Here is a 230,686-nt window from a genome sequence, read left to right as displayed (position 1 = left end):
CCACCGGAGACCCGGCGGCGACCGCCCTGGACGCGGCCTGGCGGCGTACGACGTGCCGGCGCAGCACCACCCCCCGAAGTGTTCGCCCGGCGGAACGATACAAGGCGCCGCCGGCCGCGTCCGCCGGACACGCCGCCGCCGGAGCGGAAGAGTGTCCCGTGGACGCGGCCGGCGGCGCCTCGTGCGCGCGGCCTTCCCTGGCGCCCCCGGCGCCCTGAGACTTGCCCGGAGCCCGGAGCCCGGAGCCCGGAGCCCGGAGCCCGGAGCCCGGAGCCCGGAGCGGGGGCGGGGGTCAGACTCTGGTCTTGCTGCGTTCCCGGGCCGCCTGCGCCGGATCCTGCTTGAAGGCCCACTTCATCTCCGGCTCCATCACACACCGGAAGACCCGCCGTACCGGCGCGGTGCAGAGCAGGGTGACGAGGACCGCGGCGATCACGGTCACCAGGACCTCGCCGACGGGCTTGTACAGGATCGGGAAGTCGTCGTACCAGCCGTAGAAGCCCGCGGCCTTCACCACGAAGCCGTGCAGCAGGTAGCCGTACAGGGTGCCCGCGCCCAGCGTCGTGAACCACATCCTCCGGCCCGGCACCCAGGCGAAGAAGCAGGCGGTGAGCACCAGCGAGCAGCCGAAGATCGCGAACGTCATCACGATCCCGGCCCACCAGGGCGTGCCCAGCTCCTGGGCGGCGTCGCGGTGGAAGAACCAGGCCTCGTTCATGCGGGTGGCGGCCCAGTAGGAGAAGACGCCCGCGAAGAGGAAGACGGGCACCGCGACCAGCCGTACCGACCTGCGGCGGACCAGCTGGAAGTGCTCCGGCTTCAGGCTCAGGCCGAGCACGAAGAACGGCAGGAACTGAAGCACGCGCTGGAGGTCGAGGTCGTCACCGATGTCGGGGGAGACGGAGGCCAGCGCGGCGATGCCCAGCGCGACGGGCAGCGGCCAGCGGATCGCCTTCCAGATCGGGGTGGTCAGGCGCCAGATGAACAGCGCGATGAGGAACCAGGTCAGGAACCACGGGTCGAGGAGGCTGATCTCCTGCGACGGGTCGTGGTCGCCCCAGCGCTTGAACAGCGAGTAGGCGACCTCGAAGACCACATAGGGGACCACGACACCGGTCACCAGCCGCCGCAGGCGGTCCGGGCGCATGTCGAAGCTGCGGGAGAAGTACCCGGAGATGATGATGAACGCCGGCATGTGGAAGGCGTACACCAGCATGTAGAGGGCGGTGGCGGCGCGGCTGCCGTCCCGCAGCGGCTCCCAGGCGTGCCCCATCGCGACCAGCACGATCGCGATGTACTTGGCGTTGTCGAAGAACGCATCGCGCTGCTTGGCGGGCCCGGCGGTGGCGGAGGACGCGGCGGCGTGCCGGGCGGGACGGGTGGGCTCGCCGGAGCGCGGGGTGGGTACTCCGTCCGACGGCTGCCGCTCCGGCGGAAGCGGCACCGACTGCCGGCCGGAGGGGCGCAGTGAGTTCATCACAGGCCCTCCCACCAAGAACTCGGCGATACGATCCGTGAGATCCACGGTCTCGCTGTGCTGGGGGTCATGGCGGCGTCGAACATCTGAGGCAGCCTAGCGCCGCTCATGCGATTCGGTAAAACCCCGTATCCGATTACGGGTTAAAGCAGGTGGCGCCTTCGGCATTCGATGATGTCGACTTAATGATTGGCATCCTTTGTCGGGGGAACACTCCGGAAGCGACCATTCCGCTTCATCCGTTACGTCCTGCTTGGTACTGTTTGATCGGTACATTACGGTCAAAGTCCCCATGCCGTAATGCCCGGATTTGTCGGACTTGCTGTCGGAAATGGGCAGTTCGCGATACGGGTTTGCTGTGTCCCCGCTGTGTGCGTGATGTGTTGTCGAGTGCAGGGCGTGTGGTTCGGCCGGAATTCGGTGATCGCCTTATGGATGGTCAGGGCAATGATCGAGCCGAATACGAATGTGACGCACGGCACGCGAATTGGCCGGCGGATGGCCGTCGTTCGCTTCTCTCACCGTCGCGGGGCCCGGCCGCCGCGGACACTCCTCGTGCACATCGCCGACGTTTCGTCACCCGCCGCATACCCCGGCCTGGTTGGTGGCACGATGGTTCTGGCGGGGGAGTGCGGGGCTGTACCCCCCCGGCCGGGAGAGTGGACCGACCGAGGGTGTGTGATCAGTTGTGGCCATTTCGCTGTCCGTGGTGCTGCTGTTGGCGATCGTCCTCGTCGTGCTGATGCGCGGCGGATCGATCAAGCCGGGCCCCGCCATCGTCGCCGTGCTCTTCGGGTTCTTCCTCGCCTCCACAGGCGTGGCACCGGACATCAACCGCTTCCTGAACTCGATAGCCGACACCATCAGCTCGATCAACTTCTGACCGCGCGCCGCCCGCGCCCCGGCCGGAGCCTCCGGCCGGGGCGCGGGCGGCGCGCGGTCAGGGGCCGGACACCGGACCGGTCCGCCGGTCCGCCGGACGGGGTCCGCCGCGGCAGGGTCGCGCGCGGCCGGAGCGGGAGGTCCGCGCGGCCGGGGCAAGACAGCGGCCCGGCTTGCGGGAGGACCGCGGGCCGGGCCGGTGCGTCACAGCGTGGAGCGGGCGACGGGAATCGAACCCGCGTAGCTAGTTTGGAAGACTAGGGCTCTACCATTGAGCTACGCCCGCATGGCGCGCGCCGCCGGACGATGCACGTCAGCGGAGCCGCACGCAGAGCATCCTAGCGGGTCGGGCGCCCCGGCCGCACACCCCCGGGCGTCCCCTCAGGCGCATCCGGCGCCTCCTGTGCCCCTGTGCCGCGCAATACGGCAGCCGCGGTGCCTGTGGGCATGTACCCTACGTGTCGCACCGACGGGGTGTGGCGCAGCTTGGTAGCGCGTCCGCTTTGGGAGCGGAAGGCCGTGGGTTCAAATCCCGCCACCCCGACCAGCGGCCCCTCGTCCGCTCGCGCCACCCGCTCGCACCCTCGCGCCCGGGTGGCGCCCCGGGGGCGTGATCACGTTGTGGGTCCCCTCCTGTGCACGGTTACTATGCAAGCTGCGCGCCTGTGTGTCTGTGTATCTCCTACGGCTGCCTCACGACTGCAGGGCAGTCCCGAGGACCGTCCGAGCAGAACAGGGCGTGCCGCCGGGGCCGCGCAGCAGCGCGTCCCGTGCAGAATCCCAGATGTCAGCCACAAGGAGACCGAACCGTGAAGAGCGCCGTGGAGACCCTGAACCCGACCCGGGTTCGGCTCACTGTCGAGGTGCCCTTCGAGGAGCTCAAGCCCAGCCTCGACGCGGCGTACAAGAAGATCAACCAGCAGGTCACGGTGAAGGGCTTCCGCAAGGGCAAGATCCCGGCCCGGATCATCGACCAGCGGTTCGGTCGCGGCGCCGTGCTGGAGGAGGCCGTCAACGAGGCGCTCCCGAAGTTCTACAGCGACGCGGTCAACGAGGGCGACCTGAAGGTCCTCGGCCAGCCCGAGGTCGACATCACCGAGCTCAAGGACGGCGAGCTGCTGTCCTTCACCGCGGAGGTCGACGTCCGCCCGTCCATCGAGATCCCCGACTACTCGGGCATCGAGGTCGAGGTCGACGCCATCGAGGTCACCGACGAGGACGTCGACAAGGCCGTCGAGGAGCTGCGCGAGCGCTTCGCCTCCACCTCCCCGGTCGAGCGCGCCGCCGAGGACGGCGACGTCGTCACCCTCGACCTGGAGGCCAAGGTCGACGGCGAGGTCCTCGAGGACGGCGTGGCGACCGGCGTCTCGTACACGATCGGCTCCGGAGAGCTGCTGGACGGCATCGACGACGCCGTGAAGGGCCTTGAGGCCGGTGGTGAGGCCACCTTCACCTCCGAGCTGAAGGGCGGCTCGGCGGCCGGCCGGGAGGCCGAGGTGACCGTCAAGGTCACCCAGGTGGCCAGCCGGGAGCTGCCCGAGCTGGACGACGACTTCGCCCAGCTGGCGTCCGAGTTCGACACGTTGGCCGAGCTGCGCGACGACAGCCGCAAGCGCCTGCGGAACACCAAGGAGTACGACCAGGCCACGCAGGCCCAGGAGCGGGTGCTCGACAAGCTGCTCGAGCTGGTCGAGGTCCCCGTCCCCGAGAAGCTCCTCGAGGACGAGATCGAGACCCGCAAGCACAACCTGGAGCACCACCAGCTCGCCCAGATGGGTCTCGACCTCGCGAAGTACCTGGAGATCCAGGGCAAGAGCGAGGAGGAGTTCGAGACCGAGACCAGGGAAGCCGCGGTCAAGGGGATCAAGACCCAGTTCGTGCTGGACGAGCTGGTCTCCCAGGAGAAGCTCAACGTCAACCAGGAGGAGCTCACCGAGCACCTCATGCGGCGTGCGGCGTCCTCCGGCATGTCCCCCGACCAGTTCGCCAAGGCCGTCGTCGAGGGCAACCAGGTGCCGATGCTGGTGGGCGAGGTCGCCCGCGGCAAGGCGCTCGCGGTGGTCGTGCAGGCGGCCACGGTCAAGGACACCAACGGCGAGGTCGTGGACCTCTCCGACGAGGAGGACGAGGAGGACGAGGCGGAGGCGGCGGAGGCCGCTGCCGAGCCCACCGAGGCTGTCGAGTCCACGGAGACTGCCGAGACCGCGGAGACCGCGGCGGAGACCCCCGCCGCCGACGCCGAGCAGAAGCCCGAGGCCTGACCTCGACCCCGTCCGGGCCCCGGGTGCACGCGGCACGCCCCGGGGCCCGACCTCTCGCTCCACGCCGCGACAGGCACGGCCCACGGGCACGCGGTGGGCGGTACACGCCGGTGAGCCCGACCCACGGTGGCCGCCGGCGCACGGTGCGCAACCTCCTGGGCGCCCCCGGCACCGGCTCGGCCGGCGCCCCTCCGGCACCGGCCCGGCCGGCCTCCCAGTGCCTCGAAGGCCCCGGGCGGTACCCCGGCGAACCTGCGCTGACAGCGAACAGTTCCCTGACCGGGATGGCTCCCGCCAGCCTGCGCGTTAGGGTCCATGAATACGAGGGCAGGGGAGCCCCACAGCCGCCGGGTGGCGGCAAGGCCACGGGGTCCCAGGCCCCAGGAGAAGACGTGAGACGGCCCGGCGCCGTCGTAAGACGAGCAGGTGGATACGTGACGAATCTGATGCCCTCCGCCGCCGGCGAGCCTTCCATCGGTGGTGGCCTCGGCGACCAGGTCTACAACCGGCTGCTCAATGAGCGGATCATCTTCCTCGGGCAGGCGGTGGACGACGAGATCGCCAACAGGATCACCGCACAGCTGCTGCTCCTTGCCGCGGACCCCGACAAGGACATCTTCCTGTACATCAACAGCCCCGGCGGCTCGATCACGGCCGGTATGGCGATCTACGACACCATGCAGTACATCAAGAACGACGTGGTCACCATCGCCATGGGCATGGCGGCGTCCATGGGGCAGTTCCTGCTGAGCGCGGGCACCGCGGGCAAGCGGTTCGCCCTGCCGCACGCGGAGATCCTCATTCACCAGCCCTCCGCCGGCCTGGCCGGCTCCGCCTCCGACATCAAGATCCACGCGGAGCGGCTGCTGCACACCAAGAAGCGGATGGCCGAGCTCACCTCCCAGCACACGGGCCAGTCGGTCGAGCAGATCATCCGCGACTCGGACCGCGACCGCTGGTTCGACCCGCTGGAGGCCAAGGAGTACGGCCTGATCGACGACATCATGCCCACGGCCGCCGGCATGCCGGGCGGCGGCGGCACCGGGGCCTGACAGCCCCGTGAAGCCCCCTGGCCGACCGCCTCAGCCCCTGAAGGAGACCCAGTGAACGACTTCCCCGGCAGCGGCCTCTACGACCGCCTCCACCGCCCCCACGGCGTGGGAGATGCCCCCAGCGCCCAGTACGAGGGCCCGCGCGCCGAGTCCCGTTATGTGATCCCGCGCTTCGTCGAGCGCACCTCGCAGGGCGTGCGCGAGTACGACCCCTACGCGAAGCTCTTCGAGGAGCGGGTGATCTTCCTCGGCGTGCAGATCGACGACGCCTCCGCCAACGACGTCATGGCGCAGCTGCTCTGCCTGGAGTCGATGGACCCCGACCGTGACATCTCGGTGTACATCAACAGCCCCGGCGGCTCCTTCACCGCGCTCACGGCCATCTACGACACGATGCAGTTCGTGAAGCCGGACATCCAGACCGTCTGCATGGGCCAGGCCGCGTCCGCCGCCGCGGTCCTGCTGGCGGCCGGCACCCCCGGCAAGCGCATGGCCCTGCCGAACGCCCGCGTCCTGATCCACCAGCCCTACAGCGAGACGGGCCGGGGCCAGGTCTCGGACCTGGAGATCGCGGCGAACGAAATCCTCCGGATGCGCTCGCAGCTGGAGGAGATGCTGGCCAAGCACTCCAACACCCCCATCGAGAAGATCCGCGACGACATCGAGCGCGACAAGATCCTCACCGCCGAGGACGCGCTGTCGTACGGTCTGATCGACCAGATCATCTCCACCCGGAAGATGAACAACTCGACCGTCGTCTGACCTGTCGGCGACACCCACGGGCCACCCCTTGGCACCGGCCGCGGCCGGCCGGGCACCGGCCACGGCGAAGCGAACCGCGCCAAGGGGGGCCCGAACGGGGGGCCAGGCAAGGTACCGTCGGATATGAGGCACCAGGAGACGCCGATCATGGCGTCTCCCAGGCGATTGGGGAAGCACCTCGTGGCACGCATCGGTGACGGCGGCGATCTGCTCAAGTGCTCGTTCTGCGGAAAGAGCCAGAAGCAGGTCAAGAAGCTCATCGCAGGCCCCGGTGTGTACATCTGCGACGAGTGCATCGACCTCTGCAACGAGATCATCGAGGAGGAGCTCGCCGAGACGAGCGAGGTGCGCTGGGAAGAGCTTCCCAAGCCCCGCGAGATCTACGAGTTCCTGGAGGGCTACGTCGTCGGCCAGGAGGCCGCGAAGAAGGCCCTGTCGGTCGCGGTGTACAACCACTACAAGCGGGTCCAGGCCGGTGAGAACGGCGGCTCCCAAGGGCGCGACGACGCCATCGAGTTGGCCAAGTCCAACATCCTGCTCCTCGGGCCCACGGGCTCCGGGAAGACCCTGCTGGCCCAGACACTGGCCCGCATGCTGAACGTCCCCTTCGCGATCGCCGACGCCACGGCGCTGACCGAGGCGGGCTACGTCGGCGAGGACGTCGAGAACATCCTCCTGAAGCTCATCCAGGCCGCCGACTACGACGTCAAGAAGGCCGAGACGGGCATCATCTACATCGACGAGATCGACAAGGTGGCCCGCAAGAGCGAGAACCCGTCGATCACGCGGGACGTCTCCGGCGAGGGCGTCCAGCAGGCGCTGCTGAAGATCCTGGAGGGCACCACCGCCTCCGTGCCGCCCCAGGGCGGCCGCAAGCACCCGCACCAGGAATTCATCCAGATCGACACCACGAACGTCCTCTTCATCGTGGGCGGCGCCTTCGCGGGCCTGGAGAAGATCATCGAGGGCCGGGCCGGCGCCAAGGGCATCGGCTTCGGCGCGACCATCCGGTCCAAGCGCGAGCTGGAGGAGAAGGACCAGTTCGAGGACGTCATGCCGGAGGACCTGGTCAAGTTCGGCATGATCCCCGAGTTCATCGGCCGCCTCCCGGTCATCACCTCGGTGCACAACCTGGACCGCGAGGCCCTGCTGAAGATCCTCGTGGAGCCGCGCAACGCCCTCGTCAAGCAGTACCAGCGGCTCTTCGAACTCGACGGTGTCGAGCTGGACTTCGAGCGGGAGGCCCTGGAGGCCATCGCCGACCAGGCCATCCTCCGCCAGACCGGCGCCCGCGGCCTGCGCGCCATCATCGAGGAGGTGCTGATGTCGACGATGTACGAGGTGCCCTCCAGGAAGGACGTCGCCCGCGTCGTCATCACCGCCGACGTCGTCCACTCGAACGTCAACCCCACCCTCATCCCCCGCGACGCCCGCGGCCGCGGCACCGGCGAGCAGAAGTCGGCCTAGCGCGCACCGCGGCGCCGCACACAGGCACCGCGGCCTCGCACACAGAAGGAGGCGCCCCCGGCGAAACCGCCGGGGGCGCCTCCTTCCGCGCTCACCAGAGCCTGCGGGACACCGCCCCTGAGAGCCTGCCGGACATCCCGCGTGAGGACGCCGCGGCTTCGGGCCCCGCGCCTGGAGGCGCCATGTCCTCGGGCTCCGTGCCCTGGAGCTCCGCGCCTCTACGCGTCACGCCTTGACGCGTACGTCCTTGCGCAGGTCGGCCGTCCGCTGCGCGGACTGGTCGAGCGGAATGCCCATCCCGCCCTCCACCGGCACGCCCATGCCGATCGTGCTGTAGTCCGCCCACATGCAGACGTACTCGGTGTCCAGCTTGCCGGTCTGCTGGTTCTTCGCCTGTGCCTCCTGGCACTTCATGATGGCGCCGTCCAGGCCGCTGGGGCTGACGCTCTTCGGATCGCCGACCCACTTGATGTCCTTGTCACCGGGGTCGTCCTTGATGTTCGTGAACGCCTCGTCGACGGCGGCATTCGGGTCCTTCACCTTGCCGTACAGGCCGGTGAAGGTGATCGTCCTGGAGGAGGCGATGTCGCTGGGGGAGAGCGAGCTCGGGTCGCTGATGTCCAGTGTCGAGTAGAGCGCGCTGACCTGCTTGGCGTCCGTGACACCGCTCTTGGCCAGGTCCTTGGCGTCGTCCGACGACGTGCTCTTGGCGCCCTGGTCCGCGCCCTGCCGCTTGTACTCGCCCCCCAGGACGGTGGCGGGCGTGGTCAGCTTGTGCGGCCCGTCGTCCGCCACGTCGCTGTTGCCGCCGCTGCCCGACGTGAACCACCACACCCCCGCGCCGATGGCCACCAGCGCCACCACGGTGCCGACGATGACACCGGTCTTCTTCTTCCCGCCCCCCGGAGCCGGCGGCTGCATGCCGTACGGCGGCTGCTGCCCGTAACCCGGCTGCTGGCCGTACGGGCCGGGCTGCTGGGCGTACGGGCCCGGCTGCTGGCCGTACGCGGGCTGCCCGGGCTGCGGCGGCTGCCCGTAGGGACCGGGCTGCTGCGGGGCGCCCTGAGGCTGCTGCGGATAACCGTAACCGGGCCCCTGCGGCGGCTGCTGCGGGTAGCCGTAGCCGGGCTGGGGCGTCCCCGGCTGCTGGCCGTAGCCGGGCTGCGGTGCCTGCGGCTGCTGCCGGCCGTAGGGGCCCGGCTGGGCGCCCGGCCCGGGCTGCTGAGGTTGCCCGCCGTACGGACCCGGCTGGTTCTGACTCATTTCTGGGTTCCCCCTCAGGTACTTATGTGTTCCGCACATCCTGGCGTAACCAGCGCATCTGTGGGGAGCCGGGACCCGCACCGTTACCAAACCCGCTGGTTTCAGAGCGGGACCGTGACGCCTCTAAACTGACCACGTGACCGAGAAGACTCAAGCGCAGCACCCAGCGTCCCCCGCGGAACTCCCGACCCAGTACGCACCGGCCGAGGTAGAGGGGCAGCTGTACGAGCGCTGGGTAGAGCGGGGCTACTTCGAGGCCGACGAGAACAGCGCGAAAGAGCCGTACACCATCGTCATCCCCCCGCCGAACGTCACCGGCAGCCTCCACCTGGGGCACGCCTTCGAGCACACCCTCATCGACGCGCTCACGCGCCGTAAGCGCATGCAGGGCTACGAGACCCTCTGGCAGCCCGGCATGGACCACGCGGGCATCGCCACGCAGAACGTCGTCGAGCGCGAGCTCGGCAAGGAGGGCAAGTCGCGGCACGACCTCGGCCGCGAGGCGTTCGTCGACCGCGTCTGGCAGTGGAAGAGCGAGTCCGGCGGCCAGATCTCCGGCCAGATGCGCCGCCTCGGCGACGGCGTCGCCTGGCGTCGCGAGCGGTTCACCATGGACGAGGGCCTGTCCAAGGCCGTCCAGACGATCTTCAAGAAGCTCTACGAGGACGAGCTGATCTACCGCGCCGAGCGGATCATCAACTGGTGCCCGCGCTGCCTGACCGCCATCTCCGACATCGAGGTGGAGTACCAGGACGACGACGGCGAGCTCGTCTCGATGCGGTACGGGGACGGGGACGACGCCATCGTCGTGGCCACCACCCGGGCCGAGACCATGCTCGGCGACACCGCCGTGGCCGTGCACCCCGACGACGAGCGGTACGCCCACCTGGTGGGCCGCACCATCCGGCTGCCGCTCACCGAGCGGTCCATCCCGGTGGTCGCCGACGCCCATGTCGACCCCGAGTTCGGCACCGGCGCCGTCAAGGTGACCCCGGCCCACGACCCCAACGACTTCGAGATCGGCCAGCGGCACGACCTCCCGTCCCTCGCCGTGATGGACGAGCACGCCGTGATCACGGTGCCGGGACCCTTCCAGGGCCTGGACCGCCTGGAGGCGCGCAGCGCCATCGTGGCGGCGCTGCGCGCCGAGGGCCGGATCGTGGCCGAGAAGCGCCCCTACATCCACTCCGTGGGCCACTGCTCGCGCTGCAAGACCACCATCGAGCCGCGGCTCTCCATGCAGTGGTGGGTCAAGGTCGGGCCGCTCGCCAAGGCCGCGGGCGACGCGGTGCGCGACGGGCGGGTCGCCATCCACCCGCAGGAGATGGAGAAGCGCTACTTCGACTGGGTCGACAACCTCCACGACTGGTGCATCTCGCGCCAGCTCTGGTGGGGCCACCGCATCCCCGTCTGGTACGGGCCGAACGGCGAGGTGGTCTGCGTCGGCCCCGACGAGCAGCCCCCGAGCGGCGAGGGCTGGACGCAGGACACGGACGTCCTGGACACCTGGTTCTCCTCGGGCCTGTGGCCGTTCTCCACCCTCGGCTGGCCCGAGCAGACGCCCAGCCTGGCGAAGTTCTACCCGAACTCCGTCCTGGTCACCGGCTACGACATCCTGTTCTTCTGGGTCGCCCGGATGATGATGTTCGGCCTGTACGCGATGGACGGCACCCCGCCGTTCCACACCATCGCCCTGCACGGCATGGTCCGCGACCAGTTCGGCAAGAAGATGTCGAAGTCCTTCGGCAACGCGGTCAACCCGCTCGACTGGATGGACAAGTACGGCTCCGACGCGCTCCGCTTCACACTCGCGCGCGGCGCCAACCCCGGCGTGGACGTGCCGATCGGCGAGGAGTGGGTGCAGGGCTCCCGCAACTTCGCCAACAAGATCTGGAACGCCACCCGCTTCGCCCTGATGAACGGCGCCACGGTCGAGGGCCCGCTGCCCGCTCCCGAGCGGCTCTCGGCGACCGACCGCTGGATCCTCTCCCGGCTGAACGAGACCGTCGCCGAGGTCGACGCCTTCTACGACGACTACCAGTTCGCGAAGGTCTCCGACGCGCTGTTCCACTTCGCCTGGGACGAGGTCTTCGACTGGTACGTGGAGCTGTCCAAGACCACCTTCCAGGCGGGCGGCGAGGCCGCCGACGTCAGCAAGCGCGTCCTGGGCGAGGTCCTCGACGTCACCCTGCGGCTGCTGCACCCGATCGTGCCGTTCGTCACCGAGATCCTCTGGACGACGCTCACCGGCGGCGAGTCCGTGGTGATCGCGGACTGGCCCGCGGACAGCGGCTTCCGGGACGCCGCGGCGGGCCGCGAGATGGGTGTCCTCCAGCAGGTGATCACCGAGGTCCGGCGGTTCCGCGCGGACCAGGGGCTGCAACCGGGCCAGCGGGTCCCGGCCCGGCTCCGGCTGGCGGGCACCCCGCTCGCGGCGCACGAGGCCGCCATCCGGCAGCTGCTCCGGCTGCAGCCGGAGGGCGACGGTTTCACGGCCACGGCGACACTGCCGGTTGCCGGCGCCGAGGTGGCGCTCGACCTGTCCGGGGCCATCGACGTCGCGGCCGAGCGGAAGCGGCTGGAGAAGGACCTGGCAGCCGCCCGCAAGGAGCGCGCCCAGGCCGAGGCGAAGCTGGGCAACGACTCCTTCCTGGCGAAGGCGCCGGAGGCCGTGGTCGAGAAGATTCGCCTGCGGCTCGCGAAGGCCGAGGAGGACATCGCCCGGATCGGCGGGCAGCTGGAGCGGCTGCCCTCGGCCTGATCCGGCTGAGCCCCGGGGGTCACCTGGCGGTGGGCGGTGGCCCGAGAGGGGTGCGGGGCCGTGCCGACATGCGGCTCCGCCGCGTGGGCGCGGGAACCCCCGGCCGGTGGTCCGGCTCCGGCAGAGACCGCCCCTCCGGGCCGGTGGCGACCCGCAGGTCGCGTTGTGGTTGCTCGCGCAGTTCCCCGCGCCCCTTCGTGTGCGACCCGTGCCGTCAGGGTGCCCGCCGGGGCGCGGCGGCCCCGGCCCGGCCGCTCCGTAGACTGGGGGCGTGAGTGAGAACCCCCCGTACGACAGCGTGCCCGGTGACGACGGTGACGGTGAGCCGGATCCTCTGGAGCGGTTCGACGACATCGTGGACGCCGAGACGGGCCGTGACCCCGACCTCGCGGTGATCGAGGCCGGCAGCCGCACCCTGCGGACCCAGGCCGGCCCGCCCGAGCCGGACGTCCCGGCCCGCCCCGCAGACCCAGAGGTCGACAGGGCCCTGCGCGAGGTCGAGACGGAGCTGGCGACCCGCTGGGGCGAGACCAAGCTGGAGCCCTCGGTCACCCGCATCACCGCCCTGATGGACGTCCTGGGCGAGCCCCAGCGCAGCTACCCCTCGATCCACATCACGGGCACCAACGGCAAGACGTCCACCGCCCGGATCATCGAGGCCCTGTTCACCGCGTTCGAGCTGCGCACCGGCCGCTACACCTCGCCGCACGTCCAGTCGATCACGGAGCGCATCAGCCTGGACGGCGCCCCGATGGCGCCCGAGCGGTTCGTGGAGACCTACCGCGACATCAAGCCGTACATCGAGATGGTGGACGAGCGGCAGGAGTACCGGCTCTCCTTCTTCGAGGTGCTGACCGGCATGGCGTACGCCGCGTTCGCCGACGCGCCCGTGGACGTGGCCGTCGTCGAGGTCGGCATGGGCGGCTCCTGGGACGCCACCAACGTGATCGACGGCTCGGTGGCCGTGGTCACCCCCATCGACCTCGACCACACCGACCGGCTCGGCGGCACCCCCGGCGAGATCGCCGTGGAGAAGGCCGGGATCATCAAGCAGGGCGCCACCGTCGTCCTGGCCCAGCAGCCGGTGGACGCCGCGCAGGTGCTGCTCAAGCGCGCGGCCGAGGCGGACGCGACGGTCGCCAGGGAAGGCCTGGAGTTCGGCGTGGTCTCCCGCCAGGTCGCCGTCGGCGGGCAACTGCTCACCCTGCGCGGCCTGGGCGGCGAGTACGAGGAGATCTTCCTCCCGCTGCACGGCGCCCACCAGGCGCACAACGCCGCGGTGGCCCTCGCCGCGGTGGAGGCGTTCTTCGGCGTCGGCGCCGAGCACAGCCGCACCCTGGACATCGACACCGTCCGCAAGGCCTTCGCCTCGGTGGCCTCCCCGGGCCGCCTGGAGGTGGTGCGCCGCTCGCCCACCGTCGTCCTGGACGCCGCCCACAACCCGGCCGGCGCCCGTGCCACGGCCGACGCGGTCAGCGAGGTCTTCTCCTTCAGCCGGCTGATCGGCGTGGTCGGCGCCAGCGACGGCAAGGACGTCCGGGGCCTGCTGGAGGCCTTCGAGCCGATCTTCACCGAGATCGTCGTCACCCAGTACTCCCAGGCGCGCGCCCTGAGCGCCGACGAGCTGGCCGGGGTCGCCGTGGAGGTCTTCGGCGAGGACCGCGTCCAGGTCGAGCCCCGGCTCGACGACGCCCTGGAGGCCGCCATCACCCTCGCCGAGGAGGAGGGGGAGTACGCGGGCGCGGGCGTCCTCGTCACCGGCTCCGTCTTCACCGTCGGCGAGGCCCGACTGCTCCTGGGAAGGGGCTGACCCGTGCGGACCCTCTGCGCGTCGACCCTGCTCGGGGAGTTCTTCGTCGTCGGCTTCGCCGGCCTGGTGGCCATGAAGGACCCGGCCCTGTCCATGACCACCGTCTGGGCGGTCTGCGGCGGCGCCATGCTGCTCAGCCTGCTGCTCTGCGGCATGGTCACCCGGCCCGGTGGGGTGCAGCTCGGCTGGGCCCTCCAGGTGGCACTGATCGCCGCCGGTTTCGCGGTCCCCGCGATGTTCTTCCTGGGTGCGGCCTTCGCGGGCCTGTGGTGGTGCTCGGTGCACTTCGGCCGCAAGGTCGACGAGGCGAAGGCGGCCCGAGAGGCCGCCGGTTAGCCGATCGCGGGCCGGGCCCCGGCTCCCCGGGCGCGGGGCTGCGGGGCGACCCGCGGTCGCCATGCCCCGTGGGGAGTCCCGGCCGTCTTTCGGACCACCGGCCCACGGCCCGGCGGCAGAGACGGCCCCTTCGGGCCGGTGGCGACCTGCGGTCGCGTTCCAGCTGGTCGCGCGGTGCCCCGCGCCCCTGCCGGGGCTCGGCCCACGGTGACGTCCCGCCCTGCCGGGGCCGGCCCCACGGCTGACGTCACGTAAGAGGGGCACGGCCACGGCGGGTAATCTCTGATCCCCACATCCGCTCACCCGACATCTGCTCACCGAAGGAGCCACCGCCGTGACCCAGCGCACCCTCGTCCTCCTCAAGCCGGACGCCGTCCGCCGCTCGCTGGTCGGTGAGATCATCCGTCGTATCGAGCAGAAGGCGGACTGGCGGATCGTCGCGCTGGAGCTGCGCACCCTCGACCGGCCCACGCTGGAGCAGCACTACGCCGAGCACGTCGGCAAGCCGTTCTACGAGCCGCTGGTGGAGTTCATGGGGTCCGGTCCCGTGGTGGCGCTGGTCGCCGAGGGCGAGCGGGTGATCGAGGGGGTGCGGCGGCTCGCCGGCCCGACCGACCCGATCGCCGCGGAGCCCGGCACCATCCGCGGCGACTTCGGCACGGTCACCCGGGAGAACCTCATCCACGCCTCGGACTCCGAGGAGTCGGCCCAGCGCGAGCTGAAGATCTTCTTCCCCGGCCTCGCCTGAGCCGGGCACCCGCCCGCCCCGGCGCCCACCTGCCGGCGCCCACCTGCCGGCACCTGCCTGCCGGCACCGCCCGCCCCGGCACACCGCCCTCCCGGGGTCCGCTGTCTGCGGCCACCCCGCCGGGCTCCGCCCCGCCACCCCGTGCGGCCCGGGGCATGAAGGGAATTTCCTGACGGTGAGTCAGCCGGACCCGTGTCCGACCAGGTGCGGCCGGAGAAAACCGGCCGCCGAGGGGCATATGCGCGCCGATCGGGGGAACGCATGCCTCCATCGGCACGTCTGCATTAGCGAGGCGGCGGATCATCTGCTGACAATGGCGAAGACCCTCGCGCAGGGTCTGTGCAGGCCGGACTACGATAGAAGCCTTCACGCCACAGCAGCACCCACCGCACCCATCCTTTGCCGACCTGAAAAGCCATCACAAGCCACTTGGGAAGGCCAGACGCATCCTCATGGGGAGCAACATGTCGTTCATCGGCCGTGACATGGCTGTCGACCTCGGGACCGCCAACACGCTGGTGTACGTCAGGGGCCGGGGCATCGTTCTCAACGAACCCTCCGTGGTCGCGATCAACACCAACACCGGTGGCATCCTCGCCGTGGGCACCGAGGCCAAGCGGATGATCGGCCGCACACCGGGCAACATCGTGGCCGTGCGGCCCCTGAAGGACGGTGTGATCGCCGACTTCGAGATCACCGAGCGGATGCTCCGCTACTTCATCCTGAAGGTCCACAAGCGCCGCTACCTGGCCCGTCCGCGGGTCGTCGTCTGCGTCCCCTCGGGCATCACCGGCGTCGAGCGCCGTGCCGTGATCGAGGCGTCGTCGCAGGCCGGCGCGCGGCAGGTGCACATCATCGAGGAGCCCATGGCGGCCGCCATCGGCTCCGGCCTGCCCGTCCACGAGGCCACCGGCAACATGGTCGTGGACATCGGCGGCGGCACCACGGAGGTCGCGGTCATCTCGCTCGGCGGCATCGTCACCGCCCAGTCGATCCGCGTCGCGGGCGACGAGCTCGACAACGCGATCATCCAGCACATCAAGAAGGAGTACTCGCTCCTGCTCGGTGAGCGCACCGCGGAGCAGATCAAGATCACCATCGGCTCGGCCTACGAGATCGACGCCGACGAGCACACCGAGATCCGCGGCCGCGACCTGGTCTCCGGCCTGCCGAAGACCGTGGTCATCTCCGCGGCCGAGGTCCGCAAGGCCATCGAGGAGCCGGTCAACGCCATCGTGGACGCCGTCAAGACCACGCTGGACAAGTGCCCTCCGGAGCTCTCCGGCGACGTCATGGACCGCGGCATCGTGCTCACCGGCGGCGGCGCCCAGCTCCGCGGCCTGGACGAGCGACTGCGCCGCGAGACCGGCATGCCCATCCACATCGCCGAGAACCCGCTGGACAGCGTGGCCCTGGGCTCGGGCAAGTGCGTCGAGGAGTTCGAGGCACTCCAGCAGGTCCTGGACGCCCAGCCGCGCCGATGAACCACCCGGAACCCGCCGTACGGACGCACCGTCCCGTGCGGCGGTTCCTCGCTCCCGAGGCATGACACACCCCGAAGCCCTCGGCCCCCGGCCTCTTCGGACCGTATGACACCCGGCCGACACCACCCCGGCCCCGCGCACCGCACCGACAAAGCTCGGACCCCCAGACACCCCCCAGCCCCCCAGACGACCCCCGACAAGCCGACACACCGAGATTCCGAAGAGGAAGGCACGGCCGCCGCACGTGAGGGACACACGAGAGAGCCGGCTGCTCCTGGTGCTGCTGATCGCCATCGCGTTCGCACTGATCACGGTGGACATCCGCGGTGGCGAGGACTCCCCGGTCGACGGTGCCCGGCAGGCCGCCGCCACCGTCTTCGGCCCGGTCGAGAACGGCCTCTCCGGAGCCGTCGACCCGGTCGGCAACGCCATCGCCGCCGTCCGCGACTCCGGGCACCGCCACGACCGCGTCTCCGAGCTGGAGCGGGAGAACGCCGCCCTGAAGGCCAGGCTGGGCAGCGACGACCGCACCCGCAGCCAGCTCCGCCAGTTCGACAAGATGCTCAAGACCGCCGGCACCGGCCGGTACGGCATCAAGGGCGCCCAGGTCATCGCGATCGGGGCGGCCCAGGGCTTCTCCTGGACCGTCACCATCGACGCGGGCAGCAAGGACGGCATAAAGCGCGACATGACCGTGCTCAACGGCGACGGCCTGGTCGGCCGCGTCACCACCGTCGGCCCCGACACCGCGACCGTCCTGCTCGCCAACGACCCGGACTTCAGCGTCGGCACCCGGATGGAGAAGACCGACGAGCTCGGCTTCGCCTCCGGCAGCGGTGACCGCCCGATGCGCGTCCAGCTCCTCAACGGCAAGGCCAAGGTGAAGAAGGGCGACCGCCTCGTCACCTTCGGCTCGGAGGCCGACAAGCCGTTCGTGCCCGGTGTCCCGGTGGGCACGGTGGTGGGGGTCGACCCGTCCGCCGGCGGCCTCACCCGCACGGTCTACGTGAAGCCGTTCGTGTCGTTCACCAAGCTCGACATCATCGGCGTGGTCGTCCAGCCGCCCCGCACGGACCCGCGTGACGCCGTGCTGCCCCCGGCGTCCAAGCCGACGCCCAGGCCCACCGTCACGGTGACCGTCACCCCCGGCGCCCCGCAGGGCCAGAACCAGAACCAGCAGAACCAGAACCAGAACCAGAACCCGGCCGGCGGGGACCAGCAGGGCGGCGGCGCTCAGCAGCCCCAGGACGGCGGTCAGCCACCGGGCAACGCCCAGCAACCCCAGGGCGGCGTCGCCCCGCAGCCTGAGCAGTAGGAGCTGAACGATGCGCTTCAACCGGATGCTGCTCTCCACGGCACTCGTGATCGTCGCCCTGGTCCTCCAGGTGTGCGTCCTGGCCCGGCTCCACCTCCCGGGTGCCGTCCCCGACCTGCTGCTGCTCACCGTGCTCGCGCTCGCCCTGGTCTACGGGCACGTGGGCGGCGCTCTGGTCGGCTTCGGCGCGGGCCTGCTGGCCGACCTCGCGCCGCCCGCCGACCACGCCGCGGGCCGCTACGCGCTGGTGCTCTGCGTCGTCGGCTATGCCGCGGGCCTCGCCAAGCCGGAGCACGGCCGCCTGAACTCGCTGGCGCGCCCGATGCTGGTGGTGGCCGGTGCCGCCGTCGGCTCCACGCTCCTCTACGCCGGGGTGGGCGCCCTGGTCGGCGACACCGCCGCCCGGCACGTCGGCCTCATCAGCCTGCTGATCACGGCCGTGCTCTACGACCTGCTGCTGGCGCCGTTCACCGTGCCGTTCCTCATCGCCCTCGCCAAGCGCGCCGAGAACGACCCGCTCGCGGACGCCGCGGGCAGCGGCACCTCCGCCGACGTCGCCTCGGGCTGGCTCGCCTCCGGCACCGGCCTGAACATCGGCGACCAGCGCGGCGGCGGCCTGCGGATCAGAGCGGCGAAGGCGCGCGTGGCACGCGCCGGGCGCATCAAGGGGGTCAAGCGGCTGTGACCACCCTGCCCGCCCACCGCCACACCCGTCGCGAGGTTCACCGCGGTCGCCCCGGGGGCTGCCACGCCCGCGCGGAGGGTCGTCGTCGCCCGGGCGGCTGCCGCGCCCGCGCCGAGGGTCGCCGTCGCCCGGGGGACTGCCACCCCCGCCCCGAGGGTCGTCACATCCGTCCTGGGGGCCACATCCGTCCTGGGGGCCACATCCGTCCCGGGGACCACACCCGTCCCGGGAGCCGGTGCACGCCGGTCCCCGCACACCCGTCCGCGTCACCCGGCGCCCCCGCGCCCGCGACATCGGCACCGCACCAACCGAGGGGAGGAACGGCGTGACGAACATCCCGGAGACCGGTCGCACGCCCCGCGTCCAGATCAGGCTCGTGGTCATCCAGATCCTCGTCGTCTCCCTTCTGCTCACCCTCGGCGGCCGGCTGTGGTTCCTGCAGATCCGCGAGGGCGAGCAGTACGCCAAGGAGGCCTCGGGCAACCACGTGCAGCAGGTGGTGCAGCCCGCGGTGCGCGGCTCGATCCTCGACGCCCGGGGTGTCCCGCTCGCCGACAACGAGACCCGTCTGGTCGTCTCCGCCTCCCGCACCAAGCTGATGAAGATGGCGGACGGCGGCACGGCGGTGCTCACCAAGCTCGCGCATGTGCTGGGCATGAAGCCCAAGGACGTGATGGACCGCGTCCGGCTCTGCGACGCCCACACCAAGCAGCCCTGCTGGAACGGCTCCCCGTACCAGCCGATCCCCATCACCGACGAGGCCACCCCCAAGCAGGCCCTCCAGATCCGCGAGCGCTCCGAGGACTTCCCCGGCATCACCGCCGAGCCCACCGCGGTCCGCCGCTACCCCTCGCCGGGCGACGCCAACACCGCCCAGGTGCTTGGCTACCTCTCGCCCGTCACCGACGAGGAGATCAAGAAGGCCGAGCACACCGACTCGCCGTACCTCCGCTCCGACGAGGTCGGCCGCAACGGCCTCGAGCAGGAGTACGACAAGGAGCTGCGCGGCAAGGCCGGCGTCACCCGCTACGAGGTGGACAACCTCGGCCGGGTCATCGGCCAGGCCGAGAGCGACAAGGCCGAGCCGGGCGCCAACGTCATCACCAGCATCGACGCCCGGGTGCAGCGGGTCGCCGAGTACGAGCTGAACGACGCCATGAAGGTGGCCCGCACCCAGATCGACCCGGTCACCCACGAGAAGTACAAGGCCGACTCGGGCGCCGTCGTCGTGATGGAGGCCAAGACCGGCCGCGTGGTCGCCATGGCCTCCAACCCCTCCTACGACCCGAACGCCTGGGTGGGCGGGATCTCCGGCAAGGACTACGCCAAGCTCACCGGCAAGGACTCCAACTACCCACTGCTGAACCGCGCCATCCAGGGCCAGTCGGCCCCCGGCTCCACCTTCAAGGTGGTCTCGACCACCGCGGCCGTGAACGGCGGGCACCCCTTCAACGGGAACTACGCCTGCACCAGCTCGTTCAACATCGGCAGCCAGACCTTCATGAACTACGAGTCCGAGAACTACGGCAACATCAACCTCGGCCGCGCCCTGGAGGTCTCCTGCGACACCGTCTTCTACCGGGTCGGGTACGACGAGTGGCGCAAGGACGGCGGCAACCACCCGAAGAAGCACCCCAACGACTGGTTCTACAGGACCGCCCACCAGTTCGGCCTCGGCAAGGAGACCGGCATCGACCTGCCGAACGAGGTCACCGGCCGGATCCCGGACCGCAAGTGGAAGCAGGACTACTGGGAGGCCAACAAGGACGCCTGGTGCAAGTCCGGCAAGAAGAACGGCGACTACGTCCAGCGGATCGCCTACGAGAACTGCCTCGAAGGCAACCGGATGCGCGCCGGTGACTCCGTGAACTACGCCATCGGCCAGGGCGACACCCTCGTCACGCCCATCCAGGAGGCCATGATCTACTCCGCCCTCTCCAACGGCGGCACGCTCTACCGGCCCACCATCGGCAAGGCGATCGTCAGCCCGGACGGCAAGCACATCCAGGAGATCAAGCCGCACGTCCAGGGCAGGCTGCCGATGAACGCCAAGCTGAACAAGGAGATAGACGGTGCTCTCGCGGGCGTCGCGACCCGGGGCACGGCGGCCTGGCGGTTCCAGGGCTGGCCGCAGAACCGGATCCCGATGCACGCCAAGACCGGCACGGCGGAGGTCTACGGCAAGCAGACCACGTCCTGGTTCTCCACGTACACCAAGGACTACGCCGTCGTGATGACGATCTCCCAGGGTGGTACCGGCTCCGGCGCCTCGGGTCCCGCGGTGCGCAAGATCTACGACGCGCTGTACGGCGTCGACCAGTCCGGCAAGATCGACAAGAAGAAGGCGCTGCTGCCCACGCCGCAGAAGAGCCTGCCCAAGATCCAGTCGGACGGCTCCATCGACTCCCCCGAGATCAAGCCGTACAACCCGCACGGCGACGAGACCGGCGCGCGGCAGGGGGCCGGGCAGGGCACCAACCAGCAGACGGGTGAGGTGCAGCCGGGCGGCCAGGACCCGGGGGCCCAGGATCCGGGTGCCCAGAACCCGGGCGGCCAGGACCAGCAGGCCGTGCAGCCACCGGGCGGCGCACTCCAGCCCGCGGCCTACCGGCAGCCGGCCGAACCCGCGGCCCCGGGGCTCCAGCCGGCCTTCCAGCCGACCGGGCCCGAAGGCGGCGCGCAGCCGGCGGTCGCCCTGGCGGGCCCCACGGGTGAGCAGCAGAGCGACGGGGGCCCGTACGCGGCGCCACCCGGTGAGCCCGTGATCTGGAGGCGGAACTGACGATGGCTGGCCCGCACGGCTTCTCCGTCTCCGGATACGGACCCCAGCGCTCCAGCTGGACGCGACTGTTCGCGCGCGACTCGGTGCTGCGCAAGCTGGACTGGCCGATCCTGCTGTCGTCCGTCCTGCTCTCCCTGATCGGCGCGGCCCTCGTCTACTCCGCCACCCGCAACCGCACCACGCTCAACCAGGGCGACCCGTACTACTTCCTGCTGCGGCACCTGCTGAACACCGGTATCGGCATCGGGTTGATGATCGGGGTCATCTGGGTGGGCCACCGCACCCTACGCACCGTCGTGCCGATCCTCTACGGCCTCTCGGTGCTGCTGGTCCTGCTGGTGCTCACCCCGCTCGGCGCGACCATCAACGGCGCGCACGCCTGGATCGTGTTCCCCGCCGGGTTCTCCCTCCAGCCCTCCGAGTTCGTCAAGATCACCATCATCCTGGGCATGGCGATGCTGCTGGCGGCCCGGGTCGACGCGGGCGACCGTGAGCACCCGGACCACCGCACGGTCCTGCAGTCCCTCGGTCTCGCCCTCGTGCCGATCCTGATCGTGCTGCTGATGCCGGACCTCGGCTCGGTCATGGTGATGGTCTTCATCGTGCTTGGGGTGCTGCTCGCCTCCGGCGCCTCCAACCGGTGGGTCTTCGGACTGATCGCGGCGGGCGCGGCCGGCGCGGTGGCCATCTGGCAGCTGCACGTGCTGGACCAGTACCAGATCAACCGCTTCGCCGCCTTCGCCAACCCGGATCTCGACCCGTCCGGCGTCGGCTACAACACCAACCAGGCCCGGATCGCCATCGGCTCCGGCGGGCTGATGGGCACCGGGCTCTTCCACGGCTCCCAGACGACCGGACAGTTCGTGCCCGAGCAGCAGACGGACTTCGTCTTCACCGTCGCGGGGGAGGAGCTGGGCTTCGTCGGCGCCGGGCTGATCCTGCTGCTGCTCGGCGTGGTGCTCTGGCGCGCCTGCCGCATCGCCCGCGAGACGACCGAGCTGTACGGCACCGTCGTGGCCGCGGGCATCATCGCCTGGTTCGCCTTCCAGTCGTTCGAGAACGTGGGCATGACGCTGGGCATCATGCCGGTGGCCGGCCTGCCGCTGCCCTTCGTGTCGTACGGCGGGTCGTCGATGTTCGCGGTGTGGATGGCGGTGGGGTTGCTGCAGTCGATCCGCGTGCAGCGACCTCTGGGCTAGCCCGGAGTCGGCCCCCGGCCTGCGGCCCTTCCGGTGGCGGGTCTGCGCCCGTCCGGGCGCGGGGACGGGTCTGCGCCCGTCCGGACGCGGGGAGGGTCTGCGCCCGTCCGGACGCGCCTGGAGGGGCGAGGGGAGCTGCGCCGGTGTCGTCGTGGCCGCTCGCGCCCACGCGACGGAGCCCCTCCCACTGCCCGAAGGCGCGGGAGGTGCCCCAGGCCGCAGCCCCGCGCCCCTGACACGGGCGCTCCGTGCCCGACTACGCTTGGTCGTTGCGGGGACGACATGACGTCGCACGGTGCGAAAGAGCCCATGATGGCGGAGACACAGCGCGAGATCGAACGGAAGTACGAGGGGCCCTCTGAGGAGGCCGGCCTTCCGGACCTCGCCCGGGTGCCGGGCGTCGCCTCGGTCGAGGACAAGGGCCTCATCGCACTGGACGCGACCTACTACGACACCCCCGACCAGCGGCTCGCCGCCGACCGGATCACCCTCCGCCGCCGCACCGGCGGCACCGACGAGGGCTGGCACCTGAAACTCCCGCTCGCCGAGGGGATACGCGAGGAGGTCCACGCACCGCTGTCCGGCGGACCGGAGCACGGAGCCGGGGCACCGGCCGAGGCGCCCCCCGAGGACCTGGCGCGCCTGGTGCGCTCCCGGGTACGGAACGCCCCCCTCCGCCCCGTCGTCCGGCTCCGCTCGGACCGGCGGCTCACCCACCTCCTGGACGGCACCGGCACCCTCCTCGCCGAGGTGGCCCTCGACCGGGTGCACGCCGAGCGGCTGACGGGCCCGCCGCACGGCGCCGCCGGCGCGGGTACGGCGGAGTGGACGGAGGCGGAGGTGGAACTGGCCGACGGCGCCGCCGTCGAGTTCCTCGACCAGGCCGAGGCGGAGCTGCGCACGGCGGGCTGGCGGCCGTCCCGCTCACCGTCGAAGCTGGCCAGGGCACTGGAGGAGACCGGAGCCGCCCGCGGCGGCGCCGGGCCGGAACGGGACGCCGCACCGGAGCCCCGGGTGGGCGACCGCCCCGCGCCCGCCGCGGGCCCCGTTCTCGACTACCTCCGCACCCAGCGCGACGCCCTGGTCGACATGGACCCCGCCGTCCGCCGCGACATGCCCGACTCCGTGCACCGCATGCGCGTCGCCACCCGCCGGATGCGCAGCGCCCTGCGGTCCTACCGCACGGTCCTGGACCGCTCCGTGACCGCACCCGTCGCCGACGAGCTGAAGTGGCTCGCCGGCGAACTGGGCACGGGCCGCGACGGCGAGGTGCTGGCCGAACGGCTGTCCGCCGCGCTCGACCACCTGCCGCCCGACCTGGCCGACGGCCCCGTACGCGCCCGTATGGAGAGCTGGTCGCAGGAGCGGCGGGGCGACGCGCGGGCCCGGCTGACCGGCGTCCTGGACGGCGAGCGCTACCTCAGGCTGCTGGACACGGTCGACGGACTGCTCGCCGACCCGCCGCTGCGCCGGGCCGCCACCCGGAAGCCCCGGAAGGTGCTGGCCAAGGCGGTGCGACGGGACCGCGAACGGCTCGCAGGCCGCATGGCCGAGGCGCTGCGCCGACCGCCGGGCCCGGACCGCGACGCGGCCCTGCACAGCGCGCGCAAGGCGGCCAAGCGGCTGCGGTACACGGCCGAGGCGGCGCGTCCCGTGCTCGGTTCCAAGGCGGGGAAGACCGTCTCCCGGGCCAAGCGCGTGCAGTCCGTACTCGGCGACCACCAGGACAGCGTGATGGCGCGCAGGGCCCTCCACGAGCTGTCCGAGCAGGCACACCGCGCGGGCGAGAGCACCTTCCCGTACGGACTGCTGTACGGGCGCGAGGAACAGCGCGCGGCCGACGACGAGAGGCGCGTCGCCGAGCGGGAGGGGTGAGCGGGCACCGCCCGGTGCGGCCCGGAGTCCTGTGGCCGGGACTCGTGCGGCCGGGACTCGTGCGGCCGGGACTCGTGCGGCCGGGACTCGTGCGGCCCGGACTCGTGCGGGCCGGACTCCTGCGGCTCCTGTGCCCCGGACTCCTGTGGCCGGCACGCCGGTGCGCGCACGGACCCACGGACGCGCACGGACGCACGGACGCGCATGGACGCACGGACGCGCATGGACGCACGGACGCACGACCGCCCGTCCGGTGGGCGTACGGAGCGGTCCCCGCGCCGCGTTAGGGTGGAGGGTCATCTGTGTCCGCTCACGAAAGTCCCGAGATGTCTGTCGACTCGGTCTTCCCACAGCTCGAAGCCCTGCTCCCGCATGTGCAGAAACCGATCCAGTACGTCGGCGGAGAACTCAACTCCACCGTCAAGCCGTGGGACTCCTGCGACGTCCGCTGGGCGCTCATGTACCCCGACGCGTACGAGGTCGGCCTGCCCAACCAGGGCGTCATGATCCTCTACGAGGTGCTCAACGAGCGCGAGGGCGTCCTGGCGGAGCGCACCTACAGCGTCTGGCCGGACCTGGAGGCGCTGATGCGGGAGCACGGCGTGCCCCAGTTCACGGTGGACAGCCACCGCCCGGTGCGGGCCTTCGACGTGCTCGGCCTGAGCTTCGCCACCGAGCTCGGCTACACCAACATGCTCACGGCCCTCGACCTCGCGGGCATCCCGCTCGACGCCCGGGAGCGCGGCGACGACGACCCCATCGTGCTGGCCGGCGGCCACGCCGCGTTCAACCCCGAGCCCATCGCGGACTTCATCGACGCCGCGGTCATCGGCGACGGCGAGCAGGCCGTCCTCACGATCACGGACACCATCCGCGCCTGGAAGCAGGAGGGCCGCCCCGGCGGCCGCGAGGAGCTGCTGCTGCGCCTCGCGAAGACCGGCGGGGTGTACGTGCCCGCGTTCTACGACGTCGAGTACCTGCCCGACGGCCGTATCGCCCGGGTCGTCCCCAACCGCTCGGGCGTGCCCTGGCGGGTCTCCAAGCACACGGTCATGGACCTGGACGAGTGGCCGTACCCGAAGCAGCCCCTGGTGCCGCTCGCGGAGACCGTGCACGAGCGGATGTCCGTGGAGATCTTCCGCGGCTGCACCCGCGGCTGCCGGTTCTGCCAGGCCGGCATGATCACCCGCCCGGTGCGCGAGCGCTCCATCACGGGCATCGGCGAGATGGTGCACAAGGGCCTGGAGGCGACCGGCTTCGAGGAGGTCGGTCTGCTGTCGCTGTCGTCCGCCGACCACTCCGAGATCGCCGACATCACCAAGGGCCTCGCGGACCGCTACGAGGACGACAAGATCGGCCTCTCGCTGCCGTCCACCCGGGTGGACGCCTTCAACATCGACCTGGCGAACGAACTCACCCGCAACGGCCGCCGCTCCGGCCTCACCTTCGCCCCCGAGGGCGGCAGCGAGCGCATCCGCAAGGTCATCAACAAGATGGTCTCCGAGGAGGACCTGATCCGCACCGTCGCCACCGCGTACGGCAACGGCTGGCGGCAGGTGAAGCTGTACTTCATGTGCGGCCTGCCGACGGAGACCGACGACGACGTCCTCCAGATCGCCGACATGGCCATGAAGGTCATCCAGAAGGGCCGGGAGGTCTCCGGCTCCAACGACATCCGCTGCACGGTCTCCATCGGCGGCTTCGTGCCCAAGCCGCACACCCCCTTCCAGTGGGCGCCGCAACTCTCCGCGGAGGAGACCGACGCCCGCCTGGAGAAGCTCCGCGACAGGATCCGCGGCGACAAGCGCTACGGCCGCTCCATCGGCTTCCGCTACCACGACGGCAAGCCCGGCATCGTGGAGGGCCTGCTCTCCCGCGGTGACCGCCGCCTCGGCGCCGTCATCCGCGCCGTCTACGAGGACGGCGGCCGCTTCGACGGCTGGCGCGAGCACTTCAGCTACGACCGGTGGATGTCCTGCGCCGCCCGCACCCTCCCCGCCTTCGGCGTCGACGTCGACTGGTACACCACCAGGGAACGCGGCTACGAGGAGGTCCTGCCCTGGGACCACCTGGACTCCGGCCTGGACAAGGACTGGCTCTGGGAGGACTGGCAGGACGCCCTCGACGAGACGGAGGTGGAGGACTGCCGCTGGACGCCGTGCTTCGACTGCGGGGTGTGCCCACAGATGGACACGCACATCCAGGTGGGCCCCACGGGCAGGAAGCTGCTGCCGCTGACGGTCAGGAAGCCGGCGGGCAGCGGACACGCGCACTGAGGCGGGGGCCGCGGAACGGGTTCCGTACCGACCCCGCCGGTCGAAGCGGCGGATGCCGGATGCCGGATGCCGGATGCCGGATTCCGGGCGTCGGGCCGGGGGCGGCTCCGAGGCCCGGTCCCGGGGGACGCGGCCAACTCGTACCAGGAGGGGCGCGGCCACTCGTACCGGGGCGCTCACCGGCGCCCGTGCCCCCTCCGGCGCCTCGCCCGGGGCCCGCGGGGAACTCGGCGGGCATCTGGCGCGTACTCTTGGAAGAAGGTTCGGGCGCGCCTGAGCTCCGCCGGTGCGGAGCCGTACCCGGCCGGGGCGGCGCCGGAAGCGCCGGCCGGCCCCGCGGCGGGAAGGCGCCGCGGACCGCAGCACACAAGGAGACGTACCACTGGGCAAGCGACAGCCCGAAGGCCCGCCGCCCGCACCCGCGGTGCAGCGCATCAGACTGCGCTACACCAAGCGCGGCCGCCTCCGGTTCACCAGCCACCGTGACTTCCAGCGTGCCTTCGAGCGCGCCCTGCGGCGCGCCGAGGTCCCCATGGCCTACTCCGCCGGCTTCACCCCCCACCCCAAGGTGTCGTACGCCAACGCCGCACCCACGGGCACGGGCAGTGAGGCCGAGTACCTGGAGATCGCGCTCGCCGAGCAGCGGGACCCGGACAAGGTGCGCGAGCTCCTCGACGCGTCGCTGCCCACCGGGCTCGACGTCATCGAGGCCGTGGAGGCCCGCACCCCGCATCTGGCCGAGCGGCTCACCGCATCCGTGTGGGAGCTGCGCCTGCCCGGCGTCAGCACAGCCGACGCGGAGCGTGCGGTCGCGGCCTTCACCGCCGCGGACACCGTCGAGGTGCAGCGCAGGACCAAGAGCGGTATGCGCACCTTCGACGCCCGCGGCGCGGTCGTGGATCTCACGGTCGCCGGCCCCGGGACGACCACTCCCGGCACCGGGCCGACCGGTCCGGGCACCGCCGCGACCGTGGCTGATAGGCCCGGGGACCAGGCCTGTGCGATACTGCGCCTGGTGGTTCGGCACGTGACGCCTGCCGTACGACCCGACGACGTCCTGTCCGGTCTCCGAGCTGTGGCCGACCTGGCGCCGCCCGTTGCCGTAGGGGTGACCAGGCTGGCGCAGGGGCCATTCGATGAGGCGACCGGCACGGTGACCGACCCGCTCGCGCCCGACCGCGAGGCAGTAACGGCCGCCCCGGCCGAGCGACCAGGGGCCGCCGGGCTCGCCGCCGCGCAGGCAGCCGCGCCGGAAGGTCCCGCGTAGGACGGTCGTCGCAGCGCCGCCCTTGTACTCGGGAGCCACCTGGGTCGGGCAGCGCACCGACCAGAAGACTTTCGCCAGGCCGTACGCACCGCATACGGAACCGGCGAGACAAGACACAGAGAGCTCCCGTGCGGCGCCCGCGCCCCGGAAGGCGGTCCCGCGCACGACGTGCGGACCGTGGACGTCACCGGTACAGCGCGGCGCCCGGGAGCCTGACGGGAGAAACGCCCGGATGCTTGAGCCGAACGAACCCACTGAGGGCTCAGAGAACTTCACCACCGACACCCCCAGCGACACGCTCCCACCGCGTCGTCGCCGCCGTGCCGCATCCCGCCCCGCGGGCCCGCCCACGACCGCCGCGTCCGAGGCCGAGGTCCGCAGCGAGGGCGTGACCGTGACCGGTGCCACCGCCGAGAGCGGCGGCGCACCGGCCGCCATAGAGGCCGCAGACGCCGCCTCCGGGCCCTCCGCGGCCGGCCGGCCGGCCGCCGCGGACACGGCCGGAGAGCCGGCCGTCGCGGCCACCGGCGAGACCGCCGGGACCAGGGAGACCGCCGGGACCGGGGAGTCCCCGGCCGCCGAGGCGCCCGCAGCGGCCCCGCGGCGCCGTCGGCGTGCCTCCGCGCCCGCAGGCGCGCCCAAGGCCGCCGAGGCCGAGCCATTCACGGCCCCGGCCCCCGCCCCCGCCTCCGCGGAACCCGCGGCAGAGCCCGCCGCGCCTGCCCCTGCTGCCGCGGCCGACGCTGAGGCCGCCTCCGAGGCCACCGCTTCGGGCACGGAGGAAGCCACCGCGCCTGCGCCGGCCCGCCGTTCGCGCCGCCGTGCGTCGGCGCCCGCCGGCGCGCCCAGGGCCGCCGAGGGTGCCGAGTCCCGCGCCTCCGCCGGGACGGCCGCCACGTCCGGCGGCCAGGACGCCGAGAAGCGCCCGGAGGACACCGAGGCCACCACGGACACCGTGAGCGCCGCGAAGGCGGAGGCCGCCGAGGAGGCCGAGGAGGCCGAGGAGACCGCGACCACCGATGAGGTCGCGGCCGACGCCGAGGACGCGGACGAGACGGATGCCTCCGCGCCCGGCCGGACCGCCGAGGCCACCGCCCCCACGCGGGGCGCCGAGGCCGCCGAGGGCGCCGAGGCCGCGTCCGCCTCCGGCACAGACGCCGAGCCCGTCTCCGTGCCCGCCAGCCGGGCGCCGGCCGATGCCGGTGCGACGGCCGGCGGTGCCGCGTCCGCGCGCCGCCGGACGCGGAAGAAGGCCGAGCCGGCCGCCACCGCCTCCGAGACCACCGAACCCCAGGCCGCGCCCGGCAGCGCGTCCTCCGAGGGCCCCGGCGGCACCCCCGCCGCCGACGGCGGCACCGACGAGCCCGCCGAGCCGCGCCGCGTACGCCGCCGGGCGACCCGCAAGGCGGCGAGTGGATTCGCCGCGCCCGAGCAGGCCCCCACGGCGACCGCGGAGCCGTCGGCCGTGACGGCACCGTCCGCGGCGTCCGTCCCGCAGCAGTCCGCGGCGTCCCAGCCGCAGCAGTCCGTGCCGTCGCAGCAGTCCGCCGAGCGGCCGGACCGGGCGGCGGAGAAGGCCGCGGCGGGCCAGGACGAGCCGTCGGCACGGCCGGCGCGCCCCGCCGTCGCCGTCTTCCAGGCGCCGGTGTTCACCGAGCCCAGGTTCCAGACCCCCGAGCGCGCCGCCGCCGAGGCCGCCGCCGAGGCGGCCGACGACGAGCGCGCCGACGCCTCCGACGACCTCGACGACACCGAGGAGACGGAGAGCCGTTCACGCCGCCGCAGGCGCCGCCGCGCCGTCGCCGACGGCCCCGCGGAACGGTCCGCGGCCGGCGGCGGCTCAGCCGACGAGGACGGCGACCTCGACGCGTCCGGGCAGGACGCCGAGCCCGACGAGGCGGCCGACGGGGACGACGGCGAGGAGACCGGCTCGCGCCGCCGGCGCCGCAGGGGCGGCCGTAGGCGGCGTCGTGGAGAGGCCGCGGAGGGCGGCGACTCCGCCGAGCAGGACGAGTCGGACGAGCCCGAGGACCGCGAGGACGCAGAGCACGCCGCGGACGACGACGGCGACGACTCCGACGCCGCCCGGGAGCGCGACGAGGCGGAAGCGGGCGAGTCCGGCACCAGCAGCAGCCGGCGCCGCCGCCGCAGGCGCCGGCGCGCGGGCGACACCGCGGGCGAGGGCGGTACGGCCGCCGACGACCCGGAGCGCACCGTCGTCAAGGTCCGCGAGCCCCGCAAGAAGGAGGAGCGGTCCACGACCGGCTCCGACGAGGTGCAGTCCATCAAGGGCTCGACCCGACTTGAGGCGAAGAAGCAGCGCCGCCGCGAGGGGCGCGAGCAGGGCCGCCGCAGGGTGCCGATCATCACCGAGGCGGAGTTCCTGGCGCGCCGTGAGGCCGTCGAGCGCGTCATGGTGGTGCGCCAGCACGGCGACCGCACCCAGATCGGCGTCCTTGAGGACAACGTCCTCGTGGAGCACTACGTCAACAAGGAGCAGTCGACCTCCTACGTGGGCAACGTCTACCTGGGCAAGGTGCAGAACGTACTGCCCTCCATGGAGGCCGCCTTCATCGACATCGGCAAGGGCCGCAACGCCGTCCTGTACGCGGGCGAGGTCAACTTCGAGGCGCTCGGCCTCTCCGGCGGCCCCCGGCGCATCGAGACCGCGCTGAAGTCCGGCCAGTCGGTCCTCGTCCAGGTCACCAAGGACCCCATCGGTCACAAGGGGGCCCGGCTGACCAGCCAGGTCTCCCTGCCGGGCCGTTACCTGGTGTATGTGCCCGAGGGCTCCATGACCGGCATCAGCCGCAAGCTGCCGGACACCGAGCGCGCACGTCTGAAGACCATCCTCAAGAAGATCGTCCCCGAGGACGCGGGCGTGATCGTGCGCACCGCCGCCGAGGGCGCCAGCGAGGAGGAGCTCCGCCGCGACGTGGAGCGCCTGCAGGGGCAGTGGGACGAGATCCGCAAGAAGTCCAAGAGCGGCAACGCCCCGACGCTGCTGTACGGCGAGCCCGACCTCACCGTCCGCGTCGTGCGGGACATCTTCAACGAGGACTTCTCCAAGGTGATCGTCAGCGGTGACGAGGCCTGGGAGACCATCCACGGGTATGTCGCGCACGTCGCCCCGGACCTCGCCGGGCGGCTCACGCGGTGGACCTCCGAGACGGACGTGTTCGCCACCTACCGGATCGACGAACAGCTCCTGAAGGCGCTGGACCGCAAGGTCTGGCTGCCGAGCGGCGGCTCGCTGGTGATCGACAAGACCGAGGCGATGGTCGTCATCGACGTCAACACCGGCAAGTTCACCGGCCAGGGCGGCAACCTGGAGGAGACGGTCACCAGGAACAACCTGGAGGCGGCCGAGGAGATCGTGCGCCAGCTGCGGCTGCGCGACCTCGGCGGCATCGTCGTCATCGACTTCATCGACATGGTGCTGGAGTCCAACCGCGACCTGGTGCTGCGGCGCCTGCTGGAGTGCCTGGGCCGGGACCGCACGAAGCACCAGGTGGCCGAGGTCACCTCGCTGGGCCTGGTCCAGATGACCCGCAAGCGTGTCGGCCAGGGCCTCCTGGAGTCGTTCTCCGAGACCTGTGTGCACTGCAACGGCCGCGGTGTGATCGTGCACATGGAGCAGCCGTCCGCGGTGGGCGGCGGCAAGCGCAAGAAGCGCGGCCGGGGCGCGGAGACCGTCCCGGAGCAGGCCAGGCCCGAGCCGCAGCCCGCGGACCGCGATCTGGTGGTCGAGACGGCCGCCGAGGTGGCGGAGGACGTGGCCGAGGCGGTGGCGCTGCCCGGTCCCGAGTTCCAGCCGGACGAGGAGCTGTACAGCAGCGTCGCCGAGGCGGAGGCCGCCGCGGGCGGCCGGGCCGGGCGCCGCACGCGCCGCCGCGCCACCCGCCGGGTGTCCGCACCCGCGGGCGCGCCCAGGGTCACCGCGGAGGCGGAGGAGCGCGAGGCCGAGGAGCGCGAGGCGGCCAAGGCCTGGGACGAGCAGACCGCGGCCGAGCCCCAGATGCTGGCCGAGCCCGAGCAGACGGCGACCGAGCCCGGCCAGCCGCTGGCCGAGTCCGCGTTCGCACCGGCCGCCGAGGGCGCGCCCGCGCCCCGGGGCCGTGGCCGCCGACGGGTGACCCGCCAGACGGCCGCCCCGGCGGGCGCGCCGGAGGCGGCGGAGGTGACGGTGCCGGAGACCACCGCGGTGGAGCCCGCGGCGGCCCCGGAGGCCGCGCCCGCGCGGCCCGCACCCGAGGAGCCCGGTGCCGCCGAGCCGGCTGCCGCCGAGGGCGCGGCTCCGGCCCGCCCGCGGCGCCGTGCGGTCCGCAAGGCCACCGCTCCCACCGCGCCCGAGGAAGCCGCCGTCGTGGTCGTGCCCGCGGGCCCGGCCGGGGACGCGGAAACCCCGGAGGCCCCGAAGGCTCCCGAGGTCCCCGAGACCCCCGAGGTCCCGGAGGCCAACGAGGCGGCGGGCCGTGACGAGGAGGCCGCGGAGGAGGCCGCCGCCGCCGGCGCGGAGGAGGCTCCGGGGACAGCGGAGGCTCCGGGGACGGCGGAGGCCGAGGACACCGCCGCGGCCAAGCGTGCGGCGCGCAGCACGGCCAAGAAGGCGACGGCGAAGAAGGCCGCCGCCAAGAAGGCCCCCGCGAAGAAGACGGCCGCGAAGAAGACGACGGCCAAGAAGGCCTCGACAGCCAAGAGCGCCGCCAAGAAGGCGCCCGCGGGAAAGACGGCCAAGGCCGCCGCCAAGAAGACGACGGCGAAGAAGGCCACGACCGCGAAGAAGACGTCGAAGAAGACCGCGGCGGCGGAGCAGCAGTCTCCGGCCTCCGTCACGGCCTCCACGGACGACTGACGCCACGTTCCCCCGCGGTGGGCCGGGCCCCGGCCCACCGCGGGGGCGCGGGGCTCTGCAGGCATACGGCTCCGCCGCGTGGGCGCGCGTGACCCACCACCGCCGCAGGTCACCACGGCCCCTACCGGGGCACACCCCTCGGTTTGGCCGGCGGAACACGCGCCGTGTAACCTTGACCGTCGGCGTTCGAACGCCACCCCTCTGAGCACCTTCCTCCGGTCGGTTCCCCAAGGACCTCCCCTGGAGAGGCCGTTCCTTCCGCCGGGCGAGTCCCGTCGGTCGCCGGGCCCAGGCCTATCTGGACGGCTGGCGTCAGAGGTCCCGCTTCGAGTACAGAGAGTGAGATCCGCGTGTACGCCATCGTGCGCAGTGGTGGCCGCCAGCACAAAGTGTCTGTCGGTGACATCGTTGAGGTAGACAAGATTTCCACGGCCAAGGTGGGCGACGCGGTGGAGCTCTCCACCCTGCTGCTCGTGGACGGCGAGACCGTGACCAGCGACCCGTGGGTGCTGGCCGGCATCAAGGTCCAGGCCGAGGTCGTGGACCACCACAAGGGCGCCAAGATCGACATCCTGCGCTACAAGAACAAGACCGGCTACCGCCGCCGGCAGGGCCACCGCCAGCAGTACACGGCGATCAAGGTCACCGAGATCCCCCCGGCCGCGAAGTAAGGGACTGAGAAGAAATGGCACACAAGAAGGGCGCATCGTCCACCCGGAACGGTCGCGACTCCAACGCTCAGCGGCTCGGCGTCAAGCGCTTCGGCGGCCAGGTCGTCAACGCCGGTGAGATCATCATCCGCCAGCGCGGCACGCACTTCCACCCCGGTGCGGGCGTCGGCCGCGGCGGGGACGACACGCTGTTCGCCCTGCAGGCGGGCTCGGTGCAGTTCGGCACCAGCCGTGGCCGCCGGGTCGTGAACATCGTTCCCGTCCCCTGATCGGCACACTGCCGGATCAGAGCTGATCGGCACATGCCGGTCGGAATCGACCACTGCCGAAGGCGGACCTTCCTTCTCCCGGCGCGGGGAAGCGGGTCCGCCTTCTGCGTCTGACACAGGAGGCACTCACCATGACCACCTTCGTGGACCGCGTCGAGCTGCATGTCGCCGCGGGTAACGGAGGCCACGGCTGCGCCTCCGTACACCGGGAGAAGTTCAAGCCCCTCGGCGGCCCCGACGGGGGCAACGGCGGGCGTGGCGGCGATGTGATCCTCGTCGTCGACCAGTCCGTGACCACCCTGCTCGACTACCACCACAGCCCGCACCGCAAGGCCACCAACGGCCGCCCCGGCGAGGGTGGCCACCGCGCCGGCAAGGACGGGCAGGACCTGGTGCTGCCGGTGCCGGACGGCACCGTCGTGCTCGGCAAGGACGGCACCGTCCTCGCCGACCTGGTGGGCCACGGCACCTCGTACGTCGCCGCACAGGGCGGCCGGGGCGGCCTCGGCAACGCCGCCCTCGCCTCGCAGCGCCGCAAGGCCCCCGGTTTCGCGCTGCTCGGCGAGCCCGGTCAGTCGGGCGACGTGGTGCTGGAGCTGAAGACCGTCGCCGACGTGGCGCTCGTCGGCTACCCGAGCGCGGGCAAGTCGTCGCTGATCTCGGTGCTCTCCGCCGCCAAGCCGAAGATCGCGGACTACCCGTTCACCACCCTGGTGCCCAACCTGGGTGTGGTGACCGCGGGCGCCACCGTCTACACCATCGCCGACGTACCCGGCCTGATCCCGGGCGCCAGCCAGGGCAAGGGCCTCGGCCTGGAGTTCCTGCGGCACGTCGAGCGGTGCAGCGTCCTGGTGCACGTCCTGGACGCCGCCGCTCTGGAGTCCGACCGCGACCCGGTCTCCGACCTCGACGTGATCGAGGAGGAGCTGAAGCAGTACGGCGGCCTGGAGGGCCGTCCCCGCGTCGTCGTCCTCAACAAGACCGACGTGCCCGACGGCAAGGACCTCGCCGAGCTGGTCCGCCCGGAGCTCGAGGCGCGCGGCCACCGGGTCTTCGAGGTGTCCGCCCTCGCGCACACCGGGCTCAGGGAGCTGTCGTTCGCACTGGCCGACCTGGTCGCGCAGGCGCGCGCCAGGCGCCCGCGGGAGGAGGCCACCAGGGTCGTCATCCGCCCCAAGGCGGTCGACGACGCGGGCTTCACCGTCGTCCGGGAGGCGGACGGCCTCTTCCGGGTCCGCGGCGCCAAGCCCGAACGCTGGGTGCGCCAGACCGACTTCAGCAACGACGAGGCCGTCGGCTACCTCGCCGACCGGCTGAGCCGCCTCGGCGTCGAGGACGAACTGCTGAAGGCCGGTGCCCACGCGGGCGACGGCGTCGCCATCGGCCCCCAGGACGACGCGGTCGTCTTCGACTGGGAGCCCACCATGCTGGCCGGTGCCGAGATGCTCGGCCGCCGCGGCGAGGACCACCGCCTGGAGACCCTGCGCCCGGCCGCCCAGCGCCGCAGGGACCGTCAGGCCGAACGGGACGAGGCCGAGCGCGCGTACGACGAGTTCGGGCCGTTCTGACGCGGTGACGCGGCCCTTCCCGGGGCCGAAGCCCGGCACACCGGACGGCACGCCGGAACGCGGCGCCCGGGTCCGTGTGGCGCGGACGCCCGAGGTCCCGTGTCGCGCGGCCTGAGGCCTCGTGTGGCGCGGCCTGAGGTCACGTGTCGCGCGGACGTCCGAGGTCCCGTGTGGCGTCTGGGACCCCGGGCGTCCTGTGGGTTACCTCCCCCCGCCCTGAAGGTTACGCAGAGGTGTACAACCATCGCCGGACCTGAAAAGTCTCGGAAGGGTGTGGAGCGTGCAACGCCGCTCCACACCCTTCTCGTTGTCCGCGTGCACCCAGCAGGACCGCGCCACGGAGCGCACGCCGCAGTTCGCCCGATCCACGGACGGCAGGTCATCGGACAGCCCCCCACAGCCCACGTCCAGGAGGTTGGTTCATGAACAAGCGCACGGCGACAGCCGGTCTCGGCCTGGTGGCGGCGATCGCGGTCAGCCTGACGGTGACCGCTCCCATGGCGTTCGCAAACCCCGCCGCACAGTCCTCCGGCGCGTCACTCCACGACGACTTCAACGGCGACGGCTACGCGGATGTCGCCTTCGCCGCCCCCGACGCCACCGTCGACGGCAAGGCGGGGGCCGGCTACGTCGCCGTCATGTACGGCTCCGCGAGCGGCCTGCGGACCTCCACCAAGCAGGTCTTCGACCAGGACAAGCCCGGCATGCCGGGCGTCGCCGAGGAGGGCGACGCCTACGGCAGTTCGGTGACCACCGCCGACCTCGACCGCGACGGCTACGCGGACCTGGTCGTGGGCTCCGTGGGCGAGGACGTCGGAACCGCCGGCTCCAACGCCGGTTCGCTCGCGGTCATCTGGGGCGGCCCCCAGGGCCTCGCGGGCTCGGCCACGCTGCTCAACGGCGCCGAGGCCCACGACGCGGTCGGCGGCCACACCGTGGCCGGTGACTTCGACGGCGACAAGGTCCCGGACCTCGCGACCGTCGCCGGCTACAAGGACCTGCGCGTCCTCACCGGCCCGTTCGACCGCAACGGCGCCCCGGTCGGCGGTGTGCGCGACGTCACGGACGAGTACGACAGCCGCATCCTGGACCTGGCCGCCGGCGACGTGAACGGCGACGGCAAGACCGACATCGCCGCCGTGGCCAACGACGGCGACGAGTACGACGACCGCCGCATCACCTACTGGCAGGGCACCGGCGAGGGACCCGCGCCCTACGTCACCATGCGCAAGCCCGACGGCGGGCGCCTGGAGGGCGGCGAGAACCTGGACATCGGCGACGTGAACGGCGACGGGTACGCCGACATCGTCGTCGGCCGTGCCGTCGACGGCTACGACAGCGACCTCGATCTGCCGTTGGCCAAGGGCGGCATGGTCACCTACCTGCCGGGCAGCGCCAAGGGCCCCGACGTCTCGCTGGCCGAGGTCTTCAACCAGGACAGTCCCGGCATTCCGGGCGTCGCCGAGGGTGCCGACGGCTACGGCAACAGCGACAACTTCGGTACCGGCGTGTCGGTCGGCGACATCGACGGCGACGGTTACGCGGATGTGGCCGTGGGCGTGCCCGGCGAGAGCTTCGACGGCAAGACCCACGCGGGCAGCGTCATCACCATGCGCGGCAGCGCCAAGGGCCTCACGGGCACCGGCGCCACGGGCCTCAGCCAGGACACCGCGGGCGTCCCCGGCACCGCCGAGGCCAAGGACCGGTTCGGCGCGGCCACCAAGCTCGTCGACACCGACGCCAACGGCACGGCCGATCTCGTCGCCGGCGCGACGGGCGAGAACGCCGACGCGGGCTCCGTCTGGGTCTTCCGCTCCACCGCCTCCAAAGTGACGCCCTCCGGCTCCTTCACCTTCGGTGCGGGCACACTGGGAACCGTGGCCGCGAACGCGAAGCTCGGTTCGGGCTTCGACTTCTGACCGTGTGCGTGCCGGTGCCCGCCCGGGCGCCGGCACGCGTGTCAGGTTCCGGGGCCGGCCCTCGGCGGGAAACCGGCGCGGAGGCGCCGGATTCCCATGTGCAATCAATCACATCGGCGTGGGAGAGGGCCCGAGACGGCCGCCGAACACGTCAAGGTGAACCGGCGATTGCCTGCACATGTGCGGTGCACGTCGCTCACCTTGCACCGCGGTAACCGTGAGTGAGACCATCGCCAGGTTCCCAGTAGCCCCGAGGTAGGTAGCCCGTGTCCCAGGTCATAGCCAAGCCCCGTACCACCGCAGTGATCCTGGCCGGCGGTACCGGTCAGCGCGTGGGTCTGTCGATTCCGAAGCAGCTTCTGAAGATCGCCGGCAAGGCGGTCATCGAGCACACGCTCAGCACGTTCGAGCGTGCGGACTCCATCGACGACGTGCTGGTGCTCATGGCGCCGGGCTTCGTGCCGGACGTGGAGAAGATCGTCGCCAAGGCCGGGCTGCGCAAGGTCACCAAGATCATAGAAGGCGGCGCGACCAGGAACGAGACCACCGAGCGCGCCATCGAGGCGCTCGGCGAGGGCCTGGCCGAGGGTGAGGACCGCAACCTCCTCTTCCATGACGCGGTACGCCCGCTGCTGTCGCAGCGCGTGATCGACGACTGTGTGGCCGCCCTGGACCGCTACCAGGCGGTCGACGTCGCCATCCCGTCGGCGGACACCATCATCGTCACCCGCACCCACGGCGAGGACGGCGAGTTCATCACCGAGATCCCGGACCGCTCCCGCCTGCGCCGCGGCCAGACCCCGCAGGCCTTCAAGCTCTCCACCATCCGCAGGGCGTACGAGATCGCGGCCGAGGACCCGCACTTCCAGGCCACCGACGACTGCTCCGTGGTGCTGAAGTACCTGCCCGACGTGCCCATCCACGTCGTCGCGGGTGACGAGTTCAACATGAAGGTCACCCAGCCCGTCGACGTCTTCATCGCCGACAAGCTCTTCCAGCTCGCCTCCGGCGCCGCCCCCGCCCAGGCCGGCGAGGACGCCTACCGGGAACTGCTCACCGGCAAGACGATGGTGGTCTTCGGCGGCTCGTACGGCATCGGCAAGGACATCGCCGACCTCGCCGAGAGCTACGGCGCCACGACCTTCGCGCTCGGCCGCTCCACCACCGGCACGCACGTCGAGAACCCGGAGCACGTCGACGACGCCCTCTCCAAGGCGTACGCGGAGACCGGCCGCATCGACTACGTCATCAACACCGCGGGCGTGCTGCGCATCGGCAAGCTCGCCGAGACGGACAACGCCACCATCGAGGAAGCCCTCAAGGTCAACTACCTGGCGCCGGTGCAGATCGCCCGCGCCTCGTACAAGTACCTCGCGGAGACCAAGGGCCAGCTGCTGCTGTACACCTCCAGCAGCTACACGCGCGGTCGCGCCGAGTACAGCCTCTACTCGTCCACCAAGGCCGCCATGGTGAACCTCACCCAGGCGCTCTCCGACGAGTGGGCGGGCGACGGCATCCGGGTCAACTGCATCAACCCGGAGCGCACGGCGACCCCGATGCGTACCAAGGCCTTCGGCCAGGAGCCGGCCGGCAGCCTGCTGTCCTCCGAGGCCGTCGCGCGCGCTTCACTCGATGTGCTGGTTTCGGAACTCACCGGTCATGTCATCGACGTACGCCAGCAGGACCCCACCAAGCCCGCGCACCAGGCATCCGGCTTCGAGCAGGCCTTGGCCGCGGTCCTCGACCGGCAGGACGGCGTGTAATATTTCGCGACAACCTTGGATACGGGCCTTCGAGAGCGCTGTTTACGGCGATCTTGAGGGCCTGTGCCCGTCAAGGCCGGAAATTCACACGGTTCGCACGGCGCGCACAACCCGTACACGACCGGTCGCCCGCACCGGGCCTCCGGTCACACTCCGCACACACAGCAGCACGGTCCCTCGCACACTCCAGTCCGGGCCCGGCCAGCTCGGGCCCGTACATCTGAAAAAGCCGGCATGACCCCCCAGAAGTAGGTCCTCCGTGATATCCACCGCCATCCGCGTCGCCCGCGTGGGCAGTACCGCCGAGCTCGCCGCAGCCGTCCTCCTGTTGCTGGGATATGCCGGCCTCACCGTGGCCGCGCTGATACCGAGCGTCGGGGGCTTCGCGGCAGCAGGTGCCGTGACATACCTGGCGGACAGATACCTCCACCACCGCGGCAGCTACCTGATCAACCGGCTCGGCAAGGTCCGCGCCGGCCTGTCGATGCGCTTCCTGGTGCGTGAGCTGCTGCTCATCCTGCTGCTGGCCCGGATGGACCTCTCCACGCAGCCGGTGTTCTACGGGGCGATCGCCTGCTTCCTCGTCTTCTTCGGCTTCCAGGCCCCGCACAGCGCCCTGACCACGCTGATCAGGCTGCGCCGCAGGCTGCCGGTGGTCACCCGCAACGTCGACCTGTCCAAGGTCTTCATCCCGGACTCCCCGCCGCGTCGGCTCACCCACCGCGCCGCGGAGAAGATGCTGCACCTCGACATCGCCGCGGTCGTGGGCCTGCTCGTCGCGGCGCAGGCCGACGCGCCCGTGGTGGGCTTCGCCGGCATCGGCGTCACCCTGGTGCTCGGCCTGTGCTATCTGGTCGCCCTGCTGCCCTATGTGCGCGGCAAGCGGATCCCGTCCAGGGCGGAGGTCGTCCTCGACAAGGTGGACGACTGGCTGCGCGACTACCGCCCCGAGACGGTGCTCTACTTCTCCGGCTCCAAGGACTCCGCCTACCAGGTCAACATGTGGCTGGACACCCTGGAGCGGCTCGACACCCGCCCCCTGGTGATCCTGCGCGAGCGCGTCATCCTGAAGAAGCTCGCCCGCACCAGCGTGCCCGTCATCTGCGTGCCCGGCGGCGTGCACCTGATGAACATGGACCTCTCCTCCGTCCGCGTCGCCCTCTACGCCGCGAACGTCGGCAAGAACATCCACCTGCTGCGCGTCCCCACCATGAAGCACGTCTTCATCGGCCACGGCGACAGCGACAAGCTCGCCAGCGTCAACCCGTTCAGCAAGGTCTACGACGAGGTGTGGACCGCGGGCCGCGCCGGACGCGACCGGTACGCGCTCGCCGACGTCGGGGTGCGCGACGAGGACATCGTGGAGGTGGGCCGGCCGCAGCTCGCCCCCATCCGGCACTACGGCGGCGTGCCCGAGGACCGCATTCCCACGGTGCTGTACGCGCCCACCTGGGAGGGCTGGGACGACGACCCGGGCAACACCTCGCTGCTGCTCGCCGGCGAGAACATCGTCAGGAAGCTGCTCGCGGCCGACCCGGCGGTCCGCGTCCTCTACAAGCCGCACCCGTTCACCGGAACCCGCAGCAAGGCCGCCAAGGCCGCCCACGAGCGCATCGTCGCCCTGGTCGAGAAGGCCGCCGCGGCGCGTGCCGCCGATCCGGCCTGGACCGCCGACGAGCAGGCCCAGGCCGCGGCGCGCGCCGAGCTGGCCCGGATCGAGACGGAGCTGGCCGGCCTCGCCGGCGGCCACGACGACGACCGCGACGAGGCCGAGGCGTCCCGTGACGGCATCGCCGACCCCGTACGCGAGGCCCGCGCCAAGCAGCTCAGGGAGGAGTGGAACGCCGCCTACTGGCGCTCCTTCCCGACCTGGCAGCACATGGTGATCTCCGGCGCGGAGCCGCGCCTGTACGACTGCTTCAACGTCAGCGAGGCCATGGTCTCCGACATCTCCAGCGTGGTGTCGGACTTCATCGCCAGCGGCAAGCCGTACGCCGTCACGGACTCCGCGGGGCTCGGCGCTGAGGAGTTCAAGCGGCAGAACACCGCCGTACGCGCCGCCGTGATCCTCTCGAACAGCGCGAACGAGCTCCCCGAGCTGCTCGCCGCGGTCCGGGACGCCGACGCCGACCCGCTCGCCGCGGCCAGGGCCGAGCTCAAGGAGTACCTGCTCGGCCCGGACGAGCCGACGTCCATGGAGCGCTTCAACGCCGCGGTGCGCGACCTCGGGAGCCGCGCCGAGGCCCGCAACGAGCGCCAGAGCGCCGGCGCCCCGGAGCTGGAGACCATCCCGGTGCCGCGCACCGAACAGGCCGCGGAGGCCGGCGCCGAGGTCGGGACCGCGGCCGAGGCCACGTCCGCCGGAAGTGAGGCGCCGATCGTCTGACCCCTCCGCCGGTCGCCGGACCGGCCACGGGCCGGAACCACGGACCCGGTTCCGGGGCGATGCCCCCGGGACCGGGTTTTCGTATGTGCATACGCGTGATGGATATCACGTGAACGATCCGGGGCGTGCGCACAACGTCACCGCCCCGTGCCTCGTCTTCCTGGTGACCGTGGAGGAAAACAGAAAATCAGGGGAGCCCGGATGAGTGTTCCTGACGTGAGCGTCATTGTCGGGGCATATGAGGCGATGCCGTACTTGGTCCGCTGTCTGGAATCGCTGGAGGCACAGACGCTGCCCGCCGACCGGATCGAGGTCATCGCCGTCGACGACGGCTCCACGGACGGGACGGGCGAGTACCTGGAGAAGTTCGCGGCCCGCACGGACCTGCCGGTCCGGGTGGTCAGGCAGGAGAACTCCGGCGGTCCCAGCGGCCCTCGCAACGTCGGCCTGGATCTTGCGCGCGGCCGCTACGTCTTCTTCCTCGACGCGGACGACCACCTCGGCGACGAGGCCCTGGAGCGCATGGTCGCGATGGCCGACCGGCACGGCACCGATGTGGTCCTCGGCAGGGTCGAGGGCGTCAACCGGACGGCCCCCAAGTCGATGTTCAAGGACGGCGACGTCCCCCGCACCGACGTCTTCTCGTCCAACATCAAGTACACGCTCAGCGCCCAGAAGCTCTTCCGGCGCGAGCTGATCGAACGGCACGGACTGCGGTTCGACGAGTCGCTGACGACCGGCGAGGACGCGCTGTTCACCATGGACGCCTACCTGCGCGCCGACGGCGTCTCCATCGTCTCGGACCACACCTGCTACTACCTGGTCGGCCGCGAGGACGGCAAGCACGCGACGAAGCGCGGCAGCTACACCCGCCGCTTCGACTCGGCACGCGCCCTGATGCGCCTGATCGAGGAGCGGGTGCCCGCGGGCACCCGCCGCGACCTGCTGATGGTCCGGCCCTTCGTGATCACCCTCCTGCCGCAGTTCGGCCCCTCCTTCCTGAAGCTCGACGAGGAGACCAGGCGCCACAAGATGGAGCTCGCCAAGCCCCTGACGGACGCCTACTGGACGAGGGGCGTGGCCGCCCGGCTCAAGGTCCACCAGCGGCTCAGGCTGCACCTGGTGGCGGAGGGCCGCGCCGACCTGCTCGCGGACGTGCTGGTCTTCATCAGGGAGAAGAAGACGCCGGCGATGGTCGTGGAGCGCCGCGGCCGCCGCGCCTACCTGGCCTACCCGCACTTCCGCGACGCCGCCGCGGGCGTCCCGGACTCCGTCTACGCGGCATCGGAGTCCGAGACCGCCGCCATCCCGGGCCTCCGTCCGTCCCGCCGCAGGCCCGGCCTGGGCGCGGCCCGGCGGGTGGCGCTGCGGATGTGGCGGGCGCGGAGAGGGGACAGGGCGGCTTCCTGACCCGGCCTCAGCCGGGCGGCGGCGGGCAGGAGGCGGTGGCCGGGCGGTGGTGGCCGTGTGGCGGTGGCCGGGCGGTGGTGGCCGGGCGGCGGACGTCCGGGCGGTGTGATCCGGGGGTCGGCCCAGACGGTGCGCCAGGGCTCCGGTGGCGGTCCTGCGAGCGGCTGCCATGGGCCCGGCGGCTCCGAGCCCCGTGCCGGGGCCTGCCTGGCGGGGTGCGGGGCCAGGGCGGGGTCAGCGGCGCCGGCGGGCGGAGCGGGCGCCCTGTGTGCCCGTCCCAGCCCCTTTCGCGGTCGGCCCCGACACCTGCTGCCCCGGGATCTCCGCAGGCTCCTGAGCGGCCGCCTGGTCGCGTACGGCGGCACGTTCGTCCCGTGCGACGGCGCGTTCGCGGGCCCCGGCCTGGCCGGGCACCGTGGACGCCGAGCGGCGGGCCATGCGCGAACGGTGCGCGGCCGCCTCCTCGCACAGCGCGCGGGCAGCGGCGGCGAACCGGACCACGGACGGCGGGTCGGAGGGCCCCAGCAGCCGGAGCTTCAGCTCGGCACGGGCACCGGCCAGGGCGTCCTCGGCGGGATTGCGGACACTGCGCAGCAGGCCCGGCACCTGGGCGGCGTCCGGGCCGAGCACCGTGGCCGCCCGCACCGTCGGGAACGCCTCGCGGAACTCCTCCTCCGTGAGCCCGCTGGTGTTCGCCACCGCGTACGGCTTCCCGCTGGCGAGGTAGTCGGAGATCACGCTGGACACGTCGCTGATCAGCAGGTCCGCCTGGTTGAAGCAGGAGTACAGGGCGGGACGCACATCGGTGACGACCTGGTGCCGCCCGGCGGGCAGCGCGGCCCAGTACGCCTCCTCCCAGGCCGCGGTCGCCGCCGCCACGGCCTCGGCCCGGCCGGGCTCCGGGGCGCCCTGGAGCAGCATCCGCTCCACGTCGTCCGCGGCGCGCCGGAAGACCGCCGTGGTCACCCGGTCGAGTTCCGCGGCGCGCCGGGCGAGCTCCGCGGCGGCCCGCCCGGCGTCCGGGTGCGGGGCCGCACCGTGCGGCGCGCTCGCCGTGCCGGCGGCCTTCCCGCCGGCGGCCACCGCGTTCGTCGCGCCCCGTGCGTTCTTCGCGGCCCCCGCGTCCTTGGCGGCCCCCGCGTCCTTGGCGGCGTTCGCGGCGTTCGCGGCGTGGATCATCGCCTGGATGCGTGCGTTCGCCGCGCGGGCCCTCGGGTCCACCGAGCCGGTCATGGGGTGCGGCTTGTACAGCAGCCGCACACCGGGGTCGGCGAGCAGCGCCCGTACGACGTTCTCCCCGGCCAGGATCACCGAGGTGTTGCCCGGGTTGCCGTCCCAGCCCTCCCACGTCGGGGCGTACAGCACGGTGACGTACCCGCTCGCGGGCCGTCCGCCGGCGGGCCGGATGGCGTCCAGCTGGGGACGGCCGATCTCGACGACGTCCTTGTCGTCGACGCCCACGTCGGCGAGCGCATAACGCGCGCGTGCCGCCGGTCCCGCCACCCACACCTGGTCGTAGGCCTTGGCGTACGGGTTGCAGGACGACAGCTTGTCGCTCTCGCCGTGGTTGACGAAGGCGTGCTTGATGGTGGGGATCCGCAGGATCTGGGACGTCTTCCCGGAGTTCGCCGGGTGGATCAGCATCTGGAGGGTGGAGTGCTCCAGGCGCATCAGGTGGGCGACCTTGGGGATGCACACGATCGGGATGTCCGTCGCGGCGATCTTCTGCACCATGAAGCGCTCCCTGAGCACGATCACGGGCCGGCCGTCGAGCCGGGACAGCGGCTCCAGCCACATGTTCGCCTGGTACGCGGACGAGGCGCCGCCGGAGAAGTACATGCCGACCGTGGGCCGGTACCGCGCCAGCCAGGCGTCGAACCACGCCAGCACCTCGTCCTCACCCGGCGGCCTGCGGCTCGGCAGCAGCCACAGCAGCAGCTCGCACAGGCCCGCCGCCGCGCACCCGATGGACACCGCGACACCGGCCGCCGCCGCCACCGGCAGGCCCGTGCCCGCGGTGACCAGCAGCCCGGCCGTCGCGGGCAGCCCCAGCAGCAGCACCCGGTGCCCGGGACGGCGCAGCAGCAGCGCCGGCGGCGCCGGCCGCAGCCCGAGCGCGGAGGCGTCCACGTTGCGGGTGACGACGGGCAGCGTGCGGGTGCGGCGCACCAGGAGCGCCAGGGCGTGGCTGGCGAAGTGCAGCGCGTAGAAGAACAGCAACCCGTACACCAGGGGCAGGTAGCGGGCGTACTGCTGGGCGTCGTCCAGCCGCAGCAGGCCCGCGACCAGCAGCAGATCGCGCAGCACCGTGCGGAGCGCCACGTCCGCGCGCACCCGTGCGAAGGCCGTCACCACGCCCCGTTGCCAGCGGTACAGCACCGCCTCCGCGGTGAGTCCCACCGCCACCGACGCGATCAGCAGCGGCACATGGGGGAGTACCGCCCCTGCCACCTGCGCGGCGAAGGACGCCGCCAGCAGCAGGGGAACGGGGAGTTGGGCGAGCGGACGGCGGGGGTGGCCGGTGGGGGGCATCGGGGTGGCTCCAAGCGGTACGCGCGCGTACCGCTGCCGTGCGGTACGGGGGCGTACCGCGCTTGGCGGCCCGGCTGCGCTGTCTGCGGTGCGTGATCGTGCTCCTGGATCAACGCACCGGACAGTGGCTTGGTTATGGCCACCGCCCATCGGCCCCCCGCCGCGTCGCCCCCTTGGGCTGCCGGAGCGCCGCCTCGCCGATCGGTATCCGGGGCGCGGTGCACCCTCCGCCCATCGGTCCCTGGGCCGCGGTGCACCCTCCGCCGGTCGGTCCCTGGGCCCCGCGGTGCACCCTCCGCCCATCGGTCCCTGGGCCGCGGTGCACCCTCCGCCGGTCGGTTCCGGGTGCGGTGTGCCGCCTCGCCGGTCAGCCCTTGGACTGGAGGGCCCGCTTGATGGGGCGGCCCACGGCGCGCCGGGCCCGGCGGTAGACGGACTGCCGGGTCGCGGCCGTGCCCGACGTGGGCGGCTTCGCCAGGGTGCGCTCCAGTACGGCGTTGCGTTTGGCGACGTCGTCGAGGCGGGAGTGCAGCCAGTTGAAGCGCTCGCTCACCGAGGCGAGATCGGCGGCGTTCCAGGGGCGCACGGCGGGCGGAAAGGTCAGCTCGCTCATCCGGGCCTCGAACTCGGCGCCGCCGTCGCCGTGCTCGAACGTGTTCTCCAGGCCGTTCTTGGCGAGGAAGCCGGTGAACCGCTCGAAGCGTTCCCTGTGGCCCTTGATCAGCGGTCCGAAGTCCGCGGCCGCGTAGAGGTCGGTGACGTCCAGGTCCGCGGGCAGGTCGGAGAGCTTGTGGTGCGGTATCTCGAAGTAGCGCGCCAGCTCCAGCGTCCGCGAGTCGGCGCACAGCACGGTGCAGGGGGTGCCGGCGAGCAGCGCGGCGATGTTGCCGTGGATGCGGGAACCCACGGAGTAGTCCACATCCCGCAGTTCGCGCACCCAGGTGACCGGGTCCACGTAGAGGCGGACCTTGTCGTCGCGGTACAGCGGGTGCGCGGGGTGGGTGGGCATGGCGGTCGAGCGGCTGTTCGGGTCGGAGAGGTCCCGCCAGTGGAGCTGCCTGGCCTCGCTCAGGTTCTGCCCGATGAAGCGGACGTTCGGATACTGCTCCCAGGTGCGCCTGAGCAGCCCGGCGAGGCGCTTGTTGCGCATCGCGCTGTGCGAGCCGTTGAGGGCGAAACGGGACTCGTGGGTGAGGGTGTCGGCCTTCTCGACGGCCAGCCGGTCGCCGTGCACGAACAGCGACGGGCAGCCGATGACCTCAACGTCCCTGAAGCCCAGATCCTTCAGGTACTGCTCGGTGAACTCACCGCGCACCCCTATGGCGGCGCTGCGGTCCAGCACCGCGGAGACGAAGCTCTTGACCACCGGCTCCATCGGCGCGAGGCGCGCGGGGTCGTAGTCGAGCCCCGCCTGTGCCCCCACGCCCAGTACGACCACCGGGATCCGCAGCTTCGAGATCAGCCGGGTCAGCCGCTTCAGCTGACGTTCGAAGGACGGCCGGAACGCATTGGCCAGAGGGACGACGAACGCGTCGAACTCCTCGTTGATGCGTTCCGCGGTGGTGATATCCGTGCGTATGCCGTTGGAGACGACTTCGGTGCCCGGTGTCGAAAGAATCTTGTGAGCCGCGTCACTGAAGATCAGATTCCCGGCATTGGTGGCGATGACATCCTGCTGAAGTGCGTCCTCGATGGACAGCGAGCTGAACGGGCTCTTTCCGGATCTGAGCAGGATGCGACGGCCGTCAGGAGGCATGGATGTCATAAGTCAACTTTTAGTTTCCAAAAAGTTCGATCGCTATATGCACTGAGTACAACCTTTTCGATGTTCACGGAACGCGTCGACCCGAATATGCTGCGTCACTCCGGTGAGTCCACCGACTGGACGCCACCCGCGCCCCGGCGCGGCCTCACGTAGATTGCTGACGGGATCGCTGCCGACTGCACGGATCGGCGACGGTCTCCGCAGCGATCGGCAGACGGGCACACGGCAGTCACGAGGACGGGGAGCGCGGGTCGGGAGTGAACGCAGGCGATGACATCCGCAGGGCCACGGTGGTGGACGCCCGCCGGGTCGTGGTCAAGGTCGGTTCCTCCTCGCTGACCACCGCCGCCGGGGGCCTGGACGCCGACCGTGTGGACGCACTTGTCGACGTGCTCGCCAAGCACCTGCCGCCGCGCGGCGCGGCCCGTGGGGCAGCCGCGGAGGGCCGGGCGCGGCGGGCGCCGGGCGAGCGGGAGATCGTCCTGGTCTCGTCGGGCGCGATCGCCGCCGGTCTCGCCCCCCTGGGCCTGCGCCGCCGCCCCACCGACCTGGCCCGCCAGCAGGCCGCCGCCAGCGTCGGCCAGGGCCTGCTGGTGGCCCGCTACACGGCATCCTTCGCCCGCTACGGCATCCGTGTCGGCCAGGTCCTGCTCACGGGCGACGACACCAGCCGCCGCGCCCACCACCGCAACGCCGCCCGCACCCTGGACAAGCTGCTCGCCATGGGCGCGCTGCCGGTCGTCAACGAGAACGACACCGTCGCCACCGACGAGATCCGCTTCGGCGACAACGACCGCCTCGCCGCCCTCGTCGCCCACCTCGTGCACGCCGACCTCCTGGTGCTGCTCTCCGACGTCGACGGCGTCTACGACGGCGACCCGGGGCAGCCGGGCAGCGCGCGGATCGCCGAGGTGCGCGGCCCCGCCGACCTGGACGGCGTCCGGATCGCCGGCACGGGCCGGGCCGGCGTGGGCACCGGTGGCATGGTCACCAAGGTCGAGGCGGCCCGGATCGCCGCCGCGGCCGGCATCCCCGTCGTCCTCACCTCCGCGAGCCGTGCCGCCGACGCCCTCGCGGGCCGGGACACCGGTACCTATTTCCGGCCCGCCGAGCGGCGCTCCGCGGACCGGCTGCTCTGGCTCCAGCACGCCTCCACCCCGCAGGGTGCCCTGACCTTGGACGACGGGGCCGTGCGCGCGGTCGTGGAGGGCCGCAAATCGCTGCTTCCGGCCGGTATCGCGGGCGTCGACGGAGACTTCACGGCGGGTGATCCCGTCGAGCTGTGCGACAGCACGGGGCGCCCCGTCGCGCGCGGCCTCGTCAACTTCGACGCCAAGGAGATTCCCCGGCTCATCGGCCGGTCCACCCGCGAGCTGGCCCAGGAGCTCGGGCCGGCCTACGAGCGCGAGGTGGTGCACCGGGACGACCTGGTCCTGCTGCACCCGTAACCCCTCCTTGTGCGCCCGTGGCGCCTCGTGCCTGCGCGTGGGGGCGGCTCGTGTCTGCGCCTCCCGCGCGCCCGGAGCGGCTCGTGTCTGCGTCTCCTGTGCGCCCGTGGCGGCTCGTGCCTGCGCCTCCCGCGCGCCCGGAGCGGCTTGTCCCCCCGGCCTTCCGGCTCCGTCTGCTGCCGGGGCCGCCACCGCCTCCTGCGGCATTCGTGCGCCTTCTCTGCGGCACCCTCGGCGTCGCACCCGCCGCTGGCCCACCCGCGGTGCCGTACCTCGGCCGAGGGCCCCGCGCCGCGGCACGGCGTGCCGTGCGCCCGGGGTACCCGTGAGGTCGGGTCCGCCGCCGGGGCCTCCCCCTGGCGGTGTGTACGTTCCGCAAAAGCACCCCGCGGCGCGGTCCGGCCTGGTCAACTTTGAGCGATGACCTTCCGCTTCACCTCCCCGGATGCCTCGACGGCCTGGGAGGTGCCCCCAGCAAAGGAGACCCCGTGAGACGAGCATGCTCAGAGGCGACGTCCCGCGGCGGCGGTGGGCCCCGCACCTTGAGCGCGGTGGGGCAGGGGCGGCCCCTGGTGGGCGTCGCGGCCGGGGCCCCACGGCACGACGCCACCGAGCAGGCGCCCCGCCTGTGGCACATCACCCTCAGCGTCTCCGGCGCCGAAGCACCCCTCAAGGACGTCCGGCAGGGGCTGGAACAGCTCGCCCAGGACCACCCCTTCCTGCTCACCAGCAGGTACGCCAACGACCACGCGGAGATCCGGTACTGGGAGGAGGCCCGCGACCTGCACGACGCCGCGGCGGTGGCGCTGCGGCTGTGGGGCGAGCACCGGCGGACCGCGAAGCTGCCGCCCTGGGAGATCGTCGGCCTGGAGGTCATCGACCGCGAGACGTACCACCAGCGCATCGCCGCCGGCCACGGCCCGCTGCCGGCGACACCGGTCGGCGTGCACCCCTTCTGAGGCGCTGCCCACTGAGCCGCTGCCCTTCCGAGCCGCCTCTCGTGCCGAGCCGCCTCCTGTACCGAGCCCCTCCTCTGCCGAGCCGCTTCCTGTGCCGAGCCCCCGGGCCCCGGCCGGCCCGCGGCTCGTCCCGCCGAGTGGCCCGCGGCAGGCACGTCGGTGGGTTCCTCGCGGTTCCCCGCGACCCCTCGGGGCGCGAAGCACCACCCAGGGGCCCGGGGACCGCGCGCCCAGCCACCGGCCGACGGCCGCTGACGGAACCGCAAGGTGCTCGGGCGCAAGATCGCTGAGGGGGCCGGGACGTCGGCCCCCTGGAGCACCCGCTCCCGGGGCGCCTGCCCCGTCCATGCGCGCCGCCTGGCATCGCGTGCGCCCCCTTCTGCCGCCATGCCCCGGTGTGCCGTCTCGGGGTGTGGAACACCGCATGGAATGCCGCCCGGGTCGCATTACGCTGCCAGCATGACGTCGCTCTCCGAGAACTTCACGGGCTCGCCGTACGACACGATGTCGCCGGTCGCGCAGGCCGCCTACCGCTCGCGGGCCGCCGCGGCCGACCTCGCGCCGCTGCCGCGGGCCACCAAGGACGACGTGCTGCTCGCCATGGCGGACGCGCTGGAGGTCCGTACCAGCGAGATCATCGAGGCCAACCAGCTCGACATCGCCGCCGCCCGCAAGACCGGCACCAGCGAGGCCATCATCGACCGCCTCACCCTGACCCCCGAGCGGGTGCGGGCCATCGCCTCGGACGTGCGCGACGTCGCGGCCCTGCCCGACCCGGTCGGCGAGGTGGTCCGCGGCTCCACGCTGCCGAACGGCATCGACCTCCGCCAGGTCCGCGTCCCGCTCGGCGTGGTCGGCATCATCTACGAGGCCCGGCCCAACGTCACCGTGGACGCCGCGGCCCTCTGCCTCAAGTCCGGCAACGCCGTCCTGCTGCGCGGCTCCTCCTCCGCCCACCAGTCGAACACCGCCCTCGTCCGGGTGCTGCGCGACGCGGTCGGCGGCGCCGGGCTGCCCGCCGACGCCATCCAGCTGGTGCCGGGGGAGAGCCGCGAGTCGGTGCGCGACCTGATGCGCGCCCGGGGCCTCGTGGACGTCCTCATCCCGCGCGGCGGGGCCTCCCTGATCCGCACGGTCGTCGAGGAGTCCACCGTCCCCGTCATCGAGACCGGCACCGGCAACTGCCACGTCTACGTCGACGCCCAGGCGGACCTGGACATGGCCGTCGACATCCTGATCAACTCCAAGGCCCAGCGGCCCAGTGTCTGCAACGCCGCCGAGACCCTCCTGGTGCACCAGGACATCGCGGCCGCCTTCCTGCCGCGCGCCCTGGACGCCCTCGCCGAGGCCGGGGTGACCGTGCACGCCGACCGCCGGGTGCTCGCCCACGCCGAGTCGTCCAAGGCCACGATCGTCCCGGCCACCACGGACGACTGGGAGACCGAGTACCTCTCCTACGACATCGCGGCCGCCGTCGTCGACTCCCTCGACAAGGCCGTCGAGCACATCAGGCTCTGGTCCTCCGGGCACACCGAGGCCATCGTCACCACCTCCCAGCAGGCCGCACGCCGCTTCACTCAGCTCGTCGACTCCACCACCGTCGCGGTGAACGCCTCGACGCGGTTCACCGACGGCGGCCAGTTCGGCTTCGGCGCCGAGATCGGCATCTCCACCCAGAAGCTGCACGCCCGCGGCCCCATGGGCCTGCCCGAGCTGACCAGCACCAAGTACATCGTCACCGGCGACGGCCACACACGCTCCTGACCTCGGCGGACACGCCGGCCGCCGGGCCCGGGCAGGGGCGCGGTGGCCGGGCTGCCGTGCCCGGGGCCGTCCCGGTCGGCCGTCTCACGGGCTGGGAGAATTTCCTTACCGTCTGCCCAAATTGACCCCCCAGGTCTACGCTGGTCATGTGCCGGAGAATGTGGGGGGCGCGCCGTTCCCGGACGGCAGGGAGCCCGACAAGGACCACAACCACGGAGACGCGGACGACGAGTTCGCCTCCGTGGTCTTCGACGAGGAATTCGTGAGGTCGGCGCCCGTCCATGAGCCCACGGCCGTGGAGCGCCTGCTGGCGGCCGCGGAGGCGCGGGCGGAGGCCTCCGAGGCGGAGGCCCGCCGCGCCCGCACCCGCCGCTCCCGCTCCGACGACGACCTCTACGAGGACGGCTTCGACCCGGACGACACCCGCGGCCGGTACGGCCACGAGCTCGACGACGACCTCTACGACCCCGACCTCCTGGAGGACGGCTACGGCCGCCGCCTGCGCTACGGCGCGCCCGCCCGCTGGCACCGCCCGGTGGCCTGGCTGCTCGCCGTGGTGATGGGCGTCGGCATGGTCGCCCTGGCCTTCACCGCGGTCTACCGGGGCGCCTCCTCCGGCCGCCAGGACCGGGTCCCGGCACCCGCCTCGACAGACGTCGGAAAGACACCGGGCCGGCACGGCGGCACCCCCAGCGCCCCGGCGGACGACCGGGTTCACTCCCCCGGCGGTAGCCCGAGCGCCCGCACCCGCGCCTCCGCGGAGCACGGCCGGGGCCTGCCGGAGCACAGCAGGCCCCCGGTCTCCACGGCGCCCCACGGCCCGTAGACGGGCCTCTGCCGGCCCGCCAGGCCTCCCCGGACACCCCGGGGCCGCGTGCACACCGGGGGCCCCGTGCACCCTTTCGCCGCCGTACGGGCCGTCAGGCGGCCCTCCATGGCGTGAAGTCGGCCCGAACGCCGGATGAAAGCTGTCCGAAGTTGTCGTGCAGCAGTGCGTTTACCCGACAGCCCGGCGACCTACCCTGAAGGTATGGGCGGGCCAGGAGGACACCCACCGGACGGCGCACCCGAAGGCGTGCCCGGCGGCGGTGAGGACGAGTACCGATCCGTCGTCTTCGACGAGTCGTTCGTCCGCGCTGCCCGTCTGCAGGAGTTCTCCGCACAGGAGCGGATGGCCGACCACGCCCCCGCCGTGCGCCGCCGCCCCTCGCTGCACCGCGGGCTCTCCCGGCAGGCCCTGATCCTCGTCCTGCTGATCGCCGTCGCCTTCGGCACCGCCGTCTACATGGGCGTGCGCCGCCCGAACCAGCCCCCGCCCGCGCCGCGCGCCGAGCCCCTTCGGATGACCGTCATCCCGCTCGCCCCGCCCCAGCCGGTGCCGGGCGCCGACAGCGCCGCGTACCTCTTCGCGCACAGCCCCGCCGCGCAGTTCAGGGTGGGTGCCCGGGGCATCAACCTCCCCATCTCGCGGAGCACCGCCCACTTCTCGGAGGGCCAGGTGGTGGCGGCGCTGCTCACCGCCAAGGACTACCTCGTCGAGTCGTCGCTCGACCCGGAGGTGCTCGCGGGCCGTGTCGTGCGCCCGGTGCGGCTGCTGGTGGACTCCCAGCAGCTCGACCAGTTCGACCTGAGCTTCGCCCACCCCGCCGCGGACGGGCGGCACGCCCCCACCGGCTGGCTGGTCCGCTTCGACCCCACCACCACCCGGCTCGCCGACCCCGAGATCCGCGTCGAGGGCACCCTGCACGCCGCCGAGACCAGCGCGCAGACCCTGGAGGTCACCTCCGACCACACCTTCGTCTACGCCCTGCGCCCCGCCGGGCACGGCACGGGCGGGCACGGTCAGGTCTCGCTGTTCACCGTCCGCCGCCAGATGGTGTTCCGCTTCGACCGCGACGACCTGCGGCTGCACCAGGCCGCTGTGTTCGGCGCCTATGTGCAGGCCGGGCCGCTGTCCTGCTCCGCCCGCTCCGCGGACCGGCTGCGGCCGCTGCTCGCCGGGCAGAAGGCGAAGCCGGGCGGGCCGCACGCCGGCACCGACCCCTACGCGACCGGCCGGGCCGCCGAACTCTGCGGGACGCTCGCCCCCACCGCCGAGCCCAGTCCGTCCGTTTCGTGAGCGGGATCAGTCCGTCCCGGGACCGGGCTCGTCGCCCGGGTCCTTCCCGGCTCCGGAGGACCGGTCCCGGGTGCCGGAGCCCGCGCCCCCGCCGAAGGAGCCGAACGCACTGCGCACCTTGCCGCCCAGGTCGCCCGCGCCGCCCGCGAGGTCGGAGACCAGTTTCATCAGCGGGTCCTTGGAGTTGCGCACATCGCTCGCATAGGAGGCCGCCGACTGCCGGAACGAGTCGGATACGGAGGTGTTCCCGTCGTCGTCGCGGTGCGGGTAGTGGCCGTCCAGGATCCTCTGGTAGTCACGGGACTCCGCCCACGCCTTCAGCTCGGCGGCGCGCACCGTCGCGAACGGATGCGTGCGCGGCAGGATGTTGAGGATCTTCAGCACCGAGTCCCGGAGATCGCCCCCGGCCTCGTACTCCTCGGCCTGTTCGAGGAACGCGTCGACGTTCATCTCATGGAGGTGGTTGCCGCCCGCCATCTTCATCAGGCCGCGCATCGAGGCCCGCAGGTCCTGCCCGACCAGCAGCCCCGCGCGGTCCGCCGACAGCTCCGACTTGCGGAACCACTCGCGCAGTGCGGTCACGATCGCCATCACGGCGACGTTGCCGAGCGGGATCCAGGCGACCCGCAGCGCCAGGTTGGTGAGGAACAGCAGGACGGTGCGGTACACGGAGTGACCGGACAGGGCGTGGCCGACCTCGTGGCCGATGGCCGCCCGCATCTCCTCCTGGTCGAGCAGCTCCACCAGTCCCGTGGTGACCACGATGATCGGCTCGTCCAGGCCGATGCACATCGCGTTCGGCTGGGGGTCCTGGTTGACATACATCGGCGGGATCTTCTTGAGGTCCAGGATGTAGCAGGCGTCCCGCAGCATGTCGTTGAGGTGCACGAACTGGGCGTCCGACACCCGCACCGAGTCCGACAGGAAAAGCAGCCGCAGGCTGCGCTCGGGCAGCAGGCCGCTGAGCGTCCTGAACACGGTGTCGAACCCGCTCAGCCTGCGCAGCGCCACCAGGGCGGAGCGGTCCGCCGGGTGCTCGTACGCCCGGGAGGAGATCCCGGGGAACCGCGAGCGGGACCTGCCGGGCACCCGGTCGTGCGGTTCGTAGTCGGCGTCGGTCATGCCATCCCCCATGCGGTGTCGGTGCCCCCGAGGCGGGCTCCAGCCTAAGCGGAGTTACGGTGACGGGGCAGCGCACACGTGCGGCTGTGCACATTCCATGACATTTGTGCGAGCCGCAGTCACCCAGGAGTCGCCCCCCATGGAGTACATCTCTCACACCGCCTGGCTCGCAGGTGCCGCGAGCGCCGCGGAGAAGCAGGGGCCGGGCCCCCTTCTGCGCACGGTTCTGGCGGTGCTGCTGGTCGGCGCCGCTCTGATGGCGTGGTTCCTGCTCCGCGGCTACCGGAACGACCGTTCCCCCGAGGACGGCGCCCCGGAGCGCTCATCCAGGGGCGACGGCGGACGGAGTGCCCCGGGAGAGGCCGCTGCCGCGGCGGACGCGCCGTCGTCCGGGGCACCCGGCCCCGAGAGCGCCGCGGGCACCTCGGGCACGGCCGGGGACGGCGGGAGCACGGCCCGGGACACCGATGACAGGACGGCCGCAAGGAGTGCTCCCGGGGACACCGGGGCCCCGCGGCGGGAGCCGTAGACCAGAGTCGGCGTGAGCGCCGGCGACGCACCCGCATACGATGGCCCGGAAGTCTTCAGTCCGTTGCCCGACACCACCTTCCGGATAGGTCCAGCCGACGATGAGCCTCCACAGCACAGCCGCCCAGATGGTCACTCTCGCCGCCGAGGGCGAGGGCGGCAACCACCCGAGCCTCAGCCCCTACCTCACCGGCGGCGGCGCGCTTTTCGTGCTCCTTCTGCTGCTGTGGATCACCACCCGTTTCAACCGGGACCGCTGAACCGGCGCGGTCCCCTCCCCGCCGCCGGTGGGGCCCGCCCGGGCCCGTGGCCGGGCCGGTAGGGTCAGCACGCATGGGAGAGCAGGACATGCCTACCGGTCAGCACAGGCCGGCCGCCCGCCGGGACGTTCCGGCGGGCCCGGTGAGCCCGGGCAAGCGCCGCCTGGGCGTGATGGGCGGAACGTTCGACCCGATCCACCACGGCCACCTGGTGGCCGCCAGCGAGGTCGCCTCGCAGTTCCAGCTCGACGAGGTCGTGTTCGTCCCGACCGGGCAGCCCTGGCAGAAGACCGAGACGGAGGTCTCCGCGGCCGAGGACCGCTATCTGATGACGGTCATCGCCACCGCGGAGAACCCGCAGTTCTCGGTCAGCCGGATCGACATCGACCGCGGCGGCCCGACCTACACCACGGACACCCTGCGCGAGTTGCGCGATCTCAACCCCGACACGGATCTCTTCTTCATCACCGGGGCCGACGCCCTGAGCCAGATCCTCACCTGGCGCTACACCGACGAGCTGTTCTCCCTTGCGCACTTCATCGGCGTCACCCGCCCCGGGCACCTGCTCGCCGACCCGGGCCTGCCCGAGGGCGGTGTCACGCTCGTGGAAGTCCCCGCGCTGGCCATCTCCTCCACGGACTGCCGTGCGAGAGTCGCGGCGGGCGATCCCGTCTGGTACCTCGTTCCGGACGGTGTGGTGCGTTACATCGCCAAGCGCAACCTGTACCGCGGCACCTGAGCCGGGAGGGCACCTGTGAACGAGCGACACGACGGATACGCGGGAGACCGGTACGAGATCGTCGGCTACGACGCCTACGGCCAGCCCGTGTACCGCCAGGTGCCGCCCGAGCGGACCGCCCAGGAGACCCGGGATCCCTACGGCCGGCCGTACGGCTACGACGACCCGTACGGCACTGCCCGGCAGCCCGACGTGCCGCCCTACGACCCCTATGGGACCGGTCAGCAGCCCGCCGCCCCGCAGCACGAGGGGTACGGCACGGCTCAGCAGCCCGTCGTGCCGCCGCAGGACGCCTACGGGACGGGGCAGCAGCCCGTCGTGCCGCCGCAGGACGCCTACGGCACGGGGCGTGACCCGTACGGCACCGGCCATCAGCCCGTGGTGCCCCCGCAGGATTCGTACGGCACCGGGCAGCAGCCCGCCGTGCCGCCCCACGACCCGCAGGGGACCGGGCGGCAGCCGATAGTGCCGCCGGTCCCGCCGGGGTCGCAGGACCCGTACGGGACCGGCAGACAGCCCGTGGTGCCCGCTCAGGACGCGTACGGCTCCTACGACCCCTACGGCCCCGGGACGGACCCCGGAGGGCGGCAGGGGCCCGTACAGCCGCCTCGGGAGCGCGGCCCCGACGCCGGCGGGCCGGGCGGGGGCGCGTCCGACGGCGAGTACCGGACCGAACAGTTCTCCTTCGTCGAGGATCCCGACGAGGAGTCCGACGACGTCATCGACTGGCTCAAGTTCACCGAGAGCCGCACCGAGCGGCGGGAGGAGGCCAGGCGGCGGGCCCGCAGCCGCGTCATCGCCCTGGTCGTCGTCCTGGCGCTCGTCGCCGCCGGCGGCATCGGCTACCTCTGGTACGCGGGCAAGCTGTCCGGCCTCTCGGACAGCGGCACCAAGGGCGCCGCCGAGGCGACGGGACCGCAGAACCGGGACGTCATCGTCGTCCATCTGCACAACACCAAGGGCGGCGGCACCTCCACGGCCCTGCTCGTCGACAACACCACCACCCAGCACGGCACCACCCTCCTGCTGCCCAACTCGCTCGCCCTGACCGGCGACGACGGCACCACGACCACCCTGGCCAAGTCCGTCGACGACGACGGCTCCAGCGGCACCCGCGACTCCATCGACACCCTCCTGGGCACCCGGATCGAGGGCACCTGGCGGCTGGACACGCCCTACCTCGACAACCTCGTCGAACTCGTCGGCGACATCGACGTCACCACCGACGCCAACGTGCCCGACCCGAACGCCAAAAAAGGGAAAAAGGGAGATACCGGGCCACTGGTGAAGAAGGGTGAGAACCAGACCCTCAGTGGCCCGATGGCCGTGGCCTACGCCACCTACCGTGCGCCGGGCGAGCCGGAGACCGCGCAGCTCAACAGGTTCGGACAGGTCTTGCTGGGGGTGCTGCGCAAGATGTCGTCCGACCCGCAGTCCGCCACGGTCACCGTCCAGACGCTGGCCCAGATCCTCGACCCCTCGCTCACCGACAAGGACCTCGGCGCCTTCCTCGCCAAGCTCGCCGACCACGCCAAGGGCGGCGACTACAAGACCATGGTGCTGCCGGTCCAGCCGGACGGCACGGTCAGCGAGCAGGCCACCGACAGTGTGGTCAAGAACGTGCTCGGCGGCACCGTCAAGGCCCCTGACGAGGGCGCGGCCGTACGCGTCGGTGTCAGGAACGCCACCGGCGCCAAGGCGGCGACCGACTCCGCACGGGTCGCGCTCGTCAACGGCGGCTACACCTTCATCGACGGCGGAGCGAACACCACGGCACGCACGTCCTCGCAGGTCACCTACGCGGACGCGGCGAAGAAGCAGGACGCATCCGAGGTCGCCGAGACGCTCGGCCTGCCCAGTGGTGCCGTCAGGAAGGGCGACGTCCCGGCGAACGCCGATGTGTCGGTGACCCTCGGCGAGGACTACCACTACAAGAAGGAGACCGCCTCGCCCTAGCCGTCGGGGCCGTGCCCCGACGGGGCCTTCGGCGGCGGCCTTCCCGGGTGACGCCCTGACAGCCGGCGGTAATCGTTTGAGGCGCCGTCGACGGTCCGTGAGACCCTGGGACGTACTGACCGCGACGCACCGCCGGCGGCAGGCGCGTTCCCGCGCGCCCCGGCGCCGTCATGTCCCGACCGAAAGCTGAGTAGTGACCGCCACGGACCGTTCCTTCGAGCTCATCAACGCCGCCGCCCAGGCCGCCGCCGACAAGCTCGCGCACGACATCATCGCGTACGACGTCAGCGACGTGCTGGCCATCACCGACGCCTTCCTGCTCGCCTCCGCGCCCAACGACCGCCAGGTCAAGTCGATCGTCGACGAGATCGAGGAGCGGCTGAACAAGGAGCTGGGCGCGAAGCCGGTGCGCCGGGAGGGCGACCGCGAGGCCCGCTGGGTGCTGCTCGACTACGTCGACATCGTCGTGCACGTCCAGCACAGCGAGGAGCGCGTCTTCTACGCCCTGGAGCGGCTCTGGAAGGACTGCCCGGAGATCGAGCTGCCCGCCGACGCCAAGGCCACCCGGGGCAGGAGCGAGCAGTACGCACAGCGCGAGCGGGCGGCAGAGGAGGCCGAGGAGCTTCGCGAGCTCGGCGGGGAGCTGCGATGAGCGGCGGCCGCCGCGGCCGCCGTGTCATCCTGTGGCGGCACGGCCAGACGGCCTGGAATCTCGAACGCCGCTTCCAGGGCAGCACGGACATCGCACTGACCGAGGCCGGACGCGGCCAGGCCCGCCGTGCCGCCCGGCTGCTCGCCTCGCTGCGCCCGCACGCGATCCTCGCCTCCGACCTCAGCAGGGCGGTCGACACGGCCGCCGAGCTGGCCCGTGTCACCGGCCTGGACGTCACCTACGACGACGCCCTGCGGGAGACGTACGCGGGCGTCTGGCAGGGCCTGACGCACGAGGAGATCATCGCGTCGTACGGCGACCAGTACGCGGCGTGGAAACGCGGCGAGCCGGTGCGCAGGGGCGGTGGTGAGCTGGAGACCGAGGTCGCCGACCGTGCCGCCCCCGTCGTGCTGCGCCATGCGGAGAAGCTGCCCGCCGACGGCACCCTGGTCGTTGTCAGCCACGGCGGCACCATCCGGACCACCATCGGGCGCCTGCTCGGCCTCGAACCATGGCACTGGGAGAGCCTCGGCGGGCTCTCCAACTGCTGCTGGTCCGTCCTCGGCGAGGGCATGCGCGGCTGGCGGCTGCTCGAGCACAACGCCGGAACCCTGCCCGAGCCGGTGCTCGGCGACGACGACTGACCCCGGGCCGGTGCCCCGCGCTGGCCCGGATTTCACATTCCGGCAGCTCGCAGGCTAGAGTTCTGCTTGTTCGCCACACGGAGCGGGACGAACACAAGGGGCTATAGCTCAGTTGGTAGAGCGCCTGCATGGCATGCAGGAGGTCAGGAGTTCAATTCTCCTTAGCTCCACGAGTGCGAGGGCGAGGTTGGTCCGCGGAAAGCGCGGATCGACCTCGCCCTCGTCCTTTTGCCCGGCCACGCCTCGCGTGGCGGGGGCTTCGCCACCCGCACCCCTTCCAGGCCTACCGGGGGAAACCCGGCCCTCCGGTACATGTGCAAGACCTACCGAGCGTGGGGCACGGTGGGCGGGTACGAGCGTTCCCGGTTCGCTCCGGGGGTCAGCTCTCCGGGGCCGCTGAAGCCGGCACGCGCGCGTGGGGCAGTGGCGAGGGACCGGCGCCCCTCGCCCGTTCCCGCAGGACGGCCATGCGGCGCTCACTCTCCGCGTCGTCCGGGCTGTAGGTGACGATCCGGCACTCCGGCATCCCATTGATCGACAGCGAGACCGTCGTCATGCGCAGCTCGCCGACCGCCTCGTGCAGGTAGCTCTTCACCCGGGGCCCCGGCGGCACCACGTCGCCGCTCTCCCAGAGCCGCGCGAACTCCTCACTGGCCGCCGACAGCTCCCGTATGAACCGCTCCCAGGCCGGCTCGCCGGCGTGCCGCCCGTACGCCGAGCGCAGCGTCGCCACCAGCGTCGGCACCTGGCACTCCCGGTGTAGCAGCGCACACACCGGGGTCTCCGCTGTGAACAGCGTCCACAGAGCGTTGCGGGGACCGCCGCGGGGCGACCCCACCAGGAAGAACAGCTCGCGATAGGCCCGGTTCGTCGCCAGGACGTCGTAGCGGGCGTTGTAGACCACGGCCGGGCGGGGGTCGAGAGCGTCCAGGATGCTCTGGATCTCCGGGCCCACACTCTGCGTCACAGCCGTCGGATCAGGCGTGTACGGCACCTCCGCCAAGTGGTACAGGTGCTCGCGCTCCGGCTGGTCGAGCAGCAGGGTGCGCGCCACCGCGTCCAGGACCTGCGGCGACGCGTTGATCGGGCGGCCCTGTTCCAGCCAGGTGTACCAGGTCACGCCGACCCCCGACAGCTGCGCCACCTCCTCGCGGCGCAGGCCGGGAGTGCGCCGGCGCGAGCCCGGTGGCATACCGACGTCCGCCGGCGTCACCCGGGCCCGCCTGCTGCGCAGAAAGGCGGCCAGCTCCGGCCTGCGGCGCTGTGTCGTCGCCATAGTCGTCACATCCCCCATCCTGCGCTGCCCGCCCGGTGTCTGCCAGGTGCTGCCGGTACCAGCATCAGCGGGCTCTCGTTACCCGTATCCGGTCGGCGTGAGGCTCGCTGCCATGACCACCATCACCCCGGGGACCGCCGGCGGGAGCCCACACCGCGCTCCCAGTAGAACCCGCGGCCCCGACAACCACCCCGGACGACTGCTCGCGGTCGTCCTCGCCGGCCAGTTCATGGCGCTGCTCGACGTGTTCGTCGTCAACGTCGCGGCCCCCACCCTCCGCACCGACCTGGGCGCCTCCGGGGCTCAGCTGCAACTCGTGATCGCCGGGTACACCCTCACGTACGCGGTCCTGCTCATCACCGGTGCCCGCCTGGGCGGGCTGCACGGGCACAGCAGGATGTTCCTCGCCGGCCTCGCGGTGTTCACGGCCGCCTCCCTGGCCTGCGGGCTCAGCGGCAGCACAGTGCAGCTGATCGTCTTCAGGCTGGTCCAGGGCGGCGGGTCCGCGATGATGATCCCCCAGGTGCTCAGCCTGATCCAGCGCACCTTCACCGGCGAGGCCCGCGCCCGTGCGCTCGGCACCTACACGGCGGTGCTGGCGACCGGCTCCGCCGCCGGTCAGGCGGTCGGCGGCGTCCTGGTCAGCGCCGACCTGTTCGGCACCGGATGGCGGCCGGTGTTCCTGGTGAACGTGCCGATCGGCGTCGTCCTGCTGCTGTGCGGCCGGCGTGTGCTGCCGCGCGAGAGCGTGGAGAGGGCGCGCGGCCGCGGGCTCGACCTCCGCGGTCTGGTCCTGCTCGCCGCAGCGGTCACGCTGCTGACGGTGCCCCTGGTGCTCGGCCAGGAGGAGCACTGGCCCGTGTGGTCCTGGCTCTCGCTGGCAGCCGCCGCCCTGGTCTTCGCGCTGTTCTGCCGGTACGAGGCGCGGCTCGCCGGGCGCGGTGGCGCACCGATCATCCCGCCCAGGCTCCTGCGCGGCTCCGGAATGGGCCGGGCCGTCTTCCGGATCGCCGTCACCATGGCGATCAACGCGGGATTCCTCTTCGCGCTCACCCTGCACGAGCAGAGCAGCCTGGGCTTCAGCGCGCTGCGCGCCGGCCTGACCTTCGTGCCCCTCGCGGCGGCCTTCGGGCTCGTCGGGCAGACCTGGCGCCGCTGGCCTGGCGCCGTGCAGAAGGCGCTGGTCCCGGTCGGCTTCCTGCTGACCGCGGCGGCGGTCACCGCCGTGGGCCTGATCCTGCACGGCGGGGGGACCGGCGGCGCGGCCGTACTCGTGGCCTACTCGGCCCTCGGTATCGGCATGGCGCTCGCCTTCAGCCCGACGCTCACCAGGGCACTGGCTGACGTACGGCACGAGCACGCGGCCGACGCCAGCGGACTGCTCGCCACCGTCACCCAGCTCGGCTCGGTACTGGGCGTCGCCGCGTTCGGCACGCTCTTCCTGAACCGTCTCGCCGCGCATGTGCCCCCCGGAGGGCATGCGTCCGCGGATGCCCTCCTTGTGTGCATGATCGCTCTCGCGGGGGCCGCCGTCCTCGGTGCCGTGTCCGGACTGGTACGCCTGCGTCGATGACCGCCTCGTTCCTCCGTGGCAGAATCAAACTGCCGGTAGGGGACGCCCGACGGGAGGGAGAAGTGATGCCAGCGTGCATCCTCGGGGAGGCCGACCGCCTCCTCGAAGCGGTGAGGAGACCAGATCCGACCACTCCCTCCAGGCCCCTCTCCACCCGGCCCCTCCCCACCCGGCCCCTCCGCGGCGCCTCACCCGGCGCGCCGTCCTCCGGCCCCTGTCTCAAGACCCGCCTCACCTGCCCGTCGTGCGGGTCCTCCCACGTCGCCCAGATGCTGGGCGACAACGGCGGAATCTCCTACGTGTGCACGGCCTGCGGCCATAGCTGGAGCTGATAGATGGGTGCGCACAGGCGGAAGTGCGATTGGTGCGGCAGCGGCACTCCGATCGTCCGTGACATGGAACCGGTCAACCCGGACTACCAGTACTGGTGTGAGGAGTGCGCGCGGGCGCTGATCATAAAAGGCGATCCCATCGAGACCTACCGGGAGCTGGAGGGGGAGCCGATCTACGGTCGGCTCCTGGACGAGCACTGCACCCTGAAACGGTTCTACTCCTTCGCCACCGCGTGACGCCCTGCCACTGCGTGAGGTTTGCCAGCGCGTGAGGCTTCGCCACTGTGGTGGGGCTTTGCCAGTGCGTGCGGCTTCGCCATCGCGGTGAGGCTTTGCCACTGACGCTTTGGCACGGCGTCGTGACGCCGTGGGTCCGTCCGGGGCGGTGCGGCGGGGGCGGGGGTCCCAAACGATTTGGTGATCCACCCGGAGGACCGTGTAAAGTTGGCGCAGCCGCCGGGCAACCGGAAGGCGGCCACTCGGGGCTATAGCTCAGTTGGTAGAGCGCCTGCATGGCATGCAGGAGGTCAGGAGTTCAATTCTCCTTAGCTCCACAAGTACGAGGGCGATCCGGATCCGCTGCGAAGTGCGACCGGATCGCCCTCGTCGTTTCTGCTGGACTCCATATCGGCCGCGGACCCCCCTTGTGAGCGCCCGCCGTGCCCGGGCCTGTCGGCGCGGTTGTCCTGCGGTCGGCCCGCTGGGGGCTGGTTGCTCTTGTTGCCGGTGGAGGCGAGCCGCTGCGGAGTGGGTGCGCCGCTGCGGAGTGGGTGCGCCGGTCGAATGCCGGCGCGACGCCTCGGGATGGCGGCGCGCCCCCTCGAGGTGGCGGTGTGCTGTCGCCTTCGGGTCGCCGGTGCGGTGCCGTTGTCGAGCCGTCTGTGTGATGCCGCCTTTCCGGTCGCCGGTGCGGTGCGGCTTTCGGGCGTCCGCGCGGCTCCCTGCCGGGGTTGCTGGGGCCGTTGTCGCGTGTGTGGCGCGGGGGGCGGTGGGTGGCCATCGGGCAGGTCGGGCGTCTCCTGTAGGGGCAGCTTGAGGGTTGAGGGGTACGACGGAACCCCCGACGCGGGTTTTACGTTTACCGTGGAGAGACGGGAGCCGCGCGAGCGCCGGAGCGGTTCGTCCCGGGGCTGTCGGGGCTGTCGGGGCTGTCGGGGCTGTCGGGGCTGTCAGCACCGTAAGGAGGGTCATGGAGACCGTGATCGCCGTCATGGCGGTGCTGTTCCTTCTGTTCGTGGTGCTCGGCGTCTACGCCACCGTCAGGGTGGTGGGCGCAGCCAAGCGCAGCGTCGACCACACCATCACCCAGGCCAGGCGCACGGTCGAGGACTCCGCCCTGCGCGCGAAGGCGTACGCACAGCCCGGCGTCGCCGGCGAGCTGGCCCAGTTGCGGCTGCGGCTGCGCACCACCATGCGTGCCACCCAGGACGCCCTGCACGCCAAGGCGGCGGAGGACGGGTCGCTGAAGGAGTCCCTCAGCCTCTTCGAACGCCTCAGCGTCCACGGTCACGAGCTGGACGACGAGCTGAAGCGCCTGGAGCGCGACCCCGACCGCTCGGCCTTGGCCGCCCGGCTCCCCGAGCTGCGCCGGCGCACCCAGCGGATCACGGAGTCCGCGGACGCGTTGCGCTGGGCCGCCCGCGACCGCGCGCACCGCTTCTCGGACGACGATCTGGACAGCCTCAGCGCGCAGATCGACATGGAGGCGGGAGCGCTGCGGCACTGGGCGCACGACACCGAGCCCCCGCAGCAGCGGCAGCACGCCCCCGGGCCGGCCTCAGCATCCCGTGAGCACCGAACCAGGCCGCCGGCGCCCGGCTGGCCGGAGCCCCCGGCGCCGGACGCCCCGGGAGCCGAGCAGGCCTGGCCGGACGCCCCCTCCTCGACCGCGCGGGCGGACGCCCGCGGGGCCTCCCGCCCGGAGCTCACTCCTCCGGTCCGGCAGCGCACCCACCCCTGGCAGAAGAAGCCCCGCCCCGAGAACACCACATGACCTGCACACGGCCGGACGGGGCTGGGCTGCCGACCGGCGCCACCTGCGGGTAATCTCCAGCTCATGTCCCGCCATGTCGCCATCGTCACCGATTCCACGGCCTACCTGCCGCAGCGGATGGTGGAGCGGCACGGCATCACCTCCGTGCCGCTGACCGTGGTCCTGGGCGACCAGGCACTGGAGGAGGGCACAGAGATCTCGGCGCGCTCCCTCGCCCAGGCCCTCCAGAAGCGGCGACCGGTGACCACGTCGAGGCCCAGCCCCGCCGTCTTCGCCGAGACCTACCGCAAGGTGGCCGAGGCGGGCGCGCAAGGCATCGTCTCCCTCCACCTGTCCGCCGAGTTCTCCGGAACCTACGACGCCGCGGTCCTCGCGGCCCGAGAGGCGCCCGTACCCGTACGGGTCGTGGACACCGGCATGGTCGCCATGGCCCTCGGCTTCTGCGCCCTGGCCGCGGCGGAGACCGCGGAGGCGGACGGCACCATCGACGAGGCCGTCAACGCGGCGGAGAAGCGAGCGGCTGGCACGGCCACATATTTCTATGTCGACACGCTCGACTACCTCCGCCGGGGCGGCCGGATCGGCGCCGCACAGGCGCTGCTGGGCTCCGCGCTCGCTGTGAAACCGCTGCTCCAGCTCGACGCGGGCCGTATCGAGCTGTTGGAGAAGGTACGGACGGCATCCAAGGCCATCGCCCGGCTGGAGGAGATCGTCGCCGAGCGGGCGGGGACCGCCGAGGTCGACATCGCGGTGCACCACCTCGCCGCACCGGAGCGTGCGGCACTCCTCGCCGACCGGCTGCGGGACCGGGTACCAGGCCTGGCCGACCTGCATGTGAGCGAGGTCGGCGCGGTCATCGGGGCGCATACCGGTCCGGGGCTCCTCGGCGCCGTGGTGTCACCGCACTGACGTGGGGAGGTTCCGTCGGGTGGGGTTTCCCTGGTCGGTGCGGTCGGTGCGGTCGGTGCGGTCGGTGCGGTCGGTGCGGTCGGTGCGGTCGGTGCGGTCGGTGTGATGGGTGCGGTGGGCGGTGCGTGGGCTTTGGCGCCGTCCCGGTCGCGCATTGTGTTCTGGGGTGACCGGCGACCAGGATGGCCCGGAGCCGCCGGAGCCGCCGGAGCCGCCGGAGTCGCCGGAGTCGCCGGAGTCGCCGGAGCCGCCGGACGGGCGGAGCGGCCGGACGGGCGGAGCGGCCGGAGCGGCCGGAGAGGCAAGGGTGGCCCCCGGGGTGGCCGGGGAGGCTCGTCCGGGTACCGGACCCCGCGGTTCTTCACACGTCCGGGTGACGAGATTTTCCACAACTGCTGAGTAATCCACCGGAATTGACCAAGATCCACAATGCGCGGCGGCGCTTACTACCGTCTCGGGCATGGCAACTCGATCACTCTCCGTACGCAAGGCGACCACAGCGACCAGCGGGCCCGGCCGTGGCCCCGGCTCCGACGGCCGCGCCCGTCACCCCCGAGTCCACACGCGCAGCACCCGCGCCCGCCGGCACCAGGCCGTACAGGAGGCCATGCGGTTACGCGCGGCGGTGGTGTTCGGCGAGCCTCCGAGGGTTCGGGGGCCGGCGGCCTCCGTGACCCCGGGCGGGCCTGCGGCCGCCGCAGCGCGGCCGGTTGCCGAGGGCGCCGGCGGTACCCCTCCGGTGGCGACGGCTCCCCGGCGCGATCCGGAGACCGGCTCCGTCGGCCTTCCCACGGGCGCCTCCGGAATCGCGGCCGAGGCCCGCTCCGGCGGTCCTCCCGAGGTCGGGCCCCCGGGCGCGCGCGAGAGTGGCACCCGGGCCAATACGCGAGAGAGCGGCGCGCGGGCCGGTGCGGGAGCTGACAGCCAGGCCGGTGAACGGATCAGCTCGCCGGGGAGCGACTCGGCAGCAGCGAACCGGAAGGCCGGCTCCTGGCGAGCGAGGGCTTCCGCCGCGGTGCGGGACCGCCTGCCCCTGTGGATGCAGTCCCTGCAGGCCCGCTTCGGCCTGGAGATCCGCAGCCTGATCGCCCTGACCGTGGTGCTGGTCGCCGCGGCGGCCTTCGCCGTGCAGCACTTCTGGGCCGGTCGAAGCCAGTCGGTCCAGGCACCGGACGTGGTGCGGGCGGCACCCGAGGGGGCTCGCGAGGAGCCGCCCCCGGAGGAGGCGCCGGCCGCGCACAGCACGGCAAGCCCGGGCGCCACCGGCGGGACGGGCAGCACCATGATCGTCGTCGATGTGACCGGCAAGGTGCGGCGCCCGGGATTGCAGCGGCTGCCCGCCGGCTCGCGGGTCGCCGACGCGCTTGAGGCCGCCGGTGGAGTCCGCGCTGGTGTCTCCACGGACGGGCTCAACCGCGCCCGGCTCCTGGTGGACGGCGAGCAGGTGGTCGTCGGCAAGCGGACAGCGGCGGCGGGCGCGGTGACGGGCGCCGGCGCGATGGGAGCGCAAGCGGTGGGCGGCGGTGCCGGGGCCGCCGCGGCGGCCCCCGCGGCCCCCATCAGCCTGAACTCCGCCACCCTGGAGCAGCTTGACACACTCCCGGGCGTCGGCCCGGTCCTCGCCCGGCACATCATCGAGTACCGCACACAGCACGGCTCCTTCCGCTCCGTGGACGAGCTCCGCGAAGTCAACGGCATCGGCGACCGCCGCTTCGCCGACCTGCGGAATCTCGTACGGCCATGAACGCCCGGACGCCGCCGGGCGACAGCGCCACGCACGCGGCCGGCAGCACGCACCCCGGTACGGTGACCGGTCCCAGCACGACGCCCCACGCCCGGGTCACCGTCACGCGTGCCCGAGCCGCTGCCACTCCCCACGCCCGGGTCACCGTCACCCCTGCCCGAGCCGCCGCCACGTCCCACGCGCGAGTCACCGTCACCCCTGCCCGAGCCGCTGCCACTCCCCACGCGCGAGTCACCGTCACCCGTGCCGGAGCCGCCGTCGCCTCCCGCGCCCGAGCCGCCGCGCTCGACGTTTACGTCACCGCCGCCCACTGGGCCGACGGCACAGGACCACCCCGTCCGCCCGGCCGCAGGGCGGACTCCGGCGAGCGAGGTTCCGTGGGCCCGCCCTCGGAGGCCCGCCCGGCCGTTCACCGCGACGCACCCGGCCGGCTCGGCGCATCCCATCCCCGGCAGGAGGGCCCGCCGGATCTGCGCCTGGTCCCGCCGGCCCTGGCGACCTGGGGCACGGCCGCCCTGATGCTGCACGCACCACCGGGCCTGGCCGTCACGGTCGTGGCGCTGTCCACGCTGCTGGCCGCAGCCCTCGCCGCACTGGCGAGGAAGGCGGCCGGGCAGGGCACGCAGCGGGGCCGCGGGCGTCGGCCGTGGGCGCGGGTGTCCGCGGCGGCGGTCCTGCTCTGTGTCGCCGCCTCCGCCGCCTCCGCGGCCCTGCACGGCGTCGACCTGCGACGCGGTCCCCTGCCGGCGCTGGCCCGCACGTACGCCCAGGTCACCGTCGATGTGGAGATCAGCTCGGATCCGCACCGCACCCGGCCCCGGGTCACCGGCGACCACATGGCTCCGACGGCGATCGTGCTCGATGCTCGGGCCGTACGCGTCGCCACCGCGGACGGCGCGACCCATGCCATCCGGACCCCGGTCCTGGTGATCGCCGAGGCGCCCCGGCCGAGGACGGCCGCAGGCACGGCCGGTCAGGCCACGCGGAGAGAGGCCGCCCGGTCCGCCCCGCCCGGCCAAGGTGTCGACAACCCCGGCACGGGCCCGCCGCGCGCAAGGGCCGAAGCGGCCCACGCCTCCGCGTGGGAGGGACTGCTGCCCGGTACCCGGGTGCGTGTGCCGGCGCGGCTGGCTCCGCCGTCCTCCGGGGGCGACCGGATCGCCGCCGTGGTGAGAGTGGCGGGGGACGCGCCACCCAGGGTGGTCCGGCGGCCGTCGGCGCCGCAGCGACTCGCCGGCCGGCTCCGTGCAGGGCTGCGTACGGCCACGGAGGACCTGGCGCCGGATGCGCGTGCGCTGCTGCCGGGGCTGGTGGTCGGGGACACCGGCCGTGTGCCGCCGGAGCTCCGTGAGGCGTTCGACGCGACCGACCTGACCCATGTCCTGGCGGTCAGCGGTGCCAACCTCACCATCCTGCTGACCCTCCTGATCGGACCGCCGGGCCTTGCGCACCGTGCCGAGCGGCGTGGGCTGGCGCCACGCCTGGGTATCGGCCTGCGCGGCGCGGCACTGCTCGGCGGACTGCTGGCACTGGCGTTCGTGGTGGTGTGCCGGCCGGAGCCCAGCGTGTTGCGGGCCGCCGCCTGCGGCGGGATCGCGCTGCTCGCCGTCGCGACGGGCCGGCGCAGATCCCTCGTTCCGGCGCTGGCGGCGGTGGTACTGCTGCTCGTCCTGTACGACCCGTGGCTGTCGCGGAGCTATGGCTTCCTGCTCTCCGTGCTGGCGACCGGCGCCCTGCTGACGCTCGCGCCCCGGTGGGCGGGGGCGCTGCGGGAGAGGGGCGTGCCGCCGAGAGTGGCGGAGGCGCTGGCGGCCGCGGCAGCCGCTCAGGCGGTGTGCGCTCCGGTGCTGGTGGCGCTGGCGTCGAGGGTGAGCCTGGTGGCGGTGCCGTGCAATCTGCTGGCCGAGTTCGCGGTGGCCCCCGCCACCGTGCTGGGGTTCGGTGCGCTGGTGGCTGCACCGGTGGCCATGCCGTTCGCCAGGGCTCTCGCCTGGTGCGCCGGGTGGCCGGCGGGCTGGCTCGCGGCCATCGCCCGTACCGGTGCGGGCCTGCCCGGGGCCCGCGTCGACTGGCCCGGGAGCTGGCGGGGCGGTCTGTTGCTCCTCGCGGTCGGCGCGGCGGTGGCCCTGGCGGGGCGGAAGCTGATCGGGCACCCCTGGGCGTGCCTGGTCTGCGTCTGCGGCCTGCTGCTCCTGGTCCTGCAGCCGAGACCGCTGCCCCGGGTGCTGGCGGGCTGGCCGCCGCCCGGATGGCGGTTCGTGATGTGCGACGTGGGCCAGGGCGATGCCACGGTGCTCGCGGCGGGTGACGGCACGGCCGTGGTGGTGGATGCCGGGCCAGACCCGGTCCTGGTCGACCACTGCCTGCGCACGCTGGGCGTCACCCGTGTCCGGATGGTGCTGCTCACCCACTTCCACGCCGACCATGTTGCCGGGCTGCCGGGTGTGCTGCGGGGCCGGGAGGTCGGGATGATCGAGACCACCGGGTTCCAGGAGCCGCGGAGCGAGGCGGAGTTCGTGCGCAGGGCGGCCGCGGCCCGGCACATCGCGGTCACGCAGGCGGTGGCGGGGGAGCGGCGGAGGGCAGGGGCGCTGGAGTGGCAGGTGGTGTGGCCTCCGCCGCAGCAGGCGCCGGAGCCCGACGGGCCGAATGACGCGAGCGTGGCGCTGCTGGTGCGGACCGGCGGGTTGCGGTTGCTGCTGCTCGGGGATCTGGAGCCGGTGGCGCAGCAGGCGTTGCTGAGCGGTCCGGCAGGGGCCGGGCTGGGGCGTGTGGACGTGCTGAAGGTTGCCCATCACGGCTCCGCCTACCAGGATCCGCTGCTGATACGGAAGGCCGCACCCAGGCTGGCCTTGATCTCGTGCGGCGCGGACAACCCTTATGGCCACCCTTCGCCGCGTACGGTCGCGGCGCTCCGGGCAGGCGGAGCCACGGTGCTGCGCACGGACGAGGACGGTTCGCTGGCGGTCGTCGGGACGGCCGGGAGCGGGTTGCGCGTGGCGGAATCACCTGCCTCGCCATGGTGAGAAAGACCACATATCGCGCCGTCAGGAGGCATTGCGGGTAGGCAGGACGCCAATCCGTACGACCGGCGGGGTCACCCAGCTCAAGGCGCCCGATTACTTCGGGCCACACGAGGCGGTAACCAGCGTCAGTGCTGGATTCCCGCGATGTGGGCCCGGGTTGTGCCGAACACTGTCACGATGGGTGAAGATATCTTCGCAAAGTCGATCGGCTAAGCGGGTGTTCACGACTGCCCGTTCACAAGTTCTGACAGCTCTCACATCGCACTGGGGTGTTCGCGCATGTTCGGCCGCAGGAAGGGAAACCGCACCGCACGCGGGCTGAGGCAAGGCCTTGTCCCGGCCATTCCCATGCCACCGGACGCGGGGGCGTTGAGCTGCCGGGTGCTCGATCCCGTCAACGAGCCGGTGAAGCACGCCGAGTTGGCCGTCAGCGACACTCTGGGCCGTACCGTGGTGGCCGGAGGCACGGACCCGTACGGCTCGTTCATGGCGACCGTGCCCGCCGGGGAGTACCGCCTGGCGGTCTCCGCGGACGGCTATGCGCCCTACCGCGCGACCGCGACGGTCGCGGAGCACAGCCTCGCCTCGCTCGGCGATCTCACCCTGCAGATCTCCGAGCCGCCGCCGCTGCCCGCCCCCGGGGACTGGGAGATCGAGCCGATGCACACCTCGATCGGCTTCACCGCACGGCACATCGGCCTTGCGCGCATCCACGGCCGGTTCAACACCTTTGCAGGTGCGATACGGATCGCGGACCCCATCGAGAGCTCCGCGATGCACGTGGTCATCGACGCCGCCTCCATCGACACCAACGTTCCGATGCGCGACAACCACCTGCGGTCCGCCGATTTCCTTGATGTGGAGCGCTTTCCGACGCTGGAGTTCTACAGCGACCGCTTCGTGCACAAGGGCGGCAGTCACTGGGCCATCCCCGGCGCCCTGACGCTGCACGGCGTCACCCGTACGGTCACGCTCGACGCCGAGTACCAGGGCCTCGGCAACGGCATGGAGGGCGAGACCAGAGCGGCCTGCCGTGCCACCGCCGAGCTGCATCGCGATGATTTCACGGTCAGCTGGCAGACGATGCTGGCCCGGGGTATCGCGGTCGTCGGCCCGAGCATCACGGTGAACCTCGACGTGCAGATCGTGCCGAAGTCGTGAGCCCGTCAGCGGGGCGGCCCCGTCACCGGGGCGGGCCGGGCACGGCCCGCGAGCCCCTGCGAGGCGATGCCGTGGCGGGACGCCGGCGCGTCTGCCCCCGGTCGTCGGTGCCGGCCGACTGCCGGGAGAATGCCGAGGTGGGAAGTGATGTTCGAGTGATGCGAGTGGTGCGGGGCACGTGGACGAGATGAGTGACGGCATGGGCGATGCCAGGCATGTGCTGGTGCTGCCCGACCGTGATGCGGCGGAGGAGGCGGCCGAGGCGCTGGGCGAGCGGTTCGGAGTTGCGGAGGAACCCCAGGTGCTTCGCGACGCCCTCGCCGGAGAGGACGACGCCGAGGACGCCCAGTGGCTGCTGGTCGTCGAGGACGCCGAGGAGCGGCTCGACGCCCGGGCACTGGACGAGTTCGCCGCCGAGTGGGACGGCTGGCGCGAGGACCCGTGAGCCACCCCGGTCCGGCGGCCCCGCCTCGGCTCCGCCTGCCCGGCCCCCCGTCCCGGGGTCTCCGCTGGCCCCTACCGGGCTCCGGCCGAGCCCGCTGCCGGGATTGCGCCGGGCCCGACGCCTGGCTCCCGCCGAGCCCGATGCCTGGCTCCCGCCGAGCCGGCCGCCGGGATTGCGTCGGGCCTGCTGCCTGGCTCCCGCCGAGCCTGCTGCCGGGCCTCTGCCGGGCCGCACACCGGGCGGCAGCCGTCGCGTCCGCCGTGCGCGGCCTCTGCCGGGACCGGCACCCGAGGGGGCCTCGTGCGGGGGCCTGCCCGCGTCCGTCCTCGGCTGACCCGCCGCCGCGCCCGAGGGCCCGGCCGACGCGCACGGGGCTGTCAGTGGTGCGTGGGATGCTTGACCGCGATGGCCAGGAACAGCGAACGCACCGCAAGCAGCCGCAGCACCGCCGCGTCGGACCCGCTGGCGCCGGTCACCGTCGCCGTGGGGCAGGAGGAGCTGCTGCTCGACCGTGCCGTGCAGGAGGTGGTGGCGGCCGCCCGGGCCGCCGACCCGGACACGGACGTCCGGGACCTCACCCCGGACCAGCTGGCGCCGGGCACGCTGGCCGAGCTGACGAGCCCGTCGCTGTTCGCCGAGCGGAAGGTCGTCGTCGTACGCCAGGCGCAGGACCTCTCGGCGGACACGATCAAGGACGTCAAGGCCTATCTGACGGCGCCCGCCCCGGAGATCACCCTTGTGCTGCTGCACGCCGGCCTCGCCAAGGGCAAGGGCCTGCTCGACGCGGCGCGGAAGGCGGGGGCACGCGAGGTCGCCTGCCCCAAGGTGACCAAGCCGGCCGACCGGCTGTCGTTCGTGCGGGCGGAGTTCCGGGGGCTGGGCAGGTCCGCGACGCCGGAGGCGTGCCAAGCGCTGGTCGACGCGCTCGGCAGCGACCTGCGGGAGCTGGCCTCGGCCACGGCGCAGCTGGTGGCGGACGTGGACGGCACCATCGACGAGGCCGTCGTCGGGCGCTACTACACGGGCCGCGCGGAGGCGTCCAGCTTCACCGTGGCCGACCGAGCGGTGGAGGGCCGCGCGGCGGAGGCCCTGGAGGCGCTGCGGTGGTCGCTGTCGACCGGGGTCGCACCGGTACTGATCACCAGCGCCCTGGCGCAGGGCGTGCGGGCCATCGGGAAGCTGTCCGCCGCGCGCGGGGGGCGGCCCGCGGATCTCGCCCGGGAGCTGGGCATGCCGCCGTGGAAGATCGACCGCGTCCGCCAGCAGATGCGGGGGTGGACGCCCGACGGTATCGCCGTGGCGCTCCGGGCCGTGGCGGAGGCGGACGCAGGCGTCAAGGGCGGCGGTGACGACCCGGAGTACGCCCTGGAGAAGGCGGTCGTCACCATCGCCCGCGCGGCCCGCTCCCGTCGGTAGCCGGCCCGTCCCCGGACCCCGGCGGTCGGTCCTGTGGGGGCCGCCGGGGCCGGGAACGCGAAAAACCCCCTTCCCGGCCCCGGGGAAAGGGCCGGAAAGGGGGTTCCCCGAACTGCTGTGGGGCTCCGCCGCAGCGTCGTGGCGAACGCGGACGAGTGCGGAGCCGGGGGTGCCGGTGGGGAGCGGATGAGAGGGCCCGCTGGGGTCCCGCCGGCGTCAGACGTGCAGGTGGCCGTTCACGTGGCCGTGCGGCTCACGTGGCCGTCCGAGTGGCCGGGTCGGCCGGGTGTGGTTCACCGGGCCGCCCGTCAGGGCGGCTCAGCCCTTGAGGGACGCGACCTTCGACGCCAGGGCCGACTTCTTGTTGGCGGCCTGGTTCTTGTGGATGACGCCCTTGGAGACGGCCTTGTCCAGCTTGCGCGAGGCCTCGCGCGCGGCGGCCGTGGCCTTCTCGGCGTCACCCGCGGCAATGGCCTCACGGGTGCGGCGGATCGCGGTCTTGAGGGAGGACTTCACGGCCTTGTTGCGCTGCCGGGCCTTCTCGTTGGTCTTGATCCGCTTGATCTGGGACTTGATGTTCGCCACGAAAGAGCCTTTTCAGGTACAGGTTCAGCTACAGGAAGGATGATCTTTCACGTGTCCGGCTCGGGCGCCCGCCCGGCCGCGCGCACCACGCCGCTCAGCGGCGGGTCCAAGACGGTCGGGAAGGGTCCGAAGACACAGCGGTCCAGGCTAGCAGCCGGTGTCCAAGCGGCCCAAACCGGTCGCAGTGCCCGGCCCGTGGGACGATGGGGGCTACGTATCGATCTGCCCTCGAACTCAGCAGAGGCATGGAAGCCTCAAGAGACAGGACCCTGCGTGCCCGCGACCACTGACCATGTGCCTGAGCCGAGCCGTACCGACCCGGCTCTGATCCGCAATTTCTGCATCATCGCGCACATCGACCACGGCAAGTCCACCCTCGCCGACCGGATGCTCCAGCTCACCGGCGTGGTCGAGCAGCGGCAGATGCGCGCCCAGTATCTCGACCGGATGGACATCGAGCGCGAGCGCGGCATCACGATCAAGTCCCAGGCCGTCCGGCTGCCCTGGGCCCCCACCGAGGGCCCCGAGCAGGGCAGGACGCACATCCTGAACATGATCGACACCCCCGGCCACGTGGACTTCACCTACGAGGTCTCACGCTCCCTCGCGGCCTGCGAGGGCACGATCCTGCTCGTCGACGCCGCCCAGGGCATCGAGGCCCAGACCCTCGCCAACCTCTACCTGGCGATGGAGAACGACCTCACCATCATCCCGGTCCTCAACAAGATCGACCTGCCCGCCGCGCAGCCGGAGAAGTTCTCCGAGGAGCTGGCCAACCTCGTGGGGTGCGAGCCCGACGACGTCCTCAAGGTCTCCGCGAAGACCGGCCTCGGCGTGGAGGCGCTGCTCGACAAGGTGGTCGCCGAGATCCCCGCGCCGGTCGGCGTAATCGACGCGCCCGCCCGCGCCATGATCTTCGACTCGGTCTACGACTCGTACCGCGGCGTCGTGACGTACGTCCGTGTCGTCGACGGACAGCTCAACAAGCGCGAGCGGATCCGGATGATGTCCACCGGCGCCACCCACGAGCTGCTGGAGATCGGCACGAACTCCCCGGAGATGCTGCCCGCGGACGGGCTGGGCGTCGGCGAGGTGGGCTATCTGATCACCGGTGTGAAGGACGTCCGGCAGTCCAAGGTCGGTGACACGATCACCGCCCAGTCCAAGGGCGCCGACACGCCGCTGGGCGGGTACAAGGACCCCAAGCCGATGGTCTTCTCCGGCCTGTATCCGCTGGACGGCTCGGACTACCCCGAGCTGCGCGAGGCCCTGGACAAGCTCCAGCTGAACGACGCCGCGCTGGTCTACGAGCCGGAGACGTCCGCGGCGCTCGGCTTCGGGTTCCGCGTCGGCTTCCTCGGACTGCTCCACCTGGACGTGGTGCGGGAACGGCTGGAGCGCGAGTTCGGCCTGGACCTGATCGCCACCGCGCCGAACGTCGTCTACCGCGTCCTCATGGAGGACGGGAGCGAGCACACGGTCACCAATCCGAGTGAGTTTCCCGAGGGAAAGATCGCAGAGGTCTACGAGCCGGTGGTGCGGGCCACGATCCTCGCCCCGAGCGAGTTCATCGGCGCGATCATGGAACTCTGCCAGGCCCGGCGCGGTGTGATGCTCGGCATGGACTACCTCTCCGAGGACCGGGTGGAGATCCGCTACACCCTGCCGCTCGCCGAGATCGTCTTCGACTTCTTCGACCAGCTCAAGTCCAAGACCCGCGGGTACGCCTCGCTGGACTACGAGCCCACCGGCGAGCAGAACGCGCAGCTGGTGAAGGTCGACATCCTGCTGCACGGCGACAAGGTCGACGCGTTCTCCGCGATCACCCACCGGGACCACGCGTACGCGTACGGGGTGCGGCTGGTCGCCAAGCTCAAGGAGCTCATCCCGAGGCAGAACTTCGAGGTGCCCGTCCAGGCCGCGATCGGCTCCCGGGTCATCGCCAGGGAGACCATCCGGGCCATCCGCAAGGACGTCCTCGCCAAGTGCTACGGCGGTGACATCTCGCGTAAGCGGAAGCTGCTGGAGAAGCAGAAGGAGGGCAAGAAGCGGATGAAGATGGTGGGGTCCGTGGAGGTGCCGCAGGAGGCGTTCATCGCGGTCCTGTCGAGCGACGACGGGGGCAAGAAGAAGTAGGGAGCGGCCGGGGTCGGTGGTGCGGTTCGTGGGGGAGCGGCGTTGTGTGCCCGGCCGCGGCTTCGGTCCCGACTCCGGCTTCGTCCCGGCTCCTGCCCGGCTTCGGTCTACCCCGGCTTCGGTCCTGCCCCGGCTTCGGTTCTGCCCCGGCCCGCGTCCAGTCCCCGCACTGGCGCCGGTCCGGCCCGCGTCCGGTGACTGACCTGGCGCCGGTCCGGCACTCCGGTACCTGGTCCGACTCCGTCCGGCCCGGCTCCGACTCCGTCCGGCCCGGCTCCGGGGCCGGGTGACGTTCCGCGTCCGCCCGTCTCCTGTTTGCGGCCTCGTCGCCGCGTCCGCCGCCGCGCGGCTTCCCCTGCGTGACTGTGCCCTCGGGCCGGTGGTGTGCCTGCCTCGTCGTGGTCGGTCGCGCAGTTCCCAGCGCCCTCTTCAGAGCGGCTCACCGGAGGGCGAGGCCGCCCCAGGGTGCTCGGGAGTGGGTCGGTAGCACACGAGCGCCGGGGCAGGTGTGCGCAAATGCGGGACTGTCTGCGAAGAGTCGGAGTGCCGTGTAAAGAGACCGGTCATGGCCTCTTACGCGGGGCGCGACTCCCCTCTACCCTGATGCCCACTCGGTAGTTACTCGTGAGTTAAACAAGCACCCAAGCCGCGGGCAGTCAGCCGCCCAGCCGAGACGCACACTGTCGCGGGCCCGGAGGAAGTCGTGAGCGACGCACAGACCCTGATCGAGAACCGGCCGCCGTCGGTGGCAAACGTCTTCCTGGAGCGCGTGGCGGCCACGCCCGACAAGGAGGCCTTCCGGTACCCGGTCCCGCCCGCCTCCGGCACGGGGCCCGACGACTGGAAGTCGCTGAGCTGGGCGCAGACGGCCGACCGGGTGTCCGCCATAGCCGCCGGGCTGATAGAACTCGGCGTCCAGCCCGAGGAGCGCGTGGCGCTCGCCTCCACCACCCGGATCGAGTGGGTCCTCACCGACCTCGGCATCCTCTGCGCCGGCGCGGCCACCACCACGATCTACCCGCAGACGAACGCCGACGAGTCCGCGTTCATCCTCTCCGACTCCGGCAGCAGGGTGCTGGTCGCCGAGGACGCCGACCAGCTCGCCAAGGCGCGGGAGCGGCGCGCCGACCTGCCCGGGCTCGCCCATGTGGTGGTGATCGACCCGCGCGGCATCCGGGACGCGGCCCCCGCCGACGAGCCCGACGGCTGGCTGATCACCCTGGACGAGGTGGAGGCGCGTGGCGCCGCCCGTCTGGAGAAGGAGCCCGACCTCATCAGGAAGCGGGTCTCGGCGATCACCGCCGACCAGCTCGCCACCCTCATCTACACCTCCGGCACCACCGGCCGCCCGAAGGGCGTGCGGCTGGCGCACGACAGCTGGTCCTACATGGCCAAGGCCATCGCCGCCACCGGCCTGATCTACCCGGACGACGTGCAGTACCTGTGGCTGCCGCTCGCGCATGTCTTCGGCAAGGTGCTCACCAGCGGGCAGGTCGAGGTCGGGCACGTCACCGCGGTGGACGGCCGGGTCGACAAGATCATCGAGAATCTGCCGGTGGTGCGGCCCACGTACATGGCCGCGGTGCCGCGCATCTTCGAGAAGGTCTACAACGGCGTGGCGGCCAAGGCACGGGCAGGCGGGCCCGCCAAGTACAAGATCTTCCAGTGGGCCGCCGGGGTGGCCCGCGAGTACGCGAAGGTCACCCAGGACACCTACCGGCGCACGGGCAGGGCCTCCGCCCCGTTCGGCCTGAGCGCCAAGCACAAGGTCGCGGACGCCCTCGTCTACGGCAAACTGCGCGAGGCCTTCGGCGGCCGGATGCGGGCCTGCGTCTCCGGCTCCGCCGCGCTCGCCCCCGAGATCGGCTACTTCTTCGCCGGGGCGGGGGTGCACATCCTGGAGGGCTACGGCCTCACGGAGTCGTCCGCCGCGTCCCTGGTCAACCCCGGCGAGGCGTACCGCACCGGCACGGTCGGCAAGCCGCTGCCCGGCACGGAGGTCCGGATCGCCGACGACGGCGAGATCCTGCTCCGCGGGCCCGGAATCATGCAGGGCTACCACGGGCTGCCGGAGAAGACACAGGAGGTGCTGGAGCCCGACGGCTGGTTCCACACCGGCGACATCGGCGAGCTCTCGCCCGACGGTTACCTGCGCATCACGGACCGCAAGAAGGACCTGATCAAGACCTCCGGGGGCAAGTACGTCGCGCCGGCCGAGGTGGAGGGGCAGTTCAAGGCGGTCTGCCCGTTCGTGTCCAACATCCTGGTGCACGGTGCCGACCGGAACTTCTGCTCCGCGCTGATCGCGCTCGACGAGCCCTCGATCATGGAGTGGGCGAACGAGCACGGGCTCGCGGGCAAGTCGTATGCGGAGGTGGCGGCGGCGCCGGCGACGGTGGCGCTCATCGACGGGTATGTGCAGCGGCTCAACGAGGGGTTGCAGCGGTGGCAGGCCATCAGGAAGTTCCGGCTGCTGCCGCGGGATCTGGACATCGAGCACGGGGAGTTGACGCCGAGTCTCAAGTTGAAGCGGCCTGTGGTGGAGCGGGAGTACCGGCATCTCATCGATGAGATGTACGCGGGAGCGCGCGAGGCCTGACCCCTCGCGCTTTCACCTCCCTGTGGGCGCCCGCCCCGGAGTCGTCCGCCTCCCCCTTGGGGGGCGGTCCGGCTGGGGCGCGCCCCTGTGCCCCCTTCGGCCGGCTGGCGTCCTGCGGCCCGCCGCGGCCGTTCGCGCAGTTCCCCGCGCCCCCCGCGCCCCTTTTCGGGGCGCCTGCAGCGCCATCCACGGCCCTGCCGCTTGCGGTGGGTGGTGATCTCCTGGTCGTGCTTGGTTGTTCGCGCAGTTCCCCGCGCCCCCTTTCGGGGCGCCTGCGGCGCCGTCCATGGGGCGTGCCGCTTGCGGTGGGTGTGATCTGCCGGTCGTCCTGGGCTGGTCGCGCGGTTCCCCGCGCCCCCTGGCGGGGGCGAGGCCCGTTATGGCGCCGCAGGCGCCCCGAAAAGGGGCGCGGGGAACTGCGCGACCAGCCACGACGGGGTCGCACGTGGCCACTGCCCTGAGGGGCAGGTTGGCGCCGTAGGCGCCAGGGGCGAGGACCGCCGACGCATACGGGACAATGGCACGTATGCCTTCCGTACTGCCCGACGGCGAGCCCGTACCCGAGGACGGGGCACTCCCGCCCGGCGCCCTCCACGAAGGCGCCGGGCGCCCGCTCGGCTTCTACCTGCACGTGCCGTACTGCGCCACCCGCTGCGGCTACTGCGACTTCAACACCTACACCGCGACCGAGCTGCGCGGCACCGGCGGCGTGCTCGCCTCGCGGGACAACTACGCGGGCACGCTGACCGACGAGGTCCGCCTGGCCCGCAAGGTGCTCGGCGACGACCCGCGCCCGGTGCGCACCGTCTTCGTCGGCGGCGGCACCCCGACCCTGCTCGCCGCGGACGACCTCGTCCGGATGCTGGACGCGATCCGGTCGGAGTTCGGGCTCACGGACGACGCGGAGATCACCACGGAGGCCAACCCGGAGTCCGTCGACCCCGCCTACCTGGCCCGGCTGCGGGCCGGCGGCTTCAACCGGATCTCCTTCGGGATGCAGAGCGCCCGCCAGCACGTCCTGGACGTGCTGGACCGCCGGCACACCCCGGGCCGCCCCGAGGCGTGCGTGGCCGAGGCACGCGCCGCCGGGTTCGCACACGTGAACCTCGACCTGATCTACGGCACACCGGGGGAGTCCGACGACGACTGGCGGGCCTCCCTGGACGCGGCGATCGGCGCCGGACCGGACCACGTCTCGGCCTATGCGCTGATCGTCGAGGAGGGCACGGGACTGGCGCGCTGGATCCGCCGGGGCGAGATTCCGGTGACGGACGACGACGAGCACGCGGACCGCTACCTGATCGCCGACGACGTGCTCTCGGCGGCCGGCTTCGAGTGGTACGAGGTGTCGAACTGGGCGGCGTCCCCGGCGGGCCGCTGCCTGCACAACGAGCTGTACTGGCGCGGGGCCGACTGGTGGGGCGCCGGGCCCGGGGCGCACAGCCACGTCGGCGGGGTGCGGTGGTGGAACGTCAAGCACCCCGGCGCGTACGCGGCGCGGCTGGCCGCCGGGCGGTCACCCGGCGCCGGGCGTGAGGTGCTCACCGCGGAGGACCGGCGGGTCGAGCGGATCCTCCTGGAACTGCGGCTCCGGGACGGCTGCCCCCTCTCCCTGCTGCGCGACGAGGGGGCCGCGGCGGCCCGCCGGGCGGTGTCCGAGGGCCTCCTCGAAGCGGATCCGTACGAGTCCGGCCGTGCGGTACTCACACTCCGCGGCCGGCTGCTGGCCGACGCCGTGGTCAGGGACCTGGTGGACTGAGGCCGACGCCGTGGTCGGGGACCTGGTGGACTGAGGCCGACGCCGTGGTCGGGGACCTGGTGGACTGAGGCCGACGCCGTGATGGCCGGGGACCTGTGTGGACCGGGGCCAGGGGACCGCCCCCCGGCCGGGCGGATGTGGGCATGGAAGGTGTCGTGTGGCGTGGGTATGGGCCGGGCTGCGGGGGGTGAACCCGAGCCGCGGAACGTGTCGTGTGGCGTGGGTATGAGCCGGGCCGCATGGGGGCGACCCCGAGCCGGCGCCGCGTGGGCATGGACCCCGCCGCGTGGGCGTGTGCACGGTCCCGGCGCGGGGTGTGACATGGGACGCGGGTGTGGGCGAGGAGGTGGGTCGGTGCGGGTCGGATGGCGGGACGCCGGCTGGGAGGAGTTGTCGGCGCGGGCGGGACGGTGCCGGCTGCCGGGCTGGGACTGCACCAGCGGACTGGTCGCCGGGCACGGCGCGGCCCTGCTGATCGATGCGGGCTCGACCCTGGCCGAGGGCGCGCGGCTGCGGGCCGCCGCCGAACGGCTGCTCGGCCCCGGCGGCCGGGTGACCCACCTCGCGCTCACCCATCCGCACTTCGACCATGTGCTGGGCGCCCCGGTGTTCGCGGATGCGCAGATCCATACGGCGGCCGGTGCCGGGGCACTGATCGCCGCCGATGCCGATGCCCTGCGCGCCGACGCGGTGCACCACGGCGTGGCACCGGATGCCGCCGCCGAGGCCGCCGCCGCCCTGACCCGCCTGCTACCCGGCACCGCGGACCCCGGCACCGCGGACCCCGGCACCGCGGTCCCCGGCCCCGCGGCCCGGGGTACAGCGACCCCCGCTCCCGGCGACGGCACACCCCGCCCCGCCGCCCCCGGCGTCCCGCCCCCCGGTGCCCCCGGCACCTCCAACACCACACCCCCCGCCACCCTCGCGCCCGACACCGTGGCCCCCCGCACCCCCCGCACCCCCCAGACCGACCCGCCCCACCCCCGCACCGCCGCCCCCACCTGGTACCCCGTCCCCGCCGAGCGGACGCTCGACCTCGGCGGTGGGGTCCGGGTGGTGCTGGTGAACGCCGGGCCGGGGCACACCGCGCACGACCTGGCCGTGCTGGTGCCGGGCGGCGCGGGGGAGCCGGACGTGGTGTTCTGCGGGGACCTCGTGGAGGAGTCCGGAGAGCCGCAGGCCGGCCCGGACGCCGTCCCCGGCCGGTGGCCGGCGGCCCTGGACCGGCTGCTGGCCCTCGGTGGTCCGGACGCCGTCTACGTACCGGGACACGGTGCCGCGGTGAATGCCGGTTTCGTCCGACGGCAGCGTGATCAACTCGCCCTGCGTTTCGGCGTGTCGTGACCGCCGCGCCGCCGCCTCTTCTATCGTCGGCCGAATGCGCCAGTACTCACCGGACCTCACGCCGCCCTGGAAGAAGCAGCAGCCCGCACCCGAGGTGCCCGCGGAGCCGGGGCTCGTGGTGGAGGAGGCGGGGACCGGGTTCTGCGGTGCCGTGATCCGCTGCGAGGCGGGTACGGTCACGCTGGAGGACCGCTTCGGCAAGCACCGCGCGTTTCCCCTGCACCCCCGCGGCTTCCTGCTGGAGGGCAGGCCGGTGACCCTGGTGCGGCCCGCCGCCGGCGCGCCCGCGGGGCGGGCCCGCACCGCCTCCGGGTCCCTCGCCGTGCCGGGCGCCCGGGCCCGCGTCGCCCGTGCGGGGCGCATCTACGTGGAGGGCCGCCACGACGCCGAGCTCGTCGAGAAGGTGTGGGGCGACGACCTGCGCATCGAGGGTGTGGTGGTCGAGTACCTGGAGGGCGTGGACGACCTCCCGGCGATCGTCGAGGCCTTCGGCCCCGGGCCCGGCGCCCGGCTCGGCGTCCTCGTCGACCACCTGCTGCCCGGCACCAAGGAGTCCCGGATCGCGGCGTCCGTGTCCGGTCCGCACGCCCTGGTCGTCGGTCACCCGTACATCGACGTCTGGGAGGCGGTGAAACCGTCCTCCGTGGGCATCCCCGCCTGGCCCCGCGTGCCGCACGGCCAGGACTGGAAGAAGGGCGTCTGCCGTGCGCTCGGCTGGCCGGAGAACACCGGCGCGGCCTGGCAGCGCATCCTGTCCCGGGTGCGCAGCTACAAGGATCTGGAGCCGGCGCTTCTGGGCCGCGTGGAGGAGCTGATCGACTTCGTCACGGCCCCACCGTCGTGAAGGGCCGCGGCCTCTCGGGGCGCCGACCACGCCCCGACACGGGCACGGGGACTTCAGCGACGGGCCCACGGGAAGCCGTCGCCCCGCCGCCGTCCACAGGGGCCGTCCCGGTCGTGGCCGGGCCACCGGCCGGTGGCGGTCGCTCGCGCCCGCGCGGACCTGCTGCCTACACGCCCAGCAGCGGTCCCTCCGCGGCCCGGTCGCTCGCGCCCGCGCGGACGTGGCTGCCGGACACGGCCGCGGCTCGGAGCCTCCCCCACTGCCCTGGCGGTGTGGGAGGGGCCCCAGGACGCGGCCCCGCGCCCCTGTTCGGGCCACGGCGCCGCCGCCTTGCCCCCGCAGCACCCGTGAGCCGTACACTGGGCGAGTAAAAATTGGCACTCCTGAGCGGCGAGTGCCAGGGGGTGACCGGTCCCGGCGAGTCAGGGATGGGCGGGGCCCAGGGTGGGGAGACCGGACGTAGGGGCCGGGTGTGCGAGGCCGGACGAAGGGTCCGGACGGACAGAGCTGGAGGTGCGCGATGCTCAGTGAACGCAGGCTCGAGGTGCTGCGCGCCATCGTCCAGGACTACGTCGGCACCGAGGAGCCGGTGGGCTCCAAGGCGCTCACCGAGCGTCACAACCTCGGCGTCTCACCGGCGACCGTACGCAATGACATGGCCGCCCTGGAGGACGAGGGCTACATCGCCCAGCCGCACACCAGCGCGGGCCGGATCCCCACGGACAAGGGCTACCGCCTCTTCGTGGACAAGCTCGCCGGCGTCAAGCCGATGACCGCGCCGGAGCGCCGCGCCATCCAGAACTTCCTGGACGGCGCCGTGGACCTCGACGACGTCGTGGCCCGCACGGTCCGGCTGCTCGCCCAGCTCACCCGCCAGGTCGCCGTCGTGCAGTACCCGTCGCTGACCCGTTCCACGGTGCGGCACGTGGAGCTGCTGTCGATGGCCCCGGCGCGGCTGATGCTGGTGCTGATCACGGACACCGGCCGGGTCGAGCAGCGCATGGTGGACTGCCCCGCGCCGTTCGGCGAGACCTCGCTCGCCGACCTGCGCGCGAGGCTGAACAGCCGGATCGGCGGCCGTCGCTTCGCGGACGTGCCGCAGCTCGTGCAGGACCTGCCGGAGGCCTTCGAGGCCGAGGACCGCGGCACCGTCCAGACCGTGCTCTCCACCCTGCTGGAGACCCTGGTGGAGGACACCGAGGAGCGGCTGATGATCGGCGGCACCGCCAACCTCACCCGTTTCGGCCATGATTTCCCCCTCACCATCCGGCCGGTGCTGGAGGCCCTTGAGGAGCAGGTCGTGCTCCTCAAGCTGCTCGGCGAGTCCACGGACTCCGGCATGACGGTACGGATCGGTCATGAGAACGCGCACGAGGGACTCAACTCCACGTCCGTGGTCTCGGTCGGCTACGGTTCGGGCTCAGAGGCAGTCGCCAAGCTCGGCGTGGTAGGACCGACCCGCATGGACTACCCGGGAACGATGGGAGCAGTACGCGCAGTGGCACGTTACGTCGGACAGATCCTGGCGGAGTCGTAAGTGGCCACGGATTACTACGCCGTACTAGGCGTACGCCGAGACGCGTCCCAGGACGAGATCAAGAAGGCGTTCCGGCGGCTCGCCCGCGAGCTGCACCCGGACGTCAATCCCGATCCGAAGACGCAGGAGCGGTTCAAGGAGATCAACGCCGCCTACGAGGTGTTGTCGGACCCGCAGAAGAAGCAGGTCTACGACCTCGGCGGGGACCCGCTGTCCCAGACGGGCGGTGCCGGCGGCCCCGGCGGCTTCGGCGCGGGCGGCTTCGGCAACTTCTCCGACATCATGGACGCCTTCTTCGGAACGGCGTCCCAGCGTGGGCCCAGGTCGCGTACGCGGCGCGGCCAGGACGCGATGATAAGGCTGGAGATCGAGCTCAACGAGGCGGCCTTCGGCACCACCAAGGACATCCAGGTCGACACGGCCGTCGTCTGCTCCACCTGCAACGGCGAGGGTGCCGCGCCCGGCACCACGGCGCAGACCTGTGACATGTGCCGTGGCCGCGGCGAGGTCTCGCAGGTCACCCGGTCCTTCCTGGGCCAGGTCATGACCTCCAGGCCCTGCCCGCAGTGCCAGGGCTTCGGCACCGTCGTGCCCACCCCCTGCCCGGAGTGCGCGGGCGACGGCCGCATCCGCTCCCGCCGCACCCTCACCGTCAAGATCCCCGCGGGCGTCGACAACGGCACCCGGATCCAGCTCGCCGGCGAGGGCGAGGTCGGCCCGGGCGGCGGCCCGGCGGGCGACCTCTACGTGGAGATCCACGAACTGCCCCACCAGGTCTTCCAGCGCCGCGGCGACGACCTGCACTGCACGGTCACCATCCCCATGACCGCGGGCGCACTCGGCACCAAGGTGCCGCTGGAGACCCTGGACGGCCTGGAGGAGGTCGACATCCGGCCCGGCACCCAGTCCGGCCAGTCGATCCCGCTGCACGGCCGGGGCATCACCCACCTGCGGGGCGGCGGCCGCGGTGACCTGATCGTGCACGTCGAGGTGCAGACCCCCGCCAAGCTCGACCCCGAGCAGGAGCGACTGCTCAGGGAGCTGGCCAAACTCCGCGGCGAGGAGCGTCCGACCGGACAGTTCCAGCCAGGCCAGCAGGGCCTGTTCTCCCGGCTGAAGGACGCCTTCAACGGCCGATGACGTCGGTCGGTGACCAGGGCATATGCCGTGCGTAAGGCTGGTTTCGGACTTGTGTGGGGGACGTGACACCATGCGGTCATGTCCTCCGCACTGACCGATCTCCTCTCCTCACCGGACGCCCTCCCGATCGTGCAGGCTCCGATGGCGGGCGGCGCCTCCTGTCCGCGGCTGACCGCCGCCGTCTGCGAGGCCGGAGGGCTCGGTTTCCTCGCCGCCGGCTACAAGACCGCCGACGGGATGTACCACGAGATCAAGCAGGTGCGCGGGCTCACCGACCGGCCCTTCGGCGTCAACCTCTTCCTCCCGCAGCCCGAGTACGCGGACCCGGCCGCCATCGACGTCTACCGGGAGCAGCTCGCCGGTGAGGCCTCCTGGTACGAGACGGACCTCGGCGACCCGGACTGCAACCGCGACGACGGCTACGACGCCAAGCTCGCCGTCCTGCTCGACGACCCGGTGCCCGTGGTCTCGTTCACCTTCGGCTGCCCCAAGGACGAGGTGCTCGCCGCCCTCGCCCGGGCCGGCACCGTCACCGTGGTGACCGCCACCACCCCCGAGGAGGCCCGCGCCGCCGAGCAGGCCGGCGCCGACGCGGTCTGCCTCCAGGGCGTCGAGGCGGGCGGCCACCAGGGCACCCACCGCGACCAGCCCGAGCGTGACGGCGCCGGCTACGGGCTGCTCACCCTGGTCGCCGAGGCCCGCGAGGCGGTGCGCGTACCGCTGATCGCCGCGGGCGGGCTGATGCGCGGCACACAGATCGCCGCGGTGCTCGCCGCCGGGGCCGTCGCCGGACAGCTCGGCACGGCCTTCCTCGTCACCCCCGAATCGGGCGCCCACCCGCTGCACAAGGAGGCCGTCACCGGCTCCCTCTTCGCCCATACCGAACTCACCCGCGCCTTCACCGGCCGCCCCGCCCGGAGCCTGGTCAACCGCTTCATGCGGGAGCACGGCCCGTACGCCCCCGCCGCCTATCCGCAGGTGCACCACCTGACCGCGCCGCTGCGCCGCGCCGCCGCGGAGGCCGGCGATCAGCAGGGCATGCCGCTGTGGGCGGGCCAGGGCTACCGGATGTCCCGCGAGCTGCCTGCCGGCCGGCTCGTGGAGGTGCTGGCCGCGGAGCTGGACGACGCCAGGACGGCCGCCTGGGCGCCGCCCCGCAGACCGGGGCACCTCGCACCGCCCGACGCGCCCGCGGACACCGTGGACCACGACGGCGGTGTGGCGTGACGGCGCCCGTCTTCGTCGCCCAAGACCTCGGCGCGCCCGAGGGCGCCGGCTCCCCCGGCGATCCCCTCCCGGCCGCCCCGGGCCCCGCCGAGGGCCCCCGGTACGTGCTCGACGGGCCCGAGGGTCGGCACGCCGTCTCCGTGAAGCGGCTGCGGCCAGGCGAGGAGGCCGTGCTCACGGACGGCGCCGGGCACTGGGCCGCCTGCGTCGTGCTCGGCACCGAGGGCAAGGACCGACTGGTGCTCGGCAGGGGCCCCGTACGCCAGGAACCCGCCCCCGAGCCCCGCATCACCGTCGTCCAGGCCCTGCCCAAGGGCGACCGCGGCGAGCGGGCCGTGGAGACCATGACGGAGACCGGGGTCGACGCGATCGTGCCCTGGTCGGCGGAGCGCTGCGTCACCCAGTGGAAGGGGGAGCGGGGCCTCAAGGCGCTCGGCAAGTGGCGGGCGACCGCCCGCGAGTCCGGGAAGCAGGCGCGCCGGGTGCGGTTCCCGGAGGTCACCGAGGCGATGACGGGCAAGCAGGTGGCGGCGCTGCTGGGGCGCGCCGCCCTGGCCGTCGTGCTGCACGAGGACCCCGGCCACCCCGGGGAGCCGCTGGCCACCACCGCGCTGCCCGCGAGCGGCGAGATCGTGCTCGTCGTCGGCCCGGAGGGCGGTCTGTCTCCCGCGGAACTCGACCTCTTCGGGGAGGCGGGCGCACGTGTCTGCCGACTGGGGCGGACCGTGCTGCGTACGTCCACTGCGGGAACGGCGGCGGCCGCGCTGCTGCTGGGGCGTACGGGGCGCTGGTCGTAGAGCCCGTCCCCTTACCCGGCCCCTCACCCGGCCCCTCATCGGCCGTCGTGGCCGGTCCCGTGCCGGGTCGTCCGGGTCCCGTCGTGGTGGGTGGCTCCCCACCGCCTCAAGGGCGCCGGGGTGCCCCCGGCGCAAGGGTGCCTCCCCCTTGCCGTACGGCGTGGGAGGCGCCCCGGGACACAGTCCAGCGCCCCTTCTCGTGTCGCCCCGTACGATCGGGGCACCCGTACGCCCCGGACACCGAGGAGGCGCCTTGGAACTCGCCCAGGTCAGGCTGCTGGTCTCCGACTTCCCCGCCTGCTACCGCTTCTACGCCGACGTCCTCGGTCTCAAGCCCCAGTCGGGTGCCGTGGACGGCCCCTACGAGAAGTTCAGCCCGGCCGTCGGCTCGGCGGGCGTGGCGCTCCAGGACCGGGTGGCGATGTCCGAGGTGCTCGGTGAGGTGGCCGACGCGGCGACCGGGCACCGTTCCCTCGTGGTGCTCCGCGTCGACGACCTCGACGCCTACTGTGCGGAGATCACCGAGCGCGGCGGCGAGCTGGTGCAGGGGCCCGGACCCATGACCGAGCGGATGCGCGTCGCCCACCTGAAGGACCCCGAGGGAAACCTGGTGGAGCTCCAGGAGTGGCTGCTGATGCGGGGCTGAACGGCTCCCTGACGCGGTCCCGGGGGCCTTTCCGGCGGCCTGGAGTGATCCAAACCGCTGACCAGCACGGTCCGCCCTGCCTAGGCTGATCGTGTGACACAGTCTGGGTACCTTCGGTTTCCGCATCTTCACGGCGAGCTCATCGCCTTCACAGCAGAGGACGACGTCTGGGTCGCGCCCCTCGACGGCGGCCGCGCCTGGCGGGTCAGCGCGGACAACATGCCGGTCAGCCACCCCCGGATCTCCCCGGACGGCCGGACCGTGGCCTGGACCTCCCGGCGCGACGGGGCGCCCGAGATCCATGTCGCCCCCCTGGACGGCGGGCCGTCCCGGCGGCTGACGCACTGGGGCAGCTACCAGACCGGCGTGCGGGGCTGGACGCCCGACGGCCGGGTGCTCGCCGTCAGCGCCCACGGCCAGGCGTCCCTGCGCCGCACCTGGGCCCGTGCCGTCCCGCTGGACGGCGGCCCCGCCGAGACGCTGCCGTACGGGCCGGTCGGCTCGGTCGCGTACGGGCCCGCGGGCCAGGTCCTCGTGGTGTCCGTGCCGATGGGCCGCGAGGCCGCGTGGTGGAAGCGCTACCGCGGCGGCAGCATGGGCAAGCTCTGGATCGACCGCGCGGGCGACGGCGAGTTCGTCCGCGTCCACGAGGAGTTGGACGGCAACATCGAGTACCCGATGTGGGTCGGCGACCGCATCGCCTTCCTCTCCGACCACGAGGGCGTCGGCGCGGTCTACTCCTCCCTGCCGGACGGCTCGGACCTGCGCCGGCACACGGACCTCGGGGACGGCCCCGGCAGCACGCCCGCGCAGGCGCCCGCCCAGGGCGCCCCGGCAGCCCCGGACGCCGAGCACGCCGGCACCGCCGCCGAGCACGCCGGAGCCGGGGAAGCGGGCGAGGCAGGAGAAGCGAGCGGGGCCGCGGAGGCCGCGGGGACCGGGGAAACCGGTGATGCCCGGACAGCCGGGACAGCCGGGGCAGAAGGGGCTGCGGGAGACGCCGGAAGCACCGGGAGTGCCGGAGACGCGGCGGCCCCGGCGACGGCCAAGGCCTCGACGGCCAAGGCCTCGACGGCGAGGACCCCCCTGCACGGCTTCTACGCGCGGCACGCCGCCACCGACGGCCGCCGCGTCGTCTACGCGCGCGCCGGCGAGCTGTGGATCCTGGACGATCTGGACGGCGCCGAGCCCCGGCGGCTCGACATCCGCCTCGGCGGCCAGCGCACCGACCTCCAGCCGTACCCGCTGAACGCCTCCCGCTGGTTCGGCGCCGCCGCGCCCGACCACACCGGCCGGGGCAGCGCCGTCGCCGTGCGCGGCGCCGTCCACTGGGTCACCCACCGTGAGGGCCCCACCCGCGCGCTGGCCGCCACGCCCGGCGTCCGGGCCAGGCTGCCGCGCACCTTCCGCGCCGACGGCGAGGAGCAGGTGGTCTGGGTGACGGACGCGGAGGGCGACGACGCGCTGGAGTTCGCCCCCGCCACCGGGCTCGCGCCGGGCGCCACGCCCCGCAGGATCGCGGCCGGGCAGCTCGGCCGGGTGCTGGGCCTCGCCATGGCCCCGGACGGCAGCCGCGCCGCCGTCGCCTCCCACGACGGCCGGGTGCTGCTGGTGGAGCGGGAGTCCGGCGAGGTGCGCGAGGTGGACAGGAGCGAGCACGGCGAGGCGTCCGGTCTCGTCTTCTCGCCGGACTCGGCCTGGCTCGCCTGGTCGCACGCCGGGCCGCGCCCGCTGCGCCAGCTCAAGCTCGCCGGCACCGCGGACCTCACGGTCAGCGAGGCCACCCCGCTCAGGTTCCGCGACTACGCCCCGGCCTTCACGCTGGACGGCAAGCACCTGGCGTTCCTCTCCGAGCGCTCCTTCGACCCGATCTACGACGAACACGTCTTCGACCTGGCGTTCGTGGACGGCTCACGGCCGCACCTGATCACCCTCTCGGCCACCACGCCCGCGCCCTTCGGGCCGCAGCGGCACGGCCGGCCCTTCGAGGCGCCCGACAAGGACGAGACGCCCGACAGCGAGGGCGCGCCGGCCACCCGGATCGACCTGGAGGGCCTCGCCGACCGCATCGTGCCCTTCCCCGTCGAGGCGGGCCGCTACTCGACCCTGCGGGCCGCCAAGGACGGGCTGCTGTGGCTGCGCCACCCGGTGCTCGGCGTGCTCGGCTCGTCCCGGGCCAGGCCCGACGACCAGGACCCCAAGTCCGACCTGGAGCGCTACGACCTCGTCCAGCAGAGCGTCGAGCACCTGGCCTCGGGCGCCGACCACTACGCCGTCAGCGGCGACGGCAAGCGGGTGCTGCTGTGGACGGACGGCAAGCTGAAGGTGGTGCCGAGCGACCGGCGCGCCTCGCACGACGACGACAGCGACACCAACATCACCGTCGACCTCTCCCGGGTGCGTCAGAAGGTCGACCCGGTGGCCGAGTGGCGGCAGATGTACGCCGAGGCGGGCCGCCTGATGCGGGACCACTTCTGGCGGGCCGACCTGGGCGGCGTCGACTGGGACGGCGTGCTGGACCGCTACCGCCCGCTGCTGCACCGCGTCGCCACCCACGACGACCTGGTCGACCTGCTCTGGGAGGTGCAGGGCGAGCTGGGCACCTCGCACGCGTATGTGACGCCGTCCAGCGGCTACGGCGGCTCCGCCACCCGGCAGGGCCTGCTCGGCGCCGACCTGTCGCGGCACGCGGACGGCCTGTGGCGGATCGACCGCATCCTCCCCTCGGAGACCTCCGACCCGGGCGCACGCTCCCCGCTCGCCGCACCCGGCGTCGCGGTCCGCGCGGGCGATGCGGTGATCGCGGTCGCCGGCGAGCCCGTGGACCCGGTCACCGGGCCCGGGCCGCTGCTGGTGGGCACCGCGGGCAAGCCGGTCGAGCTGACCATCTCGCCCGCCGGCGGCGGGGAGCCGCGGCATGCGGTGGTCGTGCCGCTCGACGACGAGGAGCCGCTGCGCTACCACGCCTGGGTCGCCGATCGCCGCGCCTATGTGCACGAGCGCTCCGGCGGCCGGCTCGGCTACCTCCACGTCCCCGACATGCAGGCGCCCGGCTGGGCCCAGATCCACCGCGACCTGCGGGTGGAGGTGGCGCACGACGGCCTCGTGGTGGACGTGCGGGAGAACCGCGGCGGGCACACCTCGCAGCTCGTGATCGAGAAGCTGGCCCGCCGGATCATCGGCTGGGACGTGCCGCGCGGCCTCAGGCCCTCCAGCTACCCGGAGGACGCGCCGCGCGGCCCGGTCGTCGCCGTCGCCAACGAGTACTCGGGGTCCGACGGCGACATCGTCAACGCCGCGATCAAGGCCCTCGGCATCGGCCCCGTCGTCGGCACCCGCACCTGGGGCGGCGTGATCGGCGTCGACAGCCGCTACCACCTGGTCGACGGCACCCTGGTCACCCAGCCCAAGTACGCCTTCTGGATCGAGGGGTACGGCTGGGACCTGGAGAACCACGGCGCCGACCCGGACGTGGAGGTCGTCACCACGCCCCAGGACCACGCGGCGGGCCGCGACCCGCAGCTCGACGAGGCGATCCGGCTGGCCCTCGCCGCGCTGGACGAGCGCCCGGCGAAGACCCCGCCGCCGCTGCCGGAAGCGGGGGCGTGAACCGGCCGCCCGGGGCCGGACCTCGCTCCGGCTCCCGGCCCCCCGCCGGGCCGGACGGCCGCGGTCGCGGTGCGGGCGCGGGGGAGTGGCGGCGGGCGCGGGGCCCTCTCGCGCCGCCGGCCCGGCGGTCGCCGTGGCGGGGCAGCTCCGTGCGTGCGCCCGGCCCGGGCACGTCCGGCGACGCCCCGCCGTGGCCCGCTGTCCGCCCGGCGCATCGGCCACCGGGCCCTCGGTGGGAGGAAGCCCGCCGGCGGATAGCATGCGACGGTACCCGTCGCGGCGGCCCCGCGTCCGGGGCGCCGGCGCGGCGGACCCGCGCCCGGAGTGCCGGACCGCCGTGACTCGGCGGCCGGCCGCCGCCGGGCAGCCGAAGTGAACGACGTCGAGGAGGCGTGACGTGGCCGGAGAGCCGCAGGCCGACTGCCTGTTCTGCAAGATCGTCGCAGGGGAGGTGCCGGCGACGGTGGTCCGGGAGACCGAGACGACCGTCGCGTTCCGCGACATCAACCCCCAGGCTCCCACCCATGTCCTGGTCATCCCCCGGGCGCACTACTCCGACGCCGCCGCGCTCGCCGCCGCCGAGCCGACCGTCGTGGCGGACGTGCTGCGCGAGGCCGCCGAGGTCGCCGCGGGCGACAAGGTGGACGCCACCGGGTACCGCGTGGTGTTCAACACCGGCACCGGCGCGGGACAGACCGTCTTCCACGCCCACGCGCACGTGCTGGGTGGCCGCGGGCTCCAGTGGCCGCCCGGCTAGGGGGTTTCTGATGGATCTGCGTGGGAGAAGGATCGGCTCCCCCACTGCCTCAAAGGCGTGGGAGGTGCCCCCAGCGCATGCTCTGGGGGTGCCCCCTGCTCGAAGAGCTTGGGGGAGTGCCGGGTGCACGTCCTCGTACTGGGCGTACGTGGGCTTGTGCCCGGTGCGGCGAGCGGGGGTGCCCCCGCGCGTGGGGGCACCCCCACGCGAGCCCGTTCGAGCGTGGGGGAGCAGCCGAGCGTGGGGGAGCGTGCCGGGCGTCGCGACGCCGCGGAGATCCATCAGAAGCCCCCTAGGCCCGGTGGCGCACGCAGGTCGGGCGGCGATCCGTGTCCGTACGTGAACTGGTGGTGCTCGGCACCGCGAGCCAGGTGCCCACCCGGGGGCGCAACCACAACGGCTATGTGCTGCGCTGGGACGGCGAGGGCATCCTCTTCGACCCCGGTGAGGGCACCCAGCGGCAGATGCTGCGTGCCGGGGTCGCCGCGCACGACCTGCACCGCCTCTGCGTCACCCACTTCCACGGCGACCACTCGCTGGGGCTCGCCGGGGTGATCCAGCGCATCAACCTGGACCGGGTGCCGCACGAGATCACCGCCCACTACCCGGCGAGCGGCAAGCGGTTCTTCGACCGGCTGCGGTATGCGACGGCCTACCGGGAGACGGTGCCGCTCACCGAGGTCCCGGTGGGCGGCGACGGCGTGCTCGCCCGGACGCCCGCGTACCGCCTGGAGGCCCGGCGGCTCTCCCACCCCGTGGAATCCTTCGGCTACCGCCTGGTGGAGCCCGACGGCCGCAGGATGCTGCCCGACCGGCTGGCCGCGCACGGCATCACGGGCCCCGACATCGGCCGCCTCCAGCGCGCCGGCGAGCTGCGCGGCGTCACCCTCGACGAGGTCAGCGAGGCCCGCCGCGGCCAGCGCTTCGCGTTCGTCATGGACACCCGCCTCTGCGACGCCGTGTACGCCCTCGCCGAGGGCTGCGACCTGCTCGTCATCGAGTCCACGTTCCTCGACGAGGACAAGGCCCTGGCCGACGAGTACGGGCACCTCACCGCCGCCCAGGCCGCCCGCGCCGCCCGTGACGCGGGCGTCCACCACCTGGTCCTCACCCACTTCAGCCAGCGCTACACGGACCCCACGGCCTTCGCACGCGACGCGCGGGAGGCGGGTTTCGAGGGCGAACTGACGGTGGCGTCGGACCTCCTGACGGTCCCGATGCCGAAACGGCGTCAGCGGTGATGCCAGGCCCTCCGGCGTTTGAGGACGAGCGCGCGGCGCGATGGAGCCGGTCCCGGGGGATGCCTCCCAGGCACTCAGGGCTCCCCACCGCCTTGACGGCGCGGGAGGTACCCCCCCAGGGAGACTGAGGACGAGCCCGGAAGGCGAGAACACCGTCGCCCCCGAAGACCCTCACCGCCACTGGACCCGGCTCCCCCCGGAGGGCACCGTCGACTCGATCCGCCCCCGGACCGCCCGCATCACGGAGACGATCCGCTCCTCGTGTGCGGGCGTGACCCGAGCGACCGGCACGGAGCAGCTGATCGCGTCCACCGGGGGCCGCTCGTACCGCAGCGCGAACCCGTAGCCCACGATCCCGGCCACGCCCTCCTCCCGGTCCACCGCGTACCCGCGCCGCCGGGTCTCCGCGAGGTCCGCCGCCAGCGCGGCCCGCTCGGTGAGCGTGTTCGGGGTGAACCGCTCGTACGGCCCCGGGGGCAGGTCCTCGTCCGGCCGCTGGGCCAGCAACGCCTTGCCCAGCGCCCCGACGTGCGCGGGCAGCCGCCGCCCCACCCGGCTGATCGTCCGCAGGTACTCGTGGGACTCCCGGGTCGCGAGGTACGCGACGTTCATGCCGTCGAGCCGGCCGAGGTGGATGGTCTCGCCGACCGCGTCCGACGCCTCGTCGAGGAACGGCCGCACGGCCCGCACCCGGGGGTCGGAGTCGAGATAGCTGGTCCCGGTGAGCAGCGCGTGGATGCCGATGCCGTACAGCGACCCGGTCACATCGGTGCGCACCCAGCCGCGCGCGATCAGCGTCTGAAGCAGCGCGTACATGGAGCTGCGCGGCACCCCGAGCCCCTCGGCCAGCTCCTGGAGTCGGGCGGGCCGGTCCCCGCGGGCCGCGAGCACCTCCAGCAACTCGACGGTGCGGGCGGCCGACTTCACCTCCCGGACGCCGCCGCCCGCGGAACTCCCGCTGACGGTGCCCCGTTCCGCGGCACTCCCGGCACTCCCGGCACCCCCGTCCGCGGCCCCCGCCGCACCGCCGCCGGACCGGGCGCGGTGCTCCGCGTCGTCTGTCTCCCGCATGGGCCGATCGTAATGGTGGCTGCACTGGTGGCTGCACGACCGTTGACGGCATCCGGTTCGCGTACCTAATCTGCGTCTTCATACGTAGACACCATCTCCATAGAGAGATCACGGCCGGACTCGCCCGCTGCGGGACGGGGTCGGACCCGATCTCGTAGGAGCCGCCCCGTGAGCCGTGATCTGACCATCGCCGAGGTGCGTCTGACGCCGATCCTCGTCGCCGACCCGCCTCTGCTGAACACGCAGGGCGTCCACCAGCCGTACACCCCCCGGCTGATCATCGAGGTGGTCACCGCCGACGGCATATCGGGCTTCGGCGAGACCTACGGCGACGCCAAGTACCTGGAGCTGGCCGGGCCGTTCGCCGAACGGCTCGCCGGGCGGCAGGTGAGCGGCCTGAACGGGCTGCTCGGTGCCGTCGACGAGGTCGCGGTCGACCGGGCGCGGGTGGAGAACGCGGTGGACGTGGGCGGCCTGCGCGGCGTGCAGACCGCCGACAAGCTGCGGCTCTCCGTCGCCTCCGGCTTCGAGGTGGCCTGTCTGGACGCGCTCGGCAAGGCGCTCGGAGTGCCTGTGCACACCGTGCTCGGCGGCAAGGTCCGCGACGCGGTCGAGTACAGCGCCTACCTCTTCTACAAGTACGGCGCCCACCCGGAGGGCGTCGCGAGCGAACCGGACGACTGGGGCGAGGCGGTGGACCCCGCCGGGATCGTCGCGCAGGCTCGCAGGTTCACCGAGCGCTACGGCTTCGGCTCCTTCAAGCTGAAGGGCGGGGTGTTCCCGCCGGACGAGGAGGTGGCCGCCGTCCGCGCGCTCGCCGAGGCATTCCCCGGCCGCCCGCTGCGGCTCGACCCCAACGGCGCCTGGTCCGTGCCGACCTCGCTGAAGGTCGCGGAGGAGCTGGGCGACGTCCTGGAGTACCTGGAGGACCCCACCCTGGGCACCTCCCGCATGGCCGAGGTCGCCGCCCGGACGGATGTGCCGCTGGCCACCAACATGTGCGTGACGACCTTCGCGGAGATCCCCGAGGCGTTCACCAAGGGCGCCGTGCAGGTCGTGCTCTCCGACCACCACTACTGGGGCGGGCTGCGCAACACCCAGCAGCTCGCGGCCATCTGCCGCACCTTCGGCGTCGGCGTCTCCATGCACTCCAACACCCACCTCGGCATCAGTCTCGCCGCGATGACCCATGTCGCGGCCACCGTGCCGGGGCTGCACCACGCCTGCGACTCGCACTACCCCTGGCAGTCCGAGGACGTGCTCACCGAACGCCTCACCTTCGACGACGGCCGGGTCACCGTCTCCGACGCGCCCGGCCTGGGCGTCGAGGTCGACCGCGACCGGCTGGCGTTCCTGCACCGGCGCTGGCTCGACGACGACGGCTCGATGCGCGACCGCGACGACGCCGCCGCCATGCGGGTCACCCGGCCAGGGTGGACCGCCCCGGCGGTGCCTCGCTGGTAGCCGTACCAGGCCCCGCACCTGCCCCGGCCCACGCCGGCGGACGCCACCGCCAGCCACCACCGATAAATCGATATATCGCTGATGCTCGGACCCGCACCGCGTCGCATCGCACTGCGTCGCACCACAGGGCACCGCACTTCGCACTGCGTCGTGCCTGTGGGCGGGCCGGCCGGCCGCAAGGAAGCGAGCCGCCCGTGTCCGGCACCCCTGACGAACTCCCCGTCCCCGGCCGCCGCGGCCCCGGAGCATCCGCCCGCGGTGCGCTCCGCGGTGCCTGACGGGCTCCGGCACGGCCACCGTCGTGGTCGGGTCGATCTCCGGCGCGCTGCTGGAGATGCACGGGGTGTGGGGGCATGCGGGCTGGCAGTGGATGTTCTTCACCGAGGGCGTCTTCTCCGTGGTGCTCGGCGTGGTCGTCCACCGCTTCCTGGACTCCGGCATCGAGAGCGCCCGCTGGCTCACCGACGAGGAGAAGGCCGGCCTGGTCGCCGTCATCGACGCGGAGCCGGCGTCGCCGATCTTCTGGACGATTCCGCAGAGCTACCTCGACGCCCGGCCCGCGGCGCCGGGCATCGCCCTCATCAACTCACTGGGCAACCTGGGCGGCTTCGTCGCCCCGACGCCTTCGGCCTCATCGAGGACGCCACCGGCTCCACCAAGGCCGGACTCGTCGGCCTCACGGTGATCGGTTTCCTCGCGGCGCTGAGCGTGCTGCTGATCCGCGGCGGTGGGCGCAACGACCGGGTGCGGGCCACCGCGGCCCCTGCCGCAGGGCGCACGGCGCGATCCGAGCGTCCCCCGGCGCCGGGCACGGCCCGTTCCGCGCGGACACCGTCCGGGCGGAACGGCAGCGCGGCGTCGCGGGGCGCCTGAACGGCCGACCGTCCGGCGCGGAGCCCAGGTTCTCCGCGCCCCGTTCACGCCTTGGCCGCCCGCTGAAGGATGCGGGCGGCGACCGCCGGGGAGTCGACGAGGGGATGGAGCGCCAGGGCGCGGAGCGCGGCGGTGCGGTCCTTGTAGAGGGCCGCGTCGATCGTCGCCCGCTCCACCGCCTTCAACTGGAGCATCAACCCCAGCTCGGCCGGTCCCAGCGGGGCGGCCGGCACCGGCCGGGCGCCCTCCGCACCGACCTCGCAGACCGTCTCGATCACCGCGTCGGACGGCAGGGCGGGCACGGTGCCGGCATTGGGCACGTTCAGGATCAGGCGGGTGCGGCGGTCGCCGGCGATTGCCCGCATCAGGGCGAGCGCCACCTGGTCGTAGCCGCCGCCGTCCAGGTCGCAGGTGTCGCGCTGCCAGCCGCCGGTGGCCGCGCGGCTGTCCGCCATGTACGTCTCCTCGCGCCGCAGCCGTGTGGCCTCCCACAGCTCGTACGCCCGCGCCGGCTCGCGGGCGGCCCGCGCGAAGAAGTCGCGCTGCTGGTGGTCGAGGAACGCGCCGCGGGTCTCGTCCGCGTCCCGCACCGCGGCGAGGGTCTCCCGGCGGAAGTAGTAGTAGTGCAGGTACTCGTTCGGCAGGGCGCCCAGCGCCTGGAGCCAGTCGGTGCCGAACAGCCTGCCCTCCTCGAACCCGGCCAGCGCGTCCGCGTCCGCGAGCAGGTCCGGCAGCAGGTCCCGGGTGCCGTCGTGGAGCGTCCGCAGCCAGCCCAGGTGGTTGAGGCCCACGTAGTCGTACGACGGCGCGGGGGAGCCGGCGGCGGCCGGGGGGCCGAAGAACAGGTCGGGGTCGCACCCCGCGGCCCGTGCCGCGCGCCGCACCAGGCCCACCGGGGAGTCGCAGATGCCGATGACCCGCTCGCCGAGCACCGCGGACATCGCCTCGGTCACCAGGCCCGCGGGGTTGGTGAAGTTGATGACCCAGGCGCGCGGGGCCACGGCCGCCACCCGCTCCGCGATGTCCAGCGCCACGGGCACGGTGCGCAGCCCGTACAGCACCCCGCCGGCGCCGACGGTCTCCTGGCCGAGCACGCCCTCGGCGAGCGGCACCCGCTCGTCCCGCACCCGGCCCGCGGTGCCGCCCACCCGGATCGCCGAGAACACGAAGTCGGCGCCGCGCAGGGCGTCGTCGAGGTCCTCCGCGACCCGTACGGCCGGGAAACGCGCCCGCCCGCCGGCGGCCTCGGCCGCAACCTCGACCTGCCCCAGCACCGAGCGCACCACGCCGACCCGCGCCGGGTCCGTGTCGTACAGCGTCAGTTCGGAGACGTCGCCGCCGGCCAGGGCCCGGTACACGAGCGGGACGCGGAAGCCGCCGCCGCCGAGAATCGTCAGCCTCATGAGGCGGAACGTACCCCATGGCACGGACAACGCCCCCAAGCCCCCACCGCGGCCCGGGCGACGCCCGCCGCACCCCGCACGTGCCCCCCCACGGCCCCCGGTCCCGCCGCACCGGCCCGTGCCCCGGCACCGGGGGCGCACACCGCCTCCGTACGCAACCGCACGCGCGCACAGGCGCCCACCGGCCGCGGCTGTGCACGACAGTCTCTCGTGCCCCCGCCGCCCCACCGATCGGGCACACTGGCCAGACCAGCGCCACGCAGGGGAGTGCACCGTGACGGAAGACGACGGAGAGCTGAGGCACCGGGTCCCTCTCGACCCGCTCACCGCTGTGCGGGCCCCCGAGGACCCCATGATCGACGTCTACCTCACCGGGACGGTCTTCCTCGACATCATCTTCACCGGCCTCGACAGCGCACCGGTGCGCGGCACCGAGTCCTGGGCCCGCGGCATGGGGTCGAGCCCCGGCGGCATCGCCAACATGGCGACCGCCCTCGCCAGGCTGGGGCTGCGCACCTCGCTGGCGGCGGCGTTCGGGGACGACCACTACGGCGAGTACTGCTGGGACGCGCTGGAGCAGGGCGAGGGCATCGACCTGGCGCCGTCGCGCACCGTCCCCGGCTGGCACTCGCCGGTGACCGTCTCGATGGCCTACGAGGGCGAACGGACGATGGTCTCGCACGGGCACGAGCCGCCGCCGGAGGAGCCGGCGCCCCGCTGCCCGCCACGCGCGCGTGCCGCGGTCGCCGCGCTCACGCCCGGCAAGCGGGCGCCCTGGATCGCCGAGGCGGCCCGGCACGGCACCCGGATCTTCGCCGACGTCGGCTGGGACGACACCGGGCACTGGGACCTCGCCGGGCTCCCCGACCTGCAGTACTGCGAGGCGTTCCTGCCGAACGCCGAGGAGGCCATGCGGTACACCCGCACCGGCTGCCCGCGGCGCGCCGCGCAGGCGCTCTCCGAGCGGGTGCCGGTGGTCGTGGTGACGCTGGGCGCGGACGGGGCGTACGCGGTGGACGGCAGGTCCGGCGAGGAGGCGGAGGTACCGGCGATCGACGTGGAGGCGCTGGACCCGACCGGCGCGGGCGACGTCTTCGTGGCGGGCTTCGTGACCGGGACACTCGCGGGCTGGCCGCTGGCCGACCGGCTCGCGTTCGCGGGGCTCACGGCGGCGCTGTCCGTCCAGGAGTTCGGGGGCTCGCTGTCGGCGCCCGGGTGGTCCGAGATCGCCGCCTGGTGGCGGCACGTGCAGCAGTACGACGACCAGAACCCGTCCGCGCTGCGGCGGTACGCGTTCCTGGACACGCTCCTGCCCACCACGGCCCGCGCCTGGCCCCTGCCCCGAGCGGTCCCGACCATCGGTTTCCGCCGCGCCCTCTGAGTGGTGATGACGTGACGTGTTCCGGTGGTGGCCCGCGGTGAGGGCCGTGGGGGGAATCGGCGGGGCGGGCAGCTCCAAGACACCGCGAACACGCCCGCGCCCGCCTCACCCGGCCCGAAAAGGGGTCTGCGTTGTCGGTACCCCGACGTACCCTGGAACGTGCCGGGAGCGCCCCGGAGGCAAGACGCCGCACACAGGAGGATCCGCAGGCCTCAAGAGCCGGCCCATGACTCACACACCCACAGCACACGACCCCGCACAGCGGCAGCGGCAGGCACGGGCACACTTCACCGTCCCCGCGCAGCACCCCATGGTCACTGTCCTGGGTTCCGGAGACGCACTGCTCCGAGTGATCGAGAAGGCCTTCCCGGCGGCCGACATCCACGTCCGGGGCAACGAGATCAGCGCCGTGGGCGATCCGGCGGAAGTCGCCCTCGTGCAGCGCCTGTTCGACGAGATGATGCTGGTGCTCCGCACCGGACAGCCGATGACGGAGGACGCGGTGGAACGCTCGATCGCCATGCTCAGGGCGAGTGAGAACGGCGAGAGCGACGCCGAGGAGACCCCCGCGGAGGTCCTCACGCAGAACATCCTCTCCTCCCGCGGCCGCACCATCCGCCCCAAGACCCTCAACCAGAAGCGCTACGTCGACGCCATCGACAAGCACACGGTCGTCTTCGGCATCGGCCCCGCCGGCACCGGCAAGACGTACCTGGCGATGGCCAAGGCCGTGCAGGCCCTGCAGTCCAAGCAGGTCAACCGCATCATCCTGACCCGCCCCGCGGTGGAGGCGGGCGAGCGCCTCGGCTTCCTGCCCGGCACGCTCTACGAGAAGATCGACCCCTACCTCCGCCCGCTGTACGACGCCCTGCACGACATGCTCGACCCCGACTCCATCCCCCGCCTGATGGCGGCCGGGACCATCGAGGTCGCCCCCCTGGCCTACATGCGCGGCCGCACGCTGAACGACGCGTTCATCATCCTGGACGAGGCGCAGAACACGAACCCCGAGCAGATGAAGATGTTCCTCACCCGCCTCGGCTTCGACTCGAAGATCGTGATCACCGGCGATGTGACCCAGATCGACCTGCCCAGCGGCACCAAGAGCGGCCTGCGCCAGGTCCAGGAGATCCTGGAGGGCGTGGAGGACGTCCACTTCTCCCGCCTCACGTCGCACGATGTCGTACGCCACAAGCTGGTCGGCCGTATTGTCGACGCATACGAGGAGTACGACAGCCGCAACGGCACGGTGAACGGCGGCCAGGCCCACCGGGGCGCCCGATGAGCCGTGGGCCGAGGCGTCGTGCGCTGCCCGGCGAGTAACGGAAAGTGGACCGAGCACCAGCCATGTCGATCGACGTCAACAACGAATCCGGTACCGAGGTCGACGAGCGGGCGATCCTCGACATCGCCCGCTACACCCTGACCCGGATGCGTATCCACCCGCTCAGTGAGCTCTCGGTGATCGTCGTGGACGCCGGCGCCATGGAGCAGCTCCACATGCAGTGGATGGACCTGCCGGGGCCGACGGACGTCATGTCGTTCCCCATGGACGAGCTCCGCCCGCCCTCCAAGGACGACGACGAGCCCCCGCAGGGTCTGCTCGGCGATGTCGTGCTCTGCCCCGAGGTCGCCGCCCGGCAGGCCAAGGAGGCCCCCACCCGGCACACCATGGACGAGGAGTTGCAGCTCCTCACCGTGCACGGCGTGCTGCACCTGCTCGGCTACGACCACGAGGAGCCGGACGAGAAGGCCGAGATGTTCGGCCTGCAGTCGGCCATCGTGGACGGCTGGCGCGCCGAGCAGGGCGTGCCGGGCCCCTCCCCGGCCCCGACGGTCTCCTAGCGCCGTGAGCATCCAGCTGATCATCGGCGCGGTCCTGCTGATCGTGGTCGCCTGGCTGGCCGCCTGCGCCGAGGCGGGCCTCGCGCGCACCTCCAGCTTCCGCGCGGACGAGGCCGTGCGGTCCGGCCGGCGCGGCAGCGCCAAGCTGGCCCTGATCGCCGCCGACCCGACCCGCTACCTCAATGTGGCGCTGCTGGTCCGGGTGGCGTGCGAGATGGCGGCGGCCGCGCTGGTGACGTACGTCTGCCTGCGGGAGTTCGACAGCACCTGGCAGTCGCTGCTCGTGGCGATCGCCGTGATGGTGCTGGTGAGCTATGTCGCCGTCGGGGTCTCGCCGCGCACCATCGGCCGTCAGCACCCGCTGAACACCGCCACGATCGCCGCGTACGTGCTGCTGCCGCTGGCGAGGATCATGGGCCCCATCCCGTCCCTGCTGATCCTCATCGGCAACGCCCTCACCCCCGGCAAGGGCTTCCGCCGGGGCCCGTTCGCGTCCGAGGCCGAACTGCGGGCGCTGGTGGACCTCGCGGAGCAGGAGTCCCTGATCGAGGACGAGGAGCGCCGCATGGTGCACTCCGTCTTCGAACTGGGCGACACCCTCGTCCGGGAGGTCATGGTGCCCCGCACCGACCTGATCGTGATCGAGCGGTACAAGACCATCCGCCAGGCCCTGACGCTGGCGCTGCGGTCCGGCTTCTCGCGTATCCCGGTGACCGGTGAGAGCGAGGACGACATCGTCGGCATCGTCTACCTGAAGGACCTGGCCCGCCGGACGCACATCAGCCGGGAGGCCGAGTCCGAGCTGGTGTCGACGGCGATGCGGCCGGCCACGTTCGTGCCCGACACCAAGAACGCCGGCGACCTGCTCCGCGAGATGCAGCAGGAGCGCACGCACGTCGCCGTCGTCATCGACGAGTACGGGGGCACCGCGGGCCTCATCACCATCGAGGACATCCTCGAGGAGATCGTCGGCGAGATCACCGACGAGTACGACCGCGAGCAGCCGACGGTGGAGAAGCTCGACGACGACCGGTACCGGGTCACCGCGCGGCTCGACATCGGCGACCTCGGCGAGCTGTACGGCCTGGAGGCCTTCGACGACGAGGACGTGGAGACCGTCGGCGGCCTGCTCGCCAAGGCGCTCGGCAGGGTGCCGATCGCGGGCGCGTCGGCGGTGGTGGCGCTGCCCGACGGTCGCGGGCTGCGGCTCACCGCGGAGTCCGCGGCGGGCCGCCGCAACAAGATCGTGACGGTCCTCGCGGAACCGGTCGCGCCGGCACACGCGACGGTCCCCGAGGAGCCGGAGACGTAACGGCCCCTCGCCTCCTTCTCAGCGCTTCGCGCCCACCGGCCGCCCCGTCAGGGGCGCGGGGACTGCGTGGGCGACCCGGATGCGCCTGTGGCGGGCCACCGGGCCGAGCCCGTTGCGGTCGTCTGCTTGGCCGCTGGCCGGTGGTGGCTGGTCGCGCAGTTCCCCGCGCCCCTGGTGAGGGCGCTTCGCGCCCGTCGGTTGCGCAGTCGGGGCGTGAGCAACCGCGACGTGCCCCCGGCCGGGCGTCGGGCGGGGCGGGTGACCGGCCCCGTGGCGAGGGGGGCCGGGGACCGCTCGTATCCTCGGGGCATGACCGACAGCAGCGCGCTCGATCCCGAGGACCGCAAGATCGTGACCCTGGCCCGTTCCGCGCGGGCCCGCAACTCCGTGCCGGAGGGTGCGGCCGTACGGGACGAGACCGGCCGTACCTATGTCGCCGGAACGGTGGCGCTGGACTCGCTCAAGCTGAGCGCGCTGCAGACCGCGGTGGCGATGGCGGTGGCGTCCGGGGCGCGGTCGCTGGAGGCCGCGGCCGTGGTCACCGACGCGGACGCGGCGTCCGAGACGGACCGTGCGGCCGTGGCGGACCTCGGTGGCCCGGCGACACCCATCCTGCTCGCTGGCCCCGACGGCACCGTCCGCTCGACGATCACGGCGGGCTAGGCACGCGCCGGCGACGTCGGCGGTGCGGGGTGCGCCCCGACGAGGGGCGCGGGGAACTGCGCGAGCAACCCACCACCGGCAGGTGGTCCGGATACGCCCGCGACAACCCCATGCGGGGGCGTGCGGCACCTGCCGCCAGGCGTGCGAGGCCTGCCCGATGCTACCGGCGACGCCTGCCGGGCGTACCGGCGACGCCTGCCGGCGTACCGCGGGCGCCTGCCGGGCGCACCGCCGACGCCTGCCGGGCGTACCGGCGAACTACAGGGCGTCCGGCCCCCGTTCACCCGTACGCACCCGCACCACCGAGTCCACCGGCACCGCCCACACCTTGCCGTCCCCGATCTTCCCGGTCCACGCGGCCCGCACCACCGCGTCGATGACGGTGTCCGCCTCGGTGTCCGCGACGACGACCTCGATGCGGACCTTGGGTACCAGGTCGACCCGGTACTCGGCACCCCGGTAGACCTCGGTGTGGCCGCGCTGCCTGCCGTAGCCACTGGCCTCCGTCACGGTCAGGCCGTGCACGCCGAGTTCCTGGAGCGCGGTCTTCACCTCGTCGAGGCGGTGCGGCTTCACGACCGCGGTGATCAGCTTCATTCGGCGGGGCTCCTGTCCTTCGTCGGGCCCGGCGCCAGGGACGGGGTCTGGGCGGCGCCGTGGCCGAGCACCCCGTGATCGTAGGCCGTCTCCGCGTGCAGTGTCTGGTCCAGGCCCGTCATCTCCTCCTCGCTGGACGCCCGGAAGCCCATCACCTTGTGGATGACCGTTCCGATGACGTACGTCACCGCGAACGTGTACGCCGCCACGCAGACCACCGCGACGGCCTGCTTGCCGAGTTGGGCGGCCCCGCCGCCGTAGAGGAGGCCCTTGGCGCCGCCGGTCATCGACGCGGTGGCGAAGAGGCCGATGAGGAGCGTGCCGATGACGCCGCCGACGAAGTGCACGCCGACCACGTCCAGCGAATCGTCGTAGTTCAGACGGAACTTCCACGCCACCGCGTAGGAGCAGACCACACCCGCGGCCAGGCCGATCACCGCGGCGCCGGGCATCGCGACCGTGCCGCACGACGGCGTGATCGCCACGAGACCGGCGACCGCGCCCGAGGCCGCCCCGAACGTGGTGGGGTGGCCGTCGCGGCGGTGCTCCACGAAGAGCCAGCCGAGCAGACCCGTGCAGCCGGCCACCACGGTGTTGAGCAGCGCCGCCGCCGCGAGACCGTCGGCGGCGAGAGCGGAGCCGCCGTTGAAGCCGAGCCAGCCGAACCAGAGCAGGCCCGCGCCGAGCATCACCAGGGGGAGGCTGTGCGGCCGCATCGCGTCCTTCTTGAACCCGATCCGCGGGCCCAGTACCAGGGCGACGGCGAGCCCGGAGGCGCCCGAGGCGATCTCCACCACCAGGCCGCCCGCGAAGTCCAGCGCCCCGAGCGAGTGGGCGATCCAGCCGCCCGGGCCCCACACCCAGTGCGCCACCGGAACGTATACGAGCAGCGTCCAGACCGGCACGAAGACCAGCCAGGCCGTGAACCTGGTGCGGTCCGCGATGGCACCGCTGATCAGGGCCGCGGTGATCATCGCGAAGGTGAGCTGGAAGGTGCTGAACAGCAGGGTGGGCACCGTGCCGGTGAGGGTGTCGGGGCCGATGCCGGCCATGCCGAGGTGGTCCGCGTTCCCGATGAGCCCCGCGAAGGCGTCGTCCCCGAAGGCGAGCGAGTAGCCGGCGGCCAGCCAGACGACGGTCACGAGGGCGATGGAGACAAAGCTCATCAGGAGCATGTTGAGCACGCTCTTCGTGCGCACCATGCCGCCGTAGAAGAGCGCGAGGCCCGGCGTCATCAGGAGGACCAGCGCGGTGGCGGCGAGCAGCCACGCGGTGTCGCCGCTGTCGAGTCCGGATGTCTGCGCGGCGGCCTGCGGCGCCAGGGTCTGCACGGTCTGCACGGGCTCTTACTCCTCCGGTGGACCCTTCGGGGGCGGCGGGTGCGGCGCCTCCCCCAGGGGCGGGCAGCACGGCGACTCCGACGAGGGTCGCTGCCGCGCATTTCGCTCCGGAGACATGGGTGTTTCCGCGGTGTTTCACGTAACCGGGGTGTTACCGGGGCCTCATCCGTGCCACCGGTTCCATCGGTCCCATCGGTCCCATCGGTTCCATCGGTTCCATCGGTCCCATCGGTTCCATCGGTGCCGTCCGTGCCATTGGTGCCGTCCGTGCCATTGGTGCCGTCCGCGCCCCGGTCCGGCCTACCCTGCCGCCCGCGCCACCGCCTCGCCGTGCGCCCGCCCGACCACGGCCGGACTCGGCGGGCTCGACCCCCACACGGCCCGGCGCCCCGCCACGGGCCTGGACCCGCACGGGCCGGCTCCCGTGCCGTGACCTCCGCGGTACGGCGTCCATACGCACCCCCGCACTCCTGTGCGCCCCGCACGCGCACAGGTCCAGGCCCCCGGGGAGCCGCGGAACCCCGGGAACGCACGGGCTCCCCTCCCGCCCCGGGACGCCCCTCACTCCCCGCGCCGCACCCGCCTGTGTGCAGAGTGCCCTCCGGCATCGGCCACAATGGGCACCATGACCAGCCGCACCCAGCCGTCAGAGCCGGCTCAGCAGCCCCACCGGGCAGGCTTCGCCTGCTTCGTGGGCCGCCCCAACGCGGGCAAGTCCACCCTGACGAACGCTCTGGTCGGTCAGAAGGTGGCCATCACCTCCACCCGCCCCCAGACCACCCGCCACACGGTCCGGGGCATCGTGCACCGGCCCGACGCGCAGCTGGTCCTCGTCGACACCCCGGGCCTGCACAAGCCGCGCACGCTCCTCGGCGAGCGGCTGAACGACGTGGTGCGCACCACCTGGGCCGAGGTCGACGTCATCGGCTTCTGCCTCCCCGCCGACCAGCGCATCGGCCCCGGCGACCGCTTCATCGCCAAGGAACTGGCCGAGATCAGGAAGACCCCCAAGGTCGCCATCGTCACCAAGGCCGACCTCGTCGACTCCCAGACCCTGGCCGAGCAGCTCATGGCCGTCGACCAGCTCGGCAACGACCTCGGCATCGAGTGGGCGGAGATCATCCCGGTCTCCGCCGTGGACGTCCTGCCGACCCGCGCCGTCGCGGCCGCCGGCGCCTCCGTCGCGACCGGGGGCACCCCCGCCGTGGCCGGGGACACCCCCGCCGTGGCCGGGGACACCCCCGCCGTGGTCGGGAGCACCCCCGACGAGAACGGGAGTGCCCCCGCCGCAGCCGGGAACGGCGCCGCGGACACCGGGCGGGCCGGGGCCGCCGGGGCCGCCGCGCGCCGCGGGCGCCCCGCCGACGGCCAGGTCGGCCTGCTCGCCGACCTCCTGATTCCGCTGCTCCCTGAGGGCCCCGCCCTCTACCCGGAGGGCGACCTCACGGACGAGCCGGAGCAGGTGATGGTCGCCGAGCTGATCCGCGAGGCCGCCCTGGAGGGCGTCCGCGACGAGCTGCCCCACTCCATCGCGGTCGTCGTCGAGGAGATGCTGCCCCGCCCCGACCGCCCGGCGGACCGCCCGCTGCTCGACATCCACGCCAACGTCTACATCGAGCGCCCCAGCCAGAAGGGCATCGTCATCGGCCCGAAGGGCAAGCGCCTGAAGGACGTCGGCACCAAGTCCCGGCAGCAGATCGAGGCGCTGCTCGGCACGCCCGTCTTCCTCGACCTGCACGTCAAGGTCGCCAAGGACTGGCAGCGCGACCCGAAGCAGCTGCGTAAGCTCGGATTCTGACGAGGCCTCAGGAGGGCCCCATCCCACGGCCCGAGCCGACGTTCGCCACACCGGTTCCGGCTAGCCGCGCGCGGGGACCGGCCACCGGCGACCGGGGCCCGGGGCCTAGGGTCGGGAGCCGGGGCCGGACCGGCCCTGGAGGCCGGCGGCAGCCCGGCCCGGCTCCCGGCGGTCCGGGGGCCCGGATCCCACCGGCCCGGGGATACCAAGGATGAAATCCTTTTCACGCCCAGGTACCCTGATACCCACAGGGCGCGGAAAGGACATGGACACAGGTGGTGACGATCCATGACGTGGCGCGTGCCGCCGGTGTCTCACCGGCGACCGTGTCCCGCGTCTTCAACGGCGGCAATGTCACGCCCGCGCGTGCCCACTCCGTGCAGCAGGCGGCGGCCGCGCTGGGCTTCGCGCCCAACCGGGTGGCGCGCTCGCTGCGCAAGCAGCAGTCGAGCGTGATCGGGCTGGTCATACCCGACATCGGCAACCCGTTCTTCACGTCGCTGGCGCGCGGCGTCGAGGACGCCGCGCAGCGCACCAGCCTCTCGGTGGTGCTCTGCAACTCCGACGAGGACACCGACAAGGAGCGCCGCTACCTTCAGGTGGCGCTCGGCGAGCAGATGGCCGGCGTGATCGTCGCCGCGGCCTCCCGGGACCGTACGGACCTGGGGCCGCTGATCGAGCGCGGCATCCCGGTGGTGGCCGTGGACCGCAGGCCCCACGAGGCCGACGTGGACGCGGTGATGGTGGACAACCACCACGGCGGCGAGGTCGCCACCCGCCACCTCCTCAGGTCCGGTTACCGCAGGATCGCCTGCATCACGGGACCCGAGGGCGCCTCCACCTCCGAGGAGCGGCTCGCCGGCTACCGCGCCGCGCTGACCGCCGCGGCGGACCGGCCGGATGACGCCGACACCCACCGCTATGTGCGGCACGCCGACTTCCGCGTCGAGGGCGGCCGGCTCGCGATGCGCGAGCTGCTGGCGATGCCCGAGCCGCCCGACGCCGTGTTCGTCGCGAACAACCTGATGACCATCGGCGTGCTGGAGGCCCTGCGCGAGGCCGGGCAGGAGCCGCCGGACCTGGGGGTGCTGTCGTTCGGCGACATCCCCTGGGCGTCGCTCGTGCGCCCCTCCCTGACGACGGTCGAGCTGCCGTCGTACGAGCTCGGGCGGACCGCGGCGGACCTGCTGCTCCAGCGGATGTCGGGCGGCTCGGCCGCCCTCCAGACGGTCGTTCTGCGCACCACGCTGCACGCCCGGGAGAGCACGGCGGGGCCGCGGGGGTAGTGCGCCCCCGGGGTGTGGGATCGTCGGCGGCTGCCGGTCCGCCCCTCAGGACTGTGTGAAATCGGCAGGAGTGATGGTGCGGGCGCGAGCGTAGAGTTCGCGCGCCGCGGGGTTCCTCAGGTACGGGCTGATCAACTTGTACATGTTCCTCATCCGTTGATCGACGCGACCTGACTGGACCATCGGGTAGTCGTCGAGTGCCAGATGCCAGGTCGCGCAGGCTTCTTCCAGATGACCGATGGCGATCTGCCGTTCGGCGAGCAAGGAGCGTTCTTTCACGCGGGTACGACGGTAGACGGCGTGCCGGAGATCGTCCGACTTCTGCATCGCCTCGACGGCGCCGGTCACATCGCCCAGCTCGTACCGCACCTGACTCGTGTGGTACTGCAACGAGGACGGATCGTACGAGCCGAACGCCTTCTCCCGCGACTCCGCCTTGTCCATGGCCACCTCGGCCTCACGGAGATACCTCAGCGCACCGTCGCGGTCGCCGATCTGCGCGCTCGCATGCGCCTGCTGGCCCGCGAGGAAAGCCCGCATCCGGGGTCCTGCCTGCGGGGACGCCGCGGCGGCTGCGTCGGCGAGGCGCATCGCATAGGGCCCGTGTCCCTGGTCGACCGCCTGAACGCTCATTCCCCGTAGCGTCGTGCAGTACGTCAAGTGGTCCTCTGACGCCCCGGCAAGCTCCAGCGCCTTGAGGTAGTACTGCTGTGCAAGACCATGCAGGCCTTCGTCCACGGCCATATAGCCCGTGAGATAGCACAGGTCGGAGGCTGCCGACATCATCGCCTTGCGCACGTCCTCCGGTCCTGCGCATCGCAGGTACGGGCCGACCGTGTTCACCAGGAAGGCCGCGGCCATGGGCCGGGCGTGGCGGCCGCCGAACTGGTCGTCCAGTTCGGAGATGCGCTCGGTCATGGCGATGACCGTCTCGACGTCCTGCATCCCCACGTGGCGCACACGGCCCGTCTGCACCCGCTCCATGCGGCCGACGACGTCCGGCCAGTCGGGCACCGTCAATGCCACGGAGAAGAGGGTGGCGCCGAGGACGCTGCGCCGCGAAGGGTCCATGTCCTTTATGCCCAGGTCGATCAGTCCCTCCGCCGCGCTCGTGGGCGCCCCGTCACCCAGGGCCGGGTCGGGAAAACCCGCTTCCGAGTAGGTGATCGGGCGTCCGAGCGCGCGTGCCAGAGCCTCCAGGACGAGCGCGCGGGAATTCTCCCTCGGTAACGCCCCGCCGAGCCATTGGTGAACGGAAGGCGCGCTGTACCTGGTCGGACGTCCCCGCTCGGTGGCGATCTTGTTCACCTCGCGCGCGAAGCGTTCGAGCGTCCATCCGGTTTCTCCGAACAGACGCTCCAGGTATTTGTTGGGGCCGCGGTCTGTCACTGCCCGTTTCTCCCTTTCTCAGGGGACTTAACGAACTTAAAAATCCGTGCCTCCTCCAAGGTACCGCGGTCACCCCCCGTGTCGGTTGTCTGTACGTGTCCGTCTCGGACCAAGGTGCAGCTTGCCGCGGTGTGTTGACACGTCGTCAGTGCCTGGCGCCAGTTGCCGGGTGCGCGGCGGGACACGACGGATGGTGTCGGCGTCGAACCCCGCGGACAGCCGGGGCCGGGACAGCATGCGGGGAATCGGACGTGGTCGAGAAGCAGTGTTCCTGCAACAACGGTGCGGTGTTCGTTCGCGTGCCGACTCAGGTGCGGGAATGGAGCAGCATACGGCAGGAATTCGTGCGGCGGACTGTCGATGTGCTGAAGGAAGCGGAATGCCCCGCCTGTGAGGGGTCCGGCTGGCTTCCGGAAGAGGAGTAGCTCCCGGTGGAGGGGTTCGCGCCGGGTGCCGCAGGAGAGGAAAGAGAATGACCGGGCCGGAGAAAGAGGAGCCTCGTGCTGAGAACTCTGCTGGGAGCATGCGGGAGGCGGAAGACGTTCTCCGCGATCTCAAGGGTGCTCTTCGCGCCGTCGGTATCGTCCTGCCGTCGCTGTGGGTCGATCCGGTCGGGTTGTGCAACGACCCGCCCGCGCACCTGGTCGAGCTGGGACGCGTCAACGTCCAGACCGCACGGAAGCTCACCGCCGTGCTGAAGGCGGGCGCGGGGGCGGGGGAGGAGCGGGGCGCGTGAAGCCGGCCCGGAGCGGGCGGCATGCGGCGTCGGCGCCCAAGGCGGCCTCGCGGCCCCGAATCGGGCGGCTCGAACGACAGCAGGCCCCGGCCGCCCTGGGCCGGGGCGCGGGGGCCGCCCCTGAGCCGGGAGCACGGGGGCCGCCCCCGCGGAGCCACCCGCTACTTCATCCCGGACGTCTTGATCGACTCCACGATCTGCCGCTGGAAGACGAAGAACAGCGCCAGCATCGGCAGGGCCGCGACGGTGGCCGCCGCCAGGATGTAGTTCCAGTTCGAGCTGTACTGGGTCTGGAACGAGGCGATGCCCAGCTGGACGACCGTGAGGCTCTCGTCGTTGGTGGCGACCAGCGGCCAGACGAACGCGTTCCAGTTGGCGAGGAAGAAGAACACCGCGAGCGCCGAGAGCACCGGGCGCGACATCGGCAGGACGATGTTCCAGTAGACGCGCCAGTGCCCGCAGCCGTCCACGATCGCCGCCTCCTCCACCTCCTTGGGCAGCCCCAGGTAGAACTGCCGCAGCAGGAAGATGCCGAAGGCGTTGAAGATCGCCGGGATGATCAGGCCCGCGTAGCTGTTGAGCAGGTGCAGCTCACGGGCGACCAGGAACAGCGGGATCAGCACGACGGGGATGGTGACGAGCAGCGTCGAGAAGATCGCCAGGAAGACCGTCTCGCGGCCCGGGAAACGCAGCCGGGCCAGCGCGTAGGCGGCCATCGAGTGGAAGAACAGCGCCGCGACGGTGATCACCGCGGAGATGAGGAAGCTGTTCCACAGATAGCGCGCGAACGGCACCTCCGTGAAGACGTAGACGAAGTTCTGGACCGTGAACTCCTTGGGGATCAGCCGCCCGTCGGTCACCGTGGACCGGGTCTTGAAGGCGGACGTCACCATCCACAGCACCGGGAAGACGCTCACCAGCGACAGCGCGATCGCCAGCACCGTCAGCCCGACGCGGCCGGAGCGCCCGCGGCCGGAGCGCCCGGCGCCCCCGGCCCGCCCGCCGGCCGCGGCACCGGCGGAGCGCCGGCGCGCCCCGGCGGCGACCGGTCCGGCCCCGAGCGGCCGCGCACCCGTCTCACTCGCCATCGTCGAACCTCCCGCCCTTCGTCAGCTTGAAGATCACTCCGGCGCAGACGAGCATGACCAGCACCAGGAACGAGCCCATGGCCGACGCATAGCCGAACTCCCCGAAGCCGAAGGCCTGCTGGTAGATGTAGAAGATCGCCAGGGAGGTGCCGTTCGCGGGGCCGCCGTCGGTCAGCACGAAGATCAGGTCGAGCCCGCCGGTGATGGCCGCGACCGTCGACATCAGCAGCACGAAGAAGCTGGTGGGACGGAGCAGGGGCCAGGTGATCGCCCGGAAGGCGGTCCAGGGGCCCGCACCGTCGATCCTGGCGGCCTCGTAGTACTCCTTGGGGATCTCCTGGAGGCCCGCCAGGAAGATGATCATGTAGTAGCCCATCATCACCCACACCATCACGGCGATGACGCAGCCGAGCGCGAGACCGGGCGACCCCAGCCAGGACTCGCCGTCGAACCCGGCCACCCGCATGGCGCGGTTCACCACGCCCACCTGGTCGTCGAGCATGAACTTCCACAGCACGCCGACCACGACGAGGCTGATCACATAGGGCAGGAAGAGCGCGGTCCGGTAGACACCGATGCCGGGCAGCTTCTGCTTGACCAGCAGCCCGAGTCCGAGGCTCACGCAGAAGAGCACCGGCACGAGGACCACCACGTAGCTCCCGGTGATCTTCATCGACTGCCAGAACAGCGGGTCGTGGAACATCCGGTCGTAGTTGCCGAACCCGATCCACCGGTAGCTGCCGAAGCCGCTGACCTGGAAGAAGCTCATCACGATGGAGAGCACCATCGGGATGCCGACGAACAGCAGCAGCCCGAGGGCGTCGGGGGCGAGGAACAGGCCGGCGGCCAGCCACTCCCGGTGCCTGCGGCTCAGCCGGCGCCGTGGCGGCGCGGGCGCGGCGGTCACGGGCGGAGCCGCCGTGCCGCGGTCCTGTGCGGCGACGCTGCTCATATCAGGCTCGCCCCCTGGTAGCTCTTGGTGTAGGCGTCGATGGACGCGGCGGCGCGCGAGGTCTCCTCGTCGACGTCGTGGCCGGCGAGCATGGTGCCCTGGATGGCGTCGGAGATCGCCTTGTAGACGACCGGGGGATAGCGCGGCTCGGCGCGGGCCCCGGGGAAGACCTCGTCCTTGAACTTCCTCATCGCCGCGGAGTCGTAGCCGCCGCGCGCCGCCCCGCGCTCCAGTGCGCTGGTGCGCGGCGCCACATCCGACTTGGCCCGGACGCACCAGTCCACCATCCGATTGATCGACTCGTCCTTCATCGAGCCGAGCGCCCAGGCGCAGAACTCCGCGGCCGCCTCGGGGTCGCGGCCCCGGGCGTTGGCGCAGAACGACCAGCCGCCCACCGCCGTGGTGTACGTCCCGCCCGGCGGCACCGGCAACTTGAAGACGCCGTAACGGTACGTGGGGGCGGCGGCCTTGAAGCTGGCGACGTTCCAGATGCCGTTCTGCCACATGGCCACGTGACCGGCCTTGAAGGCGCCGATCACGTCCTCCGCGTCGGGCTGGGTGCGCGGCGCGATGCCGTGCCGGACCGCGTCCTGCCAGAGCCGCAGCGCGTCACGCGTGGCCTTCGAGTCGAACGCGACCCTGCCCCGCACGTCCAGCACGTCACCGCCGCCCTGCCACATCCACGGGTACCAGGTGAAGTTCTGGTAGTAGCCGGGGATGGTCTCGAAGACCACACCCGCGCGGGTCCTCGTGCGCAGCTTGTCGCCGATGTCGAGCATCCGGTCCCAGGTGGTCGGGATGTCGCCCTCGGACAGGCCGGCCTTCTCCCAGACGTCCACGGCGTAGAACATCGCCAGCGGCTCGACCTCCATGGGCAGGGCGTACACCCTGCCGTCCACCTTCCGGCTCGCCAGCGTGCTGCCGTAGTCCTCGACGACGCCCTTGTCCAGGTGCGGGGTGAGGTCGGCGAGCACCCCGCCGTTGTAGTAGCGCAGGAAGTCGCCGGGGCTCAGCAGGAAGATGTCGGGGCCGTCTCCGGTGGCGAAGGCGGAGGGCACCTTGAAGCCGTTGCGGTAGGTGACCGGCGGCAGGTAGACCAGCTCGACCTGGGCCCGGTGAGTGGCGTTCCACCGCGCGACCAGGTCGGTGAACCACTTGGACTGCGCGTTGATCGCCGGGTCGGGCGAGCGCTGGGGGCCGTAGAAGTTCCAGAACTGCAGGGCGCCGCCCTTGGTCTGGGCGGTGCCGCAGCCGGTGAGCAGCGCGGGCGAGGCCGCGGCCGCCCCGGCGCCGGCCATGGTGGTGAGGAACCGGCGGCGCGAGGGACGGGCCGCCCGCGGGGCCGCCGCGCCCGGCGGGCGCCCGGCGTCGTTGCCGTGGTGGAGCATGCGTGCGCTCCTGTCGGGAGGGGACGTACGGAGACGGGGAGAGGACGGGGACGTACCGAGGAGAGGGAGCTGCTGAGGAGGGGGACCTGCGGAGGAGAAGGGACCTACGGCGGCGGGGGCCCTACGGCGGCGGAGGAGAGGGACCTACGGCGGCGGGGAACCTACCCGGTCGCCGGAGACCGGGCTTGCTCAGTCGACCTCGAGCGTGAGCAGGTCCGGCGTGGCCGGACGGGACGCAGAGCTGGGCGCGTCCAGGTAGAAGAACGCCGTGCCGGCGATGTCGTCGCTGGTGTGCCGGTAGCGGTGCGGCAGGCCGTTGCCCTGGCCGGGCCCGATGCCCAGGCTCTGCACCGTCACCCGCAGGTCCGCGGAGAACCGCACCGGGTCCGGGATGTGCCACCGGTACATCCCGAACCGCTGCTGGCTGCGGTAGAGCCCGTCGGGGCGCAGGATCTGGTGGAGCCCCAGGTACGGCGTGGTGTAGGCGGTGTAGCCCTGCTCGGGCACGTCGAAGTTCCAGGCGCCGCCGAAGTAGTCCTCGGTGCCGGTGCCGCAGATGGTGGGGAACTCCTCGTCGCCGTCCAGGTAGAACTTGACCTCGCCCTCGCCCCACCAGCCCGGGCTGTTGACGCCCCACGCCAGGTAGGTGCCGACATAGCTGCCGGCGCCGGTGACGCCGTCCAGCAGGGTGTGCACCTCGCCGAACGGCACCGGGTGGGAGCGTCGCCACTGGGCGTGGAAGTACGCGGCGTCGTCGGGGACGTCGTCCAGTTCGTAGTCCACCTGGTAGTAGAGCGTCATCTGCTCCGCGGCGAGGTTCTCCAGCGTGATCCTGGCCGCCCGGCGGAACGGCATGGGCCAGTAGGCGTTGAAGCCGCCGTTCGGATTGACCGCGACGGGCACCGAGGACACCTGGCTGAAGACGTTCCAGCCGTTGCAGAAGAAGTCGCCCAGCGGCACCTCGACCGCCGGCTCGCTCTCGCCCTCCCAGTACAGACGCAGCAGGCTGGCGCGCCAGGCCTGGTGCGGGGCGGTGGTGCACCACAGGTGGCGTATGGTGCCGGAGCCCTCGATCGAGGCCAGCTCCGCCGTCTCGCCCGCGGCGATGTCAATGCTGGGGGAAATCTTCCAGCCGCGTCCCAGCCGGCCGGCCGCGACCGCCCCGGTGCCCTCGGTGGCCCTGCCACCCGCCGACTTGCCGCCGGTCGGGTTCTCGGCGCTGATGGAACGGCTGATCGCACGCGAGGAGCGCGCAATGCCGTCGAGTCCAAAGGTCGTCATCGTTGTGTGTGCCCTCACGGGGAAGTTACGGGTGCGTGCGCGCCCTGCGGGCCACGGGTGCGCCGGTCGGCGGTGGAGAGCGGACAGCGCAACACCATGAAATCCATTTCACGAAACGTAGGGTTGGCCTTCGGGGGTGTCAAGGGTCGAGAACGGCCGAAAACCGATGTCTCGCAGTTTCGAGGGGAGGGGGAGTCCTGTCCATCCGCCCTCTTGACCGTGAAATCGATTTCTGTCAGCGTGCGGTCATGCCTCCCAACGCAGCAGCCGGCCCGGTGACCGGTGCCGTCATCGGTGTGGACATCGGCACGTCGAGCAGCAAGGGCGTCCTGGTCGGCCTGGACGGGGCGCTGCTCAGGTCCGCCGTCCGCGCGCACGCCCCGGACCGCCCGGGGCCCGGCAGGTTCGAGATGGCGGCGGACGTGTGGTGGCGGGAGTTCACCGAGCTGGCGCGGGAGCTGACCGATGCGGGCGACGCGCTCGGCGTCACCGTGGTGGCCGTCGGTGTCAGCGGTATGGGCCCCTGCGTGCTGCTCACCGACGAGCACGACACCCCGCTGCGGCCCGCGATCCTGTACGGCGTCGACACCCGCTCGGTCCGCCAGATCGAGCGGATCGAGGGGCGGTTGGGGGCGGCGGAGATCATCACCCGCTGCGGCTCCGCGCTCAGCACCCAGGCCGCGGGACCGAAGATCGCCTGGGTCGCGGAGCTCGAGCCGGAGACCTACCGGCGCGCCCGGCGCCTCTACATGCCCAGCTCCTGGCTGGTCCGCCGGCTCACCGGCGCCTATGTGCTCGACCACCACTCGGCCAGCCAGTGCACCCCGCTGTACGACATCGCGGCCCTCGACTGGTACGCGCCCTGGGCCGCCGAGGTGGCGCCGGGCATCGAGCTGCCGCCGCTCGCCTGGTCCGGCGAGGCCGCGGGCGAGGTCACCGCCGGGGCCGCCCGCGAGACCGGCCTGCCCGCCGGGATCCCGGTGATCACCGGGACCGTCGACGCCTGGGCGGAGGCCCTGAGCGTGGGGGCCCAGGGCACCGGCGACCTGATGCTGATGTACGGCACGACCATGTTCCTGATCCACACCGTGCCGCGGCCGCTGACCAGCCCCTCGCTGTGGGGGACCGTCGGCGCGCTGCCGGGCACCCGCAACCTGGCGGGCGGCATGGCCACCTCGGGCGCCGTGACCAGTTGGCTGCGGGACCTGTTCGCGGCCGGCGACCACGCGGACCTCGTCCGGCTCGCGGCGGAGTCCGGGGTCGGCGCCAACGGCCTGCTGATGCTGCCGTACTTCGCCGGCGAGCGGACCCCGCTGATGGACCCCGACGCCCGGGGCGTGGTCGCCGGGCTCACCCTCTCCCACACCCGCGGCGACCTCTACCGCGCCGCGCTGGAGGCTACCGCCTTCGGGGTGCGGCACAACGTCGAGGTCCTCACCGCGGCCGGCGGCGGCATCCGCCGGGTGGTCGCGGTCGGCGGGGGCACGCAGGGGGCGCTGTGGACACAGATCGTCTCCGATGTCACGGGCCTGGCGCAGGAAGTGCGCGCCACCTCCATCGGGGCCGGCTACGGGGACGCCCTGCTGGCGGCGCGGCTCGTGGGCGAGGCGTCGGTGGACGCCTGGAACCCGGTCCGGGAGGTGGTGACGCCGCGCGCGGAGCACGCCGGTCGCTACGACGAGCTGTACCGGCTCTACCGGGCCCTGTACGTCGACACCTCCGCGACCGTCCACGCACTCGCCGCCCTGCAGAGCCGATGAGCCCGGCGCGGGAGGCGGGCCGGCGAGCCCGGGGCCGTCCTGCGGAGCCGGTCGACCCGGCGCAGTCCCGTGGGGCCGGTACGTCCGGCGCCGCCCGGCGCGGAGCCGACGAGCCTGCGCCGCACCGCGCGAAGCCGACGAGCCCCGCGTCGCACCGCGCAGAGCCGAGGACCCCTGCTCCGCGCGCAGCCGACGAGCCCTGCGCCGCACCGCGCGGAGCCGCCCGCACCGCGCCGGCGGGCGCTGTCCGTCCCGGCCGGGCCTTCGGCACAGGAAGGTCCCCGCGGCCGGCTGGAAACACACACCTGGAGACCCGGATGAGCTCTGACGTCACCACCCCCTACACCCTCCCCGTCCTGCCCGAGCCGCCGGCCGCCGAGCCGCGCACCGTCTACACCGTGGCCAGCGGGGACCTGAGGCCCAGCGCCAACGTCACCTGCTGGCCCACCCAGGAGAAGCTGGAGAAGGACCTCGCCGCGGCCGTGACCGCGCTGGGGTGGGCGGTGAAGCGGGGGCACCCGGTCGACGAGGCCAAGGGGCACGGGTTCATCGACAGCCAGCGCGCCGGCATCGAGGTGTTCAAGGCGCTGCCGCCCGACGCCCCGCTCATCGTGGTCGAGGGCGTCTGGCAGTACAGCCACCACGTGCTGGCGGGGCTGCGCGGCCACCGCGGCCCGATCCTGGTCGTGGCCAACTGGAGCGGGGAGTACCCGGGCCTGGTCGGGCTGCTGAACCTCGCCGGGAGCCTCACCAAGGCGGGCCGGGAGTACTCGGTGCTGTGGAGCGCGGACTTCACCGACGACTGGGCGAGGCAGGGCCTCGCCACCTGGCTGCGGACCGGCACCCTCACGCACGACACCGGCCACGTCCGCGACCTGCCCGCCCTGTCGGCCCTGCCGCAGAGCCCGGAGAAGGAGCTGGGCGTGGCGCTCGCCTGGCAGCTGCGCACCGAGAAGGCGATCATCGGCGTCTTCGACGAGGGCTGCATGGGCATGTACAACGCCATCATCGATGACGAGTTCCTCAACCCGCTCGGCATCTACAAGGAGCGCCTGTCGCAGAGCGCGCTGGTGGCCGAGATGGGCAGGGTCTCCGACGAGGAGGCGCGCGCGGTGCGCGCCTGGCTCGACGGTGCCGGGATGACCTTCCACACCGGCACGGACGAGGCCACCGAGCTGACCGACGCGCAGCTGCACAGCCAGTTCAAGATGTACATCGCCGCGCTGCGCATCGCGGACGACTTCGGCCTGGACGCCGTGGGCATCCAGTACCAGCAGGGCCTGAAGGACACCGTGCCGGCCAGTGACCTCGCCGAGGGGCTGCTCAACAACGTGCAGCGCCCGCCGGTGCTCAGCCGCGACGGCTCCCGCGAGCTGTACCCGGGCGCCCCGCTGCCGCACTTCAACGAGGTGGACGAGGGCGTCGCCGTGGACTCGCTGGTCACCAACCGGATCTGGACGGCGATGGGTCTGGACCCGGCGACCACCCTGCACGACATCCGCTGGGGTGAGGAGTACGACGGCCGGTTCGTGTGGGTCTTCGAGATCTCCGGCGCCGTGCCCGCCTCGCACCACGGCGGCTACGACAAGTCGTGGAGCATGCGCCAGCCGCCGATGTACTTCCCGCTGGGCGGCGGCACCCTCAGCGGCGTCTCCAAGCCGGGCGAGCTGGTCTGGTCGCGGGTGTTCCTGATGGACGGCGCCCTGCACGCCGACCTCGGCCGGGCGACCGCGCTGGAGCTGCCCGAGGAGGAGACCAGGCGCAGGCTCGACGCCACCACGCCGCAGTGGCCGATCATGCACGCAGAACTGCACGGCGTCAGCCGCGACCAGTTCATGGCCCGGCACCGCGCCAACCACCTGAACGTGGCGTACGCACCGGACGCCGGGGCCGCCGACGCGGCCCTGGCCGCCAAGGCCGCGCTCTTCGCGGAGCTGGGCGTGCAGGTCCATCTGTGCGGAGACGTAGCGCTCTGAGCGACCCCACCTCGACGGGAGGAGCCCGTATGTCCAGCACACCCGAGTCCGGCCGGGCCGAAGCCGGGGGCCCCGCGGCCGCGGGGCCCCCGGCCGCGGCCGCGGCCGCGACCTCATCGGCGGCCCCGACCCCGCCGTCGGCCGTGGCCCCGGCCGCGCGGAGGCTCCGCCGCAGATCCGTCCTCGCCGCCGGCCTGGGCGTCGCGGCCGCCGCGACGGGGCGCTCCGCGGTGACCGCCCCGCGGGCCGCGGCGGCGGCCGCCGCCATCACCGGCACCAAGATCAAGAACCTCACCGGGCCCGCCGAGACGGGCGCCTTCGCCGCGCCCTGGACCGACCTCGGCATACCCGCTCGGTGCCCGAACGGCAGCATGCTCCTCGTCTGCGGCGACACCTTCGACGGCGGGGGAGTGGGCGGCCCCGACTGGCGCGCCCCGGTCGGGCTGCGGGCGAGCGACCCGAACCCGGGCACGCTCACCATCGACGGTGCCGTCGGCGGCTCCCACGCGGTCGGCCTGGTCCCCGAGGGCCACGAAGGCGGCACCACGGCCATCCCGTCGGACGTCTTCACCGTCGGTGACACGATGTACATGCACCTGATGCGCGGGGTGATCTACCAGACGCACCACTCCGACTTCTGGCGCTCCGACGACAACGGCGAGACCTGGCAGTACCTGTGCCAGTGGCCGGGCGACCAGTACGGCGGGCAGTTCCAGCAGAAGACGTACGCGGTCGCCGACGACGGCTACTGCTATGTGCTGTCCACCGTCTTCAACCGCGATATCGCCTCCGACCTGCTGCTGCACCGCGTCCGGCAGGACCGGCTCGGCGATCCGGCCGCGTACGAGCCGTGGGGCTACGCGGGCGGCGCCTGGGCGTGGGGGAACTATCCGACGACGATCACCGGGCGCCGCAGGTGGGGTGAGATCTGCTTCCGCGCCATGGGCGGGCAGTACGCCTTCACCTGGCTGAACATGGATGTGCTGTCCATGCGTGCGCAGATCTTTCCGCTGCCCACGAGCAATCTCTTCACGACGCCGGAGCAGACGATGATCGTGCCGACCACACCGGGCCACGAGGCCGGCAACGCGGTGGCCAGCCCCTACGGGGGGTTCATCATCCCGGGCTCGACGTTCGCCGACTTCCACATCTGCGTCAGCCAGTGGTACGACAACCAGAACTACCGGGTGATGCACTACCGCATCAACGGCCTCACCGCTTAGACGTCAGGGGCTCCCCGGCTCCCTCAAGGGGCGCGGGGAACTGCGCGCTCAGCCGCGACGAGACCGTCAGGTCGCCGCTCCCCCGAAGGGGCGGTCCCTGTCGCGTCCGGACCACCGCCGGTGGTGGGCCTGCGAAGGAGGGCGCTACGCGCCCTCCTTCAGGACGCGGGTGATGAGTTTTCGCTGCGCCTCGGTGAGGCGCGGATCCGCACAGTAGACCGTCCTGTCGTCCACCGTGATCTGGTAGCTGAAGCCGTCCGGCACCCCGATCGGCGGGGTGCCGCGGCCCTCGGACAGCGCCTGCTCCGCCAGGGCCTGCCACTCGGCCGCGTCCTCGCGTGCCGAGACGTCCAGCTCGGCGTGGCGCTCGATGCCCGCGAACCCTCCGGTCCGCTTCACCTGGATACGCATGTGTCCTGTCTAGCGGCTGGGCTCCGGAACGAGAAGTGACACCGCCGCGGCCGGGCGGCACGGACCACTCCGACGCCGCCCCGCCGCCCGGCCCGGCGGTGTCCCCGGCTACGAGGACGACACCCCCACCTGGTTCCAGGCCTTCACCACCGCCTGCGCCTCCGCGGAGTCCTGCCCGCCGAACCGGCTGCCCGCCGCGGCCACGGTGAGCCGGGCGAAGTCGGCGAAGTCGGCGTTCTCCGTGAGGTCGCCGCCGGTCAGGACGTCGTACCAGATCTGGCCCGCCTTCTCCCACGCGTGCCCGCCCAGCTCCTTGGCGAGCAGGTAGAAGGCGTGGTTGGGGATGCCGGAGTTGATGTGCACGCCGCCGTTGTCGTCGGAGGTGTCGACGTAGTCGTCCATGGTGGCGGGCTGCGGGTCCTTGCCCAGCACGTCGTCGTCGTAGGCCGTGCCGGGGGCCTTCATGGAGCGCAGCGCCTTGCCGGTGACGCGGGGCGCCAGCAGCCCCGCGCCGATCAGCCAGTCGGCCTCGTCCGCGGTCTGGCCGAGCGTGTACTGCTTGATCAGCGAGCCGAAGACGTCCGACACCGATTCGTTGAGCGCGCCGGACTGGCCGGAGTACGTGAGGTTCGCGGTGTACTGGGTGACGCCGTGGGTCAGCTCGTGGCCGATGACGTCCACGGGGAGGGTGAAGTCGAGGAAGATCTCGCCGTCGCCATCGCCGAACACCATCTGCTCGCCGTTCCAGAAGGCGTTGTTGTACTCCCGGTCGTAGTGCACGCTGGCGACCAGGGCGAGGCCCCTGCCGTCGATGGAGTTGCGCTCGTAGGTCTTCTGGTACAGCTCGAAGGTGGCGCCGAGGCCGGAGTAGGCGCGGTTGACCGTGGCGTCGTCGGAGGCCTGGTCGCCCTCGCCGCGCACCCGGGTGCCGGGCAGGTCGGTGCCGTGCCGGGCGTCGTGGATGGTGCGGTTCACCTTGGCGGCCGCGGCTCCCGCGTGGGGCTCCACCGCGGGGGCGCCGACCAGGGTCGTGGTGCGCCTGCGGGTGCGCTCCAGGGCGTCCCGCTCCAGGGTGCGGCGGGCGGGTCCGGCGAGCGACTCGTCGTCGTGCCGGGCCAGGGCGTCGAGGACGTGCGGTGGGACGATCGTGCAGAAGACGGGCTCGTGGCCCGTGCGCGCGGTGACGGTCATACACACGACGGTGGCACTGGGTGATGCACTTGTCACTACTGGCGACGGCGATTGGTGAAATAGAGTGAAAACCACCGGCAGTCCATGACAGGGTCAGCTCTTTGTGATCCCGCATAGTGATACGGCCCCGCGCAACCCGGGGGTCTCGGTTAGGCTGCTGTGCATCATGCGTTTCGGGCTGCTTCTCCTTAGCTGCCGCGGCGAGGGCCTGTAGTCGAAGGCCGACCCCCTCCCCGCGGAGTTCGGTGATGCGCACTGTCGGCCGTCTTCCGCGGACCCCGAGGAGAGCCCCGCATCATGACGCAGCCCACTCCGATCACCAATGCGACGCACTTCCAGCGTCCGAGTGCGATGCCGGTCCACAAGTACCGCCCGTACGAGCAGGTGGACCTCCCCGACCGGACCTGGCCCGACCAGCGCATCACCAAGGCCCCCCGCTGGCTCTCCACCGACCTGCGCGACGGCAACCAGGCCCTGATCGACCCCATGTCGCCGGCCCGCAAGCGTGAGATGTTCGACCTGCTGGTGCGCATGGGCTACAAGGAGATCGAGGTCGGCTTCCCGTCCTCGGGCCAGACCGACTTCGACTTCGTCCGCTCCATCATCGAGTCCGACGCCATCCCCGAGGACGTCACCATCTCGGTGCTGACGCAGGCCCGCGACGAGCTGATCGAGCGCACGGTCGAGTCCCTGAAGGGCGCCCACCGCGCCACCGTCCACCTGTACAACGCCACCGCGCCGGTCTGGCGCGAGGTGGTCTTCCGCGGCTCGAAGGACCAGGTCAAGCAGATCGCCGTGGACGGCACCCGGCTGGTCATGGAGTATGCTGAGAAGCTGCTGGACGACCGGACGACCTTCGGGTACCAGTACTCGCCGGAGATCTTCACCGACACCGAGCTGGACTTCGCGCTGGAGGTCTGCGAGGGCGTCATGGACGTCTGGCAGCCGGGTGAGGGCCGCGAGATCATCCTCAACCTGCCCGCCACCGTCGAGCGCTCCACCCCCTCCACGCACGCCGACCGTTTCGAGTGGATGTCACGGAACCTCTCGCGGCGCGAGTACGTCTGCCTGTCGGTGCACCCGCACAACGACCGCGGCACCGCCGTCGCCGCCGCCGAGCTGGCGCTGATGGCGGGCGCCGACCGGATCGAGGGCTGCCTGTTCGGCCAGGGCGAGCGCACCGGCAACGTCGACCTGGTCACCCTGGGCATGAACCTCTTCAGTCAGGGCGTCGACCCGCAGATCGACTTCTCGGACATCGACGAGATCCGCCGCGCCGCCCAGTACTGCAACCAGATGGAGATCCACCCGCGCCACCCCTACGCGGGCGACCTCGTCTACACCGCCTTCTCCGGCTCGCACCAGGACGCCATCAAGAAGGGCTTCGAGTCGATGGACGCGCGCGCCGAGGCCGCGGGCAGGACCGTCGACGAGATCACCTGGGCGGTGCCCTACCTGCCGATCGACCCCAAGGACGTCGGCCGCTCCTACGAGGCCGTGATCCGCGTCAACTCGCAGTCCGGCAAGGGCGGCGTCGCCTATGTGCTGAAGAACGAGCACAAGCTGGACCTGCCGCGCCGGATGCAGATCGAGTTCTCGAAGATCATCCAGGCCAAGACCGACGCCGAGGGCGGCGAGGTCACGCCGGCGGACATCTGGTCGGTCTTCCGCGACGAGTACCTGCCCAACCCCGAGAACCCGTGGGGCCGTATCCAGGTCAGGTCGGGGCAGACCACCACCGACACCAAGGACGGCGTGGACACCCTCACGGTGGAGGCCGAGGTGGACGGCGTGGCCACCGTGCTGACCGGCTCCGGCAACGGCCCGATCTCCGCGTTCTTCGACGCGCTGGGCTCCATCGGCATGGACGTACGGCTCCTGGACTACCAGGAGCACACGATGAGCGAGGGCGCCTCCGCGCAGGCCGCCTCGTACATCGAATGCGCCATCGACGACAAGATCCTTTGGGGCATCGGGATCGACGCGAATACGACACGTGCCTCGCTGAAGGCCGTGGTCTCCGCCGTGAACCGCGCGGCACGTTAGGGGACGTGACCGGCGCTTTCCCCGGCCCCGTGCGCCCCTTGGGTGCCCGGGGCCGCGTCGTCTCCCGGCCAAGCTGGCGTGCGGGGTACTGACGCCACATCAACAATGTGGCTAACATCACGCCAACGCGACCGCTCTGTGACCGACCGCTGCTCCGGAAGGGCTGCGGCGGAGCGGAGCGCAACGATGTCGTTGCCGCGGCGTTATGGAGGGGTGCCACGTGCTGCCAGGATGGGGACGTAACGGACGAGGTGCTCACGGTGCCGGTACCTCCCGAGTGTCGGGCATCCTGGGAACGCGGACCATCTGGACGACCGTCGGCGACGGGGAGTTCTTCTGTCCCGGCTGCGGCGGCGACCGCAACTACCAGCGCCGCACCGGCCGCCGCAGGTTCGCCGTGCTGGGCGTGCCGCTGGTGCCGCGCGGCACGACCGGGCCCGTGGTCGAGTGCGCGGCCTGCCACGACCGGTTCGGCACCGACGTGCTCGACCACCCCACCACGCACCGGTTCTCCGCGATGCTCAAGGACGCGGTGCACACCGTGGCCCTCGCCGTGCTCGCCGCGGACGGCACCTGCGAGCGGGCGGCGCTGGAGACGGCCGTGGCCGTGGCGCGCGACGCCGGCTTCGAGCAGTGCACCGAGGACCAGCTCGCCGCGCTCATCGAGGCACTCGCCGCGGACACCGGGCGGCTGCCCGAGCAGTGCGGCGGCGGGCTGACCGGGCTCGCCATAGAGCTGCACGAGGCGCTGGACCCGCTGACTCCGCACCTCGCCCCCACCGGGCGGGAGTCCATCCTCGTCCAGGGCGCCCGCATCGCCCTCGCGGACGGCCCGTACTCACCGGCCGAGCGCGAGGTCCTGGGGACGGTCGGCAGTGCGCTCACCATGGGGGCGGACGAGGTGACCCGCCTCCTCGCGGCGGCCCGCGCGGCCCGTTCGTAGGGCACCTCGACGCATGGCCGCGCCCCTGCCGGGGTGCGGGCGCGTGGTGTTGCCGAGGCTTTCCCGCCGCATTAGGTTGGCATAGGACGTCCTACGTCCGATGTCTCAGCCTAGGGGAGCGATGACCGCCCAGAGTCGCCTGATCCTCAGTCTCGCCGTCGCCGGAGCCGCCTTGTTCGCCAGCACGTCCGCCGCGTCCGGCGCGTCCGCCGCCGACCGGGCCGCCCCCGCCGCCGGAGAGGGCCGCGCCGCGTGCGTCTCGTCGGTGCCGTTCGCCGCGGGCGAGGACGGTTACGACACGTTCCGCATCCCGGCCGCCGTGCGCACCCGGGACGGGGCCCTGCTGGCCTTCGCGGAGGGCCGGGTCGGCGGCGCAGGGGACTCCGGCAACATCGACGTGGTCAGCAGGCGCTCCCTCGACGGCGGCTGCACCTGGGGTCCGCTCGGCGTGGTCGCCGCCGGCGACGGCGACACCCGCGGCAACCCCGCCCCCGTCGTCGACCCGCGCACCGGCCGGGTCACCCTGCTCACCTGCTACAACAGCGGGGCCGTCAGCGAGGCGCAGATCATGCGCGGTGAGGTCACGCCGGAGCAGAGCCGCCGGGTCTTCGTGCAGACGTCCGAGGACGACGGCCGGAGCTTCTCGCCGCCGCGTGAGATCACCGCCGACGTCAAGCGGCCCGACTGGCGCTGGTACGCCACCGGACCCGGCCACGCCATCGCCCTCGCGCACGGCCCGCACCAGGGGCGCCTGGTGGTGCCCGCCAACCACTCGGCCGCGCCGCCCGCCGGCTCCACCGACACCGGCCAGGAGGCCAGGTACTACGGCGCGCACGCGCTCTACAGCGACGACGGCGGCCGGCACTGGGAGATCGGCTTCGTGGACGGCACGTACGACGGCGTGGTCAACGCGAACGAGTCCAGTGCCGCGGAACTGCCCGACGGGCGCGTGTACTTCAGCGCACGCGACCAGAACGGCACCGCCGCCGGCAACCGGCTGGACGCGTACTCCGCCGACGGCGGGCGGAGCCTGGAGCGGCCGTACGCGGTACAGCACACGCTCGACGACGTGCCGGTCGTGCAGGGCAGCGTGCTCCAGACCGCGGGCGGGGGACCGCTGCTGTTCTCCGGGCCCTCCGTGCCCGGTGCTCGCGCCGCGATGGCGGTCTTCGGCAGCGCGGACGGCGGCCGCACGTTCGCCCGCGCGGTCACGCTGTCCGAGCTGCCCGCCGCGTACTCCGACCTGGTGCAGGTCGATGCGCGGACGGTAGGTCTGCTCTACGAGACGGGTGAGCGGGGAAGTTACGAGCGGATCCAGTTCCGAGGCATACCGGTGAGCACGTTTGCCTGAGGGGGCGTGGGGAAGTGGGGGCACGTCCCACGCCCTCGAGGCAGTGGGGGAGCGGGCAGCCATCCACCGGCCGGTGGTCCGGAGACGACGGAGACTGCCTCCTCGGGTCGGTGGCGACGCGACGGTTTCGTCGTGGCTGGTCGCGCAGTTCCTCGCGCCCCTTGACAGCGGGGCTGCGCCCCGCAGGAGGCGCGGAGCGCCCCTTGAGGGGCGCGGGGAAGTGGGGGCACCTTCCACGCCCTCAAGGCAGTGGGGGAGCGGGCAACCACCCACCGGCCGCTGGTCCGGCGACAACCCGAAGCCCCCGGGGGCGGGACGACGTGCCCCGTCAGGGGCGCGGGAGACGGGCGTGAGGCCTACAACAGGCCCGCCGCGGCCATGTGCTTGCCGACCCGTTCGACCTCGTCCGCGTCGAGCGGGATCTGCGGATACGCCGTGGCGGGGCAGGCGATGACGCCGCGCAGATGGAGCGCCGCCTTGAACGCGCCGAGGGCGGCCGAACTGCCGCCCATCCGCCCCGGATCTCCCGCACGGACCATCCCGAAGAGCGCGCAGAGCCGTTCCTGCTCGGCGCGCGCCCGCTCCCAGTCGCCGCCGCGGCAGTACCGGTAGAGCCGCACGTAGCCCTCCGGGTCGACGTTGCCGAGGCCCGGCACCACCCCGTCCGCGCCCATCGCGAGCGCCGAGTCGACCGTCAGCTCGGAGCCGGTGAGGACGCTGAAACCGGTGACGTCGGCGCGTGTCCTCGCCCCCATGACGACCCGGCGCAGGGCGCCGTCGTCCCCGCTGGAGTCCTTCACGCCGGCCAGCACGCCCTCGGCGGCCAGCCGGAGCACCAGGTCGGCGTCCAGCTTGGTGTGCACGGACACCGGCAGGTCGTAGGCGAAGACGGGCACGCCGGTACGCGCGGCGACCGCCCGGAAGTGCCGGGCGGTCTCCGCCGGGTGGGTGCGGGTGTAGAACGGCGCGGTGGTGACGACGGCGTCGGCGCCCGCGGCGACCGCGGCGCCGGCGTGGTCGAGGACCCGCCAGGTCGCCATGTCGATCGCCCCGGCCAGCACCGGAAGCTGCCCCGCCACATGCCCGACCACGGTGTCCACGACCGTCCTGCGGAACCGGTCGGGCAGATAGGCGGCCTCGGACGTCGAGCCGAGCACGAAGAGCCCGTCCACGCCGGCCACCACCAGATGGTCGACCAGCCTGGTGAGGGAGGCGGTGTCCACCTCGTTGTCCGGCGTCAGGGGGGTGCAGACGGGTGGGACGACACCGGTCAACGGGGTGGGAAGGGTCATGGACACTCCTTCGGTGCGGTGGCCTGGAGGACCAGGTCGCGGATCGACTCGTCCGCGCCCACGGGGTGGTGGCAGCGGAAGCGGTGGCCGCTCCCGGCCTCGCTCAGGTCCGGCAGCGCGGCCGCGCACGAGTGATCTGCCCGCCAGCAGCGGGTACGGAACGGGCAGCCGCTCGGCGGGTGTGTCGCCGAGGGCACCGGACCCACGAGCGGGATCGGGTCGATCGGGTCGAGCAGCCCGGGCGTCGCCGAGAACAGCGCCCGGGTGTAGGGGTGCCGGGCGTGGGCCGTGACCTCCGAGGCCGGCGACTCCTCGACGATCCGGCCCAGGTACATGGTGATCACGCGGTCGCTCATCCGCCGCACCGTCTGGATGTCGTGCGAGACGAAGACCAGCGCCAGGCCGAGGCGTTCCTTCAGGTCGAGCAGGAGGTTGAGGATCTGGGCGCGTACGGAGACGTCCAGCGCGCTGGTCGGCTCGTCCGCGACCACGAGCGCGGGTTCGAGCGCCAGCGCGCGGGCGATGGCGACCCGCTGCCGCTGTCCGCCGGAGAGCTGCCCCGGCAGCGACTCGGCCAGCACCTTCGGCAGCCCGACCAGGCCCATCAGCTCCCGCACCCGCCGCTCGCGCTGCTCGGGCGTGCCCGCGCGGTGCACGTCGAGCGGGTCGCGCAGGATCTGGCGCACCGTCAGCCTGCGGTTGAGCGCGGTGGACGGGTCCTGGAAGACCATGCCCACGCCGCGGCCGACCAGCTTCCTGCGCTCGGCGGGCGCGAGTCCCCACAGGTCCCGGCCGTGGAACGTGACGGTGCCCGAGGTCGGCCGCTGCACACCCACGAGCACCCTGGCCAGCGTCGACTTGCCGCAGCCCGACTCGCCCACCACGCCCACGGTCTCGCCCGCCGCGACGGTGAGGTCGGCGTCGGTGAGCGCGTGCACGCGGTCGCGCCGGAAGAGTCCGCCGGTGCGCGCCCGGTGCACCACGCTCGCCCCGCTCAGCGAGACGAGTGCGGTGCCGGCGGCGTCGCTGGCGTCCCTGGCGTCCTTGGCGTCCACGGCGCTCGCGGCCTTCACGGCGTCCGCGGCCTTCACGGCGTCCGCGGCCTTCACGGCGTCCGCGGCCTTCACGGCGTCCGCGGCCTTCACGGCGTCCGCGGCCTTCACGGCGTCCGCGGCCTTCACGGCGTCCGCGGCCTTCACGGCGTCCGCGGCCTTCACGGCGTCCGCGGCGTCCGGGGCCCGCCGGCCGTGCGGTGCCGGGCGGCCCGCCGCGCCCGCGCCGGCGCCGTCCCGTGCGCCCGCGTGCACGCCGTCCTGCGCACCCGCACCGGCACCGTCCCCCACACCCGCACCAGCACCGCCCCCCAGACCCGCACCAGCACCCGCACCCGTCCCCTCTCGTGCGCCCGAGCCGGAGCCGGAGCCGGGGCCGGGGCCGGGGCCGGAGCCGGGGCCGGGGCCGGAGCCCGTGCCGGTGCCCGTGCCAGCGTCCGCGTCCGCGCCCGCGTCCGCGTCCGCGCCCGGGCCCGCGTCCGCGTCCGCGCCCGGGCCCGCGCCCGCGCCCGCGCCCGAGCGCTCCGCGCCGTCGTCGTCGTGCGCTGTCGCGCCGTCGGTTCCCCGGGTCGTCACTTCAGGGCCTCGCTTCCCCGGTCGTGCGGGCCTCGGCCGGTCGTTGGGCCGGGCCCGCGGGCGGTACGGACACCGGCGGCCGGTCCGCCGGATGGTGGCAGGCCACCGCGTGCGTGCCGGCCTCGTCGCCGCGCAGCCCGGGCGCCGTGGTCCGGCAGACCTCGCTCGCCATCGGGCACCGGTCCGCGAACCGGCAGCCCGCGGGGAAGTCCGCCGGGGACGGCACCACGCCGCGGATCTGGGTCATCCGCTCGGCCGCCGACTCCAGCGAGAGCACGGAGCCCAGCAGGCCGCGCGTGTAGTGGTGGGCGGGGGCCGCCACCAGGGAGGCGGTCACCGCGCTCTCCACGATCTGGCCGCCGTACATCACCACGATCCGGTCCGTCACGTCCGCGACCAGCGCGAGGTCGTGGGAGACCAGGATCAGTGCGAAGCCCAGTTCCTCGCGGAGCCGCAGCAGCAGCTCGACGATCTGCGCCTGGACGGTGACGTCGAGCGCCGTGGTGGGCTCGTCGGCGACGATCAGCTTCGGGTTGCGGGACAGCGCCATCGCGATCAGCACCCGCTGCCGCTGCCCGCCGGACAGCTCGTGCGGGTAGCTCCGCAGCGTCCGCCCGGGGTCGAGCCCCACCATCCGCAGCAGCTCGTCGGCGCTGCGCCCGCCGCCCCTGCGGATGAGCTGCTTCAGCTGCGCCCGCACGGTCATCGCCGGGTTCAGCGACGACAGCGCATCCTGGTAGATCATCGCCATGTCGTGCCCGAGCAGCCGCCGCCGGGCGCTCATCCGCATCCCGGTCAGCTCCTTGCCGTCGAAGACCACCCGGCCGCGGATCCGGGCGGCCTTGGGGGCGAGGCCCATCACCGTCAGGGCGGTCAGCGACTTGCCGCAGCCGGACTCGCCGACCAGGCCCAGCACCTCCCCGGGCCGCACGTCGAAGCTGATGCCGTCGACGATGTCCACGCCGCGGTGCCGCTCCTCGAAGCCGATGGCGAGGCCCGCCACGCGCAGCACGGGCTCGCCCTGCGGCAGCGGCCGCGCGCGCTCCCGCAGCCGGGCCGCGGCCTCGGTGAGCGCGGGCAGCTCGGTGACCGTGCCGGTGCCGGGCCGGGCCGTCTCCAGCGCGTCCACGGCGTCCGGGTCCACGGCGTCCGGGTCCACGGCATCCGGCCCCACGGCGTCCGCGTGCACCGCACCCGCGGCCCGCTTCCCGTGCGCGACGCCGCGCCGCTCCGCGGGCGCCGCCCACGCGTCGGAGACGCCCTCGGAGAGCACGTTCAGCGCCAGCACCGTGACCAGCATCAGCAGCCCCGGGAAGACGGTCGCCCACCAGCCGCCGGTGAGCACCATGTTCTTGCCGTCGGCGATGACGCTGCCCCAGGACGGGTCCGGCGGGCGGACCCCGGCGCCGATGAAAGACAGCGACGCCTCGAAGACGATGGCCTCGGCGACCTTCACCGTGCAGAAGACCAGGACCGGCGCGGCGCAGTTAATCGCGACGTGCCGGGCGACGATGTACGGGGTCCTGGCGCCGATCACCCGCTCGGCGACGACGTAGTCCTCCCCGTACTGGGCGAGCACGTTCGCCCGTACCACCCGTGCGATCGGCGGCATGAAGAGGAACGCGAGCGCGCCGATCAGGACTGGGATGCTGCCGCCGAAGACGGTGACGAGGACGGCGGCCAGGGCGATGCCGGGGAAGGCCATGACGACGTCCATGACGCGCATCACGGTCTCGTCGACGGCCTTGCGCGAGGTGGCCGCGAGCGCACCGAGCAGGGCGCCCGCGAGCAGCGCCAGCAGTGTGGCCCCGAGCCCGATCGCCAGCGACCAGCGGGCCCCGTACATCAGCCTGCTGAGGATGTCCCGGCCGAGGCTGTCCTGCCCCATCCAGTGCTCGCCCGAGGGCCCGCCGTCGCCCCTCATGGGCGCCTGGTCGAGCGGGTCGTGCGGGGCGAGCACCGGCGCCAGCAGCGCCGTCAGCACCACCAGGGCGATCACCGCCAGGCTGATGCGGGACGGCACGGGCAGCCGGCGCAGCGCCCCCCGCCGCAGCACCGCCCGGATCCGTCTCTCGCGGGGTTCTTGGGGCGTCCGGGGCGGGGAGGACGCCGCCGTCACCTGCTCCGTCATCAGGCGGCACTCCTCAGACGCGGGTTGACCAGGAGGTAGAGGATGTCGATGGCCAGGTTGACGACCACGAACCCGACGGCCGTGGTGAGCACCACGCCCTGCACCACCGCGGGGTCGCCGTTCTTCACGGCGTCGATCATCAGCTTGCCCATGCCGGGGAGCGCGAAGATCGTCTCGGTGACCACGGCACCGCCCAGCAGGTAGCCGACCTGGAGGCCCAGCACCGTCAGCGGGTTGATCAGCGCGTTGTGCAGCACGTTGCGGCCGACCACCACGACCGGCGGCAGGCCGCTGCCGATCGCGGTGCGCACGTAGTCCTTGTCCAGCTCCTCGACGACGGCCGTGCGGACGATCCGGGTGAGCTGGGCGGCGATGGGCAGCGACAGCGAGAACGCGGGCAGCGTCATGGTCTTCAGCCAGCCCGAGACGGAGTCCGCCGGGTTGATGTACCCGCCGGACGGAAACCACCCGGCGTTCACCGCCAGGTACTGGATCATCAGCAGCGCCAGCCAGAAGCCGGGGGCGGCCACTCCGGTCAGCGAGACCACCCGGATGACCTGGTCGGCGAGCCGGTCGCGGTGGATGGCGGCGGTGACGCCCAGCACCAGCGCCAGCACCACCGCGATGACCAGGCCCATCAGCGTGAGCTGGAGGGTCAGCGGCAGGGCGGTGGCGATCTGCCGGCTCACCGGGGCGCGGTTGAGCACGCTGATGCCCATGTCGCCGTGGAGCAGGTCGCCCACGAAGTGCACATAGCGCAGCGGCAGCGGATCCAGCAGGCCGTTCTCCAGGCGGAACTGGTGGAGCTGCTCCGGGGTCGGGTTGGCCCCCTGGAAGTAGGCGGAGGCCGGATCGCTGTCCGAGAACCGCATGATGACGAAGACGAACAGCACGATGCCGAGCAGCAGCGGGACGAGCAGGGCGATACGGCGAGCCAGGATCCTGGCGATCGCTAGCACGTGGGGCTCCTCACGTGTGGCTCCTGGAGACGGGCTGAGGACGGCGTGAGCCCGGGCGGCGGCGTCCGGCCCGGGCTCACGGCCGGCTCAGCTCCTGACGGGCCTGGCCTTCAGGAGGTTGATACCGGGGTACGGCTGCGCCCGCACGCCGGTGATCTTCTTCGCGTCCCAGGCGGTGATCAGCTCGGTGTGGACGACGGGGTATATCACCGCGTTCTCCGCGACGATGTCGATGTAGTCCTGCGTCATCCGCTTCTTCTTCTCCGGGTCCGGCTCGCGGGGGGCCCGGTCCATAAGGGTGAACAGATGCCTGGCGGTGGGGGTGTCGCCCCAGCGGGCATAGCCCATCCAGGTGTTCTGGGGGCCGTAGTTGTAGTGCATGATCAGGTCCGCGTCCATGCCGAACTGGTTGGGGTTCGACGCGGAGGCCACGACCTGGAAGTCCTTCTTCTGGTCCAGCTTGCTGAAGACCGCGGAGGTCTCCTGCGGGGTGAGCGTGGTCCTGACGCCGATCGCGTCCCAGGACGCCTTGATGGTCGGCAGGCAGTCCACGATCCAGCTGACGTTCCCGGCCAGCAGGTCGACCGAGAGGTCCTTGACGCCGGCCTCCTTCAGCAGCCGCCGCGCCCTGTCCGGGTCGTAGGTGTAGACGGTCCTGGCCCTGCGGTACGACGGGTTGCCCGTGTCCAGGAACGAGGACGCGGGCTTGCCGTGTCCGCGCAGGCCCGCCTGGATCAGCTTCTCCGTGTCGATCGCGTAGAACAGCGCCTGGCGGACCCGGACGTCCCCGAAGGGTTTGTGGGCGGTGTTGAAGAGCAGGAACATGTGGTTCATGCCCGCGCCGCCCTGGACGGTCAGGCCGCTCTTCCTGAGCTGCTCGATGTTGGCGTAGGGGATGTTGTCCGCGATCTGGGCCCCCGCGCCCGACCCGGAGATCTTGGCGACCCGGGGCGCGGCGTCCACGATGGACAGCCAGTTCATCGTCCTGAAGGCCGGCTTGCGCGGGCCGTTGTAGTCCTCGAACGCCGCGAAGGTGGTGTTCGACTTGGGGTGGTGCGCGGTCTGCCGGTACGGGCCGGAGCCCACGGCCTTGCCGCCGTCCGCCGCCTCCCAGCCGCCCGGCCTGCCGAACACGTGCTTCGGCATGATCTTCGCGAGCGTGAGCCGGGGCGCGCCCTCCGGAAACGGGAACTTCAGCACCAGTTCCACCGTCCTGCCGTCGACCTTGCGCACCTCCTTCAGCCACGGCTGGATGAACCCGGTGGCCAGCAGGGCGGTGCCCGGGTGCAGGATCCGGTCGAAGGTGAAGAGCACGTCGTCCGCGGTGACGGGCCGGCCGTCGTGCCACTTCGCCCCGGAGCGCAGTGTGAAGCGCCAGGTGGTGGCCTCCAGGTTCGCGGGCACCTCGGTCGCGAGCGCGGCATACGGCTCGCGGGTGATCGGGTCGGTGTCCAGCAGGCCCTCGTAGATGTGGTGGTTGGCCGCCATGGTGAACGCGGACGCCGTCTTCGTGGGGTCCCAGCTCTGGTCGTTGCCGTACCCGATGACCGCCGTCAGGGAGTCCGAACCGCCCCCGCCGCCGGTGTCGTTGGTGGACTCGGGTCCGGACGAGCAGGCGGAGAGGGACGTGGTGAGGGCGGTCGCCGCGCTCAGCGCACCGGTGTACTTGAGGAAGGACCGGCGGTGCAGCGCCGGTTCCGGGGTCGCGTCGCTCACAGTGCCTCCATGGAAGTTCCCCCAAAACGTGAAAGGCCCTGCCGTGCCGGGCCTCTCCTGCCGGATCGGTCCTGTCGGCGGCGGTCCCGCCGGACCGGCTCCGGCGGGGCGGTCCCGTCGGAGCCGGCCCTGGAGATAGGACGTCCTACGTCTGTCGCGCGACCATAGAGTCGGGGCAGTTGGGCGGTCAAGAGGGCGTGCAGGGATCGAAGGGGGCGCTCCGGATGGTGGCCGGTGAGACATGACATGGGACGTGGGATGTCCCACGGCGTACGATGGAGCGCATGTCTGAGGAGCCGAGGAACTCCAAGGTGCACTCCGTCCCGCGGTCGTCCCGGAGATGGCGGGTGAACAGCCAGATCCAGCGTGAGGTCACCCAGCTCATCCTGGACCGCAAGCTGAAGCCCGGCGCTCCGCTGCCCACCGAGACGGAGCTGATGGAGGACCTGGGCGTCAGCCGCAACTCCGTGCGGGAGGCGCTCAAGGCGCTCCAGGCCCTCGACATCGTGGAGATCCGGCACGGCTACGGCACCTATGTCGGCCAGGCCTCCCTGACCCCCCTCGTCGACGGCCTCACCTTCCGTACCCTCTCGCTGCTCGGCGACGACGCCCACGCTCTCGTGGAGATCCTCCAGGTCCGTGAGGTACTGGAGGAGGGGCTGATACGGCGCATCGCGACGTCGCTCACCGACCGGGACCTGGACGCCCTGGAGGAGATCGTGGTCCGCATGGAGGCGTCGGGGCGGGAGCACCAGCCCTTCCCCGAGCTGGACCGCGAGTTCCACGAGCGGCTCTACCGCGCGCTCGGGAACGAGCTCGTGCCCGAACTGCTCGGGGCGTTCTGGAACGTGTTCCACCGGGTGGCCGCGGCCCGCGGCTGGATGGAGGATCCGGCCCCCGAGGTCACCGTCCGGCGGCACCGGGACATCCTCACCGCGCTGCGCGCACGGGACGTGGCGGGCGCGCAGCGGGCCATGGCCGACCACTTCCGCGGAATCGAGGCCCGCGCGACCCGGGAGACCCGCGGCGTCCAGTAACCCGGAGGGGTGCGGCGAACCGCGCGAGAGACCACCACGAGACCGCCACGGGACCGACGGGCCACGGGACCGACGGGGACCGACGGGCCGCGGGGGCGGCGCACCGAAGGGGCCCACGACGAGACCGGGAGCCGAATGAACACCCCCAACCCCACCGGAGTCCCCCGCCTCGACCGCCTGTACGAGAAGCTGGGAGCCGTCGGGTACGGCGGGGACTACAACCCCGAACAGTGGGGCCCCGAGGTCCACGACGAGGACATCCGGCTGATGCGGGCGGCCGGGGTGAGCATGGTCACCCTGGGAATCTTCGGGTGGGCCAGGTCCGAGCCCACCCCGGGCGCGTACGACTTCGGGTGGCTGGACGGGCACATGGACCGCCTCGCCGACGCCGGCATCGCCGTCAGCCTGGCCACCATGACCGCCTCGCCGCCACCCTGGCTGCCCGAACTGCACCCCGAGACGCTGCCGGTGCTTCAGGACGGCACCACGCTGTATCCCGGGTCACGCCAGCACTGGTGCCCCTCCAGCCCGGTCTACCGCGAGCACGCCACGCGCCTGGTGGCCGAGCTGGCCCGGCACTACGCCGACCACCCGGCGCTCACCCTGTGGCACATCGGCAACGAGTTCGGCTGCCACATCTCCCGGCACTGCCACTGCCCGGTCTCGACGGAGGCGTTCCGCCGCTGGCTGCGCGAGCGGTACGGCACCGTCGACGCCCTCAACGACGCGTGGTCCACCGACTTCTGGGCGCAGCGGTACACGGACTTCGGCCAGATCCTCACCCCCCGCACCGCCCCGTCCTTCCGCAACCCCAGCCAGCAGCTCGACTACCAGCGGTTCTCCTCCGACGAGCTGCTCGCCTGCTACCTCGCCGAGCGCGAGGTGCTGGACCGGCTCACCCCCTCGGTGCCGGTCACCACCAACTTCGTGCCCGTGGCGAAGACCCTGGACCTGTTCTCCTGGGCACCGCACCTGGACGTCGTCTCCTACGACTCCTACCCCGACCCGCACGATCCGGCCGCCTTCCAGCGCACCGCGTTCAGCTTCGACGTGATGCGCGGCTTGCGCAGCGGCCAGCCCTGGCTGCTCCTCGAACAGGCGCCGAGCGCCGTCAACTGGCGCCGCCGCAACGGCCGCAAGCCACCGGGACGGATGCGCCTGGACAGCTGGCAGGCGGTGGCGCACGGCGCCGACGCGGTGCTGTTCTTCCAGTGGCGCGCCTCCCGCGGCGGCGCGGAGAAGTTCCACTCGGCGATGGTCCCGCACGGCGGCCCGGACACCCGGATCCACCGTGAGGTCGCGGCGCTCGGCGCGGAGCTGGCCGGCCACCCGGAGCTGCTGGGCTCCGTGCCGGCGCGCGCCGAGGCCGCGCTGCTGCTCGACTGGCCGAACTGGTGGGCACTGGAACTCGACGCCCACCCCGCCGACCTCGGCATGCTGAGCATCGCGCTCGCCCACCACAAGCCGTTCCACGACGCCTCCGTGGCCACGGACGTCGTCCCGGTGACCGCCGACCTCACCCCGTACAGGCTGCTCGTGGTGCCGAACCTCTACTCGGTGAGCACCGGGACCGCCCGGCGCCTGGCGGAGTACGTGCACGGCGGGGGCACCCTCGTGATGTCGTTCTTCTCCGGCATCACCGACGAGCACGACCGGGTGCACCTCGGCGGCTACCCGGCACCCTTCCGCGAGCTGCTGGGCATCCGGGTGGAGGAGTTCGACCCGGGACCCGACGGCTCCTGGGCGGAGGAGATCCACCTGGAGGGCGCCGAGGCGGTCGAGACCTCCGGCTCCGGCACCCCGTCGGTCACCCGTCACGGGTACGGCGCCGGCACGGCCTGGTACCTGGGCACCCGCCCCGGCCCCGCGGCCATGCGGGCGCTGATGGACCGGGTGCGCGCCGAGGCGGGCGTCCACCCCGTCCTCCCGGACCTCCCCGAGGGCACCTACGCCCGCACCCGCGTCACCGCGGACGGCACCCCCGTGCACATCCTGCTGACCGAGCGGACGGGCGAGGTGGCGGTGCGGCGGGGCTGAGGGCGGTCTGTCCCCCTGCGGTGCATGGCGCCAACTCCGTGCCGGTACCTACGGGTTGCACTACCCTTCAGCGACGACCACGGTGTCGTGTCGTACATGTGCGCGTGGGGTGACGATCCGGGGGGACGGGATGGCGATGTTGACGGGCGCGTCGGGCGTCCTGGCCGAGGCGGTCGCCGAGCTCGTCGGGAACGGCCGCTGGTGGGGCCGGCGCCAGCCGAAGGGGCGGGCCCCCTGGCCCGTGATCGTGGAACTGCGCGGCGCGGAACAGGCCGCACGGGACCTGATGGACGGCTTCCTCGCCTACCGGACCCGGCTGCCCGTCAACAACTTCCAGGCGTCCAACACCCCCGCGCCCGGGACCATGGCCGCCCTGCTGCACGAGATCGCCAGCTGGTACGGCTACAAGGGCATGTGCAAGCGCCGCCGCCCGATGCGGTTCCGCCGCTTCCGGATGGCCGAGCAGGCGTACGCGATGTGGCGGACCGGCGCCGGCACCGGCGTGGCACAGGTGCGCGAGCTACAGGAGAAGTGCGAGCAGGCCGCGTACAACGAGCGCGGCGGGCTGCTGCACGAGCTGAACCGGCTGCGCGGCCGCAGCAGCGGCGACGAGATCAAGGCCGCCCTGTACGGCGTCGGCACGGTGCTGGCCGCCCTCACCCTCGTCCCGCTCGCCGAGTGGCTGGTCCGGTACTTCTGGGTGCACCGGCCCGCCCGCCGCTGGTTCCAGCGGAAGCTGGGCACCCCCTCGCACGGCTCGATGTACGCGGCGCTCTGCCGGATCCAGGCGGAACCGCCCGAGGAGCAGGAACAGTGGCTCCTCGACGCCTTCCTCGCCGACGTGGACGCCTATTACCACCTCGGCCGCCGCCTCAACGCCTCCCGGCTGCCCCTGCTGCTCCTGCCGGGTGCCACTCCCGGGACCCCCGCCGGCATCCTCGTGGAGCGGCTGCGCGCCGAGCGGGTCCGCGCGGCCGAACGGGCCCGCGGTGCGCCACGGGGACGCGGCCGCGGGGGGACCGGTAGCCCGCGGCGGACCGGGGGCGACGAGCGGACACCCAAGGAGGTGCGGCGCAGGAGCAGCCTCGTGGTGCTCGCGCACACCGGGCCCGGTACGGCCGAGGAGATCGTCGTCGGCGACGACGTGGTGTGGGCGGCCCAGGACGGGGAGGCCGTCTTCGCGGTGCCGGGGCCGGCCTCGGGCGCCCCGGGCCGCTGGCCGCGGCCCAGCCTGGCCCGGTCGGGACCGGTCGCGCGCGCGGTGACCGTCGCCGTCGTGCTCGCCCTGCTGGGCACCGGATGGGTGCTCGGCCCGGTGATCGGCGGCGGCCGGTCCTGTGGGCAGGGCTTCTCCCTCTCCCCCCTGCTGACCAGGGTGGACGGCCAGTGCGTGGGCGTCACCGACGGCGGCGGCGCCGCCTTTCTGATGCGGGAACTCGGCCCGGTCGGCACGCGGATACAGGCGGAGAACCGCGCGGCGGAGAAGGCGCAGGCGACGGTCACCGTCGCCCTGATGCTGCCGATGACCCCGGACAACGACGCGGAGCGCCGCCAGGCCCGCAGCGAGGTGCAGGGCGCCTACCTCGCCCAGCGGCGCGCCAACAGGCAGGCCACCCTGCCGCACATCCGCCTGGTGCTGGCCAACCCGGGCCGCGACTACGCCCACTGGCGCACGGTCACCGACGAGCTGATCGCCATGGCCGACGACGCCCCGCACCCGCTGCGCGCGGTCACCGGGTTCAACCTGAGCGTGCAGAACACCGTGGACGCCCTGCACGCCCTCACCGCGGCCCACGTCCCCGTGGTCGGCGGCCCGATCACCGCGGACGAGACGGAGAACCGCCGCGGCCGGAACGGCGTCGAACGCTTCCCGGGGATGGCCCGCATCGCCCCCACCAACCGCGACCAGGCCAAGGCGCTCGTCAACTTCAACGAGGGCACCCGCCGGGAGGACTCCGTCCTGGTCCGCGACACCCGGCCCGGCGACACCTACAACGCCTCGATCGCGGAGGCGTTCAGCGCCGCGGTCTCCCCGCGCACCAAGCCGAAGGAGTTCGAGTCGCCGAGCCCCACCGAGCCCGGCAACGTGGCCAACCGGTTCGCGTTCATGGCCGGCCCGATCTGCGACAGCGGCGCGACGAACATCTACTTCGCGGGCCGGCCCCTGCACCTGCGGTACTTCCTGGTGGCGCTGGCCGACAACCCCTGCGGCAAGCGGGTCCGGCACGTCATCACCGCCTCCGGCGCCTCCACCATCTCCTCGTACCTCGGCCAGGACGACTGGGACCTGCTGCGCCGCAACCGGGACACGCTCACCCTTCAGTACTCGGCGGTGGGCCACCCGGACACCTGGACCAGGGGGCGGTTCGGCGCGGGGCGGCACTTCTACCTGGAGCAGGACAGGCAGCCGCCGCCCGCGGCGGTGACCGCCGAGGTCCGCCGGGACTACGCGAAGGTGCGCTCCCGACTCGGCGGCGACATCAACTGGCAGGACTCCCGTGCCATGACGGCCTTCGACTCCGTCTGGCTCGCCGCGCGGGCCCTCCAGGCGGTGGCGCCCGGAGACGGTGTCGGCATCCCCACCCTGGAAGACCTGTCCCAGCAGTGGGCCGACGTGTACTCGGTCGGCGGCGTCGCCGGGATGACGGGCTGGTTCTGCCTGGACAACCAGGGCAACCCCTGGAACAAGACGGTCTCCGTCGTCACGCTCGACCCGGCCGCCGGACCGCGCCCGGACTCGGACGGCGTGGTCCACTTCGAGGGCGTGGCCTGGCCGAAGGGGCGCCCGTCGACATCCTGTGAAGTGGGCACCGACTGAACTCGGGCGGCCCGGCACCTCGGCGACGGTCACCCACCGGAGATCACATCCGGCGCACCGTTCGATGATCAGCACTTCTGAGCGAATACCGGGTGCGAAGCGCGCAAAGCAACCGCCCCCTGATCACCGCGCTTCCCGGCTCTGCCGACTGCTCGATAAATCATATGAATCGCTCATCTCCGCGTTATTCTCGAACGTCGAACATTCGGCCATGAACCCTCTTAGGGGTTAACCGGCTGGACAGGGGAGCCGGTGGAGCGACAGTCTGGATCACGTCTTCCGGAAATATGAGTGTCAGGCCATATGAGTCATGTCACCACTCGAACTCATTGGTCGTGGCGCATTTCTTCCATGGCTCATTTCTCAACGGAGAACTCCCTTGGTCGAACCCAGGTCGAACAGCACGGTCTTCGAGCAGCACGGCACGGCCGACACCGTGCGCCGCTCAGGATCCCTGCCGGCCCCTTCCGGTGCAGGCCGGACCGGGGTGCCGCACGACCGGTCCCTGCACACCGTCTTCGATCCCCGGCAGTTCCGGCAGAGCGCGCAGACCGTGGCCGGACATCTGGAGAGGCACCTGGCCGACACCTCGGTCAGGGGACTCGACCTCGTCGACCCCGCGACCCTGTCCAAGGCCGCCCGCACCCTGATGACCGCCGAGCGTGACACCATCGCGCCGTTCGACAAGGACCGTCTCGACGCCATCGTCGAGCTGTACGTCCGCACCGGGATCCAGGTCCACTCCCCGGGCTACATGGGCCGTCAGTTCTCGGGCGTCGTCCCGCTCGCCGGCGTGGTCGACTTCATCGGCTCGGTGGTCAACCAGCCGTCCTCCTTCTACGAGGCCGGCCAACTGCCCAGCGTGGCCGAGCGCATCATGGCGGACGAGCTGAACAAGTTCATCGGCTGGGACCCCGGCAGCTTCGCCATGGTCACCACCTCCGGCGCGTCACTGGCCAACCTGACCGCGCTGCTCGCCGCCCGGAACAAGGCCTTCCCCGGCTTCTGGTCGGACGGCAGCCCGGCCCGCGGCGACGGCGGCCCGCGCCCCGCCGTGGCGGTGAGCGCCGACGTGCACTACAGCGTGGCGCGTGCGGCGGGCATCCTCGGCATCGGCGACGCCCAGATCGTCCGGCTGCCCGTCGGCCGGGACCGGCGGATCTGCCCGACGGCGGCCCGTACCGCCCTGGACGACGCCGAGCGGCGCGGCCTGAAGGTCTTCTGCCTGGTGGCCTCCGCGGGCACCACCTCCGTCGGCGCCTTCGATCCGCTGGACGACCTGGCCGACCTGGCCCGCGATAAGGGCGTCTGGCTGCACGTGGACGGCGCGCACGGCGCGAGCCTGCTCGTCTCGGACCGGCTGCGCGACCGGCTCAGGGGCATCGAGAAGGCCGACTCACTCGCCTGGGACGCGCACAAGATGCTGTTCGTCCCCGCGCCCTGCACCCTGCTCTTCTACCGCGACAAGGAGGACAGCCTCGGCGCGTTCCGGCAGCGCGCCAGCTACGTCTTCGACGAGGAGCCGGACCCGTACACCGAACTCGACAGCGGCGGCGTGAACTTCGAGTGCACCAAACGCCCGATGATCATGTCGCTGTGGACGCTGTGGGCCATGCACGGCCGTGCGCTGTTCGCCGAGAAGATCGAGTACCTCTGCGCCCTCACCGAGGACGCCCACCGCATCATCGCCGCGGAGCCCGACTTCGAGACCGTGCACCGCCCGGAGGCCAACATCCTCTGCTTCCGCCATCGCCCCGCGGGCCTCGGGGAGAAGGACGTGCACCGCTTCCAGGTGGCGATCCGCAACCGCATCAAGTGCGAGGGCAGCTACTTCATCTCCAAGGTGAACATCGACGGCGTCGCCGCGCTGCGCGTCGTCATGATGAACCACCTGATCACCGCCGACCACGTCAGGGCACTGCTCGACGAGATCAGGCGGGTCGGACAGGACCTGCTCACCACCGCCTCCTAGCGGGCGCCGGCTCCACGGCGGCGGAGCAGGAACGATTCCGACATCCGTGGCCGGGGCGGACCCGGAGGGCCCCCTCCGGAATCCGGCCGGAAGAAACACCAGAAATCCGGGACCCGGAACCGGGACCTCCAACCCGGGACCTTGAAGCCGGGACCTCCACATCCGGGACCTCCACATCCGGGACCTCCACATCCGGGACCTCCACGTCCGGAACCCCAATCCGGAACCCCAACCCGGAACCCCGGAATCCGAAGCCCGGAATCCCCACACCCGGAAACCCGAAACCTCTTTGGAACGCCGCCGGGCGCACCGAATCACACCGGCGGGCACCCATCGACGTACGACAGGAGTGGTAAAGCCATGACTTCAGTGTGCCCTCCACCGGCCGGGCCCGTGCCCGCGGGCGATGCCCGGGAGCTGGCCGCCTGGCTGATTCCCGACTGGGAATGGCGGCCGGACTCCATTGACGCGGTGGAGAAGCTCCCCTCGTTCGCCGGCAAGCTGCGGGAGTGCGAGCGGGTCTGCAACGCCCCCTACAGCGAGATCGCCCACGACGTGCAGGACGCGCTGGTGCTGCGCCGCCTCCAGCAGATGGTCAACACCGTGCTGCTCAACCCGCTCTGGCGCAGCCGTCTTGCCGGTGCCGGGATCACCGCCGCGCCGGAGAGCTACGAGGCATGGCAGCAGGTCCCGCTCGCCGACAAGCAGACCCAGCGGGACCTGTTCATGGGCGACAGGCCCGGCATGGTGGTGCCGCTCGACCGGGGCGGCTTCGAGATCGTGGCGAGCGGCGGCACCAGCGACGGCAGCCCCCTGGAGACGGTGTACTCGCTGCGGGAGCTGCGCGACACCTACGAGGCCGCCGGCCGTTTCATGGGCACCTACCAACTCGCCGACTACCTGCGCGGCACCGACCCCAAGTGGCTGTACACCACGCTCGCCGACTACCAGATGTGGAGCAGCGGCACCATGGTCGGCGGGGTGCTGGCGCACGTGCCCGGGGTCAACTACATCGGCGCGGGCCCGGTCACCGCGCCCGTCTTCGAGCACATGTTCTCGTATCCGGGGCCCAAGGCGCTGATGGGCATCACCGCCGGCATCGCCATCCTGAGCGAGCTGGGCAAGGGCATGAGCCGGCAGGCCAGGGAGAGCTTCCGGGTCGCCCTCTACGGGAGCGGGGTGCTGCCGCAGCGCAAGCGCGTCGAACTGCTGGCGACGTACCCCAACCTCACCATCCTCAGCTACTTCGCCGCCACCCAGGCCGAGACGATCGGCCTCCAGCTCCGCCCCGACGACCCCGCCCTCGCGGCCGTGCCGGGACTGCACCTGGTGGAGATCGTCGACGAGCACGGGCGGTGGGTCGAGGAGGGCCAGGAGGGCGAGCTGGTCGTCACCCGGCTGCACGCCCACGAGGCGCCCCTGCTGCGGCTGAAGCTCGGGGACCGGATGATCCGGCGGGCCAGGACGGAGGGGCCGGGACTGAAGACCCAGCAGTTCGAGTTCGCCGGCCGCACCGGCGACATCCTGCACCTGGGCGACAGCCAGTACTCGGCCGCGCGCGCCTACGCCGCGCTCCGCGAGGACCTGCGCCGGATCGCCTCCCTGGACCTGGACGCGCTGGCCCACGAGATCCAGTTCGTCAACAACCGCGAGGCGAAGGTCCTCACCCTGCTGGTCTCCGTCGACGACGTGCACGGCGTGAGCTACGCCCGGGACACGGCCTTCCCGTACGGCGTCCAGCCGCTCTTCGTGGGCGCCCTGCCGCGCTCCCTGTCGCTGTTCAACGACGGAGAGGCGAACCCCGGGTCGATCGAGCGGACCGGATACGGCTTCCGGCTGGAGTTCGTCTCCCGGAGCTCCCCGGAGATCGAGCGCACGGCCGTCGGAAAGGTGCCGCTGGTGCGGGACCGGGGCTGACCCGGACCCGACGGGCGCGGTGGCCGACGGCGGCCGGCGCCGCGCGGCGCGGTACGGGCCGCCGGGATGTCAAGGAAGAGAACGAGGAAGCGAATGACGAATGGAGTGGGCGTGAAACCGCAAGTGAACATCGCCGTCGTCGTGGACGTCATCGGCGCGCTCTCCGACCGGACCCTGCTGAACGGCAACTGCTGCCTGATCGACGACGGGGCGTTCGACAGCGCCGGGCAGGGCTCGCACGAACTGCACACGGCGGTCACCCCCGGACAGGTCGTCCAGTGGTACGCGCTGGCCGTGGACCTCCAGACACCGGTGGAGATCCGGAACATCACCTTCCTGGGCGGCAGCGGCCCCGGCGGTACGGGAGGGATCGGCGGCCCCGGCGGCCTCGCCGTCCCGGAGGGTGCGGAGGCCGCACCCGGCGGGTACGGCGCGCACGGCCCGGGGCCCGAGGGGCGCGCCTTCGACGGCGACCACCTGGACCTGAACGTCTGGTCGGGCATCGTCCCGCAGGCCATGACCCGCGGCGTGCCCCACAGGTACCGGCTGGAGCTCCAGATGTACGAGGGCGAGAACAGCGTGCTGCACCTGGAGACGCCCGCACTGCTGTGCGTCTAGACGCCATCAGCAAAGCCACACGGAACGAGGAAGGCGGCTCATGCCCCAACAGCTGGCGATCATCGTGCTCGTGGACATCGGCAACGCGCTGGAGTCCCGGTCCCTCAAGGACAACACCTATCTGTTCGACAACATGAAGCTGCACGGCTCCGAGAACCAGGGCACCGGCGACCTGGTGACCGCGGTCAACGGCTCGTACTGGAGCGACGGCTCGCAGGCGAGTGAGCAGGTGCTCAACTGGCTGCCGTACAGCCTCGGCTCCATCCCGCCGACGGTGCCGCGCAGCTACCAGGCCACCCGGAGCCAGCAGGCCGACCGGCAGGCACTGGCCGAGCTGACCCAGCTCACCGGTGGCCCCTCGGCGGACGGCGCGGACGCCGAGGCCGCGCTCAGCGCCATCAAGAAGCAGGTGGGCCCCCGGGTGAAGGCCTCGGGCCGGTCCCGCGCGCTCTCCGGGCAGCAGGTGCTCGACGTCACCGGCAAGGTGGTCTCCGACCACGGCCAGGGCCTGCACAACTACCCGGCGCCGGTGATCACCGACATCTTCGGCGAGGCCGTGGACGAGAAGGTCATCTACCCGGCCGCGTACGGCTCGCCCGACCTGGTGACCGACGGCTGGTACTGGTCTGCGACGGTCGACACGTCCCGGCCCGGCACCTACGCCTACAAGATGAAGATCCAGCTCCACGAACTGATCCAGCGGGGCGGCGAGTGGACCTGGGAGCCGGTGAACCTCGTGTGCGAGTCCCGGCTGCGGGTGGTCGCACAGCCGCGCCGCAACGCCTTCACCCAGGCCGGCGTGGGCTATCTGCCCCTGGCACCGGCAGCCCTCTGACCACCGGCCACGGCCCGGGCGGTGCGCCCCGGCCGCGGCCCCGACCACGCACGCACACGACGACGAGAGGACACGAACAGGCGCATGACCACCAAACCGAGGCAGCAGAAGGCGGCGGCGCCCAAGCGCCCCATCTCGATCACCGCGGTGGTCGACTGCGTGGGTGCACTCGCCGCCGGCAACACCGACGGCCATGTGTACCTGTACGACACCAACAGGGCCGGGGGCTCCCAGGGGCTCGGCACCGAGCAGCTGCGGACCAAGGTCACCGCGGGCGACCAGCTGCTGTGGAACGTGCTGGCGCTGGAGTGCGAGGCCTATGTGGCCATCGACGGCATCGAGATCGACAAGGAGGTGTGCGAGCCGGTGCGCAAGGTGTACCCGGGCACGGACGTCTCCTACTGGATCGGCACGGTCAAGAAGAGCGGCACCACCGAGGTGCCGTACCGGATCAGCTTCAAGCTGGGGACGCGGGAAGAGCCGATCACCACCGCCCCCTCGCCGGCCCTGGTCGGCTAGGGCCAGGGCAGGCCGAAGCGGCGCGCGCGAAGGAGAGACGTTGACGAACACCACGCAGACTGGCACGGAAGAGAAGCAGAACCCCGGCCAGCTGAACTCCGTACAGCTCAACATCGTCACGCTGGTCAACATGGAACGGGCGACGGCGACGGGCTCGTTGCACGACGCCATGTTCATGATGGACAACAGCGTCGGCGGGACGGGCCAGGGCACCCGGCAGCTGGAGACCGTCTGCAAGCAGGGCCAGGTACTGAACTGGATCATCCGGCCCATCGACATGGAACGCCGGATCGACGGCACCTGGCCCCCGATGCCGAAGATCAACAACATCGTGGTGCTGGACACGGAGACGGGCGACGAGGAGGACGTCGCCGAGCGGAAGCTCTTCACCGAGCTGAAGATCTACGGGATGCCGGACAAGATGCGCTCACCGGTGACACCGGTCTACTACTACTGGGCGGGCACGGTCCTGAGCACCGCGCGGCCCGGGGTCTACAAGTACCGTCTCGTGATCGAGCTGGAGCAGGAGCACACCAAGGACAAGCTCTACCTGAACACCGTCGACCACCCGTCCCTGCGGGTCCTGGCGGTCTGACGGCACCTCTCACGGTTCCCCGCGCCCGGCAGGGGCGCGGGGAACTGCGCGCTCAGCCGGGACGAGAGCCGCGCGCCGCCACCGGCCCGAGGGGGCAGCCCCCTGCCGTCGCCACCGGCCCGGGGGGACAGCCCCTGCCGCCACCAGGCCACCGGCCCGCGCCGGGCCGACGACCGCACCGGGACAGCGGGTGCCGCCCCGGGCCCGGGGCCTCGCGGCCGTGCGGGAGAATGCCCCCATGAGTCTCTTCCGGGACGACGGCGTGGTCCTGCGCACGCAGAAGCTGGGCGAGGCCGACAGGATCATCTCGTTGCTGACGCGCGGGCACGGACGCGTGCGGGCCGTGGCCCGCGGGGTCCGCCGGACGAAGTCCAAATTCGGCGCGCGGCTGGAACCGTTCTCGCACGTCGACGTGCAGTTCTTCGCCCGCGGCAGCGACCTGGTGGGCCGCGGCCTGCCGCTGTGCACGCAGAGTGAGACCATCGCCCCGTACGGCGGCGGCATCGTCACCGACTACGCCCGGTACACCGCGGGCACCGCCATGCTGGAGACCGCCGAGCGGTTCACCGACCACGAGGGCGAACCCGCGGTCCAGCAGTACCTGCTGCTCGTCGGCGGCCTGCGCACCCTCGCCCGCGGTGAGCACGCCCCCCACCTCGTCCTGGACGCCTTCCTGCTCCGCTCCCTCGCCGTGAACGGCTACGCCCCCAGCTTCGGCGACTGCGCGAAGTGCGGAATGCCGGGGCCCAACCGGTTCTTCTCCGTCGCCGCGGGCGGCTCCGTCTGCGCCGACTGCCGGGTGCCCGGCAGCGTCGTGCCCTCCGCGGAGGTCCTCACCCTGCTCGGCGCGCTGCTCACCGGCGACTGGGACACGGCGGACGCCGCGGAGCCCCGGCACGTCCGGGAGGGCAGCGGGCTCGTCTCGGCCTATCTGCACTGGCACCTGGAGCGTGGTCTGCGCTCACTACGCTATGTGGAGAAGACGTAGGACCATGAACATGGACAGGGCAAGCGAAGCAGGAGAGTAGGGCGCAATGGCAGGACGACGCGGCATCCTCGGACGGCCCCGCCGCACGTACAAGACCCCCGAGCCGCACCCCTCGGGCGCACGGCCGCCGAAGATCCCGGGCGAGCTGGTCCCCGGGCACGTCGCCATCGTGATGGACGGCAACGGCCGCTGGGCCAAGGAGCGCGGCCTGCCCCGCACCGAGGGCCACAAGGTCGGCGAGGGCGTGGTCCTCGACGTCCTCAAGGGCTGCCTCGAACTGGGCGTGAAGAACCTCTCCCTGTACGCCTTCTCCACCGAGAACTGGAAGCGGTCGCCCGAGGAGGTCCGCTTCCTGATGAACTTCAACCGTGACGTCATCCGGCGCCGCCGCGACGAGATGGACGAGCTGGGCATCCGCATCCGCTGGGTCGGCCGGATGCCCAAGATGTGGAAGTCGGTCGTCCAGGAGCTCCAGGTCGCCCAGGAGCAGACCAAGGAGAACGACGCCATGACGCTCTACTTCTGCGTCAACTACGGCGGGCGTGCGGAGATCACCGACGCCGCCCAGGCGATCGCCCGGGACGTCGCCGCGGGGCGTCTCGACCCGGCGAAGGTCACCGAGCGGACCTTCAAGAAGTACCTCTACTACCCGGACATGCCGGACGTCGACCTCTTCCTGCGCCCCAGTGGGGAGCAGCGCACGTCCAACTACCTGATCTGGCAGAGCAGCTACGCCGAGATGGTCTTCCAGGACGTGCTCTGGCCGGACTTCGACCGGCGCGATCTGTGGCGGGCCTGCCTGGAGTACGCCTCCCGCGACCGCCGCTTCGGCGGCGCCATCCCCAACGAGGAACTCCTCGCGATACGGGGCGACGAAGCGGCCTCCTGAGCCCCGGCCCACCGAGGGGCGCGGGGAACCGCGCAACAAAGAACGACGAGACGCGGGCGTCGTCACCGCCCCGAGGGGCAGCCTCTGCCGTCCCCGGACCACCGGCCGGTGGGTGCTTGCTCGCGCAGTTCCCCGCGCCCCTCCGAGACGGGGCTGCGCCCCGCCGGGGCCACGACGAGACCGTCAGGTCGTCACTGCCCCGAAGGGGCGTTCTCGGTCGTCCGCGGGCCGCCGGCGGGTGGGTGGTCGCTCACACAACCCGCCGCGGAGCACTCCGCGCACGTGCCGAAGACCTCGACCGTATGCGCGACGTTCACGAAGCCGTGCTCCGAGGCGATGGCCTCCGCCCACTTCTCGACGGCCGGCCCCTCCACCTCCACCGCCTTGCCGCAGACCCGGCAGACCAGATGGTGATGGTGCGCACCGGTCGAGCAGCGGCGGTACACCGCCTCGCCGTCAGACGTGCGCAGCACGTCCACCTCGCCGGCGTCGGCGAGCGACTGGAGCGTGCGGTAGACCGTGGTCAGTCCGACGGAGTCGCCCTTGTGCTTGAGCATGTCGTGGAGCTCCTGCGCACTGCGGAACTCGTCGACGTCGTCGAGAGCGGCCGCTACGGCCGCACGCTGCCGGGTGGACCGGCCTCGTACCGGGGCTGCCACGATTGCCTCCTCCATACTGCTCAACGTCATTCTGCCAGGCGGACACCCCCCGGCGTCAGACGCCGGCGCGAGCCTCGCCGGGCGCCACGGTCGTATGACGGGCGCGCTCCGTGTCCGAGGGAGCGCAGTCCGTATCCGCCACACCACCGTACGCGCTGTCACGCTCCGTCGCGGACGGTGCCCCGCCCGCCCCCGCCCGTCCGGCGGCGGCCCGCGCCCGGCGCCGGGCGAGCGGCGCGGCGAGGGCCGTCAGCACCACGAACACCGCGATGGTCAGCAGCACGATGGTCGCGCCGGGCGGCACGTCCTCGTAGTACGACGTGACGGTGCCGCCCAGCGTCACGGCGACGCCCACCACCACGGAGATCGCGAAGGTCGCCGCGAAGCTCCGGCCGAGCTGCTGCGCCGCCGCCACCGGTACCACCATCAGCGCGCTCACCAGCAGCAGCCCCACCACCCGCATGGCGACGGTGACGGTCACCGCGGCGGTCACGGCGGTCAGCAGGTTCAGCGCCCGCACCGGCAGCCCGGTGACCCGGGCGAACGCCTCGTCCTGGCTCACCGCGAACAGCTGCCGCCGCAGCCCGAGCGTGACCACCACCACGAACCCGGCCAGCAGGCAGATCGCCCGCACATCCGCCGGCGAGACGGTGGACAGCGAGCCGAAGAGGTACGAGCTGAGGTTGGCGTTGGAGCCGCCGGGCGCGAGGTTGACGAACATCACGCCGCCGGCCATTCCCCCGTAGAACAGCATGGCCAGCGCGATGTCCCCGCGCGTCCTGCCGTACCAGCGGATCAGCTCCATGAGGACCGCGCCCAGCACGGACACCGCCGTCGCCATCCAGACCGGCGACGCGGACAGCAGGAAGCCGAGGCCGACGCCGGTCATCGCCACGTGCCCGATGCCGTCGCCCATCAGGGCCTGGCGGCGCTGGACGAGGTAGATGCCGATGGCCGGCGCGGTGACACCGACGAGCACGGCGGCGAGCAGCGCCCGCTGCATGAAGGCGTAGTCGAGTATGTCCATGGGGTCGGGACCCTTCGCGGTGTCGGCGTGTCGGCGTGTCGTCGTGTCGGTGTATCGACGGTGTCAGTGGTGTCGCGGTGTCGGCGGTGTTGGCGCTGTCGGTGGTGTCACGGACGGTGCCCGGCGGGTGGCGGCGCGGTGCCCGGTGGCGGTGCGTGGTGGCGCGCCGGGGTGCCGTCGGGGGCCGGGGCGTGCCGGGCGGGCGGTACGCCGGCGGTCGGCGCCGCCTCGTCGGCGACGCGGCCGTCGCGCAGCAGGACCGTCCGGTCGATCAGCGGCGCCAGCGGACCCAGCTCGTGCAGTACCAGCAGCACGGAGGCGCCGCCCTCGACCTGCCCGCGCAGGGTCTCGGCGAGCACCCGCTGGCTGGCCAGGTCGACCCCGGCGATCGGCTCGTCCATGATCAGCAGTTCGGGCTCGGCGGCGAGCGCGCGGGCGATCAGGACCCGCTGGTGCTGGCCGCCGGAGAGCGCCCCGACCGAGTCCCGGGCGTGCTCCGCCATGCCGACCTGCTCCAGGGCGCGCCGCACGGCCGCCCGGTCGGCCCGGCGGAGCACGCCGAACCGGCTGCGGGCGAGCCGCCCGGCGGAGACGACCTCGGTGACGGTCGCGGGCACGCCGCCCGCGGCGGTGGTGCGCTGCGGCACGTAGCCGAGCCGCGCCCACTGGCGGAAGCGGCGCTGCGGGGTGCCGAAGATCTCGACGGTGCCGCCGGTCACCGGGGTCTGGCCGATGATCGTGCGCAGGGTGGTGGACTTGCCGGAGCCGTTGGCGCCGAGCAGCGCCACGACCTCGCCGCGCCGGACGGTGAGGTCGATGCCGTGCAGCACGGGGCGGGAGCCGAGTTCCGCCGTGACGTCGCGGAGGGCGAGCACGGGCGGGGCGCCCGCGCCCGCGGTGTCCCGGGTGTTCCCGGTGTCCCGGGCGGCCCCGGTGCCGTCGCCGGCCGGCGCGTCCCCGGGCCCGCTGCCGCGCGTCACCGCGCACCCGCCTGGTCGGAGGAGCCGGCACCGCTCGCACCGGCACCACCCTGTGCACCGGCACCCGCACCGGCACCCGCACCGGCCGGCGCGTCGCCGAGGGCCTTCCGCAGGGCGGCCAGGTTGGCGTCCATGACCTGGAAGTAGTCGTGGCCGCGGGAGCGGGCGGTGATGCCCTCGACCGGGTCGAGCACATCGGTCCTGAGGTGGGCGTCCCCGGCCAGCGTCCGCGCGGTCTTCGGGGAGACCAGCGTCTCGTAGAACACGGTCGTGACGCCGTCGGCGGCTGCCAGCCTCTGCAGGTCGCGGACGCGGGTGGGGCTGGGCTCGCTCTCCGGGTCCAGGCCGCTGATGGCCTCCTCGGTGAGGCCGTACCGCTCGGCGAGGTAGCCGAACGCGGCGTGCGTGGTGACGAAGACCTTGCCGCGGGTGTGCCGCAGGCCCGCGGTGTACCGGCCGTCCAGCGCGTCGAGCTGCTTGACCAGCGTGTTCGTGTTCCTGCGGTAGGTGGCGGCATGGTCCGGGTCGGCCTTCTGGAAGGCCTTGCCGACCCCCTTGGCGACCTCGGCGTAGCGCACCGGGTCCAGCCAGATGTGCGGGTCCGCCGCGGGCCCGTCCGCCTCGCCCGGGTGGGCGTCGTGGGCGGCGGCGTGCCCGCCGACCTCGTTGCCGTGCCGTTCCAGCGAGGTGAGCGCGGCGGCGTCGACCTTGGTGCCGATGGCGGACTGCCCGATCGCCTCGTCCACGGACGGCTGGAGCCCCTTGAGGTAGAGGGCGACGTCGGACTTCTCCAGCTGCGCCGTCTGCCGGGCGCTGATCTCCAGGTCGTGCGGCTCCTGGCCCGGCTCGGTGAGGTCGGTGACGGTGACCCGGTCGCCGCCGATCCGCTCGGCCAGGAACTCCATCGGGTAGAACGACGCCACCACGGCCAGCTTCCCGCCCTTGCCGTGTCCGGTGCCGCCGGTATCACTGAAGACGGAGCAGCCGGTGAGGGCGGCGGCACCGAGCGCGGTGGCGGTGGCCAGGGAGGCGAACGAGGCCAGGGGTCCAAAGGCGAACGCGGCCCGGGGTCCCAGCGAGTCCCGGGAGCCCGTGGAACCCGGCGTGTCCGCCCGGCCCGGTGGGCCCGGCGGGGCCGTGGAGGATATCGGACCGGGGCGTCGCTCATTCATGACAGCGATTTTCAACAATGCTGGAAATGATTGTCAAAAAAGTGGGGAACCGCGCTGCTCAGGCCGGGGCCCGTGGATCGGTGGAACCGATTTGATCCGGGCACCCCGCGCGCCGGTAACCTGAAGCATTCGCCCACCCGTCTCGTGACCTCCCCCAGCGAGGCGCATGGCGCAGTTCAGTCCATCGTCAGTCGTCCTAGAAGAGAGCACCGTGGCCGCCGACAAGATCGACACCATCGTCAGCCTGAGCAAGCGCCGTGGCTTCGTCTATCCGAGCAGTGAGATCTACGGTGGTCAGCGCGCCGCCTGGGACTACGGTCCGCTGGGCACCGAGCTCAAGGAGAACATCAAGCGGCAGTGGTGGCGCTACATGGTCACCGCCCGCGAGGACGTCGTCGGGATCGACTCCTCCGTGATCCTCGCCACCGAGGTCTGGGAAGCCTCGGGCCACGTCGCCACCTTCACCGACCCGCTCACCGAGTGCACCTCCTGCCACAAGCGGTTCCGCGCGGACCACCTGGAGGAGGCGTACGAGGCGAAGCACGGCCGCGTCCCCGAGCACGGTCTCGCCGACGTCAACTGCCCCAACTGCGGGAACAAGGGCCAGTTCACCGAGCCCAAGCAGTTCTCCGGCCTGCTCGCCACCCACCTCGGCCCCACGCAGGACAGCGGCTCGATCGCCTACCTGCGGCCCGAGACGGCGCAGGGCATCTTCACCAACTTCGCCCAGGTCCAGCAGACCTCGCGGCGGAAGCCGCCGTTCGGCATCGCCCAGATGGGCAAGTCGTTCCGCAACGAGATCACGCCCGGCAACTTCATCTTCCGCACCCGTGAGTTCGAGCAGATGGAGATGGAGTTCTTCGTCAAGCCGGGCGAGGACGAGAAGTGGCACGAGTACTGGATGGAGCAGCGCTGGGCCTGGTACACGGGGCTCGGCCTGCGCGAGGAGAACATGCGGTGGTACGAGCACCCGCAGGAGAAGCTCTCCCACTACTCCAAGCGCACCGCCGACATCGAGTACCGCTTCCAGTTCGGCGGCAGTGAGTGGGGTGAGCTGGAGGGCGTCGCGAACCGCACGGACTACGACCTGTCCGCCCACGCCAAGGCCTCCGGCCAGGACCTCTCCTACTTCGACCAGGAGGCCGGCGAGCGCTGGACGCCGTATGTGATCGAGCCCGCGGCCGGTGTCGGCCGCACGATGCTCGCCTTCCTGCTCGACGCCTACGTGGAGGACGAGGCGCCGAACGCCAAGGGCAAGATGGAGAAGCGGACGGTGCTGCGGCTCGACGCGCGGCTGGCGCCCGTGAAGGTGGCCGTGCTGCCGCTGTCCCGCAACCCCGAGCTGTCCCCGAAGGCGAAGGGGCTCGCCCAGGCGCTGCGGCAGCACTGGAACATCGAGTTCGACGACGCGGGGGCGATCGGGCGCCGCTACCGGCGGCAGGACGAGATCGGTACGCCGTACTGCGTGACCGTGGACTTCGACACGCTGGACGACAACGCGGTGACTGTGCGTGAGCGGGACTCGATGAAGCAGGATCGGGTCTCTCTCGATCAGATCGAGGGGTACCTGGGGGCGCGGCTGCTCGGCTGCTGAGCACCTGGGCGGTGGGCCTCACCTGACGGTGCGCGTTCACCTGGCGGTGGCTTCACCTGGCGGTGCGCGTTCACCTGGCGGTGGGCTTCACCTGGTGGTGGGGCTTCACCTGCGGTGGGCTGAGCGGTAGGGGGTGCCCCCTGGGGGCGGTGGCGGTCTGCGGGTTTCTCGGGGGTTGGTCGCGCAGTTCCCCGCGCCCCTGGGTGGGTGCCCTGGACGTCAGGGTGACGCATTGGTCGTGTGCCCCTGGGTGGGTGTCCCGGGAGGGGCCACCCCCGAGGGGGCGGTGTTGTGGGTGTGGGGCTCGCCTACCGCGGGCTCAAGGTCGTGGGGGCGGCTTAGCCGCGTGGGCGGAGTCGGACGGCCGCGACGATGCCCGCGGATCGTCACCGGCGGACACATCCGGTCCCGGAGCGGTGCCCACAGCGACATGGCATGTGGGCACCGCTCCACCCTGCGCACTCGACGACCAGGGCTGCGTATCAGGGCCGGCCTCTCACGCGCTGCTCACGCGTCGGCCCCGACGTGCGGTCAGTAATCCCAGACGGCCGGTACGAAACGGAAGGCGTTGCCGGCGACCGCCACGTGGCAGATGGACGGGAACGGCAGGTGAGTGGCCACCAGTTGCGAGCCGCTCGCCGCCAGCTCGTTCAGGAGACGGAGCCGGACGCGGGCTGATTCCTCCGGGTCGTGGTCGAAGCCGTTGTGCCACTCGCAGTGGTCGAACCCGGGCTGGAACACGGCATCGCCGGCGAACGTCAGCCGGTCGCCGCCGGACTCCAGGCGGACGATGCTGTGGCCGGGGGTGTGACCGCCGGTGCGGCAGATCATCACTCCCGGCGCCACCTCGTACTCCCTCTCGAACGGCTGCAACTGGCTGCGGTACACGTCCAGGAACCGCGCGGCGGTCCTTCGGAGCACGTCCGGCACCGGTGCCGGCATCTCGGTGCGGGAGAAGTCAGGCGCTTCCCAGAACTCGGCCTCGGCGGCGGCCAGGTGGACCCGCAGGTCCGGGCGCAGCCGGCCCCTCAGCCCGTCGACGAGCAGCCCGCCGATGTGGTCCATGTGCAGATGGGTGAGCACCACGTCGGTCACGGACGCGGGATCGATCCCGGCCGCGCCCAGTCGCATGGCCAACTGACCGGCCCGCGGGAAGCCCGGAAACTCCGTCCCCAGCCCGGAATCGACGAGGACGGTCCGGCCACCGCTGCGCACCACGGCCACGTTCAGTGGCCAGTCGAGCATCTCCGGCGGCAGGAACATGTCACTGAGCCAGGACGCCAGGTCGGCCGTGGCGGCGTTGGTGGCCATCGTCACGGCGGGTATCGGCAGCACCCCGTCGCTGATCACCATCACGTCGATGTCGCCGACCTTCAGCGCGTAGCGCGACGGAACCAGTTCGTCGTACGTCGGTGCTTCGGGGCGTGCGATGCTGACCTGGCTCATGTTGTTCTCCTCTTGAAGAGCGTCAACGGAAGACACGGACGGCGCCGTGGGCCACACCGTCCAGTCATCCCGTAGGACCGGACGGCACCCCGGTTCGTGACAGCCGCCCTGCTCCCTGCCGTTCGGCATCGAGCCGGCCACCGGCACCGGCATGGTGGCGTCAGCGGCCCTGGAGGGACTTCACGTTGTCGCCGAACGTCCAGTTCTTCGCGCCGTCCCAGTTGAGTGACCAGGTCATCAGGCCCTTGAGGGCGCCCCCATAGTGCTGCCAGGCCTGGGAGACCAGGCTCGGGGACATGTAGCCGCCGCCCGCGCCCAACTGGGCGGGCAGGCCGGGGACCTGCTTGTCGTAGGGGACCCTGATGGTGGTTCCCTGCACGACCAGGCCCTTGTTCAGGCAGTCGGTCTGGGCGGTGAAGCCCTGGACTGTGCCCGCCTGGTAACTGTCGCCGGAGCAGCCGTACATGCTGCCGTTGTAGTACTGCATGTTCAGCCACCACAGCCGGCCGTTGTCGGCGTACCTCTTGATGATGGGCAGGTAGGCGCCCCAGATGGAGCCGTAGGTGACGCTGCCGCCGGTGACGTACGCCGTCTCGGGCGCCATGGTCAGGCCGAAGTTCGCGGGCATCTGGGCGAGCACGCCGTCGATGATGCGGACCAGGTTGGCCTGCGAGGCGGACAGCTGGTTGATGTTGCCGCTGCCGGTCAGGCCGGTCTCGATGTCGATGTCGATGCCGTCGAAGTTGTACGTCTTCAGGATCGGCACGATCGAGGCCACGAACCGGTCCGCCACCGCGCTGGAGCTGAGGTCGATGCCGGCCGTCGCGCCGCCGATGGACATCAGGATGGTCTGCCCGGCCGCCTTTGCCTGGCACATCTCGGCCGGCGTCGCGACCTTCACCGTCGCATCCATGCCGTCCTGCCACAGCACCGTGCCGTCCGGATGGATCACCGGGAACGCGGCGTTGATGACGTTGTAGCCGTGCGCCGCGATGGCGGAGTCGGTGATGGGCGTCCAGCCGTAGGGCGGGTGGACGCCGTTGGACGAGCCGTCCCAGTTCTCCCAGTAGCCCTGGACGACCTTCCCGGACGGTCTGGACTTCACGGCACAGGTGTCCGCGGCGGCGGCCGTGGGCGTGCCCAGTCCGAGCAGCGGCGCGAGGCAGGCGGCCGCGAGCACGGCCCCCAGCAGACGCGGCTTCCTCAGCAGGCGCGACGCGCGGCGGAGCCGGTGTGACGTCCGGTCGAGCCGGTGTGACGTCCGGCCGAGCTGATCGGATGTCCGGCGGAGCGGGTGTGGTGCCCGGCGGGTCATGAGGGCCTCCCGGCAGAAGTGGGGTGTCTTGGACATGACAGTGCAGTGGTCCAGACCTGTCGTCAATAGGTCTGGACCTAACTGTCTGTCCGAACGGACACGCCGGGACGGCGAGCGGGGGCACCCGCACGCTCGGGTGCCGTGCGGGCGCCGGACCCTACCGGACCGACGCCAGCGCCAGCGCGTGCAGCTTCTCCAGGCGCTCCCCGGTCTCGTCGTCCGCCGGCACGTACGCCACCATGCGCGGGCCGTTGACCGGGCCGAGCCAGAGGTGGGTGTGGTCCACCGTGAGCAGGCCCACCTCCGCGTTGTGGAACTGCTTGCGGTTGCCGGCCGGCCCCGTGACCTCGTGCCGCTCCCAGGCCCGGCGGAACTCGGGGGACTCCCGCTGCAACCGCTTCAGCAGCATCTTCCAGGCGGGCTCCGCCAGGTGCTCCGCCATGGAGGCACGGAACTTCGCGGCCATGTTGCGCGCGGTCTCGTCGGGCAGCACGAGCGAGGCGCGCCACTGAGGGTGGGTGAAGGTGAGCAGCATGCAGTTGCGGTCCTCGGGCGGCAGCGCGTCGAGGTCGCAGAAGAGCCGGGCGAAGGTGCGGTTGTACGCCAGGATGTCGTAGCGGCTGTTCTGGATAGACGCCGGGAACGGCTCCAGCTGCTCCAGGAGCCGCCGCATGGCCGGGGTGATGGACGCGCACTGCGTGTGCGGCGCGGGATCGACGGCCCCGGCGAGGCTGAACAGGTGGGCGCGCTCGCTGACGTCCAGCATCAGGGTGCGGGCCAGCGAGTCGAGCACCTGCACGGAGACCGTGATGTCCCTGGCCTGTTCGAGCCACGTGTACCAGGTGACGCCGACCGCGGCGAGCTGGGCGACCTCCTCGCGGCGCAGCCCCGGGGTGCGCCGGCGGGCGCCGCGCGGCAGACCCACCTGCTCGGGGGCGATCCGCTCGCGCCGGCTGCGCAGGAAGCGGGCCAGCTCCGCGCGCCTGACCTCGGATGCCGAGGAGTGCCCCGGCCGGGGCTCGGCGGACCGCCCCGGCGCGCCCTCGGACGGCCGCGCGGCCTGGGGCTCGGAGGCCTGCCCGGTGCCGCCAGCCCGCGCTCCCGGCGCGTCGCGAACCGTCTGCTCCTCGGTCATAGTGGACATGCGTACCAGAGTGCCGCACCGCGCAGACTGTTGCCAGGTACTGCTTCTACCAGGATAAGGACACCCTGGTACCACCCTGAGCCGTGGCAGAGCCTTGCCTGTGTGAGTGAGACAGGAATCGACTTCGGAACAGCCCCGGCCGGCGCTCCCGGGAGCGTGCCCCCGTCGTCCGACGGCACCCGCGGCCGCGTGCCGCCCGACCGGCGGGCCGGCGCGGCGGCGGTGCTCGGCGGGCCCGGGCTGTTCACGGTGCTGTTGGGCGGGGCACTCCCACTGATCGACTTCTTCATCGTCAACGTCGCCCTGCCGACCATCGACCGCGACCTGGCCGCGGGCGAGGCGGTCCTCGAACTCGTCGTGGCCGGCTACGGCGTGGCGTACGCGGTGCTGCTGGTGCTCGGCGGGCGGCTCGGCGACATGTTCGGCCGCCGCCGGCTGTTCCTCGGTGGCATGGCCGCCTTCGGCATCACCTCGCTGGCCTGCGGCCTCGCGCCGGACGCCTGGTCGCTGGTGGCGGCGCGGGTAGCGCAGGGCGCCTCGGCAGCGCTGATGCTGCCGCAGGTGCTGGCCACCATCCAGTCGGCCACCTCGGGCCCACGCCGCGCCCGGGCCATGGGCCTGTACGGTGCGACGGCCGGCCTCTCCATGGTCGCGGGGCAGATCCTCGGCGGCGTCCTCGTCGCCGCCGACATCGCGGGCTCCGGGTGGCGTGCCGTGTTCCTGGTGAACGTGCCCGTGGTGGCGGCCGGGCTGGTGCTGGGGGCGAGGACGGTGCCGGAGACCCGTTCCCAGCACCCCGAGCCCATCGACGTGCCCGGCACGCTGCTGCTCGGCACCGCGCTGCTGACGCTCCTCGTGCCGCTGACCGAGGGGCGCGCCGCGGGCTGGCCGCTGTGGACCTGGCTGGCGCTGGCCGTCTTCCCGGTCGCGGCCTGGACGTTCTACCGCGTGGAACGGGGCCTGGACCGGCGCGGCCGTACGCCACTGGTGCCGCCGAGCCTTTTCCGGCTGGTGTCGCTGCGCCGCGGCCTGATGATGGTGCTGCCGTTCTCGATCGGCTTCAGCGGCTTCATGTTCGTCATCGCGGTCGCCCTCCAGCAGGGCGCACGGCTCGGTCCGGTGGGGGCGGGCGTGGCGCTGGTGCCGATGGCGGTGGTCTACTTCGCGGTCTCGCTGGCGGGGCCGCGGCTGGTGGCCCGCTTCGGCAGCCGGGTGGTGACCGCGGGCGGCGTGCTCCAGGGTGCGGGGCTGGCGCTGGTGGCGCTCGCCGCGTGGCGGCAGTGGCCGCACCTGGGCCTGGTGGCGCTGCTGCCGGGCACGGCGCTGGCGGGGGCCGGGCAGGCGCTCCAGCTTCCGGTGCTCTACCGGATCATCCTCTCCGAGGTGCCGCCGGCCCGCGGCGGCGTCGGCAGCGGAGTGATGGTCACCACGCAGCAGTCCGCGCTCGCGCTGGGCGTGGCCACGCTCGGCTCGCTCTTCCTGGGCCTGGTGCCCGGTGCGGGCATGCAGGACGCCCTGGTGGTGACGGTGCTGGCACAGCTCGCGGCCGTGGTCCTCACGGTGCTGCTCAGCCTGCGGCTGCCCCGGAAGATCGGCTGACGGGCCGGGGCGATCCGGCCGGCACGTGAACGCGCGGTGGAGAATCCCCTGTTGATGTTGTGGTTGCTGCACACTCCTTGCTGCGGTTCCCCGCCCTCCGCGGGGGCGCCGGCCGCCTGCCGCGACGAGGAGAAGCGATGCCGGAGATGGATGCGAGCAGAGTCAGCCGCCAGGACGCGGACGGCGTCGAGCACACCGTACGGGTGCGGCGCACGGGTGCCCGCCGCGTCATCAGCTGCGACACGTGCGGCTGGCACCAGCCGGCCCAGTTCCTGCCCTGGCTGAAGGCCGAGGAACACCTGGCCCAGCGACACCGGGCAACACTGCACCCGACGGACGGCCCCCAGGAGCACCCCGTGCAGTAGGCCCCGCACCCCGAAAAGGGGCGGGGACCTGCGGCGGCAGGTCTCGCGGACAGCCGCAGGCGCCTGCTGAGGGGCGCGGGGAACTGCGCGAGCAACCACCCACCGGCCGCAGGATCCGCAGACATCGGGCACCACCCCAGGGGCGCCGCAGGCGCCCGTTGAGGGGCACAGGCAACCACCCGCCCGCCGGACCACCCGGCGGGCGCCCCTCACCGCTCGCTGTCGAGCCGAGCCATCTCCTCGCTGACATACCGCTCACCCGCAGCCGCCCCCTCGGGCACGGCCCGCTCGATCGCCGCGAGGTCGGCATCGTCCAGCGACACGTCGAGAGCGCCCAGCGACTCCCTCAGCCGGTCGCGGCGGCGCGCACCGACGAGGGGGACGATGTCGTCGCCCCGCGAGGCCACCCAGGCGATCGCGATCTGCGCGACGCTGACCCCCTTCTGCCCGGCGATCTTCCGGAGCTCCTCGACGAGGCCCAGGTTGCGCTCCAGGTTCTCGCCCTGGAAGCGGGGCGCCCGGGCCCGGAAGTCATTGGCGTCGAGGCTCCGGTCCCGGGTGAAGTGACCGGAGATCAGGCCGCGGGAGAGCACACCGTAGGCGGTGATGCCGATGCCCAGCTCGCGGACGGTCGGCAGGATCGCCCGCTCGACGGAGCGTGAGATCAGCGAGTACTCGATCTGGAGGTCACTGATGGGGGCGGTGGCCGCGGCCCTGCGGATGGTCTCCGCGCCGACCTCGGAGAGGCCGATGTACCGCACGTACCCGGCGTCGACCAGCTCGGCGATGGCGCCGACGGTCTCCTCGATGGGCACCTCGGGGTCGAGCCGCGCGGGGCGGTAGACGTCGATGTGGTCCACGCCGAGGCGTTGCAGCGAGTACGCGGCGGAGTTCTTCACCGCGGCCGGGCTGGCGTCGTACCCGACGATCGTGCCCGCGGGGTCGCGCTGGGCGCCGAACTTCACGCTGATCACGGCCCGCTCGCGGCGCGCGGCCGGTGCCGTGCGCAGCGCCTCGCCGATCAGCAGCTCGTTGTGGCCCTGGCCGTAGAAGTCGCCCGTGTCCAGCAGGGTGATCCCGGCGTCCAGGGCCGCGTGGAGGGTGGCGATCGACTCGGCGCGGTCGGCTGCGCCGTAGAACGCGGACATGCCCATGCAGCCGAGCCCGATCTCGGAGACCTCGGGCCCGTGGCTGCCGAGTGTCAGGGTGCGCATCGGATGCTCCTCACCTGAAGCCGCTCACATGAACGCGTCTCCCCCTGACGCCCACATGAACTCGTCTCCCCTGAACCGTCTTCCCCGCCACCGCGACACCGAACGACGAACGCCCACTCCGTCATCCGAATGGCCGCCCGCGGTGTCCGGTCCCGGCTCGCCCGGGAAGGGGCGGGCGGGGCCGTGTCGACGTGCCGCTCCGCCACGCGGACGCGATCACGCCCACCGACCGGTGGTGAAGCCCCACCGGCCGCTGGCCGGGCGGACACCGGCCGGTGGTGGCAGGGCGAAGAGGTCGCAAGCGCCCAGCGAAGAGCCCGCGAGCGGTCGGGCGGAGAAGCCGCGAGTGGCCGGGCGGAGAGCCCGCGAGCGGCCAGCGAGGAGGCCGCAAGCGGCCAGGCGAAGAGCCCGCGACCGGCCGGGCCTGGTGGCCTGCCGCAGGCGCGTCGTGGCCGGACCCGGACCCGGACCCGGCACTCCGCCGCCTCGCTCACCCCTGACCGACGTCGCCGTCCTTCGGCCCGCCCACCGCGGCCGGCACATGGCGAGGGCCCTCGGTGGCCGCCTCGGCGAGGAGGTAGTCCGGGACGGCTTCGAGGTCGATGAGCCGGTTGAGGCGCTTGGGGACGTCGAAGCCGATCAGCAGGATCACCACGAGGGTCAGCGAGAAGGTGAGCACCGCGAGCGACTGGCCCAGGGACATGTGCGAGGCCAGCCTGGCGCCGAGCACCGGGGCCACGGCACCGCCCAGCGCCCCCACGTTGTAGGTGAAGCCCAGGGACGCGGCCCGCGAGCCGGTCGGGAAGTGCCCGGCGATGAACTTGGGCAGCAGGCCCGAGATGCCCTGCATGCAGGCGAGCATCAGGAAGAGCAGGATGCCCAGCTCGACGACGCTGTTCTTGATCGCGAAGACCGGGAAGACGAAGACGATGCCGACCACCAGGGTGCAGGCGTACGCCCGGCGCGTGCCGAACCGGTCGCCGACGAAACCGGTGGCGATGCAGCCGGCCATCGTGCCGAACCCGGCGTAGTAGAGCGCGTCACTGACCTGCCCGGGCGTGAAGCCGAGCTCGGTCTTCAGATACGTGGGCAGCAGTGCCTGGACGGGCCAGCTGTAGAGGAAGGCGCAGAACACGGTGACGCACAGCGCGACGAGGAGCAGCCACCGCCTGCGGCCGCCCAGCTGCACGGCGAACGCGATCAGACAGGCCGCGGCCACCACGGAGAGCACGGGCACCGCCCCCGCGCCGAGCGGGGTGAACACGGCGAAGAGCGATCCGGTGGCGGCGACCACGAGCACGGTGTTGATCCCGCCCCGCCGCGGCCCGGCGAACAGCGGCCGGAACGGGTTCGGCCGCGCCGCGGTCGCCCCGACCCGCTTCTCCCAGTCGTCGGCCTCGGGCAGCGCGCGCCGCACCCACAGCGCGATCACCACGGGGAAGAGGCCGATGTAGAACAGCCAGCGCCAGCCGTGGCCCGGCACCACGTGCTCGTACACCTCCGTGGCCAGGATGCTGCCCAGGGAGTAGCCGGAGATCAGGAATCCCGAGGCGCGGTTGCGCAGCCGGGTGGGCCAGCTTTCGAGGACGTAGGCGGCGCTGGCGCTGTACTCGCCGGCCATGCCCAGACCGATCACCAGGCGGGCGGTGAACAGGCTCGTGTAGTCCCAGGCGAACCCGCAGGCGAGGGTGCCGACCGAGTACAGCAGGATGCTGGTCACCATGGCCGCCCTGCGGCCGAAACGGTCACCGAGCGCGCCCAGCACGGCCCCGCCGAGCCAGCGGGTGATGAAGGCGCCGGAGACCAGGCTCGCGGACTCGACGGTCGACAGGCCGAAGTCGTCGGCTATCTCCGTCAGCACGAGGGTGATCAGGACGAAGTCGAAGCCGTCGAGGCCGTAGCCGATCCAGGCGGCGAAGAACGACTTCCACTTCTCCCGGGTGATCTCGCGGTACCAGGGCATGGGCGAGGGGGTGGTGCGCGCAGATGACATGACGGATCCAATGCGGGTGAGGAGACGCGCGTCAGAGCGGGGCCCGGGCGGGCGGACCCGGCCGGATCACAGGAGTCCGGCCTCGACGAGGTGGGTACGGACACGGGCCACGGCCGCCTCGTCGAGCGGCACCTGCGGCGCGGCGGTGGCGGCGCAGTCGATGAGGCCCAGGAGCCGGGCCGCCGCCTTGAAGGCGCCGAGCGCGGACGAACTCGGTCCCATCGTGGCCGGATCGCCCACGTCGGTGAGGGAGAACAGCGCGGCCAGCCGGTCCTGCTCGGCCTTGGCGGTGGCCCAGTCCCCGGCCCGGGCGGCCTCGTAGAGCCGTACGTAGCCGGATGCGTCGACGTTGCCGAGGCCGGGCACGACGCCGTCGGCACCCGCCAGCAGTGCGCAGTCGACGGTGAGTTCGGAGCCGGTGAGCACCGAGAAGTCGCTCGGGCGCCGGCGCAGCTCGACCAGCAGGCGGCGCAGCGAGCCCTCGTCGCCGCTGGAGTCCTTGAGCCCGGCGAGCGTGCCGTCGGCGGCGAGGCCGAGCACCACGTCGCGGGGCAGCTTGGTGTGCACGGCGACCGGGATGTCGTACGCGAACAGCGGCAGGTCGGCGCCGGAGCGGATGCGCCGGAAGTGCTCGGCGATCTCGACGGGGTGCGTGCGCGTGTAGAACGGCGCCGTCGCCACGAGGGCGTCCGCGCCGGCCTTGACGGCGTCGGCCGCCCGGTCGAGGACGCGGGCGGTGGTGGTGTCGATGATCCCTGCCAGCACGGGGACGCGGCCCGCCGCGGTGTCCACGGCCGCCTCGAGCGCGGTCCGCCGCTGGGCGTCCGTGAGGTAGGCGGCCTCGCCGCTCGACCCCAGCAGGAACATGCCGTGCACGCCGGCCGCTATCAGGTGCTCCGTGAGCCGGCGCACCGAGCGGACGTCCACCTCTCCTTCCCTGGTGAGAGGGGTGATGACCGGCGGGACGACGCCTCGCAGGGGCGTGGGACGGGGCATGTGGTACTCCTGGTCGTGCTGTGCGGTGCCTCGGGGGGCCGAGAGGTCTCGCCGTACCGCCCCTCCGGGCAGGACGTAGGATGTCCTACGTCACATAGAGTGATACACGGCGGGACATGAATGTCAAGGGTCGACGAGGTGAACGAGAGGGGACGGGGCGTGAGATCGGTCGCCGCCGACGCCGAGGAGTGGATCAAGGAGCTGATCGTCGAGCGCGGGCTCGGCCCCGGCGACCCGCTGCCCACCGAGACCGAGCTGATGGAGCTCTTCGGCGTCAGCAGGAACTCCCTGCGCGAGGCCCTCAAGTCACTCCAGGCCGTGCACATCATCGAGATCCGGCGCGGCTTCGGGACCTACGTCGGCACGATGTCGCTGGAGCCGCTGATCGAGGCCATGGCCTTCCGCACCGTGGTCGGGCACCGCCTGGGTCAGGACAGCCTGCTCGAACTCCTCCAGATGCGCGAGGCCCTGGAGGCGGGGCTCATGTACCGGCTCGCGGGCCGGCTGCCCGACGAGGACCTCGCCGAGCTGGACACACTGGTGGCGAGGATGCACACCGAGGTGCGTGAGGCGGGTGAGATCGCGGCCCGGACCGACCGCGCCTTCCACCGCACCCTGCACCGTTCACTCGGCAACGAGCTGCTGAGCGAACTCCTCGACGCGTTCTGGAACGCCTTCCACCGGGTGCGCGCACAGGGCCTGCGCACGGCCGCCGACGGCGAGGAGCTGGCCCGGATGCACGGCAGGATCGTCGAGGCCGTCCGCGCGGGCGACGCGGAGGGCGCGGAGGCGGCCGTGCACCGGCACTTCGACGACATCCGCGGCCGTCTGTCCCGCACCCGGGACACGCTCGCCACCGCGCCGGCCGCCACGACCGGCGAGCACTGACCTTCCCCTCCTTCCCCGCGCCCCTGGACGGTGGCCCGGCGGCCACCGGTACCCCCAGGGGCGCGGGGAACTGCGCGAGCGAGCGGGACGAGACCGGCAGGTCGTCACCGGCCCAGGGTGGCAGCGCCTCCCGGGGGCGCGAAGCGCCATGAGGGGGCGCGGGGAACTGTGCGAGCGAGCGGGACGAGACCGGTAGATCGTCACCGGCCCAGGGTGGCAGCGCCTCCCGGGGCGCCAGGCGCCATGAGGGGGCGCGGGGAACTGCGCGAGCGAGCGGGACGAGACCGGCAGGTCGTCACCGGCCCAGGGTGGCAGCGCCTCCCGGGGCGCCAGGCGCCATGAGGGGGCGCGGGGAACTGCGCGAGCGAGCGGGACGAGACCGGCAGGTCGTCACCGGCCCAGGGTGGCAGCCCCTCCGGGGGCGCGAAGCGCCATGAAAGGGGCGCGGGGAACCACGCGAAGAGCCGCGGGTCGTCACCGCAGCCGGGGGCACCCCTGCCGTACGGGCCACCGGCACGCGGCACCGCCTAGCGGACCCGGCTCTCCGTCCGCTCCGGCTGCACCTCCGGTGCGGCCAGGCGCTCCGCGGTGCGCCGGGCGGTCTCGCGGGCCCAGCGCCCGCTGGTCAGCCACCCGAGGACCAGCACGCACAGACCGCAGCCGGTGAGGATCCACCACGCGGGACGGCTGGCCGAGACGAACGCCTCCCGGTAGCCGGCCGCGCCCACGCCGGACGCCAGGACCGCGCCGAGCACCGCCACGCCCAGGGTCGAGCCGATCTGCCGGCTCGTGGACGCCACCGCGGCCGCCACACCGGCCTGGGTGCGGGGCATGCCCGACACCGCGGTGTTGGTGATCGGCGCGTTCACGAAGCCGAAGCCCAGACCGAACAGGACATATCCGATGAACAGGGTGAGATCCGACGTCTCCGCGTCCAGCGCGGCGAACATCACCCCGCTCGCCGTCATCGCGACCCCCGCGAGCAGCAGTGGGAACCGCGGCCCCCGGCTGGCCACCAGCCGTCCGGACACCGGTGCGCACACGAACGTCACCGCCGCCATCGGCAGCATCCACAGCCCGGCCCGCAGCGCGCTGAGCCCCCGTACGTCCTGCAGGAAGAGCGTGCTCAGGAAGAGGAACCCGCCGAGCGCCGCGAACGCGCTCACCGCGATGGCCGTCGCTCCGCTGAACGGCGCGCTGCGGAAGAACCGCACGTCGATCAGCGGCTCCGGACGGCGCGGCTCGTAGCGGATCAGCACGGCCAGGGCGACGGCGGCCAGCGCCGCGAGGCCGAGGACGCGCGGGGAGGTCCAGCCGGCGTCGGGCGCCGCGATGATCGCGTAGGTGAGCGAGGCCAGCAGGACGACGACCAGCACCTGGCCCACCGGGTCGGGGCGGCGCGGCTTCGGGGCGCGCGACTCCGGCACGAACCTCATGGTCAGCAGCAGCGCGGCGAGTCCCACCGGCAGGTTCACCCAGAAGATGGAGCGCCAGCCGACCGAGTCCACCAGCAGCCCGCCGACCAGCGGGCCCGCCGCCATGGATATCCCGACGACACCGCCCCACACCCCGATGGCGCGCGCCCGCTCCCGGGGGTCCGTGAAGGTGTTGGTGATGATCGACATGGCGACCGGGTTCAGCATGGAGCCGCCGATCGCCTGGACCATCCGGAAGAGCACCAGCAGCGGGAGGCTGGGTGCCAGCGAGCAGAGCAGCGAGCCGAGGGTGAAGATGATCAGGCCCGCCTTGAAGACCCGGCGGCGCCCGATCCGGTCGGCCGTGGAGCCGGAGAGCATCAGAAGTGATGCGAGGACGAGTGTGTAGGCGTCGATGGTCCACTGCAGCCCCGCCACGCTGGCGTGCAACTCCCGTTGCAGGGCGGGCAGGGCGACGTTCAGGACGGTGTTGTCGAGGCTGACGATCAGCAGGCTCATGCAGCAGATGGCAAGAACCAGCATCCTCCGTCGGTGGCTGAGCTCCGGCATTCTTTAATAGTACGGCTAACTAACGACCTTGAGTGCACGGTCTCCGGTACGTGAGAATGAGGGGATGTCCACGCCCATGACGACGACCGCGCCGCCCGCCGCCGAGACCCCCGCCGCAGCCACGGGGGTCCCCTCACCGGCCCCCGTGCCCGTGCCCGCTCCCGCAGAGGGCGGGGTCTCCCGCGCCCCCGCGGCCGGAGCCCTCGCCATCGGCCCGCACGCCGTGTGGCCGCCCGTCGTGCTCGCCCCCATGGCCGGCATCACCAACGCCCCGTTCCGCACGCTGTGCCGCGACTTCGCCGCGGGGAACGGGTGGGGGAGCGGCTCGGCGCGGGGCGCCGAGCCCGCGCGGGGCGGGCCGACCGCGGTGGACCCGGCCGCGGCGGACCCGGGTGCCGGCCGCCACAAGGGTCTCTTCGTGAGCGAGATGATCACGACCCGGGCGCTGGTCGAGCGCAACGAGAAGACGATGCAGCTCGTCCACTTCGACGCGACCGAGCGGCCGCGCTCCATCCAGCTCTACGGGGTGGACCCGGCGACCGTCGGCAAGGCCGTCCGCATGATCGCGGAGGAGGACCTGGCCGACCACATCGACCTCAACTTCGGCTGCCCCGTGCCCAAGGTCACACGCAAGGGCGGCGGCTCCGCGCTGCCGTTCAAGCGGCCGCTGCTGCGCGCGATCCTGCGTGAGGCGGTGCGGGGCGCGGGTGGGCTGCCGGTGACGATGAAGATGCGCAAGGGCATCGACGACGACCACCTCACCTATCTCGACGCGGGCCGGATCGCCGTCGAGGAGGGCGTCACCGCCATCGCCCTGCACGGCCGCACGGCCGCCCAGCACTACGGCGGCACTGCGGACTGGGACGCCATCGCCCGGCTCAAGGAGCACGTCCCGGAGATCCCCGTGCTGGGCAACGGCGACATCTGGTCCGCCGGGGACGCCGTCCGGATGATGCGGGCCACCGGCTGCGACGGTGTGGTGGTCGGCCGGGGCTGCCTGGGGCGGCCGTGGCTCTTCGGTGACCTGGTCGCGGCGTTCGAGGGCGGTGGGGCGGCCGCCGCGCCCACGCTGCGGCAGGTCGCGGAGGTGATGCTGCGGCACGCCACGCTGCTCGGGGAGTGGCTGGGCGACGAGGCGCGCGGGGTGATCGACTTCCGCAAGCACGTGGCCTGGTACCTGAAGGGGTTCGCGGTCGGCTCCGAGATGCGGGGGAGGCTGGCGATCGCCTCGTCGCTCGCGGAACTCGCCGGCGGCCTCGGTGAGCTGGACCTCGACCAGCCGTGGCCGTCCGGGGCGGAGGGGCCCCGGGGGCGGACCTCCGGCAAGAACCGGGTCGTCCTGCCGGAGGGGTGGCTCGCGGATCCCTACGACTGCGCGGGCCTCGGCGCGGACGCCGAACACGACGCGTCCGGCGGCTGACCCGGGGCCCCGCCCCGGCCCCCGCACCGGCGGCTGCCCCCTCGCCCCGTCGACGGCCCGCGGCTCTCGTCGTGGCTGGTCGCTCCCCCACTGCCTTGAAGGCGTGGGAGGTGCCCCCAGTTCCCCGCGCCCCTTTGACGGGCGCTTCGCGCCCGGCCAGGGGCTGCCCCTTCGGACCGGTGGCGACCTGCCGGTCTCGTCGTGGCTGGTCGCGCAGTTCCCCGCGCCCCTTTGATGCGCGCTTCGCGCGCCTCAGGGGCAGTCTGTGGCGTCTCCAGGCGACCGGCGGGTGGGGCGGGGCGCAGCCCCGCTCTGAAGGGGCGCGGGGAACTGCGCGCGCAAGCGGGACGGGCCGAAAGTCCGCCACCGGCCCAAAGGGGCAGCCCCTACCGGGGGCGCGAAGCGCCCGTTGGGGGGCGACCCGCCACCGCGGACCGTCGGGAAGGACGCACCAAAGGGGGCGCCCCGGGCCCGGAGCCCCGCCGCCAGGCGGGTGATTTTCGCCACTTCCGCGGGCCGCTCGCTCAGCCGAGCGGCCCCCCGCACGGATGCAACTCTCCAAGGGGTGGCACCCAGTGCCACCCCGCCACGCTTCGGCGCTCGAAATCAGATGCGGCTATAGTCGCTCATGTGAGCGTCCATCCTGCCCATCCGCCCCCGCAGCCTTCATAAGGTGAACGGACGGCGGCCGGAGACCAACCGTCGGCCTGACTTTCGATCTGCTGGCGGACGGGTGGTTGCGGCCGCATGGCGCACGTGTGGACGTACCCAGATGCCTTCGATCTGGGTATGTTCCCGCAGTCAGGGCAGCCGCCGTGGTCGTGAGGAGTCGATCGCCGTGTCGGAAAACGCAGGGACCCGAGCCACGAAGTACGTTTACGACTTCACGGAGGGCAACAAGGACCTCAAGGATCTGCTCGGCGGCAAGGGCGCCAACCTCGCCGAGATGACCAACCTCGGCCTCCCCGTGCCGCCGGGCTTCACGATCACCACGGAGGCCTGCCGGGTCTACCTGGAGAGCGGAGAGGTGCCCGACGCGCTCTACGACGAGGTGAGTGCGTACCTCGGCGCGCTGGAGCAGCAGATGGGCAAGAAGCTCGGCGAGCCCACCGACCCGCTGCTGGTCTCGGTGCGTTCGGGAGCCAAATTCTCCATGCCGGGCATGATGGACACCGTCCTGAACATCGGCCTCACCGACGCCTCCGTGGAGGGCCTGGCCGCCCAGGCGGACGACGAGCGGTTCGCCTGGGACTCCTACCGAAGGCTCATCCAGATGTTCGGCAAGACGGTGCTCGGCATCGACGGCGAGCAGTTCGAGCAGGCGCTCGACGAGATCACCGCGAGCGCCGGCACCGGAACGTCACCGAGTGCCACCTCGGACGCCGACCTGACCGCCGCCGACCTCAAGAAGCTGGTCAAGCGGTTCAAGAAGATCGTGAAGAACGCGGCGGGCCGGGAGTTCCCGCAGGACCCGCGCGAGCAGATGGACCTCGCCATCAAGGCCGTCTTCGCATCCTGGAACGGCGAGCGCGCCCGCCTCTACCGCCGCCAGGAGCGCATTCCGCACGACCTCGGCACCGCCGTCAGCGTCGTCTCGATGGTCTTCGGCAACTGCGGCGAGGACTCCGGCACCGGCGTCGCCTTCACCCGCGACCCGGCCAGCGGCCAGCAGGGCGTCTACGGCGACTACCTGCAGAACGCCCAGGGCGAGGACGTCGTCGCCGGCATCCGCAACACCGTGCCGCTCGCCGAGTTGGAGCACATCGACAAGAACTCGTACACCGAGCTGCTGCAGATCATGGAGACCCTGGAGAACCACTACAAGGATCTCTGCGACATCGAGTTCACCATCGAGCGCGGCAAGCTGTGGATGCTCCAGACCCGGGTCGGCAAGCGCACCGCCGGCGCCGCCTTCCGGATCGCCACCCAGCTGGTGGACCAGGGCCTGATCACCGAGGCGGAGGCGCTCCAGCGGGTCACCGGCGCCCAGCTCGCCCAGCTGATGTTCCCCCGCTTCGACGAGGAGGCCGCGGACGGCGGCGCCGCCGAGCACGGCGTCCAGCTGGTCGCGCGCGGCATCGCCGCCTCCCCGGGCGCGGCGTCCGGCAAGGCCGTCTTCGACTCCTACACCGCCATCAAGTGGTCGCGCTCCGGCGAGAAGGTCATCCTGATCCGCCGCGAGACCAACCCGGACGACCTGGACGGCATGATCGCCGCCGAGGGCATCCTCACCTCGCGCGGCGGCAAGACCTCGCACGCCGCCGTGGTGGCCCGCGGTATGGGCAAGACCTGTGTGTGCGGCGCGGAGGAGCTGGAGGTCGACACCAAGCGGCGGCGCATGACCGCACGGGGCATCGACGGCCCCGCCGGCAGGGCCACCATCGTGGTCGAGGAGGGCGACACCGTCTCCATCGACGGCTCGAACGGCAATGTCTACGTCGGCGAGGTGCCCGTGGTGCCGTCCCCGGTCGTCGAGTACTTCGAGGGCCGGATGCACGCGGGTGCGGACGACGCCGACGAACTGGTCGTCGCGGTGCACCGGATGATGGCCTACGCGGACCGGGTGCGCCGGCTGCGGGTGCGCGCGAACGCCGACACAGCAGAGGACGCGCTGCGCGCCCGCAGGTTCGGCGCCCAGGGCATCGGCCTGTGCCGCACCGAGCACATGTTCCTCGGGGAACGCCGCGAGCTGGTCGAGCGGCTGATCCTCGCGGACACCGACAGCGAGCGCGACGACGCCCTCAAGGCGCTGCTGCCGCTCCAGAAGCAGGACTTCGTGGAGCTCCTGGAGGCGATGGACGGCCTGCCCGTGACGGTACGGCTGCTCGACCCGCCGCTGCACGAGTTCCTGCCCGACATCACCGAGCTGTCGGTGCGCGTGGCGCTCGCGGAGGCCCGCAAGGACGCCAACGAGAACGACCTGCGGCTGTTGCAGGCCGTGCACCGGCTGCACGAGCAGAACCCGATGCTGGGCCTGCGCGGCGTCCGCCTCGGACTCGCCATCCCCGGTCTCTTCGCCATGCAGGTGCGCGCCATCGCCGAGGCGGCCGCGGAGCGGTGCGCCGCGAAGGGCGACCCGCGCGCCGAGATCATGATCCCGCTGGTCGGCACCGTCCAGGAGCTCGAACTCGTGCGGGACGAGGCGACGCAGGTGATCGCCGAGGTGGAGCAGGCCACCGGCACCACGCTCGGCCTGGCGCTCGGCACCATGATCGAGCTGCCGCGCGCCGCGCTCACCGCCGGGGAGATCGCGGAGGCCGCGGAGTTCTTCTCGTTCGGCACGAACGACCTCACCCAGACCGTGTGGGGGTTCAGCCGGGACGACGTGGAGGCCAGCTTCTTCACGGCCTACCTGGAGAAGGGGATCTTCGGGGTGTCGCCGTTCGAGACGATCGACCGCGAGGGCGTCGGGCGGCTCGTCGAGGACGCGGTACGGGCCGGCCGTGCGACGCGGCCCGACCTCAAGCTCGGCATCTGCGGGGAGCACGGGGGCGACCCGGAGTCGGTGCACTTCTTCCACGAGGCCGGCCTCGACTACGTCTCCTGCTCCCCGTTCCGCATCCCGGTGGCCCGCCTGGAGGCGGCGCGGGCGTGCGCGGCACCCCACACCAGCGACACCCGCTGACGGCCCCTTCCGCTCGGGGCTCCGCCCCGGCCCACCCCAGGGGCGCGGGGCGGTGTCGATGTGCGGCTCCGCGTGGGCGCGCTCAGCCACGACGAGTCTCCGGGTTCCGCTCCGGCCCACTCCGGGGGTGGCTGTTCGGGACGGGCCCCGGACGGAGCGCAGGCGATGTGGCGCGCCGCCGCGCGGCCGGCTTGGGGCACTGCTCCTCGTGGGAGTAGGTCGTGGTGCCGGCAATGCTCGCCCCGTGGTGGATGTGGGACTCGTAGGGTTCGCCCGGGTGGATGGGCTCGTCGCATCGGACGCAGTACAAACGCACAGCAGTGCCCTTCAGGTGGTGCGGGTGACGGAGATGGCCCATGCCGTGTCGGCGACCGCGGCCGTGAGGCACACGGCCACCTGGCAGATGCCGAAGCTGGTGCGTGCCACGGGCTGCTCGTTGGCGCGCCGGAGCGTGCGCACCGGATGTCCGGAAGCGTCGTGCAGGACCTGGACGGGACGGGACCGGCGGCGGGGGCCGGCGTGCAGGCTCACCGCGTCTCCCGCTGCGTCACCGCGGCCGGTACGAAGCCGGCCCGGAGGATCCGGTGGGTGGACTCCACGAACCGCGTGTGCCCGAAGGCGTCGGCGTGGTCGGCCGCCCACTGCCGCCCGACGGCCTGGCCCGTGAGGATCGACTGGTCCGGCCGGCGCGCGCAGTCCACGCACATCACCACCCGCACCGGCGCGCGCACGGCACCGTCCACCCACTCCGGCTCGACCAGCCACCCGCCGCCCGGCACCGTGCCACTCACGCCGGCTCCCCGGCCGGGGCGGTGGCGGTCAGCGTCTCGTAGTGGTCGCACAACCACGCCAGCTCGCGGGCGAGGCTCCGGGCGTGCTGGGTCGCGGACACCAGCCCCGCACCCGGGGACGACGCCAGGCGCACCCGGGCGCTCTCCACGGACAGCTGCACGCGGATCCGCCCACCGTCGTACTCCGGCAGCGCACGGGCGGCGTCCTCCACCAGAGGGATCAGCACCTGAAGGTGGCCGCGCAACCGCATCGTCTTCTCGCCGAGGTCATCGAACCGCGGCAGCGGCGCGCCCTCGTCGAGCAACTCGGCCGCACCGGCGCGCATCGACCCGATGTCCGGTGGCTCACTTCTCAACGTCCCAGAAGGGGCGCTACGTTCGTTCACGTCGACTCCTTGCAGTCGGCCATCCCCGGGGCCGGTGACGCGGTCGCCGGGGCGCTTCCCCGATCACTTCCGTTTGGCTGACGGTGTGGGCCGTCACGGGTAGCGTTCTCCACACGGACGGTGATCGACAGATGCGACGTGTCCGCTGGTGTCCGCGGGGATGCGGACGTGGCGGACACTGGGGAAGCCCATGACAGAGACGTTCGGCGAGGCGCTACGCCGCCTACGGGGAAGCCGCAGTCTGCGCGATGTCGCCGCGCTCGCAGCATGCGGAAAGTCCCACATCGCAGATCTTGAGAAAGGCCGACGGCGACCGACCGCACAGACCGCTCGTGCTCTTGACAAGGCCCTCGGGGCGGAGGGTGAGTTGATCGCGCTTGCCGAGGTCCGTCCCGAAGCATCGCCATTGGAGCAGGCCGATGCCCTTCAGGCAGGCCTCCAGGAAGCTCGTCACGGGACCGCTCGCGGACAGCTCGCTGGACGAGATCGAGTGGACAGTGGAGCGACACGGGCGCGCTACTCGGTATCGGCCCGAAAGCCAGCACTTCCCCGAACTGCTGGCCGACTTTCAGGAGCTACGGGTACTTCTGATGCGTCGGCATCCAGCCCACGTCCGTCGGCGGTTACTTGTAGCCGCAGCTCGTATGTCTGGGCTCACAGCCTTGACGCTGCTGAAATTGGGCGATGCCCGGTCGCTGTCCTGGTGGCGCATCGCACGGCAGTTCGCTGCGGCGGCCGACGACCGGGCCACGCTGTCCTGGGCATACGCGCAGGAGGCATACCAGAGCTTCTACGGCGGCGACTTTTACGGTGCGGTCGAGCTGGCAGTACGCGCACAGCAACTCGCTGGTGCCCTGCCTGGTGCCGGGTCAGCCCTCGCTGCACCGCTTGAAGCTCGCGCGCACGCCCGGCTTGGGGATGCCGAAGCTGCGGATATGGCGCTGGCCGTAGCCGAGACCACGCTCGGGCGGCTCCCTGCGACCGAACAGATCGGCTCGGCCTTCGGCTACAGCGAGTGCCAGTTGCGTTTCCACATGGGCAACGCTCTGACCCACCTTGGGAAAACGGTACGCGCCCGCGCGGAACAGGAGCGGGCGCTGGAGCTTTACCCCGAGGCTGAACGGATGGATCGTGCCCTGGTCGAACTCGATGCGGCCATGTGTACCTCGCTGGACGGTGATCCGGCCGGGGCTGCTGCCCAGGCCACACGCACAATCGTCGGCCTCGCTCCTCTGCAGCGCACGGCCCTGATCATCTATCGTGCGCAGGACGTCGCAACTAGGGTGCCGCCCGATGCACAGCAGGTGCACGAGGTGCGGGCGCTGCGCGAGATCCTGGCGCTGCCCCCTGGCGAGACGGAGAGCGGGCGTGGAGATCAACAGAGCGACATCGGCTGACACTGAGGCCATTTCACGGATCCTTGGTGAGATCGAGGAATACTACGGAGGACAGGCGGTCCCCGGAGACGTCGGTCAGATCAGGGATGCCCTGTTCGGCCAGGACCCAGCGGCGACTCTCCTCCTTGCCCGGGACGGTGGCGACGTTCTCGGACTCGCCTCGTACTCTCTGCTCTGGCCCGCGGCAGGTGCCGACACCAGCCTGTACCTCAAGGAACTGTTCGTCAGGGCGGCAGCGCGTCGTCGTGGTGTCGCACGTGCGTTGATGGCTGCCGTCCGTGAAGAGGCGATTGCCATGGGGTGCTCGCGAATCGAGTGGACCGCCGACACTGGCAATCCGGCCGCCCTTGCCTTTTATGAGGCGCTCGGCATAGCGCCTCACGACAGCAAGGTTTTCTACCGATCGAGCCTCTGACGTACTTGGCGCGACGCCCGTCCCTACCGCGGCCTTGCGCCGGCTCGCCGGAGCCTGTGGACTCCCGGCATGAAGGTGCTGTACCTGATCTCCTGCGCGGCCGGTCCGACGCAGTACATCGACAAGGGCGTTCGGCAGGCCCAGGCGCGCGGATGGGACGTGTGCCTGATTCTCACGCCGTCCGCCGCCCGGTGGTGGGAACCCAGGCTGGGCGAGTTGGAAGGCCTGACGGGCCACCCGGTGCGGTCGCAGTACAAACTGCCGTGGGAGAGCGACCTTCTGCCGAAGGCCGATGTGATGCTCGTCGCGCCCCTGTCGGCGACGAGCCTCAACAAGTGGGGCGCGGGCATCGCGGACACCCTTGCACTGGGCCTCGTGACCGAAGGCGTGCACATGGGCGTGCCGGTCATCGCCATGCCCTGCTTCAACCGTGCACAAGCCGCCCAACCGGCGATCGCGTGGAGCATCGCCGACCTACGGGCCCAGGGCGTGCGGTACCTCGACGGTCCCGGCGGCTACGAGTCCCACCTGCCCAAGCAGGGAGATCCTTCCGCCTTTCCGTGGGCGCGGGCACTCGACGCCGTCGGTACTGCCTGACATGACGGTGGCGGTGCCGACCACGAGGGTACCCTCCGGGGGTATCCTCCACGCCCCCGATGGGGCACCCGTGGCCGTCAGGCCACCCCCCGCCGCACGTGGACAACGACATTCCCCCGCAACACCCCTGTCGTAAACGCCCTGAATGGTTGATCGTTGTGCCAGGCCACACACGATCGAACAGGGGGAACGGCATGACCGTCAGCCGGAGAGCGCTCCTCGCCACGGGAGCCGCCGTGGGTGCCGGAGCGGTGCTCGGTGCCTGCGGCTCCAACACCGGCCGCGGCGACTCGGGAGCCGGCGGCAAGGGCCCCGAGCTCCAGCAGTGGTACCACCAGTACGGCGAGCAGGGCACCGAGCAGGCCGTCGAGCGGTACGCGGCCGCGTACGACAAGGCGCAGGTCACCGTCCAGTGGCGGCCCGGCAACTACGACCAGCAGATCGCCGCCGCGCTGCTCACCGACTCGGGCCCGGACGTCTTCGAGGTCAACGGCCCCACGCTGGAGCAGATCCAGGGCGGCCAGGTCGTCGACCTCACCGACCTGCTGGACGGCGTCAAGGACGACTACAACCCGGCGGTGCTCGCCCCGAAGACCCACCAGGGCAAGATCTGGGGGATCCCGCAGGTCATCGACATGCAGATGCTCTTCTACCGCAAGAGCCTGCTCGCCAAGGCGCACATCGACCCGCCCACGACCCTCGACGGACTCGTCGAGGCCGCCAAGGCGCTGACGACCAAGCAGGTCAAGGGCCTCTTCCTCGGCAATGACGGGGGCGCCGGCGCACTCGGCGGCACCCCCCTGTACGCGGCCGGCCTCACCCTTGTCACCGAGGACGGCAAGGTCGGCTTCGACGACCCGGCCGCCGCCCGCACCCTGGCCAAGCTGCACCGGCTCTACGCCGACAAGTCCCTGCTGCTCGGCGCGCCCGCCGACTGGTCGGACCCGTCGGCGTTCCTGCAGGGCCTGACCGCCATGCAGTGGACGGGGCTGTGGGCGCTGCCGCAGGTGCAGAAGGAGTTCGGCGACGACTTCGGGGTGCTGCCCTTCCCCAAGGACGGCCCCGCGGGCGCCCCCACCGTGCCGGTCGGCGCGTACGGCGCGGCGGTCAGCGCCCGCAGCAGGCACAAGGAGGCCGCGAAGGCGTATCTGAAGTGGCTGTGGGTGGACAACACCGCCGACCAGAAGGACTTCGCGCTCTCCTACGGCTTCCACATCCCGGCCCGGATCTCGCTCGCCAAGCAGGCCGCACAGCTCCGCAAGGGCGCCGCGGCGGAGGCGGTCCGCTTCGCCACCGAGCACGGCTACGCCGAGCCGCTGCTGTGGACCCAGGCGAGCAGGACCGCCTACCAGGACGCCGTCAACCGCATCGTCCGGGACGGCGCCAACCCGGAGAGCGAGCTGAGGACGGTGGTACGGAAGACGTCCGCGGAGCTCGACCGGGTGCGGAAGTGACCGCCCGCCGATGACCCGCTCCCCGTCCCCCGCCCCCGGGCGCCCGCTCACCGGCCCCGCCCCCGCCGGGCGGGGCCGGCCCGCGCCCCGCGGCGGCCCGGCACTCCCCGCGCTCGGCACCCGCGGCCGGGACGCCCTCTGGTTCTGGATCTTCGTCGGGCCCTTCGCGCTGGGCCTCGGCGTCTTCACGTACATCCCGCTCGCCTGGAGCGTCTACCTCAGCTTCTTCGACGCGCACAACACCGTCACACCCGACCACTTCATCGGCCTCGGCAACTACACGTCGCTGCTGCGGGACAACGCCTTCACCGGCAGCCTGACGACGTTCGTCGCGTTCGCGGCGTTCATCGTCCCCGCCACCTATGTGCTCTCGCTGGCCCTCGCGCTGATGGTGAACCGGGTACGGCGCGCGCAGGCGTTCTTCCGTTCGGTGTTCTTCCTGCCCGCCGCCTGCTCCTATGTGGTCGCGGCCCTGATCTGGAAGATGTCCATCTTCAACGGGGTGCGGTTCGGGCTCGCCAACACGGTGCTCGGCTGGTTCGGCGCCGACCAGACCGCCTGGCTCTCCACGACCTCCCCGCCCTGGTACTGGCTGGTGATCGTGACCGCCCGGCTCTGGCTCCAGGCCGGCTTCTACATGATCCTCTTCCTGGCCGGCCTCCAGCGCATCAGCCCGGTGCTCTACGAGGCCGCCGCGGTCGACGGGGCCCGGCCCGGCTGGCAGGTCTTCCGGCACATCACCTTCCCGCAGCTGCGCGCCACCTCCGTGGCCGTGGTGCTGCTGCTGGTGATCAACGCCTTCCAGGCCTTCGACGAGTTCTACAACCTGCTCTCCGACGCCCGCGGCTACCCGCCGTACGCCCGCCCACCGCTGGTCTACCTCTACTTCACCGCCCTCGGGCAGGGGCAGAACCTGGGCTACGGCAGCGCGGGCGCGGTGATCCTCGCGCTGATCATCGCCGTGGTGACGGTGGGCCAGGCCCGCTGGTTCGGGCTCGGCAGGAAGGAGGACTGACGGTGGCCTCCGACACCCACGGGCGGCCCGGGCGCACCCCGGCGGGCCCGGGCACGTCCGGCGACGGCCTGGTGCGCGCCGGCCGGGCGCTGCGTGCCGCGCTGCTGACGGCGCTCGCGCTGCTCTTCCTGGTGCCGTTCTACCTGCTGCTCCGAGGCGGCCTCGCCAGCGAGCAGGACATCACCTCGCCCGCGTGGACGTTCTTCCCGTCCCGCCTGCACTGGTCGAACCTGTCCGAGCTGTTCTCCGACCCGTCCGTGCCGTTCGCCCGCTCGCTGCTGAACTCCGCGCTCATCGCGGTCGCCACCACCCTGGGCACCCTGCTGCTGGCCTCGCTCGCCGGCTACGGCCTGGCCCGCATCCCGTACCGGCACGCCAACAAGGTCTTCTACGCGATCCTGGGCACCCTGATGGTCCCGGCGAGCGTCACCTTCGTGCCGACGTTCGTGCTGGTGTCGACGCTCGGCTGGATCTCCACCCTGCGCGGCCTGATCATCCCCACGCTGTTCTCCGCGTTCGCCTGCTTCGTCTTCCGCCAGTACTTCCTGGGCTTCCCCCGGGAGCTGGAGGACGCGGCCCGGGTGGACGGGCTCGGGTACTGGCGGGCGTACTGGCTGATCGTGGTGCCGAACGCGCGGCCGGTCTTCGCGGCGGTCGGCACGATCGTCTTCATCGGCGCCTGGAACTCGTTCCTGTGGCCCCTCGTCATCGGCCAGGACCAGAGCGCATGGACGGTGCAGGTGGCGCTGTCGTCCTTCACCACCTCCCAGGTCATCCGCCTCCACGAACTGTTCGCCGCGGCGGCCGTCTCCATCGTTCCGCTGCTGCTGGTGTTCCTGCTCTTCCAGCGGTGGATCGTGGCGGGTGTGGAACGCTCGGGCATCGACGACTGAACGGGCCGACCCGGGCCGTGCAGCCGGCGGTATGCGGCGCGTTGAAGGGACGCGGCGAACTGCGCGCCCAGCCCCCACAGGCGGGCAGCCGGGCCGACGACAGCGAGGGGCCGGGCGCTCCCGTCGGCGCCCGGGGCGCAGCCCCGCTCCCGAAGGGGCGCGGGGAACCGCGCGGTAGAGGTGCCCCGCGGCGCGACTACCGTGCGCCCACCTCGTCGGCCCGGACCCGGTACGTCGTCACCGTCACCCCCTCGTCGTCCAGGCAGCGCCCGTCCGCCAGTGCGAAGCGCTGCTTCAGCAGCGGGGAGGCGACGAAGGGGGAGCCGGCGGCGGAGCCCAGCAGGCCCCGGGAGAGGACCGAGGCGCCGGTGAACGGGTCGCGGTTGTCGATGGCGTAGAGCGTTCCGGCGCGGTCCCGGAACAGCGCGGCCTGCCGGCCGTCCGGCAGCAGGACGGCCACGCCGCGCCCTGCCGTGAGGCGCACCCCCTCGCAGACGGTGCGCCAGCCGTCGTCCAGGAGCAGCTGAATCCGCAGCGCCCCGTCGTGGGGGGATCCGCCGGCGGCCGGGCCGCCGCGGGCCGCCGTGCCGTGGGTGTCGCCGGACGCGCGGTCCACCGCCGCGCCGGTCCTCGCCGGTGCCGTCGTCATCGCGTGGAGCTCCCTTCCAGGAGTGCGGGCCGCTCCGCGCCGGGCGGGGCGGCGACCGGGGGCCGGGTGCCGAGGGTGAGCAGGGGCAGGTCCGGCCTGATCTGGTCGCGCTCGGGGACGAACCTGACCGTGGGGTCGGGCACACCGGGCGCGTTGACGAAGGACACGAAGCGCGCCAGGCGCTCCGGGTCGCCGAGGGTCTCGGCCCACTCGTCGCGGTAGTGGGCGACGTGGTCCGCCATCAGCGACTCCAGTTCGGCGCAGATGCCCAGCGAGTCGTGCACCACCACGTCCCGGACGTGGTCGAGGCCGCCCTCGATCCGCTCCAGCCAGGCCGCGGTGCGCTCCAGGGGCTCGGCGGTGCGGATGTAGAACATCAGGAACCGGTCGATCAGCCGGACCAGCTCGGCGTCCGAGAGATCCTGCGCGAGCAGGTCGGCGTGCCGGGGCGTCGCGCCGCCGTTGCCACCCACGTAGAGGTTCCAGCCGCCGGCCGTGGCGATCACGCCGAAGTCCTTCGAGCGGGCCTCCGCGCACTCCCGCTGGCAGCCGGAGACCGCGGACTTCAGCTTGTGCGGCGAACGCAGGCCCCGGTAGCGCAGCTCCAGGTCGATCGCCATCCGCACGGAGTCCTGCACGCCGAACCGGCACCAGGTCTGCCCCACGCAGGACTTCACGGTCCGCAGGGCCTTGCCGTAGGCGTGCCCCGACTCGAAGCCCGCGGCGACGAGCCGGGCCCAGATCTGCGGCAACTGCTCGACCCGCGCCCCGAACAGGTCGATCCGCTGGCCCCCGGTGATCTTGGTGTAGAGGCCGAAGTCCCGTGCCACCTCGCCGATCACGATCAGCTTCTCGGGGGTGATCTCACCGCCGGGGATGCGGGGCACCACCGAGTAGGAGCCGTTCCGCTGGAGGTTGGCGAGGAAGTGGTCGTTGGTGTCCTGCAACGCGGCCTGCTCGCCGTCCAGGACATAGCCGCTGACGTCCAGCACGGGCGCCAGCGACGCGAGGATCGAGGCCACCGCGGGCTTGCACACCTCGCAGCCGTCGCCGCCGCGCGCCTCGGGCCGCCCGAACCGGTCGAGCAGCTCCTGGAAGCTGCCGACGCGCAGCGCGAGCACCGTCTCGTACAGCTCCTGGCGGGTGGCCGCGAAGCAGCCGCAGAGGCCCTTGTCGACCTCGACCCCGCTCGCCTCCAGCTCGGCCGCGACCAGCTTGCCGAGGACCTTCACACAGCTTCCGCAGCCGGTGCCGGCCCGCGTGCACTTCTTGACCTCGCCCGCCGTGGCGCAGCCGTGCTCGGTGACGGCGGCGCGGATGGTGCCCTTGCTGACGTTGTGGCAGGAGCAGATCACCGCGGTGTCCGGGAGCGCGGCCGGGCCGAGCGCCACGGGGCCCTCGCCGCCGTCGGCGCCCGCGGGCAGCACCAGGCGCTCGGCGGGCACCGGCGGCACGGACCCGGTCATCGGCCGCAGCGTCCCGTACGCCTCCGCGTCGCCGACCAGGACCCCGCCGAGCAGCGCCCCGTCGGAACCGATCACGAGCTTCTTGTAGACGCCGGCGCGGGAGTCCGCGTAGACGACGTCGAGGCTGCCCTCGGTGGTGCCGTGCGCGTCGCCGAAGGACGCGACGTCCACGCCCAGCAGCTTCAGCTTGGTGGAGGTGTCGGCACCGGTGAACTCGCGGGCGGCCGGTGCCGGGCTCGGGGCGGGGGCCTGTGCCGGGCTCGGGGCGGCGGCTTCGGCGATCGCCGCCGCGGCCGTCTGCGCCATCTCGTAGCCGGGCGCCACAAGACCGTACACGCGGCCGTCCACGGCCTGGGCGCACTCGCCGATGGCGAAGACCGCCGGGTCCGAGGTGCGGCAGCGGGCGTCGACGGTGATGCCGCCCCGCTCGCCGACGGCGAGGCCGCAGTCCCGGGCGAGGGCGTCCCGGGGCCGCACGCCGGCGGAGAACACCACCAGGTCGGCGGCGATTTCGCGGCCGTCCGAGAGCCGCATGCCGGTGACCCGGCCGTCGTCGCCCGCGGTGACCTCCTGGGTGCCGGCGCCGGTGTGCACGGTCAGGCCCATGCCCTCGATGGTGCGCAGCAGCGCCGCGCCGCCCGCCTCGTCGACCTGGACGGGCATCAGGCGGGGCGCGAACTCCACGATGTGGGTGGCGAGCCCCAGGCCGCTCAGCGCCCCCGCCGCTTCCAGGCCGAGCAGCCCGCCGCCGACCACGGCTCCGGTGCCGCGGCCCTTGGCGTACTCCTCGATGGCGAGCAGGTCCTCGATGGTGCGGTAGACGAAGCAGCCGGTCGCGTCCCGGCCGGGCACCGGCGGCACGAACGGGTAGGAGCCGGTGGCCAGCACCAGCGTGTCGTAGCCGACGACGCGGCCCGAGCGGGCGGTGACCGTGCGGGCCGCGCGGTCGACGCGCTCGGCGGGCTCGCCGAGGTGCAGCTCGATGCCGTGCTCCGCGAGGAAGGCGGGGTCGGTGAGCGACAGGTCGTCCGGGGTGCTGCCGGAGAAGTACGAGGTGAGGTGGACCCGGTCGTACGCCGGGCGGGGCTCCTCGGCGAGCACCACCACCCGGTGCGTCCGGGTCAGGCCGTGCTCGGCCAGCGCCTCCAGGAACCGCTGGCCGACCATGCCGTGCCCGACGAGTACCAGGGTGGGCCGGCCGGGCCGCGCGGCCGCGGGTGCGGCGGCGCCGGGGCGGGGCGCGGGCTCGCCGGAACCCGCCGCGGCGGTGTCCGCGCGGTGCCCGGCGGCGTCCGCGCGGTGCCCGGCGGCGTCCGCGCGGGGTACGGCGGCCTCCGCGCGGGGTGCGGTGTCGCTGCCGCCGTCGCCGTCGCGGTGGGCGCCGGTGAGCGTGTTCGAGTCCGTGCGCATGGCTCAGAAGCCTCCGTCGTTGGTGAGCAGGTGGAGCAGCGGGGCGCCGTTGCCACTGCCGCCGGCGTCGTCGTAGAGCACGTCGTCCGCCTCCCACGCCCGGGCCAGCGCGCCGACGGTGCCGAGGTCGCCAAGCAGCACCCCGCCGGCCAGCCGGTCACCGCGGACGACGACCTTGCGGTAGGTGCCGCGGGTGGCGTCGGTGAGCTGGACGACGTCGTCCCCGGGCCGCGGCTCGACGTCGCCGAACGCGGCCAGCTCCAGGAGGCGGGCGGGGGCGGCCGGGTCCGCGAGGGTGAGCCGGGTCAGGGCGCGGGTGCCGCGGTAGCGGACGGGCGGGTGCGCGGGGCCCAGCACACGGGCCAGCAGCTCGGCCTGGTCGAGCGCCTGGGCGGCGAGGCCGGGCACCTCGCCCGCGTGCTCCGCGCAGTCGCCGAGGGCGCGGATGTGCGGGTCGGAGGTGCGCAGTTCGCCGTCGACGACGATGCCCCGGTTCACCTCCAGGCCGGCGTCGGCGGCGAGGCCCGTGCGCGGGCGTACGCCGCAGGCCAGCACCAGCAGGTCGGTGCCGAGCACATAGCCGTCCGCGAGCGCCACGTCCCGTACCGCTCCGTCCGTGACGCCCACGCCGCGCACCCGGCAGCCGGTGTGCACCTCCACGCCGAGTCCCGTCAGGTGCCGGTGCACCAGCCGCGCGGACGCCTCGTCGAGCTGGCGCTCCATCAGGTGCTCGGCCTGCTGGGCCAGCACCACGGAGGCGCCCCGGCGGGCCAGCGCACCGGCCGCGGAGACGCCGAGCAGGCCGCCGCCCACGACCACCGCCCGGATCCCGGGCCGCGCCGCCGCGGACAGCGCCAGGCAGTCGTCCAGCGTCCGGAAGGCGTGCACCCTGCGCGGCAGCGCGGTGGCACCCGGCGTGAGCAGGCCGCGCAGCGGCGGGAGCACCGGGTTGGAGCCGGTGGCGAGGACCAGCGTGCCGTACCGGACGGCGCTGCCGTCCGCGCAGTGCACCGTCCTGCGGTCGCGGTCGATCCGGACGGCGCGGGTGCGCAGGAAGGTGCCCGGCGGGGTGGGCAGCGCGATGACGTCGGGCCCGTAGCGGCCCGCGAGGACCTCGGCGAGGAGGACGCGGTTGTACGGGGCGTGCGGTTCGTCGCCGATGAGGACGGGGGCGGGGCCGGCCTGAGGCGCGGCGCCCCGGAGTTCGGCGAGCCGCTGCGCGAGGCGGACACCGGCCAGGCCCGCGCCGACGATCACGACGGGCGCGGGGGGCTCGGGCTGGCGCCCCGGTATGGCGTACGGGCGTGGTTGCGGCGGCATGCCCCGAGCGTGCGGCGCGGGTGTTACCCGGCAGGATCACGTCTGTTTCCCGTGCGGAACGCTGCGCTCAGCGACCGGAGGTCCGGGATGTGAGGTCCCCGCGCGGCCGGGACGCCGCCACGGGCGCCGTGAGCCGGTCAGCCCTCGCCGCCGGGCGACCGTCTCGCTCTGCGTGCGCGATAGGCGGCCACGTTGGTCCGGTTGCCGCACACCTCGTAGGAGTGCCAGCGCTGTGTGCGGCTCCGGGTGGTGTCGTAGAAGACGTGGTTGCACAGGTCGTTGGCGCAGACGCGGATACGGGACCAGGATCCGGAGGCGACGAGCTCGGCCACGGTGCGTGTGATCCGCCCTGTGAGCGGGTCCCCGGACGTCTGGCGCAGCTCCACCACGCCGGGTGCGGAGAAGATCTGCTGGAGGGTGACGCCCGAGGCATGGCGGGTGAGCCGCGCCCACCCCTGTGCGGAAGCGCTCTCGTCGTCGGCGGCGACGACGGTCATGAGGTCGGCCCTCAGGTCCCGGATCCGGTCGAGCTGCCCGGGCGACAGGGAAGGAACGTCGCCCGGTGGGACGAAGTGACTCAGGACCTCTCCGGCCGTGTCCGGGTCGCACAGGGTGTCCGGCAGCAGCGGGGTGGCATGCGGCCGTGAGTTGAGCAGGGCCGTGATCGCCTCTGCGCCGGCAGGGACACCGGTCCCCGCCGTGCCCGGAGCATCCTGCGTCGCCATGCCGACACCGTACCGCACATGGTCTATTGAAAAAAGACCTTTACAGCCGAGGGGGTGTGAGGCTAGAAAGTAATCGTCTAATCGGTAATGCCTATTACGGGCCGTCTTCAAGGTGTGTGCTCCACGATGAGTCAGCTCTTCCTCAACGCAGTCGGTGGCGACCTCGGCGAAACCGTGTCGCTCGTCACCGACCCTGATCTCTCCCTCGGCTCGGGTGACCTGCTCGTGGCCGTCGAGGCCGCTCCCATCAACAACGCCGACCTGCTGTTCACCGCGGGCTGGTTCTCGGTGCAGCCCCGACCGCCCCACGCCCTCGGCGCGGAAGGCGTCGGCCGGGTGCTGAAGGCGGGGCCGGGGGCCGACCAGGCGCTCGTCGGCCGCCGCGTCGTCATCCTGCCGACGTTCGTCAGGGGGACCTGGGGGGACCAGGTCGTCATCGCCGCCCGGGATGTCGTCGCCGTGCCCGACGGGGCCGACGCGCTCCAACTCGCCATGCTGGCGGTCAATCCCGCCACCGCGCGCGCACTCCTCAACGACTACGTGCCGTTGCGGCCCGGCGACTGGATCGGGCTGAATCTGGCCAACTCCGCCGTCGGCCAGTATGTGATCGCCCTGGCGAAGCAGGCGGGCATCAAGACCCTCGCCGTCGTACGGCGGGCGGACGCCGCCAAGACGGTGCAGGAGCTCGGCGCCGATCTCGTCGTCGTCGACGGCGACGGTCTCGGCGGCCGGATCGCCGAGGCCCTCGGCGGTGCACGGCTCCGGCTCGTCCTGGAGGGCACCGGGAGCACCGAGCAGGTGGCCGCGCTGACGCCGTCGCTGGAGTCCGGGGGCACCGTGGTCGTGTTCGCCACCGCCACGGGGCAGTCGCCGGCACTGCCGATCGGCGACCTCATCTACCGCGGGGTGTCGCTGCGCTCCTTCTTCATTCTCAACTGGCTGCGCGACACGCCGCGCGGGGAACTGGAGCAGGCGTACGCCGAACTCGCCGGTCTCGTCGAGCGCGGCGTGCTCAAGGCGACGGTCGAGGCCACCTATCCGCTCGACGACTTCAGCGAGGCGCTCGCCCACGCGGCCCGCCCGGAGCGCTCCGGCAAGATCCTCTTCACCCCGGGGCGCCGGCGCGCGTAGGGGACGGGCCCGCACCGTGCGCCGGCGCGCCCCGCTTCCGGTGACGACCGGATGCGGGGCGCGCCGCCGTTGCGGGTCAGCTCTCCGAGGTGTACGTCACGAAGTGCGCCCAGGCGTCGGGTGTGAGGGCCAGGCGGGGGCCTTCTGTGTTCTTGGAGTCGCGGACGTGGACGGTGCCGGGCGCTATAGCAACCTCCACGCAGGACTCGCCATTGGTGCCACCGCTGAAGCTGCTCTTGAACCACGCCAGTTCGGAGGCGTCCCCGGCGGGTGCCTTGCGGATCATTTCTCTCCCAGCATTGTCTCGATGAAGGCCATTGACTCTCTTGGCGTGAGAGCCTGCGCCCGGATGGCGCCGTATTGCAGCTCCAGGATCCGGAGCTGCCTCAGATCAGAGACGGGGCGGCCATTGAACGCGCCGTCGCCGCGCCCCACTGCCGTACCGTCGGGAAACTTCAGCAGCTCGATCCTGCCGTCCAGTCCCGGGTGGGCCTCCGTGTTGGTCGGCATCACCTGAAGCGTGACGTTCCACAACCGGCCGACGTCCAGCAAGTGTTCGAGCTGCTGTCGCCACACCATTGTGCCCCCAACCTGCCGGCGCAGAGGTGCCTCTTCCAGCACGAAGTGGATCGACGGTGCCGGGTCGCGGTCGAAGACCGCCTGCCGGGCCATGCGAGCCGCGACCATGCGTTCCACATCGTCTGGCGAGTAGGGTGGTTGCGCAGCCTCGATCACGGTCCGTGCATGCTCGGGCGTCTGCAACAGCCCGGCGATGAAGTTGCACTCGTACACGTTGATCTCAACCGCCTTGGCCTCCACCTTCTGCAGATCCCGAACCTTCTTCGGGTACCGGACCCGCCGCACGTCCTCCTTCATCGCCGAGATCAACCCGTCCGCCCCCAGCACCTCGTCCGCCTTGTCCAGGTACTCGGGCCGGGGGATCCGCTTGCCGCCCTCGATCTTGTACACCATGTCCTCGCCGTAGCCGACCGCCGCCCCGAACTCGGCGGCCCGCATCCCGGCGGCCTCCCGGCGCAGCTTCAACTGCCGTCCCACCGTGGCGATCACGGCGATGCCCCAGTCGTCGTCCGGGTCCACCTCCCAGCCCGGCTCGTCCGTCTCGTTCCGAAGCTGTACCGCCTCGCCGTCCACCGTCATGGGTGCCCCTCCGTTGTACCGCGTCGTACCGCGACGCCTTACCCGTACCAACCGTCCAGACAGTCCGGACAGCACCGGACAAGATCCCGACGGTCACCGTACGCAACCGTTCCGTCACGCATCACGGTAAGCAGAGTCGGACACCCTGAGTGACGTGAATCAGGAAATCGGCGAGACCACGGCAGACATCGACCATGCCGTCCTCCACTTCAGCGTCCAGTTGTCCTCCACGCCGCGCGGCGCCCGCCTCGCCCGGCTGCTCGTGGACGAACAACTCCGGCACTGGGAGATCCCGTCGGAAGCCGCCGTTCATCTCGTGGCCGAGCTGGCGGCCAACGCCGCCACCCACGGCCGGGTCGCCGGCCGGGACTTCCGCCTCACGCTGGCCGTGCTCGGGGGCGACACCCTCCGCATCGAGGTCACGGACACGCGCCCGGAACGCCTGCCCAGGCTCGAACACGCCGCCCCGGACGCCGAGTCGGGCCGCGGCCTGCTCCTCGTCGACGCACTCGCCGACCGCTGGGGCGCCACCGAGGGCCCGTTCCCGCGCAAGACCGTCTGGGCCGAACTGCGCGTGCGCGCGCACCGGCACCGGTGAATGCGGGAGGCCGCGCTGAACCCCCACGAACGGCGTGAGGCGGGTCATACGAGCAACCAGGCAGGTGATACAGCGTCGACGTAACGCCGATACAACCCTCTGATTTCCTCCTTCGTGTGGCGGGCCCGCCCGAAAAGCAGTCCGAAACGACCGCTGTAACGGCTTGGTCATCAGTTGGGCCCACGGCCATCGCATGGCCGCACGACTCTGACCTGTGAGAGGTCCCACCGTCAGGCCGGTCCGCCGGCGGCGCCGGCAAGGTGCGGTCGCACCCGTGCGGCCCTGAACCACCACGCGCGAGCGATGCCTCGGCCGGCGGGGATCTCCGCGCGTTGACGAAGAGGGGTTCTTCCATGGTGCAGCAGCACAGGTCTCCGTCCCGGCGCCGGGGCCGTGGTTCTCGGCGTGCGGGCCGCGGCAGACCGCGCCGGCCGCGAACGCTCTTTCTCGGCGGTCTCCTGGCGGTGGTGCTGATCGCGGGGAGCGTGGCCTTCCACCACTGGTTCGGCGCGGGCCCCGCCGAGACGTATGCGGCGGCCCCCTCCGTGCGGCCCACCGCGTGGCCGGCCGCACGCCCCTCCGCGTGGCCCGCCGAACGGTCCAGCCCACGGCCCAGCCCCACCGCGATCGACGTCCCCGCGACCGGACCCGGCACCTTCCGCACGGCGCGGGCCACCGGCACGGTAGTCGGCCATGGCCGGCAGGTCCTCCGCTACATGGTGCAGGTCGAGAAGGGCATCGACATATCGCCGGGGCAGGCGGCCGACGAGATCGCCGGCATACTCGCCGACCCCAGGGGCTGGACCCGCAACGGGGTTTCCTCGTTCCGGTTGGTGAGTTCGGGGCCCTACGACCTCAAGGTGAGGATCGCGACACCGGGAACGGCGGACGCCCTGTGCTGGGAAGGCATTCACCAGGACACCGAAGGTGAGTACGACTGCGAGGTGCCCGGCGGGGTCGTGGTGAACCTCAAGCGCTGGGTCGAGGGCTCGCCCACGTTCGACGGTCCGATCCACGACTACCGGGCACTGATCATCAACCACGAGATGGGGCACTTCCTGGGCCACCAGCACGAGGCCTGCCCGGGCCCCGGGAAGCTCGCCCCCGTGATGATGCAGCAGATCAAGGGCTTGCACGGGTGCGTCGCCAACGCCTGGCCCTACGACAAGAACGGCCACTACATCTCCGGGCCGCCCGCACAGTGACACTCGCGTCCCACGTCGGACGGCGAGGACGTTCGGACCCGGAGGACCCCACCGCGGTGTGCGGCGGACACGTCACCGTCGTCGAGGTCTGACCCCGGGCCGGCCGGGGTGGGGCGGCCTCCTCACAGACGCCCGCGCCCCGCCCGCCCCACAACCGTCCCCGCACCCCGCCCGCCGCCCGGCCGTGACCCGGTCAGCCGGGCGCCGCCCACGCGCGCCCCCGTGAGGTGGGCGAAGACGACGACGTTGCCGCGGTAGCCGGTCCGCTCGGAGTAGGCGCCGCCACAGGTGATCACGTGCAGTTCGGGGCGCGGCGCCGGCCCGTACACCTTCTCGTCCGGGAAGTCGCGCGCGTCGTAGACCGCCACCGCGTCGACCGTGAACAGCGCCAGGACGCCGTCCCGCCGTGCCACCTCGACGGTGCTGCCCCTGCGGAGCGCGCCCAGGCGGTAGAAGACGGCGGGGCCTTCCGCGTTGTCCACGTGCCCGGCTATGACGGCGGTGCCGGTGGCGCCGGGCGGGGTGCCGTCCCGGTACCAGCCGGCGAGGTTCTTCCGCTGCGGCGGCGGCACGGCCAGGCTTCCGTGGCGGGTGAGGCCGAGGCCCGTCAGCGGGGCGTCCACGCCGATCGCGGGGATGCGTATCCGCTCCGGCGGGGCGGGCGCGAGCGGCGCGGCGGCGCCGGAGGACGCCTCGCGGCCGGGCGAGCGGGCGGCGGGTGACCCGCCCGGGGGCGCCGGGGACGAGGGGGCCTCGGCCGCCGGCGGCTGCGGTGGCGGATGCCCTTGTGCGCCGCTGCCCAGCAGCCAGACCCCCGTGCCGAGGGCGGTCACGCTGACCACGGATATGACTGCGGTGCCGGTCCTGGCCACGCCGCTCACCCGGCCCGCGTCAGAGCGCGTCGCCGCGCACCCGGCGGTGCAGCAGCCAGGTGCCGCCCGCGGCCGCCACGCCGAGGGCCGCGATGCCCCCCGCGGTGCGCACCGGGTCGGGGCCCAGCGCGCCGCCGAGGCCCGTGGCCACATGGCCTTGGGGCTGCGGCCCGCGCTGGGCCGCCGCCAGGGAGATCGCCAGGTCGCCGCTGACCCGGGTGCGGTTCTGGCAGGTCGCGACGATCTCGTAGGTGCCGGGCTGCGCCGTGCGCGGCACTGTGAACCGGCCCGTCTGCCGCCCCGCGCCCGGCGCCAGCGTGAAGGTGCCCGCGCCGACCGCGCCGGCGTCACCCGTCGCCGTCCCGTCCGCTCCGCACGCCGCGGTGTGCACCGTGACCGTGGCCCCCGGCGCGGCGCTCAGGGGCGACACCTCCAGGGTGTCGGAGCCGGCGGCGGTGGCGGGCGCCGCGGTGAGACCGGTGACGGCGGCGGCCAGGACGGAACCGGTCAGCAGGCGTGCTGTGCGCATGTGCGTGCTCCTCCCGTATGGGCGCGGCCCGCGGCACCCCCGAGGTGCCGCCGCGTCGGTCGCGCCCCTGCCCTACCGAGGTAAGTGCCAGTCGGCCGCGGCCGCCTCCCGGGTGCCGCCAAAAGGCCCGCGGCCGCCCGGGGCCTGACGCCGCGCCAGGTACGTTCTCGCAGGTCACCCGTGCTCCGGCGGGCGCAACCCGAAGGGACCCGGCACGCGTGTGAACGGGTGACCCGCACCCTCGTCCGCCACGCCGGTCGTCGATCGGCCGAGTGTGTCCTCGGTCGGCGGCGTCGGTCCCCGGCCGGTCGGGTTCGCCTCCGGTCGGCGGTGTCGGTCCTCGATCGGCCGAGTGTGTCCTCGGTCGGCCGTGTCGGTCCCCGGCCGGCCGGGTCCGCCCTCGGTCGGCCCGCCTACTCCTCGATCAGTCGGCGCGGGCCGGGGCCGTGGGCGGAGAGCTCGTCGTACGGGTTGGACAGGGCGCAGCGGTCCAGGGAGAGGCAGCCGCAGCCGATGCACTCGGTGAGGTTGTCGCGGAGCCGCTGGAGCGTCCGGATCCGGGCGTCGAGGTCGGCGCGCCAGCACTCGGAGATCCGGGCCCAGTCCTCCCGGGTGGGCGTCCGGTCGTCCGGCAGCAGGCCCAGCACCTCGCGGATCGCGGCGAGGGAGATGCCGAGCCGCTGCGAGGTGCGGATGAAGGCGACCCGGCGCAGGGTGTCACGGCTGTAGCGGCGCTGGTTGCCGGAAGTGCGGCGGCTGTGGATGAGGCCTTCGCGCTCGTAGAACCGCAGGGCCGAGGGGGCGACGCCGCTGCGCTCGGCCAGCTCGCCCACGGTGATCTCCTTGGCGTTCGGTGCGAGGTGCGTCGACATCCCGCCAATGTACTCCCGGACGCGGCTTGACCTGAACCTTACTTCAAGTTGAATGCTCTTCCGCATGACCACCACTGCCACCGTGACGTCCACGTCCGCCACCGCGACGTCCGCCTCATCGTCCGTCCCGCCCACCCCCGTCCGGGTCGCCGTCGTCATCGGCAGCAACCGCGACGGGCGGTTCGGCCCCGTGGTCGCCGACTGGCTGCTGTCCCGGCTGCGCGACCGCGCCGACCTCGACGTCGACGTGGTCGACCTGGCCGCGGCCGACCTCCCCACGGCGCTGTCCTCCCGGCCCACCCCGCAGGTGTCGGCGGAACTCGCCAAGGTCTCCCCGAAGCTGGCCGGCGCCGACGCGTTCATCGTGCTGACCCCCGAGTACAACCACTCCTATCCCGCCGCCCTGAAGAGCCTCATCGACTGGCACTACTCGGAATGGCAGGCCAAGCCGGTCGCGCTGGTCTCCTACGGGGGCGTGTCCGGCGGGCTGCGCGCCGTCGAGCACCTGCGGCAGGTCTTCGCGGAGCTGCACGCCGTCACGGTCCGCGACACGGTCTCGTTCCACAACGCGGGCAGCCACTTCGACGAGGAGGGCCGCCACCGCGACCCGGCCGCGGCGGACGCCGCCGCCCAGCGCATGGTGGACCAGCTCGTGTGGTGGGCCACGGCCCTCCGCACGGCCAAGGAGACACGCCCTTACGGAAGCTAGCCCTACACCGGGTTCGCGCTGCGTCTTCCGAAGGACATTCAATGAAAACTGCCACCGGCTTACGTTCCGGCGGAGTGCTCTGGGCGGCTCCGTTGGTCCTTCTGCTGACGGTCTTCTACTACAGAGCCGGAGAAACGCATCCACCGTCGGAATTCCACGGTTGGGCACCCGCTCTGGTGGCCTCTCCGTTGACGATGCCTAACGACGACGAAACAACGACCAGCTCAGGACACGAACCACTGCTGGAGTATGAGACCCACCTCCGGCAGGCCGCCGAAACCTCAGCACACGGCCCGGGCGCCACCCCGGATGGTTCTCAAGACCAACACCGACTCACCGAGGCACGAGCGCGGAGGAGGGGGTGCAGTGTCCATCCGGCCCATCAGCAGTCCCCGCTGACTTCTGCCTGTCATGAGAGACACCAAGGCCGCCAGCCCGGAACAGTGGCATCATCTCGATGGCGCAAATTCCGGAGATGCCCCGGCATGTCGTCGGTGAACCGCCAAGTCGCCCGTGAACTGCGGTTACTTCTTCGTTCTGAACGGCTTCTGCCTCACCTGTCGCCGCAATACACCACACCTCCTACCAACTTGACCAAGTACTACTGGAAGCCGATACGGTCGGGCCATGACTGACTGCTGGATGGTGAGGGCGTTCGTGAACGCCGAGGGCGCACACGGCAACCCGGCCCTGGTGGTGGCCGAACCGGAAGGGGCTTCGGTCACTGCCGCGCAGCGTCAGGAGCTGGCCACTCGGTTGGGTATCCCGGCCACCGTGTTCATCAGGGACACCAACCGGGGCCGCATCAGCATCCATAGCTCCTACGGTCAGCCGATCCGCTTCGGTGGCCACCCCCTGCTGGCCACCGTCGAGGCGCTGCACAGCATCGGCAGCACCCCGCGGGAGCTCATGCCCGACGCAGGGCCGGTTCCGTGCCGCAGGGACACCGATGGCACGGTCTGGCTGACCGCACCCGCAGCTTGGTCGAAGCCCTGGCGCCACTACCGGATGGCCGACGCGGCTGAGATCGACGCCCTGACCGGTCTGCCGGACGGCGAGGACTTCACTCAGGTGTGGGCCTGGGAGGACGAAAGGGCCGGTCGCGTGCGCGCCCGGTTGTGGGCGCCCCGGATCGGCAAGGGCGAGGACGAGGCGTGCGGAAGCGCCTCCATGCTGCTGACCCAGAAGCTGGGCCGCGGCCTGGAGGTGCTGCACGGCCGCCACCGCGCCGTCATCCGCACCCGGCCGGTGGACGAGACCCACGTGGAGCTGGGCGGCCGCTGCGCAGTCGCCCGGCCCACGGCGCAGCTTCGCGACGCGGTGGCCGCGCTCTACGCCGGTGGGTGAGGCACGAGGAGGTCAGGTGTGAGATCGGCGAGGCGCGCGGCCCCCGTCAAGGCCATGGCGAGCTCCGTCTCCCTGCGCAGCGCCCGCATCACGTCCCGCACCCCTTCCCGCCCTCCGACGGCGAGGCCCCACACGTACGGGCGGCCAACCGCGACGGCCGTGGCACCGAGGGAGATCGCCTTGACCACATCCGTGCCCCGGCGTATCCCGCCGTCCAGGACGACGGGAACCCGGCCGTCCACCCGTGCGGCGACCGAGGGCAGCACGTCGAGGGTCGGCCGGGCGGTGTCCAGGTTGCGACCACCATGGTTGGAGACCCACACGCCGATGCCACGCTCGGCGGCCCGCCCGGCGTCGTCCGCCCGCTGGACCCCCTTGGCCAGCACCGGCAACTCGGCGACGTCCTGAAGCCACTCCAGGTCGTCCCAGGTCACCGAGGGATCGATGCGCGGATCGTGGATGCCGCTGCCGGAGACCGCGTGTGCCGGGGCCTCGGCGAGGTTCGCGGGACGCCCGTGCGAGGGCAGCGCGAAACCGTTGCGCAGGTCCCGCTCGCGCCAGCCGGTGACGGGTGTGTCAACCGTGACGACGCAGGCCCCGGCCCCAGCCGCACGGGCGCGTCGCACCAGGTCCGCGGTGAGACCGCGGTCCCGCTGCACGTACAGCTGGAACCACCACGGTCCGCGCGCTGCCGCGCCCACCTCCTCGATGGTCCGGGACGAGAAGGTGCTCAGCGTCATCAACGTGTCGGCCTCGGCCGCGCCCCGCGCCGTGGCGATCTCACCGTCGGGATGAAACAGCCCGTGCGCGGCCGTGGGAGCGAGCAGGATCGGTGAGTCCAGCGCGGCGCCGAACAACGAGCAACGCGTCTCCACCCGCGTGTGGCCGGTCAGGACCTGAGGGGCCAGCGCGGTGCGCCGGTACGCGCGCTCGTTCCAGGCCACGGTGTGCTCGTCGGCGGCCCCGCCCTCCAGGTAGTCGAAGACCGGTGCGGGTACCACCGTCCGCGCCGCCCGCCGGAAGTCCTCCAGGTTGAGAAGCGTCCCGGATGGGGCACGCGGTGGCGTGCCGAGGGTCGGGGTCGCAGGAGCGAGGTCGTTCATGTGGGACTCACCGAACTTTCGGCGACGGGGGACGGGGCCGCGGCCGGAGTGGTGCCGGCCCGGACGGCCAGGGCGTGGCGCACCGCCGTGCGCGACACCGCGGCCGCGGTTCCGAACGCGGCGGCGAGGACTGGCCAGCCGAGCAGCCCGGCCGGCAGTAGGACGATCACCAGCAGGCTGGGGCCGATCACCTTCTGGCCGGTGAGGGCGAGACTGAACGCACCGAGATAGCGGGCCCGGGCGGCCTTCGGGGCCAGCACCGCGGACAGCTCCCAGGCGGCCACCGACTGGAGGTTCTCCGCAACCGTGAGCACGACGGTCGCCGCCAGCGCCAGGACACCCGCGACGATCGCGCCGGGCGCGGCCTGCGCAAGGGCGAAGAATCCACAGCTCACCGCGAGGAGCGCACCGGACGCCACCAGGAACCGCGCCGCGGCTGCTGGTTCGTCCACATGGCGCGCGATCAGGACCTGGAGACCCACGGTCAATACGGTGTTGACGACCATAAGGAGCGGGACCCAGGCGGAGGGGATCTCGGTGTACTTCATCACCCAGATCGGCAGCAGTACGAGCAGCACGGTGTCGTAGAGCGACAGAACGCCGTTGGCCAGGGTGAACAGCATGAACCAGCCGTCGCGGAACGGGGACCGCACCGCCGGTGCCGATTGCTCCTCGACGGCGGATCCAGGTCCCGGCGGCCTGGGCGCGGGGGGCAGCGAGGTCCGACCGCTGGCGCGGTTCACCGCGATCCGCACGGTGAGCGCGATCACGAGGAACGACAGCCCGTTGCCGAGGAACAGGGCGACGAACGCCGCCCGGCTGTCGGCTGCGAAGACACCGCCGGCGAGCAGGATCCCCACAGTGAAACCGATGTTCCGCACGGCGCGGATGGAGGCCATCGTGCGGGTGCCGTCGTGCCCGTCGACCAGCGTGGTGACGACGGCCTGCTGGATGGGGGTGCTGGCCCGGTCGAGCGCGGTCAGCGCCACGGTGAGTACTAGGTAGGGGGCGAACTGGGTGGTGAAGGCGTAGCAGCCGTAGCCCAGGCCGCGCAGCACCAGCAGCGCGATGTAGAACCGGCCGGAGCCGAGCCGGTCCGCGAGTCGGCCCAGGGGTACCGGGGCGAGCAGGGCCAGGGCGCCGGCGAGCGTGGACGCCCAGGCGATGCGGTCGGCCGCGAGCCCCACCACGCCGACGAAGTACAGCGTGGCGGAGCTCATGAACATGCCCGTACCGAGCGCGTCCACGAAGGACCCGGCCACCAGGGTCCGGCCGGCCCGGCCGGGGGGCAGCAGCAGGGCGGCCACGCGGCCGGCCGCCCTGCGTGGCGTTCCAGAACCGGCCGGACGTGCGTTACCGGACATACGACAGCCAGTTCCGGTAGTGCTCGTCCCGGCCATGCACCACGTCCTGGAACGCATCGCGCAACTGCTTGGTGACCGGCCCGCAGCCCGCCGACGCGAGCGACCGGTCGTCCACCGACGCGACGGGGACGAGCTCCAGGGCGGTGCCCGTCAGGAACGCCTCATCCGCCACGTAGATCTCACCGCGCGTCAGGCTCCGCTCCTCAACGGTGAGCCCCTGGTCGCGGGCGAGCGTGATGATCGTGTCGCGGGTGATGCCGGGGAGGATGTAGTCACTGACCGGAGGGGTGTGCAGAACACCGTCCCGGACGATGAAAAGGTTGGCCGCAGAGGCCTCCGACACGTGCCCACTGGGCGTGAGCATCAGCGCGTCGTCGTAGCCGGCCCGCAGAGCGGCCACCTTGGCGAGCGAGGAGTTGACGCAGGCGCCGGTGGACTTGGCCAGCGGCGGGAGGGAGTTGGCGCTGTTGCGCTGCCAACTGCTGACGGCCAGCCGGCACCCCTCCTGCTCCGCCTTCTCGCCCAGGTACGAGCCCCAGGACCAGGCCGCGATGCTGGTGCGGACGCTGTCCAGGTCGGGCGTGATGCCCATGGTGCCGTAACCGAGGTAGACGATGGGGCGCAGATAGCCGGATTCCAAGCCGGTGCGGCGCAGAAGTTCGAGTGAGGCCTCGGTCAGCCGGTCGACGGTGTACCCCAGGTCCATCAGGTAGACCCGGGCCGAGTCCACCAGCCGCTTGAGGTGCTCGCGCAGCCGGAAGACGGCCGGCCCGTCCGCCGTCGCGTAGGCCCGGATGCCCTCGTAGACGCCCCATCCGTAGTGCAGGCTCGGCGTCAGGACGTGGACCTGTGCCTCCTCCCAGGGGACGAACTCGCCGTTCATCCAGATGGTGCTGGTCGGTGTCAGCTGCATGAAGGGGCTCCCTGGGACGGAGTGGGAGAGGGACTTGTGCCGCGTGCGGCGGCCAGCGAGGCGACGGGGACGGCGGGCGCACCCACCGACGCGAGCCGCCGTTCGATGCTGAGGGACTGCAGGTCGGCGAGATGCCGGTAGACGTCCGTGTTCTGGTGGGAGAAGGAGAACCAGCCCCAGCGTGGCTGGAGTTCACAGCCCCTGGCGTACTTGGCCTGGTAGGCGGCCAGGCCGTAGTGGACACGGCGGACGCCGCGGGCCAGCGCCCAGCGGGCCGTCTCGTGGTAGGTGAGGGCCAGGTAGCATCCGTCGGCGTCGGGGGAGAAGCCGGCCGTACGGGCGAACAGCGCGTCACCGGCCCGGAAGTAGAGCACGAAGCCGCCGAGCCGCCCGTCGCGCTCGCTGCCCAGCACGAGACAGCTCTCGCCCAGCTCGGCACGGACGGCGTCGAAGTCGCGCCGCACCCGGTCGTCGCCGCCCGGCAGGCCGTACTTGGCGCGGTGGGCCACCTGCAGCGCCACCACTTCGTCATCCAGGGCATCGGGGCCGGACCGCACGACGGTGCGCCAGCCGGCCGCCTCGTAGCGCTTCACCTCCTTGCAGATCCGCTGGCGGCGGTGGCTGCCGAGGCCAGCCAGGTAGCCGTCCCAGTCGGTGGCATCGGGCAGGTGCTGTACTCCCTCGGCCCCCAGCAGCACTGCCTGGAATCCGCTCTGCCGCGCCACGTCGTCCACCGCCTGGGCGTATGGCTCTCCGACGTACATCAGAGCACTGCTGCGGCAGCCGAGCTCGGCCGCGGCCCGGCCGAGCAGCACGGGCAGGGCGGCCATCACGGCGGCCCGCTGGGCGGGAGTGCGGTCGGTGGCGTGGACGACTCCGTGATGAGAGCCGAAGACACCGAGCGTGAGGGAGGGGTACTGATCGAGGCGTGCCTGCGGCAAGGCCGCAACCAAGTCGTTCCAGCGCCCCTGGTCGGCCGGGTCCAGGAGATCGGGTTCGGCCATCGAGCCCACTGTCCCGATCACCCGGGGCGGGTCGTAGAACAGCAGTCCGCCGCTCTTGCGGGTCAGCAGCAGCGGAGCCAGGGCGACGGTGCGACCGCCGTCGCACACCCGTAGGTAGCGCACCTCGTGCAGGTCGGTCCGCTCTGTGAAGCGCCACCAGCGGACGTCCTCCCAGATCACGCCGGGGCGATGGAGGGCGGGGAAGTCACCAGCGGTCGGCCGGGTGCCGGGCGGGAGGAGGTGTCCCTCCAGCGCGGGCTGGGCCGACCCGGATGCCTCGGCCGGCGGTTGCTGCGGCCGTACGGTCGTCGTGATGTCGTTCATCGGGCGGCTCCGGTCACGGCTTCCAGCTCCCACGCGAGACCGGCGGTGGCCAGCGTCACGGTCGATTCCAACGCGGCTGTCAGACGGTCGTCGTCCTCTGCGGTGACCACCCAGCTCGCCACGAAGTCACCTGACTTGCGTCGGGCGTACCGGTCACCGCCCCAGTCCTCCCCAACCGAGCTGTGGACCGTGAAGTCCAGTGCCCCCGCGACGGCTTGGGGAGCGCGGCGGATCCGTCCCCGCAACGGTGGCAGCCCACAGCACGCGGCGAGTGGAGCAGCGGCGGTGTGCGCGCGCACGGCGTCCAGGTCGTTGGGCAGGCCGCACTCCACCCGGGCCCACAGCTCGCGGGGGTCGATGCCGAGGACGTGCCGCAGCATGACCGGGATGGTGCCGCCGGCCACGCGACCGGCCACCTCGCAGAGCACCACCTGTCCGTCGGGGGTCACGAAGAACTCGGCGTGCACGCACACCGTGGGCGGGGAGGGAAGGGCCTCGATCAGCCGCCATGTCTCGGCGATCAGCCGCGGTCGCAGCGGATCGTCCGGCGGCAGCGTGCGCGAGCCGTGCGGGCTGTCGGACCAGTGCGACAGACAGCCGGGCGTGGTGTAGCGGGAGGCCACCGCGGCCACCGGGGTGCCGGCCACCCGGAAGGCGTCCACGTGGTGGAGCTGGCCCTCGACGAACTTCTCCACCTCGTACGGGGTCGAGGCGAGCGCCTCGGCGCTCAGCGCAGATGCCTGGGCCGGGGTCTCCACCACGTGCACGCCGGTGGCTCCCGACGCGCCCCGCGGCTTGACAACGACCGGTCCGCCGTGCATGGCGAGGAAGTCGGTGATGTCGGAGAGCTGGTGCACGGGCGCGAAGTCGGGCACCCGGACTCCGGCGGCCCGCGCGTACTCCTTCATGAGGATCTTGTCGCGGTACGCGGCGGCTGCCGGCGGGTCGAAGCCCGGCATGCCGAACTCGGCGCGCAGCGCGGCCGCGCGGAAGAGGTCGGACTCCGCGAGTGCGACCAGCGTCGTAGGCCGGTGCCGCGCCACGAGGTCGCGAGCCGCTGCCAGGACCGCCTCGTCGTCGGCGTACTCCGGGACCGTGCATACCTCGCGGAAGCCGTCGCCCAGCCGTGCCGAGGCGGGCGCCACGGCGACCATGCGCCCGGCCAGTTCGGGCAGCCAGCGGGCGAACGGCAGGTGGGAGTGACGGGGACTGATCAGGAGGAGGGTCACAGTACGGACGCCCCCTCCCGCCCCGGACCGATGACCGGACCGGGCACACCGAGGCGGTCGGCCAGTTCGGCCAGCCGTCCCGCGGTGCCGGCGTCCAGCGGGATTCCCGCCGCCCGCCGCTGGTGTTCGTGCGCGCGCTGGGGATCGCCGGGCGCGAGCACGGCCTCCTCGCCGGCCCGGGGCGCCGTGCGTACGGTGTCCAGCAGCTCGGCCAAGCCAGCGGTGAACTGTTCCTCGCCGGCGAACGCGGCGGGATCGATCGCCAACACGAAGTGGCCCACCTGCCGGTTCCGCCCCGGAGTGCCCGCGCCCACCTGGGACAGCCGCCAGTCCGGCGGCATGCCGGTCAGGACTGCCCCCAGCAGGGTGACCGCCATCGCGAGCCCTTGTCCCTTGTACCCGCCGAGCGGCGACAGGGCGTGCGCCGCCTCCGGATCCTCGGTGGGCTGCCCCGTGACGTCTGTGGCCCAGCCCCGGTCGAGCTGTCGACCCTCCGTCCGGCGCTGCTTGATCTCGCCGAAGCAGACCTGGCTGGTCGCCATGTCGAGGGCGAACTCCCGCTCGTCGGAGCCGGCCGCCACACTGATCGGATTGGTGCCGAACAGGGGATCGACACCTCCGAACGGGGCCGTCCGGGAGGCCGCGGAGGTCACCGCTAGGCCCACCAGACCGACACGCGCGAGCCGCCGGGTGTAGACGGAAGCCGCCCCGAAGTGGTTGGAGGAGCACACGCCGACCGCCGCGACGCCGAAGCGCGCCGCCCGCTCGGCCGCGTGCCGGGCGGCGGCGAGGCCCGCCAGGACACCGAGGGCACCGTCGGCATCCAGCAGCAGTCCGGCTCCCTTGTCCCGGACGACGGTGATGCGGGCCCGGGCGTTGGCCACGCCGCTCGACAGCTCGTCGAGGTACTGCCCGAGCAGGCGCAGACCGTGCGTATCGATACCCCGCAGGGACGTATCGACCAGGGCGTCAGCCACCTGCTCGGCGTCGCTGTGGGGAACGTCGGCCGCGGTGAGTGCGGCGGTCGCGAGGGTCCGCGCCGCCCGCTCCTCGATCAGCGCCCGCGTGAGGGTGTTCGTGGTCATTCCGGGCTCCAGTACATGAGCAGGTGAGGTCCGAGACCGGGCCGCTCGAACATGTCGCCGACGGTCCGGAACCCGTGCTGTTGGAAGAAGCCGGCCGCTTCGGCGCGGGCGGTGCCCCACACGGCACCTGCGCCGTCCAGCACGGCGTGGGTGAGTGCGGTGCGCAGCAGCGCGCTGCCCAGGCCCGTGCCGCGGGCCTCCTCGAGGACGGCCATGCCGCGCAGCCGGCGGCCGGTGCCGGGGCCGAGACCGGGTATGGGGCGCTCGGTCGGCGGGTCCTCGGGCAGCAGGGAACAGGCGCCCGTCAGACGCCCGACGTCCAGCGCGGCGAGGTGTCGGGCAGCGGGGTGGTCGTCCTGTTGGTAGTGGGCGTTCTCGACGGACTCGCCGGCCCGCAGCACCCGATGCCGGAGCGGCCGGACCTCCTCCACGGCTACCGGCCGCACCCGCCAGCCGCGTTCGTGCGGGTCGGGCAGGAAGCCTGAGCCCGGCCGGTCGGGCAGCGTGACCCGGCCGGCCTCGTCAACCGCGAGGCCGTGTCCGGTATCGACCGCGTTCAGTGCGACCGAGTCGACGTCCAAGTGGTCGGCGAGAGAGGCGAGATGAACGGTGGCGGTGAGGCCCGCCGCCGACTCCGGCATGCAGCCCAGCATGGTGATCAGCCCGCGTTCCCGGGCGCTGCGCAGCAGCTCCAGGGCTGGGGTCAGGCCGCCCGCCTTCATCGGCTTCACGTTGATGCCGTGGAACGCCGTTGCGCAGGCGTCCAGGTCGGCGACGGAGGTGATGCTCTCGTCGGCCAGCACTGGCACCGGGCTCGCCTCCTTGAGCACCTCAGCGTCCCGCCAGGCGGAGCGCGGGAAGGGCTGTTCGATGAGAGCGACACCCAGTTCCCGCATGCCGTCCAGGGCGGCGAGCGTGTCGGCGCCAGCCCAGCCGCAGTTGCCGTCCACGTAGAACGGCGCGTCGGTGTGACGGCGCAGTTCGGCCAGGACCGACAGGTCACTGGGGTCGGCGAGTTTGACCTTGTAGGCAGACCAGCCGAGCCGCTCGCGCAGCTTGACGACCATCATCTCTTTGTCGTCCAGGCCTATGCTGTAGCTGGAGCGTGCGCCCGTCGGCGCCGCCAGACCGAGGGCCTGCCACAGCGGTACGCCGAGCAGTCTGGCCCGCAGATCGTGCACCGCGGTGTCCAGCGCGGCCAGCAGGAACGGCGACTCGGGCAGCTGCGCGGCGAGGGTCTTCCAGACCGCGAACGGGTCGTCGGGGGTCAGTTCGCGCAGCACCGGGGCGAGCTGGCGCAGGTCGGTGTGCATCCGGTCGAGGTCGGAGTTGTAGTGGTCGGTCATGAAGGCAGAGGCTTCGCCGAAGCCGCTGATGCCGTCCTGTTTCACCTCGAGGATCAGCGCGCGCTGCACGGGGATCGCCTCGCGGGCGGAGCGCCACAGATGGCGCTGCGTGATGCTGATCTCGTGCGCGGTGACCTTCACCGGGCACCCGCCGGTATCAGCGGGAGGGACGGGCGGGAGCTCTCGGGGAACCACGAGCCGAGCGCAGGCCGGAGGTGGTCCAGCCACTCCGCGGCAGGGTCGTACGCGGCGAAGAAGTGCCGGCCGACGAGCTCGGGGTCGCGGGCTTGCAGCATGCGCAGTGAGAAGACGCGTTCCCCGGCGACGGTAGCCACGCCGTCGACCACGACCTTGCCGGGCGCGGCCGACATCACCGGGCCTCGTGCGCTGCGGGCCAGACCGGAGACGCCGCGCACGGCATCGGTGTAGATGTCCAGTGCCCGGGCCAGTGGCACGCCGAAGTAGCTGCGGGCGCCTGTGTCACGTTCCACGAACATGTAGTAAGGCACGACGCCCAGTTCGACCTGTCGTTGCCACATGTGTGCCCATACGGCGGGGTCGTCGTTGACGTGGGCGATCAGCGGGGCCTGGGCGCGGATCACCGCACCGGTGGCCCGGATCCGGGCGATGGCGCGACGGACCAGGGTGCCCTCGAGCTCCCTGGGGTGGGAGAAGTGCGCCATGACCGTGACATGGCGGCCGGCCGCGATGCTGTTCTCGAACAGTCGCAGCAGCTCGTCGGCGTCGGCGTCCCCGACGAAACGATCGGGCCAGTAGGCGAGGGACTTGGTGCCGAACCGCAGAGTCCGCACCTGTTCCATGGCGGGATCGAGCAGAGGGTCGACCCAGCGGCGCAGCACCGCCGTCTTCATGATCATGGGGTCGCCGCCGGTGAACAGCACGTCGGTGACCCTGGGCTGCGTGGCGACGTAGCCGGTCAGGTCGGCGGGATCGCGCAGGGCCTGCCGGAGTTCGGCGACGCCCACGAACTGGGCCCACCGGAAGCAGTAGCCGCAGTAGGAGTGGCAGGTCTGTCCCTGTGACGGAAAGACCAGAACCGTTTCCGCGTATTTGTGCTGTAACCCGTGAAGCCGACGCCCGTCGAGCGTCGGGACATTGGCCTCCAACTGGTCACCGGGGTGTGGGTTGAGTAGTGTCTGGGCGTCGGCAGCCGCCTTGCGCACCACCTCGCGCGGGGCGCCGGCGTCCAGCAGGCCCGCGATGGTGTCGTAGGTCTCCGGGGGCAGCATGTCCCGGTGCGGGAACGTGAGCCGGAAGACCGGGTCGTCGGGCGCCGCCGACCAGTCGATCAACTCGTCGGCGACGTACTCGTTGACCTTGAAGGGCAGGACGGAGGACACGACCCGCAGGTCGCGCAGGTAGTCCTCCGGCAGCCCGCGGCTGCGGGCCAGGTCTGCCAGGCGTTCGTGGGAGAAAGTTTTCATCCGGGAGGAACCTCAGGTCTGTCGGTGGGGACCCGCGCAGCGTGGCGAGCGGGCGGGTCGGTAACCCGTCCGCCTGACGGCGGCCCCAGTGTTCTTGCACATCGATGGCGGCAGAGCCCTCTTGACCGTGGACGCCATCTCTTTACGAATCAGGCGCTGGCGATGTGGGAACGGGACCAGTCGAAGTCGACCTGCTCGGTCACACCCAGCTGCTCGACCAAGCTGTGCAGCCCTGTGTACTCGCGCACCAGCCGCTTGCGGCCGCTGTCGGCCTGACAGTCCCTCAGCATCTGCCGGCCCCCGGGGATGCCGGTGAGGTCCATGATCCGTTCCCAGGTGGTGTAGTCGTTGGCGACGAACGCCTCCAGGCCCGCCACCAGCATGTCCAGGAAGAACCTACGCTGCCGGGCATCAAGCTTGTCGTAGACCATCTCGGCCAGTACGGCGGAAATCGAGGCGTGGCAGTACTCGTCGCGGTTGTGCAGCTTCGCCGTCGCGCTGTTGATGACTTGGATGTCCTTGTCGTCGGCGAGGAGGTCCAGATAGGCGTTGATGGAGATCTCGGAGACGGTCGCGAACGCCAGGGTGGTCAGCGATCGCTGCCACCGCTCGCTCGCGCCCTCCCGCAGCCGCTGGTGCACGCGTGCCGTGTGCGACAGAGGCAGTTCGTGGTCGGGCATGGCCATGCCGCGCCTACGGCGGGTCACCGCGCTGGCATTGAGGTGCATCAGGGTGTGGTACTGCTCATCGACCATGGCCTGCGCCAGTGACAGGTTGAGCGCCTCACCCTGAAGCGCGGGATACTCGCCCTCCATGACCAGGGCGAAGGCCGGGTTGGCCACCTTCTGCTCGGCCATCACCGTGTGCCGATTGTAGGCGATCCAGGCCCAGCTCAGCACTTCCGAGCGTTTCTCGGGGGAGAGCGCCTGCCATGTCGGGTGGTCGTGGAAGGGGAGGACCCGTTCGGGATAGTCCGCCAGCTCCGGATCGAACAGGTCGTCAAGATCGGGCTCTTCGCGTTTGACCGTGGCCCGGCGGTGCCAGTTGCCCACGAGGCGCCGTATGACGGCATTCTCCACGGGGTCGTCGGGATCGTAGGTCGGGATGCCGTCGGGCAGCTCGGGGATCGGCTCTTCGGTGGACAGGGCGGAGTCGCCGTTCATCAGGTCCTTCATGAGTGGAGGGGAGGAGTGGTCAGACCCGCTCGGAGAGCCAGTAGCGGGTCAGGTGACGCCGCACGTCCTGATACTCGGAGCGGGCGTGCAACATGCGCTGGTTGTCCCAGATGAAGAGGGACTCCTCCGGGATGAGGACGGATACCTTGTGCTCTCGGAAGAACTCCTCTGCCTTGTGCGCCAGTTCGAGGCCGAGTCGGCCGAGGGGCAGGGTCTCGGGGTCGGGATCGGCGTCAACCGGAGGGTCGTAGTGGCCGGCCGTGAGCAGGTTGTAGCTGAAGCGGATGATCTCCCGGCCACCGGAGTCCTGTTCCACCATGGGCCGGCGCACCCCTTGCGTGCCGGTCCCGCCGGTGTTGTGCCCGAGCCAGTCGACGTGTCTCTCCCGGGCGGCCCGGGACGCGGTGGTGTCCAGCCCGGCCAGGAGCTCCCGCGCATCGGCGAGTTCGGTGTGTCCGCTCCCGCACTTCGCCTGAACCCGGCAGTGCAGGGCCAGATAGCGCGGCGGCGGCGCCCAGCCCGGGGCCTCGGTGTGGACGAGAATGGTGTTCGTGCTCTTGGAGTAGCGGCGGTCCTCGAAGCCCGGGGCCGCCTTCACCTGGTAGCGCAACTGCCCGTCGTACTGGGGCATCAGGTCGCCGAACGGGGAGAGTGCCTCGGCGGCCTCCTCGTCGGAGTGGATCCCATGGACCAGGGTGTAACCCTGGTCGAGCAGTTCCTGGGCATGCTGATGGACTGCGGTGGTCATGGACTGGCCTTCCTCGTGCAAGTGTCAGGTGCCGCGCCGGCGGCCCGAACAGCAACGGCGTGAGGCGGATGACGGGTAAGGAGATTGCGTCGAATCCCTGGAGGAGCGGCGACGGTCGCCCGCGCAGGGTGGCCACGGGGATAGGCTTCCTCAAGGCGTACACCGGTGGGTCATGTTGCGCTCACCGGCCACCCCGTGTCCCTTTTGCTCCGTTGCTCCCCTGTGGCCCCCTGTTCTGTACGTCTGCTAGGCGATCGTCCATAAGGTCGGCCTTGTGCCGATATCTGGTCACGCGCTCAACGAGTCTGCCAGTAATCTCCCCGTCACCCAAAGGAAGCAGGCAGCAAGAAGTTGCACCTTCATGATCTTGAGGGGAGATCATAGGTGTACCTATCAGGCAATTTGGTTACCGCTCTGGCGCCCGCCACATCGGGCAGAGCACCCACACGGGTACCGCACTGTCAGGGCACAGCTCACCCACTGGCGCACTGATGTCGGCGAAGGTGACGGACTTCGACGTCACCAAGGGCAGCGGCCCTTCGGCGGACCCCCGGGCTTTCTGCTCCACCAGCACCTCGACAACAACCGGCGCCCCTCAGGAGACTGCGCCCGGCGCCGCGCCGGAGCTCATGAAGCTCGTGGCTGGACTCCTGGCCAAGTACCCGGCCGACCGCCCGGAGGGCGCCGATGTTCTTTTCGGAGTGCTGGACCGCAAGTCCTCCCCGGCCTGTGCCTCCCGAGCTGGTGATACCTGGGTGGTGCGTGTCCTGTGGGGGACGGACGAGACCAAGGAAGACCGCACGTATCAGACGCGGTTCTCTGCTGCTGTCCAGTCCGGCGACGTGGCGTCGCAGGACTCAGCGAGTGCGTTGTCCGGGCTGGAGCCGATCGCGCTCACGGACCACCGGACGCGGGCTCTGTGGCAGGCTCCGGCGAACGCCCGGCTGGTGTACCTGACGCCGTGATCGGTGTGCAGTACCGGCCCTGGCGAGGACCGGCCTGATTGTCGCCTCGGGCCGCGACTCGCAACGCCACCGCGTCCGCCTTGAACTCCGGCGGATACTCCGTCGTGAACACGAGATGTCCGTTCTCAGAGCCTCAAGATCCAGCGTCTCGTGTGTCCAAGATCAGAGGTCAAGCCCGGATGCAAAGCATCGTCAAGAAGGTCTTGGCGGAGCCTGCCGACGAGCAGAGTGCCTGGTTCGAGAAGGCCATGACGGCCGCGTGCAGCCGGAGCGGCACGTGATCCTGTGGCTCAAGGCTCGCCGCGTCCCCACGGTCCTCGCCGTCACGCTCCTGCTCTTCGCCGTCCTCGCGGTCTTCGTCGGCGATGTGGTCGTCGTCCTGCCCTCCCTGGTCGGCGGTACGCAGGTTGCCCTCGGTCTTCCTGACCGGTCTGATGTTGTGCTCGCGCGCCCTTTCCGTCGCCTACGTGGGCTGGCTCAAGGGCATGAGCCGCGATGAAGCCTGGAGCCGGGCGCGCCGGGCGCTCGCCCGTGTGCAACTGACGGACAAAGTCAACGCGAAGAGCGGCCAGCTCTCCGGCGGACAGCTGCGCCGGGTCGGTGTGGCAGCAGCTCTCGTGCACGACGCCCGCATCCTGCTCCTCGACGAGCCGACGGCCGGAATGGACCCGCAGCAGCGACGCGTCTTCCGTCGGCGCGCACGCTCGCCGCAAACGGCCGGAAGCCCACGTACCTCCAGTACGAGGGCTTCCGGCCGGCACGCCGAGTGCGGGTGTGCGTGCCGCTTATGCGGCTTCGGTGCCTCTCCCGCTTCGGCGCCCCGGCGCCTCGGGCGGCTACTTCACCGACACCGCCGTCCAGGCCGCGGCAACGGCCTTGTACTCGGTGCTGTCCGCGCCGTACAGGTCCTTCGCCGCGGAGAGCGTGGCCGTGCGGGCGCCCGCGTAGTCGGTGGACGAGGTCATGTAGACCGTGAGCGCGCGGTACCAGATCGCGCCCAGCTTGTCCGTGCCGATCCCGTTCAGCGAGGAACCGTCGCAGGTGGTGCCGTCGCTCCGCACGCCACCGATCACCTTGGGCCCGGAGCCCTCGGCGAGCAGGTAGGCGAAGTGGTTCGCCACCCCGGACGAGTAGTGCACGTCCAGGTTCTTGAGCGAGGCGTCCCAGCAGTCCGCCGACTTGCCGTCCTTGGAGGGCTGGTCCATGAACCGCAGCGCCTTCGTCCCGGCGCCTGACCTCACCACGTTCTCGCCGATCAGGAAGTCACCGGGGTCCGCGGGGTTCTTCGCGTAGAACTCCACCAGCGTGCCGAAGATGTCGCTCGTCGCCTCGTTCAGCCCGCCGGACTCGCCCGAGTAGGTGAGGCCGGCGGTGGCCGCGGTGACCCCGTGCGACATCTCGTGGCCCGCCACGTCCAGCGCCACCAGCGGCCCGAACGTGCTGCCGTCGCCGTCGCCGTAGGTCATGCAGAAGCAGGAGTCGTCCCAGAAGGCGTTGTTGTACTTGTTGCCGTAGTGGACGCGGTTGTACGAGCCCTTGCCGTCGCCCGCGATGCCGTTCCTGCCGTGCACGTTCTTGTAGTAGTCCCAGGTGACGTCGGTGCCGTACTGGGCGTCGACGGCCGCGCTCGACCGGTCGGACTCCGTGCCGCTGCCCCAGTGGTTGTCGGCGTCGGTGAACAGCACCGCCGGCGCGCGGCTGATGCAGATGGACAGGATGCACACGTCGGTCTTGTTCTGGGCGTCGCCCGTGTACGTGCCGCCGCGGGTCGCGTCCGACAGTTGGTACTGCGAGCCGCTCTGCGTGGTGTTCAGCGGGACGGTGCCGCCGTAGAGCGACCTGCCGTCTCCGGTGACGGTCTCCAGCGCGTCCCAGGAGTCGATCCGGGCGCCGCTCAGCGCATCGGTGATCACCACCCGGGCGACCGGGTTGCCGAGCGAGTCCTTGCCCGCGGCGCTGGTCCGCCAGGCCAGCCGCGGCGCGCCGTGCAGCGCGTCCACCACCAGCTCCGGCTTGCTCACGATGCTGGTCAGCCGCTGGCCGCGGTGCGCGCCGCGCAGGGCGTCGGCACCCAGGTCCGCGGCCCGCCGCGAGGACAGCGCCGGGGTGACGGAGGGCACGGACACCGCCCCGGACGCCGCGCGGTCGGCGCCCCGGTAGGTGCCGTTCGGGGCCAGATGGACGACGAAGTCGCCGCCCAGCACGGGGAGGCCGCGGAACGTCCGGTCGTAGCGCACGTGCTGGCTGCCGTCCCGGTCCACGATCACATCGCGGACGGTGTTCTTCTCGGCATGGGTGAGGTCCAGGCCCGCGGCGTGGCCGATGAGCGCGGTGGCCGCGTGGCGGATGGCGTCGGCCCGGCTCCACCGGGGTGCCGCGTCCGCCCCCGCGGTGGGGACCAGGGCCGCGGCCATCAGGGTGACGGCCGCCGCCAGGACGCCGGCGAGGGTGAGGGGAGTGGGGATACGGGGTGCTCGGAGGTGTCTCATCGTGTCGTCGGCCTCCTCGGCAACGCGGGAGAGCGCGCGCACGGGCACGCTGATGTTCCCTCAGGTGTAGGGGGTAATGATTGGCATGTCCATACCCCCTCGGGGGCGGGCCGCGGCAAGGGGGTGGCGACGGGCGTGGGCCGGTGCGCCACGCGTGAGGCAGGAGCACGGCGAACGCCGGTGCGACACGGATCCGCCGGCGGGAGCCGTGGGGACGAGTCGCGGCACGGGAACCGTGGGTCGAAGGTCGTGGCACGGGAACCGTGGGTCGAGGTCGTGGCACGAGGGTCGTGGCACGGGACTCAGGACACAAGACTCGGGGACGAGATTCGGGGCCGGGACTCGGGGGACGAGATCCGGGGGGACGAGATTCGGGGGGACGAGAGGAGAAACGCCTGATGACGAGCAACATCAGCCCCTCCGCATGGCTGACCGTGCTGACCACCACGGACGCCGTGGACAAGGCGGAACGCCTGGCGCACGGCGCGATTGAGGCCCGGCACGCCGCATGTGCGCAGATCAACGGGCCGGTGACGTCCGTCTACCGCTGGCAGGGTGAGATCGAGACCGCGCAGGAGTGGCAGATCCTCTTCAAGACCAGCGAGGGCCGCTACCCGGAGCTGGAGTCGTGGCTGCTCTCGGCGCACGACTACGACACGCCCGAGATCATCGCCACACCCGTGGTGCGCGGCAGCGCCGGCTACCTGGCCTGGCTCGAGCAGGAGACGGCCGGGTAGGCTGACCCGGCCGCCCGCTCCGGTGGCCGCGCGGTTCCCCGCGCCCCTGGTGGGCCGGCCTGTGGCCGGATGTGGCAGGGGCTGTGCCGTTGGGCTGCGGTGATCTGCGGGGGAGTGGTGGTGGGTTGCGCAGTTCCCCGGCGGCCCTTCTGGACCGGCCTGCGGCCGGATGCGGCAGGGGCTGCGCCTTCCGGTTGTGGCGATCTGCGGGCGTCTCGGTGGCTGGTCGCGCGGTTTCCCGCGCCCCTTCCAAGGCCTCGGGCAGGCCGGGAGCCCCGGACGGGAAGGCCCCGGTTGCGCGGGAGTGTGTGGTACGGCACCGTGCGACCCGCGCTCCCCGCCTCGCCCCGGGCCGCCCGCGCACTCAGTCCTCCGCGCGCTCCACCCGCACGGCGCACACCTTGAACTCGGGCATGCGGGAGGTCGGGTCGAGCGCCGGGTTGGTCAGGGAGTTGGCGCGGCCCTCGCCCGGCCAGTGGAACGGCATGAAGACCGTGTCCGCCCGGATGGCGGTGCTGATGCGGGCCGGCGCCACGGCCCGGCCGCGCCGGGAGACCACGGCCACCCGCTCGCCCTCGGCGACCCCGATCCGGGCGGCCAGCCGCGGGTGCAGCTGCACGAACGGGCCCGGCTCCGCGGCATTGAGCTCGGCCACCCGCCGCGTCTGCGCGCCGGACTGGTACTGGGCCAGCACCCGCCCGGTGGTGAGCAGCACAGGGTACTCGTCGTCCGGCTCCTCCGCGGCCGGCCGGTGCGTCACCGGCACGAACCGGGCGCGGCCGTCCTCGGTCGCGAAGCGGTCCAGGAAGAGGCGGGGGGTGCCGGCGGGCTCGGCACTCCCCGGCAGCCTGGCGCCGACGGCCGTCCCGAGAGAGCCAGGGGTCGCCGTCCGGCCGGGGGCGGTTGCCCCGCCGGGGACGGCTGATCCGCTGGGGGCGGACGATCCGCCGGGGTCGGCTGCCCCGCCGGGGTCGGTTGCCCCGCCGGGGTCGGCTGCCCCGCCGGGGACGGCTGCCCCGCCGGGGACGGCCGAGTGGATGAGGGCGGTCGCCCCACCGCGGGCGGCCGGGTGGACGGGTGTGGCTGAGTTGCCGGAGGCGGCCGCCTCGCCGGGGGCTGCCGCGTGGCCGGGGGCTGCCGCGTGGCCGGGGGTTGCCGCGTGGCCGGGGGCTGCCGCGTGGCCGGGGGAGGCCCCCTCCGCCCCGGCCGACGGGTCCTCCTCCGCGTCCGCCGGGCACGGCCAGAAGATGCCGTCGCCGGTCGCGAGGGCCTGGTAGGTGATGCCGGAGTAGTCCGCGGGCCCGCCCGCCGACGCCCGGCGGAGCTCGGCGAAGACCTCCTCCGGGTCCGCGGGGAAGCCCTTCTCCACACCCAGCCGGGCGGCGAGTTCACCGAGCACGGCCAGGTCCGACCGGACCCCCGGCGGCGCCGCGACCGCCTGCCGCCGGAGCAGCACGCGCCCCTCCAGATTGGTGACCGTGCCCGTCTCCTCGGCCCACTGGGTCACCGGCAGCACCACGTCCGCGAGTGCCGCGGTCTCCGAGAGCACCACGTCGGCCACCGCGAGGAAGTCGAGCCCCCGCAGCCGTTCCTCCACATGCGCGGCCCGCGGCGCCGACACCACCGGATTGGACCCCATCAGCAGCAGTGCCCGGACCTCGGAGCCCAGCGCGTCCAGCAGCTCGTAGGCGCTGCGGCCCGGCCCCGGCAGCCGGTCCGGGTCGACTCCCCACACCTCGGCGACGTGCCGCCGCGCCGCCGGGTCCGTCAGCTTGCGGTAGCCGGGCAGCTGGTCGGCCTTCTGGCCGTGCTCGCGGCCGCCCTGGCCGTTGCCCTGACCGGTCAGGGCCCCGTACCCGGACAGTGGCCGGCCCGCGCGGCCCGTGGCCAGGCAGAGGTTGATCCAGGCCCCGACCGTGTCGGTGCCCTTGGACTGCTGCTCGGGCCCGCGGGCGGTGAGCACCATGGACGTCCCGGCCGTGCAGAACAGGCGCACCGCCTCGCGCAGCAGCGGCACCGGGACGCCCGTGATCCGCTCCACGTGCTCCGGCCAGTGCGCCATCGCCGCGGCCCGCGCCTGCTCCCAGCCGGTCGTCCGCTCCCGTATGAACTCCTCGTCCGTGTGGCCCCCGGCCACTACCAGGTGCAGCAGGCCGAGCGCGAGGGCCAGGTCGGTGCCCGGCCGCGGGGCCAGGTGCAGGTCGGCCTGCTCCGCGGTCCTGGTGCGGCGCGGGTCGACGACGATCAGCCGGCCGCCGTTCTCCTTCAGCTCCGTGAGGTAGCGCAGCGCCGGGGGCATCGTCTCGGCCAGGTTGGAGCCGACCAGGATCACACAGCCGGTGCGGGCGACGTCCGCAAGCGGGAACGGCAGGCCGCGGTCCAGACCGAACGCCCGCTGCTGCCCGGCCGCCGCGGACGCCATGCAGAACCGGCCGTTGTAGTCGATCTGCGAGGTGCCCAGCACCACCCGCGCGAACTTCCCCAGCGCATACGCCTTCTCGTTGGTCAGCCCCCCACCGCCGAACACCCCGCAGGCGTCCGCGCCGTGCTCCGCCCGCACCCGCGCGAGCCCCTCGGCCACCCGGTCCAGGGCCTGTGGCCAGCTCGCCGGCACGAGGCGCCCGGACGGGGCCCGCACCAGCGGCTCGGTCAGCCGGGCGGCGGGGGAGAGCAGGGCCGGGGCCGTGCGGCCCTTGCCGCACAGCGCACCGCGGTTCACCGGGAAGCCGGGGCGCTCCAGGACGTCCACGCCCGCCGGGCCCGGGGCAAGGTTCATGCCGCACTGGAGTGCGCAGTACGGGCAGTGGGTGGGGACCGGAGCGGCAGCCGCGGTGGGGGCGGTGGGCGGGGTCGGCAGGCTCAGCGGGTGCATGACCGCACGCTCCCGCCTGCGTGTTACGGCACCCGGCCGCACCGGTTACGGCGCCGGTACGGTGGGCTCCCCGCAGCGGCGGGGGCGCGGTGAGGCGACGCACGGCGGGGCGCCCGGCGCTGCCCGCCGGCGATCGAGGTGATCGAGCGGCCGGGGTAGGGCGGCAGGTCGCGGGCGGCCCGGACGACTTCCTCCGTGGCGATGGCGGCGACGGTGGCGATGGCGGCGACGGTGGCGATGGCGGCGACGGTGGCGATGGCGGCGACGGTGGCGCGCCCGCCGGACCCGGCCGCGGGCACGGGCGGCGGCCCTCTCCGCGAAGATCCGCGACCCGTCAGCGATCCCGGCGGGCGTTCAGCCGGGCGGCCTCGTTGAGCCGGGCGGCCTGGCGTGTCAGGTGGTCGCGCTCGGCGAGGTTGGACGCCTTGTGGGCCGCCTCGGCGTACAGCCGTGCCGCCGTCGCCAGGTCGCCGTCGCGCTCGTGGAGGTACGCCGCCACCGCGGCGTGGCGGGGGATGGAGTATCCCCTGCTTGAGCGAGGCCGAGAGCTTGGTGAAGAGTCGTCCAGCGCCGCGAGCGCCGCCAGGCCGGCGCGCGGTCCGTCGGCCTCCCCGACGGCGACCGCGCGGTTGAGCCGGACGACCGGGCTGTCCGTCAGGCGCGTGAGCTCGTCGTACCACTCGACGATCTGCACCCAGTCGGTCTCCTCGGCGCTGGGCGCGTCGGCGTGGAGGGCCGCGATGGCGGCCTGGGCCTGGTACTCGCCCAGCCGGTCGCGGGCGAGGGCCGCCTGGAGGATCCCGACGCCCTCGGCGATCAACGCCGTGTCCCACCGGCCGCGGTCCTGCTCGGCGAGCGGCACCAGGCTGCCGTCCGACGTGGTCCGGGCGGCACGCCGGGCGTGGTGGAGCAGCATGAGGGCGAGCAGCCCCGCCACCTCGGGGTGACGGGCCGCGGCCGCGAGCTGCCGGGTCAGCCGGATGGCCTCGGCGGCGAGGTCGACGTCGCCGGAGTAGCCCTCGTTGAAGACCAGGTAGAGGACGCGCAGCACCGTGGCGACGTCGCCGGGCCGGTCGAGACGCACGCCGGCCACGGTGCGCTTGGCCCGGCTGATCCGCTGCGCCATCGTCGCCTCGGGCACCAGGTAGGCCTCGGCGATCTGGCGGGTGGTCAGCCCACCGACGGCGCGCAGTGTGAGCGCGACCGCCGATGCCGGGGTCAGCGACGGGTGGGCGCACAGGAAGTAGAGCTGGAGCGTGTCGTCCACCGCGGGGGCCGGCCCGGGCGCCGGCTCGTCCTCGAAGCGGTCCTCACGCCGGCGGCGGGCGGCGTCGGCGCGGGTCGCGTCGAGGAACTTGCGCCAGGCCACGGTGACCAGCCAGCCCTTGGGATCGCGAATGGGGTCTTCCCCGGCCGGGCGGCGCCCGGCGTCCGGGGAAGGGCCGGCCGCCCGGACCCGGAGCGCCTCGACGAGCGCGTCCTGCACGGCGTCCTCGGCCGCCGCGAAGTCGGCTCCGCGGCGGACGAGGACGGTGAGCACGCTCGGCGTGAGGCTCCTGAGCAGGACCTCGTCCATCGGTGACGTCACTCCGTGATGGTAGGCGGCGCGGTCAGGAACGGGCGCAGCTCCAGCCACTCGTGGATCGGCCTGCCGCCCGCCCCGGGGGCGGCCGACAGCTCCCCGGCCAACTCGACGGCGCGCTCGTAGCTGTCGACGTCGATGATCATCCACCCGGCGATGAGGTCCTTGGTCTCCGCGAACGGTCCGTCGGTGACGGGCGGGCGCCCCTCACCGTCGTAGCGGACCCACGCTCCCTCGGGGGCGAGCGCCTGACCGTCGACGAACTCGCCCGTCTTCTCCAGCCGGGCCGCGAAGTCGTTCATGTACCGCATATGCGCCGAGATCTCCTCCGGGCTCCACTGGTCCATCGGCACGTCGTTGACCGCAGCGGGGGCGCCCCGGTAGTGCTTCAGCAGCAGGTACTTGGCCATCGTGGTTCTCCTCGGTGCTCGTACGACCCATTGTGGTCGCGTTCACACCGGGGACGGAGCCGGACGCGGGATCTCGACATCGCCGTCCGATTTTTTTCCGGCTCCCGTTTTTTCCGGGCTCACGTGAATGACCCGGGTGAGCCGTCTGCCGCCTGCCGGAGCCGGGCCGGCCGCGTGGCAGATCGCACGGGCCAGGCGGTGGCGGGGCTCCCGCACGGTGAGCCGCAGGTCCGGCGGGGGACAGCAGGTCCGGCAGGTCAGTCCTGGGAAACATCGCCCCGTGCACCCCGCTGACAGGCGGTCCGCGACCGTCGTGAGGGAGGCTGTAAGCAGCCGTGACCGGTCGGCAACGGGACCGCAACGAACCCGGGCCACCATCGCCGCATGACGGTGTCCACAGATCCGCGCCGCGTCCCGCCCGCCCGCACCGCCGGTGCGCCGCCCACGCTCGTCGCCGTGGCGCACGGCAGCCGCGACCCCCGGGCGCTCCACACCGTCCGGGCGCTCCTCGCGCTGGTGCGTGAGCTCCGTCCCGAGGTGCCGGTGCGGCTCGGGCACATCGAGCTGAACGAGCCGCCGCTGTCCGGCACGCTGGCCGCGCTGCCGCCCGGCCGGGTGGTGCTGGTGCCCCTGCTTCTGGGCCGCGGCCACCACGTCTCGTACGACATACCGGCCGCGGCGGCCGCCGCCCCGCACCTGGACGCCTGCGTCGCGGCACCGCTCGGCCCGCACCCGCTGCTCGCCGAGGTGCTGCACGAGCGGCTGCTCGAAGCGGGCTGGCGCGTCCCCGGGCCGGCCCCCCGGCCCGAGCCTGCCCGCGGCGCCGGCGCCCCCGACCCGGCCGCCACGCACGCCGTGGTGCTGGCCGCCGCCGGGTCCCGTGACCCGAACGCCGCCGTCGACACCCGTGCGACCGCCGCCCTGCTCGCCGCGCGGCTCGGCGTGCCGGTGGTGCCCGCGTACGCCTCCGCCGCCTCGCCCGGCGTGCCCGAGGCGCTGCGGATGCTCGCGGTCGGAGGCCGGCGGCACACCGCCGTCGCCGCGTACTTCACCGCCCCGGGGCGGTTCGCCGCGCAGTGCGCCGGGGCCGCGGCGGCGACGTCCGCACGCGCCGCCGCGCCGCTCGGCGCGCACCCCGCGTTGGCCCGCCTCGTGCTGCACCGCTACGACCAGGCCCTCGCCGCGGCCGCCCCCGTGCGCCGCCGCCCGCACCCTCGCCTCACCCCCGCCTGAGCCCCGGCCGCGCCCTCCGTGCGCCGGGGCCCGGCAGGCGGCGCGGGGACACGCGCGCCGGGTTCCACCGGCCGGTGGCCGGGGACGGGACCACAGGGGGCCGGGCCCGGCGGCCCACCGCGGGCGCGTCGGCTTGTTTCCCGCGTCGTTCGCTCTCGGCGGTGCTTGCTTGGTTCGCTTCCGCGCCGCTGGGTCCCCGCGCCGCTGGGTCCCCGCGCCGCTGGGTCCCCGCGCCGCTGGGTCCCCGCGCCGCTGGCTCGCCGCGCCGCTCGCCCCCGCACCGGCGGGCGTCACTCCGGCCGGAACCGCCCCGCCCCGAACGCCCGCTTTGCGCGTACTGTCGGGGCATGGAAGGCACCACACCGGGCACGGAGGAGGCTGTGCACTCCGCGTCGTCCTCTTCCTCCGAAGCCTCCGAGCATCCCGAGCATCCCGAGCACCCCGTGCAACCGGAGCACCCCGCGCACCCCGCGCACCCCGCGCACACCGCGTATCCCGTGCACGCCGCGCACTACGACGCCGCGGCCCTGGAGCGCTGGGCCGCGGAGCCGGACAAGCGTCCGGGCCGCACCGCGTTCCAGCGCGACCGCGCGCGCGTGCTGCACTCCGCGGCGCTGCGCAGGCTCGCCGGCAAGACACAGGTCGTCACCCCCGGCACGCTGCCCCAGGCCCTCGGCCCCGGCGGGGCGGGGCAGGCCCGGGGCCCCGCCTGGGACCCCAGCCCGCGCACCCGGCTCACGCACTCCCTGGAGTGCGCCCAGGTGGGCCGTGAGCTGGGCGCGGCCCTCGGCTGCGACCCGGACCTGGTGGAGACCGCCTGCCTCTCCCACGACCTCGGCCACCCGCCCTTCGGGCACAACGGCGAGCAGGCGCTGAACGAGGTCGCCAGGGACTGCGGCGGCTTCGAGGGCAACGCCCAGTCGCTTCGGCTGCTCACCCGCCTCGAACCCAAACGGTTCGTGCGGGCCGGCGCCGTCACCCGCACGGGCGCGGCGGACGGCGCCTTCGGCGACCCGGCCGGGGATCCGGCGGGACCGCCCGGCGACCTGGTCAGCGTCGGCCTCAACCTCACCCGTGCGGCCCTCGACGCCGCCACCAAGTACCCCTGGCCGCTCGGCGGCCACCCCACCGACCCGGGCTCGCCCAAGTTCGGCGTATACGAGGACGACCGGCCCGTCTTCGACTGGATCCGCAGGGGCGCGCCGCCGTACCGCACCTGTTTCGAGGCACAGGTCATGGACTGGTCCGACGACGTCGCGTACTCGGTGCACGACCTGGAGGACGGCCTGCACGCCGGGCACGTGGACCCCAACGCGCTGGACGCCGAGCCGGAGCGGCGCGCCGTCTTCGAGGTGGCGATCGGCCGGTACGTGCCGGCCGACACCGACCCCGAGGAGCTGGCCGAGGCGCTCGACCGGCTGCTCGGCCAGGAGTGGTGGCCGCACGGCTACGACGGCACCGCGGTCGCGCAGGCCCGCCTCAAGGACGCCACCAGCCAGCTCATCGGACGGTTCTGCCTGGCCGCGGAGGCCGCCACGCACGCCCGGTGGGGCCCGCACCCCGGCGGACCCGGCCCGCGCGGGCTCAGCAGGTACGACGCGCAGCTCGTCGTGCCGCGCGGCACCCGGAACGAGTGCGCCGTCCTCAAGGCCGTCGCCGACCTCTACGTGATGCAGCGCGCCGAGCAGGAACGGCTCCGCGCCGACCAGCGCGTCGTCGTCGCCGAGCTGGCCGCGGCGCTCACCGCCCGGGCCCCGGAGGGCCTGGACCCGCAGTTCCGCGCGCTGTTCGACGCGGCGCCCGACGACCGGGCCCGCAAGCGGGTGATCGTCGACCAGATCGCGTCGCTCACCGACGCCGCGGCCCGCGCCCTGCACCACCGGCTCACCCACAGAGCGGGCTGATGCGGACGACCGGCCGGACGGGACGGCCGTACCCCACCCGATGGCCGTACCCGCCCTGACGGCCGCACCGCTCCGATGGCCGTACCCACCCGCCGGCCGCACCTGCCGCACGGCTCCGATGGCCGTACCCACCCGCCGGCCGTACCCACCCGCCGGCCGTACCGGCCCGGCGGCCGTACCGGCCCGGCGGCCGTACCGGCCCGGCGGCCGTACCGGCCCGGCGGCCGTACCGGCCCGGCGGCCGTACCGGCCCGGCGGGCCTACCCGCCCGTGGACGACGACCGCACCGGCCGAGGGGGCCCTACCCACCTGGTACGGGCACCTGGTGTGACGGCCACTGGCCTGTTCGGGCCACTCCCTCTTCCCGCGGCAGGCAGGGTGCGGGAGGCTCGGGGAGGGCGCCATGGTTACCAGGAGGAGGCACCAAGTGGTCGACGCGGATCAGACGTTCGTCATCGTCGGAGGAGGCCTGGCCGGGGCGAAAGCGGCCGAGACGCTGCGGGCGGAGGGCTTCACCGGGCGGGTGATCCTCATCTGTGACGAGCGCGACCACCCTTACGAGCGCCCTCCGCTGTCCAAGGGGTACCTGCTCGGCAAGGAACCGCGCGGCAAGGTCTTCGTGCACGACCCGGCGTGGTGGGCACAGGCCGACGTCGAACTCCACCTCGGCCAGGTCGCCGTCGCCGTCGAGCGCGCCGAGAAGTCGGTGCGGCTCGGCGACGGCACCCGGGTCCGCTACGACAAGCTGCTGCTCGCCACCGGCGCCGAGCCGCGCCGGCTCGACATCCCGGGCACCGGCCTGGCCGGCGTGCACCACCTGCGGCGGCTCGCGCACGCCGAGCGGCTGCGCGGCGTGCTCGCCTCCCTCGGCCGGGACAACGGCCACCTGGTCATCGCCGGGGCCGGCTGGATCGGCCTGGAGGTCGCCGCGGCGGCCCGCGAGTACGGCGCCGAGGTCACCGTCGTCGAGGCGGAGGCGGCTCCGCTGCACACGGTGCTGGGGCCCGAGGTCGGGCAGATCTTCACCGACCTGCACGCCGAGCACGGCGTCCGCTTCCGCTTCGGGACGCGGCTCGCGGAGATCGTCGGCCAGGACGGCATGGTGCTCGCGGCACGCACGGACGACGGCGAGGAGCATCCGGCGCACGATGTGCTCGCCGCGATCGGGGCGGCGCCGCGCACCGCGCTCGCCGAGTCCGCGGGGCTCGACCTGGCCGACGCGGCGCACGGCGGCGGCATCGCCGTGGACGCCTCACTGCGCACCTCCGACCCCGACATCTACGCCGCCGGTGACGTGGCCGCGTCCGAGCACCCGCTGTTCGGCAGCCGGCTGCGCGTCGAGCACTGGGCCAACGCCCTCAACGGCGGCCCCGCGGCCGCGCGCGCGATGCTCGGCCGCGACGTCAGCTACGCGCGCGTGCCGTACTTCTTCTCCGACCAGTACGACGTCGGACTCGAGTACTCCGGGTGGGCGCCGCCCGGGTCGTACGACGAGGTGGTGCTGCGCGGGGACGCGCCCAAGAGGGAGTTCATCGCCTTCTGGATGCGGCAGGGGCGGGTGCTCGCCGGGATGAACGTCAACGTGTGGGACGTCACCGAGCACATCCAGAACCTGATCCGCTCCGGCACCCCGGTGGACACCCTGGCCCTTGCGGACCCGTCGGTTCCGCTCGAGACCCTCACGGGCTCCCTCTCGGGCTGAGGCCCGCCCCGCGCCCCGAAGGGGCACGGCCGACTGCGCGAGCAACCACCCACCGCCCGGTGGTCCGGCCACGGCAGAAACGGCCCCTTCGGGACGGTGGGCGACCCTGCGGTCCCGTCGTGGCTTCTCGCGCGGTTCCCCGCGCCCCTTCGGCGGTGCCGTGGCCGTATGGGGTGGAGCAGGCGCCCCCTGGCGTGGACCCCCGGCGTGGACGCCCTGGGCCGGAAAGGTGACGCCCGGGGCGCCGTAGAATCTTCGCGTGGCAGGCAGGATCAATGACGAGGACGTGAAAGCGGTCCGGGACGCGGTCCCGATCGACGCCGTGGTGTCCGAGTACCTCCAGCTGCGCAACGCCGGCGGCGGCAACCTCAAGGGCCTCTGCCCCTTCCACGACGAGAAGTCCCCCTCCTTCCAGGTCAGCCCCTCCAAGGGCCTCTTCCACTGCTTCGGCTGCCAGGAGGGCGGCGACACCCTCACCTTCGTGATGAAGATCGACCACCTCACCTTCTCCGAGGCGGTCGAGCGGCTCGCCGCCCGCGCCGGCATCACGCTCCGGTACGAAGAGGGCGGCTACAACCCCTCCCACCAGCGCGGCGAGCGCATCCGCCTGATCGAGGCCCACACCGTCGCGGCGCAGTTCTACGCCGAGCAGCTCGACACCTCTCCCGAGGCGGAGGCCGGCCGGGTCTTCCTCGCCGAGCGGGGCTTCGACCAGGCCGCGGCCGTCCACTTCGGCGTCGGCTACAGCCCCGCCGGCTGGGACCACCTCACCCGCTACCTGCGCGGCAAGGGCTTCACCGACAAGGAGCTGCTGCTCTCCGGGCTCTCCCAGGAGGGCCGGCGCGGCCCCATCGACCGGTTCCGCGGTCGGCTGATGTGGCCCATCAGGGACATCGGCGGCGACGTCGTCGGCTTCGGCGCCCGCCGCCTGCGCGACGACGACACGGGACCGAAGTACCTCAACACCCCCGAGACCGCGGTCTACAAGAAGTCCCAGGTGCTGTACGGCATCGACCTCGCCAAGAAGGAGATCGCCAAGTCCAGCCGCGCCGTCGTCGTGGAGGGCTACACGGACGTCATGGCCTGCCACCTCGCGGGCGTCACCACGGCGATCGCGACCTGCGGCACCGCCTTCGGCGGCGAGCACATCAAGATCCTCCGCAGGCTCCTGATGGACAACGGCTCGGCCCGCGTCATCTTCACCTTCGACGGGGACGCCGCCGGGCAGAAGGCGGCGCTGCGGGCCTTCGAGGACGACCAGAAGTTCGCCGCGGAGACGTACATCGCCATCGCGCCGGACGGGATGGACCCCTGCGAGCTCCGCCTCGCCAAGGGTGAGGACGCCGTCCGCGACCTCGTCCAGCCCCGCACGCCGCTCTTCGAGTTCGCGCTGCGCCAGATCGTCGCCCGCTACGACCTGGAGACCCCCGCGGGCCGCGCCGCCGCGCTGGACGAGGCGGCGCCGGTGGTGGCGCGGATCAAGAACAGCGCCTCGCAGCACGAGGTGGCCGTGCAGCTCGCGGGCATGCTCGGCATCCTGGACACCCAGTTCGTGGTGCGGCGCGTGGCACAGTTGGCGCGCTGGGCCAGGGACCGCGGCGGCCGTGGCCCCGCGGCGCCCGCCCCCGCTGCCCGGCACGCCGGGCCAGGCGCCCCCGCACCGGCCCCGCCCGGCGCGCCGCGGCACTCCGGGCCCGCGCTCAATCTCCGCAGCCCGGCCCACCGCACCGAGCGTGAGCTGCTGAAACTCGCCCTCCAGTACCCGGAGCTGGTCTCTCCGGCCTTCGACGCCTACGGGGCCGACGAGTTCACGGCTCCGCCGTACGCGGCCGTGCGCATCGCCATCGAGGAGGCGGGCGGTGCGGAGCAGGGGGCCCAGGACGGGCCGGACTATCTGGCGCGGGTCCGTCAGGCCGCGCCCGACGACACGGTTCGGGCCATGGTCACCGAGCTGGCCGTCGAGACGATCCTGCGCAGGCACGTCGACGGGATCTATGCGGCGACGCAGCTCGTGCAGGTGCGGTTGCGTGCGGTGGACCGGCGCGTGCGGGAGATCCAGGGGACCCTGACCCGTCTCTCCACCGGCGGCGATCCCGCCCACCTGGCGGCCGTGCAGAACGAGTTGTGGGTGCTCCAGCAGTACGCCCAGTCCCTCCGCGAACGGGGCGCAGAGGCCCTCTGACCTCCGCTTCACGGCCCACCGCGCCCCGGCCGACCCAGGGGCGCGGGGAACTGCGCGCCCAGCCACGACGAGACCGTCAGATAGCCACCGTCCCAAAGGGGCGGTCTCTGCCGCCTGAGGACCACCGGCCGGTGGTGGGTTGCTCGCGCCCGCCCGGCAAGGCCTCCTCCACTGCCTTGAAGCCTCCTCCACTGGGGGACCCCCAGACGTACCCCAGGACCCGGCCCCGCCCCTGCCGGGGCGCGGCCCGCCGCTGGACCGGGATAACCGGACGGTCACGGCCCGGACTCAAAAAGTCGTCGCACGCCCCTCGTGGCGAAGATGCGTCGTAGCGCACACTGGGGTGCGGTGCCTGAGTCCTCGGAACGCGGCCGGCCCGCCGAAGGCGGGCTCCCCACCCGCGCGGTTCCGCCCAACGCTTCCGGGACGGCCGGCGGTGCGGCCGCCGACGCCCGTCCCGGCCCACCGCTGTCGCATGCCTCAGCAGCGATCATCCTGGAGGTCGCCCCCGTGCAGACCCAGACCCTCACCCCTACCGACAGCGCCCACCGGGCCGCCGATACGGACGTGCTGACCGCGGTCCCCGCACAGAGCCGGGCCGTGCACCACCCCGAGGCAGGGACCGCCGCGGCTGCCGAAGGCGGTGCGGGGACGCCGGACACCCCCGCGGAGGCCGAAGGACCTGTCCCCGATCTCACCGAGGCGATGGAAACCGGCCAGATCACCCCGGCGCCGTCGGGGGGCCGGTCCCGCGGTGAGGCCCAGGGCCCGTCCTCCGACCTGTTCCGCCAGTACCTGCGGGAGATAGGCCGCATCCCGCTGCTCACCGCCGCCGACGAGGTCGAGCTGGCCCGCCGGGTGGAGGCCGGACTCTTCGCCGAGGAGCGGCTCTCCACCGCCACGGACCTCGACTCCGCGCTGGCCGTGGACCTGGACCGCCTCGTGGTCCTGGGCCGGATGGCCAAACGGCGCCTGATCGAGGCCAACCTGCGGCTGGTCGTCTCCGTCGCCAAACGCTACGTCGGCCGCGGCCTGACCATGCTGGACCTGGTGCAGGAGGGCAACCTCGGGCTGATCAGGGCCGTCGAGAAGTTCGACTACGCGCGTGGCTACAAGTTCTCCACCTACGCCACCTGGTGGATCCGGCAGGCCATGTCCCGTGCCCTCGCCGACCAGGCGCGCACCATCCGTGTCCCGGTGCACGTCGTCGAGCTCATCAACCGGGTTGTACGGGTGCAGCGCCGAATGCTCCAGGAGCGCGGCTACGAGCCGACGCCGCAGGAGGTCGCCGCCCAGCTCGACCTGCCCCACGAACGGATCAGCGAGGTGCTGCGGCTGGCGCAGGAGCCGGTGTCGCTGCACGCCCCCGTGGGGGAGGAGGACGACGTCGCCCTCGGCGACCTCATCGAGGACGGCGACGCGGCCTCGCCCGTGGAGTCCGCGGCGTTCCTGCTGCTGCGCCAGCACCTGGACGCGGTGCTCTCCACCCTCGCCGAGCGGGAGCGGAAGGTCGTGCAGCTCAGATACGGGCTCGCGGACGGGCGGCCGCGCACCCTGGAGGAGATCGGCCGGATATTCGGCGTGACCCGGGAGCGGATCCGGCAGATCGAGTCCAAGACCCTCGGCAAGCTGCGCGACCACGCCCTCGCCGACCAGCTCCGCGGCTACCTCGACTGAGCCCGCTGCCCGGCGCGCCGTCCGGCCCGGACGCCGACGGGGCTCCCCCGGCCCCGCAAGGGGTACGGGGGAGCCCCGGCCACGCGACGGACGGGCCGCAGGTCAGTCCACCTCTGCCACCGCCTGCGCGAACTGCGCCTTGTACAGCCGCGCGTACGCGCCGCCGGCGAGCAGCAGGGACTGGTGCGTGCCCTGCTCCACGATCGAGCCGTTCTCCATGACGAGGATGGTGTCGGCGTCCCGGATCGTGGAGAGCCGGTGCGCGATGACGAACGACGTCCTGCCGTGCGCCAGCTTCGCCATGCCCTTCTGGATGAGCACCTCCGTCCGGGTGTCCACGGAGCTGGTCGCCTCGTCCAGCACCAGGATCACCGGGTCGGACAGGAAGGCCCGCGCGATGGTGATGAGCTGCTTCTCGCCGGCGCTGACGCCCGTGCCCTCGTCGTCGATCACCGTGTCGTACCCGTCCGGCAGGGTCCGGATGAAACGGTCCGCGTGCGCCGCCCGCGCCGCCTCCTCCACCTGCTCCCTGGTGACCTCGCCGGGCGCCCCGTACGCGATGTTCTCCGCGATGGTGCCGCCGAACAGCCAGGTGTCCTGGAGCACCATGCCGATGCCGGACCGCAGCTCGTCCCTGGACATCTTCGCCACGTCCACGCCGTCCAGCGTGATCCGGCCGCCCGTCACCTCGTAGAACCGCAGCAGCAGGTTCACCAGGGTGGTCTTGCCGGCGCCGGTCGGGCCGACGATCGCGACCGTCTGCCCCGGCTCGACCGTCAGCGACAGGTCCTCGATCAGCGGCTTGTCCGGCTCGTAGCGGAACGAGACGTGCTCCAGCTCGACGCGCCCGCGCAGCCGCTCCGGCTTCTCGGCGGGCACCGGGTCGGGCCCCTGCTCCTCGGCGTCCAGCAGTTCGAAGACCCGTTCGGCGGAGGCCACCCCGGACTGCACCAGGTTCGCCATCGACGCGACCTGCGTCAGCGGCATCGAGAACTGCCGCGAGTACTGGATGAACGCCTGGACGTCGCCGATGGACAGCGACCCCGACGCGATCCGCAGCCCGCCGACCACCGCCACCAGCACATAGTTGAGGTTCGACACGAACATCATCAGCGGCTGCATGATGCCGCTGTTGAACTGCGCCTTGAACCCGGCCTCGTAGAGCGCCTCGTTCTGCTCGGCGAACTGCCGCGCCGACTCCTCCTGACGGCCGAAGACCTTCACCAGCGCATGACCGGTGTACATCTCCTCCACATGGGCGTTCAGCTTGCCGGTGGTGCTCCACTGGCGCACGAACTGCGGCTGTGAGCGCTTGCCGATGGTGGTCGCGACCAGGTACGACAGCGGCACCGTGACCAGCGCGACCAGCGCGAGCAGCCAGGAGATCCAGAACATCATGGCCAGCACGCCGACGATGGTCAGCAGCGAGTTGATGAGCTGGCCCATGGTCTGCTGGAGGGTCTGGCCCAGGTTGTCCAGGTCGTTGGTGGCCCGGCTGAGCACCTCACCGCGCTGCCGCTTGTCGAAGTACGACAGCGGCAGCCTCGACAGCTTCGCCTGCACCTCGCCGCGCAGCCGGAAGACCGTGAGGTTGATGGCGCGGTTGGCCAGCCGTGTGGAGACCGCCATCAGCAGCCCCGCGCACAGGAACGTCACCGTCGCCAGCAGCAGCACCATGCCGACCGCGTCGAAGTCGATGCCCTTGCCCGGGGTGAAGTCGATCCCGGAGAGCATGTCGGCCACCCCGCCCTGGCCGCGCTGCCGCAGCCCCTGGACGGCCTGTTCCTTCGTCAGACCGGCCGGCATCCGGCGGCCGACGATGCCGCCGAACACCAGGTCCGTGGCCCGCCCGAGGATCTTCGGGCCCAGCACCGACAGCCCCACGCTGAGCACCCCGGCGCAGAGCATCACGATCATCGTGGGCCGTTCCGGCCTGAACTGCTTGATCAGGCGCTTTCCGGACCCCTTGAAGTCCATCGACCGCTGGGGCTGCGCCCCGCCGGCCATCATCCGTCCGCCCGGCCCCGCCATCAGGCGGCCTCCGCTTCCGTCAGCTGGGAGAGCACGATCTCCCGGTAGGTGTCGTTGTCCTGCATCAGTTCGTGGTGTCGTCCGGTGCCGACCACCCGGCCCTCGTCGAGGACGACGATGCTGTCCGCGTCCCGGATCGTGGCGACCCGCTGGGCGACGATCACCACGGTCGCCTCGGCCGTCTCCCGGCCGAGCGCCGCGCGCAGCGCCGCGTCGGTGGCGTAGTCGAGCGCCGAGAACGAGTCGTCGAAGAGGTAGATCTCCGGGCGCTGCACCAGCGTGCGCGCGATCGCGAGCCGCTGCCGCTGGCCGCCCGAGACATTGGTGCCGCCCTGCGCGATCGGGGCGTTCAGACCGCCCTCCAGCTTCGCCACGAAGTCCCGGGCCTGCGCCACCTCAAGCGCGTGCCACAGCTCGTCGTCCGTCGCGTCGGGATTGCCGTAGCGCAGGTTCGTGGCGACGGTCCCGGAGAACAGGTACGGCTTCTGCGGCACCAGGCCCACCGTCTTCGCCAGCAGCGCGGGGTCGATGGTCCGCACGTCCGTGCCGCCCACCAGCACCTCGCCCTCCGTGGCGTCGAACAGCCGGGGCACCAGGCCGAGCAGCGTCGACTTGCCGCTGCCGGTGGAGCCGATCACGGCGGTGGTCCGCCCGGGCCGCGCGACCAGGCTCACGCCCTTCAGCACCGGCTCCTCGGCACCCGGGTAGCGGAAGCCCGCCGCACGGATCTCCAGATGACCGTGGGTGCGCAACCGGCGCACCGGGGCCGTGGGGGGTACGACGCTGCTCTCGGTGTCCAGCACCTCCTGGATGCGCTCGGCGCACACCTCGGCGCGCGGCACCATGATGAACATGAACGTGGCCATCATCACGGCCATCACGATCTGCATCAGGTACGCGAGGAACGCGGTGAGCTGGCCGATCTCCATCGCGCCGCTGTTCACCCGGTGCGAGCCGAACCAGACCACGGCGACCGAGGAGAGGTTCACCACCGTCATCACCAGCGGGAACATCAGCGCGAGCATCCGCCCGGTGCCCAGCGAGGCCTGCGTCAGGTCGTCGCTGGCGCCCCGGAAGCGCTCCTTCTCGTAGGGCTCCCGGACGAAGGCGCGGATGACGCGGTTGCCGGTGATCTGCTCGCGCAGCACGCGGTTGACCGTGTCCAGGCGCTTCTGCATGGAGCGGAACAGGGGGCGCAGACGGCGCACGATCAGGCTGACGGAGATGGCGAGCACCGGCACCACGGCGACCAGCACCCCGGACAGCGGCACGTCCTGCCCGAGCGCCATCACCACGCCCCCCACGCACATGATCGGCGCCGAGGCCATCAGCGTGAACGACGTCAGCACGAGCGTCTGCACCTGCTGCACGTCGTTGGTGCTCCGGGTGATCAGCGTGGGCGCGCCGAAGTGGCTGACCTCCCGCGCGGAGAAGGACTGCACACGCCCGAAGACGCCGGCCCGGATGTCCCGGCCGAACGCGGACGCCGTGCGGGCACCGTAGAAGACGGCGCCCACGTTGCACACCACCTGCGCGACCGTGGTGCCGAGCATCACCGCGCCGTGGGACAGGATGTAGCCCGTGTCGCCGTTCACGACGCCGTTGTCGATGATCTCGGCGTTGAGGGTGGGCAGGTAGAGCGTGGCGCTGGTCTGGAGCAGCTGCAGCAGGGCCAGCAGCACGAGTGGTCTCTTGTACGGGCGTAGATGGGTCCGCAATAGTCGTATGAGCACGCTTGTCTCTTGCTCTCTCGGTGGCAGGGCAGGTGGAGTCGGTGTTCCCGGGGGTGGGGCGGGCCGGGCGGTGGCCGGTCGAATGCCTCCCCCTGGTGACCGCCTCCCCCAGCGACCGTCACCCCCCTATCGTCCGTCACTCCACCGGCGTTACCTCAACCCCTTTTTGCAAGAGCCGACCAAAAAACGCGCGGATTGCGGTACACGGGCCGGGTGTTGCGGGACATGGGGCGCGCGAGGCGCCCGTGATGCGGTGCGGCCCCGGCGGAGGCACGCGTTCCGTCCGCCGGCTGGCCGCTGGATCCCGCGCGTGGGCGGGCCGCCGGACCCCGTGCGTGGGCGGGCCGCTGGATCCGGTGCGTGGGCGGGCCGCCGGACCCGTCGCCCGGTCGGCCACGGGAACCTCGGCGGTCGGGGCGCCGGTACCCTCGGCGGTCCGGCCGACGGAACCCTCGGCTTACTGAGGGGGCGTGGCCGAGAACGCGCCGGGATGGATCTGGTCGCGCACCGTCGTGTACTGCTGCCGCACCGCCTGGCCCACCGGCAGCTCCTCGCCAGGCTCGAACACCTCCATCGAGGGGGCCGGCCACTGCGGCGGGGAGTTCGGCGTCAGGCTGCCGTCCGCGACGCCGACCGCCCATGCGGCCTGCCGGGCGGCGCCGAGCGCCGCGTAGTCCGCCGGCTGCACCACCACGACCGGGGCGCCCAGCAGCGCCGGCGCCGCGGCCTGGACGGCGGGCAGCTCGGCCGCCGCGCCCAGCAGGAAGACCCGGCGCACCGAGACGCCCCGGCCGCGCAGCACGTCCAGCGCGTCCGCAAGGCCGCAGAGCATGCCCTCGAACGCGGCGCGCGCCAGGTGCTCCGGCTTCATCGACTCGCGCCGCAGCCCGGTCAGGGTGCCCGCGGTGTGCGGCAGGTTCGGGGTGCGCTCGCCCTCCAGGTACGGCAGCAGCACCAGACCGTGCGCGCCGGGCGTCGACTTCATCGCCAGCGCCGAGAGCCCCTCCAGGTCGACGCCCAGCAGCTCGGCGGTGCCGCGCAGGGTGCGGACCGCGTTGAGAGTGTGCACGACGGGCAGGTGCATGCCGGTCGCGTCGGCCAGGCTGGTGATCATGCCGCTGGAGTCGATCAGCGCCTCGTGGTGCACCGCCATCACGGAGCCCGAGGCGCCCAGCGAGACCACCGCGTCGCCGAGCCCGATGCCGAGGCCGAGCGCCGCGGCCATCGTCTCGCCGGTGCCCGCCGAGATCAGCAGCCCCTCGGGGGTGGTGCCGGCCGCCTCCGCGGGCCCCAGCACCTCGGGGAGCGCCGCCCGGTGGCCGAGCGCCAGCTCCACCAGCTCCGGCCGGTACGTGCCGTTCGCCGCCGACCAGTAGCCGGTGCCGGAGGCCGCGCCCCGGTCCGTGGTGCGGCGCGCCGGGCGGCCGAGGAGCTGCCACACCAGCCAGTCGTGCGCGCCCAGCACGCAGGCGGTGCGCTGGGCGGAGTCCGGCTCGGCCCGTGCCAGCCAGCGCAGCTTGGTCACCGGCTGCGCCGCCTGGGGCACGCATCCGACCGCCTTGGCCCAGGCCTCCCGGCCGCCCAGCCGGTCGATCAGGTCGGCCGCCGCGGACTGGGCCCGCTTGTCGCCGCCGACCAGCGCGGGCCGTACCGTGCCGCCCTGCGCGTCCAGCGGGACCAGCGCGTGCTGTTGCGCGCAGACGCCGATGGCCCGCACCCCTTCGAGCAGCCCGCCGCCCGCCGCGTCGCCGAGGGAGAGCAGCCAGGCCTGCGGGTCGATGTCCGAGGGCCTGCCCTCGGCGCCCTCGGCCGGGTGCGGCGCGTAGCCCTGCCGCAGCACGGCCCCGGTGTCCGTGTCGCAGACGACGATGCGGGTGAATTCCTGTGAACTGTCCAGCCCGGCGACTATCCCCATACGCCGATTCTGCCGCACGGCGGGGGCCGTGCCGCACGGGGTGGGGGAGGGGGCACGGGGGCGTGCCCGGCGATGCGCACGGCGCGGTGCGGCGGGCCGGTGCGCGCGGAGGCATCGCGTGCGCGGGGAGGCGTGCGGCCGGGCGGGCGGCGGATGCCGGAGGGGCACCCCGTGCACCCCGCGCACCCCGCGCACCCCGCGCACGGCGGCGGGCGGCGGCGGGCGGCGGAGGCTGGGTGGCGGGCGCGGCGGCCGGAGGCTGGGTGGCGGGCGCGGCGAGCGGAGACCTTGCGCCGGGCGCGGCGGGCAAGCCTGGGTGGTGCGTGCGGGCTGAGCCGTGTGGGTGCGCCTGGCCTGAGGTCGTGTGGCGGGCGCGGCGGGCGGGGACCTTGCGCCGGGCGCGCCGGGTGCGGCGGGTGCGTGCGGGGTGGGCCGTGTGGTGGGTGCGCCTGGCGTGAGGCCGTGTGGCGGGTGCGTGCGGCGTGGCTTCAACGGGGGCGCGGATGCCGACACGCCCGGGAGCCGCGGCCGTCCCGCGGGGCGGAACGTACGTGCCGTGGCTCCCGGGCGTGCGGACGCGGGGGGCTCGGGGCCGTGCCGGTGCAGTGCTTGAGCCGGTGCTTATGGCGTGCGCGCCGGTGCGGGTGCCGTTCGTCGGGCCTGCCCTGCCTGCCGTGCCGGTGCGGGTGCCGTCCGTCGGGCCTGCCCTGCCTGCCGTGCCGGTGCGGGTGCCGTCCGTCGGGCCTGCCCTGCCTGCCGTGCCGGTGCGGGTGCCGTCCGTCGGGCCGGGCCGTGGCTCAGGTGCTGCCGCCCCAGTCGTCGTCGCGGGCCTGGCCGGCGTGCGCGCGCTCACGCATCGAGCGGACCCGCCCGGACACCGCGTCCGGCATCCGGTCCCCGACCTTGCCGCTGACCGAGTGGTACGCCCGTCCGGCGAGGTCGCGGCCCTGCTGGGCGGCGGACTCCGCGGTGTTCCGCACGGCCGGGTTCTGGGCGAAGCCCTCGAAGCACTTCTTCATCTTCTCGTACTGCTCCCGCCCCGCCCGGGTCCCCAGTACATAGCCGAGGGCCAGTCCGGCGGTGAATGTGAGCCGGTAGCGCATGGCGGCCACCCTTCCCTTGTCTCCCCTGAGCGGGGGTCCGTCGCGAGAACCGATTGGCGGAGCACCCCCCTGCTTGCGCTAATGTATGCGGTGCAGCGAGCGCGCGCCGCCTGGCGGATACCCCGGGAGGTACGTTCGATGCACCGAGGCGATCCTCCGTAGCTCAATTGGCAGAGCAGCCGGCTGTTAACCGGCAGGTTACTGGTTCGAGTCCAGTCGGGGGAGCTCGGTCCTCCGTAGCTCAATTGGCAGAGCAGCCGGCTGTTAACCGGCAGGTTACTGGTTCGAGTCCAGTCGGGGGAGCAGCCGGGAAGGACCCCTCCAGGGGTCCTTTTTTGTGCCTGAGGGAACCGCGACGGCCCGGGAGAAGTCCTCATGGTCGTGCGATCCCGACCAGCCGAAGCAGCAGATCGTATGAGCAGCTATGCTGCGGCAGACGGCGCGCACAAATGTGCGCGACGCGCCGTAACGGGGCGGTAGCTCAGCCGGTTAGAGCAGCGGACTCATAATCCGTCGGCCGTGGGTTCGAGTCCCACCCGCCCCACCGCGGCAACGCACCACAGCAGGTCCCTGACCTGCACAAACGCAGACCGAGGGCCGCCACGCCGAGCGTGGCGGCCCTCGGTTCTTCCTCAGACCAAGATCCAGGGGACACACCGGGGGACACGGGGACGGCCCAGGGCGCGAGGGCGCCTTCAAGCGGGGCGGGGTGCCGTGCCCGTCGGTGATCAGGTGGTGCTTCGGCCGGCCCGGGCCCGGTCAAGGGGCGACGGCCCGTCTGTCTCCGCCTTTCTCAGCGCCCTGACGTGGGAGGAGCCGACCACTCAGAGTTTTCGGGTGTCGCGGGGTTCGACATAGGGCTCCTCACCAGGCGGATGCCCCGTGTCGATGGCGCGTGCGCGTTCGAGTTCGGCGTTGAACTCCAGGCCGAGCAGGATGGCGATGTTGGAGATCCACATCCAGACCAGGAAGATGATGACGGCGGCCAAGCTGCCGTAGGTCTTGTTGTAGCTGCCGAAGTGCGCCACGTACACGGCGAAGGCGGCGGAAGCGATGATCCAGATGATCACTGCGGTGATGCTGCCTGGGCTGACCCAGCGGAAGGGGCGCTTGACGTTCGGGGACGCCCAGTACAGCAACGCGACGATCAGCATGAACAGGACGACCATCACCGGCCACTTGGCGAAGTTCCACACCATCACGGCGGTGTCGCCCAGTCCCAGAACCGTCCCCGTGCGCTCGGCCAGTGTCCCGGTGAACACCACCCCCACCGCGATGGCCGCGAGCAGCACCACCACGACCAGGGTGACGGCGAGCCGGATGGGCAGCGTTTTCCACACCGGCCGGCCCTCGCCGATGTCGTAGACGGCGTTGGAAGCGCGCATGAAGGCCGCGATGTACCCGGATGCCGACCACAGGGCGATCGCAATGCCGACGGCCAGGGCGATGCCTGCCCGGCCCTGGCTGCCTTCCAGTTGCTTGAGGCTGCTGTTGAGGATATCGCGCACGGATCCCGGGGCCAGACTGCCGAGATTGTTGATCAGCGGCCTGATGCTGCCAGTACCCAGCAGCCCGAGAATCGATACCAGGGCCAGCAGGGCCGGAAAGATCGACAGTACTCCATAGTAAGTCAGGGCGGCCGCCCAGTCGGTCAGGTTGTCAGCCTTGAACTCCTTCGGGGTGCGCTTGAGGGCCGCTCGCCACGATCCCTTGGGCATATCCGTCGGCTTTTCGGCCGGCGCCTGTCCATCCGCTTCGGCGCGGTGGCTGCCGCGAGGCTCTTCTCGGTGCTCCGCCATGGCTCATCCCCGCAATGGACGGCACCTGCCGCTGCCGATGGCTTCTCGGACGGCGTGGCGGGCGACGGAGGAGACGGCGGCGTCGAGGCCGAGAGCGACGTTCTGCGTGCCGCTCTCGACGCCGGAGCGGGGCTGGACGGAAGCGTGGACCAGTGAGCCTTCGACGCTCATGCGGACCGTCGGCATGCACGCCGGCTCCCGGAAGATGTCGCGGTGCCGGGCATCGAACAGCGCCACGTTCAGCTCACGCCATGACCGTACCCGGCACTCAGAGGGGGTGCCTGATTGCTCCAGTGGATTGAACTCCATCACGACTCCGTTCGGGGCGGGGGCCGTACACACAGCCACAGACCATGGATATCCGTACGGCGACGAGAACTCCCGTGTTGCCCCGGCACTCGCCCCTATG

179 protein-coding genes, 7 tRNA genes and 2 pseudogenes are annotated in these 230,686 nt (G+C 72.4%); 120 read left to right on the top strand and 68 right to left on the bottom strand.

The window, feature by feature from the left end:
* Window positions 1–292: 292 nt before the first annotated feature.
* Window positions 293–1,480 (bottom strand): acyltransferase family protein, encoded by a 1,188-nt coding sequence (locus tag ACSMXW_RS09345; protein ID WP_485805149.1) that lies wholly within the window; start codon window positions 1,478–1,480, stop codon window positions 293–295.
* A gap of 685 nt (window positions 1,481–2,165) precedes the next feature.
* On the opposite strand from ACSMXW_RS09345, the gene ACSMXW_RS09340 reads away from it, so the two are divergent.
* The gene (locus tag ACSMXW_RS09340) at window positions 2,166–2,360 is read left to right on the top strand and encodes a hypothetical protein (protein ID WP_485805148.1); all 195 of its coding nucleotides are present in this window, start codon (window positions 2,166–2,168) and stop codon (window positions 2,358–2,360) included.
* 211 nt (window positions 2,361–2,571) lie between these two features.
* On the opposite strand, the gene ACSMXW_RS09335 is transcribed toward ACSMXW_RS09340, so the two are convergent.
* Window positions 2,572–2,645 (bottom strand) — tRNA-Gly (locus tag ACSMXW_RS09335).
* 184 nt (window positions 2,646–2,829) lie between these two features.
* On the opposite strand from ACSMXW_RS09335, the gene ACSMXW_RS09330 reads away from it, so the two are divergent.
* The 5 genes from ACSMXW_RS09330 (at window position 2,830) to clpX (ending at window position 7,901) form a co-directional block, all read left to right on the top strand.
* Window positions 2,830–2,906 (top strand) — tRNA-Pro (locus ACSMXW_RS09330).
* A 262-nt stretch (window positions 2,907–3,168) separates the two neighbouring features.
* Complete coding sequence (gene tig / locus ACSMXW_RS09325; protein ID WP_485805146.1) at window positions 3,169–4,620, top strand: trigger factor; 1,452 nt, start codon at window positions 3,169–3,171, stop codon at window positions 4,618–4,620.
* A gap of 446 nt (window positions 4,621–5,066) precedes the next feature.
* Entirely contained in the window at window positions 5,067–5,672 is a 606-nt protein-coding gene (locus ACSMXW_RS09320) for an ATP-dependent Clp protease proteolytic subunit (protein WP_485807910.1), read from the top strand.
* Window positions 5,673–5,723: 51 nt separating this feature from the next.
* Window positions 5,724–6,434 (top strand): ATP-dependent Clp protease proteolytic subunit, encoded by a 711-nt coding sequence (locus ACSMXW_RS09315; protein ID WP_485805145.1) that lies wholly within the window; start codon window positions 5,724–5,726, stop codon window positions 6,432–6,434.
* 180 nt (window positions 6,435–6,614) lie between these two features.
* A complete protein-coding gene (clpX, locus tag ACSMXW_RS09310) occupies window positions 6,615–7,901 on the top strand; it encodes an ATP-dependent Clp protease ATP-binding subunit ClpX (RefSeq protein WP_485805143.1) in 1,287 nt (428 codons plus the stop codon).
* Between the two features lie 225 nt (window positions 7,902–8,126).
* Here clpX and ACSMXW_RS09305 read toward each other — a convergent pair whose 3' ends face one another.
* The gene (locus ACSMXW_RS09305; protein ID WP_485805141.1) at window positions 8,127–9,164 is read right to left on the bottom strand and encodes a hypothetical protein; all 1,038 of its coding nucleotides are present in this window, start codon (window positions 9,162–9,164) and stop codon (window positions 8,127–8,129) included.
* Between the two features lie 136 nt (window positions 9,165–9,300).
* Here ACSMXW_RS09305 and ACSMXW_RS09300 point away from each other — a divergent pair, with 136 nt between their 5' ends.
* From ACSMXW_RS09300 to ACSMXW_RS09205, 20 genes are all read left to right on the top strand, one after another.
* A complete protein-coding gene (locus ACSMXW_RS09300) occupies window positions 9,301–11,925 on the top strand; it encodes a valine--tRNA ligase (RefSeq protein WP_485805139.1) in 2,625 nt (874 codons plus the stop codon).
* Window positions 11,926–12,196: 271 nt separating this feature from the next.
* Window positions 12,197–13,735, top strand: a complete 1,539-nt coding sequence (gene folC, locus ACSMXW_RS09295) for a bifunctional tetrahydrofolate synthase/dihydrofolate synthase (protein WP_485805138.1) — start codon at window positions 12,197–12,199, stop codon at window positions 13,733–13,735.
* A gap of 3 nt (window positions 13,736–13,738) precedes the next feature.
* Window positions 13,739–14,071: a DUF4233 domain-containing protein gene (locus ACSMXW_RS09290; RefSeq protein WP_485805136.1), complete on the top strand. Its 333-nt coding sequence runs from the start codon at window positions 13,739–13,741 to the stop codon at window positions 14,069–14,071.
* Window positions 14,072–14,405: 334 nt separating this feature from the next.
* Window positions 14,406–14,819: a nucleoside-diphosphate kinase gene (gene ndk, locus ACSMXW_RS09285; RefSeq protein ID WP_485805134.1), complete on the top strand. Its 414-nt coding sequence runs from the start codon at window positions 14,406–14,408 to the stop codon at window positions 14,817–14,819.
* A 464-nt stretch (window positions 14,820–15,283) separates the two neighbouring features.
* Window positions 15,284–16,303, top strand: coding sequence for a rod shape-determining protein (locus tag ACSMXW_RS09280; protein ID WP_485807908.1), 1,020 nt, complete (start codon window positions 15,284–15,286; stop codon window positions 16,301–16,303).
* Window positions 16,304–16,547: 244 nt separating this feature from the next.
* Window positions 16,548–17,618, top strand: coding sequence for a rod shape-determining protein MreC (mreC, locus tag ACSMXW_RS09275; protein ID WP_485805132.1), 1,071 nt, complete (start codon window positions 16,548–16,550; stop codon window positions 17,616–17,618).
* 10 nt (window positions 17,619–17,628) lie between these two features.
* A complete protein-coding gene (gene mreD, locus ACSMXW_RS09270) occupies window positions 17,629–18,303 on the top strand; it encodes a rod shape-determining protein MreD (RefSeq protein ID WP_485805130.1) in 675 nt (224 codons plus the stop codon).
* Window positions 18,304–18,628: 325 nt separating this feature from the next.
* Entirely contained in the window at window positions 18,629–21,085 is a 2,457-nt protein-coding gene (mrdA, locus tag ACSMXW_RS09265) for a penicillin-binding protein 2 (protein WP_485805128.1), read from the top strand.
* Between the two features lie 2 nt (window positions 21,086–21,087).
* Window positions 21,088–22,284 (top strand): rod shape-determining protein RodA, encoded by a 1,197-nt coding sequence (gene rodA, locus ACSMXW_RS09260; RefSeq protein ID WP_485805126.1) that lies wholly within the window; start codon window positions 21,088–21,090, stop codon window positions 22,282–22,284.
* Between the two features lie 312 nt (window positions 22,285–22,596).
* Window positions 22,597–24,159, top strand: coding sequence for a CYTH and CHAD domain-containing protein (locus ACSMXW_RS09255; RefSeq protein WP_485807907.1), 1,563 nt, complete (start codon window positions 22,597–22,599; stop codon window positions 24,157–24,159).
* Window positions 24,160–24,485: 326 nt separating this feature from the next.
* Window positions 24,486–26,435 carry a TIGR03960 family B12-binding radical SAM protein gene (locus ACSMXW_RS09250; RefSeq protein ID WP_485805124.1) on the top strand — a complete coding sequence of 650 codons (1,950 nt, stop codon included), beginning with the start codon at window positions 24,486–24,488 and terminating at the stop codon, window positions 26,433–26,435.
* Between the two features lie 424 nt (window positions 26,436–26,859).
* Window positions 26,860–27,702, top strand: a complete 843-nt coding sequence (locus ACSMXW_RS09245; RefSeq protein ID WP_485805122.1) for a TIGR03936 family radical SAM-associated protein — start codon at window positions 26,860–26,862, stop codon at window positions 27,700–27,702.
* Between the two features lie 232 nt (window positions 27,703–27,934).
* Window positions 27,935–32,557, top strand: coding sequence for an Rne/Rng family ribonuclease (locus ACSMXW_RS09240; protein ID WP_485805120.1), 4,623 nt, complete (start codon window positions 27,935–27,937; stop codon window positions 32,555–32,557).
* A 350-nt stretch (window positions 32,558–32,907) separates the two neighbouring features.
* A complete protein-coding gene (rplU, locus tag ACSMXW_RS09235; RefSeq protein ID WP_485805118.1) occupies window positions 32,908–33,228 on the top strand; it encodes a 50S ribosomal protein L21 in 321 nt (106 codons plus the stop codon).
* 14 nt (window positions 33,229–33,242) lie between these two features.
* Entirely contained in the window at window positions 33,243–33,497 is a 255-nt protein-coding gene (gene rpmA / locus ACSMXW_RS09230; RefSeq protein ID WP_485805116.1) for a 50S ribosomal protein L27, read from the top strand.
* A gap of 131 nt (window positions 33,498–33,628) precedes the next feature.
* A complete protein-coding gene (gene obgE, locus ACSMXW_RS09225) occupies window positions 33,629–35,065 on the top strand; it encodes a GTPase ObgE (RefSeq protein WP_485805114.1) in 1,437 nt (478 codons plus the stop codon).
* Between the two features lie 422 nt (window positions 35,066–35,487).
* Window positions 35,488–36,984: an FG-GAP and VCBS repeat-containing protein gene (locus ACSMXW_RS09220; protein WP_485805112.1), complete on the top strand. Its 1,497-nt coding sequence runs from the start codon at window positions 35,488–35,490 to the stop codon at window positions 36,982–36,984.
* A gap of 266 nt (window positions 36,985–37,250) precedes the next feature.
* Window positions 37,251–38,747 carry a D-ribitol-5-phosphate cytidylyltransferase gene (locus tag ACSMXW_RS09215; RefSeq protein ID WP_485805111.1) on the top strand — a complete coding sequence of 499 codons (1,497 nt, stop codon included), beginning with the start codon at window positions 37,251–37,253 and terminating at the stop codon, window positions 38,745–38,747.
* A 259-nt stretch (window positions 38,748–39,006) separates the two neighbouring features.
* Window positions 39,007–41,133: a hypothetical protein gene (locus ACSMXW_RS09210; protein WP_485805109.1), complete on the top strand. Its 2,127-nt coding sequence runs from the start codon at window positions 39,007–39,009 to the stop codon at window positions 41,131–41,133.
* Window positions 41,134–41,334: 201 nt separating this feature from the next.
* The gene (locus ACSMXW_RS09205) at window positions 41,335–42,543 is read left to right on the top strand and encodes a glycosyltransferase family 2 protein (protein WP_485805107.1); all 1,209 of its coding nucleotides are present in this window, start codon (window positions 41,335–41,337) and stop codon (window positions 42,541–42,543) included.
* A gap of 234 nt (window positions 42,544–42,777) precedes the next feature.
* On the opposite strand, the gene ACSMXW_RS09200 is transcribed toward ACSMXW_RS09205, so the two are convergent.
* The gene (locus ACSMXW_RS09200; RefSeq protein ID WP_485805106.1) at window positions 42,778–45,075 is read right to left on the bottom strand and encodes a hypothetical protein; all 2,298 of its coding nucleotides are present in this window, start codon (window positions 45,073–45,075) and stop codon (window positions 42,778–42,780) included.
* A gap of 367 nt (window positions 45,076–45,442) precedes the next feature.
* The gene (locus tag ACSMXW_RS09195; RefSeq protein ID WP_485805104.1) at window positions 45,443–46,840 is read right to left on the bottom strand and encodes a polysaccharide pyruvyl transferase family protein; all 1,398 of its coding nucleotides are present in this window, start codon (window positions 46,838–46,840) and stop codon (window positions 45,443–45,445) included.
* A 290-nt stretch (window positions 46,841–47,130) separates the two neighbouring features.
* Here ACSMXW_RS09195 and proB point away from each other — a divergent pair, with 290 nt between their 5' ends.
* From proB to ACSMXW_RS09170, 5 genes are all read left to right on the top strand, one after another.
* Window positions 47,131–48,288: a glutamate 5-kinase gene (gene proB, locus ACSMXW_RS09190; protein ID WP_485807906.1), complete on the top strand. Its 1,158-nt coding sequence runs from the start codon at window positions 47,131–47,133 to the stop codon at window positions 48,286–48,288.
* 488 nt (window positions 48,289–48,776) lie between these two features.
* Entirely contained in the window at window positions 48,777–49,247 is a 471-nt protein-coding gene (locus tag ACSMXW_RS09185) for a hypothetical protein (protein ID WP_485805102.1), read from the top strand.
* A 459-nt stretch (window positions 49,248–49,706) separates the two neighbouring features.
* A complete protein-coding gene (locus ACSMXW_RS09180; protein WP_485805100.1) occupies window positions 49,707–51,011 on the top strand; it encodes a glutamate-5-semialdehyde dehydrogenase in 1,305 nt (434 codons plus the stop codon).
* A 148-nt stretch (window positions 51,012–51,159) separates the two neighbouring features.
* Window positions 51,160–51,837: an SCO2584 family spore wall biosynthesis protein gene (locus ACSMXW_RS09175; protein ID WP_485805098.1), complete on the top strand. Its 678-nt coding sequence runs from the start codon at window positions 51,160–51,162 to the stop codon at window positions 51,835–51,837.
* 204 nt (window positions 51,838–52,041) lie between these two features.
* Window positions 52,042–53,130 (top strand): SCO2583 family membrane protein, encoded by a 1,089-nt coding sequence (locus ACSMXW_RS09170; RefSeq protein ID WP_485805096.1) that lies wholly within the window; start codon window positions 52,042–52,044, stop codon window positions 53,128–53,130.
* A gap of 6 nt (window positions 53,131–53,136) precedes the next feature.
* On the opposite strand, the gene ACSMXW_RS09165 is transcribed toward ACSMXW_RS09170, so the two are convergent.
* Complete coding sequence (locus ACSMXW_RS09165) at window positions 53,137–54,252, bottom strand: M48 family metallopeptidase (protein WP_485805095.1); 1,116 nt, start codon at window positions 54,250–54,252, stop codon at window positions 53,137–53,139.
* A 139-nt stretch (window positions 54,253–54,391) separates the two neighbouring features.
* Here ACSMXW_RS09165 and ACSMXW_RS09160 point away from each other — a divergent pair, with 139 nt between their 5' ends.
* From ACSMXW_RS09160 to ACSMXW_RS09130, 7 genes are all read left to right on the top strand, one after another.
* Window positions 54,392–54,781, top strand: coding sequence for a hypothetical protein (locus ACSMXW_RS09160; RefSeq protein WP_485805093.1), 390 nt, complete (start codon window positions 54,392–54,394; stop codon window positions 54,779–54,781).
* A 100-nt stretch (window positions 54,782–54,881) separates the two neighbouring features.
* Entirely contained in the window at window positions 54,882–55,040 is a 159-nt protein-coding gene (locus ACSMXW_RS09155; RefSeq protein WP_485805092.1) for a hypothetical protein, read from the top strand.
* 73 nt (window positions 55,041–55,113) lie between these two features.
* Window positions 55,114–55,779, top strand: coding sequence for a nicotinate-nucleotide adenylyltransferase (gene nadD / locus ACSMXW_RS09150; RefSeq protein ID WP_485805090.1), 666 nt, complete (start codon window positions 55,114–55,116; stop codon window positions 55,777–55,779).
* Between the two features lie 15 nt (window positions 55,780–55,794).
* On the top strand, window positions 55,795–57,735 hold the full coding sequence (locus ACSMXW_RS09145) for an LCP family protein (RefSeq protein ID WP_485805088.1): 1,941 nt from the start codon (window positions 55,795–55,797) through the stop codon (window positions 57,733–57,735).
* 193 nt (window positions 57,736–57,928) lie between these two features.
* Entirely contained in the window at window positions 57,929–58,387 is a 459-nt protein-coding gene (rsfS, locus tag ACSMXW_RS09140) for a ribosome silencing factor (protein WP_485805086.1), read from the top strand.
* The gene (locus tag ACSMXW_RS09135) at window positions 58,384–59,031 is read left to right on the top strand and encodes a histidine phosphatase family protein (protein WP_485805084.1); all 648 of its coding nucleotides are present in this window, start codon (window positions 58,384–58,386) and stop codon (window positions 59,029–59,031) included. Before rsfS ends, ACSMXW_RS09135 begins: the two co-directional genes overlap by 4 nt.
* A 97-nt stretch (window positions 59,032–59,128) precedes the next feature.
* Window positions 59,129–59,201 (top strand) — tRNA-Ala (locus ACSMXW_RS09130).
* Window positions 59,202–59,410: 209 nt separating this feature from the next.
* Here the strand turns inward: ACSMXW_RS09130 and ACSMXW_RS09125 are convergent.
* A complete protein-coding gene (locus tag ACSMXW_RS09125; RefSeq protein WP_485805082.1) occupies window positions 59,411–60,307 on the bottom strand; it encodes a helix-turn-helix transcriptional regulator in 897 nt (298 codons plus the stop codon).
* Window positions 60,308–60,419: 112 nt separating this feature from the next.
* On the opposite strand from ACSMXW_RS09125, the gene ACSMXW_RS09120 reads away from it, so the two are divergent.
* From ACSMXW_RS09120 to holA, 11 genes are all read left to right on the top strand, one after another.
* Entirely contained in the window at window positions 60,420–61,880 is a 1,461-nt protein-coding gene (locus ACSMXW_RS09120; protein ID WP_485805080.1) for an MFS transporter, read from the top strand.
* A 65-nt stretch (window positions 61,881–61,945) separates the two neighbouring features.
* Window positions 61,946–62,212, top strand: a complete 267-nt coding sequence (locus ACSMXW_RS09115; RefSeq protein ID WP_485805078.1) for a hypothetical protein — start codon at window positions 61,946–61,948, stop codon at window positions 62,210–62,212.
* Between the two features lie 3 nt (window positions 62,213–62,215).
* Window positions 62,216–62,449 carry a hypothetical protein gene (locus ACSMXW_RS09110; protein ID WP_016643127.1) on the top strand — a complete coding sequence of 78 codons (234 nt, stop codon included), beginning with the start codon at window positions 62,216–62,218 and terminating at the stop codon, window positions 62,447–62,449.
* Window positions 62,450–62,693: 244 nt separating this feature from the next.
* Window positions 62,694–62,766, top strand: a tRNA-Ala gene (locus tag ACSMXW_RS09105).
* A 635-nt stretch (window positions 62,767–63,401) separates the two neighbouring features.
* Window positions 63,402–64,205 carry a hypothetical protein gene (locus tag ACSMXW_RS09100; protein ID WP_485805074.1) on the top strand — a complete coding sequence of 268 codons (804 nt, stop codon included), beginning with the start codon at window positions 63,402–63,404 and terminating at the stop codon, window positions 64,203–64,205.
* 63 nt (window positions 64,206–64,268) lie between these two features.
* The gene (locus ACSMXW_RS09095; protein ID WP_485805072.1) at window positions 64,269–65,114 is read left to right on the top strand and encodes a DegV family protein; all 846 of its coding nucleotides are present in this window, start codon (window positions 64,269–64,271) and stop codon (window positions 65,112–65,114) included.
* A 1,039-nt stretch (window positions 65,115–66,153) separates the two neighbouring features.
* Window positions 66,154–66,858, top strand: a complete 705-nt coding sequence (locus tag ACSMXW_RS09090) for a ComEA family DNA-binding protein (protein ID WP_485805070.1) — start codon at window positions 66,154–66,156, stop codon at window positions 66,856–66,858.
* A 377-nt stretch (window positions 66,859–67,235) separates the two neighbouring features.
* Complete coding sequence (locus tag ACSMXW_RS09085; protein WP_485805068.1) at window positions 67,236–69,884, top strand: ComEC/Rec2 family competence protein; 2,649 nt, start codon at window positions 67,236–67,238, stop codon at window positions 69,882–69,884.
* A 279-nt stretch (window positions 69,885–70,163) separates the two neighbouring features.
* A complete protein-coding gene (locus ACSMXW_RS09080; RefSeq protein WP_485805066.1) occupies window positions 70,164–71,045 on the top strand; it encodes a YceI family protein in 882 nt (293 codons plus the stop codon).
* 199 nt (window positions 71,046–71,244) lie between these two features.
* Window positions 71,245–71,490, top strand: coding sequence for a hypothetical protein (locus ACSMXW_RS09075; protein ID WP_485807904.1), 246 nt, complete (start codon window positions 71,245–71,247; stop codon window positions 71,488–71,490).
* A 405-nt stretch (window positions 71,491–71,895) separates the two neighbouring features.
* Entirely contained in the window at window positions 71,896–72,906 is a 1,011-nt protein-coding gene (gene holA / locus ACSMXW_RS09070) for a DNA polymerase III subunit delta (protein ID WP_485805064.1), read from the top strand.
* Between the two features lie 318 nt (window positions 72,907–73,224).
* On the opposite strand, the gene rpsT is transcribed toward holA, so the two are convergent.
* On the bottom strand, window positions 73,225–73,491 hold the full coding sequence (rpsT, locus tag ACSMXW_RS09065; RefSeq protein WP_485805062.1) for a 30S ribosomal protein S20: 267 nt from the start codon (window positions 73,489–73,491) through the stop codon (window positions 73,225–73,227).
* Between the two features lie 273 nt (window positions 73,492–73,764).
* On the opposite strand from rpsT, the gene lepA reads away from it, so the two are divergent.
* The 13 genes from lepA to ACSMXW_RS09000 all read left to right on the top strand — a co-directional run bounded on the left by lepA (window position 73,765) and on the right by ACSMXW_RS09000 (window position 93,127).
* A complete protein-coding gene (lepA, locus tag ACSMXW_RS09060) occupies window positions 73,765–75,627 on the top strand; it encodes a translation elongation factor 4 (protein ID WP_485805060.1) in 1,863 nt (620 codons plus the stop codon).
* A gap of 703 nt (window positions 75,628–76,330) precedes the next feature.
* On the top strand, window positions 76,331–78,226 hold the full coding sequence (locus tag ACSMXW_RS09055) for an AMP-dependent synthetase/ligase (RefSeq protein ID WP_485805058.1): 1,896 nt from the start codon (window positions 76,331–76,333) through the stop codon (window positions 78,224–78,226).
* Window positions 78,227–78,752: 526 nt separating this feature from the next.
* Window positions 78,753–79,985: a radical SAM family heme chaperone HemW gene (gene hemW, locus ACSMXW_RS09050; protein ID WP_485805056.1), complete on the top strand. Its 1,233-nt coding sequence runs from the start codon at window positions 78,753–78,755 to the stop codon at window positions 79,983–79,985.
* Between the two features lie 354 nt (window positions 79,986–80,339).
* Window positions 80,340–81,329, top strand: a complete 990-nt coding sequence (locus ACSMXW_RS09045; RefSeq protein ID WP_485805054.1) for an MBL fold metallo-hydrolase — start codon at window positions 80,340–80,342, stop codon at window positions 81,327–81,329.
* Between the two features lie 34 nt (window positions 81,330–81,363).
* Window positions 81,364–82,173, top strand: coding sequence for a DUF3097 domain-containing protein (locus ACSMXW_RS09040; protein ID WP_485805052.1), 810 nt, complete (start codon window positions 81,364–81,366; stop codon window positions 82,171–82,173).
* Window positions 82,174–82,693: 520 nt separating this feature from the next.
* Complete coding sequence (gene hrcA / locus ACSMXW_RS09035) at window positions 82,694–83,710, top strand: heat-inducible transcriptional repressor HrcA (RefSeq protein WP_485805050.1); 1,017 nt, start codon at window positions 82,694–82,696, stop codon at window positions 83,708–83,710.
* Window positions 83,711–84,850 carry a molecular chaperone DnaJ gene (dnaJ, locus tag ACSMXW_RS09030; RefSeq protein WP_485805048.1) on the top strand — a complete coding sequence of 380 codons (1,140 nt, stop codon included), beginning with the start codon at window positions 83,711–83,713 and terminating at the stop codon, window positions 84,848–84,850.
* A 78-nt stretch (window positions 84,851–84,928) separates the two neighbouring features.
* Complete coding sequence (locus ACSMXW_RS09025) at window positions 84,929–86,077, top strand: nitronate monooxygenase (RefSeq protein WP_485805046.1); 1,149 nt, start codon at window positions 84,929–84,931, stop codon at window positions 86,075–86,077.
* The gene (locus ACSMXW_RS09020) at window positions 86,074–86,874 is read left to right on the top strand and encodes a 16S rRNA (uracil(1498)-N(3))-methyltransferase (RefSeq protein ID WP_485805044.1); all 801 of its coding nucleotides are present in this window, start codon (window positions 86,074–86,076) and stop codon (window positions 86,872–86,874) included. The genes ACSMXW_RS09025 and ACSMXW_RS09020 overlap by 4 nt, the downstream gene beginning before the upstream one ends.
* A 253-nt stretch (window positions 86,875–87,127) precedes the next feature.
* Window positions 87,128–87,520 (top strand): VOC family protein, encoded by a 393-nt coding sequence (locus ACSMXW_RS09015; RefSeq protein ID WP_485805042.1) that lies wholly within the window; start codon window positions 87,128–87,130, stop codon window positions 87,518–87,520.
* Window positions 87,521–87,613: 93 nt separating this feature from the next.
* Complete coding sequence (locus tag ACSMXW_RS09010; protein ID WP_485805040.1) at window positions 87,614–91,129, top strand: S41 family peptidase; 3,516 nt, start codon at window positions 87,614–87,616, stop codon at window positions 91,127–91,129.
* Window positions 91,130–91,526: 397 nt separating this feature from the next.
* Window positions 91,527–91,886 carry a histidine triad nucleotide-binding protein gene (locus tag ACSMXW_RS09005; protein ID WP_485805038.1) on the top strand — a complete coding sequence of 120 codons (360 nt, stop codon included), beginning with the start codon at window positions 91,527–91,529 and terminating at the stop codon, window positions 91,884–91,886.
* A gap of 329 nt (window positions 91,887–92,215) precedes the next feature.
* The gene (locus tag ACSMXW_RS09000; RefSeq protein ID WP_485805036.1) at window positions 92,216–93,127 is read left to right on the top strand and encodes a ribonuclease Z; all 912 of its coding nucleotides are present in this window, start codon (window positions 92,216–92,218) and stop codon (window positions 93,125–93,127) included.
* Between the two features lie 171 nt (window positions 93,128–93,298).
* Here the strand turns inward: ACSMXW_RS09000 and ACSMXW_RS08995 are convergent, their stop codons facing one another.
* Window positions 93,299–94,198: an IclR family transcriptional regulator gene (locus ACSMXW_RS08995; RefSeq protein WP_485805034.1), complete on the bottom strand. Its 900-nt coding sequence runs from the start codon at window positions 94,196–94,198 to the stop codon at window positions 93,299–93,301.
* A gap of 168 nt (window positions 94,199–94,366) precedes the next feature.
* Between ACSMXW_RS08995 and ACSMXW_RS08990 the strand changes: the two genes are divergently transcribed.
* Window positions 94,367–95,662 (top strand): glucarate dehydratase family protein, encoded by a 1,296-nt coding sequence (locus ACSMXW_RS08990; protein ID WP_485805032.1) that lies wholly within the window; start codon window positions 94,367–94,369, stop codon window positions 95,660–95,662.
* A 301-nt stretch (window positions 95,663–95,963) separates the two neighbouring features.
* Window positions 95,964–96,347, top strand: coding sequence for a hypothetical protein (locus ACSMXW_RS08985; RefSeq protein ID WP_485805030.1), 384 nt, complete (start codon window positions 95,964–95,966; stop codon window positions 96,345–96,347).
* A gap of 232 nt (window positions 96,348–96,579) precedes the next feature.
* Here ACSMXW_RS08985 and ACSMXW_RS08980 read toward each other — a convergent pair whose 3' ends face one another.
* The gene (locus ACSMXW_RS08980) at window positions 96,580–97,938 is read right to left on the bottom strand and encodes a family 4 glycosyl hydrolase (protein WP_485805028.1); all 1,359 of its coding nucleotides are present in this window, start codon (window positions 97,936–97,938) and stop codon (window positions 96,580–96,582) included.
* 274 nt (window positions 97,939–98,212) lie between these two features.
* Between ACSMXW_RS08980 and ACSMXW_RS08975 the strand changes: the two genes are divergently transcribed.
* From ACSMXW_RS08975 to ACSMXW_RS08955, 5 genes are all read left to right on the top strand, one after another.
* Window positions 98,213–99,319 carry a carbohydrate kinase family protein gene (locus tag ACSMXW_RS08975; RefSeq protein ID WP_485805026.1) on the top strand — a complete coding sequence of 369 codons (1,107 nt, stop codon included), beginning with the start codon at window positions 98,213–98,215 and terminating at the stop codon, window positions 99,317–99,319.
* Between the two features lie 226 nt (window positions 99,320–99,545).
* A complete protein-coding gene (locus ACSMXW_RS08970; protein ID WP_485805024.1) occupies window positions 99,546–100,604 on the top strand; it encodes a PhoH family protein in 1,059 nt (352 codons plus the stop codon).
* Window positions 100,605–100,666: 62 nt separating this feature from the next.
* Entirely contained in the window at window positions 100,667–101,164 is a 498-nt protein-coding gene (gene ybeY / locus ACSMXW_RS08965) for an rRNA maturation RNase YbeY (RefSeq protein WP_485807903.1), read from the top strand.
* 4 nt (window positions 101,165–101,168) lie between these two features.
* Window positions 101,169–102,476 carry a hemolysin family protein gene (locus ACSMXW_RS08960; protein WP_485805022.1) on the top strand — a complete coding sequence of 436 codons (1,308 nt, stop codon included), beginning with the start codon at window positions 101,169–101,171 and terminating at the stop codon, window positions 102,474–102,476.
* 309 nt (window positions 102,477–102,785) lie between these two features.
* Window positions 102,786–103,139 (top strand): cytidine deaminase, encoded by a 354-nt coding sequence (locus ACSMXW_RS08955; RefSeq protein WP_485805020.1) that lies wholly within the window; start codon window positions 102,786–102,788, stop codon window positions 103,137–103,139.
* Window positions 103,140–103,397: 258 nt separating this feature from the next.
* Here ACSMXW_RS08955 and ACSMXW_RS08950 read toward each other — a convergent pair whose 3' ends face one another.
* Both ACSMXW_RS08950 and ACSMXW_RS08945 read right to left on the bottom strand, forming a co-directional pair.
* Window positions 103,398–103,736, bottom strand: coding sequence for a P-II family nitrogen regulator (locus tag ACSMXW_RS08950; RefSeq protein WP_485805018.1), 339 nt, complete (start codon window positions 103,734–103,736; stop codon window positions 103,398–103,400).
* Window positions 103,733–105,076 carry an ammonium transporter gene (locus ACSMXW_RS08945; RefSeq protein ID WP_485805016.1) on the bottom strand — a complete coding sequence of 448 codons (1,344 nt, stop codon included), beginning with the start codon at window positions 105,074–105,076 and terminating at the stop codon, window positions 103,733–103,735. Before ACSMXW_RS08945 ends, ACSMXW_RS08950 begins: the two co-directional genes overlap by 4 nt.
* A gap of 625 nt (window positions 105,077–105,701) precedes the next feature.
* Between ACSMXW_RS08945 and ACSMXW_RS08940 the strand changes: the two genes are divergently transcribed.
* Both ACSMXW_RS08940 and ACSMXW_RS08935 read left to right on the top strand, forming a co-directional pair.
* Window positions 105,702–106,874 (top strand): GTPase Era, encoded by a 1,173-nt coding sequence (locus ACSMXW_RS08940; RefSeq protein WP_485805014.1) that lies wholly within the window; start codon window positions 105,702–105,704, stop codon window positions 106,872–106,874.
* A 278-nt stretch (window positions 106,875–107,152) separates the two neighbouring features.
* Complete coding sequence (locus ACSMXW_RS08935; protein ID WP_485805013.1) at window positions 107,153–108,160, top strand: LacI family DNA-binding transcriptional regulator; 1,008 nt, start codon at window positions 107,153–107,155, stop codon at window positions 108,158–108,160.
* Window positions 108,161–108,205: 45 nt separating this feature from the next.
* Here ACSMXW_RS08935 and ACSMXW_RS08930 read toward each other — a convergent pair whose 3' ends face one another.
* The gene (locus tag ACSMXW_RS08930; RefSeq protein WP_485805011.1) at window positions 108,206–109,549 is read right to left on the bottom strand and encodes an NsdA family TPR-like regulatory protein; all 1,344 of its coding nucleotides are present in this window, start codon (window positions 109,547–109,549) and stop codon (window positions 108,206–108,208) included.
* A 251-nt stretch (window positions 109,550–109,800) separates the two neighbouring features.
* Between ACSMXW_RS08930 and ACSMXW_RS08925 the strand changes: the two genes are divergently transcribed.
* Complete coding sequence (locus tag ACSMXW_RS08925) at window positions 109,801–109,974, top strand: hypothetical protein (protein WP_485805010.1); 174 nt, start codon at window positions 109,801–109,803, stop codon at window positions 109,972–109,974.
* Window positions 109,975–110,072: 98 nt separating this feature from the next.
* The gene (locus ACSMXW_RS08920) at window positions 110,073–110,285 is read left to right on the top strand and encodes a hypothetical protein (RefSeq protein WP_485805008.1); all 213 of its coding nucleotides are present in this window, start codon (window positions 110,073–110,075) and stop codon (window positions 110,283–110,285) included.
* A 161-nt stretch (window positions 110,286–110,446) separates the two neighbouring features.
* Here the strand turns inward: ACSMXW_RS08920 and ACSMXW_RS08915 are convergent, their stop codons facing one another.
* The 4 genes from ACSMXW_RS08915 to ACSMXW_RS08900 form a co-directional block, all read right to left on the bottom strand.
* Complete coding sequence (locus ACSMXW_RS08915) at window positions 110,447–111,373, bottom strand: carbohydrate ABC transporter permease (protein WP_485805006.1); 927 nt, start codon at window positions 111,371–111,373, stop codon at window positions 110,447–110,449.
* On the bottom strand, window positions 111,363–112,325 hold the full coding sequence (locus tag ACSMXW_RS08910; RefSeq protein WP_485805004.1) for a carbohydrate ABC transporter permease: 963 nt from the start codon (window positions 112,323–112,325) through the stop codon (window positions 111,363–111,365). The genes ACSMXW_RS08915 and ACSMXW_RS08910 overlap by 11 nt, the downstream gene beginning before the upstream one ends.
* Window positions 112,322–113,713, bottom strand: a complete 1,392-nt coding sequence (locus ACSMXW_RS08905) for an ABC transporter substrate-binding protein (protein ID WP_485805002.1) — start codon at window positions 113,711–113,713, stop codon at window positions 112,322–112,324. The genes ACSMXW_RS08910 and ACSMXW_RS08905 overlap by 4 nt, the downstream gene beginning before the upstream one ends.
* Before the next feature lie 189 nt (window positions 113,714–113,902).
* Window positions 113,903–114,994: a glycoside hydrolase family 172 protein gene (locus ACSMXW_RS08900; RefSeq protein WP_485805000.1), complete on the bottom strand. Its 1,092-nt coding sequence runs from the start codon at window positions 114,992–114,994 to the stop codon at window positions 113,903–113,905.
* Window positions 114,995–115,242: 248 nt separating this feature from the next.
* On the opposite strand from ACSMXW_RS08900, the gene ACSMXW_RS08895 reads away from it, so the two are divergent.
* From ACSMXW_RS08895 to ACSMXW_RS08885, 3 genes are all read left to right on the top strand, one after another.
* On the top strand, window positions 115,243–116,754 hold the full coding sequence (locus tag ACSMXW_RS08895) for an FGGY-family carbohydrate kinase (RefSeq protein ID WP_485804998.1): 1,512 nt from the start codon (window positions 115,243–115,245) through the stop codon (window positions 116,752–116,754).
* Between the two features lie 317 nt (window positions 116,755–117,071).
* Window positions 117,072–118,730, top strand: a complete 1,659-nt coding sequence (locus ACSMXW_RS08890) for a fucose isomerase (RefSeq protein ID WP_485804996.1) — start codon at window positions 117,072–117,074, stop codon at window positions 118,728–118,730.
* 29 nt (window positions 118,731–118,759) lie between these two features.
* Window positions 118,760–119,953: a DUF4185 domain-containing protein gene (locus ACSMXW_RS08885; RefSeq protein ID WP_485804994.1), complete on the top strand. Its 1,194-nt coding sequence runs from the start codon at window positions 118,760–118,762 to the stop codon at window positions 119,951–119,953.
* A 144-nt stretch (window positions 119,954–120,097) separates the two neighbouring features.
* Here ACSMXW_RS08885 and ACSMXW_RS08880 read toward each other — a convergent pair whose 3' ends face one another.
* Window positions 120,098–120,364: a protealysin inhibitor emfourin gene (locus tag ACSMXW_RS08880; RefSeq protein WP_485804992.1), complete on the bottom strand. Its 267-nt coding sequence runs from the start codon at window positions 120,362–120,364 to the stop codon at window positions 120,098–120,100.
* A 108-nt stretch (window positions 120,365–120,472) separates the two neighbouring features.
* Window positions 120,473–121,555, bottom strand: a complete 1,083-nt coding sequence (locus ACSMXW_RS08875) for a M4 family metallopeptidase (RefSeq protein WP_485804990.1) — start codon at window positions 121,553–121,555, stop codon at window positions 120,473–120,475.
* A gap of 297 nt (window positions 121,556–121,852) precedes the next feature.
* Between ACSMXW_RS08875 and leuA the strand changes: the two genes are divergently transcribed.
* The 3 genes from leuA to ACSMXW_RS08860 all read left to right on the top strand — a co-directional run bounded on the left by leuA (window position 121,853) and on the right by ACSMXW_RS08860 (window position 125,895).
* The gene (gene leuA, locus ACSMXW_RS08870) at window positions 121,853–123,601 is read left to right on the top strand and encodes a 2-isopropylmalate synthase (protein ID WP_485804988.1); all 1,749 of its coding nucleotides are present in this window, start codon (window positions 121,853–121,855) and stop codon (window positions 123,599–123,601) included.
* Between the two features lie 220 nt (window positions 123,602–123,821).
* Entirely contained in the window at window positions 123,822–124,544 is a 723-nt protein-coding gene (locus ACSMXW_RS08865) for a TerB family tellurite resistance protein (RefSeq protein ID WP_485804986.1), read from the top strand.
* Window positions 124,545–124,665: 121 nt separating this feature from the next.
* Window positions 124,666–125,895, top strand: a complete 1,230-nt coding sequence (locus tag ACSMXW_RS08860) for a sialidase family protein (RefSeq protein WP_485804985.1) — start codon at window positions 124,666–124,668, stop codon at window positions 125,893–125,895.
* Between the two features lie 356 nt (window positions 125,896–126,251).
* On the opposite strand, the gene ACSMXW_RS08855 is transcribed toward ACSMXW_RS08860, so the two are convergent.
* The 5 genes from ACSMXW_RS08855 to ACSMXW_RS08835 form a co-directional block, all read right to left on the bottom strand.
* On the bottom strand, window positions 126,252–127,187 hold the full coding sequence (locus ACSMXW_RS08855; protein ID WP_485804983.1) for a dihydrodipicolinate synthase family protein: 936 nt from the start codon (window positions 127,185–127,187) through the stop codon (window positions 126,252–126,254).
* Window positions 127,184–128,185: an oligopeptide/dipeptide ABC transporter ATP-binding protein gene (locus ACSMXW_RS08850; protein ID WP_485807902.1), complete on the bottom strand. Its 1,002-nt coding sequence runs from the start codon at window positions 128,183–128,185 to the stop codon at window positions 127,184–127,186. Before ACSMXW_RS08850 ends, ACSMXW_RS08855 begins: the two co-directional genes overlap by 4 nt.
* Window positions 128,186–128,816: 631 nt before the next feature.
* Window positions 128,817–130,946: a dipeptide/oligopeptide/nickel ABC transporter permease/ATP-binding protein gene (locus ACSMXW_RS08845; RefSeq protein WP_485804981.1), complete on the bottom strand. Its 2,130-nt coding sequence runs from the start codon at window positions 130,944–130,946 to the stop codon at window positions 128,817–128,819.
* Window positions 130,946–131,905: an ABC transporter permease gene (locus ACSMXW_RS08840; RefSeq protein ID WP_485804979.1), complete on the bottom strand. Its 960-nt coding sequence runs from the start codon at window positions 131,903–131,905 to the stop codon at window positions 130,946–130,948. Before ACSMXW_RS08840 ends, ACSMXW_RS08845 begins: the two co-directional genes overlap by 1 nt.
* Before the next feature lie 87 nt (window positions 131,906–131,992).
* A complete protein-coding gene (locus tag ACSMXW_RS08835; RefSeq protein ID WP_485804977.1) occupies window positions 131,993–133,621 on the bottom strand; it encodes an ABC transporter substrate-binding protein in 1,629 nt (542 codons plus the stop codon).
* A 275-nt stretch (window positions 133,622–133,896) separates the two neighbouring features.
* Here ACSMXW_RS08835 and ACSMXW_RS08830 point away from each other — a divergent pair, with 275 nt between their 5' ends.
* The 11 genes from ACSMXW_RS08830 (at window position 133,897) to ACSMXW_RS08780 (ending at window position 147,846) form a co-directional block, all read left to right on the top strand.
* Window positions 133,897–134,658: a FadR/GntR family transcriptional regulator gene (locus tag ACSMXW_RS08830; RefSeq protein WP_485804975.1), complete on the top strand. Its 762-nt coding sequence runs from the start codon at window positions 133,897–133,899 to the stop codon at window positions 134,656–134,658.
* 135 nt (window positions 134,659–134,793) lie between these two features.
* Entirely contained in the window at window positions 134,794–136,695 is a 1,902-nt protein-coding gene (locus tag ACSMXW_RS08825) for a beta-galactosidase (protein ID WP_485804973.1), read from the top strand.
* Between the two features lie 130 nt (window positions 136,696–136,825).
* Window positions 136,826–139,513, top strand: a complete 2,688-nt coding sequence (locus tag ACSMXW_RS08820) for a hypothetical protein (RefSeq protein ID WP_485804971.1) — start codon at window positions 136,826–136,828, stop codon at window positions 139,511–139,513.
* Between the two features lie 379 nt (window positions 139,514–139,892).
* Window positions 139,893–141,485 carry a pyridoxal phosphate-dependent decarboxylase family protein gene (locus ACSMXW_RS08815; protein ID WP_485804969.1) on the top strand — a complete coding sequence of 531 codons (1,593 nt, stop codon included), beginning with the start codon at window positions 139,893–139,895 and terminating at the stop codon, window positions 141,483–141,485.
* A 360-nt stretch (window positions 141,486–141,845) separates the two neighbouring features.
* Window positions 141,846–143,402: a phenylacetate--CoA ligase family protein gene (locus ACSMXW_RS08810; RefSeq protein WP_485804967.1), complete on the top strand. Its 1,557-nt coding sequence runs from the start codon at window positions 141,846–141,848 to the stop codon at window positions 143,400–143,402.
* A 111-nt stretch (window positions 143,403–143,513) separates the two neighbouring features.
* The gene (locus tag ACSMXW_RS08805; RefSeq protein ID WP_485804966.1) at window positions 143,514–144,020 is read left to right on the top strand and encodes a hypothetical protein; all 507 of its coding nucleotides are present in this window, start codon (window positions 143,514–143,516) and stop codon (window positions 144,018–144,020) included.
* 40 nt (window positions 144,021–144,060) lie between these two features.
* A complete protein-coding gene (locus ACSMXW_RS08800; RefSeq protein WP_485804965.1) occupies window positions 144,061–144,855 on the top strand; it encodes a hypothetical protein in 795 nt (264 codons plus the stop codon).
* A gap of 84 nt (window positions 144,856–144,939) precedes the next feature.
* Window positions 144,940–145,374 (top strand): hypothetical protein, encoded by a 435-nt coding sequence (locus tag ACSMXW_RS08795; protein ID WP_485804963.1) that lies wholly within the window; start codon window positions 144,940–144,942, stop codon window positions 145,372–145,374.
* Window positions 145,375–145,414: 40 nt separating this feature from the next.
* Window positions 145,415–145,969 carry a hypothetical protein gene (locus ACSMXW_RS08790; protein WP_485804961.1) on the top strand — a complete coding sequence of 185 codons (555 nt, stop codon included), beginning with the start codon at window positions 145,415–145,417 and terminating at the stop codon, window positions 145,967–145,969.
* A 238-nt stretch (window positions 145,970–146,207) separates the two neighbouring features.
* On the top strand, window positions 146,208–146,957 hold the full coding sequence (gene recO / locus ACSMXW_RS08785; protein WP_485804959.1) for a DNA repair protein RecO: 750 nt from the start codon (window positions 146,208–146,210) through the stop codon (window positions 146,955–146,957).
* Window positions 146,958–147,003: 46 nt separating this feature from the next.
* Window positions 147,004–147,846 carry an isoprenyl transferase gene (locus ACSMXW_RS08780; RefSeq protein ID WP_485804957.1) on the top strand — a complete coding sequence of 281 codons (843 nt, stop codon included), beginning with the start codon at window positions 147,004–147,006 and terminating at the stop codon, window positions 147,844–147,846.
* Between the two features lie 191 nt (window positions 147,847–148,037).
* On the opposite strand, the gene ACSMXW_RS08775 is transcribed toward ACSMXW_RS08780, so the two are convergent.
* The 4 genes from ACSMXW_RS08775 to ACSMXW_RS08760 form a co-directional block, all read right to left on the bottom strand.
* Window positions 148,038–148,505, bottom strand: a complete 468-nt coding sequence (locus tag ACSMXW_RS08775; protein ID WP_485804955.1) for a Fur family transcriptional regulator — start codon at window positions 148,503–148,505, stop codon at window positions 148,038–148,040.
* Window positions 148,506–148,560: 55 nt separating this feature from the next.
* Window positions 148,561–149,532 (bottom strand): metal ABC transporter permease, encoded by a 972-nt coding sequence (locus ACSMXW_RS08770; RefSeq protein WP_485804953.1) that lies wholly within the window; start codon window positions 149,530–149,532, stop codon window positions 148,561–148,563.
* 107 nt (window positions 149,533–149,639) lie between these two features.
* A complete protein-coding gene (locus ACSMXW_RS08765) occupies window positions 149,640–150,407 on the bottom strand; it encodes a metal ABC transporter ATP-binding protein (protein ID WP_485807901.1) in 768 nt (255 codons plus the stop codon).
* A 101-nt stretch (window positions 150,408–150,508) separates the two neighbouring features.
* A complete protein-coding gene (locus ACSMXW_RS08760) occupies window positions 150,509–151,684 on the bottom strand; it encodes a metal ABC transporter substrate-binding protein (RefSeq protein WP_485804951.1) in 1,176 nt (391 codons plus the stop codon).
* Window positions 151,685–151,895: 211 nt separating this feature from the next.
* Here ACSMXW_RS08760 and ACSMXW_RS08755 point away from each other — a divergent pair, with 211 nt between their 5' ends.
* Window positions 151,896–153,278 (top strand): glycine--tRNA ligase, encoded by a 1,383-nt coding sequence (locus ACSMXW_RS08755; RefSeq protein WP_485804949.1) that lies wholly within the window; start codon window positions 151,896–151,898, stop codon window positions 153,276–153,278.
* A 531-nt stretch (window positions 153,279–153,809) separates the two neighbouring features.
* On the opposite strand, the gene ACSMXW_RS08750 is transcribed toward ACSMXW_RS08755, so the two are convergent.
* The 3 genes from ACSMXW_RS08750 to ACSMXW_RS08740 form a co-directional block, all read right to left on the bottom strand.
* Window positions 153,810–154,724: an MBL fold metallo-hydrolase gene (locus ACSMXW_RS08750; protein WP_485804947.1), complete on the bottom strand. Its 915-nt coding sequence runs from the start codon at window positions 154,722–154,724 to the stop codon at window positions 153,810–153,812.
* Window positions 154,725–154,884: 160 nt separating this feature from the next.
* Window positions 154,885–155,934 (bottom strand): chitinase, encoded by a 1,050-nt coding sequence (locus tag ACSMXW_RS08745; RefSeq protein WP_485807900.1) that lies wholly within the window; start codon window positions 155,932–155,934, stop codon window positions 154,885–154,887.
* A gap of 262 nt (window positions 155,935–156,196) precedes the next feature.
* The gene (locus tag ACSMXW_RS08740; RefSeq protein ID WP_485804945.1) at window positions 156,197–157,183 is read right to left on the bottom strand and encodes a helix-turn-helix transcriptional regulator; all 987 of its coding nucleotides are present in this window, start codon (window positions 157,181–157,183) and stop codon (window positions 156,197–156,199) included.
* A 189-nt stretch (window positions 157,184–157,372) separates the two neighbouring features.
* Between ACSMXW_RS08740 and ACSMXW_RS08735 the strand changes: the two genes are divergently transcribed.
* Both ACSMXW_RS08735 and ACSMXW_RS08730 read left to right on the top strand, forming a co-directional pair.
* A complete protein-coding gene (locus ACSMXW_RS08735; RefSeq protein WP_485807899.1) occupies window positions 157,373–158,782 on the top strand; it encodes an MFS transporter in 1,410 nt (469 codons plus the stop codon).
* 137 nt (window positions 158,783–158,919) lie between these two features.
* On the top strand, window positions 158,920–159,147 hold the full coding sequence (locus tag ACSMXW_RS08730) for a hypothetical protein (protein ID WP_485804943.1): 228 nt from the start codon (window positions 158,920–158,922) through the stop codon (window positions 159,145–159,147).
* Window positions 159,148–159,356: 209 nt separating this feature from the next.
* Here ACSMXW_RS08730 and ACSMXW_RS08725 read toward each other — a convergent pair whose 3' ends face one another.
* The 3 genes from ACSMXW_RS08725 to ACSMXW_RS08715 form a co-directional block, all read right to left on the bottom strand.
* Entirely contained in the window at window positions 159,357–160,361 is a 1,005-nt protein-coding gene (locus ACSMXW_RS08725; RefSeq protein WP_485804941.1) for an aldo/keto reductase, read from the bottom strand.
* A 490-nt stretch (window positions 160,362–160,851) separates the two neighbouring features.
* Complete coding sequence (locus tag ACSMXW_RS08720) at window positions 160,852–162,354, bottom strand: sialate:H+ symport family MFS transporter (protein ID WP_485804940.1); 1,503 nt, start codon at window positions 162,352–162,354, stop codon at window positions 160,852–160,854.
* Window positions 162,355–162,420: 66 nt separating this feature from the next.
* Window positions 162,421–163,350 (bottom strand): dihydrodipicolinate synthase family protein, encoded by a 930-nt coding sequence (locus tag ACSMXW_RS08715; protein WP_485804938.1) that lies wholly within the window; start codon window positions 163,348–163,350, stop codon window positions 162,421–162,423.
* Between the two features lie 120 nt (window positions 163,351–163,470).
* Between ACSMXW_RS08715 and ACSMXW_RS08710 the strand changes: the two genes are divergently transcribed.
* Complete coding sequence (locus ACSMXW_RS08710; protein ID WP_485804936.1) at window positions 163,471–164,238, top strand: FadR/GntR family transcriptional regulator; 768 nt, start codon at window positions 163,471–163,473, stop codon at window positions 164,236–164,238.
* A gap of 527 nt (window positions 164,239–164,765) precedes the next feature.
* Here ACSMXW_RS08710 and ACSMXW_RS08705 read toward each other — a convergent pair.
* A complete protein-coding gene (locus ACSMXW_RS08705) occupies window positions 164,766–166,223 on the bottom strand; it encodes an MFS transporter (RefSeq protein WP_485804934.1) in 1,458 nt (485 codons plus the stop codon).
* A 76-nt stretch (window positions 166,224–166,299) separates the two neighbouring features.
* Between ACSMXW_RS08705 and dusB the strand changes: the two genes are divergently transcribed.
* The gene (gene dusB / locus ACSMXW_RS08700) at window positions 166,300–167,643 is read left to right on the top strand and encodes a tRNA dihydrouridine synthase DusB (protein WP_485807897.1); all 1,344 of its coding nucleotides are present in this window, start codon (window positions 166,300–166,302) and stop codon (window positions 167,641–167,643) included.
* A gap of 838 nt (window positions 167,644–168,481) precedes the next feature.
* Window positions 168,482–171,268: a pyruvate, phosphate dikinase gene (gene ppdK, locus ACSMXW_RS08695; RefSeq protein ID WP_485804932.1), complete on the top strand. Its 2,787-nt coding sequence runs from the start codon at window positions 168,482–168,484 to the stop codon at window positions 171,266–171,268.
* Between the two features lie 327 nt (window positions 171,269–171,595).
* Here ppdK and ACSMXW_RS08690 read toward each other — a convergent pair whose 3' ends face one another.
* From ACSMXW_RS08690 to ACSMXW_RS08680, 3 genes are read right to left on the bottom strand one after another with little or no spacing between them, the layout of a single operon-like run.
* Window positions 171,596–171,799, bottom strand: a complete 204-nt coding sequence (locus tag ACSMXW_RS08690) for a hypothetical protein (protein WP_485804930.1) — start codon at window positions 171,797–171,799, stop codon at window positions 171,596–171,598.
* The gene (locus tag ACSMXW_RS08685) at window positions 171,796–172,059 is read right to left on the bottom strand and encodes a hypothetical protein (RefSeq protein ID WP_485804929.1); all 264 of its coding nucleotides are present in this window, start codon (window positions 172,057–172,059) and stop codon (window positions 171,796–171,798) included. Before ACSMXW_RS08685 ends, ACSMXW_RS08690 begins: the two co-directional genes overlap by 4 nt.
* Window positions 172,056–172,445 (bottom strand): DUF6415 family natural product biosynthesis protein, encoded by a 390-nt coding sequence (locus tag ACSMXW_RS08680; RefSeq protein ID WP_485804927.1) that lies wholly within the window; start codon window positions 172,443–172,445, stop codon window positions 172,056–172,058. Before ACSMXW_RS08680 ends, ACSMXW_RS08685 begins: the two co-directional genes overlap by 4 nt.
* A 160-nt stretch (window positions 172,446–172,605) precedes the next feature.
* Between ACSMXW_RS08680 and ACSMXW_RS08675 the strand changes: the two are divergent.
* The 7 genes and pseudogenes from ACSMXW_RS08675 to ACSMXW_RS08645 form a co-directional block, all read left to right on the top strand.
* Window positions 172,606–172,761: pseudogene (locus tag ACSMXW_RS08675) on the top strand (helix-turn-helix domain-containing protein); the annotation flags it as partial.
* Between the two features lie 103 nt (window positions 172,762–172,864).
* A complete protein-coding gene (locus ACSMXW_RS08670) occupies window positions 172,865–173,842 on the top strand; it encodes an NsdA family TPR-like regulatory protein (RefSeq protein ID WP_485804925.1) in 978 nt (325 codons plus the stop codon).
* Entirely contained in the window at window positions 173,814–174,257 is a 444-nt protein-coding gene (locus ACSMXW_RS08665; RefSeq protein WP_485804923.1) for a GNAT family N-acetyltransferase, read from the top strand. Before ACSMXW_RS08670 ends, ACSMXW_RS08665 begins: the two co-directional genes overlap by 29 nt.
* Window positions 174,258–174,326: 69 nt before the next feature.
* Entirely contained in the window at window positions 174,327–174,854 is a 528-nt protein-coding gene (locus tag ACSMXW_RS08660) for a flavoprotein (protein WP_485804921.1), read from the top strand.
* Between the two features lie 194 nt (window positions 174,855–175,048).
* Window positions 175,049–176,308 (top strand): ABC transporter substrate-binding protein, encoded by a 1,260-nt coding sequence (locus ACSMXW_RS08655; RefSeq protein ID WP_485804919.1) that lies wholly within the window; start codon window positions 175,049–175,051, stop codon window positions 176,306–176,308.
* Window positions 176,309–176,318: 10 nt separating this feature from the next.
* Window positions 176,319–177,323 (top strand): carbohydrate ABC transporter permease, encoded by a 1,005-nt coding sequence (locus ACSMXW_RS08650; RefSeq protein WP_485804917.1) that lies wholly within the window; start codon window positions 176,319–176,321, stop codon window positions 177,321–177,323.
* A gap of 2 nt (window positions 177,324–177,325) precedes the next feature.
* Window positions 177,326–178,216, top strand: coding sequence for a carbohydrate ABC transporter permease (locus ACSMXW_RS08645; protein ID WP_485804915.1), 891 nt, complete (start codon window positions 177,326–177,328; stop codon window positions 178,214–178,216).
* 196 nt (window positions 178,217–178,412) lie between these two features.
* Here the strand turns inward: ACSMXW_RS08645 and nirD are convergent, their stop codons facing one another.
* From nirD to ACSMXW_RS08625, 4 genes are all read right to left on the bottom strand, one after another.
* On the bottom strand, window positions 178,413–178,865 hold the full coding sequence (nirD, locus tag ACSMXW_RS08640; protein WP_485804913.1) for a nitrite reductase small subunit NirD: 453 nt from the start codon (window positions 178,863–178,865) through the stop codon (window positions 178,413–178,415).
* Window positions 178,862–181,498 carry a nitrite reductase large subunit NirB gene (nirB, locus tag ACSMXW_RS08635; protein ID WP_485807895.1) on the bottom strand — a complete coding sequence of 879 codons (2,637 nt, stop codon included), beginning with the start codon at window positions 181,496–181,498 and terminating at the stop codon, window positions 178,862–178,864. Before nirB ends, nirD begins: the two co-directional genes overlap by 4 nt.
* Before the next feature lie 246 nt (window positions 181,499–181,744).
* Entirely contained in the window at window positions 181,745–183,061 is a 1,317-nt protein-coding gene (locus ACSMXW_RS08630; RefSeq protein ID WP_485804911.1) for an NAD(P)/FAD-dependent oxidoreductase, read from the bottom strand.
* 137 nt (window positions 183,062–183,198) lie between these two features.
* A complete protein-coding gene (locus ACSMXW_RS08625; protein ID WP_485804910.1) occupies window positions 183,199–183,786 on the bottom strand; it encodes a CGNR zinc finger domain-containing protein in 588 nt (195 codons plus the stop codon).
* Between the two features lie 126 nt (window positions 183,787–183,912).
* Here ACSMXW_RS08625 and ACSMXW_RS08620 point away from each other — a divergent pair, with 126 nt between their 5' ends.
* Window positions 183,913–184,917, top strand: coding sequence for a zinc-dependent alcohol dehydrogenase family protein (locus tag ACSMXW_RS08620; RefSeq protein WP_485804908.1), 1,005 nt, complete (start codon window positions 183,913–183,915; stop codon window positions 184,915–184,917).
* A gap of 76 nt (window positions 184,918–184,993) precedes the next feature.
* Here the strand turns inward: ACSMXW_RS08620 and ACSMXW_RS08615 are convergent, their stop codons facing one another.
* Window positions 184,994–185,203, bottom strand: coding sequence for a DUF397 domain-containing protein (locus ACSMXW_RS08615; RefSeq protein ID WP_485804907.1), 210 nt, complete (start codon window positions 185,201–185,203; stop codon window positions 184,994–184,996).
* Window positions 185,200–186,075: a helix-turn-helix domain-containing protein gene (locus tag ACSMXW_RS08610; RefSeq protein WP_485804905.1), complete on the bottom strand. Its 876-nt coding sequence runs from the start codon at window positions 186,073–186,075 to the stop codon at window positions 185,200–185,202. The genes ACSMXW_RS08615 and ACSMXW_RS08610 overlap by 4 nt, the downstream gene beginning before the upstream one ends.
* Window positions 186,076–186,229: 154 nt before the next feature.
* Here ACSMXW_RS08610 and ACSMXW_RS08605 point away from each other — a divergent pair, with 154 nt between their 5' ends.
* Window positions 186,230–186,673 (top strand): ATP-binding protein, encoded by a 444-nt coding sequence (locus ACSMXW_RS08605; RefSeq protein ID WP_485804903.1) that lies wholly within the window; start codon window positions 186,230–186,232, stop codon window positions 186,671–186,673.
* A gap of 353 nt (window positions 186,674–187,026) precedes the next feature.
* Window positions 187,027–187,878 carry a DUF3152 domain-containing protein gene (locus ACSMXW_RS08600; protein WP_485804901.1) on the top strand — a complete coding sequence of 284 codons (852 nt, stop codon included), beginning with the start codon at window positions 187,027–187,029 and terminating at the stop codon, window positions 187,876–187,878.
* A 122-nt stretch (window positions 187,879–188,000) separates the two neighbouring features.
* Here ACSMXW_RS08600 and ACSMXW_RS08595 read toward each other — a convergent pair whose 3' ends face one another.
* The 3 genes from ACSMXW_RS08595 to soxR all read right to left on the bottom strand — a co-directional run bounded on the left by ACSMXW_RS08595 (window position 188,001) and on the right by soxR (window position 190,151).
* Window positions 188,001–188,750: a class F sortase gene (locus ACSMXW_RS08595; RefSeq protein WP_485804899.1), complete on the bottom strand. Its 750-nt coding sequence runs from the start codon at window positions 188,748–188,750 to the stop codon at window positions 188,001–188,003.
* Window positions 188,751–188,769: 19 nt separating this feature from the next.
* Window positions 188,770–189,279, bottom strand: a complete 510-nt coding sequence (locus tag ACSMXW_RS08590; protein ID WP_485804897.1) for a hypothetical protein — start codon at window positions 189,277–189,279, stop codon at window positions 188,770–188,772.
* Window positions 189,280–189,692: 413 nt separating this feature from the next.
* Window positions 189,693–190,151, bottom strand: coding sequence for a redox-sensitive transcriptional activator SoxR (gene soxR, locus ACSMXW_RS08585; RefSeq protein WP_485804895.1), 459 nt, complete (start codon window positions 190,149–190,151; stop codon window positions 189,693–189,695).
* 64 nt (window positions 190,152–190,215) lie between these two features.
* Between soxR and ACSMXW_RS08580 the strand changes: the two genes are divergently transcribed.
* Together ACSMXW_RS08580 and ACSMXW_RS08575 are read left to right on the top strand one after the other, a co-directional pair.
* Complete coding sequence (locus ACSMXW_RS08580; RefSeq protein ID WP_485804893.1) at window positions 190,216–190,860, top strand: NADPH-dependent FMN reductase; 645 nt, start codon at window positions 190,216–190,218, stop codon at window positions 190,858–190,860.
* A gap of 627 nt (window positions 190,861–191,487) precedes the next feature.
* Complete coding sequence (locus ACSMXW_RS08575; protein ID WP_485804891.1) at window positions 191,488–192,207, top strand: PhzF family phenazine biosynthesis protein; 720 nt, start codon at window positions 191,488–191,490, stop codon at window positions 192,205–192,207.
* Here the strand turns inward: ACSMXW_RS08575 and ACSMXW_RS08570 are convergent.
* The 10 genes from ACSMXW_RS08570 to ACSMXW_RS08525 form a co-directional block, all read right to left on the bottom strand.
* Window positions 192,192–193,310, bottom strand: a complete 1,119-nt coding sequence (locus ACSMXW_RS08570) for an alpha-hydroxy acid oxidase (protein WP_485804889.1) — start codon at window positions 193,308–193,310, stop codon at window positions 192,192–192,194. The two genes, ACSMXW_RS08575 and ACSMXW_RS08570, sit on opposite strands and share 16 nt — an antisense overlap.
* Complete coding sequence (locus ACSMXW_RS08565) at window positions 193,307–194,617, bottom strand: MFS transporter (protein ID WP_485804887.1); 1,311 nt, start codon at window positions 194,615–194,617, stop codon at window positions 193,307–193,309. The genes ACSMXW_RS08570 and ACSMXW_RS08565 overlap by 4 nt, the downstream gene beginning before the upstream one ends.
* A 46-nt stretch (window positions 194,618–194,663) precedes the next feature.
* Window positions 194,664–195,587 carry a branched-chain amino acid transaminase gene (locus ACSMXW_RS08560; RefSeq protein WP_485804885.1) on the bottom strand — a complete coding sequence of 308 codons (924 nt, stop codon included), beginning with the start codon at window positions 195,585–195,587 and terminating at the stop codon, window positions 194,664–194,666.
* The gene (locus ACSMXW_RS08555) at window positions 195,578–196,915 is read right to left on the bottom strand and encodes a GNAT family N-acetyltransferase (RefSeq protein WP_485804884.1); all 1,338 of its coding nucleotides are present in this window, start codon (window positions 196,913–196,915) and stop codon (window positions 195,578–195,580) included. The genes ACSMXW_RS08560 and ACSMXW_RS08555 overlap by 10 nt, the downstream gene beginning before the upstream one ends.
* Window positions 196,912–198,144, bottom strand: a complete 1,233-nt coding sequence (locus ACSMXW_RS08550) for an ATP-grasp domain-containing protein (protein WP_485804883.1) — start codon at window positions 198,142–198,144, stop codon at window positions 196,912–196,914. The genes ACSMXW_RS08555 and ACSMXW_RS08550 overlap by 4 nt, the downstream gene beginning before the upstream one ends.
* On the bottom strand, window positions 198,141–199,229 hold the full coding sequence (locus tag ACSMXW_RS08545; RefSeq protein ID WP_485804881.1) for an Ldh family oxidoreductase: 1,089 nt from the start codon (window positions 199,227–199,229) through the stop codon (window positions 198,141–198,143). Before ACSMXW_RS08545 ends, ACSMXW_RS08550 begins: the two co-directional genes overlap by 4 nt.
* Window positions 199,226–200,716, bottom strand: coding sequence for a GNAT family N-acetyltransferase (locus ACSMXW_RS08540; protein ID WP_485804879.1), 1,491 nt, complete (start codon window positions 200,714–200,716; stop codon window positions 199,226–199,228). Before ACSMXW_RS08540 ends, ACSMXW_RS08545 begins: the two co-directional genes overlap by 4 nt.
* Complete coding sequence (locus ACSMXW_RS08535; RefSeq protein ID WP_485804877.1) at window positions 200,713–202,020, bottom strand: KamA family radical SAM protein; 1,308 nt, start codon at window positions 202,018–202,020, stop codon at window positions 200,713–200,715. Before ACSMXW_RS08535 ends, ACSMXW_RS08540 begins: the two co-directional genes overlap by 4 nt.
* Window positions 202,021–202,169: 149 nt before the next feature.
* Window positions 202,170–203,195 carry an AurF N-oxygenase family protein gene (locus tag ACSMXW_RS08530; RefSeq protein WP_485804875.1) on the bottom strand — a complete coding sequence of 342 codons (1,026 nt, stop codon included), beginning with the start codon at window positions 203,193–203,195 and terminating at the stop codon, window positions 202,170–202,172.
* Window positions 203,196–203,214: 19 nt separating this feature from the next.
* Complete coding sequence (locus ACSMXW_RS08525) at window positions 203,215–203,943, bottom strand: TauD/TfdA family dioxygenase (RefSeq protein ID WP_485804873.1); 729 nt, start codon at window positions 203,941–203,943, stop codon at window positions 203,215–203,217.
* Between the two features lie 491 nt (window positions 203,944–204,434).
* On the opposite strand from ACSMXW_RS08525, the gene ACSMXW_RS08520 reads away from it, so the two are divergent.
* The 3 genes and pseudogenes from ACSMXW_RS08520 to ACSMXW_RS08510 form a co-directional block, all read left to right on the top strand.
* Window positions 204,435–204,908: a hypothetical protein gene (locus ACSMXW_RS08520; protein ID WP_485804871.1), complete on the top strand. Its 474-nt coding sequence runs from the start codon at window positions 204,435–204,437 to the stop codon at window positions 204,906–204,908.
* A gap of 277 nt (window positions 204,909–205,185) precedes the next feature.
* Window positions 205,186–205,407, top strand: coding sequence for a hypothetical protein (locus ACSMXW_RS08515; RefSeq protein ID WP_485804869.1), 222 nt, complete (start codon window positions 205,186–205,188; stop codon window positions 205,405–205,407).
* Window positions 205,367–205,600: pseudogene (locus ACSMXW_RS08510) on the top strand (ATP-binding cassette domain-containing protein); the annotation flags it as partial. The gene ACSMXW_RS08515 and the pseudogene ACSMXW_RS08510, both read left to right, overlap by 41 nt.
* A 144-nt stretch (window positions 205,601–205,744) precedes the next feature.
* Here the strand turns inward: ACSMXW_RS08510 and ACSMXW_RS08505 are convergent.
* Window positions 205,745–207,397, bottom strand: a complete 1,653-nt coding sequence (locus tag ACSMXW_RS08505) for a M4 family metallopeptidase (protein WP_485804867.1) — start codon at window positions 207,395–207,397, stop codon at window positions 205,745–205,747.
* Between the two features lie 398 nt (window positions 207,398–207,795).
* Between ACSMXW_RS08505 and cutA the strand changes: the two genes are divergently transcribed.
* The gene (gene cutA, locus ACSMXW_RS08500; RefSeq protein WP_485804865.1) at window positions 207,796–208,134 is read left to right on the top strand and encodes a divalent-cation tolerance protein CutA; all 339 of its coding nucleotides are present in this window, start codon (window positions 207,796–207,798) and stop codon (window positions 208,132–208,134) included.
* Window positions 208,135–208,498: 364 nt separating this feature from the next.
* On the opposite strand, the gene ACSMXW_RS08495 is transcribed toward cutA, so the two are convergent.
* From ACSMXW_RS08495 to ACSMXW_RS08480, 4 genes are read right to left on the bottom strand one after another with little or no spacing between them, the layout of a single operon-like run.
* Complete coding sequence (locus ACSMXW_RS08495; RefSeq protein WP_485804863.1) at window positions 208,499–211,006, bottom strand: molybdopterin oxidoreductase family protein; 2,508 nt, start codon at window positions 211,004–211,006, stop codon at window positions 208,499–208,501.
* Between the two features lie 23 nt (window positions 211,007–211,029).
* Window positions 211,030–211,305 carry a hypothetical protein gene (locus ACSMXW_RS08490; protein WP_485804862.1) on the bottom strand — a complete coding sequence of 92 codons (276 nt, stop codon included), beginning with the start codon at window positions 211,303–211,305 and terminating at the stop codon, window positions 211,030–211,032.
* A 35-nt stretch (window positions 211,306–211,340) separates the two neighbouring features.
* Entirely contained in the window at window positions 211,341–212,582 is a 1,242-nt protein-coding gene (locus tag ACSMXW_RS08485) for an RNA polymerase sigma factor (protein ID WP_485807894.1), read from the bottom strand.
* A gap of 8 nt (window positions 212,583–212,590) precedes the next feature.
* Window positions 212,591–212,998: a YciI family protein gene (locus ACSMXW_RS08480; RefSeq protein WP_485804860.1), complete on the bottom strand. Its 408-nt coding sequence runs from the start codon at window positions 212,996–212,998 to the stop codon at window positions 212,591–212,593.
* 384 nt (window positions 212,999–213,382) lie between these two features.
* Here ACSMXW_RS08480 and ACSMXW_RS08475 point away from each other — a divergent pair, with 384 nt between their 5' ends.
* The 5 genes from ACSMXW_RS08475 (at window position 213,383) to ACSMXW_RS08455 (ending at window position 221,696) form a co-directional block, all read left to right on the top strand.
* Window positions 213,383–214,231, top strand: coding sequence for a sirohydrochlorin chelatase (locus tag ACSMXW_RS08475; RefSeq protein ID WP_485804858.1), 849 nt, complete (start codon window positions 213,383–213,385; stop codon window positions 214,229–214,231).
* 347 nt (window positions 214,232–214,578) lie between these two features.
* Window positions 214,579–216,135 carry a deoxyguanosinetriphosphate triphosphohydrolase gene (locus ACSMXW_RS08470; RefSeq protein WP_485804856.1) on the top strand — a complete coding sequence of 519 codons (1,557 nt, stop codon included), beginning with the start codon at window positions 214,579–214,581 and terminating at the stop codon, window positions 216,133–216,135.
* 427 nt (window positions 216,136–216,562) lie between these two features.
* Window positions 216,563–217,837 (top strand): NAD(P)/FAD-dependent oxidoreductase, encoded by a 1,275-nt coding sequence (locus tag ACSMXW_RS08465; RefSeq protein WP_485804855.1) that lies wholly within the window; start codon window positions 216,563–216,565, stop codon window positions 217,835–217,837.
* Window positions 217,838–218,096: 259 nt separating this feature from the next.
* The gene (dnaG, locus tag ACSMXW_RS08460; protein ID WP_485804854.1) at window positions 218,097–220,019 is read left to right on the top strand and encodes a DNA primase; all 1,923 of its coding nucleotides are present in this window, start codon (window positions 218,097–218,099) and stop codon (window positions 220,017–220,019) included.
* Between the two features lie 348 nt (window positions 220,020–220,367).
* Window positions 220,368–221,696 carry an RNA polymerase sigma factor gene (locus ACSMXW_RS08455; protein ID WP_485804852.1) on the top strand — a complete coding sequence of 443 codons (1,329 nt, stop codon included), beginning with the start codon at window positions 220,368–220,370 and terminating at the stop codon, window positions 221,694–221,696.
* A 102-nt stretch (window positions 221,697–221,798) separates the two neighbouring features.
* Here the strand turns inward: ACSMXW_RS08455 and ACSMXW_RS08450 are convergent, their stop codons facing one another.
* From ACSMXW_RS08450 to ACSMXW_RS08435, 4 genes are all read right to left on the bottom strand, one after another.
* Window positions 221,799–223,727: an ABC transporter ATP-binding protein gene (locus ACSMXW_RS08450; RefSeq protein ID WP_485804850.1), complete on the bottom strand. Its 1,929-nt coding sequence runs from the start codon at window positions 223,725–223,727 to the stop codon at window positions 221,799–221,801.
* On the bottom strand, window positions 223,727–225,460 hold the full coding sequence (locus ACSMXW_RS08445; protein WP_485804849.1) for an ABC transporter ATP-binding protein: 1,734 nt from the start codon (window positions 225,458–225,460) through the stop codon (window positions 223,727–223,729). Before ACSMXW_RS08445 ends, ACSMXW_RS08450 begins: the two co-directional genes overlap by 1 nt.
* 457 nt (window positions 225,461–225,917) lie before the next feature.
* Window positions 225,918–227,375 carry an FGGY family carbohydrate kinase gene (locus tag ACSMXW_RS08440; RefSeq protein WP_485804847.1) on the bottom strand — a complete coding sequence of 486 codons (1,458 nt, stop codon included), beginning with the start codon at window positions 227,373–227,375 and terminating at the stop codon, window positions 225,918–225,920.
* Between the two features lie 797 nt (window positions 227,376–228,172).
* Window positions 228,173–228,478 (bottom strand): YtxH domain-containing protein, encoded by a 306-nt coding sequence (locus tag ACSMXW_RS08435; RefSeq protein ID WP_485804846.1) that lies wholly within the window; start codon window positions 228,476–228,478, stop codon window positions 228,173–228,175.
* A 152-nt stretch (window positions 228,479–228,630) separates the two neighbouring features.
* Between ACSMXW_RS08435 and ACSMXW_RS08430 the strand changes: the two genes are divergently transcribed.
* From ACSMXW_RS08430 to ACSMXW_RS08420, 3 genes are all read left to right on the top strand, one after another.
* Window positions 228,631–228,703, top strand: a tRNA-Asn gene (locus ACSMXW_RS08430).
* Window positions 228,704–228,708: 5 nt separating this feature from the next.
* Window positions 228,709–228,781: transfer RNA gene (locus ACSMXW_RS08425), tRNA-Asn, on the top strand.
* Window positions 228,782–228,948: 167 nt separating this feature from the next.
* A tRNA-Ile gene (locus ACSMXW_RS08420) sits at window positions 228,949–229,022 on the top strand.
* Window positions 229,023–229,302: 280 nt separating this feature from the next.
* On the opposite strand, the gene ACSMXW_RS08415 is transcribed toward ACSMXW_RS08420, so the two are convergent.
* Both ACSMXW_RS08415 and ACSMXW_RS08410 read right to left on the bottom strand, forming a co-directional pair.
* Complete coding sequence (locus ACSMXW_RS08415) at window positions 229,303–230,277, bottom strand: YihY/virulence factor BrkB family protein (protein WP_485804845.1); 975 nt, start codon at window positions 230,275–230,277, stop codon at window positions 229,303–229,305.
* Window positions 230,278–230,280: 3 nt separating this feature from the next.
* The gene (locus ACSMXW_RS08410; RefSeq protein WP_485804844.1) at window positions 230,281–230,586 is read right to left on the bottom strand and encodes a hypothetical protein; all 306 of its coding nucleotides are present in this window, start codon (window positions 230,584–230,586) and stop codon (window positions 230,281–230,283) included.
* Between the last annotated feature and the right edge of the window lie 100 nt (window positions 230,587–230,686).

The organism is Streptomyces sp. DSM 116793 (genome assembly GCF_057320905.1).
The sequence above is the reverse complement of the archived record's forward strand: the minus strand, read 5'-3'. Positions and strand labels throughout refer to the sequence as shown.

What these genes read in the sequence shown, in the direction of transcription:
- ACSMXW_RS09320 (WP_485807910.1), top strand. Translation starts at nt 5,067, where the DNA reads ATGCCCTCCGCCGCCGGCGAGCCTTCCATCGGTGGTGGCCTCGGCGAC.
- ACSMXW_RS09305 (WP_485805141.1), bottom strand. Translation starts at nt 9,164, where the DNA reads ATGAGTCAGAACCAGCCGGGTCCGTACGGCGGGCAACCTCAGCAGCCC.
- ACSMXW_RS09280 (WP_485807908.1), top strand. Translation starts at nt 15,284, where the DNA reads ATGTCGTTCATCGGCCGTGACATGGCTGTCGACCTCGGGACCGCCAAC.
- mreD (WP_485805130.1), top strand. Translation starts at nt 17,629, where the DNA reads ATGCGCTTCAACCGGATGCTGCTCTCCACGGCACTCGTGATCGTCGCC.
- rodA (WP_485805126.1), top strand. Translation starts at nt 21,088, where the DNA reads ATGGCTGGCCCGCACGGCTTCTCCGTCTCCGGATACGGACCCCAGCGC.
- ACSMXW_RS09255 (WP_485807907.1), top strand. Translation starts at nt 22,597, where the DNA reads ATGGCGGAGACACAGCGCGAGATCGAACGGAAGTACGAGGGGCCCTCT.
- ACSMXW_RS09250 (WP_485805124.1), top strand. Translation starts at nt 24,486, where the DNA reads ATGTCTGTCGACTCGGTCTTCCCACAGCTCGAAGCCCTGCTCCCGCAT.
- ACSMXW_RS09240 (WP_485805120.1), top strand. Translation starts at nt 27,935, where the DNA reads ATGCTTGAGCCGAACGAACCCACTGAGGGCTCAGAGAACTTCACCACC.
- rpmA (WP_485805116.1), top strand. Translation starts at nt 33,243, where the DNA reads ATGGCACACAAGAAGGGCGCATCGTCCACCCGGAACGGTCGCGACTCC.
- obgE (WP_485805114.1), top strand. Translation starts at nt 33,629, where the DNA reads ATGACCACCTTCGTGGACCGCGTCGAGCTGCATGTCGCCGCGGGTAAC.
- ACSMXW_RS09220 (WP_485805112.1), top strand. Translation starts at nt 35,488, where the DNA reads ATGAACAAGCGCACGGCGACAGCCGGTCTCGGCCTGGTGGCGGCGATC.
- ACSMXW_RS09205 (WP_485805107.1), top strand. Translation starts at nt 41,335, where the DNA reads ATGAGTGTTCCTGACGTGAGCGTCATTGTCGGGGCATATGAGGCGATG.
- ACSMXW_RS09200 (WP_485805106.1), bottom strand. Translation starts at nt 45,075, where the DNA reads ATGCCCCCCACCGGCCACCCCCGCCGTCCGCTCGCCCAACTCCCCGTT.
- ACSMXW_RS09195 (WP_485805104.1), bottom strand. Translation starts at nt 46,840, where the DNA reads ATGACATCCATGCCTCCTGACGGCCGTCGCATCCTGCTCAGATCCGGA.
- ACSMXW_RS09180 (WP_485805100.1), top strand. Translation starts at nt 49,707, where the DNA reads ATGACGTCGCTCTCCGAGAACTTCACGGGCTCGCCGTACGACACGATG.
- ACSMXW_RS09170 (WP_485805096.1), top strand. Translation starts at nt 52,042, where the DNA reads ATGGGCGGGCCAGGAGGACACCCACCGGACGGCGCACCCGAAGGCGTG.
- ACSMXW_RS09165 (WP_485805095.1), bottom strand. Translation starts at nt 54,252, where the DNA reads ATGACCGACGCCGACTACGAACCGCACGACCGGGTGCCCGGCAGGTCC.
- ACSMXW_RS09160 (WP_485805093.1), top strand. Translation starts at nt 54,392, where the DNA reads ATGGAGTACATCTCTCACACCGCCTGGCTCGCAGGTGCCGCGAGCGCC.
- ACSMXW_RS09155 (WP_485805092.1), top strand. Translation starts at nt 54,882, where the DNA reads ATGAGCCTCCACAGCACAGCCGCCCAGATGGTCACTCTCGCCGCCGAG.
- nadD (WP_485805090.1), top strand. Translation starts at nt 55,114, where the DNA reads ATGGGAGAGCAGGACATGCCTACCGGTCAGCACAGGCCGGCCGCCCGC.
- ACSMXW_RS09135 (WP_485805084.1), top strand. Translation starts at nt 58,384, where the DNA reads ATGAGCGGCGGCCGCCGCGGCCGCCGTGTCATCCTGTGGCGGCACGGC.
- ACSMXW_RS09125 (WP_485805082.1), bottom strand. Translation starts at nt 60,307, where the DNA reads ATGGCGACGACACAGCGCCGCAGGCCGGAGCTGGCCGCCTTTCTGCGC.
- ACSMXW_RS09120 (WP_485805080.1), top strand. Translation starts at nt 60,420, where the DNA reads ATGACCACCATCACCCCGGGGACCGCCGGCGGGAGCCCACACCGCGCT.
- ACSMXW_RS09115 (WP_485805078.1), top strand. Translation starts at nt 61,946, where the DNA reads ATGCCAGCGTGCATCCTCGGGGAGGCCGACCGCCTCCTCGAAGCGGTG.
- ACSMXW_RS09110 (WP_016643127.1), top strand. Translation starts at nt 62,216, where the DNA reads ATGGGTGCGCACAGGCGGAAGTGCGATTGGTGCGGCAGCGGCACTCCG.
- ACSMXW_RS09100 (WP_485805074.1), top strand. Translation starts at nt 63,402, where the DNA reads ATGGAGACCGTGATCGCCGTCATGGCGGTGCTGTTCCTTCTGTTCGTG.
- ACSMXW_RS09095 (WP_485805072.1), top strand. Translation starts at nt 64,269, where the DNA reads ATGTCCCGCCATGTCGCCATCGTCACCGATTCCACGGCCTACCTGCCG.
- ACSMXW_RS09090 (WP_485805070.1), top strand. Translation starts at nt 66,154, where the DNA reads ATGCAGTCCCTGCAGGCCCGCTTCGGCCTGGAGATCCGCAGCCTGATC.
- ACSMXW_RS09080 (WP_485805066.1), top strand. Translation starts at nt 70,164, where the DNA reads ATGTTCGGCCGCAGGAAGGGAAACCGCACCGCACGCGGGCTGAGGCAA.
- ACSMXW_RS09075 (WP_485807904.1), top strand. Translation starts at nt 71,245, where the DNA reads ATGGGCGATGCCAGGCATGTGCTGGTGCTGCCCGACCGTGATGCGGCG.
- holA (WP_485805064.1), top strand. Translation starts at nt 71,896, where the DNA reads ATGGCCAGGAACAGCGAACGCACCGCAAGCAGCCGCAGCACCGCCGCG.
- hemW (WP_485805056.1), top strand. Translation starts at nt 78,753, where the DNA reads ATGCCTTCCGTACTGCCCGACGGCGAGCCCGTACCCGAGGACGGGGCA.
- ACSMXW_RS09040 (WP_485805052.1), top strand. Translation starts at nt 81,364, where the DNA reads ATGCGCCAGTACTCACCGGACCTCACGCCGCCCTGGAAGAAGCAGCAG.
- hrcA (WP_485805050.1), top strand. Translation starts at nt 82,694, where the DNA reads ATGCTCAGTGAACGCAGGCTCGAGGTGCTGCGCGCCATCGTCCAGGAC.
- ACSMXW_RS09025 (WP_485805046.1), top strand. Translation starts at nt 84,929, where the DNA reads ATGTCCTCCGCACTGACCGATCTCCTCTCCTCACCGGACGCCCTCCCG.
- ACSMXW_RS08995 (WP_485805034.1), bottom strand. Translation starts at nt 94,198, where the DNA reads ATGCGGGAGACAGACGACGCGGAGCACCGCGCCCGGTCCGGCGGCGGT.
- ACSMXW_RS08980 (WP_485805028.1), bottom strand. Translation starts at nt 97,938, where the DNA reads ATGAGGCTGACGATTCTCGGCGGCGGCGGCTTCCGCGTCCCGCTCGTG.
- ACSMXW_RS08970 (WP_485805024.1), top strand. Translation starts at nt 99,546, where the DNA reads ATGACTCACACACCCACAGCACACGACCCCGCACAGCGGCAGCGGCAG.
- ybeY (WP_485807903.1), top strand. Translation starts at nt 100,667, where the DNA reads ATGTCGATCGACGTCAACAACGAATCCGGTACCGAGGTCGACGAGCGG.
- ACSMXW_RS08955 (WP_485805020.1), top strand. Translation starts at nt 102,786, where the DNA reads ATGACCGACAGCAGCGCGCTCGATCCCGAGGACCGCAAGATCGTGACC.
- ACSMXW_RS08950 (WP_485805018.1), bottom strand. Translation starts at nt 103,736, where the DNA reads ATGAAGCTGATCACCGCGGTCGTGAAGCCGCACCGCCTCGACGAGGTG.
- ACSMXW_RS08940 (WP_485805014.1), top strand. Translation starts at nt 105,702, where the DNA reads ATGACCAGCCGCACCCAGCCGTCAGAGCCGGCTCAGCAGCCCCACCGG.
- ACSMXW_RS08920 (WP_485805008.1), top strand. Translation starts at nt 110,073, where the DNA reads ATGCGGGAGGCGGAAGACGTTCTCCGCGATCTCAAGGGTGCTCTTCGC.
- ACSMXW_RS08915 (WP_485805006.1), bottom strand. Translation starts at nt 111,373, where the DNA reads ATGGCGAGTGAGACGGGTGCGCGGCCGCTCGGGGCCGGACCGGTCGCC.
- ACSMXW_RS08910 (WP_485805004.1), bottom strand. Translation starts at nt 112,325, where the DNA reads ATGAGCAGCGTCGCCGCACAGGACCGCGGCACGGCGGCTCCGCCCGTG.
- ACSMXW_RS08905 (WP_485805002.1), bottom strand. Translation starts at nt 113,713, where the DNA reads ATGCTCCACCACGGCAACGACGCCGGGCGCCCGCCGGGCGCGGCGGCC.
- ACSMXW_RS08900 (WP_485805000.1), bottom strand. Translation starts at nt 114,994, where the DNA reads ATGACGACCTTTGGACTCGACGGCATTGCGCGCTCCTCGCGTGCGATC.
- ACSMXW_RS08895 (WP_485804998.1), top strand. Translation starts at nt 115,243, where the DNA reads ATGCCTCCCAACGCAGCAGCCGGCCCGGTGACCGGTGCCGTCATCGGT.
- ACSMXW_RS08890 (WP_485804996.1), top strand. Translation starts at nt 117,072, where the DNA reads ATGAGCTCTGACGTCACCACCCCCTACACCCTCCCCGTCCTGCCCGAG.
- ACSMXW_RS08885 (WP_485804994.1), top strand. Translation starts at nt 118,760, where the DNA reads ATGTCCAGCACACCCGAGTCCGGCCGGGCCGAAGCCGGGGGCCCCGCG.
- ACSMXW_RS08880 (WP_485804992.1), bottom strand. Translation starts at nt 120,364, where the DNA reads ATGCGTATCCAGGTGAAGCGGACCGGAGGGTTCGCGGGCATCGAGCGC.
- ACSMXW_RS08875 (WP_485804990.1), bottom strand. Translation starts at nt 121,555, where the DNA reads ATGACCGTCACCGCGCGCACGGGCCACGAGCCCGTCTTCTGCACGATC.
- leuA (WP_485804988.1), top strand. Translation starts at nt 121,853, where the DNA reads ATGACGCAGCCCACTCCGATCACCAATGCGACGCACTTCCAGCGTCCG.
- ACSMXW_RS08860 (WP_485804985.1), top strand. Translation starts at nt 124,666, where the DNA reads ATGACCGCCCAGAGTCGCCTGATCCTCAGTCTCGCCGTCGCCGGAGCC.
- ACSMXW_RS08855 (WP_485804983.1), bottom strand. Translation starts at nt 127,187, where the DNA reads ATGACCCTTCCCACCCCGTTGACCGGTGTCGTCCCACCCGTCTGCACC.
- ACSMXW_RS08845 (WP_485804981.1), bottom strand. Translation starts at nt 130,946, where the DNA reads ATGACGGAGCAGGTGACGGCGGCGTCCTCCCCGCCCCGGACGCCCCAA.
- ACSMXW_RS08830 (WP_485804975.1), top strand. Translation starts at nt 133,897, where the DNA reads ATGGAGCGCATGTCTGAGGAGCCGAGGAACTCCAAGGTGCACTCCGTC.
- ACSMXW_RS08825 (WP_485804973.1), top strand. Translation starts at nt 134,794, where the DNA reads ATGAACACCCCCAACCCCACCGGAGTCCCCCGCCTCGACCGCCTGTAC.
- ACSMXW_RS08820 (WP_485804971.1), top strand. Translation starts at nt 136,826, where the DNA reads ATGGCGATGTTGACGGGCGCGTCGGGCGTCCTGGCCGAGGCGGTCGCC.
- ACSMXW_RS08810 (WP_485804967.1), top strand. Translation starts at nt 141,846, where the DNA reads ATGACTTCAGTGTGCCCTCCACCGGCCGGGCCCGTGCCCGCGGGCGAT.
- ACSMXW_RS08800 (WP_485804965.1), top strand. Translation starts at nt 144,061, where the DNA reads ATGCCCCAACAGCTGGCGATCATCGTGCTCGTGGACATCGGCAACGCG.
- ACSMXW_RS08795 (WP_485804963.1), top strand. Translation starts at nt 144,940, where the DNA reads ATGACCACCAAACCGAGGCAGCAGAAGGCGGCGGCGCCCAAGCGCCCC.
- recO (WP_485804959.1), top strand. Translation starts at nt 146,208, where the DNA reads ATGAGTCTCTTCCGGGACGACGGCGTGGTCCTGCGCACGCAGAAGCTG.
- ACSMXW_RS08780 (WP_485804957.1), top strand. Translation starts at nt 147,004, where the DNA reads ATGGCAGGACGACGCGGCATCCTCGGACGGCCCCGCCGCACGTACAAG.
- ACSMXW_RS08770 (WP_485804953.1), bottom strand. Translation starts at nt 149,532, where the DNA reads ATGGACATACTCGACTACGCCTTCATGCAGCGGGCGCTGCTCGCCGCC.
- ACSMXW_RS08760 (WP_485804951.1), bottom strand. Translation starts at nt 151,684, where the DNA reads ATGAATGAGCGACGCCCCGGTCCGATATCCTCCACGGCCCCGCCGGGC.
- ACSMXW_RS08750 (WP_485804947.1), bottom strand. Translation starts at nt 154,724, where the DNA reads ATGAGCCAGGTCAGCATCGCACGCCCCGAAGCACCGACGTACGACGAA.
- ACSMXW_RS08740 (WP_485804945.1), bottom strand. Translation starts at nt 157,183, where the DNA reads ATGTCCACTATGACCGAGGAGCAGACGGTTCGCGACGCGCCGGGAGCG.
- ACSMXW_RS08730 (WP_485804943.1), top strand. Translation starts at nt 158,920, where the DNA reads ATGCCGGAGATGGATGCGAGCAGAGTCAGCCGCCAGGACGCGGACGGC.
- ACSMXW_RS08725 (WP_485804941.1), bottom strand. Translation starts at nt 160,361, where the DNA reads ATGCGCACCCTGACACTCGGCAGCCACGGGCCCGAGGTCTCCGAGATC.
- ACSMXW_RS08720 (WP_485804940.1), bottom strand. Translation starts at nt 162,354, where the DNA reads ATGTCATCTGCGCGCACCACCCCCTCGCCCATGCCCTGGTACCGCGAG.
- ACSMXW_RS08715 (WP_485804938.1), bottom strand. Translation starts at nt 163,350, where the DNA reads ATGCCCCGTCCCACGCCCCTGCGAGGCGTCGTCCCGCCGGTCATCACC.
- ACSMXW_RS08710 (WP_485804936.1), top strand. Translation starts at nt 163,471, where the DNA reads ATGTCAAGGGTCGACGAGGTGAACGAGAGGGGACGGGGCGTGAGATCG.
- ACSMXW_RS08705 (WP_485804934.1), bottom strand. Translation starts at nt 166,223, where the DNA reads ATGCCGGAGCTCAGCCACCGACGGAGGATGCTGGTTCTTGCCATCTGC.
- dusB (WP_485807897.1), top strand. Translation starts at nt 166,300, where the DNA reads ATGACGACGACCGCGCCGCCCGCCGCCGAGACCCCCGCCGCAGCCACG.
- ACSMXW_RS08670 (WP_485804925.1), top strand. Translation starts at nt 172,865, where the DNA reads ATGCCCTTCAGGCAGGCCTCCAGGAAGCTCGTCACGGGACCGCTCGCG.
- ACSMXW_RS08660 (WP_485804921.1), top strand. Translation starts at nt 174,327, where the DNA reads ATGAAGGTGCTGTACCTGATCTCCTGCGCGGCCGGTCCGACGCAGTAC.
- ACSMXW_RS08655 (WP_485804919.1), top strand. Translation starts at nt 175,049, where the DNA reads ATGACCGTCAGCCGGAGAGCGCTCCTCGCCACGGGAGCCGCCGTGGGT.
- ACSMXW_RS08650 (WP_485804917.1), top strand. Translation starts at nt 176,319, where the DNA reads ATGACCCGCTCCCCGTCCCCCGCCCCCGGGCGCCCGCTCACCGGCCCC.
- nirD (WP_485804913.1), bottom strand. Translation starts at nt 178,865, where the DNA reads ATGACGACGGCACCGGCGAGGACCGGCGCGGCGGTGGACCGCGCGTCC.
- nirB (WP_485807895.1), bottom strand. Translation starts at nt 181,498, where the DNA reads ATGGTCGGCCAGCGGTTCCTGGAGGCGCTGGCCGAGCACGGCCTGACC.
- ACSMXW_RS08630 (WP_485804911.1), bottom strand. Translation starts at nt 183,061, where the DNA reads ATGCCGCCGCAACCACGCCCGTACGCCATACCGGGGCGCCAGCCCGAG.
- ACSMXW_RS08625 (WP_485804910.1), bottom strand. Translation starts at nt 183,786, where the DNA reads ATGGCGACGCAGGATGCTCCGGGCACGGCGGGGACCGGTGTCCCTGCC.
- ACSMXW_RS08620 (WP_485804908.1), top strand. Translation starts at nt 183,913, where the DNA reads ATGAGTCAGCTCTTCCTCAACGCAGTCGGTGGCGACCTCGGCGAAACC.
- ACSMXW_RS08615 (WP_485804907.1), bottom strand. Translation starts at nt 185,203, where the DNA reads ATGATCCGCAAGGCACCCGCCGGGGACGCCTCCGAACTGGCGTGGTTC.
- ACSMXW_RS08610 (WP_485804905.1), bottom strand. Translation starts at nt 186,075, where the DNA reads ATGACGGTGGACGGCGAGGCGGTACAGCTTCGGAACGAGACGGACGAG.
- ACSMXW_RS08600 (WP_485804901.1), top strand. Translation starts at nt 187,027, where the DNA reads ATGGTGCAGCAGCACAGGTCTCCGTCCCGGCGCCGGGGCCGTGGTTCT.
- ACSMXW_RS08590 (WP_485804897.1), bottom strand. Translation starts at nt 189,279, where the DNA reads ATGCGCACAGCACGCCTGCTGACCGGTTCCGTCCTGGCCGCCGCCGTC.
- soxR (WP_485804895.1), bottom strand. Translation starts at nt 190,151, where the DNA reads ATGTCGACGCACCTCGCACCGAACGCCAAGGAGATCACCGTGGGCGAG.
- ACSMXW_RS08580 (WP_485804893.1), top strand. Translation starts at nt 190,216, where the DNA reads ATGACCACCACTGCCACCGTGACGTCCACGTCCGCCACCGCGACGTCC.
- ACSMXW_RS08575 (WP_485804891.1), top strand. Translation starts at nt 191,488, where the DNA reads ATGACTGACTGCTGGATGGTGAGGGCGTTCGTGAACGCCGAGGGCGCA.
- ACSMXW_RS08570 (WP_485804889.1), bottom strand. Translation starts at nt 193,310, where the DNA reads ATGAACGACCTCGCTCCTGCGACCCCGACCCTCGGCACGCCACCGCGT.
- ACSMXW_RS08560 (WP_485804885.1), bottom strand. Translation starts at nt 195,587, where the DNA reads ATGCAGCTGACACCGACCAGCACCATCTGGATGAACGGCGAGTTCGTC.
- ACSMXW_RS08555 (WP_485804884.1), bottom strand. Translation starts at nt 196,915, where the DNA reads ATGAACGACATCACGACGACCGTACGGCCGCAGCAACCGCCGGCCGAG.
- ACSMXW_RS08545 (WP_485804881.1), bottom strand. Translation starts at nt 199,229, where the DNA reads ATGACCACGAACACCCTCACGCGGGCGCTGATCGAGGAGCGGGCGGCG.
- ACSMXW_RS08535 (WP_485804877.1), bottom strand. Translation starts at nt 202,020, where the DNA reads ATGAAAACTTTCTCCCACGAACGCCTGGCAGACCTGGCCCGCAGCCGC.
- ACSMXW_RS08530 (WP_485804875.1), bottom strand. Translation starts at nt 203,195, where the DNA reads ATGAAGGACCTGATGAACGGCGACTCCGCCCTGTCCACCGAAGAGCCG.
- ACSMXW_RS08525 (WP_485804873.1), bottom strand. Translation starts at nt 203,943, where the DNA reads ATGACCACCGCAGTCCATCAGCATGCCCAGGAACTGCTCGACCAGGGT.
- ACSMXW_RS08520 (WP_485804871.1), top strand. Translation starts at nt 204,435, where the DNA reads ATGTCGGCGAAGGTGACGGACTTCGACGTCACCAAGGGCAGCGGCCCT.
- ACSMXW_RS08505 (WP_485804867.1), bottom strand. Translation starts at nt 207,397, where the DNA reads ATGAGACACCTCCGAGCACCCCGTATCCCCACTCCCCTCACCCTCGCC.
- cutA (WP_485804865.1), top strand. Translation starts at nt 207,796, where the DNA reads ATGACGAGCAACATCAGCCCCTCCGCATGGCTGACCGTGCTGACCACC.
- ACSMXW_RS08495 (WP_485804863.1), bottom strand. Translation starts at nt 211,006, where the DNA reads ATGCACCCGCTGAGCCTGCCGACCCCGCCCACCGCCCCCACCGCGGCT.
- ACSMXW_RS08485 (WP_485807894.1), bottom strand. Translation starts at nt 212,582, where the DNA reads ATGGACGAGGTCCTGCTCAGGAGCCTCACGCCGAGCGTGCTCACCGTC.
- ACSMXW_RS08480 (WP_485804860.1), bottom strand. Translation starts at nt 212,998, where the DNA reads ATGGCCAAGTACCTGCTGCTGAAGCACTACCGGGGCGCCCCCGCTGCG.
- ACSMXW_RS08475 (WP_485804858.1), top strand. Translation starts at nt 213,383, where the DNA reads ATGACGGTGTCCACAGATCCGCGCCGCGTCCCGCCCGCCCGCACCGCC.
- ACSMXW_RS08470 (WP_485804856.1), top strand. Translation starts at nt 214,579, where the DNA reads ATGGAAGGCACCACACCGGGCACGGAGGAGGCTGTGCACTCCGCGTCG.
- ACSMXW_RS08450 (WP_485804850.1), bottom strand. Translation starts at nt 223,727, where the DNA reads ATGGCGGGGCCGGGCGGACGGATGATGGCCGGCGGGGCGCAGCCCCAG.
- ACSMXW_RS08440 (WP_485804847.1), bottom strand. Translation starts at nt 227,375, where the DNA reads ATGGGGATAGTCGCCGGGCTGGACAGTTCACAGGAATTCACCCGCATC.
- ACSMXW_RS08435 (WP_485804846.1), bottom strand. Translation starts at nt 228,478, where the DNA reads ATGCGCTACCGGCTCACATTCACCGCCGGACTGGCCCTCGGCTATGTA.
- ACSMXW_RS08415 (WP_485804845.1), bottom strand. Translation starts at nt 230,277, where the DNA reads ATGGCGGAGCACCGAGAAGAGCCTCGCGGCAGCCACCGCGCCGAAGCG.
- ACSMXW_RS08410 (WP_485804844.1), bottom strand. Translation starts at nt 230,586, where the DNA reads ATGGAGTTCAATCCACTGGAGCAATCAGGCACCCCCTCTGAGTGCCGG.